Annotated in this window: 203 protein-coding genes, 1 other RNA gene and 5 pseudogenes (1 of these 209 only partly in view); 105 read left to right on the top strand and 104 right to left on the bottom strand. The window is 74.3% G+C overall.

What is annotated here, in order from left to right:
* From ftsL to mraZ, 3 genes and pseudogenes are all read right to left on the bottom strand, one after another.
* Positions 1-18, bottom strand: partial view of a cell division protein FtsL gene (gene ftsL, locus ACZ6O2_RS05945; protein ID WP_350712098.1) — the 5' portion only. 588 nt of this gene lie to the left of the window's left edge; 18 of the gene's 606 nt are visible here — the first part of the coding sequence; it begins with the start codon at positions 16-18; its stop codon lies beyond the left edge, outside the window.
* Positions 8-1,121: pseudogene (gene rsmH / locus ACZ6O2_RS05940) on the bottom strand (16S rRNA (cytosine(1402)-N(4))-methyltransferase RsmH). The gene ftsL and the pseudogene rsmH overlap by 11 nt, the downstream one beginning before the upstream one ends.
* 203 nt (positions 1,122-1,324) lie before the next feature.
* Positions 1,325-1,756 carry a division/cell wall cluster transcriptional repressor MraZ gene (gene mraZ, locus ACZ6O2_RS05935; protein WP_350712099.1) on the bottom strand — a complete coding sequence of 144 codons (432 nt, stop codon included), beginning with the start codon at positions 1,754-1,756 and terminating at the stop codon, positions 1,325-1,327.
* A 356-nt stretch (positions 1,757-2,112) separates the two neighbouring features.
* On the opposite strand from mraZ, the gene ACZ6O2_RS05930 reads away from it, so the two are divergent.
* From ACZ6O2_RS05930 to ACZ6O2_RS05915, 4 genes are read left to right on the top strand one after another with little or no spacing between them, the layout of a single operon-like run.
* Positions 2,113-3,360, top strand: coding sequence for a MurT ligase domain-containing protein (locus ACZ6O2_RS05930; RefSeq protein ID WP_350712137.1), 1,248 nt, complete (start codon positions 2,113-2,115; stop codon positions 3,358-3,360).
* Positions 3,350-4,072, top strand: a complete 723-nt coding sequence (locus ACZ6O2_RS05925) for a type 1 glutamine amidotransferase (RefSeq protein ID WP_350712100.1) — start codon at positions 3,350-3,352, stop codon at positions 4,070-4,072. Before ACZ6O2_RS05930 ends, ACZ6O2_RS05925 begins: the two co-directional genes overlap by 11 nt.
* On the top strand, positions 4,069-4,752 hold the full coding sequence (locus tag ACZ6O2_RS05920) for a TVP38/TMEM64 family protein (protein WP_466022146.1): 684 nt from the start codon (positions 4,069-4,071) through the stop codon (positions 4,750-4,752). The genes ACZ6O2_RS05925 and ACZ6O2_RS05920 overlap by 4 nt, the downstream gene beginning before the upstream one ends.
* 8 nt (positions 4,753-4,760) lie before the next feature.
* Positions 4,761-5,573 carry a phosphotransferase gene (locus ACZ6O2_RS05915; protein WP_466022145.1) on the top strand — a complete coding sequence of 271 codons (813 nt, stop codon included), beginning with the start codon at positions 4,761-4,763 and terminating at the stop codon, positions 5,571-5,573.
* 132 nt (positions 5,574-5,705) lie between these two features.
* Here the strand turns inward: ACZ6O2_RS05915 and leuS are convergent, their stop codons facing one another.
* Positions 5,706-8,543 (bottom strand): leucine--tRNA ligase, encoded by a 2,838-nt coding sequence (gene leuS, locus ACZ6O2_RS05910; RefSeq protein ID WP_350712103.1) that lies wholly within the window; start codon positions 8,541-8,543, stop codon positions 5,706-5,708.
* A 572-nt stretch (positions 8,544-9,115) separates the two neighbouring features.
* On the opposite strand from leuS, the gene ACZ6O2_RS05905 reads away from it, so the two are divergent.
* The 3 genes from ACZ6O2_RS05905 to ACZ6O2_RS05895 are packed head-to-tail and all read left to right on the top strand — an operon-like array spanning position 9,116 to position 13,956.
* Entirely contained in the window at positions 9,116-10,171 is a 1,056-nt protein-coding gene (locus ACZ6O2_RS05905) for an AAA family ATPase (RefSeq protein ID WP_350712104.1), read from the top strand.
* 1 nt (position 10,172) lies between these two features.
* On the top strand, positions 10,173-11,471 hold the full coding sequence (locus tag ACZ6O2_RS05900; RefSeq protein ID WP_350712105.1) for a DUF58 domain-containing protein: 1,299 nt from the start codon (positions 10,173-10,175) through the stop codon (positions 11,469-11,471).
* Positions 11,472-11,487: 16 nt separating this feature from the next.
* The gene (locus ACZ6O2_RS05895; RefSeq protein WP_466022144.1) at positions 11,488-13,956 is read left to right on the top strand and encodes a transglutaminase TgpA family protein; all 2,469 of its coding nucleotides are present in this window, start codon (positions 11,488-11,490) and stop codon (positions 13,954-13,956) included.
* A gap of 401 nt (positions 13,957-14,357) precedes the next feature.
* Here ACZ6O2_RS05895 and ACZ6O2_RS05890 read toward each other — a convergent pair whose 3' ends face one another.
* From ACZ6O2_RS05890 to ACZ6O2_RS05880, 3 genes are all read right to left on the bottom strand, one after another.
* Positions 14,358-14,753, bottom strand: coding sequence for a DUF3040 domain-containing protein (locus ACZ6O2_RS05890; protein ID WP_350685819.1), 396 nt, complete (start codon positions 14,751-14,753; stop codon positions 14,358-14,360).
* Positions 14,754-14,868: 115 nt separating this feature from the next.
* Positions 14,869-16,128 (bottom strand): DNA polymerase IV, encoded by a 1,260-nt coding sequence (locus tag ACZ6O2_RS05885; protein ID WP_466022143.1) that lies wholly within the window; start codon positions 16,126-16,128, stop codon positions 14,869-14,871.
* A gap of 86 nt (positions 16,129-16,214) precedes the next feature.
* Entirely contained in the window at positions 16,215-16,754 is a 540-nt protein-coding gene (locus tag ACZ6O2_RS05880; protein WP_466022142.1) for a hypothetical protein, read from the bottom strand.
* A gap of 12 nt (positions 16,755-16,766) precedes the next feature.
* On the opposite strand from ACZ6O2_RS05880, the gene ACZ6O2_RS05875 reads away from it, so the two are divergent.
* Positions 16,767-17,069, top strand: coding sequence for a TetR family transcriptional regulator C-terminal domain-containing protein (locus tag ACZ6O2_RS05875; RefSeq protein ID WP_466022141.1), 303 nt, complete (start codon positions 16,767-16,769; stop codon positions 17,067-17,069).
* A 96-nt stretch (positions 17,070-17,165) separates the two neighbouring features.
* Here ACZ6O2_RS05875 and ACZ6O2_RS05870 read toward each other — a convergent pair whose 3' ends face one another.
* The 7 genes from ACZ6O2_RS05870 to ACZ6O2_RS05840 all read right to left on the bottom strand — a co-directional run bounded on the left by ACZ6O2_RS05870 (position 17,166) and on the right by ACZ6O2_RS05840 (position 25,885).
* Positions 17,166-18,317 (bottom strand): alkaline phosphatase family protein, encoded by a 1,152-nt coding sequence (locus ACZ6O2_RS05870; protein WP_350712110.1) that lies wholly within the window; start codon positions 18,315-18,317, stop codon positions 17,166-17,168.
* Complete coding sequence (locus ACZ6O2_RS05865) at positions 18,314-19,078, bottom strand: methyltransferase domain-containing protein (RefSeq protein ID WP_363705803.1); 765 nt, start codon at positions 19,076-19,078, stop codon at positions 18,314-18,316. Before ACZ6O2_RS05865 ends, ACZ6O2_RS05870 begins: the two co-directional genes overlap by 4 nt.
* A 37-nt stretch (positions 19,079-19,115) precedes the next feature.
* Positions 19,116-19,292, bottom strand: coding sequence for a hypothetical protein (locus tag ACZ6O2_RS05860; RefSeq protein ID WP_350712112.1), 177 nt, complete (start codon positions 19,290-19,292; stop codon positions 19,116-19,118).
* 97 nt (positions 19,293-19,389) lie between these two features.
* Entirely contained in the window at positions 19,390-22,779 is a 3,390-nt protein-coding gene (locus ACZ6O2_RS05855; RefSeq protein WP_466022140.1) for an error-prone DNA polymerase, read from the bottom strand.
* 69 nt (positions 22,780-22,848) lie between these two features.
* Positions 22,849-24,528: a DNA polymerase Y family protein gene (locus ACZ6O2_RS05850; RefSeq protein WP_466022139.1), complete on the bottom strand. Its 1,680-nt coding sequence runs from the start codon at positions 24,526-24,528 to the stop codon at positions 22,849-22,851.
* The gene (locus ACZ6O2_RS05845; protein ID WP_466022138.1) at positions 24,525-25,343 is read right to left on the bottom strand and encodes a hypothetical protein; all 819 of its coding nucleotides are present in this window, start codon (positions 25,341-25,343) and stop codon (positions 24,525-24,527) included. The genes ACZ6O2_RS05850 and ACZ6O2_RS05845 overlap by 4 nt, the downstream gene beginning before the upstream one ends.
* Positions 25,344-25,435: 92 nt before the next feature.
* Positions 25,436-25,885 (bottom strand): SAV_6107 family HEPN domain-containing protein, encoded by a 450-nt coding sequence (locus ACZ6O2_RS05840; protein ID WP_350712116.1) that lies wholly within the window; start codon positions 25,883-25,885, stop codon positions 25,436-25,438.
* A 607-nt stretch (positions 25,886-26,492) separates the two neighbouring features.
* Between ACZ6O2_RS05840 and ACZ6O2_RS05835 the strand changes: the two genes are divergently transcribed.
* From ACZ6O2_RS05835 to ACZ6O2_RS05805, 7 genes are all read left to right on the top strand, one after another.
* Positions 26,493-27,461: an EamA family transporter gene (locus ACZ6O2_RS05835; RefSeq protein ID WP_466022137.1), complete on the top strand. Its 969-nt coding sequence runs from the start codon at positions 26,493-26,495 to the stop codon at positions 27,459-27,461.
* Between the two features lie 105 nt (positions 27,462-27,566).
* Entirely contained in the window at positions 27,567-28,055 is a 489-nt protein-coding gene (locus ACZ6O2_RS05830; protein WP_466022136.1) for a YbaK/EbsC family protein, read from the top strand.
* A 100-nt stretch (positions 28,056-28,155) separates the two neighbouring features.
* On the top strand, positions 28,156-28,920 hold the full coding sequence (locus ACZ6O2_RS05825) for a monooxygenase (protein ID WP_350712138.1): 765 nt from the start codon (positions 28,156-28,158) through the stop codon (positions 28,918-28,920).
* Entirely contained in the window at positions 28,917-29,501 is a 585-nt protein-coding gene (locus tag ACZ6O2_RS05820; protein ID WP_350712119.1) for a GNAT family N-acetyltransferase, read from the top strand. The genes ACZ6O2_RS05825 and ACZ6O2_RS05820 overlap by 4 nt, the downstream gene beginning before the upstream one ends.
* On the top strand, positions 29,498-30,376 hold the full coding sequence (locus ACZ6O2_RS05815) for a carotenoid biosynthesis protein (RefSeq protein WP_350712120.1): 879 nt from the start codon (positions 29,498-29,500) through the stop codon (positions 30,374-30,376). Before ACZ6O2_RS05820 ends, ACZ6O2_RS05815 begins: the two co-directional genes overlap by 4 nt.
* Positions 30,373-31,497, top strand: a complete 1,125-nt coding sequence (locus ACZ6O2_RS05810) for a glycosyltransferase family 2 protein (RefSeq protein ID WP_466022135.1) — start codon at positions 30,373-30,375, stop codon at positions 31,495-31,497. The genes ACZ6O2_RS05815 and ACZ6O2_RS05810 overlap by 4 nt, the downstream gene beginning before the upstream one ends.
* An 11-nt stretch (positions 31,498-31,508) precedes the next feature.
* A complete protein-coding gene (locus ACZ6O2_RS05805; protein WP_466022134.1) occupies positions 31,509-32,996 on the top strand; it encodes a phytoene desaturase family protein in 1,488 nt (495 codons plus the stop codon).
* A gap of 95 nt (positions 32,997-33,091) precedes the next feature.
* Here ACZ6O2_RS05805 and ACZ6O2_RS05800 read toward each other — a convergent pair whose 3' ends face one another.
* Both ACZ6O2_RS05800 and metF read right to left on the bottom strand, forming a co-directional pair.
* Complete coding sequence (locus ACZ6O2_RS05800; protein ID WP_466022133.1) at positions 33,092-33,781, bottom strand: CDP-alcohol phosphatidyltransferase family protein; 690 nt, start codon at positions 33,779-33,781, stop codon at positions 33,092-33,094.
* A 44-nt stretch (positions 33,782-33,825) separates the two neighbouring features.
* Entirely contained in the window at positions 33,826-34,743 is a 918-nt protein-coding gene (gene metF, locus ACZ6O2_RS05795) for a methylenetetrahydrofolate reductase [NAD(P)H] (protein WP_350712124.1), read from the bottom strand.
* Between the two features lie 421 nt (positions 34,744-35,164).
* Between metF and ACZ6O2_RS05790 the strand changes: the two genes are divergently transcribed.
* Positions 35,165-36,667 (top strand): helix-turn-helix domain-containing protein, encoded by a 1,503-nt coding sequence (locus ACZ6O2_RS05790; protein ID WP_466022132.1) that lies wholly within the window; start codon positions 35,165-35,167, stop codon positions 36,665-36,667.
* Positions 36,668-36,676: 9 nt separating this feature from the next.
* Entirely contained in the window at positions 36,677-37,759 is a 1,083-nt protein-coding gene (locus ACZ6O2_RS05785) for a polyprenyl synthetase family protein (protein ID WP_466022131.1), read from the top strand.
* Between the two features lie 145 nt (positions 37,760-37,904).
* Here the strand turns inward: ACZ6O2_RS05785 and ACZ6O2_RS05780 are convergent, their stop codons facing one another.
* Positions 37,905-38,297: an Rv2175c family DNA-binding protein gene (locus tag ACZ6O2_RS05780; RefSeq protein ID WP_393262817.1), complete on the bottom strand. Its 393-nt coding sequence runs from the start codon at positions 38,295-38,297 to the stop codon at positions 37,905-37,907.
* Between the two features lie 164 nt (positions 38,298-38,461).
* Between ACZ6O2_RS05780 and pknB the strand changes: the two genes are divergently transcribed.
* Together pknB and ACZ6O2_RS05770 are read left to right on the top strand one after the other, a co-directional pair.
* Positions 38,462-40,456 (top strand): Stk1 family PASTA domain-containing Ser/Thr kinase, encoded by a 1,995-nt coding sequence (gene pknB / locus ACZ6O2_RS05775; protein WP_466022130.1) that lies wholly within the window; start codon positions 38,462-38,464, stop codon positions 40,454-40,456.
* 26 nt (positions 40,457-40,482) lie between these two features.
* Positions 40,483-41,379 carry a deoxyribonuclease IV gene (locus ACZ6O2_RS05770; protein WP_466022221.1) on the top strand — a complete coding sequence of 299 codons (897 nt, stop codon included), beginning with the start codon at positions 40,483-40,485 and terminating at the stop codon, positions 41,377-41,379.
* A gap of 162 nt (positions 41,380-41,541) precedes the next feature.
* Here the strand turns inward: ACZ6O2_RS05770 and ACZ6O2_RS05765 are convergent, their stop codons facing one another.
* The 4 genes from ACZ6O2_RS05765 to ACZ6O2_RS05750 all read right to left on the bottom strand — a co-directional run bounded on the left by ACZ6O2_RS05765 (position 41,542) and on the right by ACZ6O2_RS05750 (position 46,389).
* Positions 41,542-42,573, bottom strand: a complete 1,032-nt coding sequence (locus ACZ6O2_RS05765; protein ID WP_466022129.1) for a threonine aldolase family protein — start codon at positions 42,571-42,573, stop codon at positions 41,542-41,544.
* On the bottom strand, positions 42,566-43,972 hold the full coding sequence (locus ACZ6O2_RS05760; protein ID WP_350712129.1) for a class II 3-deoxy-7-phosphoheptulonate synthase: 1,407 nt from the start codon (positions 43,970-43,972) through the stop codon (positions 42,566-42,568). The genes ACZ6O2_RS05765 and ACZ6O2_RS05760 overlap by 8 nt, the downstream gene beginning before the upstream one ends.
* Before the next feature lie 87 nt (positions 43,973-44,059).
* Entirely contained in the window at positions 44,060-44,542 is a 483-nt protein-coding gene (locus tag ACZ6O2_RS05755; RefSeq protein ID WP_466022128.1) for a hypothetical protein, read from the bottom strand.
* Positions 44,543-44,775: 233 nt separating this feature from the next.
* Positions 44,776-46,389, bottom strand: coding sequence for a glycosyl hydrolase family 18 protein (locus tag ACZ6O2_RS05750; protein ID WP_350712131.1), 1,614 nt, complete (start codon positions 46,387-46,389; stop codon positions 44,776-44,778).
* 165 nt (positions 46,390-46,554) lie between these two features.
* Here ACZ6O2_RS05750 and ACZ6O2_RS05745 point away from each other — a divergent pair, with 165 nt between their 5' ends.
* Together ACZ6O2_RS05745 and ACZ6O2_RS05740 are read left to right on the top strand one after the other, a co-directional pair.
* Positions 46,555-47,049 carry a glutathione peroxidase gene (locus ACZ6O2_RS05745; protein ID WP_350712132.1) on the top strand — a complete coding sequence of 165 codons (495 nt, stop codon included), beginning with the start codon at positions 46,555-46,557 and terminating at the stop codon, positions 47,047-47,049.
* A gap of 203 nt (positions 47,050-47,252) precedes the next feature.
* Positions 47,253-47,927 (top strand): NADPH-dependent F420 reductase, encoded by a 675-nt coding sequence (locus ACZ6O2_RS05740; protein ID WP_350712133.1) that lies wholly within the window; start codon positions 47,253-47,255, stop codon positions 47,925-47,927.
* Between the two features lie 55 nt (positions 47,928-47,982).
* Here ACZ6O2_RS05740 and ACZ6O2_RS05735 read toward each other — a convergent pair whose 3' ends face one another.
* Positions 47,983-48,111: a hypothetical protein gene (locus ACZ6O2_RS05735; RefSeq protein WP_466022127.1), complete on the bottom strand. Its 129-nt coding sequence runs from the start codon at positions 48,109-48,111 to the stop codon at positions 47,983-47,985.
* A 58-nt stretch (positions 48,112-48,169) separates the two neighbouring features.
* Positions 48,170-48,520, bottom strand: coding sequence for a DUF2203 domain-containing protein (locus tag ACZ6O2_RS05730; RefSeq protein WP_350708046.1), 351 nt, complete (start codon positions 48,518-48,520; stop codon positions 48,170-48,172).
* Positions 48,521-48,667: 147 nt separating this feature from the next.
* Between ACZ6O2_RS05730 and ACZ6O2_RS05725 the strand changes: the two genes are divergently transcribed.
* The gene (locus ACZ6O2_RS05725; protein ID WP_350708009.1) at positions 48,668-49,960 is read left to right on the top strand and encodes an exo-beta-N-acetylmuramidase NamZ family protein; all 1,293 of its coding nucleotides are present in this window, start codon (positions 48,668-48,670) and stop codon (positions 49,958-49,960) included.
* A 244-nt stretch (positions 49,961-50,204) separates the two neighbouring features.
* Positions 50,205-50,801, top strand: coding sequence for a flavoprotein (locus ACZ6O2_RS05720; RefSeq protein ID WP_350708007.1), 597 nt, complete (start codon positions 50,205-50,207; stop codon positions 50,799-50,801).
* Positions 50,802-50,867: 66 nt separating this feature from the next.
* Here ACZ6O2_RS05720 and ACZ6O2_RS05715 read toward each other — a convergent pair whose 3' ends face one another.
* Positions 50,868-51,671 carry a helix-turn-helix transcriptional regulator gene (locus ACZ6O2_RS05715; protein WP_466022126.1) on the bottom strand — a complete coding sequence of 268 codons (804 nt, stop codon included), beginning with the start codon at positions 51,669-51,671 and terminating at the stop codon, positions 50,868-50,870.
* 59 nt (positions 51,672-51,730) lie between these two features.
* A pseudogene (locus ACZ6O2_RS05710) lies at positions 51,731-51,799 on the bottom strand (hypothetical protein); the annotation flags it as partial.
* Between the two features lie 88 nt (positions 51,800-51,887).
* Between ACZ6O2_RS05710 and ACZ6O2_RS05705 the strand changes: the two are divergent.
* Positions 51,888-52,472: a DinB family protein gene (locus tag ACZ6O2_RS05705; RefSeq protein WP_466022125.1), complete on the top strand. Its 585-nt coding sequence runs from the start codon at positions 51,888-51,890 to the stop codon at positions 52,470-52,472.
* A gap of 1 nt (position 52,473) precedes the next feature.
* Complete coding sequence (locus tag ACZ6O2_RS05700) at positions 52,474-52,911, top strand: VOC family protein (RefSeq protein WP_466022124.1); 438 nt, start codon at positions 52,474-52,476, stop codon at positions 52,909-52,911.
* Between the two features lie 128 nt (positions 52,912-53,039).
* Here ACZ6O2_RS05700 and proC read toward each other — a convergent pair whose 3' ends face one another.
* The 4 genes from proC to ACZ6O2_RS05680 form a co-directional block, all read right to left on the bottom strand.
* Positions 53,040-53,858, bottom strand: a complete 819-nt coding sequence (proC, locus tag ACZ6O2_RS05695; protein WP_466022123.1) for a pyrroline-5-carboxylate reductase — start codon at positions 53,856-53,858, stop codon at positions 53,040-53,042.
* 73 nt (positions 53,859-53,931) lie between these two features.
* Positions 53,932-54,960, bottom strand: a complete 1,029-nt coding sequence (locus ACZ6O2_RS05690) for a 6-phosphofructokinase (RefSeq protein WP_350708044.1) — start codon at positions 54,958-54,960, stop codon at positions 53,932-53,934.
* A gap of 177 nt (positions 54,961-55,137) precedes the next feature.
* Positions 55,138-55,641, bottom strand: coding sequence for a pyridoxamine 5'-phosphate oxidase family protein (locus ACZ6O2_RS05685; protein WP_466022122.1), 504 nt, complete (start codon positions 55,639-55,641; stop codon positions 55,138-55,140).
* Between the two features lie 64 nt (positions 55,642-55,705).
* Positions 55,706-56,200: a polyadenylate-specific 3'-exoribonuclease AS gene (locus ACZ6O2_RS05680; RefSeq protein ID WP_350708042.1), complete on the bottom strand. Its 495-nt coding sequence runs from the start codon at positions 56,198-56,200 to the stop codon at positions 55,706-55,708.
* A gap of 384 nt (positions 56,201-56,584) precedes the next feature.
* Between ACZ6O2_RS05680 and ACZ6O2_RS05675 the strand changes: the two genes are divergently transcribed.
* Positions 56,585-57,277 carry a Crp/Fnr family transcriptional regulator gene (locus tag ACZ6O2_RS05675; RefSeq protein ID WP_350707996.1) on the top strand — a complete coding sequence of 231 codons (693 nt, stop codon included), beginning with the start codon at positions 56,585-56,587 and terminating at the stop codon, positions 57,275-57,277.
* 93 nt (positions 57,278-57,370) lie between these two features.
* Here ACZ6O2_RS05675 and ACZ6O2_RS05670 read toward each other — a convergent pair whose 3' ends face one another.
* Positions 57,371-57,586 (bottom strand): hypothetical protein, encoded by a 216-nt coding sequence (locus tag ACZ6O2_RS05670; RefSeq protein WP_091104720.1) that lies wholly within the window; start codon positions 57,584-57,586, stop codon positions 57,371-57,373.
* Between the two features lie 165 nt (positions 57,587-57,751).
* On the opposite strand from ACZ6O2_RS05670, the gene ACZ6O2_RS05665 reads away from it, so the two are divergent.
* The gene (locus ACZ6O2_RS05665) at positions 57,752-61,303 is read left to right on the top strand and encodes an ATP-binding protein (RefSeq protein WP_466022121.1); all 3,552 of its coding nucleotides are present in this window, start codon (positions 57,752-57,754) and stop codon (positions 61,301-61,303) included.
* 25 nt (positions 61,304-61,328) lie between these two features.
* Here the strand turns inward: ACZ6O2_RS05665 and ACZ6O2_RS05660 are convergent, their stop codons facing one another.
* Positions 61,329-62,036, bottom strand: coding sequence for a lysophospholipid acyltransferase family protein (locus ACZ6O2_RS05660; RefSeq protein ID WP_350707992.1), 708 nt, complete (start codon positions 62,034-62,036; stop codon positions 61,329-61,331).
* Positions 62,037-62,293: 257 nt separating this feature from the next.
* On the opposite strand from ACZ6O2_RS05660, the gene ACZ6O2_RS05655 reads away from it, so the two are divergent.
* Together ACZ6O2_RS05655 and ACZ6O2_RS05650 are read left to right on the top strand one after the other, a co-directional pair.
* Positions 62,294-63,139 carry a DUF308 domain-containing protein gene (locus tag ACZ6O2_RS05655; protein ID WP_466022120.1) on the top strand — a complete coding sequence of 282 codons (846 nt, stop codon included), beginning with the start codon at positions 62,294-62,296 and terminating at the stop codon, positions 63,137-63,139.
* Positions 63,140-63,318: 179 nt separating this feature from the next.
* Positions 63,319-64,737: an alpha,alpha-trehalose-phosphate synthase (UDP-forming) gene (locus tag ACZ6O2_RS05650; RefSeq protein ID WP_350707989.1), complete on the top strand. Its 1,419-nt coding sequence runs from the start codon at positions 63,319-63,321 to the stop codon at positions 64,735-64,737.
* 22 nt (positions 64,738-64,759) lie between these two features.
* Here the strand turns inward: ACZ6O2_RS05650 and ACZ6O2_RS05645 are convergent, their stop codons facing one another.
* The 6 genes from ACZ6O2_RS05645 to ACZ6O2_RS05620 all read right to left on the bottom strand — a co-directional run bounded on the left by ACZ6O2_RS05645 (position 64,760) and on the right by ACZ6O2_RS05620 (position 69,966).
* Positions 64,760-65,596 carry an alpha/beta hydrolase gene (locus ACZ6O2_RS05645; RefSeq protein ID WP_466022119.1) on the bottom strand — a complete coding sequence of 279 codons (837 nt, stop codon included), beginning with the start codon at positions 65,594-65,596 and terminating at the stop codon, positions 64,760-64,762.
* Positions 65,593-67,002 (bottom strand): flavin-containing monooxygenase, encoded by a 1,410-nt coding sequence (locus tag ACZ6O2_RS05640; protein ID WP_466022118.1) that lies wholly within the window; start codon positions 67,000-67,002, stop codon positions 65,593-65,595. The genes ACZ6O2_RS05645 and ACZ6O2_RS05640 overlap by 4 nt, the downstream gene beginning before the upstream one ends.
* A 92-nt stretch (positions 67,003-67,094) precedes the next feature.
* A complete protein-coding gene (locus ACZ6O2_RS05635) occupies positions 67,095-67,802 on the bottom strand; it encodes an endonuclease/exonuclease/phosphatase family protein (protein WP_466022117.1) in 708 nt (235 codons plus the stop codon).
* An 8-nt stretch (positions 67,803-67,810) separates the two neighbouring features.
* Complete coding sequence (locus ACZ6O2_RS05630) at positions 67,811-68,758, bottom strand: ROK family glucokinase (protein ID WP_350707981.1); 948 nt, start codon at positions 68,756-68,758, stop codon at positions 67,811-67,813.
* Positions 68,759-68,834: 76 nt separating this feature from the next.
* Positions 68,835-69,479, bottom strand: a complete 645-nt coding sequence (locus tag ACZ6O2_RS05625; protein WP_350707979.1) for a hypothetical protein — start codon at positions 69,477-69,479, stop codon at positions 68,835-68,837.
* A gap of 31 nt (positions 69,480-69,510) precedes the next feature.
* The gene (locus ACZ6O2_RS05620) at positions 69,511-69,966 is read right to left on the bottom strand and encodes an SRPBCC family protein (RefSeq protein WP_350707977.1); all 456 of its coding nucleotides are present in this window, start codon (positions 69,964-69,966) and stop codon (positions 69,511-69,513) included.
* 190 nt (positions 69,967-70,156) lie between these two features.
* On the opposite strand from ACZ6O2_RS05620, the gene ACZ6O2_RS05615 reads away from it, so the two are divergent.
* The 5 genes from ACZ6O2_RS05615 to ACZ6O2_RS05595 all read left to right on the top strand — a co-directional run bounded on the left by ACZ6O2_RS05615 (position 70,157) and on the right by ACZ6O2_RS05595 (position 77,129).
* Complete coding sequence (locus ACZ6O2_RS05615) at positions 70,157-71,968, top strand: AMP-dependent synthetase/ligase (RefSeq protein ID WP_466022116.1); 1,812 nt, start codon at positions 70,157-70,159, stop codon at positions 71,966-71,968.
* 14 nt (positions 71,969-71,982) lie between these two features.
* Entirely contained in the window at positions 71,983-73,677 is a 1,695-nt protein-coding gene (locus ACZ6O2_RS05610; RefSeq protein ID WP_466022115.1) for a sensor histidine kinase, read from the top strand.
* A gap of 7 nt (positions 73,678-73,684) precedes the next feature.
* Complete coding sequence (locus ACZ6O2_RS05605) at positions 73,685-74,353, top strand: response regulator transcription factor (protein WP_007072219.1); 669 nt, start codon at positions 73,685-73,687, stop codon at positions 74,351-74,353.
* Between the two features lie 192 nt (positions 74,354-74,545).
* Positions 74,546-75,355: an SAM-dependent methyltransferase gene (locus ACZ6O2_RS05600; protein WP_466022114.1), complete on the top strand. Its 810-nt coding sequence runs from the start codon at positions 74,546-74,548 to the stop codon at positions 75,353-75,355.
* Entirely contained in the window at positions 75,348-77,129 is a 1,782-nt protein-coding gene (locus ACZ6O2_RS05595; RefSeq protein WP_466022113.1) for a putative bifunctional diguanylate cyclase/phosphodiesterase, read from the top strand. The genes ACZ6O2_RS05600 and ACZ6O2_RS05595 overlap by 8 nt, the downstream gene beginning before the upstream one ends.
* Positions 77,130-77,213: 84 nt before the next feature.
* Here ACZ6O2_RS05595 and ACZ6O2_RS05590 read toward each other — a convergent pair whose 3' ends face one another.
* From ACZ6O2_RS05590 to ACZ6O2_RS05575, 4 genes are all read right to left on the bottom strand, one after another.
* Entirely contained in the window at positions 77,214-78,338 is a 1,125-nt protein-coding gene (locus ACZ6O2_RS05590) for a glycosyltransferase family 4 protein (protein WP_466022112.1), read from the bottom strand.
* The gene (locus ACZ6O2_RS05585) at positions 78,335-79,594 is read right to left on the bottom strand and encodes a M48 family metallopeptidase (protein ID WP_466022111.1); all 1,260 of its coding nucleotides are present in this window, start codon (positions 79,592-79,594) and stop codon (positions 78,335-78,337) included. The genes ACZ6O2_RS05590 and ACZ6O2_RS05585 overlap by 4 nt, the downstream gene beginning before the upstream one ends.
* Positions 79,595-79,829: 235 nt before the next feature.
* On the bottom strand, positions 79,830-80,045 hold the full coding sequence (locus ACZ6O2_RS05580) for a hypothetical protein (protein ID WP_466022110.1): 216 nt from the start codon (positions 80,043-80,045) through the stop codon (positions 79,830-79,832).
* 277 nt (positions 80,046-80,322) lie between these two features.
* Positions 80,323-81,909, bottom strand: coding sequence for an NYN domain-containing protein (locus ACZ6O2_RS05575; protein ID WP_466022109.1), 1,587 nt, complete (start codon positions 81,907-81,909; stop codon positions 80,323-80,325).
* Positions 81,910-82,036: 127 nt separating this feature from the next.
* Here ACZ6O2_RS05575 and ACZ6O2_RS05570 point away from each other — a divergent pair, with 127 nt between their 5' ends.
* The 5 genes from ACZ6O2_RS05570 (at position 82,037) to ACZ6O2_RS05550 (ending at position 87,556) form a co-directional block, all read left to right on the top strand.
* Positions 82,037-83,791 carry a DEDD exonuclease domain-containing protein gene (locus ACZ6O2_RS05570; RefSeq protein ID WP_466022108.1) on the top strand — a complete coding sequence of 585 codons (1,755 nt, stop codon included), beginning with the start codon at positions 82,037-82,039 and terminating at the stop codon, positions 83,789-83,791.
* 129 nt (positions 83,792-83,920) lie between these two features.
* Positions 83,921-85,708: a RelA/SpoT family protein gene (locus ACZ6O2_RS05565; RefSeq protein ID WP_350708038.1), complete on the top strand. Its 1,788-nt coding sequence runs from the start codon at positions 83,921-83,923 to the stop codon at positions 85,706-85,708.
* A gap of 55 nt (positions 85,709-85,763) precedes the next feature.
* A complete protein-coding gene (locus ACZ6O2_RS05560) occupies positions 85,764-86,306 on the top strand; it encodes an NUDIX domain-containing protein (protein ID WP_350686134.1) in 543 nt (180 codons plus the stop codon).
* Positions 86,307-86,383: 77 nt separating this feature from the next.
* Complete coding sequence (locus ACZ6O2_RS05555; protein WP_466022220.1) at positions 86,384-87,232, top strand: nucleotidyltransferase family protein; 849 nt, start codon at positions 86,384-86,386, stop codon at positions 87,230-87,232.
* Positions 87,233-87,268: 36 nt separating this feature from the next.
* Positions 87,269-87,556 (top strand): Lrp/AsnC family transcriptional regulator, encoded by a 288-nt coding sequence (locus ACZ6O2_RS05550; RefSeq protein WP_350707952.1) that lies wholly within the window; start codon positions 87,269-87,271, stop codon positions 87,554-87,556.
* An 81-nt stretch (positions 87,557-87,637) separates the two neighbouring features.
* On the opposite strand, the gene ACZ6O2_RS05545 is transcribed toward ACZ6O2_RS05550, so the two are convergent.
* The 5 genes from ACZ6O2_RS05545 to ctaE all read right to left on the bottom strand — a co-directional run bounded on the left by ACZ6O2_RS05545 (position 87,638) and on the right by ctaE (position 92,756).
* Positions 87,638-88,294 carry a DUF4142 domain-containing protein gene (locus ACZ6O2_RS05545; RefSeq protein WP_466022107.1) on the bottom strand — a complete coding sequence of 219 codons (657 nt, stop codon included), beginning with the start codon at positions 88,292-88,294 and terminating at the stop codon, positions 87,638-87,640.
* Between the two features lie 178 nt (positions 88,295-88,472).
* Positions 88,473-90,098, bottom strand: coding sequence for a cytochrome bc1 complex cytochrome b subunit (qcrB, locus tag ACZ6O2_RS05540; protein ID WP_350707948.1), 1,626 nt, complete (start codon positions 90,096-90,098; stop codon positions 88,473-88,475).
* Positions 90,095-91,183 carry a cytochrome bc1 complex Rieske iron-sulfur subunit gene (qcrA, locus tag ACZ6O2_RS05535; protein ID WP_350707946.1) on the bottom strand — a complete coding sequence of 363 codons (1,089 nt, stop codon included), beginning with the start codon at positions 91,181-91,183 and terminating at the stop codon, positions 90,095-90,097. The genes qcrB and qcrA overlap by 4 nt, the downstream gene beginning before the upstream one ends.
* 67 nt (positions 91,184-91,250) lie before the next feature.
* Positions 91,251-92,084: a cytochrome bc1 complex diheme cytochrome c subunit gene (gene qcrC, locus ACZ6O2_RS05530; RefSeq protein ID WP_350707945.1), complete on the bottom strand. Its 834-nt coding sequence runs from the start codon at positions 92,082-92,084 to the stop codon at positions 91,251-91,253.
* A 72-nt stretch (positions 92,085-92,156) separates the two neighbouring features.
* Positions 92,157-92,756, bottom strand: coding sequence for an aa3-type cytochrome oxidase subunit III (gene ctaE, locus ACZ6O2_RS05525; RefSeq protein WP_350707943.1), 600 nt, complete (start codon positions 92,754-92,756; stop codon positions 92,157-92,159).
* Between the two features lie 108 nt (positions 92,757-92,864).
* Between ctaE and ACZ6O2_RS05520 the strand changes: the two genes are divergently transcribed.
* The 4 genes from ACZ6O2_RS05520 (at position 92,865) to ACZ6O2_RS05505 (ending at position 95,991) form a co-directional block, all read left to right on the top strand.
* The gene (locus tag ACZ6O2_RS05520; protein WP_466022106.1) at positions 92,865-93,809 is read left to right on the top strand and encodes a cytochrome c oxidase assembly protein; all 945 of its coding nucleotides are present in this window, start codon (positions 92,865-92,867) and stop codon (positions 93,807-93,809) included.
* 261 nt (positions 93,810-94,070) lie between these two features.
* Positions 94,071-94,466, top strand: a complete 396-nt coding sequence (locus ACZ6O2_RS05515) for a response regulator (RefSeq protein ID WP_350682093.1) — start codon at positions 94,071-94,073, stop codon at positions 94,464-94,466.
* A gap of 85 nt (positions 94,467-94,551) precedes the next feature.
* Positions 94,552-95,598 (top strand): anthranilate phosphoribosyltransferase, encoded by a 1,047-nt coding sequence (gene trpD / locus ACZ6O2_RS05510; RefSeq protein WP_466022105.1) that lies wholly within the window; start codon positions 94,552-94,554, stop codon positions 95,596-95,598.
* A 186-nt stretch (positions 95,599-95,784) separates the two neighbouring features.
* Positions 95,785-95,991, top strand: a complete 207-nt coding sequence (locus tag ACZ6O2_RS05505; protein WP_350707937.1) for a hypothetical protein — start codon at positions 95,785-95,787, stop codon at positions 95,989-95,991.
* A gap of 267 nt (positions 95,992-96,258) precedes the next feature.
* Here ACZ6O2_RS05505 and ACZ6O2_RS05500 read toward each other — a convergent pair whose 3' ends face one another.
* Positions 96,259-96,687 (bottom strand): cytochrome c oxidase subunit 4, encoded by a 429-nt coding sequence (locus tag ACZ6O2_RS05500; RefSeq protein ID WP_350707936.1) that lies wholly within the window; start codon positions 96,685-96,687, stop codon positions 96,259-96,261.
* Positions 96,688-96,697: 10 nt separating this feature from the next.
* Complete coding sequence (gene ctaC / locus ACZ6O2_RS05495) at positions 96,698-97,669, bottom strand: aa3-type cytochrome oxidase subunit II (RefSeq protein WP_350707934.1); 972 nt, start codon at positions 97,667-97,669, stop codon at positions 96,698-96,700.
* A gap of 198 nt (positions 97,670-97,867) precedes the next feature.
* Here ctaC and ACZ6O2_RS05490 point away from each other — a divergent pair, with 198 nt between their 5' ends.
* Together ACZ6O2_RS05490 and ACZ6O2_RS05485 are read left to right on the top strand one after the other, a co-directional pair.
* A complete protein-coding gene (locus ACZ6O2_RS05490) occupies positions 97,868-99,019 on the top strand; it encodes a cysteine desulfurase family protein (protein ID WP_466022104.1) in 1,152 nt (383 codons plus the stop codon).
* The gene (locus ACZ6O2_RS05485; RefSeq protein WP_466022103.1) at positions 99,016-99,249 is read left to right on the top strand and encodes a sulfurtransferase TusA family protein; all 234 of its coding nucleotides are present in this window, start codon (positions 99,016-99,018) and stop codon (positions 99,247-99,249) included. The genes ACZ6O2_RS05490 and ACZ6O2_RS05485 overlap by 4 nt, the downstream gene beginning before the upstream one ends.
* A gap of 62 nt (positions 99,250-99,311) precedes the next feature.
* On the opposite strand, the gene ACZ6O2_RS05480 is transcribed toward ACZ6O2_RS05485, so the two are convergent.
* From ACZ6O2_RS05480 to ACZ6O2_RS05470, 3 genes are all read right to left on the bottom strand, one after another.
* A complete protein-coding gene (locus tag ACZ6O2_RS05480; protein WP_350707929.1) occupies positions 99,312-100,289 on the bottom strand; it encodes a carbohydrate kinase family protein in 978 nt (325 codons plus the stop codon).
* A gap of 174 nt (positions 100,290-100,463) precedes the next feature.
* Positions 100,464-100,832: an iron-sulfur cluster insertion protein ErpA gene (gene erpA / locus ACZ6O2_RS05475; protein WP_091104634.1), complete on the bottom strand. Its 369-nt coding sequence runs from the start codon at positions 100,830-100,832 to the stop codon at positions 100,464-100,466.
* Between the two features lie 236 nt (positions 100,833-101,068).
* Positions 101,069-102,208, bottom strand: coding sequence for a glycerate kinase family protein (locus tag ACZ6O2_RS05470; protein WP_350708034.1), 1,140 nt, complete (start codon positions 102,206-102,208; stop codon positions 101,069-101,071).
* A 68-nt stretch (positions 102,209-102,276) separates the two neighbouring features.
* Between ACZ6O2_RS05470 and nadA the strand changes: the two genes are divergently transcribed.
* From nadA to ACZ6O2_RS05455, 3 genes are all read left to right on the top strand, one after another.
* A complete protein-coding gene (gene nadA / locus ACZ6O2_RS05465) occupies positions 102,277-103,476 on the top strand; it encodes a quinolinate synthase NadA (protein ID WP_466022219.1) in 1,200 nt (399 codons plus the stop codon).
* 209 nt (positions 103,477-103,685) lie between these two features.
* Positions 103,686-105,041 carry a UDP-N-acetylglucosamine 1-carboxyvinyltransferase gene (gene murA, locus ACZ6O2_RS05460; protein ID WP_350707925.1) on the top strand — a complete coding sequence of 452 codons (1,356 nt, stop codon included), beginning with the start codon at positions 103,686-103,688 and terminating at the stop codon, positions 105,039-105,041.
* A gap of 73 nt (positions 105,042-105,114) precedes the next feature.
* On the top strand, positions 105,115-105,723 hold the full coding sequence (locus ACZ6O2_RS05455) for a DUF3043 domain-containing protein (protein ID WP_350707923.1): 609 nt from the start codon (positions 105,115-105,117) through the stop codon (positions 105,721-105,723).
* Positions 105,724-105,792: 69 nt separating this feature from the next.
* Here the strand turns inward: ACZ6O2_RS05455 and ACZ6O2_RS05450 are convergent, their stop codons facing one another.
* Together ACZ6O2_RS05450 and ACZ6O2_RS05445 are read right to left on the bottom strand one after the other, a co-directional pair.
* Entirely contained in the window at positions 105,793-106,101 is a 309-nt protein-coding gene (locus ACZ6O2_RS05450; RefSeq protein WP_350707921.1) for an AzlD domain-containing protein, read from the bottom strand.
* Positions 106,095-106,982: an AzlC family ABC transporter permease gene (locus ACZ6O2_RS05445; protein WP_466022102.1), complete on the bottom strand. Its 888-nt coding sequence runs from the start codon at positions 106,980-106,982 to the stop codon at positions 106,095-106,097. The genes ACZ6O2_RS05450 and ACZ6O2_RS05445 overlap by 7 nt, the downstream gene beginning before the upstream one ends.
* A gap of 66 nt (positions 106,983-107,048) precedes the next feature.
* Between ACZ6O2_RS05445 and ACZ6O2_RS05440 the strand changes: the two genes are divergently transcribed.
* A complete protein-coding gene (locus ACZ6O2_RS05440; RefSeq protein ID WP_466022101.1) occupies positions 107,049-107,609 on the top strand; it encodes a helix-turn-helix domain-containing protein in 561 nt (186 codons plus the stop codon).
* Positions 107,610-107,707: 98 nt separating this feature from the next.
* On the opposite strand, the gene ACZ6O2_RS05435 is transcribed toward ACZ6O2_RS05440, so the two are convergent.
* The 3 genes from ACZ6O2_RS05435 to ACZ6O2_RS05425 are packed head-to-tail and all read right to left on the bottom strand — an operon-like array spanning position 107,708 to position 110,353.
* Positions 107,708-108,670 carry an ABC transporter ATP-binding protein gene (locus ACZ6O2_RS05435; protein ID WP_466022100.1) on the bottom strand — a complete coding sequence of 321 codons (963 nt, stop codon included), beginning with the start codon at positions 108,668-108,670 and terminating at the stop codon, positions 107,708-107,710.
* Positions 108,667-109,509, bottom strand: coding sequence for an ABC transporter permease (locus ACZ6O2_RS05430; protein ID WP_350707914.1), 843 nt, complete (start codon positions 109,507-109,509; stop codon positions 108,667-108,669). The genes ACZ6O2_RS05435 and ACZ6O2_RS05430 overlap by 4 nt, the downstream gene beginning before the upstream one ends.
* Entirely contained in the window at positions 109,502-110,353 is an 852-nt protein-coding gene (locus ACZ6O2_RS05425; protein ID WP_350707912.1) for an ABC transporter permease, read from the bottom strand. Before ACZ6O2_RS05425 ends, ACZ6O2_RS05430 begins: the two co-directional genes overlap by 8 nt.
* A 5,294-nt stretch (positions 110,354-115,647) precedes the next feature.
* Here ACZ6O2_RS05425 and ACZ6O2_RS05420 point away from each other — a divergent pair.
* Both ACZ6O2_RS05420 and ACZ6O2_RS05415 read left to right on the top strand, forming a co-directional pair.
* Positions 115,648-116,943, top strand: a pseudogene (locus ACZ6O2_RS05420) (WG repeat-containing protein); the annotation flags it as partial.
* 45 nt (positions 116,944-116,988) lie between these two features.
* Positions 116,989-117,987, top strand: a complete 999-nt coding sequence (locus ACZ6O2_RS05415) for an aldo/keto reductase family protein (RefSeq protein ID WP_350707908.1) — start codon at positions 116,989-116,991, stop codon at positions 117,985-117,987.
* A 168-nt stretch (positions 117,988-118,155) separates the two neighbouring features.
* On the opposite strand, the gene ACZ6O2_RS05410 is transcribed toward ACZ6O2_RS05415, so the two are convergent.
* A complete protein-coding gene (locus ACZ6O2_RS05410) occupies positions 118,156-118,953 on the bottom strand; it encodes a site-2 protease family protein (protein WP_466022099.1) in 798 nt (265 codons plus the stop codon).
* Entirely contained in the window at positions 118,953-119,153 is a 201-nt protein-coding gene (locus ACZ6O2_RS05405; RefSeq protein ID WP_350707905.1) for a hypothetical protein, read from the bottom strand. Before ACZ6O2_RS05405 ends, ACZ6O2_RS05410 begins: the two co-directional genes overlap by 1 nt.
* Before the next feature lie 142 nt (positions 119,154-119,295).
* Between ACZ6O2_RS05405 and ACZ6O2_RS05400 the strand changes: the two genes are divergently transcribed.
* The 4 genes from ACZ6O2_RS05400 to ACZ6O2_RS05385 all read left to right on the top strand — a co-directional run bounded on the left by ACZ6O2_RS05400 (position 119,296) and on the right by ACZ6O2_RS05385 (position 125,695).
* The gene (locus ACZ6O2_RS05400) at positions 119,296-121,455 is read left to right on the top strand and encodes a serine/threonine-protein kinase (protein WP_466022098.1); all 2,160 of its coding nucleotides are present in this window, start codon (positions 119,296-119,298) and stop codon (positions 121,453-121,455) included.
* A 183-nt stretch (positions 121,456-121,638) separates the two neighbouring features.
* Entirely contained in the window at positions 121,639-123,570 is a 1,932-nt protein-coding gene (locus tag ACZ6O2_RS05395) for a bifunctional adenosylcobinamide kinase/adenosylcobinamide-phosphate guanylyltransferase (RefSeq protein ID WP_466022097.1), read from the top strand.
* Complete coding sequence (gene cobS, locus ACZ6O2_RS05390) at positions 123,560-124,333, top strand: adenosylcobinamide-GDP ribazoletransferase (protein ID WP_466022096.1); 774 nt, start codon at positions 123,560-123,562, stop codon at positions 124,331-124,333. Before ACZ6O2_RS05395 ends, cobS begins: the two co-directional genes overlap by 11 nt.
* 66 nt (positions 124,334-124,399) lie before the next feature.
* Complete coding sequence (locus ACZ6O2_RS05385; protein WP_350707900.1) at positions 124,400-125,695, top strand: DUF2314 domain-containing protein; 1,296 nt, start codon at positions 124,400-124,402, stop codon at positions 125,693-125,695.
* 85 nt (positions 125,696-125,780) lie between these two features.
* Here the strand turns inward: ACZ6O2_RS05385 and gcvT are convergent, their stop codons facing one another.
* Complete coding sequence (gene gcvT, locus ACZ6O2_RS05380; RefSeq protein ID WP_466022095.1) at positions 125,781-126,923, bottom strand: glycine cleavage system aminomethyltransferase GcvT; 1,143 nt, start codon at positions 126,921-126,923, stop codon at positions 125,781-125,783.
* A gap of 161 nt (positions 126,924-127,084) precedes the next feature.
* On the opposite strand from gcvT, the gene ACZ6O2_RS05375 reads away from it, so the two are divergent.
* Positions 127,085-128,656 carry a leucyl aminopeptidase gene (locus ACZ6O2_RS05375; RefSeq protein ID WP_466022094.1) on the top strand — a complete coding sequence of 524 codons (1,572 nt, stop codon included), beginning with the start codon at positions 127,085-127,087 and terminating at the stop codon, positions 128,654-128,656.
* Between the two features lie 72 nt (positions 128,657-128,728).
* On the opposite strand, the gene ACZ6O2_RS05370 is transcribed toward ACZ6O2_RS05375, so the two are convergent.
* Positions 128,729-129,058, bottom strand: coding sequence for a hypothetical protein (locus ACZ6O2_RS05370; RefSeq protein WP_466022093.1), 330 nt, complete (start codon positions 129,056-129,058; stop codon positions 128,729-128,731).
* Positions 129,059-129,198: 140 nt separating this feature from the next.
* On the opposite strand from ACZ6O2_RS05370, the gene lpdA reads away from it, so the two are divergent.
* From lpdA to ACZ6O2_RS05335, 7 genes are all read left to right on the top strand, one after another.
* Positions 129,199-130,629 (top strand): dihydrolipoyl dehydrogenase, encoded by a 1,431-nt coding sequence (lpdA, locus tag ACZ6O2_RS05365; protein ID WP_350707894.1) that lies wholly within the window; start codon positions 129,199-129,201, stop codon positions 130,627-130,629.
* Between the two features lie 66 nt (positions 130,630-130,695).
* Positions 130,696-132,489, top strand: a complete 1,794-nt coding sequence (gene sucB, locus ACZ6O2_RS05360; RefSeq protein ID WP_466022092.1) for a 2-oxoglutarate dehydrogenase, E2 component, dihydrolipoamide succinyltransferase — start codon at positions 130,696-130,698, stop codon at positions 132,487-132,489.
* 245 nt (positions 132,490-132,734) lie between these two features.
* On the top strand, positions 132,735-134,066 hold the full coding sequence (locus ACZ6O2_RS05355) for a low temperature requirement protein A (RefSeq protein ID WP_350708032.1): 1,332 nt from the start codon (positions 132,735-132,737) through the stop codon (positions 134,064-134,066).
* Positions 134,067-134,125: 59 nt separating this feature from the next.
* Positions 134,126-134,395 (top strand): type II toxin-antitoxin system Phd/YefM family antitoxin, encoded by a 270-nt coding sequence (locus ACZ6O2_RS05350; RefSeq protein ID WP_357451152.1) that lies wholly within the window; start codon positions 134,126-134,128, stop codon positions 134,393-134,395.
* Positions 134,385-134,801: a PIN domain-containing protein gene (locus ACZ6O2_RS05345; protein ID WP_466022091.1), complete on the top strand. Its 417-nt coding sequence runs from the start codon at positions 134,385-134,387 to the stop codon at positions 134,799-134,801. Before ACZ6O2_RS05350 ends, ACZ6O2_RS05345 begins: the two co-directional genes overlap by 11 nt.
* 109 nt (positions 134,802-134,910) lie before the next feature.
* Positions 134,911-135,393, top strand: coding sequence for a hemerythrin domain-containing protein (locus ACZ6O2_RS05340; protein ID WP_466022090.1), 483 nt, complete (start codon positions 134,911-134,913; stop codon positions 135,391-135,393).
* 67 nt (positions 135,394-135,460) lie between these two features.
* On the top strand, positions 135,461-136,384 hold the full coding sequence (locus tag ACZ6O2_RS05335) for a TIGR03621 family F420-dependent LLM class oxidoreductase (protein WP_466022089.1): 924 nt from the start codon (positions 135,461-135,463) through the stop codon (positions 136,382-136,384).
* A gap of 31 nt (positions 136,385-136,415) precedes the next feature.
* On the opposite strand, the gene ACZ6O2_RS05330 is transcribed toward ACZ6O2_RS05335, so the two are convergent.
* Both ACZ6O2_RS05330 and ACZ6O2_RS05325 read right to left on the bottom strand, forming a co-directional pair.
* Positions 136,416-136,643, bottom strand: coding sequence for a GntR family transcriptional regulator (locus tag ACZ6O2_RS05330; RefSeq protein ID WP_357702487.1), 228 nt, complete (start codon positions 136,641-136,643; stop codon positions 136,416-136,418).
* A gap of 55 nt (positions 136,644-136,698) precedes the next feature.
* Positions 136,699-136,926, bottom strand: a complete 228-nt coding sequence (locus ACZ6O2_RS05325) for a winged helix-turn-helix domain-containing protein (protein ID WP_466022088.1) — start codon at positions 136,924-136,926, stop codon at positions 136,699-136,701.
* Between the two features lie 318 nt (positions 136,927-137,244).
* On the opposite strand from ACZ6O2_RS05325, the gene ACZ6O2_RS05320 reads away from it, so the two are divergent.
* The 4 genes from ACZ6O2_RS05320 to ACZ6O2_RS05305 all read left to right on the top strand — a co-directional run bounded on the left by ACZ6O2_RS05320 (position 137,245) and on the right by ACZ6O2_RS05305 (position 139,774).
* Entirely contained in the window at positions 137,245-137,538 is a 294-nt protein-coding gene (locus tag ACZ6O2_RS05320; protein ID WP_466022087.1) for a hypothetical protein, read from the top strand.
* A gap of 267 nt (positions 137,539-137,805) precedes the next feature.
* Entirely contained in the window at positions 137,806-138,063 is a 258-nt protein-coding gene (locus tag ACZ6O2_RS05315; protein WP_466022086.1) for a hypothetical protein, read from the top strand.
* 353 nt (positions 138,064-138,416) lie between these two features.
* Positions 138,417-139,316: a TIGR01777 family oxidoreductase gene (locus ACZ6O2_RS05310; protein ID WP_466022085.1), complete on the top strand. Its 900-nt coding sequence runs from the start codon at positions 138,417-138,419 to the stop codon at positions 139,314-139,316.
* Between the two features lie 47 nt (positions 139,317-139,363).
* Positions 139,364-139,774, top strand: a complete 411-nt coding sequence (locus ACZ6O2_RS05305) for a VOC family protein (RefSeq protein WP_466022084.1) — start codon at positions 139,364-139,366, stop codon at positions 139,772-139,774.
* A 210-nt stretch (positions 139,775-139,984) separates the two neighbouring features.
* On the opposite strand, the gene ACZ6O2_RS05300 is transcribed toward ACZ6O2_RS05305, so the two are convergent.
* Positions 139,985-141,202 (bottom strand): extracellular catalytic domain type 1 short-chain-length polyhydroxyalkanoate depolymerase, encoded by a 1,218-nt coding sequence (locus ACZ6O2_RS05300; RefSeq protein ID WP_466022218.1) that lies wholly within the window; start codon positions 141,200-141,202, stop codon positions 139,985-139,987.
* 162 nt (positions 141,203-141,364) lie between these two features.
* Between ACZ6O2_RS05300 and ACZ6O2_RS05295 the strand changes: the two genes are divergently transcribed.
* The 3 genes from ACZ6O2_RS05295 (at position 141,365) to ACZ6O2_RS05285 (ending at position 144,296) form a co-directional block, all read left to right on the top strand.
* The gene (locus tag ACZ6O2_RS05295; RefSeq protein ID WP_466022083.1) at positions 141,365-143,185 is read left to right on the top strand and encodes a DUF6311 domain-containing protein; all 1,821 of its coding nucleotides are present in this window, start codon (positions 141,365-141,367) and stop codon (positions 143,183-143,185) included.
* Positions 143,186-143,252: 67 nt separating this feature from the next.
* Positions 143,253-143,894, top strand: coding sequence for a lipoyl(octanoyl) transferase LipB (gene lipB / locus ACZ6O2_RS05290; protein WP_350707875.1), 642 nt, complete (start codon positions 143,253-143,255; stop codon positions 143,892-143,894).
* Between the two features lie 9 nt (positions 143,895-143,903).
* Positions 143,904-144,296: a VOC family protein gene (locus tag ACZ6O2_RS05285; protein ID WP_357451114.1), complete on the top strand. Its 393-nt coding sequence runs from the start codon at positions 143,904-143,906 to the stop codon at positions 144,294-144,296.
* A 93-nt stretch (positions 144,297-144,389) separates the two neighbouring features.
* On the opposite strand, the gene ACZ6O2_RS05280 is transcribed toward ACZ6O2_RS05285, so the two are convergent.
* The gene (locus tag ACZ6O2_RS05280) at positions 144,390-145,430 is read right to left on the bottom strand and encodes an FUSC family protein (protein ID WP_466022082.1); all 1,041 of its coding nucleotides are present in this window, start codon (positions 145,428-145,430) and stop codon (positions 144,390-144,392) included.
* A 185-nt stretch (positions 145,431-145,615) separates the two neighbouring features.
* Here ACZ6O2_RS05280 and ACZ6O2_RS05275 point away from each other — a divergent pair, with 185 nt between their 5' ends.
* The 3 genes from ACZ6O2_RS05275 to ACZ6O2_RS05265 are packed head-to-tail and all read left to right on the top strand — an operon-like array spanning position 145,616 to position 147,634.
* Positions 145,616-146,326, top strand: coding sequence for an SRPBCC family protein (locus ACZ6O2_RS05275; RefSeq protein WP_466022081.1), 711 nt, complete (start codon positions 145,616-145,618; stop codon positions 146,324-146,326).
* Positions 146,323-146,997 (top strand): DUF4166 domain-containing protein, encoded by a 675-nt coding sequence (locus ACZ6O2_RS05270; RefSeq protein ID WP_466022080.1) that lies wholly within the window; start codon positions 146,323-146,325, stop codon positions 146,995-146,997. The genes ACZ6O2_RS05275 and ACZ6O2_RS05270 overlap by 4 nt, the downstream gene beginning before the upstream one ends.
* A 13-nt stretch (positions 146,998-147,010) precedes the next feature.
* Positions 147,011-147,634, top strand: a complete 624-nt coding sequence (locus ACZ6O2_RS05265) for a TetR/AcrR family transcriptional regulator (RefSeq protein WP_466022079.1) — start codon at positions 147,011-147,013, stop codon at positions 147,632-147,634.
* 120 nt (positions 147,635-147,754) lie between these two features.
* Here the strand turns inward: ACZ6O2_RS05265 and aspS are convergent, their stop codons facing one another.
* The gene (gene aspS, locus ACZ6O2_RS05260; RefSeq protein WP_466022078.1) at positions 147,755-149,041 is read right to left on the bottom strand and encodes an aspartate--tRNA(Asn) ligase; all 1,287 of its coding nucleotides are present in this window, start codon (positions 149,039-149,041) and stop codon (positions 147,755-147,757) included.
* A 355-nt stretch (positions 149,042-149,396) separates the two neighbouring features.
* Here aspS and lipA point away from each other — a divergent pair, with 355 nt between their 5' ends.
* On the top strand, positions 149,397-150,446 hold the full coding sequence (lipA, locus tag ACZ6O2_RS05255; protein WP_393262996.1) for a lipoyl synthase: 1,050 nt from the start codon (positions 149,397-149,399) through the stop codon (positions 150,444-150,446).
* Positions 150,447-150,522: 76 nt separating this feature from the next.
* On the opposite strand, the gene ACZ6O2_RS05250 is transcribed toward lipA, so the two are convergent.
* Entirely contained in the window at positions 150,523-153,675 is a 3,153-nt protein-coding gene (locus ACZ6O2_RS05250) for a helix-turn-helix transcriptional regulator (protein WP_466022077.1), read from the bottom strand.
* A complete protein-coding gene (locus tag ACZ6O2_RS05245; RefSeq protein WP_350707860.1) occupies positions 153,672-153,842 on the bottom strand; it encodes a hypothetical protein in 171 nt (56 codons plus the stop codon). Before ACZ6O2_RS05245 ends, ACZ6O2_RS05250 begins: the two co-directional genes overlap by 4 nt.
* Before the next feature lie 195 nt (positions 153,843-154,037).
* On the opposite strand from ACZ6O2_RS05245, the gene ACZ6O2_RS05240 reads away from it, so the two are divergent.
* Positions 154,038-154,727, top strand: a complete 690-nt coding sequence (locus tag ACZ6O2_RS05240; RefSeq protein ID WP_350679779.1) for a DUF4191 domain-containing protein — start codon at positions 154,038-154,040, stop codon at positions 154,725-154,727.
* Between the two features lie 183 nt (positions 154,728-154,910).
* Here ACZ6O2_RS05240 and ACZ6O2_RS05235 read toward each other — a convergent pair whose 3' ends face one another.
* The gene (locus ACZ6O2_RS05235) at positions 154,911-155,312 is read right to left on the bottom strand and encodes an RDD family protein (RefSeq protein WP_466022076.1); all 402 of its coding nucleotides are present in this window, start codon (positions 155,310-155,312) and stop codon (positions 154,911-154,913) included.
* A gap of 263 nt (positions 155,313-155,575) precedes the next feature.
* On the opposite strand from ACZ6O2_RS05235, the gene glnA (ACZ6O2_RS05230) reads away from it, so the two are divergent.
* Both glnA (ACZ6O2_RS05230) and ACZ6O2_RS05225 read left to right on the top strand, forming a co-directional pair.
* Entirely contained in the window at positions 155,576-157,000 is a 1,425-nt protein-coding gene (glnA, locus tag ACZ6O2_RS05230; RefSeq protein ID WP_350707859.1) for a type I glutamate--ammonia ligase, read from the top strand.
* Positions 157,001-157,449: 449 nt separating this feature from the next.
* A complete protein-coding gene (locus tag ACZ6O2_RS05225) occupies positions 157,450-157,764 on the top strand; it encodes a hypothetical protein (protein WP_466022075.1) in 315 nt (104 codons plus the stop codon).
* Between the two features lie 31 nt (positions 157,765-157,795).
* Here the strand turns inward: ACZ6O2_RS05225 and mptB (ACZ6O2_RS05220) are convergent, their stop codons facing one another.
* Together mptB (ACZ6O2_RS05220) and mptB (ACZ6O2_RS05215) are read right to left on the bottom strand one after the other, a co-directional pair.
* Complete coding sequence (mptB, locus tag ACZ6O2_RS05220) at positions 157,796-159,331, bottom strand: polyprenol phosphomannose-dependent alpha 1,6 mannosyltransferase MptB (protein WP_466022074.1); 1,536 nt, start codon at positions 159,329-159,331, stop codon at positions 157,796-157,798.
* A 13-nt stretch (positions 159,332-159,344) separates the two neighbouring features.
* A complete protein-coding gene (gene mptB / locus ACZ6O2_RS05215; protein ID WP_466022073.1) occupies positions 159,345-160,745 on the bottom strand; it encodes a polyprenol phosphomannose-dependent alpha 1,6 mannosyltransferase MptB in 1,401 nt (466 codons plus the stop codon).
* A 44-nt stretch (positions 160,746-160,789) separates the two neighbouring features.
* Here mptB (ACZ6O2_RS05215) and ACZ6O2_RS05210 point away from each other — a divergent pair, with 44 nt between their 5' ends.
* Positions 160,790-162,427 (top strand): hypothetical protein, encoded by a 1,638-nt coding sequence (locus tag ACZ6O2_RS05210; protein ID WP_466022072.1) that lies wholly within the window; start codon positions 160,790-160,792, stop codon positions 162,425-162,427.
* 112 nt (positions 162,428-162,539) lie between these two features.
* A complete protein-coding gene (locus ACZ6O2_RS05205; protein ID WP_466022071.1) occupies positions 162,540-163,271 on the top strand; it encodes a class I SAM-dependent methyltransferase in 732 nt (243 codons plus the stop codon).
* Between the two features lie 39 nt (positions 163,272-163,310).
* Here ACZ6O2_RS05205 and ACZ6O2_RS05200 read toward each other — a convergent pair whose 3' ends face one another.
* Positions 163,311-166,337, bottom strand: coding sequence for a bifunctional [glutamine synthetase] adenylyltransferase/[glutamine synthetase]-adenylyl-L-tyrosine phosphorylase (locus ACZ6O2_RS05200; protein ID WP_466022070.1), 3,027 nt, complete (start codon positions 166,335-166,337; stop codon positions 163,311-163,313).
* On the bottom strand, positions 166,337-167,104 hold the full coding sequence (locus tag ACZ6O2_RS05195; protein ID WP_350707847.1) for a type 1 glutamine amidotransferase: 768 nt from the start codon (positions 167,102-167,104) through the stop codon (positions 166,337-166,339). The genes ACZ6O2_RS05200 and ACZ6O2_RS05195 overlap by 1 nt, the downstream gene beginning before the upstream one ends.
* Before the next feature lie 226 nt (positions 167,105-167,330).
* Here ACZ6O2_RS05195 and ACZ6O2_RS05190 point away from each other — a divergent pair, with 226 nt between their 5' ends.
* Positions 167,331-168,206 (top strand): S66 peptidase family protein, encoded by an 876-nt coding sequence (locus ACZ6O2_RS05190; RefSeq protein WP_466022217.1) that lies wholly within the window; start codon positions 167,331-167,333, stop codon positions 168,204-168,206.
* 15 nt (positions 168,207-168,221) lie between these two features.
* On the opposite strand, the gene ACZ6O2_RS05185 is transcribed toward ACZ6O2_RS05190, so the two are convergent.
* Positions 168,222-169,103, bottom strand: a complete 882-nt coding sequence (locus ACZ6O2_RS05185) for a Vgb family protein (RefSeq protein WP_466022069.1) — start codon at positions 169,101-169,103, stop codon at positions 168,222-168,224.
* 204 nt (positions 169,104-169,307) lie between these two features.
* On the opposite strand from ACZ6O2_RS05185, the gene ACZ6O2_RS05180 reads away from it, so the two are divergent.
* Entirely contained in the window at positions 169,308-169,802 is a 495-nt protein-coding gene (locus tag ACZ6O2_RS05180; protein ID WP_466022068.1) for a hypothetical protein, read from the top strand.
* 127 nt (positions 169,803-169,929) lie between these two features.
* Here the strand turns inward: ACZ6O2_RS05180 and ACZ6O2_RS05175 are convergent, their stop codons facing one another.
* The 5 genes from ACZ6O2_RS05175 to glnA (ACZ6O2_RS05155) all read right to left on the bottom strand — a co-directional run bounded on the left by ACZ6O2_RS05175 (position 169,930) and on the right by glnA (ACZ6O2_RS05155) (position 175,349).
* Positions 169,930-170,304 (bottom strand): VOC family protein, encoded by a 375-nt coding sequence (locus ACZ6O2_RS05175; RefSeq protein ID WP_466022067.1) that lies wholly within the window; start codon positions 170,302-170,304, stop codon positions 169,930-169,932.
* The gene (locus ACZ6O2_RS05170; RefSeq protein WP_466022066.1) at positions 170,301-172,265 is read right to left on the bottom strand and encodes a zinc ribbon domain-containing protein; all 1,965 of its coding nucleotides are present in this window, start codon (positions 172,263-172,265) and stop codon (positions 170,301-170,303) included. Before ACZ6O2_RS05170 ends, ACZ6O2_RS05175 begins: the two co-directional genes overlap by 4 nt.
* 392 nt (positions 172,266-172,657) lie before the next feature.
* Positions 172,658-173,353: a helix-turn-helix transcriptional regulator gene (locus tag ACZ6O2_RS05165; RefSeq protein WP_350707840.1), complete on the bottom strand. Its 696-nt coding sequence runs from the start codon at positions 173,351-173,353 to the stop codon at positions 172,658-172,660.
* Between the two features lie 129 nt (positions 173,354-173,482).
* Positions 173,483-173,908, bottom strand: coding sequence for a DUF350 domain-containing protein (locus tag ACZ6O2_RS05160; RefSeq protein ID WP_350707838.1), 426 nt, complete (start codon positions 173,906-173,908; stop codon positions 173,483-173,485).
* A 91-nt stretch (positions 173,909-173,999) separates the two neighbouring features.
* Positions 174,000-175,349, bottom strand: a complete 1,350-nt coding sequence (gene glnA / locus ACZ6O2_RS05155) for a type I glutamate--ammonia ligase (protein WP_350707837.1) — start codon at positions 175,347-175,349, stop codon at positions 174,000-174,002.
* A 288-nt stretch (positions 175,350-175,637) separates the two neighbouring features.
* On the opposite strand from glnA (ACZ6O2_RS05155), the gene ACZ6O2_RS05150 reads away from it, so the two are divergent.
* Together ACZ6O2_RS05150 and panB are read left to right on the top strand one after the other, a co-directional pair.
* On the top strand, positions 175,638-177,398 hold the full coding sequence (locus ACZ6O2_RS05150) for an NAD+ synthase (protein WP_350707836.1): 1,761 nt from the start codon (positions 175,638-175,640) through the stop codon (positions 177,396-177,398).
* A gap of 140 nt (positions 177,399-177,538) precedes the next feature.
* A complete protein-coding gene (panB, locus tag ACZ6O2_RS05145; RefSeq protein WP_466022065.1) occupies positions 177,539-178,384 on the top strand; it encodes a 3-methyl-2-oxobutanoate hydroxymethyltransferase in 846 nt (281 codons plus the stop codon).
* Positions 178,385-178,567: 183 nt separating this feature from the next.
* Here panB and npdG read toward each other — a convergent pair whose 3' ends face one another.
* The 4 genes from npdG to ACZ6O2_RS05125 all read right to left on the bottom strand — a co-directional run bounded on the left by npdG (position 178,568) and on the right by ACZ6O2_RS05125 (position 182,018).
* The gene (gene npdG, locus ACZ6O2_RS05140; protein WP_350707832.1) at positions 178,568-179,266 is read right to left on the bottom strand and encodes an NADPH-dependent F420 reductase; all 699 of its coding nucleotides are present in this window, start codon (positions 179,264-179,266) and stop codon (positions 178,568-178,570) included.
* A 103-nt stretch (positions 179,267-179,369) separates the two neighbouring features.
* On the bottom strand, positions 179,370-180,803 hold the full coding sequence (locus ACZ6O2_RS05135) for an RNB domain-containing ribonuclease (RefSeq protein ID WP_466022064.1): 1,434 nt from the start codon (positions 180,801-180,803) through the stop codon (positions 179,370-179,372).
* A gap of 68 nt (positions 180,804-180,871) precedes the next feature.
* Positions 180,872-181,738, bottom strand: a complete 867-nt coding sequence (locus tag ACZ6O2_RS05130; protein ID WP_466022063.1) for a histone — start codon at positions 181,736-181,738, stop codon at positions 180,872-180,874.
* Between the two features lie 76 nt (positions 181,739-181,814).
* The gene (locus tag ACZ6O2_RS05125; RefSeq protein ID WP_350707829.1) at positions 181,815-182,018 is read right to left on the bottom strand and encodes a hypothetical protein; all 204 of its coding nucleotides are present in this window, start codon (positions 182,016-182,018) and stop codon (positions 181,815-181,817) included.
* Between the two features lie 214 nt (positions 182,019-182,232).
* On the opposite strand from ACZ6O2_RS05125, the gene ACZ6O2_RS05120 reads away from it, so the two are divergent.
* From ACZ6O2_RS05120 to ACZ6O2_RS05105, 4 genes are all read left to right on the top strand, one after another.
* Positions 182,233-182,652 (top strand): hypothetical protein, encoded by a 420-nt coding sequence (locus tag ACZ6O2_RS05120; RefSeq protein WP_466022062.1) that lies wholly within the window; start codon positions 182,233-182,235, stop codon positions 182,650-182,652.
* Between the two features lie 112 nt (positions 182,653-182,764).
* Positions 182,765-184,039, top strand: coding sequence for a M48 family metallopeptidase (locus tag ACZ6O2_RS05115; protein ID WP_466022061.1), 1,275 nt, complete (start codon positions 182,765-182,767; stop codon positions 184,037-184,039).
* 43 nt (positions 184,040-184,082) lie between these two features.
* Positions 184,083-184,580 carry an NUDIX hydrolase gene (locus ACZ6O2_RS05110; protein ID WP_466022060.1) on the top strand — a complete coding sequence of 166 codons (498 nt, stop codon included), beginning with the start codon at positions 184,083-184,085 and terminating at the stop codon, positions 184,578-184,580.
* A complete protein-coding gene (locus ACZ6O2_RS05105) occupies positions 184,573-185,427 on the top strand; it encodes a nucleotidyltransferase family protein (protein ID WP_466022059.1) in 855 nt (284 codons plus the stop codon). The genes ACZ6O2_RS05110 and ACZ6O2_RS05105 overlap by 8 nt, the downstream gene beginning before the upstream one ends.
* Here the strand turns inward: ACZ6O2_RS05105 and ACZ6O2_RS05100 are convergent.
* The 5 genes and pseudogenes from ACZ6O2_RS05100 to ACZ6O2_RS05080 form a co-directional block, all read right to left on the bottom strand.
* Complete coding sequence (locus ACZ6O2_RS05100) at positions 185,417-186,283, bottom strand: AraC family transcriptional regulator (RefSeq protein ID WP_466022058.1); 867 nt, start codon at positions 186,281-186,283, stop codon at positions 185,417-185,419. The two genes, ACZ6O2_RS05105 and ACZ6O2_RS05100, sit on opposite strands and share 11 nt — an antisense overlap.
* A 264-nt stretch (positions 186,284-186,547) precedes the next feature.
* Positions 186,548-187,564 (bottom strand): DUF7507 domain-containing protein, encoded by a 1,017-nt coding sequence (locus tag ACZ6O2_RS05095; protein WP_466022057.1) that lies wholly within the window; start codon positions 187,562-187,564, stop codon positions 186,548-186,550.
* Positions 187,565-188,220: 656 nt separating this feature from the next.
* On the bottom strand, positions 188,221-189,123 hold the full coding sequence (locus ACZ6O2_RS05090) for an HNH endonuclease (protein WP_466022056.1): 903 nt from the start codon (positions 189,121-189,123) through the stop codon (positions 188,221-188,223).
* A gap of 121 nt (positions 189,124-189,244) precedes the next feature.
* Positions 189,245-189,492 (bottom strand): annotated as a pseudogene (locus tag ACZ6O2_RS05085) (tyrosine-type recombinase/integrase); the annotation flags it as partial.
* A pseudogene (locus ACZ6O2_RS05080) lies at positions 189,489-189,843 on the bottom strand (transcriptional regulator); the annotation flags it as partial. The pseudogenes ACZ6O2_RS05080 and ACZ6O2_RS05085, both read right to left, overlap by 4 nt.
* A 136-nt stretch (positions 189,844-189,979) precedes the next feature.
* On the opposite strand from ACZ6O2_RS05080, the gene ACZ6O2_RS05075 reads away from it, so the two are divergent.
* Both ACZ6O2_RS05075 and ACZ6O2_RS05070 read left to right on the top strand, forming a co-directional pair.
* Complete coding sequence (locus ACZ6O2_RS05075; RefSeq protein ID WP_366641908.1) at positions 189,980-190,822, top strand: winged helix-turn-helix domain-containing protein; 843 nt, start codon at positions 189,980-189,982, stop codon at positions 190,820-190,822.
* On the top strand, positions 190,819-191,508 hold the full coding sequence (locus ACZ6O2_RS05070) for an HAD family hydrolase (protein ID WP_466022055.1): 690 nt from the start codon (positions 190,819-190,821) through the stop codon (positions 191,506-191,508). The genes ACZ6O2_RS05075 and ACZ6O2_RS05070 overlap by 4 nt, the downstream gene beginning before the upstream one ends.
* A gap of 101 nt (positions 191,509-191,609) precedes the next feature.
* Here the strand turns inward: ACZ6O2_RS05070 and ACZ6O2_RS05065 are convergent, their stop codons facing one another.
* A complete protein-coding gene (locus tag ACZ6O2_RS05065; RefSeq protein ID WP_357562767.1) occupies positions 191,610-191,804 on the bottom strand; it encodes a helix-turn-helix transcriptional regulator in 195 nt (64 codons plus the stop codon).
* A 459-nt stretch (positions 191,805-192,263) separates the two neighbouring features.
* Between ACZ6O2_RS05065 and ACZ6O2_RS05060 the strand changes: the two genes are divergently transcribed.
* The 3 genes from ACZ6O2_RS05060 (at position 192,264) to ACZ6O2_RS05050 (ending at position 195,195) form a co-directional block, all read left to right on the top strand.
* Positions 192,264-192,512, top strand: a complete 249-nt coding sequence (locus ACZ6O2_RS05060) for a hypothetical protein (RefSeq protein WP_466022054.1) — start codon at positions 192,264-192,266, stop codon at positions 192,510-192,512.
* An 89-nt stretch (positions 192,513-192,601) separates the two neighbouring features.
* Positions 192,602-193,048: a hypothetical protein gene (locus ACZ6O2_RS05055; protein ID WP_466022053.1), complete on the top strand. Its 447-nt coding sequence runs from the start codon at positions 192,602-192,604 to the stop codon at positions 193,046-193,048.
* Positions 193,049-193,212: 164 nt separating this feature from the next.
* Entirely contained in the window at positions 193,213-195,195 is a 1,983-nt protein-coding gene (locus tag ACZ6O2_RS05050; RefSeq protein WP_466022052.1) for an NACHT domain-containing protein, read from the top strand.
* Positions 195,196-195,746: 551 nt separating this feature from the next.
* Here the strand turns inward: ACZ6O2_RS05050 and rnpB are convergent.
* Positions 195,747-196,159: RNase P RNA component class A (gene rnpB, locus ACZ6O2_RS05045), an RNA gene on the bottom strand.
* A gap of 127 nt (positions 196,160-196,286) precedes the next feature.
* Here rnpB and ACZ6O2_RS05040 point away from each other — a divergent pair.
* Positions 196,287-197,048 (top strand): sulfite exporter TauE/SafE family protein, encoded by a 762-nt coding sequence (locus tag ACZ6O2_RS05040; RefSeq protein ID WP_350707816.1) that lies wholly within the window; start codon positions 196,287-196,289, stop codon positions 197,046-197,048.
* Between the two features lie 67 nt (positions 197,049-197,115).
* On the opposite strand, the gene ACZ6O2_RS05035 is transcribed toward ACZ6O2_RS05040, so the two are convergent.
* Positions 197,116-198,348, bottom strand: coding sequence for an MFS transporter (locus ACZ6O2_RS05035; protein WP_466022051.1), 1,233 nt, complete (start codon positions 198,346-198,348; stop codon positions 197,116-197,118).
* A gap of 53 nt (positions 198,349-198,401) precedes the next feature.
* Between ACZ6O2_RS05035 and ACZ6O2_RS05030 the strand changes: the two genes are divergently transcribed.
* Entirely contained in the window at positions 198,402-198,872 is a 471-nt protein-coding gene (locus ACZ6O2_RS05030; RefSeq protein ID WP_357451013.1) for a MarR family winged helix-turn-helix transcriptional regulator, read from the top strand.
* A 105-nt stretch (positions 198,873-198,977) separates the two neighbouring features.
* On the opposite strand, the gene mctP is transcribed toward ACZ6O2_RS05030, so the two are convergent.
* Both mctP and ACZ6O2_RS05020 read right to left on the bottom strand, forming a co-directional pair.
* On the bottom strand, positions 198,978-200,633 hold the full coding sequence (mctP, locus tag ACZ6O2_RS05025) for a monocarboxylate uptake permease MctP (protein ID WP_466022050.1): 1,656 nt from the start codon (positions 200,631-200,633) through the stop codon (positions 198,978-198,980).
* Positions 200,633-200,890, bottom strand: coding sequence for a DUF3311 domain-containing protein (locus ACZ6O2_RS05020; RefSeq protein ID WP_350707810.1), 258 nt, complete (start codon positions 200,888-200,890; stop codon positions 200,633-200,635). The genes mctP and ACZ6O2_RS05020 overlap by 1 nt, the downstream gene beginning before the upstream one ends.
* Positions 200,891-201,054: 164 nt before the next feature.
* Here ACZ6O2_RS05020 and ACZ6O2_RS05015 point away from each other — a divergent pair, with 164 nt between their 5' ends.
* Entirely contained in the window at positions 201,055-201,912 is an 858-nt protein-coding gene (locus tag ACZ6O2_RS05015) for an alpha/beta fold hydrolase (protein ID WP_466022049.1), read from the top strand.
* Between the two features lies 1 nt (position 201,913).
* On the opposite strand, the gene ACZ6O2_RS05010 is transcribed toward ACZ6O2_RS05015, so the two are convergent.
* From ACZ6O2_RS05010 to ACZ6O2_RS04990, 5 genes are all read right to left on the bottom strand, one after another.
* Positions 201,914-203,137 carry a bifunctional RNase H/acid phosphatase gene (locus ACZ6O2_RS05010; RefSeq protein WP_466022048.1) on the bottom strand — a complete coding sequence of 408 codons (1,224 nt, stop codon included), beginning with the start codon at positions 203,135-203,137 and terminating at the stop codon, positions 201,914-201,916.
* 3 nt (positions 203,138-203,140) lie between these two features.
* A complete protein-coding gene (locus ACZ6O2_RS05005) occupies positions 203,141-203,878 on the bottom strand; it encodes a zinc ribbon domain-containing protein (RefSeq protein ID WP_466022047.1) in 738 nt (245 codons plus the stop codon).
* Positions 203,875-204,705 carry a Nif3-like dinuclear metal center hexameric protein gene (locus tag ACZ6O2_RS05000; protein WP_350708021.1) on the bottom strand — a complete coding sequence of 277 codons (831 nt, stop codon included), beginning with the start codon at positions 204,703-204,705 and terminating at the stop codon, positions 203,875-203,877. Before ACZ6O2_RS05000 ends, ACZ6O2_RS05005 begins: the two co-directional genes overlap by 4 nt.
* A gap of 173 nt (positions 204,706-204,878) precedes the next feature.
* A complete protein-coding gene (locus ACZ6O2_RS04995; RefSeq protein WP_466022046.1) occupies positions 204,879-205,451 on the bottom strand; it encodes a flavoprotein in 573 nt (190 codons plus the stop codon).
* 16 nt (positions 205,452-205,467) lie between these two features.
* The gene (locus tag ACZ6O2_RS04990) at positions 205,468-206,694 is read right to left on the bottom strand and encodes a helix-turn-helix domain-containing protein (RefSeq protein WP_466022045.1); all 1,227 of its coding nucleotides are present in this window, start codon (positions 206,692-206,694) and stop codon (positions 205,468-205,470) included.
* 246 nt (positions 206,695-206,940) lie between these two features.
* Here ACZ6O2_RS04990 and ACZ6O2_RS04985 point away from each other — a divergent pair, with 246 nt between their 5' ends.
* Both ACZ6O2_RS04985 and ACZ6O2_RS04980 read left to right on the top strand, forming a co-directional pair.
* Positions 206,941-207,612 (top strand): bifunctional DNA primase/polymerase, encoded by a 672-nt coding sequence (locus ACZ6O2_RS04985; protein ID WP_466022044.1) that lies wholly within the window; start codon positions 206,941-206,943, stop codon positions 207,610-207,612.
* 786 nt (positions 207,613-208,398) lie between these two features.
* Entirely contained in the window at positions 208,399-208,656 is a 258-nt protein-coding gene (locus ACZ6O2_RS04980; RefSeq protein ID WP_111132775.1) for a DUF3040 domain-containing protein, read from the top strand.
* A 116-nt stretch (positions 208,657-208,772) separates the two neighbouring features.
* Here the strand turns inward: ACZ6O2_RS04980 and ACZ6O2_RS04975 are convergent, their stop codons facing one another.
* Both ACZ6O2_RS04975 and ACZ6O2_RS04970 read right to left on the bottom strand, forming a co-directional pair.
* Entirely contained in the window at positions 208,773-209,840 is a 1,068-nt protein-coding gene (locus tag ACZ6O2_RS04975; protein ID WP_466022043.1) for an SWIM zinc finger family protein, read from the bottom strand.
* The gene (locus ACZ6O2_RS04970; RefSeq protein WP_466022042.1) at positions 209,837-213,091 is read right to left on the bottom strand and encodes an SNF2-related protein; all 3,255 of its coding nucleotides are present in this window, start codon (positions 213,089-213,091) and stop codon (positions 209,837-209,839) included. The genes ACZ6O2_RS04975 and ACZ6O2_RS04970 overlap by 4 nt, the downstream gene beginning before the upstream one ends.
* Positions 213,092-213,320: 229 nt before the next feature.
* Here ACZ6O2_RS04970 and ACZ6O2_RS04965 point away from each other — a divergent pair, with 229 nt between their 5' ends.
* Together ACZ6O2_RS04965 and ACZ6O2_RS04960 are read left to right on the top strand one after the other, a co-directional pair.
* The gene (locus tag ACZ6O2_RS04965) at positions 213,321-215,504 is read left to right on the top strand and encodes a N,N-dimethylformamidase beta subunit family domain-containing protein (protein WP_466022041.1); all 2,184 of its coding nucleotides are present in this window, start codon (positions 213,321-213,323) and stop codon (positions 215,502-215,504) included.
* Between the two features lie 59 nt (positions 215,505-215,563).
* Entirely contained in the window at positions 215,564-216,436 is an 873-nt protein-coding gene (locus ACZ6O2_RS04960) for a carbohydrate kinase family protein (protein WP_466022040.1), read from the top strand.
* A 37-nt stretch (positions 216,437-216,473) separates the two neighbouring features.
* On the opposite strand, the gene ACZ6O2_RS04955 is transcribed toward ACZ6O2_RS04960, so the two are convergent.
* Positions 216,474-216,995: a DinB family protein gene (locus tag ACZ6O2_RS04955; protein WP_350707788.1), complete on the bottom strand. Its 522-nt coding sequence runs from the start codon at positions 216,993-216,995 to the stop codon at positions 216,474-216,476.
* 118 nt (positions 216,996-217,113) lie between these two features.
* Here ACZ6O2_RS04955 and ACZ6O2_RS04950 point away from each other — a divergent pair, with 118 nt between their 5' ends.
* Positions 217,114-217,320 carry a hypothetical protein gene (locus ACZ6O2_RS04950; protein WP_350707787.1) on the top strand — a complete coding sequence of 69 codons (207 nt, stop codon included), beginning with the start codon at positions 217,114-217,116 and terminating at the stop codon, positions 217,318-217,320.
* Positions 217,321-217,374: 54 nt separating this feature from the next.
* On the opposite strand, the gene ACZ6O2_RS04945 is transcribed toward ACZ6O2_RS04950, so the two are convergent.
* Together ACZ6O2_RS04945 and ACZ6O2_RS04940 are read right to left on the bottom strand one after the other, a co-directional pair.
* Positions 217,375-218,520 carry a polysaccharide pyruvyl transferase family protein gene (locus tag ACZ6O2_RS04945; protein ID WP_350707785.1) on the bottom strand — a complete coding sequence of 382 codons (1,146 nt, stop codon included), beginning with the start codon at positions 218,518-218,520 and terminating at the stop codon, positions 217,375-217,377.
* Positions 218,521-218,657: 137 nt separating this feature from the next.
* Entirely contained in the window at positions 218,658-219,239 is a 582-nt protein-coding gene (locus tag ACZ6O2_RS04940; protein WP_350707783.1) for a TetR/AcrR family transcriptional regulator, read from the bottom strand.
* Positions 219,240-219,314: 75 nt separating this feature from the next.
* Here ACZ6O2_RS04940 and ACZ6O2_RS04935 point away from each other — a divergent pair, with 75 nt between their 5' ends.
* Entirely contained in the window at positions 219,315-219,896 is a 582-nt protein-coding gene (locus tag ACZ6O2_RS04935) for a dihydrofolate reductase family protein (protein WP_350707781.1), read from the top strand.
* Between the two features lie 109 nt (positions 219,897-220,005).
* Positions 220,006-220,746: an SDR family NAD(P)-dependent oxidoreductase gene (locus ACZ6O2_RS04930; RefSeq protein ID WP_466022039.1), complete on the top strand. Its 741-nt coding sequence runs from the start codon at positions 220,006-220,008 to the stop codon at positions 220,744-220,746.
* A gap of 83 nt (positions 220,747-220,829) precedes the next feature.
* On the opposite strand, the gene ACZ6O2_RS04925 is transcribed toward ACZ6O2_RS04930, so the two are convergent.
* The gene (locus ACZ6O2_RS04925) at positions 220,830-221,627 is read right to left on the bottom strand and encodes an alpha/beta fold hydrolase (protein WP_466022038.1); all 798 of its coding nucleotides are present in this window, start codon (positions 221,625-221,627) and stop codon (positions 220,830-220,832) included.
* 120 nt (positions 221,628-221,747) lie between these two features.
* On the opposite strand from ACZ6O2_RS04925, the gene ACZ6O2_RS04920 reads away from it, so the two are divergent.
* Positions 221,748-222,335: a GNAT family N-acetyltransferase gene (locus tag ACZ6O2_RS04920; protein ID WP_466022037.1), complete on the top strand. Its 588-nt coding sequence runs from the start codon at positions 221,748-221,750 to the stop codon at positions 222,333-222,335.
* 186 nt (positions 222,336-222,521) lie between these two features.
* Here the strand turns inward: ACZ6O2_RS04920 and ACZ6O2_RS04915 are convergent, their stop codons facing one another.
* Complete coding sequence (locus ACZ6O2_RS04915) at positions 222,522-224,438, bottom strand: sigma-70 family RNA polymerase sigma factor (protein ID WP_466022036.1); 1,917 nt, start codon at positions 224,436-224,438, stop codon at positions 222,522-222,524.
* A gap of 134 nt (positions 224,439-224,572) precedes the next feature.
* Between ACZ6O2_RS04915 and ACZ6O2_RS04910 the strand changes: the two genes are divergently transcribed.
* Positions 224,573-225,448 (top strand): hypothetical protein, encoded by an 876-nt coding sequence (locus tag ACZ6O2_RS04910; RefSeq protein ID WP_466022035.1) that lies wholly within the window; start codon positions 224,573-224,575, stop codon positions 225,446-225,448.
* A 267-nt stretch (positions 225,449-225,715) separates the two neighbouring features.
* A complete protein-coding gene (locus ACZ6O2_RS04905) occupies positions 225,716-226,027 on the top strand; it encodes a hypothetical protein (RefSeq protein ID WP_350707770.1) in 312 nt (103 codons plus the stop codon).
* Positions 226,028-226,307: the final 280 nt, after the last annotated feature.

Here is a 226,307-nt window from a genome sequence, read left to right as displayed (position 1 = left end):
GCGCTTGTCATTCGTCATGTCCCTCCCCCTCTTCGTCCGTCCCTGTCCCGTCCCCCGGGATCCCCCGGATCCGTCTCGGACCCGGTGGACCCCGCCCCCGGTTGGTGCATCGCCTTGACCCGCCGGCGGTACCGTTCGCGGTCGGTACGCCCCTGCTGCGTCGCGTCCGGGTCGAGCCGCTCCGCGGCCCGCAGGCGCACCGAGGCGGCCCGCGGGTTCGCGGCGACCTCCCGCTCCCCGGGCAGTTCGGCGCCCCGGCTCAGCAGCCGGAACGTCGGACCGGACCCGGGCAGTTCGACCGGGAGGTCGACCGGGCCCTTGCTGCGGACCCGGTCGGCGAGCGCCGCCTTGGTCAGCCGGTCCTCCAGCGAGTGGTAGGACAGGACCACCATGCGGCCGCCCACGTTGAGCTTGTCGAGCGCGGCCGGCAGCGCCGTCTCCAGCGCTGCCAGCTCCTTGTTTACCTCGATCCGTAAAGCCTGAAACGTTCTCTTTGCCGGGTGTCCCCCGGTTCGTCTGGCTGGTGCCGGAATGGACTCCCGCACCAGCTCCGCCAGCCGCGCCGACGAGGTGATCCGGGCCCGCTCGCGCTCCCGGATGATCGCCGAGGCGATCCGGCCGGCGAACTTCTCCTCGCCGTAGACCCGCAGCACGCGGGCCAGGTCCGGGTGGGAGTAGGTGTTGACCACCTCCTCGGCGGTCACCCCCCGGGTCTGGTCCATCCGCATGTCCAGCGGGGCGTCCTGCGCGTACGCGAACCCGCGGTCGGGCGCGTCGAGTTGCAGCGACGAGACCCCCAGGTCGAACAGGATCCCGTCGATCCCCGGGTAGCCGAGCCGGTCGAGCACCTCGGGCAGCTCGTCGTAGACGGCGTGCTCCAGGTGGACGCGGTCGGCGAAGCGGGCCAGCCGGACGCGCGCGTGGGCGAGCGCCTCCGTGTCCCGGTCCAGCCCGACGAGCACCGTCTCCGGATGCGCCTCCAGCACCGCCTCGGCGTGCCCGGCCAGGCCCAGCGTCGCGTCGACATGGACCGTCCGCCCGCCCCGGCCCAGCGCGGGGGCCAGCAACTCGAGACACCGCTCGAGCAGCACCGGCACGTGCGTGCCGCGTAGCTCCCCCATGTCGACCCCCACTGGTTGAAACCTCGTCCTTCATGCGCCTGTCGTCGGACGACGCCGTGCCGTCGTACCGCCAGATCCCCATCCGCTCCCGCCCGCCGGAGGCCGCGGCCCTCCCATCGGATCGTGCGCCTGGCACCGGGGAAGGGGTGCCAGGAACTCGAAAGCGGGTGGAGATCTCGCAGTACGTCGGGCGTCGTCACGCCCTACAGACCGCCGGGCAGCACCCCCTCCTCGATGTCGGCGAAGTCGTCTTCGCTCTCCGCGAGGTAGTTCTCCCAGGCGGCCTTGTCCCAGATCTCCACCCGGGTGCTCGCGCCGATCACGACCAGGTCCCGGTCGAGGGCGGCGTACGACCTCAGGTGGGCCGGGATCGTCACCCGGCCCTGCTTGTCGGGCACCTCGTCGTGCGCGCTGGCGAAGAAGACCCGGCTGTAGGCCCGGGCCGCCTTGTTCGTCATCGGCTGCGCGCGCAACTGCTCCGCGATCCGCTGGAACTCGGGCATCGGGAAGACGTAGAGGCAGCGATCCTGCCCTTTGGTGATCACGACACCCCCCGCCAGCTCGTCCCGGAACTTCGCCGGAAGGATCAACCGGCCTTTGTCGTCCAGGCGCGGGGTGTGGGTGCCGAGAAACATCGGCCCAACCCCCTCGCCCTTGAGCGGCGTTCGCGGCGCCGCTGACCCCCCGGGCCGGTGGGCCCTCCCGGCCTCACCATCGCGCCCCACTCTACTCCACTTCCCTCCACCCGCAACCAGAAACGCCCGCGTGGCGCGCCCTTCCGCCGCGCGAAACCGCACGTCAGATGGGGTGGAGCGGAGTGGAGGGCCGGACGGCCCGCCGGAGCCGGTCCGCTTTCCGACATAGATCGACTCCGTCCGGCTGAGCGTGATCCGGCCACCCCGCCGGACCGCCCCGGCCGAACGGTTCGCCCTCGGCGGCGATCTGGTGGGCCCGCCGGTCCGGTAACCTCGCTCGGGTGACGGACGCGAAGATGCCCCTGCGGGCGAAGGTGGCCAGCTCGGTGTCGCGGACCGCCGCGGCGCTGTCGCGGGCCGCGGGCCGCGGCGACGGCTCGGTGATCGGCGGCTGGATCGGCCTGAAGATCGATCCCGACCTGCTGGCCCACCTGTCGGCCGGGCGCGCCATCGCCCTGGTCTCCGGCACCAACGGCAAGACGACCACCACCCGGCTCACCGCCGCGGCGGTCGGGGTGCTCGGCCGGGTCGCCACCAACTCCTTCGGCGCCAACATGCCGACCGGGCACACCTCCGCGCTGGCCAAGGCCGGCAGCACCCCCTACGCCGTGCTGGAGGTCGACGAGCACTACCTGGCCCAGGTGCTGGAGGCCACCGAGCCGCACGTGGTGGCGCTGCTCAACCTCTCCCGCGACCAGCTCGACCGGGCCAAGGAGGTCGCCATGATGGCGCAGCTCTGGCGCGCCGCACTGGTCCGGCACACCGACGTCCGCATCGTCGCCAACGCCGACGACCCGATGGTGGTGTGGGCCGCGACGCCGCCGCCCAACCACGACCACCGCATCGCCCCGCCGCAGGTCACCTGGTTCAGCGCCGGGCAGCGCTGGCACGACGACTCGTGGGTCTGCCCCGAGTGCGGCTCGACCATCCAGCGCTCGGGCGAGCAGTGGTGGTGCAGCGGCTGCCCGCTGCGCCGGCCCCAGCCGCAGTGGACGGTGGAGGACGACGGCGTGCTCGACCCGACCGGCGCCTGGCACAAGGTCAAGCTCCAGCTCCCCGGCAAGGTCAACCTCGGCAACGCCGCCACCGCGCTGGCCGTCGCCGCCGAGTTCGGCGTCCGGCCGGTGGACGCGGTGCTCCAGCTCGGCACCGTCACCTCCGTCGCCGGCCGCTACGCCCAGGTCGACCGGGACGGGCGCAACATCCGGCTGCTGTTGGCGAAGAACCCGGCCAGCTGGCTGGAGGCGTTCGACATGGCCGACGAGGCGCCGACCCTGCTCTCCATCAACGCCCGCGACCCCGACGGGCTCGACACCTCCTGGCTGTTCGACGTCGACTTCGCCCCGCTGCGCGGCCGGCAGGTGCTGATCACCGGCGACCGCGCGTACGACCTGGCGGTCCGGCTGGAGGTCAACGACGTGCCGTTCCAGCACGTGCGGACGTTCCACGACGCCGTCCGGGCGGTGCCTCCGGGCCGCCTGGAGGTCATCGCGAACTACACCGCGTTCCAGGACATCCGAGCGGAGTTGGACCGTGTCAACTGAGAGCCTGCGTATCGTCTGGATCTACCCCGACCTGCTCTCCACCTACGGCGACCGGGGCAACGCCCTGATCCTCGCCCGCCGGGCGCGGCAGCGCGGGTTCCCGGTCGAGGTGCTGGAGGTCCGCTCCGACCAGCGCCTCCCCGCCACCGCCGACATCTACCTCATCGGCGGCGGCGAGGACGGCCCGCAGGCGCTCGGCGCGCAACGGCTGCTCGCCGACGGCGGCCTGCACCGGGCCGTCGCCCAGGGCTCGGTCGTGTTCGGGGTCTGCGCCGGCTACCAGCTCCTCGGCACGTCCTTCTTCGCCAAGGGCACCCGATGCGCCGGGCTGGAGCTGCTCGACCTCTCCTCCGACCGCGGGCCGACCCGGGCCGTCGGGGAGCTGGCCGGCGACGTCGACCCGCGGCTGGGCGTGCCGGCGCTGACCGGGTTCGAGAACCACGGCGGTCGCACCCACCTCGGCCCCGGGGTCTCCCCGCTGGCCCGGGTGACCGCCGGGGTCGGCAACGACGGCGCCACCGAGGGGGCCTGGCGGGGCAAGCTGCTCGGCACGTATTCGCACGGCCCGGCCCTGGCCCGCAACCCCGCCCTGGCGGACCTGCTGCTGCGCTGGGCCACCGGCGCGCACCAGCTCCCGCCGCTCGACGACACCTGGACGGACCGGCTCCGCGCCGAGCGCCGCGCCGCGGTGGCCGCCGCCGCCCGGGCATGAACCCGGCCGTCCGGCGGCTGCTGCGGCAGCGGTCGGCCGCCCGGTTCGCGCTGCTGCTGCTCCTGCTCGCCACGTTCGGGGCGGCGCTGCTCGTCGTCCCCCTGCCGCAGGTCGGGGAGCTGCCCCGGCTGGCCGACCGGCTGGGCGACCTCGCCCCCGTGGCGGCGGTCGTCGGCGGGGCGCTGCTGCTGGTGGCGCTCGTCCCCCGGACCTTCATCACGCTCGCCTCGGGGGCGATCTTCGGCGCGCTGGAGGGCGCCGCGTACGCGCTGGGCGCGGCGCTGCTGGCGGCGGCGCTGGGCTTCGCGGTCGGCCGCCTGCTCGGTCGGGAGTTCGTCGCCGAACGGGTGCGGGGCCGGCTGGCCCGGCTGGACGGCTGGTTCGCCCGGCAGAGCGTCCTCGGCGTGGTCACCGTACGGCTGCTGCCGATCGCGGGCTTCGGCCTGGTCAGCTACGGCTACGGCACCACCGGCGCCCGGGTGCTGCCGTTCCTGGCGGGCAGCCTGATCGCCTCCGTCCCCACCGCCTTCGGGTACGCGGCGGTGGGCGCCGCGGCCGCCTCCCCGGGCGACGTCAACTGGTTCGCCGCCGCGCCCGCCGCGCTCGGCCTGGTCGCCAGCGCGGTGCTGATCCGCCGCTGGTGGCGCGCCGAGCGGCAGCGCCGGCTCGCTCCGGGCTGAGGCCCGCCGTGCCGGGCCGACCCTCCCCGTCCCCCGACCCGGGCCACCCCGACCGGCGCGGGGACCAGGGCGAGGAGCGGCTCTCCGGGGGCTTCATCGCCGAGGTCGTCCGCGTCGGCGACACCGTCCGGCGTACGCCGCCGCAGAACGCCGACTTCGTCGCCGCGCTGCTGCGGCACCTGGAGCGGGTGGGCGCGGACGTCGCGCCCCGCCACCTCGGCACGGACGAGCGGGGCCGGCAGGTGCTCAGCCACGTCGACGGCCGGGTGCCGTGGCGGGACCGGGAGGATCCGGCGTACTTCGCCGACCCGGCGTTGACCGGGCTGGCGGCGCTGCTCCGGCGGCTGCACGACGCGTGCGCCGGCAGCGCGCTCGCCGGGGACGCCGAGACGGTCTGCCACCGCGACCTGTCCCCGAAGAACACGGTGTACCGCGACTCCTCCACCGGCCCGCTGCCGGTGACGCTGCTCGACTGGGACCTGGCCGGTCCCGGCCGACGGATCGAGGACGTGGCCTTCGCCGCCTGGCACTGGGCGGAGCTGGGGCCGGGCGGCGACCCGGCGGAGCTGGGCCGGCGGGCCCGGCTGCTCTGCGACGCCTACGAGGCGGCCGGCCCGCGACCGCTCGCGCTGCCCCGCGCCGACCTCGTGGACGTGATGCTCGACCAGCTCGACGGGACCTGGCGCGGCATCGCGGCCGGCGCGGACCGGGGCGAGGGGGCCATGCGGCGGCTCCGTGCGGCGGGCGTCGCCGACGCGGTACGCGGCTGGCACGACTGGCTGGCCGACCACCGCGAAACGGTGACGGCCGCACTGCGCTGACCGCCGCACGGTCCGGCACGGACGACCATGGAGTTGTGGTGGCCGGTTCGTCCCGGCCTCGGGACTTCGTCCCCACCACAACTCCATGATCGACGCGCCCCGACCCGGGCGGACCCGGGAGCCGGGCGCCGGTCAGACGACGACGGAGACCGTGCGGCCCTTGACCACGATGACCTTGCGGGGCTCCCTGCCGGCCAGGGACGACGCGACCGCCTCCAGGGCCGCCGCGCGGACGGTCTCCTCGGACGCGTCGGCGGGGACCTCGACCCGGCCCCGCACCTTGCCGTTGATCTGCACCGGGTAGGTCACCGTCTCGGCCACCAGCAGCGCCGGGTCGGCGGTCGGGAAGTCCGCGTACGTCAGGGAGGTGTCGTGCCCCAGCCGACGCCACAGTTCCTCGGCGATGTGCGGGGCGAACGGCGCCACCATCAGCACCAGCGGTTCGGCCACCTCGCGCGGGGTCTCCGCCAGTCGGGTCAGCCCGTTGGTCAGCTCGATCAGCTTGGCGATGGCGGTGTTGAACCGGATCGCCTCCATGTCGCCGCGGACCCCGTCGACCACCTTGTGCAGCAGCCGCCGGGTCGCGGAGTCGGCGGGCGCGTCGGTGACCCGCAGCGCACCGGTCTGCTCGTCGACGACCGCCCGCCAGACCCGCTGCAGGAAGCGGTACGAGCCGACCACCGCCCGGGTCTCCCACGGGCGGGACACCTCCAGCGGGCCCATCGACATCTCGTAGACCCGGAAGGTGTCCGCGCCGTACGCGGCACACATCTCGTCCGGGGTGACCACGTTCTTCAGGGACTTGCCCATCTTGCCGTACTCGCGCTTGACGGCCGTGTCGCCCAGGTAGAAGCCGCCGTCGCGCTCGGTCACGTCCTCGGCCGGCACGTAGGCGCCCCGGGCGTCGGTGTACGCGTACGCCTGGATGTAGCCCTGGTTGAACAGCTTGCGGAACGGCTCGAACGACGAGACGTGGCCCAGGTCGTACAGCACCTTGTGCCAGAACCGGGCGTACAGCAGGTGCAGCACGGCGTGCTCGGCGCCGCCGACGTACAGGTCGGTGCCCCCGCAGTCGCCCTCGCCGCGCGGCCCCATCCAGTACCGCTCGTTCTCCGCGTCGACGAACCGCTCCGAGTTGGTCGGGTCCAGGTAGCGCAGCTCGTACCAGCAGGAGCCGGCCCACTGCGGCATCACGTTGGTCTCGCGGGTGTAGCGCTTCGGACCGTCGCCCAGGTCCAGCTCCACCTCGACCCAGTCGCGCCGGCGCGACAGCGGGGTCTCCGGGTTGCTGTCGGCGTCCTCCGGGTCGAACGTCCGCGGCGAGAAGTCGTCCACCTCGGGCAGCTCGACCGGCAGCATCTCCTCCGGCAGCGCGATGGCGGCGCCGGTCTCGTCGTACACGATCGGGAACGGCTCGCCCCAGTAGCGCTGCCGGGAGAACAGCCAGTCGCGCAGCCGGTAGGTCACCGCGCCGGCGCCGTGCCCGTTGGCCTCCAGCCACTCGATGATCCGGGCCTTGGCGTCGGCGACCCCCAGGCCGTCCAGGTCCAGGCCGCGGTCGGGCGCGGCGCTGTTGACCGCCGGGCCGTCACCGGTGTACGCCTTGCCGTCGAAGCCCTCCGACGGCTGCACGGTACGCACGATCGGCAGCTCGAAGACCTCGGCGAACGCCCAGTCCCGCTCGTCCTGGGCGGGCACCGCCATGATCGCGCCGGTGCCGTAGCCGGCCAGCACGTAGTCCGCGATGAAGATCGGGATCTGCGCGCCGTTCGCCGGGTTGGTGGCGTACGCCCCGACGAAGACGCCGGTCTTCTCCTTCGTGTCGGCCTGCCGCTCGACGTCGGTCTTGGCCGCCGCCGCCTTCCGGTACGCCTCCACGGCCGCCCGCGGGTTGGCGTGCCCGCCGGTCCAGGCGTCCTTCGTCCCCTCCGGCCAGGCGGCCGGCACCAGGGCGTCGACCAGCCCGTGCTCGGGCGCCAGCACCATGTAGGTCGCGCCGAAGATCGTGTCCGGCCGGGTGGTGAACACCCGGATCGGCTCCAGCGTGGTGGGGAAGTCGATGTGCGCGCCGGTGGAGCGGCCGATCCAGTTGCGCTGCATCAGCTTGATCGGCTCGGGCCAGTCCAGTTTGTCCAGGTCGTCCAGCAGCCGGTCGCCGTACGCGGTGATCCGCATCATCCACTGCTTCAGGTTGCGCTTGAAGACCGGGAAGTTGCCCCGCTCGGAGCGGCCGTCGGCGGTGACCTCTTCGTTGGCCAGCACGGTGCCCAGCCCGGGGCACCAGTTGACCGGCGCCTGCGACACGTACGCCAGCCGGTGGTCGTCGACGACGGCGCGGCGCTCGGCGACGGACAGCTCCGCCCACGGGCGGCCGTCGGGCGTGGGCCGGTTGCCGCCCTCGAACTCGGCGATCAGCTCGGCGATCGGGCGCGCCCGCTTCGCCTCCGTGTCGTACCAGGAGTTGAAGACCTGCAGGAAGATCCACTGGGTCCAGCGGTAGAAGTCGGTGTCGATGGTGGCCACCGAGCGGCGCTCGTCGTGGGCCAGGCCCAGCCGGCGCAGCTGCGCCTTGTAGCGCTCGATGTTGGCCACGGTGGTGGTCCGGGGGTGGGTACCGGTCTGCACCGCGTACTGCTCGGCGGGCAGGCCGAACGCGTCGAAGCCCATCGCGTGCAGCACGTTGCGCCCCGCCATCCGCTGGTAGCGGGCGAAGCAGTCGGTGCCGATGTAGCCCAGCGGGTGCCCGACGTGCAGGCCGGCGCCCGACGGGTACGGGAACATGTCCAGCACGTACAGCTTCTCCGCCCCGGACCGGGGGTGGCCGGGGTCGGCCAGCGGGCCGGTCGGGTTCGGGGCGTGGAAGGTGCCCTCCCGCGCCCAGACGTCCTGCCAGCGGTGCTCGATCTCCTCGGCCAGTGCCGCGGTGTACCGGAACGGGGGAATGTCGCCCGTCGCTGCTGCCTCACTCATGGCGTCTCCTCGCTTCGCTCGTCGCCGCCGGCCACGCCACGGCCGGGCTGGATGCTGACCTCGCTCGGCGCGGTCATGTCGGTATGGATCGGGTCTGCTCCCCCGGAGCGCCGTGCCGTCGGGGCCGGCGCCGGGGCCGACCGCCGGGGCGCCCGGCGGAGGGCACAAAAAAGCCCCTCGCGCAGGAGGGGCCGCCGTGCTGTCGCGCGTCAGCGCATCAGCACGGCCCGGTAAGGAGCAGGAAGACTCCGGCCATGACCGGGAGTGTACCCGCCGTCCGGTCCCGCACGCCGCCCGCTACCACCGGTCGGGACGCGAGCCCCGTCCGGGACGCCCCGGGCGCGCCCTTCGTGATCATGGGCGGCACCCAGAGCGACGGGCGGATCCCCCGACCCGGCGAATATTCAGGGCGTAACCGACGGTCCACCTGCGGGGGTCGGCGACAGCGACAAACATGGTTAGCCTGAGAGACCAGTGAGATTCCTGCGGCAGACGAGGCTCGGCGTCGCGAACCCAACGGCGGGTCCAGCTGCTCTATACAGAGCTGCCGTCCGGCGACGAGGAGGAGGCCCGTGACACAACAGACCTGGGACGAGGTGGGCGGCCTGTTGCCGCACGACGAGTTCCGCGCCGCCAGCGAAGCCATCGTCTCGAACATCGAGCAGGTCATCGAGGGCAAGACCGCCACCGTGCGGCTCGCCCTGGCGGTGCTGCTCGCCGAGGGGCACCTGCTCATCGAGGACGTGCCGGGTGTCGGCAAGACGAAGCTCGCCAAGGCCATGGCCCGCTCGATCGACTGCTCGGTGCGCCGCATCCAGTTCACCCCGGACCTGCTGCCCAGCGACGTCACCGGCGTCAGCGTCTACAACCAGGAGACGCACGACTTCGAGTTCCGTCCCGGCGCGGTCTTCGCCAACCTGGTCGTCGGCGACGAGATCAACCGCGCCTCGCCGAAGACCCAGTCCGCGCTGCTGGAGTGCATGGAGGAGCGGCAGGTCACGGTCGACGGCGTCACCTACCAGCTCCAGACGCCGTTCATGGTCGTGGCCACCCAGAACCCGATCGAGATGGAGGGCACCTACCCCCTCCCCGAGGCGCAGCGCGACCGGTTCACCGCCCGCATCGCCATGGGCTACCCCGACCCCAACGCCGAGCTGGCCATGCTCGACGGGCACGGCGCCACGGACCCGCTGGACGAGCTGCGGCCGGTCTCCGACGCCAACACGGTGCGGCAGCTCATCGCGCACGTCCGGCAGGTGCACGTCGCCGACGCCGTCAAGCAGTACGCGATCGACCTGGTCACCGCGACCCGGGAGGCCCCCGACCTGCGCCTCGGCGCCTCCCCGCGGGCCACCCTCCAACTGCTGCGCACCGCCCGCGCGGTCGCCGCCCTGGAGGGGCGGGACTACGTCCTCCCCGACGACCTGCAGGCGCTGGCCGTGCCGGTGCTCGCGCACCGGATCATCCCGACCGCCGACGCCCAGCTGGCCCGGCGCACCACCGACGCGATCGTCTCCGAGCTGGTGCACCGGCTGCCGCTGCCGCACGACCGCAAGCGCTCCCCGTACGACACCCGACCCACGGGCGAGGGCAACGGCCGAGCCCCCTACGAGCCGCGGAGGCGGTGACGTGCGAGACGGGCTGCGAGGGCTGACGACCCGCGGCCGATCGTTCCTGGCGGCCGCGGTCGCGGCCGCGATCTCGGCCGGCATCCTCGGCGAGAAGGACCTGCTCCGGGTGGCCGTGCTGCTGGCCGTCCTGCCGCTGCTCGCCGCCGCCTACGTCGGGCGCAGCCGCTACAAGCTGGCCTGCAACCGGTCGCTGGACCCGCACCGCGCGCCAGTCGGGGCGAGTTCCCGGGTGGTGCTGCGGTTGCAGAACCTGTCCCGGCTGCCCACCGGCACCCTGCTGCTGGAGGACCGGCTGCCGTACGCGCTGGGCAGCCGGCCGCGGGTGGTGCTGGAGCGGCTCGGCGCCCACCAGGCCAGCTCGGTGGCGTACACGGTGCGCGCCGACGTGCGCGGTCGCTACGAGGTGGGCCCGCTGGTGGTCCGGATGACCGACCCGTTCGGGCTGTGCGAGCTCAGCCGCGCCTTCCCGAGCACCGACCACCTGACCGTCATCCCGCAGGTCACCCCGCTGCCCTCGGTACGCCTGCCCGGCGAGTACGCCGGCAGCGGCGACAGCCGGGCCCGCTCGGTCGCCGTGCACGGCGAGGACGACGCCGCCACCCGGGAGTACCGGGTGGGAGACGACCTGCGCCGGGTGCACTGGAAGTCGACCGCCCGCACCGGCGAGCTGATGGTGCGCCGGGAGGAGCAGCCGTGGGAGAGCCGGGCGACCGTCGTGCTGGACACCCGCGCGTACGGCCACCGGGGCGACGGGCCGACGGCGTCCTTCGAGTGGGCGGTCTCCGCCGCCGCGAGCATCGCGGTGCACCTGCGGCAGGCCGGCTACAAGCTGCGCCTGGTCACCGGCTCGGGGGCCGACGTCGACGCCTCCGAGGCCGCCGGCGACGGGCTGCTCCTCGACCAGCTCGCCGAGGTCGGGCTCGACAAGAACGTCGAGCTCACCACGCTCGTGCAGCGGGTCCGGCAGCGGGCGGACGGCGGCCTGATCATCGGCCTGTTCGGCTCGCTGGGCACGGCCGAGGCCGAGCTGCTGGCCGGGCTGCGGGGCAACGGCGCGACCTGCGTCGGTTTCCTGCTCGACAGCTCCACCTGGCTCAACCTGCCCGCCAAGGCGCGGGCCGAGGCCGACCACGCGCACAGCGCCGCCGCGCTCGCCCTGCTGCGGAGCGGCTGGCGGGTGATCGGGGTCGACCACGGCGCCCGGTTGCCGGCGTTGTGGCCGCAGGCGGCCCGCGGTTCGCAGGGCTTCGCCCTGCGGGCGGCGATGGCCGAGACGGTGGCCGGCGGCGTGCGATGAACGGAAGGGTCCCCTCATGATCGCCCACCGGAACCTGGGCTTCGTGGCCGCCGCGGCGACGCTGCTCGCCGCGGCGCCGCTGTCGGCCATCTTCGAACGCTGGACGTGGCTGATCCAGGCCACCATCGCGGTGGCCGTGGTCGCGGCCGCGGCCGCGCTCGCCCGGCTGGCACGGGTGCCGCTCTGGGGGCAGGTGCTCGGCATGCTGGCCGGCCTGACGCTGGCCCTGACCTGGCTCTTCCCCGGCGGCACCGAGTTGCTCGCCTTCCTGCCCACGCCGGCGACCTTCGCGCACTTCGGCGACCTGTTCAGCGGGTCGCTGGAGGACATGCGCTCCTACGGCGTCGAGGTGCCCGACACCGATCCGCTGCTGTTCATCACCGTGCTGGGGATCGGCGGCGTGGCGGTGGTGGTCGACGTGCTCGCCGTCGGGCTGCGCCGGCCGGCGCTGGCCGGCCTGCCCATGCTGGCCATCTACTCCGTGCCCGTCGCGGTCTACGTCGACAGCATCCCGCCGGTGCCGTTCGTCGTCGGCGCCGCCGGCTACCTCTGGCTGCTGGTGACCGACAACGTCGACCGGGTCCGCCGGTTCGGCCGGCGGTTCACCGGCGACGGCCGCGACGTCGACGTCTGGGAGTCCTCGCCGCTGGCCGCCGCCGGCCGGCGACTCGCGGTGGTCGGCGTGGCGCTGGCCGTGGCGCTGCCGCTGGCCGTGCCGGGGATGACCGGCGGGCTGCTCGACACCCTGACCTCCGGCTCCGGCGCCGGCAACGGCAGCGGGCGCCCCGGGCAGGGCGGGGCCCCGGGCCGGATCGACCTCTTCGCGGCGCTGAGCGGGCAGCTCAACCAGTCCGAGGTGGCCGACCTGGTCAAGGTCACCACCAACGAGCCCAGCCCGTTCTACCTGCGCTTCGGCGTCGCCGACGAGCTCAAGTCGAGCGGCTTCGACGTGGGCAACCCCCGGGGCCGCTCCGTCGAGAACCTGCCGACACCGTCCGGCGAGGGCGTCGAGCAGCGGACGTACCAGGCCACGGTCGAGGTCACGAAGAACCTCACCATGCCGCTGCTGCCGGTCTACACCGAGCCGGTGCGCACCGAGGACCTGAACGGCAACTGGTTGTACGACCCGAACCTGCAGGTGATCTTCTCCAACCGCGACAACTCCCGCGGCAAGCGCTACGCGTTCGACTACGTGCGCTCGACGTACACCCCCGAGGCACTGCAGCGGGCGCGACCGCTGCCGGCGGACCACCCGGTGCGGCGCGCACACCCGGCGCCACCGACGATTCCCGAGGTGGAGGAACTGGTCCGCACCCTGGTGGCGAACAAGAACACCGAGTACGACAAGGTCCGCGGGATCTACGACTACTTCTCCGCCGACAACGGCTTCACGTACTCGCTGAGCACCAAGGGCGGCATCAGCGGCCAGGAGATCGTCGACTTCCTCAACAACAAGGTCGGCTTCTGCCAGCAGTACGCCGCCGCGATGGCGTGGCTGGTCCGGGCCGCCGGGATCCCGGCCCGGGTGGCGTTCGGGTTCACCAACGGCAGCAACTCCAGCGGCGGCACGTACACGCTGACCAACCGGAACCTGCACGCCTGGACGGAGGTCTACTTCAACGGCATCGGCTGGGTGCCGTTCGACGCGACCCCCGCGTACGGCGTGCAGGGCTCGACCCGGTCGGCCTGGGCCCCCGACATCGACGCCCCCGAGGACGACGCGCCGGCCCCCGGCCCGTCGACCCCCGTCGGCGAGACCGACCCGTCGGCGGGCCCGGCAGGCCCCGAGGGCCCCGAGGAGGACCCCGACTCCGGCCTGGCCATCGGCGGGGCGGCCCCGGCCGAGCAGGCCCCCGTCTGGCCGTGGTACGCGGCCGGCGCGGTGCTCCTTCTGCTGGCCCTGCTCGCCCTGCCGGCGCTGCGCCGGCTGGCCCTGCGGAGACGGCGCAGCGGCCCGGCGGCGCCGGCCCCGACCGCCGTACGGGCGGGGGAGGCCGGCGACGCGCCCACCGACGGGCAGCGCATGGTGGTCCTGGCGGACGCCGAGCGGGCCCGGGCGGACGCGCACGCCGCCTGGGACGAGCTGCTCGACACGCTGGTGGACTACCGGGTGCGGGTGGACCGGACGGAGACGCCGCGGGCCACGGCCGACCGGCTGTCCCGGGATGCGCTGGCCGCCGACGCCGAGGCCACCACGGCGGTACGGCTGCTCGGCCGCGCCGAGGAGCGCGCCCGTTACGCGCGTGACCCGCTCACCGGCGAGCACCTCCCGCCGGCCCTGCGCACCATCCGCGGCGCGCTCGCCGCGCGGGCCGACCGGCGTACCCGCCTGGTGGCGGCGGTGCTGCCGCCCTCGGTGCTGCTGCGCTGGCGACTGGCCACGGCCGACGCGTCGTCCCGGCTGCTGGCGGCGGGCACGCGCGCCCGCTCCCGACTGCTGCGCTGGAGCCCGCGCCGCCTGCTGGCCGACCGCATGGCCCGCTGACCCGCACGCCCACGCGGACGGGCCGGGAGCGGCGAGGTCGCCGTTCCCGGCCCGTCCCCGTCGCGGCGCGGGCCGCCGCCACCGAAACGGGCGGAGGCGGGTCGGGGAAGCGCGGGCGCCAAGGCCACGGTGGCTTGACGGCGCGTCAAGCGTCAGAGGCCGACCGGTCTCGCTGTGGCGGCTGACCGCGGCGAACGGCGAGCCGGCAGAGCGTCAGAGGCCGCCGAGGCGGGCCGTGGGCACCCGACACGTCGGAGGCCGCCGGGGCGAGCGCAGGCGCGGAACGTCGGAGGGTGCCCGGGCGGGCCCAGGGGCGCGCGGAAACGCCTCAGGTCGCCGGGCGTGCCGGCGACGCGGTTCGTCGTCGCGGTGGTGTGACCCGCCTCAGCGGCGGGCCGGGCTCAGCGGTGCCCCTCCGGGCGCTGCCGCCACCGGTCCTCCATCCGGTCGAGGATCGAGGGCCGCCGACCCGTACGACCGCGGGGGCGGCGACGACTCGTCGTGCCTCCCACGACGTGCAGGTCAGGTGACTGCGCCCGACGATGCGACTGCACCGCGAACGCGGCCGAGGCCAGCATGACGACAAAACCCGCCACTGCCAGCGGCGGAGTCTTGATCACCGCGCCATAGACCAACAGGGCCAGCCCAGCGATGATCACGCCGGCAGCGACGAGCAGGCGACGCCGCGCGTGGAAACGCGGATCGCTGGCGCGCACGGCCGAGGCGAATTTGGGGTCCTCGGCAAGCGACCGCTCGATCTGCTCGAACAGCCGCTGCTCGTGCTCCGAGAGCGGCACGGCACTCCTCCCCGGTCACGTGGGTCGGCCCGGTCGGACCGACAGACCGTGGCAGCCAACCGGCTGCTTACCCGCAAGTCTACGAGGGCCCTCGCGCGTCGGAAAGCGGGACGACCTACGGCCGGGGTGGATTTTCATTTCGTCGCCCGTCCCGGACCCCGAGCAGACTGGCCGGACCTATGACGGACCGCCCGAAACGGGCAGCCGCGGCGTCGGCGGCAGCTTCCGCCTCCCGCCAGCCCCGTTCGGGCGCGCCGAGGGCGAGCTGCCGCGGGGTCTCCTGCGCCGGGGCGAGGCCCTCGACCCGGACGCCGACCAGGCGGATGCGCTCGCCCGGGTCGAGGGCGGCGTAGAGCGCCCAGACCGTGTCGAAGATCTCCCGGGCGACGTCGGTCGGCACACCCGACGTGCGCGACCGGTTGACGGTGCGGAAGTCGGCCAGCCGCACCTTCAGCGAGACCGTCCGCCCGACCTGCCCGGCCCGGCGCAGCCGGGCGCCCACCTTCTCGGCGAGGGCGAGCAGCGCCCGGCGGATCTCCAGGGGATCGGCCACGTCGGCGTCGAAGGTCACCTCCGCGCCGATCGACTTCTCGACCTGCTCGGGGCTGACCCGGCGCGCGTCCCGCCCCCAGGCCAGCTCGTGCAGGTGGGTCGCGGACGCCTCGCCGAGCGCCTTGCGCAGCATGCCGACCGGCGCCTCGGCGAGGTCGCCGATGGTGGTCAGGCCGAGCCGACGCAGCGTCTCGGCGGACCGCTCCCCCACCCCCCACAGCGCCGACACCGGCAGCGGATGCAGGAAGTCGAGCACCCGCGCGGCCGGGACGACGAGCAGCCCGTCGGGCTTGGCGCGGGTCGAGCCGAGCTTGGCCACGAACTTGCTCGGCGCGACCCCGACCGAACAGGTCAGCCCCTGCTCCCCGGCGACGCGCTCGCGGATCCGCCGCGCGATGGCGGCCGGGGAGCCGAAGAGCCGCCGGGCCCCGGCCACGTCGAGGAACGCCTCGTCGAGCGAGAGCGGCTCCACCAGCGGGGTGACGTCCCGGAAGATCTGCATGACCGCCCGGGAGGCCGCCGAGTACTGCGCGAAGTCCGGCGGGAGGTAGACCGCGTGCGGGCAGAGCGCCCGGGCCCGCGCGGTGGGCATGGCGCTGCGGACGCCGTAGCGCCGGGCCTCGTAGCTGGCGGAGCTGACCACCCCGCGCGGGCCGACCCCGCCGACCACGACGGCCCGGCCGCGCAGTTCCGGCCGGCGGCGGACCTCGACCGAGGCGAAGAACGCGTCCATGTCGACGTGCAGGATCGGGCAGCCGGAGTCGTCGGCGCCCGGCCCGAACCGGGGATCGCCGCCCCGGGGCAACGACTGGCTGCGACCCATCCCCGCAGGTTAGCGGGCACCTCCGACATGCCCCCGGACGGCCGGCGGCGCGGTGCGTCGCCGGGCCGTCCGGGCGGCCCGTGCCGTCAGCCCCGGTCGGCGGACGGGGTCCCCGCGGGTACGCGCCGCAGGGCGACGGCGCTGACGAGCGCCCCGACGAGCAGGATCGCCGCGCCGACGACCGCGGTGACCGTGAACCCGTCGGTGAAGGCGGCGAAGGCCCGGTCGCGCAGCACCCCGGCCACGTCGGCCGGGACCTGGCCGGCCACGGCGAGGGCGCCGCCGACCGTGTCGGTCGCGGTGTGGACCAGGTCGTCGCCGAGCCCGGCCGGCACCTCGGTGTCCATCCGGGCCCGGTAGATGCCGGCGGAGATGCTGCCCAGCACGGCGATGCCGAGCGCGCCACCGAACTCCGTGCTCGGTTCGAGTTCGGCGCTGATCCAGGGTGCGGCCATGAACAGGACGGAGATGTCCATGGAGGCGAGGAGGGCGGGGATCACGAGCAAGGACGCCCTGCTGAACGCCGCCATCCTGGAGACGTTCGACGCCTTGGGGGAAGCGATCGCCTCGGCCGTCGTGGCCGAACCGGCGGCGCACCGCTGGAGCGCCTCCGCCGGTTCCTCCACGGGGTGTTCGAGATGGCGCGCGAGCAGCGGGAGGTCCTGGTGGCGAGCGTGCAGGCGTACGCCCAGGCGGAGTTCGCACCCGAGGTGCGTGACCAGCTCGCGGCCGGCTACGCCGCCAGCCGGCGGGAGCTCGCCGCGCTGACACTCGACGTGGCGCCGGCGGAGGTCTCGCCGGAGCAGGCGCGCCGCTACGGTTCGCTCGCCCTGGCGCTCATCAACGGCGCCATGCTCCAGTGGCTGCTCGATCCCGCGTCGGCGCCCACCGCCGACGACCTCGTGCGGGCGATCGAGGGGCTCACCGGGCGCGGGCGGTAACGGCAGCAGGCCCGCCCGCGCCTGACCGCGCCGGCCCGGCGGGCGATCCGCTCCGGGAGACGCCGCCCACCGGCGGGGCGGGGTGGCCGCCGGCCGTCAGCCGCGTACGACCAGCAGCGGGATGGTCATCTCGGCCGCGGTGTCCGCCCCGTGGTACCCGACCAGCCGCGACACCATCGGCGGCTCGGACCGGGAGGCCGTCACCGCGTACGTGGCGTTGCAGACGACCACCACGTCGCCGATGCGGAGCAGGTGCTCCTCCGCCACCGGGCCGAACCAGCCGGAGGCCACCACCTCCTCGCGGGTGCGGACCCGGGCCGCGGGGCCGAGCACCTCCGACCAGGCGGCCACGACGTCGTCCCGGGCCCCGGGCGTGACGTGCAGGTAGCGGACCCGGGGCTCGCCGGCGACCACCGCCACCCCGGCGCGCAGCCGGGGATCGGTGTCCAGGTCGACGCGGTGCCCGGCCGGCACGTCGAGCTGGCCGTGGTCGGCGGTGACCAGCAGCGCGGCGTCGGGCGGCAACCCGTCGACGAGCCGGGTGAGCAGCCGGTCGACCTCCGCCGCGGCGATCCGCCAGGGCGCCGAGTCGACGCCGGTGAGGTGGCCGTGCCGGTCCAGGTCCGGGTGGTAGCCGGAGACCAGGGTGGGCCCCGGCCCGGTGGCCAGGGCGGTGAGCATCCGCGCGGCGAGCGCGTCGACGCCGGCCGCGCCGCGGTAGTCGCCGCCCCGGTTGGCGGCCACCGTCAGCCCGCTGCCGCCGAACTCCGGCCGGCTCACCACCGTCACCGCGACGCCGGCCGCCCGGGCCCGTTCGAGCTGGGTGCGGACGGGCTGCCAGCGCCGCGGCTCCGGGTCGGCCGCCCACTCGATGTGGTTGAGCACCCGGTCGGTGCCCGGCACCCGCAGGGTGAAGCCGAGCACGCCGTGCGCGCCGGGCGCGACGCCGGTGCCCAGCGTCACCAGGCTGGTCGGCGTGGTGGACGGGAAGCCGGAGGTCAACGGCCGGCCCACGGTCGCGGCGAGCCCGGCCAGGGCCGGCGCGTACGGCGCGGCGGTCGGGATCTGGTGCCAGCCGAGGCCGTCCACCAGCAGCACCGCCACCCGGCGCACCCCGGCCAGCGCGGCGCCCAGCCCGAGCGGGTCGGTGGCGCCGGGCACGCCGAGCACGGCGAGCGCGCTGGGCAGCACGTCGGCGAGGCTGCCGCCGCCGTAGCGCGGCCCGACGATCTCCAGCGGGTCGGTCACGGGCGCCGGGCGAACAGGTGCAACTGTGCGGCGAGGTCCCGCCAGGGGGCCCGCGCGGCGAGCGCCCGTTCCAGCTCCACCAGGGCGGCCGGCTGACCGTCCGCGACGGCGGCCGGGAGGAGGTCGGCGAGCACGCGTACGCCGTGGATCTCCTCGACCACGAGCCCGGCGGCGCCGAGCAGCGCGGCGGCGGTCTCGGCGTCGTAGCGCCGGCGCAGCGTGTCCCGGGCGCCCGCGGTGCCGGCCGGGTCGGCGGCCAGCGCGGCGGCGACGTCCAGGTGCCCGTTCATCGCCCGGCCGAGCACCGCGGCGGCCCGGCCGGCGACCAGCACGCTCGCGGCGCCGCCCGGGCGCAGCGCGGCGGCCAGCGCGGCCACCACCGGCGCCGGGTCGTCGACCACCTCCAGCACGGCGTGGCAGAGCACCAGGTCGGCGCTGCCCGGCTCGACCAGCCCGGCGAGCGCGTCGCCGTCGCCCTGCACGGCGCGGACCCGCTCGGCGACGCCGGCCTCGGCGGCCCGGCGGGTCAGCGCGGCGAGCGCGTCGGGACTGGCGTCGACCACGGTCACCCGGTGCCCGGCCTGGGCGAGCGGGACGGCGAAGCCGCCGGTGCCACCGCCGACGTCGAGCACGGTCAGCGCGGCGTCGCCACGGCGCTCCAGCTCGGCGCGCAGCACCGACCAGATCACGGCGGTACGGGGGGTCAGCGGCGGCCCGGCGAGCCGGCCTGGGGTCTGCTCCACCCGGTCGAGCCTAGTCACCCGGTCCAGCCCCGACGGGAACCGCCCGGGGAGGCGGTCAGGACTCGCCGGTGGCGCCGTCCTCCTCGGCCCGCGACCGCAGGGCGTTGGCCACCGGACCCTCGGTGATCTCGTACTCGCGCGGTTCGGTGTGGTGCGCCGGGGTCCAGCCGGCGTTGAGCCGGGTCCGCCGGGAGTTGGCCACTCCGCCGCTGTATCCGTGATTCCCCGTCATCGGTTCATTCCCCCTCGTGCCACGCGGGCCGCTCTGCCCGCGCGAGCAGGAGTCTCCCGCCATCGGCGGCGAAAAACCGTAATGTGGATCACTGCCGTCAACGGAAATCGCGCGATGCCGGGCTGACCGGCGGCTCGATGGCGTCCAGCCGGTCGGCGGTGAGGTTGGTGACTCCCTCGTGCCGCTGCAACCGGCCGCGCACCACCAGCGCCGCGCTGGTGCGGGCGATTCGACGGTAACGCTGCCAGAGCCCCGGGGAGCAAGTGACATTGAGCATCCCCGTCTCGTCCTCCAGGTTGAGGAAGGTGACCCCGCCGGCGGTCGCGGGGCGCTGCCGGTGGGTGACGATCCCGCCGACCCGGATCCGCCGACCCGGCTCCACCCGGCCGAGCCGGGCGATCGGCACCGCGCCGAGGGCGTCGAGCTGCGGGCGGATGAAGCGGGCCGGGTGGCTCTCCGGCGACAGCCCGGTCGCCCACACGTCGGCGACCAGCCGGTCCACCGCCTCCATGCCGGGCAGGGTGGGCGCGGCCGCGCCGGTCACCGTGCCGGGCAGGCGGCCCGGCCGGTCCTGGGCCGCCGCGCCGGCCGCCCAGAGGGCCTGCCGCCGGGACAGCCCGAAACAGGCGAAGGCGTCCGCGGTGGCCAGCGCCTCCAGCTGCGCGGCGGTGAGACCCACACGCCGGGCCAGGTCCGCCATGTCGCGGTACGGCCCGTGCGCCGTCCGCTCCGTCTCGATCCGCTCGGCCACCTCGTCGCCGAGGGTACGCACGGCGGAGAGCCCGAGCCGGACGGCCGGGCCGCCCAGCCCCCAGGCGTGCGGCGGCTCCCCCGGCGCGCTGCCCCAGCGGGTCTGCGGGGTGGACTCCAGCACCGCCCTGGCGCCGCTGGCGTTGACGTCCGGCCGGCGGACCTCGACGCCGTGCCGGCGGGCGTCGTCGACCAGGCTCTGCGGGGAGTAGAAGCCCATCGGCTGGGCGTTGAGCAGCGCGGCCAGGAACGGGCCCGGGTGGTAGCGCTTGAGCCAGGAGCTGGCGTAGACCAGGTAGGCGAAGCTCATCGCGTGGCTCTCCGGGAAGCCGTAGCTGGCGAACGCGGTGAGCTTGCGGTAGACGTCGTCGGCCAGCTCGCCGGTGATGCCCCGCTCGGCCATCCCGGCGTAGAGCCGGTCGGCGATCTGCGCCATCCGCTCCACCGAGCGCTTGGACCCCATCGCCCGGCGCAGCTGGTCGGCCCCGGCCGCGTCGAAGCCGGCCAGGTCGATCGCGAGCTGCATGAGCTGCTCCTGGAACAGCGGCACGCCGAGGGTCTTCTCCAGCGCGTTGCGCATCAGCGGGTGCGGGAAGGTCACCGGCTCCTCGCCGTTCTTGCGCCGGATGTACGGGTGCACCGAGCCGCCCTGGATCGGGCCGGGCCGGATCAGCGCCACCTCGACCACCAGATCGTAGAACTCGCGGGGCTTCAGCCGGGGCAGGGTGGCCATCTGGGCGCGGCTCTCCACCTGGAACACCCCGACCGAGTCGGCCCGGCAGAGCATGTCGTAGACCTCGGGGTCGTCCAGCGTCATGTCGCCCAGGTCGAGGGTCATCCCGATCATGTCGTAGCCGTAGTGCAGCGCGGAGAGCATGCCCAGGCCGAGCAGGTCGAACTTCACCAGGCCGACGGCGGCGCAGTCGTCCTTGTCCCACTGGAGCACGCTGCGGCCCGGCATCCGCCCCCACTCCACCGGGCAGACCTCGATCACCGGCCGGTCGCAGATCACCATGCCGCCGGAGTGGATGCCCAGGTGCCGGGGAAAGGTCTGCAGCTCGTTCGCGTACGCGACCACCTGCTCGGGGATGTCCTCGACGTCCACCGCCGCGACCGCGCCCCACCGGTCGATCTGCTTGCTCCAGGCGTCCTGCTGGCCGGGCGAGAAGCCGAACGCCTTGGCCACGTCCCGCACCGCCGAGCGGGGCCGGTAGGAGATGACGTTGGCGACCTGGGCGGTGTGCTCCCGGCCGTACCGGGCGTAGACGTGCTGGATGACCTCCTCCCGGCGGTCGGACTCGATGTCCACGTCGATGTCGGGCGGGCCGTCGCGCTCCGGGGCGAGGAAGCGCTCGAAGAGCAGCCGGTGCCGGACCGCGTCCACGTTGGTGATCCGCAGCGCGTAGCAGACCGCCGAGTTGGCCGCCGAGCCCCGGCCCTGGCAGTAGATGTCCTGCTCGCGGCAGAACGCGACGATGTCGTAGACCACCAGGAAGTAGCCGGGGAAGCCCAGTTCCTCGATCATGTTCAGCTCGTGGTCGAGCTGCGCGTACGCCCTCGGGTGCGCCTCCCGGGGGCCGTAGCGCTCCCGCGCCCCCCGCTCGGTCAGGTGGCGCAGCCAGCTCATCTCGGTGTGCCCCGGCGGCACCGGGTACGCCGGCAGCCGCGGCGCGACGAGCTGGAGGTCGAAGGCGAGCTCGGCCCCGAACTCGGCGGCCTGGGCCACCGACCCCGGGTACGCGGCGAACCGGGCCGCCATCTCCGCACCGCTGCGCAGGTGGGCGGTGCCGGCCGCGGGCAGCCACCCGTCGATCTCGTCCAGGCTGCGCCGGGCCCGTACGGCGGCGACGGTGGTGGCCAGCCGGCGCCGGCCCGGGGTGGCGTAGTGCACGTTGTTGGTGGCCACCGTGGGCAGGCCGGCCGCCGCCGCCAGCTCGGCGAGCGCGTCGTTGCGGTCGGCGTCGACCGGGTGCCCGTGGTCGGTCAGCTCCACCGCCACCGTCTCCGCGCCGAAGAGGGAGGTCAGCCGGTCCAGCTCGCGGGCCGCCGCGTCCACCCCCTCGGTGAGCAGCGCCGCCGGCACGTGCCCCTTGCGGCAGCCGGTGAGCACCAGCACGTGGTCGCGCAGCTCCGCGGCGACCTCCTCCAGCTCGCCGTAGACCGGGCGGCCCTTCTCGCCGCCGCGCAGCTGGGCGCGGGCGATGGTCGAGGCGAGCCGGGCGTACCCCTCGTGGCCGTGGGCCAGGAGCAGCAGGTGCCGCCCGAGCGGGTCGGGCTCGCCGTTCTGCGGGCCGGGCAGGTCCAGGGAGAGCTCGGCGCCGAAGATCGTCGGCAGGTGCAGCGCGCGGGCCGCCTCGGCGAAGCGCACCACCCCGTAGAAGCCGTCGTGGTCGGTGACGGCGAGCGCGGTGAGCCCCAGCCGGGCGGCCTCCTCGGCCAGCTCCTCGGGGTGGCTGGCGCCGTCGAGGAAGCTGAAGTTGGTGTGGGCGTGCAGCTCGGCGTACGGCACCACGCCGTCGGGGCGGGTCAGCTCCGGCGGCTGGTAGTGCTCCCGCTTGCGGCTCCAGACGGGAGAGTCGCCGCCGTCGGCGTCCACGGCCAGCGGGTCGACCACGTGCAGGTGCCGCTCGTCACGCGACCGGCCGCCCTGCCCGCCGGCCCGCCCGGTGCGGGGTTTCCGGCCGGAGAGCACGCGTTCCAGCTCCGACCAGGGCAGCTTCGGGTTGTGGAAGCTCATCGGGGCCCCGCCGGGTTGACGTCGTGCCGCTGCCGCTCGGCGGCGACGCCCGCAGTCGGCCGGGCGCCCTCAGTCATAGATCGCCTCCACCAGCCAGTGCCCGGCCTCCACCGCGAGCAGCAGGGCCGTGCCGTCGGCCAGGCAGACCTGGAACCGGGCCCGGCGGCGGGCCTCGGCCGGCGCCCACCAGCGCTCGTCGACCGGCCACGGGCCGGCCCAGCCGACGATCTCGGCCGGCCGCGCGGTGCCCACGGTCAGCCGGGCCGGCGCGGCGTTGACCTGGAGCCGCGCGCTGACCACGACCGGCTCGCCGGCGGCGTCGTGCACGGCCGCGGCGAGCGGGTCGGGCAGCACCACCGCAGGCGCGGGCGGCGGCAGCCGCCCCGGCCACGGCGGCTCGCCCGACCGCGCCGACGACCGGCCCGACAGCGGCGACCGGTCCGGCAGCGGCGACGGCCGGTCCGGCAGGGACGACTGACCCGGCCGGTCCGACGGCCCGTCCGGCAGGGGCGGTGGGCCGGGGCGGGCCGGCAGGCGTTCGTCCCCCCACGGCACCAGGCGCACCTGGTCGGCGGGCGAACGGCCGCCGCCGAGCACCGCGGTGACCACGGCCTCGGGGCCGAGGATGCCCTGCACCCTGCTCAACGCCCGGTGCGCCCGCTCCCGCTCCTCGCCGGCCTCCCCCCACAGGCCGGGTTGCAGGCCGGCCTGGGCGATCACCCCGTCGGGGACCAACCGCAGCCGGATGATGCCCGCCGTCGGCCGGGCCGGGCGGGCGCCGCCCCGGCCGGCACCACCGGACAGCCAGCCGTCGAGCTGCCAGCGCACCCGGTCCGCGATGGCGGCCGAGCTGAGCAGCCCGTCGTGCCGCCAGACCCGGTGCAACTCCTGGCCGTGCGCGGTGACTGCCTCGATGCCGAGGCGGGTACAGGCCAGCCCGTGCGCGGCGAGCCGGTCGTGCAGCCGCTCGGCCAGCGCCCGGGCGGCGAAGGCCGCCGTGTCGACCCGGTCGAGCGGCTCGTCGTGGTCGGCGGTGACCGCGAGGTCGGCCGGGGGCTGCCGGACGGCGAGTGGACGGTGGTCCCGCCCGGCGGCCAGCCGGTGGGCGAGCGCGCCGTCGAAGCCGAACCGGGCCAGCACGTCGCCGGCGGGCAGCGCGGCGAAGTCACCCAGGGTGCGTACGCCGAGCCGGCGCAGCAGGTCGGTCAGGGCCGGCCGGCCGAGCGCCTCGACCGGCAGGTCGGCGAGGAACCGCGGTGTCGCGCCGGGCGGGACGACCTGCCCGGCGCGGGCGGCCAGCCCGGCGGCGAAGACCCCGTCGGCGATGCCGACCTGGCTCTCCACCGCGCACGCCTGGGCGACGTGCTCGACGATCCGCTCGGCGGCCGCCTCCTCTCCCCCCAGGTAGCGGCTCGGCCCCCGGGCCGCCACCGCACACGCGCCGGGACGCACCACCTCGACGCCCGCGACCAACTCCTCGACCGCGGCGACCACCGGCTCGAACGCCCGGGCGTCCCGCCCCGGGTCGTACTCGACGACGGTGAGCTGCGGGCAGCGCCCCTGCGCCTCCCGTTTGCGCAGCCCCCGGCGCACCCCCTCGGCGCGCGCCCGCTCCGAGCAGGCGACCACCCGGTTGGCGTGCAGCACGGCGACCGGGCCGGTGGCGGGCACCCCGTCGACGATCTCGGCGGCGAGCACCGGCCAGTCCGGGCACCAGAGCAGCAGGGTCCGCACCGGCGCGCCGGTCATGCCGGACCGACCAGGGTGAGCGGGCCGTGCCGGGAGGTGTCGGCGGACGCGGCGACCGGCGGGGCGGACACGGTGGCCGCGGCGACCGGGCGGAGCCGGCCGGCGGCCGACCGGCCGGTGACGGACCCGGCGGCAGGGCCGGGGGCGGAGCGGGGAATGACCCGGGTGAGCCCGTCCCCGGGCAGCCACATCTTGATCTCCTTGGGGCGGGCGGCGGCCCCGCGCCCACGCGCCGAGACGGTGACCTCGCGGCGGCGCAGCCGGCCCCGGCCCGTCCCGAGCCCCTCCCAGGCTCCCCGGACCACCTGGAGGGTCACGTCCGCGCCGTCCCACCGCCCGTACGGGACGAGGACGCTGCCCCGTTGCCGGGCCCGGGCGGCCAGCCGGTTGGCGACCGAGGCGGAGACCGTCGCCGGCACGGCGGTGACCACGACGTCCACCCCGTCGATCAGCGCGGCGATGACGGTGGCCCACTCCGGGCCCGGGTGGGGCACCAGGGCGAGCCGGTCCAGGGCGATGCCGAGTTCGGCGGCCGCGCCCGCCCCGAACGTCGGCACCCCCACCACGGCGCACCACGAACCGGCCCGGGACGCCTCGGCGAGCAGCGCCAGGACCAGCGAGGTGCCGCCGCTGCGCCGGGGTTGACCGGTGGCGACCGCGATCGTGCTGCCGCGCCGCAGCCCCCGGTTGGGCAGCAGCCCGGTCAGCTCCGGGGCCACCGGCAGCACCCGGTGACCGCCCGCCGGATCCGGCGCGCTCGCCGGACGCACCAGAGCGGCCAGTGCGGCGGAACCGACCACCATCCGGCCCGCCATCGGACCTACCCCCCGTCGTGCTGTCGATCGGAATGTGCGCGTGGCGCTTGGGCCGCCCGGCTCCCCCCGCCGGGCGGCCCAGGCGCCACGGATCAGGCGGCGAGGCCGTCGAGCGCCGGTTGGTGGGCCACGCCGAGCGCGGCCTCCACCACCGCGACGAACTGTTCGGCGGCGCGCAGCAGGTCGTCGGCCTCCCGGGCGGTCACGACCCGCGGGATGCCGGCCTCGGCGGCGGCGCGCTTGCCGGCGCCGAGGGCGAAGAACCTGGCCCACTCGTCGAGCTCGGGGGCGACACCGGAGAGCAGGACCCAGACGCTGGTGATCCGGTTGCGCCGGGCCGGGGCGGGACGCGCCCGGGCGGCGAGCAGGGCCGCCGCCGCGCGCAGCGCGGCCAGGTGGGCGGCCGCGTAGCGGAGGCCGTCGGGGCGGGTCTGGGCGGCCTCGGCCAGCCCGTGACGGGCCACCGCGAGAAGCTGGGCGGGGGTGCGGTGCGGCAGCACGTGCGCCGGCACCGTCGGTGCCTGAGCCGGGTTGGTCGGCATGGGACTGTCTCCTCCACGTGGCCGAGCCGCCCCTGAGGGCGGAGCTGGTCCGCCGGCGGGACGCCGGGCGAGTGGTGCGGAGGAAGACGCACCGGATGGGGAGGCCGGCCGGGTGTGGACGCTTCCCCACACCACACCCGGCCGGCACAACCAGCGGGTTCGTCGCCCGCCGCCCGGGGGTCGTGGGCGGCGGGCGACGCTCCTGCCTGACGGGCCGGGCTCGCGACTGCCCGGGACCCCGGTGCGGCCCGCGGAGCCGCACCGCCCGGGACCGGCGCCGCGAAACACCGCCCCGGGCTGTTTGGAACGGGCGTTCGAGGCAATCGAACACTCGTTCTAACTACTGCTGACAGTACACCCTCCCTCCGACGAAAATGCAACGTGTGGCGCGCGGGAGTCGGCCGGCGTCCCCCACGCGCCGCACCCTTGTCGGGCGGCAGCTCCCGGCGCCCGCCGGCGCGGCCACGGCGGCGTACCGCCCCAGGCCGGGCGGGGCAACGGAGGATCCGGGGCACGCCGGCCCGCGCGGCGCACCGGCGGGCGGTGCGACCGATGTAACGACTGGTGACCCTTACGGCCCTGACGAGGGCGGCGGTAGCCTCCGCTCGTGACAACCCCCCGCCCCGCCCTCGGGGTCGCCATGGTGCTCGGCTCGGGAGCACTGTTCGCCGTCAACGGCACGGTCTCCAAGCTGGTGCTCCGCGCCGGTCTGGACGCACCGCAGCTCACCCTGCTGCGCGCCGTCGGCGCCGTCACCGGGCTGCTGGCCCTGAGCCTGCTGCTGCGCCCGGGGGCGCGCCGGCTCCGGGTCACCCCCCGCCAACTGCCGCTGCTGATCGGGTACGGGCTGACCGGCTTCTTCGCCGTGCCGATGCTCTACTTCGTCGCCATCTCCCGGCTGCCGGTCGGGATCGGGCTGCTGTTCGAGTACACCGCCCCGCTGCTGGTCGCCCTCTGGGCCCGGTTCGGCCAACGCCACCGCGTACGCCCGCGGCTCTGGGCCGGCCTGGCGCTGAGCCTGCTCGGCCTCGGTTGTGTGGCCGAGGTGTGGGGCGAGCTGAAGCTGGACGGCCTCGGCGTGCTCGCCGGTCTCGGCGCCGCGGTCTTCCTCGCCGGCTACTACGTGCTCGGCTCGCACGGCGTGGCGCGACGGGACACGCTGTCGCTGTGCACCTGGGCCTTCGGCGCCTCCGCCGTGGCGGGCCTGCTCACCCGCGCCGTCACCGTGGGCGCCGGCGGCTGGGAGCCGCTGACCGCCGACACCGACCGGGGCGTGCCGGTGGCGCTGCTCTGCGGGTACGTGGTGGTGCTCGGCTCGATCGTGCCGTACCTGCTGGTCGCCGGGGCGATGCGGCACCTCCCGGCGACCAGTGTCGGGATCGTCGGCATGGTCGAGCCGGTGATCGCCTCGGCGGTCGCCTGGGTCGTCCTCGGCGCCGGCGAGGCGCTCAACACCGCCCAGCTCGCCGGCGGGCTCCTGGTACTGGTCGGCGTCGCGCTGGCCGAGACGGCCCGGGTCGCCACGCCCCGGGCCGCCGCACCGCCCGCGCTGGACGCCGTCGCCGTCCCCCGCTGAGCCGACCGGAGCGCCGGCCCGCGACCCCGTGCCGGCCGCGCCCCCGCGAAGGGAGTCGGCGTGGCCGGGTGAGCCGGCGGCGGGCGTACCGGGAAGAATGGCGGCATGCAGCCACACCCGAACGTACGGGCGGTTCAGGACGTGCTCGACGCCGCAGGCGCGCGGGACGGGTCCGGCGCGCCGAGCGCCGTCCGCCTGCTGCCCGACGCGGTCCACACCGCCGTGGCCGCCGCCGAGTCGCTCGGCGTCGGGGTCGGCCAGATCGCCAACTCGCTCGTCTTCGAGGCGGACGGCGCGCCGCTGCTGGTGCTCACCTCCGGCGCGCACCGGGTGGACACCGCCGGCCTGGCCGCGTCCATCGGGATCACCCGGCTGCGCCGGGCCACCCCGGACTTCGTCCGCGCGCACACCGGGCAGGTGATCGGCGGGGTCGCCCCGGTCGGCCACCCGCGCCCACTGCGCACCCTGGTCGACACCGCCCTCGAGCGGTACGACGAGGTCTGGGCGGCCGGCGGCGTCCCGCAGGCGGTCTTCCCCACCACGTACCGGGAACTGCTGCGGGTCACCGGCGGCACGCCGGCCGAGGTGGCGTGAGCGAGCGGAGCGAGCGAACCATCGGGCTCAGCAGCGTGGCGCCTCGCGCCGCCGTCGAGCGGAGCGAGGCGGTGGCGTGAGCGAGCGGAGCGAGCGAACCATCGGGCTCAGCAGCGGCACCGACGGCGTGGACGGCGTCCCGGAGCTGGTCACCCTGCACGTGTGGCGCACCTCCCGCGCCGCGCTGCCCCGGGCGCTGACCCGGATGGCGGTCGACCCCCGCCGGCTGCGCGCGCTACCCGGCGTGCGGTTCGGCAAGCTGCTCGGCACCGGGAGCGGCACCGGCTTCGGGCCCGGCGACGCCGACCTGACCCGGTGGGCGGCGCTGACCGTGTGGGACTCCCCCGCCGCGTCCGCCCGTTTCGACGACTCGCCGGTGGGGCGCGCCTGGGCGCGTCTCTCCCGCGCGGCCGTCCGGGTCGACCTGCGCCCGCTGAGCAGCCGGGGCGAGTGGTCGGGCCGCCGGCCGTTCGGCGAGCCGCCCGGCGGCCGAGTCACCGGCCCGGTGCTGGCCCTGACCCGGGCCCGGCTGCGCCCCCGGCGGGCGGTCACCTTCTGGCGGGCGATCCCCCCGGTCGCCGCCGCGTTGCACGCCGCGCCCGGCCTGCTGGCCCGGTTCGGCGTCGGCGAGGCCCCGCTGGGCTGGCAGGGCACGGTGAGCGTGTGGCGTGACCCGGCGGACCTCGTGGCGTTCGCGTACCGTCACCCGGAGCACCGCGCCGCGATCATGCGGACTCCCACCGAGGGGTGGTACGCGGAGGAACTCTTCGCACGGTTCGAGGTGCGCGACGTGGTCGGTGACCGGGCGGTGCTGGGGTGGGTCGCGGACGGCGGCCCGGGAGCGGTGGAGGGTGCACGGTCATGAGGTTGGTGCGGTGGACACCGGACGATCTCGTCCGACGGCTGGACGACGTGGTGGCCGTCTACGGCGAGGCCATGGGGTACCGCACCGACCTGCTGGAGGCGCGGCGCGGCTACATCGCCACCCACGTACGCCGGCCCGGCTTCCGCGCCGTCGCCAGTCTGACCAGCGAGGGTCACCTGGCCGGCTTCGGCTACGGCTATCTCGGCGCCCCCGGGCAGTGGTGGCACGACCAGGTGTGGCGGGCGCTGCACACCCCGGCCCGGCAGCGCTGGCTGACCGACTGCTTCGAGGTGGTGGAGCTGCACGTCCGGCCGCCCGCGCAGGGGCACGGCCTGGGCGCGGGGCAGCTGCGGGCCCTGCTCACCCTGGCGGAGGGGACGACCACCCTGCTCTCCACGCCGGAGGCCGACGAGCAGCGGTCCCGGGCCTGGCGGCTGTACCGCCGGTTCGGCTTCGTCGACGTCCTGCGCCACTTCCGCTTCCCCGGCGACGAGCGCCCGTTCGGCGTGCTCGGCCGGGACCTGCCGCTGGAGCCGCCGGCGCCCGCCCCGCCCGGCCGGGCCGGTCGGGCCGCGCCGTGACCCGGCGGCTGCCCTGGACGCTGCTGGCCGTGCTGGTGCTGGCGCAGATCTGCTACCCGCTGACCACCGGGGAGACCCGGGCCCGGCTGACCGTCGCCACCGTCGTGCTCGGCTACCTGCTCTCGGTCGGCCACGCACTGCTCAGCCGGGGCCCGCGTACGGCGGCGGCGCTGGTCGCGGTGGCCACCGTCGGCGGATTCGCCATCGAGGCGCTCGGCGTGGCCACCGGCTTCCCGTTCGGCAGCTACGACTACTCCGGCGAGCTGGGGCCGAAGCTGGCCGGAGTGCCGCTGATCATCCCGCTGGCCTGGACGTGGATGGCCTGGCCGGCCTGGCTGGCCGCCACCCGGCTGACCGGCGGCGACGCCGGCGGCCTGCCAGGGCGCCGGGGTGACGCCGGGGGCCGACCGGGACGCCGGGGCGGCCGGTTCCCCGTCCGGCGGATCGCGCTGGCCGCCGTCGGGCTGGCCGCCTGGGACCTCTTCCTCGACCCGCAGATGGTGGCCGAGGGCTACTGGGTCTGGCGGGACGCCACCCCCGCGCTGCCCGGCCTGCCCGGCATCCCGGTGAGCAACTACCTGGGCTGGCTGCTCTTCGCCGTGCTGATGATGGGCGCGCTGCGCCCGCTGGCCGGGCCCGCCGTGGCCGGCACCGACGGGCGGGACCACCCGATGTTCGCGCTCTGGCTGTGGACGTACTTCTCCAGCGTGCTGGCCCACGCGGTCTTCCTCGACCTGCCCGCCTCGGCGCTGTGGGGCGCGGCCGGCATGTCGGTGGCCGCCGTGCCGCTGGCGTTGACGCTGGTCCGCTCCCGCCGCGACGACCGGATTCAGCCCCGTCAGCCGCAGCGCCCCGGCGTCGACGCGACGGCATGACCGCCGTCCTCGCGCTGCTGCTCGGCGTCGCCGCGTTGACCGCGCACACCCTGGTCAACGCCGGCCGCTGGCTGCGCCGCCCGACCGACCGGCCGGCGCCGGTCACCGAGCCCGTGGCGGTGCTGCTGCCGCTGCGCGACGAGGCCGGGCGGGTCGCCCCCTGCCTGCGCGCGCTGCTCGCCCAGCGGGGCGTGCCGGCGCTGCGCGTCGTGGTGCTCGACGACGGGTCGACCGACGGCACGGCGGAGGTGGTCCGCGCGGTGGCCGGCGACGATCCCCGGGTCACCCTGCTCGACGGGGTCGCCCCGCCGCCGGGCTGGCTGGGCAAGCCGCACGCCTGCTGGCAGCTGGCCGCCCGCGCCGATCCCACGGCGACCGTCCTGGTCTTCGTCGACGCCGACGTGGTGCTCGCCCCGGACGCGGTCGCGGCGGCGGTCACCGAGCTGCGCGCCGCGCGGGTGACGCTGCTGTCTCCGTACCCCCGGATCCTGGTGGCGACGGCGGCCGACCGGCTGGTCCAGCCGCTGCTGCAGTGGCTGTGGCTGACCTTCCTGCCGCTGCGGGCGATGGAGCGCTCGCCGCGGCCGTCGCTGGCCGCCGCGGGCGGGCAGTTCCTGGTGGTGGACCGGGCGGGCTACGACGCGGCCGGAGGGCACGCCGCCGTCGCGGACAGGATCCTGGAGGACATCGAGCTGGCCCGCGCGGTCAAGCGGGCCGGCGGCCGGATCGCCCTCGCCGACGGCTCCCGGCTGGCCGCCTGCCGCATGTACGAGGACTGGCCGCAGCTGCGCGACGGCTACTCGAAGTCGCTCTGGGCGACCTTCGGCCACCCGGGCGCGGCGGCCCTGGTGGTCGCGGCGCTGCTCCTGCTCTACACCGCTCCCCCGCTGCTGGCGGTGGTGCTCGCCCCGATTTCCCCACGGGCGTCGGCGGTCGCGCTGGTCGCCTACCTGCTGGGCGTGGCCGGACGGGTGGTCAGCGCCCGGGCGACCGGCGGGCGGTGGTGGCCCGACGCGCTGGCACACCCCGTGTCGGTCGTGGTCCTCGGCTGGCTGACCCTGCGGTCGTACCATCTGCGGAAGCGGCGACGCCTGTCCTGGCGCGGCCGCCCCGTCACCTAGGGAGGCGCGGCATGGCGCGGATCGTGGTCGTCGGCGCCGGGGTGGGAGGGCTCGCCACCGCCGCCCGGCTGGCCGCCACCGGGCACCAGGTCACCGTGTTGGAACGCGCGGACACCGTCGGCGGCAAGCTCGGCCGGTACGTCCACGACACCCCGGCCGGCCCGTTCCACTTCGACACCGGGCCGAGCCTGCTCACCCTGCCCGACGTCTTCCACGACCTGTTCGAGGCGACCGGCGCGAAGCTCGACGAGTACCTGGACCTGGTGCCGGTGGACCCGATCGTGCGGCACGTCTTCCCCGGCGGCGGCCCGGCCCTCGACTCGTGCGCCGACCCGGCCGAGTTCGCCGCCCGGATCGGCGCGGCCTTCGGCGACCGGGCCGCGGCGGACTGGCAGCGGCTGTGGCGCCGGGCCGCGCGGGTCTGGCAGGCGTCCCACCAGGACGTCCTGCGCCGCCCGATCGGCTCCCCGCTGGACCTGGCCGCGCTGGCCTGGCGGCTGGGCGACCTGGCCGCCATCGGGCCCGGCCGGACGCTGCGCGGGCTGGGCCGGCGGCACCTGTCCGACCCCCGGCTGCGGATGCTGCTCGACCGGTATGCCACCTACACCGGCGCCGACCCGCGCCGCGCGCCGGCCGCGCTGGTCGCCGTGCCGTACGCCGAACTGGCCTTCGGCGGCTGGTACCTGCGCGGCGGGCTGGGCACGCTCGCCGACGCGCTGCTGACCCGCTGCCTGGACCTCGGCGTGGTCGTGCAGACCGGCGCCACGGTCACCCGGATCGACGCCGCGGGCGGCCGGGTGCACGGCGTACGCCTGCGCGGCGTCACCGCGCCGGTCCCCGCCGACGTGGTGGTGGCCAACGTCGACGCGCTGACCCTCTACCGGGACCTGCTGCCCAGCCCGCGTCGGCTGGCCGGGCTGACCGACCGCAGCCTGGCCGGCTTCGTGCTGCTGCTCGGCGTCGCCGGGGGCTCGGGGCTGGCCCACCACACCGTGTTCTTCCCCCGCGACTACGACGCCGAGTTCGACGCGGTCTTCGGCCAGCCGGGGCGCGGCGTGCGCGCCCGACCGGCGGCGGACCCCACCGTCTTCGTCACCGTGGCCGACGACCCGATGGTCCGTCCGGCCGGCCACGAGGCGTGGTTCGTGCTGGTCAACGCGCCCCGGCACGGCACCGCCGCCGGCGCGGTCGACTGGCGTCGGCCCGGCCTCGCCGAGGCGTACGCCGACCGGGTCCTCGACGTGCTGGCCGAGCGCGGCGTCGACGTGCGGGACCGGCTGGTGTTCCGGGAGGTCCGCACCCCGGCCGACCTGGCCGACGCGACGGGTGCCCCGGGTGGGTCGATCTACGGCACCGCCGGCGGCCTGCTCCGCCCGGCCAACCGGGGCCCGGCGCACGGGCTGTGGCTGGTCGGCGGCTCCAGCCACCCCGGGGGCGGCCTGCCGATGGTGACGCTCTCCGCCCAGATCGTCGCCGACGAGATCGGCCCCGCCTGGTAGGGCCGGTGCGCGGAAGGGCACCTTCCCGACATCCGGGCGGCGGTCAGCACTGCGCGCGGGCGGCGCGCGGGCGGCACTGCGCGGGCAGCGCGCGGTCAGCCGGCGTCGATCAGGGCGCGGCGGACGGCGGAGAGGAGTTGGCCCAGCCCGAAGCCGGCCAGCAGCACCCAGACGGCGGTCGCCATGGTGATGGTGCCGGCCGCCAGGTCCGGCTCGATCAGCCCGGTCAGCCCGGCCAGCAGCAGCCCGACCAGGGCGACCGAGACCCGGGTGGGGCGCTCCCCCACGGTCACCGCGCCGATCTCCCGCATGCCGGCGGAGACGGCGCGGGCGCGCACGTACTCGTGCAGCCAGGAGAGCGCGCCGGCGGTCGCGACGAGCGCCCCGGGCGCCCCGATCAGCCAGAACGCGGCCAGCCAGGCGACCTCGCCGAGCCGATCGGCCAGCGAGTCGTAGACGTAGCCGAGCCGGGTGGTGCGGTTCGTGGCCACCGCCACCGCGCCGTCGACGCTGTCCGCCACCGCGGCGAGCAGCACGAACAGCGCCCCGAGGAAGGGGCCGTCCTGCGGCCGTGCGGCGAACAGGGGCACGCAGGCGCAGAGCAGCACGCCGACCACGGTGACCGGCGTCGGGCCGACCCGGAGCCGGCCCAGCACGAACCCGACGTGGTAGGCGAACCGCAGCCAGGCGCGGACGACCGGGGCCGCCGCCCGCGGGTCGAAGCCCCCGTGCAGCCGGGCCCAGGCCGTGGCGTAGTCGTCCCAGTTCAGCTGTGTGCCCACCACGGATCAACCGTCGCAGCGGCGCTCAGGTGTCGCGGCATGTGCGGTCACACCCGCGCGCCGACCTGGAGGTTGCGCCAGACCTCGCGGGTCGCGGTGGAGCGGTTGAGGGTGATGAAGTGGATCCCCGGCACGCCCTCGTCGAGCAGCCGCCGGCACATCTCGCTGGCCTGCTCGATGCCGAGCCGGCGCACCGCCTCCGGGTCGTCGGCGATCGCCGAGAACCGCTCGGCCAGGGCCGGCGGGAAGGGCGCCCCGGAGAGCTGCACGGAACGCTCGATCGTGCCGATCTGGGTCACCGGCATCACGCCGGCCAGGATCGGGGTGTCGCAGCCGGCCGCGGCGACCCGGTCGCGCAGCCGCAGGTAGTCGTCGGCGTCGAAGAACATCTGGGTGATCGCGAACTCGGCGCCGGCCCGGCACTTGCGGACGAAGTGCTCCGTGTCGCTGGCCACGTCGGGCGAGCGCGGGTGCTTGTACGGGAACGCCGCCACCCCCACGCTGAAGTCGCCGGCGTCGCGTACCAGGCGGACCAGCTCCTCGGCGTAGAGCACGCCCTCGGGATGGCGGACCCACTCGCCGCCCGGGTTGCCCGGCGGGTCGCCCCGCACGGCGAGCACGTTGCGCACCCCGACCCCGGCGAGCCGGCCGATGACGTGGCGCAGCTCGGCGATGGAGTGGTCGACCGCGGTCAGGTGGGCCATCGGCAGCAGGGTGGTCTCGGTGGCGATCCGCTCGGTGACCGCGACCGTGGTGTCGCGGGTCGACCCGCCCGCGCCGTAGGTGATCGAGACGAACGAGGGACGCAGCGACTCCAGCTCGCGGATCGCCTGCCACAGCAGCCGCTCGCCCTGCTCGGTCTTGGGCGGGAAGAACTCGAACGAGAAGGTCGGCTGGTGGTCACGGATCAGCTCCCCGATCGCCGGCTGCGGATTGGGGAGGACCGAGGGAAGACCGAGCGCCACCCCACGACTCTAGCGGGCGGGGCACGCCGCGCCGGAGACCTTCCCACAGCGGGGGACGCCGGCCGCGCGCGGGCCGACGCGCCCCACCGCACCGGGACCGAGCGGCCGGCGCCGGCCGACGCCCGCCCCGCGACCCGGGGGCCGAACGGTCCGCGCGGGGCGGTGCCCGAGCCGCAGGGCGTCGACTGCTCCCCGGACCGGCCTGCCGGGAGACAGGTCGCCGGCGCGGGACGGCCCCGGGTCCACCCGGCCGGGGCCGGAAAGCGTCGTACCCCCGGAGTAGTCATGGTGCAGCGCGGGGCGGGCCGGCCGGAGGTCGACCTGCCGGGGGCACGCGCGGGGGTCAGCCTTCCACCGGTGACGCACGGGTCCCGTCCGGGCCTGCGCCGCCGCCCGCGCCGACGCCCCGCCCGGAGGACCGATGACGCCGCCCCCACCCGCTCCGCAGTTGCTCGGGCCGCTGCTCGCCCAACTCCGGTTGGCCCGGGGCTGGAGCCAGTTACGGCTCGCGGTCGAGCTCTGCGCCGCCTCCGCGGTGCCGACGCTCAGCCGGCACGAGGTCTCCCGGTGGGAACGGCAGCTGCGCGTCCCCGGCGAGTTCTGGCTCGGCTGGCTCGCCGTCGTCCTCGCGGTGCCGCTCGACCTGCTGGCCGACGCCGCGGCCCGCACCCGGCGCCTCGGTCCGCCGCCGTCCTTCGGCGGGTCCCGGTCCCGGGCGGCGCTGCTCGCCCTGGCCCAGCGCTGGCTGGTCGACCCGCGCGCCGCGCTGCTGCCCGGCGCGCCCGCCCGACCGACCGACGACCCGGGCGACGCCGAGGCCTGCCCGGCCGGGTCCGGGCAACCGGCCGACGACCGGGACCGCCCAGTCGGGTCCGACGCACCGCCTCGGGGCCCGGCCCGGCCGGCGGCTGCGGTGGTGGCCGACCGCCCCGGGCCCCACCCGGCCCGGCCGCGTGCCCGGCCGGTGCGGCTGGCGGAGCTGCGCCGGCTCGACGACCTCGCCGGCGGGGCCGACCTGGCCGGGCTCGGGGCGTACCGGCTGGGGCGGGCGGTGCGGGCGTTGGCGGGGTGCGGGCCGGCCGCGCGCCGCCGGCTGCTGCCCGAACTGGCCGAGTCGGCCCAGCTCGCCGGCTGGCTCGCCGCCGATGCCGGGGACGCGGCCGGCGCGCTGGACGCCTACCGGCTGGCGTTACGCGCCGCCGCGACCGCCGGTGACCCGGCGTTCGCCGGGCACGTGCTCGGCTCGGCCAGCCACCTGCTCGCCGGCGTGGGCGACCCGGAGGGCGCGCTGGTGCTGGCCCGCACGGCGTACGCCGGGGCGCGGCCGTGGGCCACCCCCGGCCTGCGCGCCCTGCTGCTGCACCGGGTGGCGCTGGCCGCGGCGGCCGGGGGTCGGGCCGGGGCGGCGCGGCAGGCGCTCGAGGCGGCCCGCCGCGTGACCGATGCGCCGGAGCCGGGTCGGGAGCCGCCGTGGCTCTACTGGCTCGACGGCCTGGAGCTGGCGGCGATGACCGGGCGCACGCTGGTCGCGCTGGGCCGGCCGCGACCGGCCGAGGCGCCGCTGCACGCCGTCCGGCAGCCCGGTCGCCCGCGCACCTCGGCGATCTACGGCGGCTGGTTGGCCCGCGGCTATCTCCAGCTCGGCGAGGTGGAGCGGGCCTGCGCCGTGGCCGGCGAGGCGCTGCTCGACGCGGTCCGCGCCGGGTCGCCCCGGGCGCTGGGCCACCTGGCCGAGGTGCGGCGGCGGCTGGCCGGGCACGGCGACGAGCCGGCCGTCCGGCGCTACCGGGCGCTGGTCGCGACTGCCGGCCCGTACCTGCCCCGCCCTGGGTCGCCGCCCGGACCGGGCGGCCGGCGGGGTCCGGCGACGCGCACGGCGCGTCGGCCCCCCGGCGGTGCGACGGGGTCGAGCCCGACCGGCTAGCGTCGTGGGGTGACCCACGCTGCTCCCGTTTCCCCGGTCGACCGTGCCGGGCTGCGTCAACGCATCGACAAGGCCCTGGCCGAGTTCCTGGCCGACCAGCGCACCTGGATGACCGGCGTCGACGACGCCCTGATGCCGGTCGCCGAGGCGATCGAGGCGTTCGTGCTGGGCGGCGGCAAGCGGCTGCGGCCGGCGTTCGCCTACTGGGGCTACCGGGGCGCCGGCGGGGTGGACTCCGACCAGGTCGTCACCGCTCTCGCTGCGCTGGAGTTCGTGCAGGCCAGCGCGCTGATCCACGACGACCTGATGGACCGCTCCGACACTCGGCGCGGGGAGCCGGCGGTGCACCGCCGGTTCGCGGCCCGGCACCAGGCGGCCGGCTGGGGCGGCGACGCGAACGGCTTCGGCGACGCCGCGGCCATCCTGCTGGGCGATCTCTGCCTGGTCTGGTCGGACGGGCTGCTGCACTCCTCCGGGCTGGACCCGCGCACGGTCGCCCGCGCCCGGCCCGTCTTCGACGAGATGCGCACGGAGGTCACCGTCGGCCAGTACCTCGACGTGCTGACCCAGGCCACGGGCGACACCTCGCTGGAGCGGGCCGGCAAGGTCGCCCGCTACAAGTCGGCGAAGTACACGGTCGAGCGGCCGGTACTGCTCGGCGCCGCGCTGGCCGACGCGCCGGCCGAGGTCCTGGCGGCGTACTCCGGGTACGGGCTGCCGTTGGGCGAGGCGTTCCAGCTCCGCGACGACGTGCTGGGGGTGTTCGGCGACCCGGCCCAGACCGGCAAACCCGCCGGCGACGACCTGCGCGAGGGCAAGCGGACCTATCTGGTGGCGGCGGCCCTGGAGGCGACGGACGAGGCGGGGCGCGAACTGCTGCTCGGCGGTCTCGGCGATCCCGGGCTGGACGAGACCGGGGTCGCCCGGCTGCGGGAGATGATCAGCGACAGCGGCGCGCTGGCGCGTACCGAGCAGCGGATCGCCGCGCTGACCGACGCCGCGCTGACCGCGCTGGCCACGGTCGACCTGGAGACCGAGGCCCGGCAGGCCCTGGTCGACCTGGCCATCGCCGCCACCCGCCGCACAGACTGACCGCGCCCCACCCACCCCACCGCCCGCCCCCGGCCCACCCCGCGCCGCGATCTTGCACGTTCGGCCCGCATTTTGTCCCGTGTAGCCGGAAATGCCGGGGCGCAAAGTGCAAGATCGCGGGGATGGAGGGACGGGAGGGGGAGGGTTAGAAGCCGAGGGCTTGGGCGCGGCGCTTGATCTCGCGGGCCTGGTCGCCGGCGAGCGCCTTCGCGGGGGTGGCGCCGGGGAGGGTCTCGTCCGGCTCGTAGAGCCAGCGCAGCGCGGCCTCGTCGTCGTAGCCGGCGTCGGCCAGCAGGTTGAGCACGCCGGGCAGGTGCTTGAGCACGGTCTTGTTGGCCACCAGGTCGGTCGGGATCCGGCGGACGCCGTCGCGGCGCACCGCGATCAGCTCGCGGTCCCGGATCATCTGGTGGACCTTGCTGATCGACACGTCGAGGCGCTCGGCCACGTCCGGCAGGGTCAGCCAGTCGGCGGCGTCGGCGGGGCCGGCGGTCTCGGGGGCGGGCACGGCCCGGTCGGCGGGTACGGAGTCGGTCACCCGACCACCCTGCCATGCCCCGGCCGGGCGGGACCAACGGCACCCCGTCAAGGCGGCTGAGCAGGTCGGACAGGCGGCGCGAGCGCGACGGGAAGGCTTCCGTCGTAGCCCGGCTGTACCATCCTGTTCAACCTTCACCCTCCGGGCACATAGACTCCCTGCCGATGGACACACAGGTCGCCGACACGTTGCTGGGCTCGCTGATCGACGGGCGCTACCGCATCCGCGGTCGCGTGGCTCGTGGCGGCATGGCGACCGTGTACACCGCCACCGACGAGCGCCTCGAGCGCACCGTGGCGGTCAAGATCATTCATCCGTCCCAGGCGCCCGAGACCCAGGCCCGGGCGGCGGGCTTCGTGGAGCGGTTCACCGACGAGGCGAAGACGATCGCCCGGCTGACCCACCCGAACGTGGTCGCGGTCTACGACCAGGGCACCCACGCCGGCCTGCCCTACCTGGTGATGGAGTACGTCCGCGGCCGCACCCTGCGCGAGGTGCTCGCCGAGCGGCGGAGGCTCGACCCCGACGAGGCGCTGGCCATCGCCGAGCAGATGCTCGCCGCGATCGCCGCCGCGCACCGGGCCGGGCTGGTGCACCGCGACGTGAAGCCGGAGAACGTGCTGGTCGCCGAGGCACCCACCGGCGGCACGGGCAACCTCGTCGACAGCGTGGTCAAGGTCGCCGACTTCGGGCTGGCCCGGGCCGTCGAGGCGAGCGCCGACGACGAGAACGGCAACCAGCTGATGGCCACGGTCGCGTACGTCGCCCCGGAGCTGGTCACCGAGGGGCACGCCGACCCCCGCACCGACGTCTACTCCGCCGGCATCGTGCTGTTCGAGATGCTCACCGGCCGGGTGCCCTACGACGGGGACCGGCCGATCGACGTCGCCTGGCAGCACGTCGACCGGGACGTCCCGGCGCCGTCGACGCTGGTGCCCGGCCTGCCCAAGGTGCTGGACGACCTGGTCGCCCGGGCCACCCGGCGTGATCCGGGCGCCCGGCCGACCGACGCGGGCGCGCTGCTGTCCGAGGTGCAGGTGGCCCGGGACGACCTGGGCAACGCGACCACGCGTACCGCCGTGTTGCGCCGGGTGACCGACGAGCCGGCGGTGGCCCAGCCGACGATGGTGGTCGCGGCGGTCCAGCCGGCCGAGCGGCCGGCCTGGGCCCGGCTGCCCGACGGCGGCGCTCCGCGGGCGGGCCGCCGCCGGGCCGCCGCGGCCGAGGAGGGCGAGAGCGTGGGGTCGCGGCTGTCCGCGCTGCGCGCCCGGGTGATGGGCGACCCGCGCGGCCGGATGGCGGTCATCGCCGCTCTCGTGGTGCTGGGCCTCGTGGCCGCCGGGGGCGGCTGGTGGTTCGGGGTCGGCCGCTACACGGTGGCGCCGCAGCTGGTGACCCTGAGCAAGGCCGACGCGGAGGCGCAGGCCGCCCGCGCCGGCTTCACCCTCGCCTACGCCGAGCCGCGCTACGACGAGAAGGTCCCGAAGGACGCCGTCCTGGCGCAGGATCCGGTCTCCGCCACCCGCATCGTCAAGGGCGGCACGATCACGCTGACCCTCTCGCTGGGGCCGGAGCGTTTCCCGGTGCCCGACGTGGTCGGCAAGGAGTTCGAGCTGGCCGAGGCGGACCTGCTCGACGCGAAGCTGGTGGTGGCGAAGGGCACCGCCCGCTACGACGACAACCTGCCCGCGGGCGTCGTGGTGGACACCAACCCGAAGGTGGGCACCGAGGTCAAGCCGGGCGACAAGGTCACCGTGATCCTGAGCAAGGGCAAGGCCCCGATCTCGGTGCCGAACCTGGTCGGCAAGAGCCTGACCGAGGCCCGGACGATCCTCGCCCAACTGGGCCTGGTGCTGGTCGAGCCGCCCACCTACAAGGACTCCGACAAGCCCAGGGACGAGGTCCTCGGGCAGAGCCCGGCGGACGGCACCGGGGTGGAGCGCGGCGCCAAGGTCAAGCTGGAGATCAGCAAGGGCCCGCCGCTGGTCCCCGTGCCCCGGGTCATCGACCTGCCGTGCCAGCAGGCCAAGCAGGTGCTGGAGAGCCAGCAGTTCCCGGTGGTGATCCAGTTCAACCCGAACGGCATCACCCGCTTCCAGAACCCGCCGGAGAACACGCAGGTGCCGCCGGGCACCCAGGTCACCATCGGATGCCTGTGATGACGACGAACCCGGAACACCACGAGATGACGGCGCAGGACGGGACGACGGCGCAGGACGGGGCGGCGCAGCACCGGCCGGTCGGCTCACACACGCCCACCTCCGGCGGCCTGGCGAAGGCGGCCCTGCCGTACGCCGACGCGGCCGGCTCGCAGGTCGTGCAGGTCTACGTCTCCAACTCGCGGGGCTGGGCGTTGCCGGCCGGCGACCCCGCCCAGGACGCGCTGTTCCGCGACGGCTGCGGCGAGCGGGGCCTGCCGGTCTTCATCCACGCGTCGCTGCTGGTCAACCTCGGCTCCCCCACGGCCAACACGGTCGAGCGCTCGGCGGAGACGCTGGCCCACGCGCTGCGCCGGGGCCGGGCGATCGGCGCCGAGGGCGTGGTCTTCCACGCCGGCAGCGCGGTCGACGAGAGTCACGCCGACGCGGCGATGCGGCAGGTCCGCGAGACGCTGCTGCCGCTGCTCGACGAGGCGGAGGCGGCGGGCGGCCCGCGGCTGCTGGTCGAGCCGAGCGCGGGCGGCGGCCGGTCGCTGGCCTCCCGGGTGGAACAGCTCGGGCCCTACCTCGACGCGGTGGACGGGCATCCCTGGCTCGGGGTCTGCTTCGACACCTGCCACGCCTGGGCCGCGGGGCACGACCTGGCCGCCGAGGGCGGCATGACCGCGACGCTGGACACGTTGGTGGCGACGGTCGGGGCCGGGCGGCTGCGACTGGTGCACGCAAACGACTCGAAGGACCTGTGCGGCTCGACCCGGGACCGGCACGAGAACATCGGCAAGGGCACCATCGGCGAGCCGGCGTTCGCCGAGCTGATGGCGCACCCGGCCACCGCCGGCGTCCCGGTCGTGGTGGAGACCCCGACGGAGAAGCACGTCGGCCACGCCGCCGACATCGCCACCCTCAAACGCCTGCACCCCTGAGACGTCGCCCAGCTCCGCCCCCGGTCCGACGGGCCGGAGCTGGGCGGAGTTCGGCCTGCGGCGGCCCGGGCCCACGCGCCGCGGTGGTCCCCCAGCCGCCCGGATCCCGGATGCGCCGCGTGGCCTCCGTAACGGCTCGGCCCCGCGTGCCCGCGCCGGGCGTCAGCCCCGGAGGATGCGGGTGACGACCTCGACGGCCCGGTCGATGCCGGCGTCGTCGACGTCCATGTGGGTGACCAGGCGGGCGACGCGGGGGCCGAGGACCGACACCAGGACGCCCTCGGCGCGGGCGGCGGCGGCCAGGGCGTGCGCGTCCAGCGGCGCCTTCGTCAGATCCAGCGGCACCAGGTTGGTGCGGACCGTGCCGGCCAGCACCCCGAACGGGGCGATCGCCTCGGCGAGCCGGGCCGCCTTCGCGTGGTCGGCGGCGAGCCGGTCGACGTGGTGGGCCAGCGCGTACCGGCCGGCGGCGGCGAGGATGCCGGCCTGCCGCATCCCACCGCCCATCCGCTTACGGATGAACCGGGCCCGCTCGATCTGCTCGGCGCTGCCGACGACCAGGGAGCCGACCGGCGCGCCGAGCCCCTTGGAGAGGCAGACCGACAGGGTGTCGAAGAGGGCACCGTACTCGGCCAGCGGCACGCCGTCGGCGACGTGCGCGTGCCAGATCCGGGCGCCGTCGCAGTGCAGCGCCACCTGCGCGTCGTCGGCGACCCGGCGCAGCTCGCGCAGGGTCGCCAGCGGGATCACCCCGCCGCCGCCCCGGTTGTGGGTCTGCTCCACCGCGATCGCGCGGGTGGGCACCGCCCAGTAGCCGTCCGGGCGGATCATGGCGGCGACCGCGTCCGGGTCGATGTCCGCGCCGACCGCCGGCCACGTCCGCGAGGAGATGCCGCCGTACGCGGCGGCGGCCCCGATCTCGTACGTCACCACGTGGGCGTCGGCGTCGCAGAGCAGTTCGTTACCGGGCGGCACCAGCAGTTGCAGGGCGATCTGGTTGGCCATCGACCCGGTCGGGGCGAACAGCGCCGCCTCGTACCCGAAGAGCGCGGCGACCTCGGCCTCCAGCGCGTTGACCGTCGGGTCCTCGCCGTAGACGTCGTCGCCGACCTCGGCGGTGGCCATCGCCTCCCGCATCCCCGGCGTGGGCCGGGTCACGGTGTCCGAACGGAGGTCGACGGGTAGATCAGCCACGCAGCATCTCCGCCACCAGGAAGGCCAGCTCCAGCGACTGCTGGGTGTTCAGTCGCGGGTCGCAGGCGGTCTCGTACCGGTCGGGCAGGTCGAGGTCCTCGATGCCCTGGGCGCCGCCGAGGCACTCGGTGACGTCCTCACCGGTCAGCTCGACGTGCAGGCCGCCGGGGTGGGTCTCCAGGCCCCGGTGCACCTCGAAGTAGCCGAGCACCTCGTCGACGATGCGGTCGAAGTGCCGCGTCTTGTAGCCGTTGGACGACTCGTGCGTGTTGCCGTGCATCGGGTCGCACTGCCAGACCACCTTGGCGCCGGCGGCGGTCACCTTGGCGACGATCGGCGGCAGGGCGTCGCGGACCTTGTGGTTGCCCATCCGGCTGATCAGGGTGAGCCGGCCGGGGATGTTGTCCGGGTTGAGCTTCTCGCAGAGCTCGATCGCCTCGTCCGGGGTGGTGGTGGGGCCGAGCTTGACCCCGATCGGGTTGGCGATGCGGGAGATGAAGTCGATGTGCGCGCCGTCGATCTGCCGGGTGCGCTCGCCGATCCACAGGAAGTGCCCCGACAGGCCGTACGCCCGGCGGTCGGAGACCCGCGTGAGCGCCCGGTCGTACTCCAGGGCGAGGGCCTCGTGGGAGCAGTAGAGGGTGACGGTGCGCAGGGCCTCGTCGTCGGTCATCCCGCAGGCGCGGATGAACGCCAGAGCCCGGTCGATCTCCCGGGCGATCGCCTCGTAGCGCTCGCCGGCCGGCGAGTTCTTCACGAAGCCCTTGTTCCAGTCGTGCACCGCGTGCAGGTCGGCCAGCCCGCCGGCCAGGTACGCGCGGAGCATGTTCATCGCGGCGGCCGAGTTCGCGTACGCCCGGATCATGCGCTGCGGGTCGGCGGCCCGCGCCTCCGGCGTGGCCTCCAGCGAGTTGATCATGTCGCCGCGGTAGGCCGGCAGCCCGCGCGCGTCGGTCGGCAGCGACCGGGGCTTGGTGTACTGCCCGGCGACCCGGGCGACCTTGACCACGGGCAGCGAGGCGCCGTAGGTGAGCACGATCGCCATCTGGAGCAGGGTGCGGGCGTTGGCCAGCAGGTGGCTCTCGGTGTTGTCGGCGAAGGTCTCCGCGCAGTCACCGCCCTGGAGCAGGAACGCCTTGCCCTCGCAGACCAGCGCGAGCCGCTGGCGGAGCTGGTCGACCTCGTAGGGCGCCACCACCGAGGGCACGGTGTCGAGCACCTTGCAGACCTCGGCCACCCCGGCCGGGTCCGGCCACGGCGGGGTCTGCGCGCGGGGCAGCTCCCGCCAGCGGTCCAGGCCGAGGGCCGCGTCCTCGGCGGAGTCGATGGTCGGGCGGCTGGTCTGCAGCCCCGGGCTGCCCACCGCGGGATGGCTCAGCTGATGCCACTCATGGCGCATGACAGAAAGCCTACGGCGAGCGACCGGGCGACCGACCGGCGGAGGGCAGGGTTCCGGCAGGTGAGAGATGACTCACCGGAGCGCAGGTCAGGGCGTCGCGGCCGGAGCCGGGGAGTGGCCGCCCGGCGCCTCGGCGGCGATGCACCAGTCGGCGCCGTCGCGGGTGACCGTGAACAGCAGCGGCCGGGCGACCGTGCGGGAGCCGGCCTTGACCGAGACCGTGGTGCTGACCTCCTGGCCCTGGGGGCCCGGGCGGATGTCGGTGATCTCGGCCTGGGGGACGGTGAAGTGGTCGGCGAAGTCGCCGTTCGGGCCGGTCGCGGCGGCGTCGAAGCCCTCCTGAAGGATGGCGCAGAGCTGGCTGCGGCCGGCCGCGACGTCCTTGGCGGCCATCGCGTCGAGGTACGCCTGCACCCGCTCCCGCGACTTGGCGGCGGCCTCCTCGGCCGGGGCCCGCCCGGGCTTGGTCGCCGGGTCCTCCTCCTGGCCGAAGCCGCAGCCGAGCAGGGCGAAGGGCAGGGTTCCCAGCAGCACGGCGCCCGCCGCCAGCCTCCCGTGCGTCGCGCGCATCGCCACCTCCGTCGCCGTGGACATCGAGCCCGTTGAGCGGCGAGTCTGTCACATCGACCGACGTGCCTGGCGGTCCGCCGCGCCCGAACCGGTCCGGCTGCCGCTTCCCGCCCTCGGCGGCGTCGGTCGCCGACGCCCGGGGGCGCGGGGCGGGTGTCAGGAGGCACGGCCGGGCGGGGAGGGACCGGTGCGTGGTCCCTCCCCGCCGGGTGGGTGGTGCGTCGGCCTGCGGCCTAGCCGAGACCGCCCTTGATGGCGCCGATCAGCTCGCCGTTGCCGGTGTCGCCGGAGAGCTCCCAGAAGAACGCGCCACCGAGGCCCTGGTTCTTCGCGTACGTCATCTTGCCGTTGATGGTCGACGGGGTGTCGTAGCTCCACCAGTTGCTGCCGCACTTGGCGTACGCGGTGCCGCCGACGGTGCCCGTCGCCGGGCAGCTGTTCCTGAGCACCTTGTAGTCCTCGATGCCCTGCTCGTAGGTGCCCGGGGCGGGCCCGGTGGCGCTGCCGCCCGGAGCCGCCTGGGTCACCCCGGTCCAGCCCCGGCCGTAGAAGCCGATGCCGAGCAGCAGCTTGTTGGACGGGATGCCCTTGCTCTTGAGCTTCTGGACGGCCGCGTCGGACCAGAAGCCCTGCTGCGGGATGCCGGGGTAGGAGTAGAGCGGGGAGTGCGGGGCCGTGGGACCCTGGGCCGCCCACGCGCCGAAGAAGTCGTACGTCATCGGCATGATCCAGTTCAGGTGCGGTGCGGCGCCGGCGTAGTCGGTGGCGTCGATCTTGCCGCCGTTGCTGCCGTCCGCCGTGATCGCGGCGGTGACCAGCGCCGCCGAGCCGAACCTGGTACGCACTGCGCTGACCACGTTCTTGAAGGCGTTCGGGCCACTGCTGTCACAGGTGAGACCACAGGCGTTCGGGTACTCCCAGTCGATGTCGATGCCGTCGAAGACGTCCGCCCAGCGCGGGTCCTCGACCAGGTTGTAGCAGGACTCCGCGAAGGCGGCCGGGTTCTGCGCGGCCTGGGTGAAGCCGCCGGACCAGGTCCAGCCGCCGAAGGACCAGATCACCTTGAGGTTCGGGTACATCTTCTTGAGCTTGCGCAGCTGGTTGAAGCTGCCGCGCAGCGGCTGGTCCCAGGTGTCGGCGACGCCGTCGACGCTGTCCGCCGCGGTGTACGCCTTCTCGTAGTCGGCGTAGCTGTCGCCGATCGTGCAGCGGCCGCCGGTGGTGTTGCCGAAGGCGTACAGGATGTGGGTCAGCTTGGCGGCCGAGCCGCTGGTGTGGATGTTCTTGACGTGGTAGTTGCGGGCGTAGACGCCCCACTGCGCGAAGTAGCCGACGACCTTCTTGCCGCCCGGGTCCGGCGGCGGAGTGGTGGGTGGCGGGGTGGTCGGCGGCGGAGTGGTGGGCGGCGTCGTGGTCGGCGGCACGGTGGTGGGCGGCGGGGTGCTGCCGCCACCGCACGCCACGCCGTTGATCGTGCAGTTCAGCGGCGCCTTGTACGCGCCGGTGCCGTTGTAGCCCCAGCTGAAGGTGGCACCCGGCGCGAGCGGGCCGGCCCAGCTCTTCTTGACCGCGACGTAGTGGTCACCGGTGCGCGTGACGTCGGCGTCCCAGGAGCTGCTGATGCTGGTGCCCGACGGCAGGTCGAACTCGATGCGCCAGGTGCTGACCGAGGCGCTCGACCCGTTGGTGATGGTCACCCGCGTCTCGTGACCGGTCCCCCAGTCCTGCGCCTTGGCGAACGCGGCGGTCACGCTGCCGTCGCCGAACGCGCTGGCCATCGGGACCGTGGCGGCCGTCACCGCCATGACGGCGCCGACCCAGAGGGCCCGGCGGAGCGATCTCTTCATGTGGCGTCTCCCTAAACAGTTAGGAAACTTTCCAAAATGATGCTGCGACGCTACTCACGTCGTCATCACTTCGTCAAGATGTACATGTATCGATTTCCACTGGGAGCGTGGTCGGCTCCGCCCGACCCCCGCGGCGCGCCCGGCGGCAACGCGTAACCTCGGCCCATGACCGTCTTCGACACCCACATCGACGCCCTGACCGGCGGCCCGGCGAACCTCGCGCAGCACCGCGGACGCGCGCTGCTGGTGGTCAACGTCGCCTCCCGCTGCGGCCTCACCCCGCAGTACGCCGGCCTCCAGGCGCTGCACGACGAGTACGCCGACCGCGGCCTGGTGGTGCTCGGCGTGCCCTGCAACCAGTTCGCCGGCCAGGAGCCGGGCACGGCCGAGGAGATCAGCGACTTCTGCCAGGTCAACTACGGGGTGACCTTCCCGCTGACCGAGAAGGTCGACGTCAACGGCCCCGACCGCCACCCCCTCTACGCCGCGCTGGTGGGCACCGCCGACGCCGAGGGGCACACGGGCGACGTGCGGTGGAACTTCGAGAAGTTCCTGGTCGCGCCGGACGGCACGGTCGCGGCCCGGTTCGCGCCGACCGTCCAGCCCGACGCGGCCGAGCTGCGCGCCGCGATCGAGAAGGTGCTGCCCCCGGCGGCCTGACCACCACCCGGCGCCGGCTCGGCTCCCCCGTGGACGGAACGGTGCCGCTACGCGTCCGCCGGACCACGGTCGGCGGTACGTTGGCGTACGGGCCACCCATCGCCGCCGCCGGCCGCGCCCCCTGCCGCCAGTGCGGCGACGGCGGAAATTGTCGACCGAACCGATAGGGAATACGGCCGCAACGAACGGAGTTGGGGACCGACATGACAACTGTGGGACTGATCGGCAGTGGACACATCGGCGGGACGCTGGCGCGGCTGGCGGTGGCCGCCGGCTACGACGTGGTGCTGAGCAACTCGCGCGGCCCGGAGACCCTCAAGGACCTCGTCGACGAGCTGGGCGCGCGCGCCCGGGCGGCCACCCCGGCGGAGGCGGCGGAGGCCGGCGACCTGGTGGTCGTCACCATCCCGCTCAAGGCGTACCGGGACGTGCCGGTCGAGCCGCTGGCCGGCAAGGTCGTGCTGGACACCAACAACTACTACCCGGAGCGGGACGGCGCCTTCCCCGAGCTCGACGCCGGCTCGGTCACCAGCAGCGAGCTGCTGCAGCGGCACCTGCCGCGGTCGCGGGTGGTCAAGGTCTTCAACAACATCTTCTTCAGGCACCTGCACGCGCTGGCCCGGCCCGCCGGCGCCGCCGACCGCAGCGCGTTGCCGGTCGGCGGCGACGACGCGGGCGCGAAGGCCGACGCCACGGCCTTCCTCGACCGGATCGGCTACGACGCCGTCGACGCCGGGACGCTCGCCGAGAGTTGGCGCTACCAGCCGGACACGCCGGCGTACGGGACCATCTACTCGGCCGACCCGGCGAACTGGGAGCGCGAGGCACCGGCCGACGCCGCCACGGTGCGCGCCGCCCTGGCCGCCGCCACCCGCTGAGCACGCTGCGGCAGTAGACGGACGCCGACCGGCACCGACCAGCGGGCGGTGCCGGTCAGCGGGGCCGGGTGGGGGCGCCGAGCACGCGGAGCAGGCTGGTGCGGAGCGCCGCCGTCGCGTCCGCCTCGGACATCCGGCCGGCGTCGGCCTCCTCGCTCGCGGCGTGGCCCAGCTTGACGACCACCGCGACGAACCAGTCGGCCGGGAGCCGGGGTGGTGAACCTGGCCGTTGCGCCGCCGGGTCAGACCGGGCGGCGGCCGGCGAAGCCGCACTCGACGCGGTGGTACCAGCGCACGTCGGTGTCTCCCTCCAGCCAGCACCAGAGCACCGGCCGGCCGTCCCGCTCGCCGGGGAAGTCGAGCAGCACCGGCGCGATGCCCTTGACCTGGATGTCGTGGGAGTGCAGCTCCTCGACGAGGGCGTGCAGCCGGGCCTCCAGCCCCTTGGCCTCGGCCCGTCCGCCGAGCGGGCTGGCGCCCCGGTCGGCCAGGTCGGCGCGCAGTTCGGCCAGGTCGGCCCGCAGCCGGATCAGCTCGTCGACGCGCGGGCGCAGCGTGGCGATGAGGTGACGGGCCTGGGCGAGGGTGAACACCGGGCCAGTATGGAGCACCACGTCCGGGCGGCCGGCCGGGACGCCGCGGGACCGCGCGGTCCCCACCGCCTCCCTCCATGTAGCTAACCTTCCTTGACGGGGCATCAATGCGTAGCTAAGTTTCGACGCAACCGACGGGAGGTCGACATGGAGCGCAGGAAGTTCCTGGCCGGTGCGGGTGCGGTGACCGCGGGCGCGGTCGCGGCGGCGGCCCCGGGCACGCCCGGCAACGCGGTGCCCGGCATCCGCCGCGTGGAGACCGGCCTCGACGTCCTCGTCGGGTCCGACTTCGCGGACCTCGCCGGCCAGCGGGTCGGCGTGATCTCCAACCCCACCGGGGTGGACGCGTCCTACCGCCACCTGGTCGACCTGATGCACGCCTCGGACGCGGTGCGGCTGGCCGCGGCGTTCGGCCCCGAGCACGGCTTCCGCGGCTCGGCACAGGCCGGCGGCAGCGAGGGCACCGGCGTCGACGCCCGCACCGGGATCACCGTCTACGACGCGTACGGGGCCTCCCAGGCCAAGTGGGAGACCATGTTCACCGAGGCCGGCGTCGACACCGTCGTCTTCGACATCCAGGACGTGGGCGTCCGCTTCTACACGTACATCTGGACGATGTACACCTCGATGGTGGCCGCCGCCCGCGTCGGCAAGCGGTACGTCGTGCTGGACCGGCCGAACCCGGTCGGCGGCCGGGCCTACGGGCCGATGATGACGCCCGCCTACACCTCCGGCGTGGGTCTGAAGGAGATCGTCCAGCAGCACGGGATGACCGTGGGCGAGCTGGCCGGGTTCTTCAACGCGGAGTTCCTGCCCGCCGCGGCGGGGCGGCCCGTCGACCTCCACGTGGTCCGGTGCCGGCACTGGAAGCGCGACAAACTGGCCGCCGACATCGACCTGCCCTGGGTGATGCCCAGCCCGAACATGCCGACCCCGGACACCGCGCTGGTCTATCCCGGCACCGGTCTGTTCGAGGGCGTCGCCTCGCTCACCGAGGGCCGGGGCACCTGCAAGCCGTTCGAGCTGATCGGCGGCCTGGCCGGCGACTTCGACTACCACTGGTCCGACCGGCTCAACGCGCGCGACCTGCCCGGCGTCGAGTTCCGCGAGGCGTACTTCACGCCGACGGCGGCCGGGCAGAAGCCGGCGCTGCTCAACAAGCTCTGCGCCGGGGTGGAGGTGAAGGTCGTCGACCGGGCGACGTACGACCCGATCCGGACGGCGGTCGCGATGCTGGTGGAGGCACGCAAGTACCCGGCGTTCGCGTGGCGGAGCGACTCGTGGGACGCCGTGCGACCGTACTGGGTGGACAAGCTGACCGGATCGCCGCGGCTGCGCACGATGATCGACGCGGGCGCCGACGTGGCCGACGTGGTCGGCGCCTGGGCCGACGAGCTGGCCCAGTTCGACCGGCGGCGGGCGCCCCACCTGCTCTACTAGGGACGTCCGGCTGACCCGACGCTCAGCTGTTCGGCGGCCCGCCGCCGCCGGTCCGGCCGGTTCACCGGAAACGGGCTCACGTCGGTGACCGGCTCGATACTCTCGGCTCTCGGGATCCCCCACGGACATCCGGAGCCACTCGATCGGCGAGATCGCCGGTGACGCAGGCGATCGACGTCCCGCCGCACGACCGGCGGCATCTCGCCACGACTGGCGCGGGACACGTCACGCCGATAGGAGCGTCATGCCCGGGAAGTCACGATCGCCTGTCCTGCACCTCGTGGTCTGCGGCGCCGAGCCCGCCGCCGGACTCGCCCCGTTCGTCGCGGCCTGCCAGGAGCTGAGCTGGGAGGTCCACGTCATCGCCGCCCCGGACGCGACAGCCGCGATCGACCGGGCCGCACTCGCCGACCTCACCCGCCACCCGGTCCACGAGGAGGAGCAGCCGGAGACGCTGTACCCGCTGCCGCCGGCCGACGCCTACGCGGTCGCGCCGGCCAGCTTCGACCTGGTCAACAAGTGGGCGTACGGCCTCAACGACAACTTGGCCCTGCGGCTGCTCAACGAGGCGACCGCCGTCGGCCTGCCGGTCCTCGTCGTGCCCGCCCCGGAACCGACGCTCGCCCGGCACCCCGCCTTCCTGGAGAGCCTGGCGCGGCTGCGGCACTGGGGCGTGACGGTCACCGAGCCCGCCGAGGCGGCCGACGAGGTCGGCGACCCCTTCCCGTGGCACGCCGCCGAGCAGGTGGTCTCCGCCTGGACGCGGTTCGCCCGGGTCCCCGCGCAGGCCGGCGCGGGCCGGGCGCACCGCGCCGACGACCTGGCGCTGCGCTCCGGCTGATCCACCACGGACCGTGGGGTGGGTGCCGACGCCCTCCGCCCACAGGAAAGGCCGTCAACCCCGGCGTCAGCCGGTCCCGGCCATCGCGGTGAGGCGGCGGGCGAGCACGGCGACGGCCTCCCGCAGCTCCGGCGGCTCCAGCACCTCCGCCTCGAAGCCCAGCCGGGCCACGTGCACGGCGAGCCAGTCCAGGTTCTCCCCGCCGACGACGAGCACGCACCACCCGTCGCGATCGTCCTCGACGCGCCCCACCTGGGGCGGCACCAGCTCCCGCACCCGGTCGGGCCGGGCGTGCACCCGCACCCGGGCGAGATACCGGTACGGCGCCTCGGTCACGGAGCGCTGGACGTAGGCGACCGGGTCCGGATGCTCCCTCGCCCGGAAGCGCCAGGTCGTCGCCACCACCTCGCGCATCCGGTCCAGCCGGAAGGTGCGCCAGTCGTCGCGGTCGACGTCCCGGGCCATCAGGTACCAGCGGCGGCCGGTGGTGACCATCCGCACCGGCTCGACCGTGCGCTCGCGCTCCCCGCCGTCGCGGCCGGCGTAGCGGAACCGCACCCGCACCGCGTCGCGGCAGGCCCGCGCGAGCGTCAGCAGCAGCTCCGCGTCGATCTCGACCCCGGGGCCGACCAGGGTCTCGGTGGCACCGTGCACCGCCCGCACCTCGGCGCGCAGCCGGGGTGGCATCACCTGGTCGAGCTTCGCGAGCGCCCGCAGTGCCGCCTCGCCCGCCCCGGCGACCGTGCCACCCGACGCCAGTCGGAGGGACACCGCCGTCGCGATCGCCTCCTCGTCGTCGAGGAGCAGCGGCGGCAGCCGGGTGCCCGCCCCGAGCTGGTAGCCGCCGCCGACGCCCGCCGTCGCGTGCACGGGTAGCCGACCGCGCGCAGCCGCTCCACGTCGCGGCGCACCGAGCGGTCGGTGACCCCCAGTTCGGCGGCGAGCTCGGCGGCCGTCCAGGACGGCCGGCGCTGCAGCAACGCCAGCAACCGCAGCACCCGCTCGGTCGTCGCCTCGACGGTCACGCGTTCATCGTTCCACAGATCGCGGAACGATCCTGTCCGCTATCTACGGGAGGCTGGCACCATGACCGACCAGACCTGGAATTTCCTGCTCCGAGATCAGCTCTCCTGGCACTGGACCCGCCAGCTACGCGGTCGTCTCGACGGACTCACCGATGACGAGTACTTCTGGGAGCCGGCGCCCGGCTGCTGGAGCGTGCGCCCACGCGGGACCGGCGCCGCCCCGGTGCAGGCCGGGTCCGGCGCGATGACCATCGACTTCGCGGTGCCGCAGCCCGATCCGCCACCGGTCACGACGATCGCCTGGCGACTCGGGCACGTGATCGTCGGCGTGCTCGCGGCGCGCAACGCCGCGCACTTCGGTCACGCGCCCACCGACTACCAGTCGTTCGAGTACGCCGCGACCGCGAAGGCGGCGCTCGCCCAGCTCGACGCGGAGTACGCCACCTGGCTGGCCGGGGTCGAGTCCCTCGGCGAAACCGGCCTCGCCCGCCCGTGCGGGGAGGCCGAGGGGCCGTACGCCGAGCGTCCCCTGGCAGCGCTGGTGCTGCACATCAACCGCGAGCTGATCCACCATCTGGCCGAGGTGTGCCTGCTCCGCGACCTCTACCCGCACAATGACCAGCAGACCCGACGGGAGGCGAGCTGAGATGGCCCGCGACGTTCAGATCACCTTCGACTGCGCCGACCCAGCCAAGTTGGCGGCGTTCTGGGCCGAGGCCCTCGGCTACCGGTTGCAGGACCCACCCGCGGGCTTCGCATCATGGGAGCAGGCCCTCGACGCGATGGGCGTGCCGCCCGAGCGCCGCAACGACGCCTCGGCGCTGGTCGACCCCGAGGGATCCCGGCCGCGGCTGTTCTTCCAACGGGTGCCGGAGGGCAAGCAGGCCAAGAACCGCGTACACCTCGATGTGCGGGCCGCCCCCGGGCTCCAGGGCGACGCGCGGATGGCGGCCCTGGAGGCGGAGGCCGAGCGGCTCGTCTCCCACGGCGCCACCCGGCTCCAGCGCCACGAGCCCGCTCCCCCGCTCGGCGCCGGTCACATCGTGATGGCAGACCCCGAGGGCAACGAGTTCTGCCTCGACTGACCGGCCGCGCGGCGGGCCGGCGCGACATCGCGCGCTCCGGACCGCGTCGATCCGTCCGTGCCGGTCGTAGCGACCACCGGGCGGCAGGCGTGTCGGAGTCCCGACCCGCGAGGTCGGACTCCGACGGGTCAGTCGGCCTGGGCGGCCAGTTCCCGGGCCCGGTCCCGGGCGGCCTCCAGCGCGGCGAGCAGCGCCGCGCGTACGCCGTGCTTCTCCAGCTCGCGTACGGCGGAGATGGTGGTGCCGGCCGGCGAGGTGACCGCCTCGCGCAGCTTCACCGGGTGCTCGCCGGAGTCGCGCAGCATCACCGCGGAGCCGATCGCGGTCTGCACGATCAGCTCGTGCGCGACCTGCCGGGGCAGGCCGAGCAGGATGCCCGCGTCGATCATCGCCTCGACCAGGAGGTAGAAGTACGCCGGCCCGGAGCCGGACAGCGCGGTCACCGCGTCCTGCTGCGACTCGGGCACCCGGATGGTCGAGCCGAGCGGCTTGAACATCTCCTCGGCCAGCGCGAGGTGCGTCCCGGTGGCGTGCGCGCCGGCGGAGATCGCGGTCATCGCCTGGTCGACCAGGGCGGGGGTGTTGGTCATCACCCGCACCACGGGGGTGCCGTCGGGCAGCCGCCGGTTGAAGAAGCTGGTGGGCAGGCCGGCGCAGAGCGAGATCACGAGCTTGTCGGCGGGCACCTTCGGCCCGATCTCCTCCAGCAGCGCCGCCGCGTCCTGCGGCTTGACCGAGACGGCGAGCACCTCGGCCTCGTCCACCGCGGCCAGGTTGTCGACCACCCGTACGCCGTAGCGGGCGGTCAGTTCCTCGGCGCGGGCGGGCCGGCGGGCGGTGGCCAGCAGCCGGTCCACCGGCCATCCGGAGCGCAGCAGCCCGGAGAGCATCAGCTCACCGATCTTGCCTGCCCCGATCACCGCGACCGTGTGCACCCCGGACGACATCGCGGGCGTACCCCCTCCTGTCGTGGTCGACGGCGCGGCGGACCTGCGGCCCGCCGCGCCGTCGACACCTCGATCAGCTGCCGAAGAAGACCTCGGCCTCGGCGTACCGCTCCAGCGGCACGGTCTTCAGCTCGCGGGTGGCCTCGGCGAGCGGAACGCGGACGATGTCCGTGCTCTGCATGGCGACCATCTTGCCCCAGTCGCCCTCGTGCGCGGCGTCGATGGCGTGCAGGCCGAGCCGGGTGGCGAGCACCCGGTCGAAGGCGGTCGGGGTGCCGCCGCGCTGGATGTGCCCGAGCACGACTGTGCGGGCCTCCTTGCCGGTCTTGGCCTCCAGCTGCTCGGCGAGCCACTGGCCGATGCCGCCGAGGCGGACGTGACCGAACGCGTCGAGCTCCTGGTTGTGCAGCACCATCTGGCCCTCCAGCGGGTGCGCGCCCTCGGCGACCACCACGATCGGGGCGTACTGGTGCTGGAAGCGCTTCTCGACGTAGCCGGCGACCTGGTCGACGTCGAACTGCCGCTCGGGCAGCAGGATCACGTTGGCGCCGCCGGCCAGGCCGGCGTGCAGGGCGATCCAGCCGGCGTGCCGGCCCATCACCTCGACCACGAGGGTGCGGTGGTGGCTCTCGGCGGTGGTGTGCAGCCGGTCGATGGCCTCCATCGCGATGTTGACCGCGGTGTCGAAGCCGAAGGTGTAGTCGGTGGCGCCGAGGTCGTTGTCGATCGTCTTCGGCACACCGATCACGTGGACGCCGAGCTCGTGCAGCTTGGTGGCCACGCCGAGGGTGTCCTCACCGCCGATCGCGATGAGCGCGTCGACGCCCTGCGCGGCGAGGTTGTCCTTGATCCGCTCGACGCCGTTCTCGATCTTGAACGGGTTCGTCCGGGACGAACCGAGGATGGTGCCGCCGCGCGGCAGGATGCCGCGGACCTCCGCGATGCCCAGCGGGCGGGACAGGCCCTCCAGGGGGCCCTTCCAGCCGTCCCGGAAACCCACGAACTCGTGGCCGTAGCTGGCGACGCCCTTGCGGACCACCGCCCGGATGACCGCGTTGAGACCTGGGCAGTCGCCGCCGCCGGTGAGCACGCCGATACGCATGATCTGCTCATCCTCCTGGAGCATCAGGTGAAGCCCGATTTGCCCCAGGATATGTGTCGGATCAGACCATCGGCGCCGTTGCCGGCCCGGGGCGGGCCGTCAGTGCGCACTGTAGTCGGCGCGGGTGTACGTCGGCACCGCGCCCCGGGCCGTCCCACCCGCCGGTCGGCCTACCGGTCAGTAGCTGACCTCGCGGTTCTCCCCCGCCTTCGGCGGCTTCCCGGTCACCGCCGCCCTGGCGTAGCCGAACAGGTTGACCACCGTGCCGGACGGCGAGTCCCAGTACTCCGCGGAGCCGGCGTGCACCTTGATCAGCGTGAGCCCGGGGGTGTCCAGCCCGTCCGGGAACCAGGCCCTGAGCAGGGGGTTCCACAACTGCTCCGCCCTGGCCCGGTCGTAGCCCTCCCGCGCGGTGCCGGAGATCGAGACCCAGGCGCCGCGCTTCGAGTCGGAGAACGCGACGTTGACCTCCGGGTTGACCCGGATCTGCCGCACCTTGGCGGAGTCGGCGTACGCGAAGAACCACAGGTCCCCGTCGAACGCCGCCTCCTGCAGGCCCATCGGCCGGCTCACCATGCGGCCGTCCACGGCGATCGTCGTCAGCATGCAGATCCGGGCCTCCCGGACCAACTCCGTGACCCGGCGTCGGACGTCGGCGGCGCTGCTCGGTCGGTTGCTCATGGGACCACTCCCTCGCATCGGCTCGACGTCGCACCGGTGCCCGGGACAGAACCGACCAAACCTACTAACCGGTCATCGCGCGCCAGCGCGCCAGGTTGTGCCGGGCGTCGACCAGCGCGTCGTGCCGGGCCGACGCGGCGTCCGGCAGCGTCGGCCGGCCCCGGTCGTCCCAGAGCTGGCGCAGCTCCTTGGTGAACCGGGGGATCTCCCGGGGCAGCGCCGGCATCGCCCCCCACAGCTGCGCGAGGACCACGTGGTCGTACGCGGCGTACCAGGCCCAGAGCTCCAACTGCTCGCCCGGCCGGTCCCTGACCGGCTCGACGAGGAAGTCGTACAGCTCGTCGCGGATGCGCTCCCGCGACCGCCAGGCGCGGTCCGCCGGCGACGGCAGCTTGTCGAGCACGTTGCGGCGCACCCAGGGCACGGCCCGCGAGTCGTCGAACTCGGTCGACACGGCGTAGAACTCGCGGCCGTACTCGTCGACGACGCCGATCGACACCAGGTCGACGATGCGGCCGTCCTCGATGAACTCGCAGTCGTAGAAGTAGCGGTAGACCATCACCGCCATCCTCGCCCACGCCGGCCCCGTGCCGGCGACCGGGGTTGCCGCGCCCGGCCGGCCGGCGGCACCGGGCCCGCCGGCCGGCGGGCGCGAGGGTGGTCCCGCCCCCCGCGTCCGCCGACCGTGGTCACCGGTGCGACCGGATCCGCCCCCGCCCCCCGGCGGTCCGCCCGGGAACCGGATCCGGCTCCCACGATGCCGGTCGTCGCAGCTCGGGAGTGTCACGGAAGTGATTTGAGGGGTGTACAGCAAGCGACAGGACAGTCATGATCTGATGTGTACCGCTACCGGACGCCGAACCGGTGTCAGTTCACCTCGTCGAGGGCCTTCAGGTTCACCCGGTGAGCGAGTTGTGGTCCTGGACCGGGGAGGGGTTGGGCCGTGGAGATGCGCCTGCCGGAGCCGGGTGACGCGCTCACGGGTGTGGAGATGTTCGCCGGGCTCGAGCCGGAGGTCCGGCAACGGGTCATCGCGGCGGCGGTCCCCCGGACGTACCGCAAGGGTCAGTTGCTGTTCGTGGAGAACGACCCCGGCGAGTCGCTGATCGTGCTGCGCCGGGGCGCGGTGGCGGTCTTCCGCACCGCGCCGACCGGCGAACGCGCGGTGCTGTCGGTCATCCGCCCGCCCGACGTGCTGGGCGAGGTCTCCCTGCTCGACGCGTCCACCCGCTCGGCCTCGGCCGAGGCGATCGAGGACTGCGCGGCGCTCGCGCTGTCCCGGGGCGCGTTCATGGAGCTGGTGCACTCCAACCCGCGCATCCTCGACGCGGTGATGCGCTCGCTGGGCGGGCTGATCCGCCGGCTCACCGAGCAGAACGCCGACCACGTCTTCCTGGACCTGCCCGGCCGGGTGGCCAAGACGCTGGTGCGGCTGGCCGGCGAGAGCCAGGCCCCGATGATCACGATCGAGCTCAACCAGAGCCAGCTCGCCGAGATGGCCGGCGGCTCCCGGCAGAGCGTCAACCAGGCGATCGGGTCGTTCGCCAACCGCGGCTGGCTGCGCACCGAGGGCCGCCGGATCGTGGTCACCGACGTCGCGGCGCTGCGCCGCCGCGCCGGCATGAACGACCGCTGAGGCGTACGCGCCCCGCTCGCCGCACCGCCCCGTCAACCGCGCGGAAAAGGGGCCGGAGCGGCTGCTCCGGCCCCTTCTCACGGGTGCGAGGCGTCAGGGCGTGGCGCTGCCCGGCCCGACCCAGTTGGTCGTGCTGCCCGGCCCGACCCACTCCGTGCCGTCCTTGCTGCCGCCGCCGGACTGCTCGCTGACGATGCCCTGCGCCTGGAGCGTCGCCAGCGTGGCGGCGTCCACGTCGACGGAGTCCCCGGCGAGGTGGCTCACCCCGTTGCTGTCGGTCCAGTCGCTCTGCAGCATCACGTACACCATCGGGCGTCCCCCTGTGGTCGTTGTTCGACAAATCAGCCGCCTGACTGTAGCCGCACGACCGGCCGGTGGACTGTCCACAAGCCAACAGCCCGGTACCCGACAGCTGGGGCCTGTGGTGATACTGGCACCGGATCGGCGCCGACCCCGGCGCCGGCGGGACCGCCAGTGGAGGGTGTCATCGCCACGCAGTGTGACCGCTGTGGACGCACGGCCGCCGCCGGCGACCGCTTCTGCGGCGGCTGCGGCAACGAGCTCGGCGCGGTGTGTCCGCACTGCCTCCGCCCGCTCGCCCGGGACGTGGCGTTCTGCACCTCCTGCGGCGCGCCCCGGCCCGGCACCGACCGGCGGGCGGCGGCCACGCAGGAGGACCGCCGCCGGGTCAGCGTGCTCTTCGTCGACCTGATCGACTTCACCCCGTACGTCGAGCGGGCCGACCCGGAGCTGGTCCGCGGCATGCAGACGGGGTTCTTCTCGGCCGCCCGCCGGGTCGTCGGCCAGTACGGCGGCGTCGTGGAGAAGTACATCGGCGACGCGGTGATGGCCCTGTTCGGGGCGCCGGTGGCGACCGAGACCGACGCGCTGCGCTGCGTCCGGGCCGGTCTGGAGCTGCAACGGGTGCTGACCCGCTTCACCCCCACCGGTGCGGACGCGCTGCGTTTCCGGGTGGGCGTGGCCACCGGCGAGGCGCTGGTGGACGTGGCCGCCGCCCGCGACGGCGGTCAGGCGATCGTCGCCGGTGACGTGGTCAACACGGCCTCCCGGATGCAGTCCGTCGCGCCGCCCGGCGGGGTGCTGGTCTGCGGCACCACCTACGCGCTCACCCGGGACACCATCCGCTACTCCGAGCAGCCGCCGGTCATGCTGCGTGGGCGGTCGACGACGACCGAGGTGTGGCTGGCCCTCTCCCCCGTGCGCCGGCAGCCGACCGACCGGCAGCCGGACACCACGCCGCTCATCGACCGCGAACACGAGCTGGGGATGCTGGTCAACGCCCTGCACCGGTCGCTGCGCGACCGGCGCCCCCAGGTGGTGACCGTCTTCGGCCGGGCCGGGCTCGGCAAGAGCCGGCTGGTGCGCGAGCTGTACCGGCACGTGGACCGGCTGGTTGACGAGCCGCTGACCTGGCGTACCGGGCGGTGCCCGCCGTTCGGCGAGAACGTGACGTTCGCGGCGCTGGCCGACATCGTCAAGGCCGAGGCCGGCATCCTGGACACCGACCCCGCGTCCACCGCCGCCCAGCGGCTCGCCTCGGCCGTCGGCGAGCTGGTCGGCCCGGGTGAGCGGGAACGCCTCGTGGACGCGCTGCGACCGCTGGTCGGCCTGCCGGGGACCCCGCTGCCGGCCGAGGAGACCGAGTCGGCGTGGCGGCGCTTCCTGCTGGCGCTGGCCGCGCGCCGGCCTACCGTGCTGGTCTTCGAGGACCTGCACTGGGCCGACGACGCCATGCTGCGCTTCGTGGAGCTGCTCGGCGCCGCCGCCCGGGACGTGCCGCTGCTGCTGCTCTGCACCGCCCGGCCGGAGCTGGTCGACCGGGACCCGAGCTGGGCGGGCACGATCACCGGCTCGGTGACCATCACCCTGCCGCCGCTGCGGGACACCGGCATCGCCTCGCTGTACGCCCACATGTTCGGCCAGGCGGCGTTCTCCGCCGACATGCTGACGCCGCTGGTCGAGGTGGCCGGCGGCAACCCGCTCTACGCCCACGAGTACGTGCGGATGCTCATCGAGCAGGGCGCGCTGCGCCAGTCCGGGCGGAGCTGGTCGCTGGAGAAGCACCTCGACCTGCCCATGCCGGAGAGCGTGCACGCCGTCATCGCCAACCGGATCGACCTGCTCGACGCCAACGAACGCACGGTGCTGCTGGCCGCCGCCGTGGTGGGCGTGCAGTTCTGGCCGGGCGCGGTGGCCGCCGCCTTGGGGCAGCCCGTCGAGTCGGTGGAGCGCGCGCTGCGCCGGCTGGAGCAGCGCGACTTCGTGCACGAGCAGGCCGCCTCGACCATGGCGGGGCAGCCGGAGTACCGGTTCCGGCACGTGCTGGTGCGCGACGTGTGCTACCAGCGGCTGCCCCGCACCGAGCGGGTGGCGCGGCACGAGCGCACGGCGGAGTGGCTGGACACGCTGTCACAGAGCCGGGACACCGACCTGGCGGAGGTGCTCGCCCACCACCGCTGGGCGGCGCACGAGATCGCCCGGACGCTGGGCATGGACACCGCCCGGTACGCCGGCACCGCCCGCGCGGCGCTGCACCGGGCGGCCCGGCGGGCGTACGCGCTGCACAGCCTCGACGTGGCGGCGAGCCACGCGGGCCGGGCGCTCGGGCTGGCCGACGAGTCCGACCCGGTCGGCCGCCTCCAGTTGGAGCTGCTCAGCACGGAGATCTCCTTCTACCGGGACGGCAACGCCTTCCTCTCCGGTGGTGGCCCCGAGCAGGTGCAGGCGCTCGCCGAGCGGCTGCTGTCGCACGGCGACGAGGCCTGCGCGGCGCGCGCCTGGACGCTGCTCGGCCAGGCCGCGTGGCTGCGCGCCGACCGGCCCGCCGCGCTGGCCTGCCTGGACCGGGCCGTCCAGCTCTTCGCCCCGCTGCCCGACAGCCCGCAGAAGGCGGACGCCTACGCCGAGCTGGGCCGGCTGCACATGCTCAACTACGAGCGGGACCCGGCGGTGGCCGCGGCCGACCGGGCGGCGGAGATCGGCGAGCGGCTGGGGCTGACCGAGACCCGCACCAACGCCCGGATCACCTCCGCCACCGCCCGCTACCAGGCGGGCGACCGGTCGGGCCTGGACGAGCTGCACTCCATCGTCGAGGTCAGCCGTGCCAGCCAGCTGATCGCCCTGCCCCGCGCCATCCAGAACCTCGCGTACGCCGTCCGGGAGGAGGGCGACTGGCTGCGGTCGGACGCCCTGCTCTCGTCGTCGCCGACGCGCAAGGCCAGCGGGCAGACGCTGACCACGATTTCCTCCGCGGAGGCCATGCAGGCATGGTTCGAGGGCGACTTCGGCCGGCTGCTCACCGCGGCCGAGGCGTTCGTGGACACCCCCACGGGAAGCTGGGACATGCAGGTCCGGGGCCTGCGCTCCTGCCTGCTGGTCCTGCGGGGCGAGCCGGTGCCGCCGGCCCGGTCCCAGGCCGACCCCGCCGCCGACGACGTCGCTGCCGCGCTCGACGCCGCCCGGCGCAGCGGCTTCCACCGGCTGCACTGGACCATGCTGGCGATGGGCGCGCTCTGCCGGGCGTTGCAGGGGCACCGGGACGAGGCGGCGGCGCTGATCGACGAGCTGGCCACCTCCTGGTCGGCGGTGCCCGCCCTGGCCAGCGGCGAGTGGATCGCGGCGGCCGCCTACGCGGCCAGCCTCGCCGGGCGGGACGCCGCGGCCCGGGTGCGCGCGATGCTGGACCGGGTGGGCCACCGTACGCCCTGGTCGGAGGCGGCGCTGCGGACCGTGACCGGGGCGCTGGCCGCCGCGGACGGCGACCACGGGAGGGCCGCCGAGCTGCACCTGGCGGGCGCCGGGATCTACGCCGGCATCCCGGACGTGACCGACCGGATGCTGGCGCTCACCTTCGCGGCCGCGGAGCTGGAGCGGGCCGGCGAGCCGACGGCCGGCCGCCCGGAGCTGGCCGAGCTGCGCGCGTTCGCGCTGCGCAACGGCGCGCCGGGGTTGCTGGACCTGGCCCGCCCGCCGGCGGCCCCCGCCAACCCCGCCCTGGCCTGCTGACCCGCCGCCGCGCGGCGCGTGCGCGTCAGGCGGCGACCGGTTCGCGGGGGCTGGGTTCGGCCGGCTGGGTCTTCAGCTTCTGGGCGTACATGTCGACGTACTCGCGGCCGGAGAGCTCCATCAACTCGTACATGATCTCGTCGGTGACCGCGCGCTCAACGAACCGGTCACCGGTCATGCCGGCGTAACGCGAGAAGTCCAGCGGCGCGCCGAACCGGATCCGCACCCGGGCGATCTTGGGGATCAGCTTGCCGGGCGGCTGGATCTCGTCGGCGTTGAGCATCGCCATCGGGATCACCGGGGCGCCGCTCTCCAGGGCCAACCGGGCCACCCCGGTCTTGCCGCGGTAGAGCCGCCCGTCCGGCGAGCGGGTGCCCTCGGGGTAGATGCCGGCGATGCCGCCGGCGCGCAGCACCTGCAACTGGGTGTCCAGCGCCGCCCTGGCCGCCCGGCCGCCGGAGCGGTCGACGGGGATGGTGCCGGAGCCGACGAAGAACATCTTCGTCAGCCAGCCCTTGATGCCCTTGCCGGTGAAGTATTCGGCTTTGGCGATGAATGTGACTTTTCGCTTGACGATCAACGGCGTGAAGATCGAGTCGGAGAACGACAGGTGGTTGCTGGCGAGGATCACCGGACCCGTGTCGGGCACGTGGTGCAGCCCCTCGACCTGTGGACGGAAGATCAGCCTCAGCCACGGGCCGAGGATGACGTACTTCATCAGCCAGTACAGCACCGGTGTCCTTCTTCTGGAGGGGTCGCGACACCCGCGCCGCCGGGGCGGACCGGGTCGCCGGGCGGGCCCGACGACCCGCGCGGGCGCTCCCGGCGGGCAGGCGACGTCAGGGATGAGCCTACGAACCGGGAGCGGCGCGCCACAACGCACTCCCGGAACCGGGTCCCGACGTGTCACGATTCAAGGCACGGCGCCCGGGGCGGTGCCGAGGGGGCTCAGGCGACCGCGCCGCGGGCGCGTGATGAGGAGGATGTCCGGTGTCAGCGGGTGGGGCCCGCCGGGGACGGCGGGACAACGGGCTCGACGCGAGCGAGTACGCCGTCGCCGGCGACGTGGATCCGCGCGTCGGCGAGCACCTGCTCGACGTCCTCGCCGCCGGCGGGATCGCGGCCTACCTGCAGCCCTCGGCCGACCTGAACCCGGTCACCCGCACCACCACCGTCCCCGCCCGCCCCGTCGACCGGCTCTACGTCGACCGGTCCCACCTGACCACCGCCCGGGACTACCTGACCCAGCTCGCCGACGAGACGGCCACCGAGCGGCCCCGCGACGCGGAGCCGGACATCGACGCCGAGTGGGCCCGGATCGTCGCCGGCTTCCACACCACCCCCGCGCCGGGCGACAACCCGTGGCCCGCCGCGGAGGACGTGGACGACCCGCCGGGGCCCGCCACGGGCCCGGTGGCCCTCGCCGCGCCGGACGAGCCCGCGGGGCCGACCGCCACCGACGTGCGCCGGCTGCCGTACGCCGCGGACGTCTCGGGGATCTCCGTCGGCCCGGGCCGCCAGGACGAGCCCTCGCTGCTGGACGGGCTGGACACCTTCGGCGCGGACCTGCCCGACGGCGACGCGGACGACGAGCGCTACACCCCGCCGCCGCCCCCGCCCCTGCCGCGCTTCTCCAAGTACACGGTGGTCGGCGTCCTGGCGATCGTGGTCGGCTTCGTGCTGTTCCTGTTCCCGTCGATCTTCCCGGTGGCCGACCCCTCGGTCGTCAACCTGTTCGGCTTCACCGGCATCCTCGCCGGCTTCGTCGCGTTGATCTGGCGGCTGCGCCCCGGCGGCGACGAGGACCACGACCCGGACGACGGCGCGGTCGTCTGACCGCCCCGGCCGGCGGGAGCCGCGCCCGCATCCCGGGACGACCGCCGCCCCACGCCGCGGTCGTGACAGTGGTGTAACTTACTGTCAGTAGGAATACCGCTGTCCGTCACTTCCCTCGCCGACTGCCCGGTTGTTCCTCCCTTGCGGCGGTCACTCCTCTGCGGATCGGAATGCCCGACATGCGACAGAGTTCCCTCGTGGTGGTCGCCAACCGCCTGCCCATCGACGACGGCGCGGCCCCGGACGGCGCGTGCGAGTGGCGCCGCAGCCCCGGCGGCCTGGTCAGCGCCCTGCACCCCCTGCTGCGGCACACCCCGGCGACCTGGGTGGGCTGGGCCGGCGGCACGGGGCCGGCGCCCGCCGTGCCCGACGTGGACGGCGTGCGGATGCACACCGTGCCGCTCAGCGGCGACGAGCTACGCGACCACTACGAGGGCTTCGCCAACGCCACCCTGTGGCCGCTCTACCACGACTCGGTGGAGCAACCGGAGCACCACCGGCGCTGGTGGGAGGCGTACCAGCGGGTCAACCAGCGGTTCGCCGAGTCGACCGCCCAGGTGGCCGAGCCCGGCGCGATGGTCTGGGTCCAGGACTACCACCTCCAACTGGTGCCCGGCCTGCTCCGGGCGCTCCGGCCGGACCTGCGGATCGGCTTCTTCCTGCACGTGCCGTTCCCGCCGCCCGAGCTGTTCATGCAGCTCCCCCGCCGCGCCGAGCTGCTGCGCGGCATGCTCGGCGCCGACCTGGTCGGCTTCCAGCGGGCCCAGGCCGCGCACAACTTCGCCCAACTGGTGGCCAAGGTGCTCCAGTTCCCCGCCACCGACCGTCGGATCGCCGTCGACGACCGGGTGGTCCGGATCGGCGCGTTCCCCGTCTCCATCGACACCGTCGAGATGGCCGCGCTCGCCGCCCGGCCCGACGTGGCCGACCGGGCCCGCCGGCTGCGCCACGATCTCGGCAGCCCCGAGCAGGTGATCCTCAGCGTCGACCGGATGGACTACACCAAGGGCATCGAGCAGCGGCTCAAGGCGTACAGCGAGCTGCTCGCCGCCGGGCACGTCAAGGTGCGCGACACCGTGCTGGTGCAGGTGGCGGTGCCGAGCCGGGAACGGGTCGGGCAGTACCAGATCCTCCGCGAGCGGGTGGAGCGCGAGGTCGGGCGGATCAACGGCGAGTTCGGCCGGGTCGGCGAGCCGGCGATCCACTACCTGACCCAGCCGTTCGACCGGGCCGAGCTGGCCGCCCTCTACCGGGTCGCCGACGTGATGGCGGTGACCCCGCTGCGGGACGGGATGAACCTCGTCGCCAAGGAGTACGTGGCCGCCCGGGTCGACGACGCGGGCGCCCTGCTGCTCAGCGAATTCGCCGGCGCCGCCGCCGAGCTGCCGCAGGCGTACCTGGTCAACCCGCACGACCTGGAGGGGCTCAAGCAGGGGCTGCTCTCGGCGCTGCGGGCGAGCCCCGACGACGTCGGCGCGCGGATGCGGGCCATGCGGGCGCACCTGCACCGGCACGACATCCGGGCCTGGGCCCGCTCCTACCTCTCGGCGCTGGACGAGAGCGGCTCGCTGCTCACCCGGCTGGGCGCCGCCGACTGACGCCGGAAGACGGGGCCCGGGGTCAGGGCCGGCTGTCCGGGGCCGGGTCCTTCGCCAGCCAGTCCAGGATCGCGTCGACCGGCTCCCGCCACCGGGCGTCGAGCATCATGTCGTGCCCCATGCCGGGGAAGAGCAGCGGCGCCGAGCCGTACCGCCGGGCCGCCCGGGTCAGCGCCGCCGCCGGGACCACCCGGTCGTCCGGGCTGCCGAGCACCAGCACCGGCGGGTCGCCCACCGCGGGCTCCGCGGCCCGCCCGGTCAGCAGCTGCCACTGGGCCCGTCGGCTCGCCCGCCCCAGCCGGGCCGCGTACCGCCGGGCCTCGGCCTCGGGCAGCTCCCGGCTGAACAGCTGGCGGCGGTGCAGGCGCAGCGGCCCGCCGAACACCGCCGGCAGCGTGCCGAGCGGATTGCGGCGCAGCGCGGCGCCGAACGTCGCCCAGCCGCCGAGCACCGGCGCGACCAGCACGCCGGCCCGGGCCGGGTAGCGGGCCAGCGCGTGCGCGACCACCAGGGCCCCGACGCCGTGCCCCACCAGCACCGCCTGGCGCGGCAGGCCCGCCGCCGCCTGCGCCACGTCGTGGGCGTACGCCCGCAGCGTCGCCTCCGGCGCCGGGCCGCTGCCGCCGTGCCCACGCAGGCTCAGCGCGTACGCCGGGAAGCCCCGGGACGCGGCGTGGCCCAGCCAGTGCTCGGCGAACGCCCACGCGCCGTGCCCGAAGCCCGGCACGAACAGCAGCGGTGGTCGCCCCTCCTCCAGCTCGGGGGCCACGCCGAGCACCTCACGCCGGACCGGGCGGACCGGGCGCGCCCACTCCCGCCCCCGCATGATCCGCACCTGGCGACTCGCTGCTGCACTCATCGGGCACCCTCCAGGTCGCGCAGGGCGCGCTGGACGGCGCGCAGGTAGTCGGCGTGGCCGACCTCGAACCAGTGCCGGCTGCTGTCCTTGACGGGCCCCGCGTAGCGCTCCCCCGCCTTCGCCGTCACCCGGGCGGCGAAGGCCGCCGCCCGGTCGGGACGGGTCAGTCGCAGCCGCAGCAGCCGGGCGAAGAGCACCGTCTGCCAGTGCGACAGCGGGAAGACACCCGAGTCCGGCTGCACCAGCCCGGCGACGGCGAGCGTGGGATGGCCGGGGGCGAAGGCGTTGAGCCAGAGCGTGGGCCGGCCCGTCCCCGCGTCGTCGCCGAGCACCTTGGGGTCGAGGAACTCGAAGCGCGGCAGGTAGCCGGTGGCGAAGACGACCAGGTCCGGGTCGATCTCCCGGCCGTCGGACAGCTCCACGGCGTACGGGTGGAAGCGGGCGACGTCCGGCACCGGGGAGATCCCGCCGTGGCCCACGTAGTAGACGAGCTGGCTGTTGGCGATCGGGTGCGTCTCGTACACCCGGTGGTCGGGCTTCGGCAGGCCGAACCGGGTCAGGTCGCCCACGGTCAGCCGCAGCGTCCAGTGGTAGAGCCACTGCCGCACCCGCAGCGGCACCCGCAGCGCCAGCAGCGCGTCGTTGACCTGGTCCGCCGGGCGGCCGAGGACGTACTTCGGGGCGTACCAGTAGCCACGGCGGGTGGAGTGCCAGCAGCGCGACGCCTGCTGGGCGGCCTCGACGGCGATGTCGCAGCCGGTGTTGCCGGCGCCGACCACGAGCACCCGCTTGCCGCGCAGCTGCGCCGGGTCCTTGTAGGACGAGGCGTGCACGACCTCGCCCCGGAACTCCGCCAACCCCTCGTAGCGGGGCAGCTTCGGCGACCAGTTGTGCCCGTTGGCGACCACCACCGCCGCGTAGCGGGAGGTGCGCTCCGGGCCGTAGCCGCCCGTGCTGCGGGTGGTCACGTCCCAACGGTCCCCCTCGGCCGGCTCCACCCGGACGACCTCGGTGCCGAACCAGACGTGCGCCCGCAGGTCGAAGTGGTCGGCGTACCGCTCCAGATACGACAGGAGCTGGCTGTGGTGCGGGTAGTCGGGCCAGTCGTCGGGCATCGGGAAGTCGGGGAACTGGGTGAACGGCCGGGACGAGATCAGGTGCGTGCTCGCGTACACCGGGCTGCGGTCGTGCCGCCAGTTCCAGGCCCCGCCGACGCCGGTCTCCCGCTCGTAGCAGTCGACGCCGAACCCGTGCTCCTTCAGGTTCTTGACGGCGACGAGCCCGCTGGCCCCCGCGCCGATGACGCAGACGGTGTCGCCCCGGTCGGAGACCGGCCGACCGTCGCGGGTCAGGGCGAGCGTGCTCGCCTCCGGATCGGGCCGGCCGTGATCGGTGGAGGTGGACACCGGGATCTCCTTTTGTGCGGCACGAGGGCCGGGGTCGCGCAGCATCCTCTCCACAACGGAGCGGGATGTCCAGCCCCGGGCGCGGACGACGGTCAGCCCGCCCCGGGCAGCAGCAGGTCGACGAGGACCGGGAAGTGGTCGCTGGCCCGGCGGGTCTGCGGGGTGTCGACCACGTCGTAGTCGACCACCGTGACGCGCGGGTCGACGAAGAGGGCGTCGATCCGCCGCCGGGGGCTCGCGCACGAGTAGGTGAGCCGGTCGGCCCGGTCCATCGCCACGGCGGCGTCGGTCAGCCCGCCCGCCACGGCGGCCCACGCCGGCCCGTCCGGCCCCTCGTTCAGGTCGGCCGCGGCGATCACCGGCGTGGTGGCGGCGTCGAGGTCGCGTTTGAACAGCGCGGCCTGCCCGGGCCGCTCGGCCGGGTCGGTGGACAGGTGCGAGCCGGCCACGGTGAACCGGGCGCCACCGGCGACCACGCACTCGGCGTACGCGGCGCCGCGCAGGTGCCGGCCCGGAGTGAGCGGGAAGCGTCGGCACCGGGTGTCCAGCACCCGCACCCGCAGGCTGGTCAGCAGCAGGTTGCCCAGCGCGGGCAGCCCGCCGGCGGCCACCACCAGGCCGAACGACTCGGCCAACGCGGCCGACTTCTGCCGCCACCGGAACCGGCGCGGCCCCTCCTGCACGACCACCACGTCCGGCCGGGCGGCGCGGACCACCGCCGCCAACGCGGCCGTGTCGTCCCGCTGACCGTGGATGTTGTACGACACGACACGCAGCGGCACGCCCGGGCTCTGCGTCACGGCCCGCCTCAGATCCGGCGGGCCAGGTCGGCGGCGCCGATGACACCGGCGGTGTTGCCCAGCTCGGCCGGGCGGATCTCGGCCACCGGAAGCCGGCTGCGCTGGGCGAGCGCCTCGGTGAACGACCGGCGGGTCGGGCCGAGCAGCAGGTCACCGGCGTCGATCACGCCGCCGCCGACGACGAGGACCTGCGGGTCGAGGATCTGCGCCATGTCGGCGAGGCTGGTGCCGAGCCAGCGCCCGACCTGCGCGAACGCCTCCGTGGCGACCGGGTCGCCGCCCTGCGCCGCGGCGGTCACCATGCGCCCGGTGATCGCCTCGGCGTCGCCGCCGGACAGCTCCAGCAGGGCCACGGCGCGGTGCGGCTCCTGCCGGGCGGCCGCGCGGGCGAACCGCACCAGGGCGCTGCCGCTCGCGTACTGCTCGATGCAGCCGAGCCGGCCGCAGCCGCACTGGTGGCCGTCCGGCACGGTGAGCATGTGGCCCAGCTCGGCGGCGATGCCGTTGGCGCCGCGCAGCAGTTCCCCGCCGAGCACGATGCCGCCGCCGACGCCGGTGCCGATGGTGAACATGACCATCGAGTCGTCGGCGTCCCGGGCCGCGCCGTGGCGGAACTCCGCCCAGGCCGCGACGTTGGCGTCGTTCTCCACGATCACCGGCAGGCCGGTCGCGGCGCTGACGTAGTCCCGCAGCGGCTCGTCGCGCCAGGCGAGGTTCGGGGCGAACAGCACGGTGGAACGGCCGGCGTCGATCCAGCCTGCCGCGCCGATGCCGACCGCCTCGATCGACCGCCCGACGGCCAACTCGGTGACCAGTTCGATGATGACGTCCCGGGTCTTGGCGACGTCGTCGGCGGGGGTGTCCCGTCGGGCCTGCACGAGGACCGTGCCGGCGGCGTCCACGACACCACCGGCCACCTTCGTGCCACCGACGTCGACTCCGATGGTCAGCGTCACCGCTGCCACTCCCCTCTGCTGTGCTGCCCGCGCCCGCGCCGCCGGACGACCGGCGCGTGGTCGGGATGTGCGATGGTCAGGCCGCGTCGCCTGGTGGGTGCTCGCCTGCGTCGCCGGGCGCCCGCGTCGCGGGCACCACGGGACGGTCGGCGGACGTCCGCACGGTCGCCGCGACGGCCGGCCCGGCGGCGTCGACGGGCGGTGCGGCGGCCGGGACGGCCACGTCCTCCGCCCGGGTGGCGGCGGACCAGACGTCCCGCTCCGCTGCCGGCTGAGAATCATGCCCGCTACGGGTGGCCTCGCGCCAGACGTGGTCGTCCGCCCCGTCCGGTTCGGCGGTCGACGCCGCTGCGGCGGCCGGCTCGGCGGGGGGCTCCGGCGGGGCGAACGCGCGCAGCAGGCTGGCCACGCCGGCGGCCAGGTCGCCGGCGCCGGTGGCGAGGCGCTCGGCGAATTCCGGACTCGGATCGCGCAACGCGGCGATGCCCCGACAGACCGGGCAGACGCAGCATTCCGGCCCGCCGGTGGCGAAGCCGCCCCCGGATCCCCCGGTCGGTTCGCCCGGGGCGGCGCTGTGACCGAGGACACCCGACACGATCCCACCGAGCGGACCCCACGGGCCCGTCCCGGAGCCGGACGTCGCGAGGCGCGCGCCGGCCAGCAGCGTGGCGACCAGCCGTTCCGCCTCTTCCCGGGCCGAACCCGGATCCGTTGCACCCATGGTCGGCTCCTCTACCCTGCCGCCGGACGCGTCACTGCGCCGCACCGGGTGCTTCTACCCGGCGCTTGAGCTGCTTCAACGCGGTATCCATGATCATTTTCTCGGCCTTGCGGCGGAACATCCCGAGCATCCCGACCGAGAGTTCGACCTCAAGGGTGTAGGTCACCGTCGTCGTGCCGTCCGGGTTGCCCACCAGGTCGTACGAGCCGCGCTGGGACTTCTGCATCTTCGAGGGCGCCACCAGGTGCCACTCGATCCGGGAGAGGTCCTCGGCGTACTCGTAGGCCAGCACGTACTCGTCGGCCATCACGCCGGCGTCGATGACGAACCGGACCTGGCTGGCGTAGCCGTCCTCGTACTCCTCGATCACCTCCGCCCGCCGCACCGCTTCGGTCCACTCGGGGTAGCTCGGGAAGTCGCAGACGACCGCCGCCACCCGTTCCGGTGGCGCGCCGACGACGATCGACTGGGTGGAGGAGTCCGCCATGGGGGGAGGCTACCCGGCGCCGGCCGCGCGTACGCCGCGCCGCCCCCGCACGCACCGGGGGCGTGTCCCGCGCCGGCGCGGGGAGCACCGGGGCCACCTGCCTATTCTGCCCGCCCGCCGAGGCGGGTAGGTTTCGACAGAGCCGACCCGTGGTGGCGGCCGGCACGGCCAGTGAGCACGAGGAGTGCAGGTGCGCGAGTTCTCCGTCCCGCCGATCGTCACCGTCGGCGACGCGGCCAACCTCACCGATCCGGTCTGGGAAAACGCCGAGGTCGCCCCGGACGCGGTCCAGTTCGTCCGCCCGAGCGGGGCGGCGGACGGCGGGACGGCCTGGGCCGACGTCACCTGCCGGCAGTTCCGCGACGAGGTCGTCGCGGCGGCCCGGGGCCTGGTCGCCGCCGGCGTCCAGCCGGGCGACCGGGTCGGCCTGATGAGCCGCACCCGCTACGAGTGGACCCTGCTGGACTACGCGATCTGGGCGGCCGGCGCGGTCACCGTGCCGATCTACGAGACCTCCAGCGCCGAGCAGGCCGCGTGGATCCTCGCCGACTCCGGTGCGGTGGCCTGCGTGGTGGAGAGCAGCGCCCACGCCACCCTGGTCGCGGGCGTGCGGGACCGGCTGCCCGAGCTGCGGCACCTCTGGCAGATCGACCTGGGCGCGGTGGACGACCTGGTCCGCTCCGGCGCGTCGGTCGACCCGACCGAGATCGACCGGCGGCGCGCCGCCGTACGCGCCGACGACCTCGCCACCGTCATCTACACCAGCGGCACCACCGGCCGCCCCAAGGGCTGCGTCCTCACCCACCGGAACATGTACGCCGACATCGCCAACGCGGTGCCGGTGCTGCCGAACCTCTTCCGGCCCGACGCGTCGACCCTGCTCTTCCTCCCGCTGGCGCACGCCTTCGCCCGGCTGATCCAGATCGGCGTGGTCCAGGCGCGGGCCACCATGCGGCACTGCTCGGATACCAAGAACCTGGTCGCCGAGCTGCAGGACTTCCGCCCCACCTTCGTGCTCTCGGTGCCCCGGGTGTTCGAGAAGGTCTACAACGGGGCCAAGCAGAAGGCCGAGGCGGACGGCAAGGGCAGGATCTTCGCCCGTGCCGAGCAGGTCGCCATCGCGTACAGCGAGGCCCTGGAGACCGCCGGTGGCCCCGGCCTGGCGCTGCGCGTGCAGCACGCGCTCTTCGACAGGCTGGTCTACCGCAAGCTGCGGGCGGCGCTCGGCGGCCGGTGCCGCGACGCCATCTCCGGCGGCGCTCCGCTCGGCGCCCGGCTGGGCCACTTCTTCCGCGGCATCGGCGTCAGCGTCTGCGAGGGGTACGGCCTGACCGAGACCTCCCCCGCCGCCGCCGCGAACCTGCCCGACGCCACCCGGATCGGCTCGGTCGGCCGGCCGCTGCCGGGCGTGACGATCCGGATCGACGACGACGGGGAGATCCTGATCTCCGGCGACCTGGTCTTCCGCGGCTACTGGCGCAACGAGGAGGCGACCGCCGAGGTGCTCAGCCCGGACGGCTGGTTCCGCACCGGCGACCTGGGTCACCTCGACGCCGACGGCTTCCTGAGCATCACCGGCCGGAAGAAGGAGATCATCGTGACGGCCGCCGGCAAGAACGTCGCCCCGGCCGTGCTGGAGGACCAGGTGCGGGCGCACCCGCTGGTCAGCCAGTGCCTGGTGGTCGGCGACCGGCAGCCGTTCATCGCCGCGCTGGTCACCCTCGACGAGGAGGCGCTGCCGCGGTGGCTGTCCTCCGTGGGGCTGCCGGCGGACACCCCGGTCGGGAAGCTGCGCGAGCACGAGGGGCTGCGGGCGGAGATCCAGGGCGCGATCGACACCGCCAACCAGGCGGTCTCCAAGGCCGAGGCGATCAAGGTGTTCCGGATCCTGCCCCGCGACTTCACCGAGGCGACCGGCGAGCTGACGCCGTCGCTGAAGGTCAAGCGCCAGGTCGTGCACAAGTCGTACGCGGCGGAGATCGCCGACATCTACCGACGCTGACTACCATCCGTCACGTGCCCGCCTCGACGCCCACCCGGCCCCAGCCGCATCCGCTCGCCGCCGCGGCGCGCGTGGTCATGCTGGCGCTCGTCGCCGTCCTGACCCTGTTCGCCACGCGCGACGTCACCCAGCTCTGGTGGGTGGCGCTGCTCGCCGCCGCCGGGCTGCCCGCGCTGCTGGCGCCCGAGCACCGGCTGGTCGGCCCGCTCAGCCGGGTGGCCGAGGTGGTGGTGCTGGGGCTGGCCGCGAGCCAGGTCGCCGCCGTCGCGACCATCGGGGGGGACGTCGGCGGGCTGGGCGCCTCCGCGGTGCTGCCCTACCTGGCGGTCCCGGTGACCGTCACCGCGCTGCGCCGCCGGTTCGCCGAGGGCGCCGCCCTGCTGGCGGTCACCGCGGCCACCCTGCTGGTGGCCGGCGCGCTCACCGGGGTCGACGGCGGCCGGCAGATCGGCCAGCTCGGCTACCTCGCGGTCTGCGCCCAGTGGCTGATCCTGGCCGGGCTCGGCCTCTACGCGGCCGGCACCCTGCACCGGCTGATGCAGGTCCGCAACGACGGCAAACCCCAGCCGTACGCCGAGGCCACCCGGCTGCTCACCCAGCTGCGCACGGTGGCGCGGCAGCTGCCCGGGGCCACCCTCGACCCGGGCGGCATCTCCGAGCACCTGCTCGAGGAGCTGCGCGCGGTGGCGCGGGCGGACCGGGCGGCGGTGCTGTCGGCCAGCGGCGGCGGCCGGCTCGTGGTGCTCGCCCAGGTGGGCGTGGACCGGGTGGACTGGGAGACGACGCTGGACGCGGACTCGGCGATCGCCGACGCGTGGGCCAGCCAGCAGCCGCACACCGCCGCCCGCTCGCAGGCCCGGTCGCACCGGGGCGGCGAGGTCTCCGCGCTGATCGTGCCGCTGGTGGCCGGGGTGCGCACGGTCGGCCTGGTGGTGCTGGAGGCGGACGCGGCGCAGGCGTACCCGGCCGGGGTGGTGTCCCGGGTGACCGGGCTGACCCGCCCGGCCGCGCTCCGGCTGGAGGCGGCGCTGCTCTTCGACGAGGTCCGCTCGCTGGCCACCAACGAGGAGCGGCAGCGGCTGGCCCGGGAGATCCACGACGGGGTGGCACAGGAGCTGGTGATGGTCGGCTACGGCATCGACAACGCCCTGGCCACCGTGCACGACGACGCCGAGGAGACCGCCGAGAGCCTGCGCGCGCTGCGCCACGAGGTGACCCGGGTGATCACCGAGCTGCGGCTGAGCCTGTTCGAGCTGCGCAGCGAGGTCGACCGGCACGGCGGGCTGGCCGCCGCGATCGCCGAGTACGCCCGCACGGTCGGCGCCTCCGGCGGACTGCGGGTCCACCTGTCCCTGGACGAGTCCACCGCCCGGCTGCCGGCCGCCACCGAGGCCGAACTGCTGCGCATCGCCCAGGAGGCGGTCACCAACGCGCGCAAGCACGCCGGAGCCGCGAATCTGTGGGTCACCTGCGAGGTCGACCCCCCGTACGCCCAGATCGAAGTGTCGGATGACGGTCAGGGAATCGCTGACCAGCGCTCGGACGGGCACTACGGTCTTGCGATCATGGCCGAGAGGGCGGAACGTATCCGGGGCCGGTTGGAGATCAGGCCGCGGCAACCGAGCGGCACGACCGTCGCGGTGGTGCTCGGCTCGTCGCCCCGGCGCGATAACGTGCGCGGTAGCGTAGCGGCAGCAGAAGGGGAGTAACCCGAGGATGACCACAAGTCCGACACCGGCGACCCGTACCAAGGTCCTCCTTGTCGACGATCACGACCTGATCCGCAAGGGCCTGCGGCACGCGTTCGAGCGTGACCGGCAGTTCGAGGTCGTCGGCGAGGCCGCCACGGCGGCGGAGGGCGTACGCCAGGCCGGTGCGCTGCAGCCGGATGTGGTGATCATGGACCTGCGGCTGCCCGACGGCAGCGGCCTGGAGGCCACCCGAGCGCTGCGCAAATCGAGCGCCTCGATGGGCATCGTCGTGCTCACCATGTACGCCGGCGACGACCAGCTCTTCGGCGCCCTGGAGGCCGGGGCGAGCGCCTTCGTACCCAAGACCGCGCCGGCCGACGAGGTCGTCGCCGCCGCCCGGCACGCCGCCTCCTCCCCCAGCGCCTTCACCGCCGCCGACCTGGCCGAGGCGATGAAGCGCCGGCTGGCCCCGTCCGGGCCGCAGCTGTCCCCCCGCGAGGGCCAGGTGCTGCGGCTGCTCGCCGACGGGATGAGCGTGGCGGGCATCGCCAAGCAGCTCTTCGTCAGCGAGTCCACCGCCAAGACCCACATCTCGAAGCTCTACGAGAAGCTGGGCGCGGCCAACCGGGCACAGGCGCTGATGACCGCGCTGCGGCTGGGCCTGCTCGAGGCTCCGGACGCCCCGAAGTTCTGAACGGTTCCCTCCGGGGAGCCCAGCGACGCACCACCGACAGGCCCGCGCCCGCCGACGCCGGCGCGGGCCTGCCGGCGCATCGATCGACGTCGTCACCTTGCGGGGCGGCGCGCTATGGTCTCCCCGCCGGGCAACCGGCAGAATACCGGCGCGGGCAACGGCGTCCGCACCGCCGACACGAGGGGTGAGCGCATGCAGCGGCCGGACTGGGCACCCGACGAGATCGACATCGAGCGCCCCAGCGTGGCCCGCATGTACGACTACTACCTCGGCGGCTCGCACAACTTCGCGGTGGACCGGGCGGCGGCCCAGGCGATGGTGGCCGCCGTGCCGGAGGCGCCGCTGATGGCGCAGGCCAACCGGGCCTTTCTGCGCCGGGCGGTGCAGTTCCTCCTCGACGCCGGCGTCCGACAGTTCCTGGACATCGGCTCGGGCATCCCCACCGTCGGCAACGTGCACGAGATCGCCCAGCGCGAGGCCCCCGACGCCCGGGTCGTCTACGTCGACGTGGACCCGGTGGCGGTGGCGCACAGCCGGGAGATCCTCGACGGCAACGACCGCGCCGCGGTGGTGCAGGAGGACCTGCGCCATGCCGAGCGCATCGTCGCCCACCCCGAGGTCCGCCGGCTGCTCGACTTCGACCGGCCGATCGCCGTGATGATCGTGGCGGTGCTGCACTTCGTGTCCGACGACGACCGGCCGGCCGAGCTGCTGCGGACACTGCGCCAGGCGCTGGCGCCGGGCAGCTACCTGGTGCTCTCGCAGGCCAGCGCCGACGGCCGCGGCGACGAGGAGCGGGCCGACGCCGAGCGCGTCTACCGGCGCACCGACAATCCCCTGTGGATCCGCAGCCGGGGCGAGCTGACCGCGTTGTTCGACGGCTTCGCGCTGGTCGAGCCCGGCGTGGTCTGGGTGCCGCAGTGGCGCCCGGAGTCCGCCGACAGCGCCGAGTACGCCGAGCGGGCGGCCTTCATCGGCGGCGTCGGGCGGCTCGATGGGTGAGCCGCCGGGGGCCGCGGCCCTCGCCGTGCCGCCCGGGACGACCGTGGGGCATCCGTCGCGCCCGGGGGCGTTCGCCCGGGCGTGGGCCAAGGCCGTCTCCGGCACCAGTTACCTGCCGATGACCCAGGCAGAGCTGGAGGCGCTGCTGCAACGCCTCACCGACCAGCTCGCGGCGGCGCTGCTGTCCGACCCGTTCGACCTGCGGGTCGGGCACCGCGTCGGCACGGAACTGGTGGCCGCGCACATCGCGTCGCCCGAGGCGCTGGGGCGTACGGTCGAGGTCGTCCAGCTCCGACTGGCCCGCGACCTCGGGCTGGTCGGCGAGGAGGTCGGGGACCGGCTGGCCCGGCTGCTGGCCGCGGTGTCCATCGGGTACTCCCGGGCACTGCGGGACCGGACGCTGGACGAGCAGGAGTCGATCCGGCGGGCCGCGATGACCGCCCGGGCGCAGGCGGAGCGGGCGCTGCGCGCCAGCGAGGCCCGCTTCCGCCACCAGGCGACCCACGATCCGCTGACCGACCTGCCCAACCGCGCGCTGTTCACGGAGCGGCTGAGCGCCGCGATCGACTCCCCCGGCCCGGGCGGGGAACGCATCGGGGTCTGCTTCCTGGACCTGGACCGGTTCAAGGTGGTCAACGACTCGCACGGGCACCAGGTCGGCGACGGGCTGCTGGCCACCGTTGCCGACCGGCTCCGCCGGGCCATCGACGGGCATCTGGTGGCCCGGCTCGGCGGCGACGAGTTCGTCGTCCTGGTCGAGCACACCACCGGCACCGACGACGTCGTCGCCGTGGCGGAGGCGGCGCTGGCGGCGGTGCGCGCGCCGGTGCTGGTGGACGGGCACGAGCTGTGCGTCTCGGCGAGCATCGGCATCGTGGAGCGGCAGGTCGCCGGCACCTCCCCCGGTGACCTCATGCGGGCGGCCGACAGCACCCTGCACTGGGCGAAGGCCGCCGGCGGCGCCCGCTGGGCGCTCTACGACGCCGACCGCGACCGCCGGGAGCTGGCCCGGTACGCGCTCTCCGCGGCCATCCCGGCCGCCCTGGAGCGGGGCGAGTTCTACCTCGACTACCAGCCGCTGACCTCGCTGCGCGACGGTCGGGTGGTCGGCGTGGAGGCGCTGGTGCGTTGGCGCCACCCGGAGCTGGGCGTCCTGCGACCGGACAGCTTCATCGGCCTGGCCGAGGAGACGGGGCTCATCGTCCCGCTCGGCGGGTGGGTGCTGGCCGAGGCGTGCCGGCAGGCGGGTAGCTGGTCCGCCGGAGTCGCGACGGCCCCGTTCGTCAGCGTCAACCTGGCGGTACGGCAGGTCCGCCGACCCGGCCTGGTCCAGGAGGTCCGCGGGCTGCTGCGGCGCACCGGCCTGCCGCCGGAGCGGCTCCAGCTGGAGATCACCGAGAGCACCATGATGAGCACCGCCGAGGAGCCCGTCCGGGCGCTGCGGGTGCTGGCCGACCTCGGCGTCCGGATCGCCATCGACGACTTCGGCACCGGCTACTGCAACCTGGCGTACCTGCGGGACCTGCCGGTGACCGAGCTGAAGGTGGCCGGTCAGTTCGTGGCCGGGCTGCGCGCGCCGGAGAGCCGGGCCGACGAGCGGATCCTCGCCTCGCTCGTGTCCCTGGCGCACGCGCTGGACCTGACCGTCACCGCCGAGGGCGTGGAGACCGCCGGGCAGGCGGAGCGGCTGCGGGCGATCGGCTGCGACGCCGCCCAGGGCTGGCACTTCGGCCGCCCGGACTCGGCCGAGCGCCTCCTGGAACGCCTCCGCTGACCGCCGGCCACCCCTGCCCCTACCGACCACTGTCGACCTGCCCCACGGGACGGGGCACCCAGCCAGGCGGGCACCAGCCGGGCGTCAGCCGGCCAGCAGGGCCGCCATCCGCCGCGCCTGGGTCTCCCAGCGCCACTCCCGCTCCACCCATGCGCGACCGGCCGCGCCGAACTGGCGGGCCAGATCCCGGTCGGCGAGCAGCGCGGCCACCCGGTCGGCGAGCTGGGCGACGTCCCGCCCACGCACCACGAACCCGGTCTCGCCCTCGCGGACGGCGTCCGGCGCGCCGCCGGAGTCGCCGGCCACCACCGGCAGGCCGGTCGCGGAGGCCTCCAGGTAGACGATCCCGAGCCCCTCGACGTCCAGCCCCCGGTTGCGGGTGCGGCACGGCATCGCGTAGACGTCGCCGGCGGCGTAGTGGGCGGGCAGTTCGGCGGACGGCACCGAACCGGTGAAGACCACGTCCCGCTCGACCCCCGCCTGGCGTGCCAGCTTCTCCAGCGTGGCCCGGTAGGGCCCGCCGCCGACCACCAGCAGCGCGGCGTCGGGCACCCGCCGGCGGATCTCGGGCATCGCCCGGATCAGCATGTCCTGGCCCTTGCGCGGCACCAGCCGGGAGACGCAGACCACCACCGGGCGGTCGGCCAGGCCGAGCCGACGCCGCACCGGTTCGCCGTCGACGGACGGGTGGTAGGTGTCCACGTCCACCCCGGGCGCGAGCCGGTGCAGCTCGGTCACCCCGTGCAGCGCCCGCTCCAGCCGCACCCTGGTGTACTCGCCCAGGTAGGTGGTCACGTCCACGCCGCGACCGATCCGGCGCAGCGCGGCCCGGGCGCCCGGCAGCGCGGCCCAGCCGACCTCGTGGCCGTGGGTCTGCGCCACCGCCCGGCGGATGCCCGCCCGGCGCCGCAGGCCGGCGGCGAGCAGCCCGAGGGGGGCCGCCGCGCCGAACCACACGGTGTCGCAGTCGTACGCCCGGGCCAGTCGGGCGGCCCGGCGGGCCACCAGCGGGGTGGGCAGCAGCACGCCGGTGCGCTCCCGGACCACCTCGAAGGGCTGGTCGGCGTCGAACTTCTCCGCGCCGCGCCAGGTCGAGGCGTAGACGACCACCGAGCCGGCGGGCTGGCGCACCGCGAGGTTGTGCACGAAGGACTGGATGCCGCCCGGGCGGGGCGGGAAGTCGTTGGTGATCAGCAGCGTACGGCTCATCGGCCGGCCTCCCTGGCGTGGGCGCGGGCGGCGGCCATCCGCTCGACCGTGGACGGGTGCGTGGCGGAGTAGAGGTATTCCCAGCGCGGCGGATCGGGGTCGGCCAGGTTGATCCCGGCGAGCCGGCGCTGCATCGCCTCGAAGGCGGCCGGGTCGCCGGTCAGGGCCAGCGCGTGCGCGTCGGCGCGTGCCTCCACCCGCCGCGACATCAGCGCCTGCACCGGGGTGGAGACCAGCCCGGCGACCGTCACCAGGGCGATCAGCAGGGGGAATGCGCGCGGTTGGGCGACCGAGTCGACGCCGGCCAGCCGCAGCAGCGGGCCGGAGGACCCGATCAGGTAGAGCGCGACCACCGCGGCGGCGGCGCCCAGCGCCCCGGTCAGCGTGCCGACCGCCACGTCGCGGTCCTTGGCGTGCCCCAGCTCGTGCGCCACGACGGCGGTCACCTCGGCCGGCGTCGCCTCGCGCAGCAGCGTGTCGTAGACGACCACCCGCCGGGTCGGCCCGAGGCCCGAGACGTACGCGTTCACCGCCCGGGTGCGCCGCGACGCGTCGGCGACCAGCACGTCGCGCACGGGGACGCCGTCGCGGGCCGCCATCGTCATCAGCTCGGTGCGCAGCGGGCCCTGCTCCATCGGGGTGAACCTGTTGAACACCGGCTCCACCAGCACCGGCAGCACGAAGGAGAGCAGCACCACCAGGGTCGCCGCGCCGGCCGCGCCGAACGCCCACCACCAGCGCGGCGACAGCCGGATGACGGTGTAGAAGCCGAGCAGCGCCACCGCGCCGATGACGGCGCTGACCGCGTACGACTTGAGCAGGTCGACGGTCCAGCCGCTCCAGCCGTTGGTGGCGAGCCCGTAGCGGGTGAGCACGCTCTGGCGCCAGGCGGCGAACGGAAGGGTGACCAGGTCGGCGACGAGCACCACGGCGAGCCCGCCGAGCACGGCCTGGGCGATCCAGTGGCCGCCGAAGGGGCGGCCGGCCAGCTCGACCAGCCGGCTGCCCAGCGGGGTGAGGCCGAGCGCCAGGGCGACCAGCAGGCCGACGCCCAGCGCGGCCCAGCCGGCGGGGCGCAGCGCCGAGCGGAACTCCCGGCCGCGGGCCACCTGGTCGGTGGGGAGGTCGCCCAGCGCGGCGAGCTGGTCGGCGCGGGGTGCCGGCGGTCGGTGCCACGGGATCAGCAGCGCCGCCGCGACCACCAGGGCCACGGTGAGCCCGACGAGGCTCAGCACCGCCCAGCCGCGCGGAGTCACCTGGTCACCCCGCCGCGCCGTACCCGCGTCATCCCACCGCTCCTCCCGCCGTGAGCGCTCATCCTATTGCCCGCGCGTCTCCTCCCTCCGGCCGCGCCGTCATGGCGCCACATGACGCCATCGCGCTGGTCGGCTGTCTCCGGGCGCGGTTCAACGACCGCGAACTGTCCCGCTGGTCCCTCCTGCCCGCGCCCGACCCGGTCGAGGCGCGGACGGTGATCGATCGACCCGCGGGTCAGGCCACCCTGGGGCGGCCGCGCCGGGGGCGGCCGGCGGGACGCCGGGGCTCGGGCAGCACCTCCACGTCGAACCCGGCGCGCGCGAACACCTCGATCGCCCGGACCTCGGCGCCGCCCAGCCCGTCGGCCGGCGACGTGTCGAACAGGGCGGTCACCAGGCAGTCGGCGCAGCCGTCGCCCCGCACACCGCACCCGTCGCAGTCGATGAGCATCTCGCCTCCTGATGCGCAGCGGCGGCGGGCGGGACGCCGACGTCACCACCCGACCACCGTCGGTCATCCCGACGCTACGGGAGGGGTGCGACAGAAACGGACAACCGGTCGCGGACGCCCCCGAACCCGATCAAGCGGTCCGCCGCCAACCGCCGGGTCGCGGCTTTCGCCGAGCACGCGGCGAATCAGTAGGCACGCCGGACCGGGGACGCGCTGCCGGATGGTGCAGGGGCTCGCCCGGTCGGCGGGTTCACCACCACGGCGGTGGCGGCGGCGATCAGGAGCGGGCCAGGCGGCGCAGCAGCGAGTCGGCGCCGAGCGGGTACGCGCCATGCCGGCGTACGCCGTCGGCGACCTCCCGGTCGGAGGAGACCACCACCACCGGCCGGCCCGGCGGCTCGGCGCGGACCAGGCGCCGGATCAGCTCGTCGGCGGTCTCGCCCTTGCGGGAGAAGAGCACCCGGACCCCGCGCGGCGACGGGGGCAGCCCGTGCATCCGTTCCGCGCCGTCGAAGACCACGGTGACCTCGTCGCCGGTCTGCGCGGCGATCCCGCCCAGGCCGGTGATCAGCCGCTTGCGCTGCTGCTCCAGCGACATCTCGCCGAAGCCGCGCTTGGTGACGTTGTAGCCGTCGACGACGAGGTGCGCCCGGGGCAGGGCCAGCAACTGGTCGAGGCGGGCGGGGTCGTCGGTGTCCCGGGCGCGGGTGGCGGCGCCGGCCGCCGGAGCGGCGGTCTGGTCGGCGAAGGCGTCGGCGACGAAGTCGGCGGGCAGCTTGTCGACCGGGTCCAGCGCCAGCTCGCGGCGCAGCCCGACGGCCGCCTGCCCGATGGTCTCCAGCAGCAGCCACAGCCGGGCGTCGTCCACCGACCGGGCCTCCTTGGCGCTGGCCCGGGCGACCCCGGCCGCCGCCTCCGCCTCGGCCAGCCGGGCCCGGACCCGGCGCAGCTCGGCGTCGGCGTCCGCCGCCGCCCGGGCGGCCCGGCCCCGCTCGGTGGCCAGCAACTCGTTGGCCTTGCGCTCGCGGGCCTGCGTCTCGCGCAGCGACCGGCCCAGCTGCCGGCTCTCCTCGCGCAGCTGCCCGAGCTCCTCGCGCACCCGGGCCAGCTCGTCGCGGAGCTTCTCCGCCTCCACCCGGGCCACCGCCCGGTCGTGCTCGGCGCGGGTGGCCCGCTGCTCGGCCTCGCGGACCAGCTCGGCGACGACCGCGCTGTCGGCCTCCGCGCGGACCGCCGCGCCGCTGGCCTCGATCAGCTCCCGCCACCCCCGGGGCCGGGCCAGGTAGGCCAGCGCGGCCACCTCGACCGGGTCGGCGGCGGCGGGCGCGGTGCCTTCGAGCACCGCCGCACCCAGGTCGCCGGTGTCGGCGAGCACCCGGGCGGTGATCCGCTGCCGGAACAGCGGGTCACCGGTGAGCTGGGCGGCGATCGCCGGGGCGCCGAGCCGGGCCCGGCGGTTGGGGGCGAACTTGGCGACCCGGCGCAGCGGCACCGGCACCTCGTCGGCGGGCAGCCCGGGCAGCACGGCGGCGGTGAGCGCCACGATCCGCTGGCGGACCGGCTCGGGCAGCACGGGTTCCGGCTCGGGCGCGGACCCGTCGTCCGCCGACCCCTCGGGTGCGGATCCCTCACGCGCGGAACCGTCGTCCGCCGGCTGCTCGGGCGTGGACCCGTCGTCCGCCGGGCCGTCGGCGACGACCTCCTCGGCCGCCTCGCGACCGGGCTCGACACCGGCCGCCTCAGGCCCCGGCTCGACCGCCGCGGGCAGAGCGCCCTCGTCGGGGCCGGCCCCACCGGCGTCGCGCACGGTGTCGACCGGCTCCTCCTGCGGGAGGCGGTCGTCGTGCGGCTCGGTGAGGGGCATGTGGCAAGTCTCCCACCGCGACCGGGCCCACCGCCCGGTGAGTGAGCCGATCTCTCATCCTAGACCGGTGGCGACGGCTGGTGCCGGTGGGACGGGAGTGTCGGACCGGGACGCTAGCGTGCCGCCGATGGCACAGACGGAGTACGTCCAGGAGCCGCTGGCCGGCTTCGACCCGGGCGCGGGCGGGATCGATCCCGCGCTGCCGCTGTACGCGACGACGTTCGTGGTGGTCGACCTGGAGACCACCGGCGGCGCGCCGGACGGCGGCGGGATCACCGAGATCGGCGCGGTGAAGGTGCGCGGCGGCGAGGAGCTGGGCGTGCTGGCCACCCTGGTCAACCCGGGCGTGCCCATCCCACCGTTCATCACGGTGCTCACCGGCATCACGCAGGCGATGCTGGTCCCGGCCCCGCCGATCGAGCAGGTGCTGCCGAGCTTCCTCGAGTTCGTCTCCGACGCCGTGCTGGTCGCCCACAACGCCCCCTACGACGTCGGCTTCCTGAAGGCCGCGTGCGCGAAGCACGGCTACCGCTGGCCCAATCCCCGGGTGCTCGACACCGCCGCGCTGGCCCGCCGGGTGCTGACCCGCGACGAGGTGCCCAACCGCAAGCTCGGCACGCTCGCGGCCTACTTCCGCACCGCCACCCAGCCGACCCACCGGGCGCTCGACGACGCCAAGGCCACCGTCGACGTGCTGCACGGGTTGATCGCCCGGCTCGGCGGGCACCGGGTCGACACGATCGGCGACGCCATCGAGTTCGCCCGGGCGGTCACCCCGACCCAGCGGCGCAAACGGCACCTGGCGGAGGGGCTGCCCAAGGCACCTGGGGTCTACATCTTCCGGGCCGCCGACGACCGGCCGCTCTACGTCGGCACCTCCGGCGACATCGCCACCCGGGTGCGCAGCTACTTCACCGCCGCCGAGAAGCGGGCCCGGATCTCCGAGATGCTCGCCGCGGCCGAGCGGGTGGAGGCGGTCGAGTGCGCCCACTCGCTGGAGGCGGAGGTCCGCGAGCTGCGGCTGATCGGGGCGCACGCGCCGCCGTACAACCGGCGGTCGAAGTTTCCGGAGCGGGCGGTCTGGCTGAAGCTGACCGACGGTCCCTACCCCCGGCTCTCGGTGGTCCGGGACATCGCCCCCGGCGACGCCGGCTACCTCGGCCCGTTCAGCTCCCGCCGGGCGGCGGAGCTGGCCGCCGCCGGCTTCCACGACGCCGTCCCGCTGCGGCAGTGCACCCACCGGCTCTCGCTGCGCACGGTCACGCCGGCCTGCGCGCTGGCCGAGCTGGGCCGCTGCCCGGCGCCCTGCGAGCACCGGATCACCCCGGAGGAGTACGACGTCCGCGCCGTCGCGCCGTTCCGCACCGCCACCGCCAGCGACCCGCAGCCGGTGGTCGACGCGCTGCTGGCCCGGATCGAGGTGCTCTCGCGCGACCAGCGCTACGAGGAGGCGGCGGTGGTGCGTTCGCGGCTGGCCGCCGTGCTGCGGGCGACGGTGCGGATGCAGCGGCTGGCCGCGCTGACCGGGATCGCCGAGCTGGCCGCGGCCCGCCCGGCGGCCCGGGGCGGCTGGGAGCTGGCCCTCGTGCGGTACGGCCGGCTGGCCGGGGCGGGGGTGTCCCCGCCCGGCGTCCACCCTCGACCGACGATCGCCGCGATCCGGGCGACCGCCGAGACGGTGCCGCCCGGCCACGGCCCGGTCCCGCACGCCTCCGCGGAGGAGACCGAACGCATCCTGTCCTGGTTGGAACGGCCCGAGACCCGGCTGGTCGAGATGTCCTCCGGATGGGCTTCCCCGGTGGCGGGCGCGGCGCGTTTCCGCGACCTGTTGAGCAAGGCCGAGAGCGCCGCGTCCCACCAACTCTCGACCGAACGCTCATGACCAAGTGTCCGATCGGACGACGTCGACTCGCTTAGGCTGTTAGAGAAGTGCAGTCCTGCCCGTTTCGTGGGCCTGCTCCCGGTTGCCGGTTCCCGGCGGCCGTGGGGCCGGGGTGAGGAGGTGTCCCACGTGGACGTCGACGCCGGACGCGGCGCCGCCCTGGGGGGCGCCCTTCCGACCCAACCGGGCGAGCTGCCGTTGGCCCGCCGGCTCCGGTCGCTGCTGAGCTGGCCCACCGCCGACACCGACCCGGTGAACCACCTCGTCCGGACTCATCGGACGATCCACCCGGGCACCGAGCCCTCCGTGCTGCGTCGGGCCTACACCATCGCGGAGAACATGCACCGCGGGCAGTTCCGCAAGAGCGGCGAGCCCTACATCACCCATCCGCTGGCGGTGGCCCAGATCTGCGCCGAGATCGGCATGGACGCCACCACCCTGGTCGCCGCGCTGCTGCACGACACCGTGGAGGACACGCGCTACACGCTCCAGGCTCTCGCGGAGGACTTCGGGCGGGAGGTGGCGCACCTGGTCGACGGGGTGACCAAGTTCGACAAGGCGTTCTACGGCAAGGCCGCCGAGGCCGAGACGATCCGCAAGATGATCATCGCGGCCGGCAAGGACGTCCGGGTCCTGATCATCAAGCTGGCCGACCGGCTGCACAACATGCGCACCCTGGGCGTCCGGTCCGCCGCGTCCCGGGAGCGGATCGCCCGCAAGACGCAGGAGGTGCTGGTCCCGCTCTGCGACCGGCTGGGCATCCAGTTGCTCAAGCGGGAGCTCGACGACGTGGTGCTGCTGCACCTGGAGCCGGAGGAGCACGCCCGCATCGCCCGGCACGTGCACGACCGGCCGGGCTGGGACGCGTACCTCGACGAGGTGGTCGCCCGGGCGAAGTCGGTGCTGCGCCGAAACCGGGTCGACGCCGAGGTGACCCCCCGCCCCCGGCACCTCTACTCGATCTGGAAGGACACCGTGGCCGGCAGCCACGCCGCCCCCTACGACCTGCCCCGCATCGCGATCGTGGTGGACGGCCCGGCCACCGACTGCTACGCGGCGCTGGGCGCGGTCCACGGCCTTTGGCGGCCGGTCCCCGGCCGGTTCAAGGACTTCATCGCCTCCCCGAAGAACAATCTCTACCGCTCCCTGCACACCAGCGTCTGCGGGCCGAGGGACCGCACCGTGGAGGTGCTGATCCGCACCGAGGAGATGCACCGCTCGGCCGAGTACGGCGTCGCCGCCGACTTCCGCTTCCCCCGGCCGGGCGGCACGGCCGCCTGCGCGGAGCAGCTCGACTGGCTGCGCCGGGTGCTCGACTGGGAGCAGGACGCGGCCGACCCGGCACAGTTCCTCGAGTCGCTGCGCTGCGACCTCGCCGAGACCCAGATCCAGGTCTTCGCCGACGGGCGGCAGATCGTGCTGCCGGCCGGGGCGACCCCGGTCGACCTCGCGTACGAGCTGGGCACCGACCGTGGCGACCACTGCCTGGCGGCGCGGATCAACGGCCGGCTGGCTCCGCTCTCCTCCGCGCTGGAGGAGGGCGACGTGGTGGAGATCTTCACCGAGACCGACGCGGCGAACGGCTTCGACGCCGACGTCGCCCCCCGCGGCCCGCGCCGGGAGTGGCTCGGCTTCGTCAAGTCGCCGCACGCGCAGATGCAGATCAGCCGGTGGTTCGCCGAGCACACCGAGCCGGGCATCTCCATCACCGACAAGGTCCGCCTCGGCCGGGCCACCATCGGGCTGGCGCTGCGCAAGCACGACCGCGGGCTGGCCAGCGACCTGCCGCTGCTGCGGCTGTCGGAGGAGCTGGGCTACCCCGACCTGGAGACGCTGCTGGTCGCGGTCTTCGACCGGGTCATCGAGCCGGACACGGTCGTACGCCAACTCATCGACCTGGTGGACCACCGGCAGTGACCGCCCGTCGGGCCCGGGTCGTCCGAACGTTCCTCGGGGCCACTAGCCTGGAGTCATGATCCCCCGCTCGCGCGCCACCGGCCGGGCCGTCGCCTACCAGGTCTTCTACCGGCTGCCGCTGCCGGTGCGCCGCCGCCTGGTCCGGCTGGCCGTGCCGAAGTACATCGTCGGCGCGGTCACCCTCGTCCGCGACGCCGAGGCCGAGGGGGCGGGGCGGCTGCTGCTGCTGCGCCAGCCGCCCGGCCGGGGCTGGGGGCTGCCCGCCGGCCTGTTGCAGAAGGGCGAGGCGCCAGTCGTCGGAGCCGCCCGGGAGTTGTACGAGGAGTCCGGCATCCGGCTCTCCCCCCGCCAGCTGAGCCCCGCCGTCCCCAACGCGATCGTGCACGCCAAGGGCTGGGTGGACGTGGTGTTCACCGCCGAGGTGCCGGCGTCGACCACCGAGCTGAAGGTCGACGGCGCCGAGGTCTTCGAGGCCGCCTGGCACCCGCTGGACGACCTGCCCAAGCTGACCTGGCCGACCGCCCGGCTGCTCGCGTACTACGACATCGGGCCGCTGGCCGGACAGTTCCCGCCCCCGGTGCCCGACACGCGGCCGTGAACGCCGACCGGGCCGACCGAGCGGCCGCCACGGCCGACCGGGCCTACGCCGCCGCCGTCCCGGTCGACGTCTGCGCGGTGGTGCTCGCCGCCGGCGAGGGCACCCGGCTGCGGCCGCTGACCGAGCGGCTGCCGAAGGCGCTCTGCCCGGTGGGCAACGTGCCGCTGCTGGACCGGGCGCTGGGCCGGCTGGCCGGGCTCGGCCTGTTCGGGCCGGCCCGGGTCGCGGTCAACGCCTGCTACCTCGGCGCACAGGTCGTCGCGCACGTCGGGGACCGCGCCCACCTGTCGGTCGAGCCGGGCGCGCCGCTGGGCACCGCCGGCGGGGTGGCGAACCTGCGGGACTGGATCGCCGGGCGCGGGGTGCTGGTCGGCAACGCCGACGCCTACCTCGCCGACCCCGCGCGACCCCCGGGGCCGGACATCGCCGCGCTGCTGCGCGACTGGGACGGCGACTCCGTACGCCTGCTCGGCCAGCCCGCCGCCGACCCGCGGGCGCCGGGCACCTTCGACGGCCACGTGTTCACCGGCTTCTCGCTGCTGCCGTGGCGGCTGGTGCGGGAGCTGCCGATCGGGTTCGGCGACCTCGTCCGGGCGGTCTGGCGCCCGGCGGAGGCGGCCGGCGCGCTGACCGTCGTGCCCTATTCCGGCACGTTCTACGACACCGGCACCCCGGCCGACTACCTGGCGGCCAACCTGCACGCGGCCGGCGGCGGCAGCCTGGTGGCGCCCACGGCCACGGTGACCGGGCGCTGCCGGGCGGCGGTGGTCGGCGCCGACGCGGTCGTCCAGGGCGACGTGGAGCGTGCCGTCATCTGGCCGGGCGCCACCGTCGGCCCCGGCGAGCGCCTGCGCGACGCGATCCGCGCGGGCGCCGCCCTCACCGTCCCCGCCACACCCCCCGTCCCGGGGCCCGGGAACATCTAGCATGGGCGACGACGCCGACGAACGGAGAAATGTCCCGTGATCACCGCGATCGTGCTGATCGACTGCGCCACCGACTCCATCCCCGAGGTGGCCGAGGCCCTGGCCGCCCTCCCCGGCGTCAGCGAGGTCTACTCGGTGGCCGGCCACGTCGACCTGATCGCCGTGGTCCGGGTGCGGGAGTTCGACCAGATCGCCAAGGTGATCGCCGGCAGCATCTCCAAGGTGCCGGGGGTGCTGAACACCGAGTCGCACATCGCGTTCCGGGCGTACTCCCAGCACGACCTGGAGGAGGCGTTCGCGATCGGGCTCGCGAACGCCGACTGACCACGGACGCCGGCCGGGCCGGGGCGGGCGTGCGACGGCCGGTCCACCCACTGGTGGACCGGCCGTCGTGGTACGGCGACGTCAGCTCTGCGTGGGAGCCGGCGTCTCGGTGGTGGTGCCGCCCGGAGCCGGCGACTCGGTGGTGCCGCCCGGAGCCGGGGTCCCGGTGGTGCCACCCGGGCTCGGCGTGGCGGTGCCGCTGGCCTGCGGAACCGGGATGCCCAGCTGCTCGGCGAGCTGGACCAGCGCGTCGTAGTGCGCCTGCAGGGTCGGCAGGGCGGTCTGGGCCAGCTGGACCACCGTCTGGTCGGAGCCCTGCGAGATCTCCGTCTGGGTGGCCTGGATGGCCTGGACGTGGCCGGCCAGCTCGCTGGTCACCCAGATCCGGTCGAACTCCTCGCCGCTGGCGTTGTTGAGCTGGTCGAGTACGGACTGCTGGTCCGCGGTGGGCTCGGCCGGCAACTGCACCCCGAGCTGGGACGCGGTCTGCTGCACCGTCTGGTCGAGCTGCGTGTGGTCCGTCTTGAACCGGGCACCCAGGTCCTTGACCCCCTGGTTCTGACCCTTCTGCTGGGCCAGGTCACCCGCGGTGATCTCGAACATGTTCACCTGGTGCATGGCCTGCAGGTACTGGGTGTCCTGCTGCGACGGCTGCACCGCGGCCTGCGCCGCCGCTGCCGGCGCGATTCCCACCAGCACCAGCGCGGCCAGCAGGCCGAGGCGTTTGATACCCAACATGCTTCCTCCCCCTCGAGACGTTGGACCGCACGGATACCCGGCTGACCGGGGTTATTCCTGCGATCCCCGCCCCCGGGGGCGACGGACGACACGCCACGCGCGGACCCGTGGGAGGGGCGGAAACGGACGTGGCGCCCACCGGAGGACTCCGGTGGACGCCACGTCGGGTGTCGCGAGATCAGCGACGGCTCTCGCCGCTGCCGACCTGCTCCCGGTCGGGCCGCGGCTCGACCGGCGGGTGGCCCGGCGAGACCGGCGCCTCGGCCGGCTTCTCGATCGGGTAGAAGAAGCCCCGGATGGCCGGGCCGAGGGCCCCGAGCCGGTTCATCTTCTTCGGCACGACCCAGCCGGCGTACTCGAGCCCGCCGTGGCCGTCGTGGTCCCCCGCGCTGAGCGGCTGGTGCACCTCTTCGAACCGGCCGTCGGGCAGCCGCCGGATGATGCCGGTCTCGACGCCGTGGGCGAGCACCTCACGGTCGTGCTGCTGCAGACCGAGGCAGATCCGGTAGGTGAAGTAGTACGCCAGCGGCGGGAGCACCAGCAGGCCGATCCGGCCGGCCCAGGTCATCGCGTTCAGGCTGATCATGAACTTGTCGGCGATGACGTCGTTGGCGCCGGAGAGGGTCAGCACGATGAAGAACGCGATGGCCATGGCGCCCGCCGCGGTGCGCGCCGGCACGTCCCGGGGCCGCTGGAGCAGGTTGTGGCTGCGGGTGTCCTTGAGGCGCCGGGCCTCCAGGAACGGGTAGAGCGTGGAGAGCCCGACCAGGATGCCCGGCAGCACCACCGTCGGCCAGAACAGCGGCGGGATCACGTACCCGTCGCCGATCGGGATGTTGATCTCCCAGGCCGGCATCAGGCGGGTCGAGCCGTCGAGGAACATGACGTACCAGTCGGGCTGGCTGGCGGCCGAGACCACCCACGCCTCGTACGGGCCGAACAGCCAGATCGGGTTGATCTGGAACAGACCGCCCATCAGCGCGATCACGCCGAAGACGACCATGAAGAAGCCGCCCTGCTTGATCGCGTAGCGGGGGAACATCCGCTCGCCGACCACGTTGCCGTTGGTCCGGCCGGGACCGGGCCACTGGGTGTGCTTCTGCTTGAAGACCAGGCCCAGGTGGACGCTGATCAGCGCGACCAGCAGACCCGGGATGAGCAGCACGTGGGCGATGTAGAACCGGCTGATGATGATGGTGCCGGGGAACTCCCCGCCGAAGATCGACGAGGTGACCCAGGAGCCGATCACCGGGATGGAGAGCATGATCGCCGAGGCGATCCGCAGGCCGGTGCCGGAGAGGCCGTCGTCCGGCAGCGAGTAGCCGGTGAAGCCGGCCAGGAAGCCGACCCAGAACAGCAGCGAGCCGATGATCCAGTTCGTCTCACGCGGCTTGCGGAACGCGCCGGTGAAGAAGACCCGGAGCATGTGCACCACGATCGCGGCCATGAACAGCAGCGCCGACCAGTGGTGCATCTGCCGCATGATCAGGCCGCCGCGGACGTCGAACGAGATGTCCAGGCTGGAGGCGTACGCGGCTGACATCGGCGTGCCCCGCAGCGGGGCGTAGCTGCCGTTGTAGACCACCTCGGTCATCGCCGGCTCGAAGAAGAAGGTCAGGAAGACACCGGTCAGCAGCAGGACGATGAACGAGAAGAGCGCGATCTCGCCGAGCAGGAAGGACCAGTGGTCCGGGAAGACCTTGTTCAGCAGCCGGCGGAGCGGGGTGGCCACCTGGAAGCGGTCGTCCACTCCCCGGGCGGCGTTGCCCGGCACAGCTGCCATGTCAAACTTGCGCCGCTTCACGGCCGCTCCCAGAAGTCGGGCCCGACGGTCTCGGTGTAGTCGGACTTGGCCACGAAGTAGCCCTCGGAGTCCACCTCGATCGGCAACTGCGGCAGTCGCCGGCTGGCCGGACCGAAGATGGGCCGGGCGTTGTCGGTGATCAGGAACTGCGACTGGTGGCACGGGCAGAGCAGACGGTTGGTCTGCTGCTCGTACAGGCTCGCCGGGCAGCCGGCGTGCGTGCAGATCTTCGAGTAGGCGGCGTAGTTGCCCCACATGTAGTCGCCGTGCCCGACCCGCTCGTTGGCCCGGCGCGACTCCTGCGCGTCGCTGTCCCGCAGGTGGATCAGCAGGGTCGGCGAGTCGGCGTGCAGGTTGCTCACGCCGTGGTCGATGCCGGGGAAGACCGTGATCTGGCCGCCGGTGCTGATGTCCGCCGGGCGGACCGGACGGCCGTCCTCGCGGACCAGCCGGACCTTGCCGCCGCCCTCGGTCGGGGCGAACCCGGTGGTGAACATCTGGTTGTTCTTGTGCGGCTGGGAGATCAGGCCACCGACCAGGGGCGCGGCGACCACCGCGCCGACCGGCGCGAGACCGGCCAGCAGCGAGATGCCGAGCAGCGGCCGGCGCTTCACGCCCAGCTCGTCGGCCATGTAGAGCATGGTCTGGCCGGTGATGATCCGGTCGTCCTCGCTGACGGCGCCCTCGTGCCGGTCCTGGATCGAGACCTCCTTGGGCAGCAGCTTCTTGCCCCAGGTCAGGATGCCGAAGCCGACGCCGAGCAGGGCCACGCCGAGGGTGACGCCGAGCAGCGGGGTGTACCACGTGTCGCCGCCGCGGCCGGGAGCGTACTCCCAGGGCCACCAGATGTAGACCACCAGGAAGGCGGTCGCCGCCAGCCCGGTCAGCAGGAAGAACGACGCGACCGTGCGGGTCAGCCGGCGCTCGGCCTTGCTGCCCGGGGCGACCTGCGGCTCGTAGTGGACGATCTCGATGTCGTCCCGGCGCGCGCCCTCGCGGACGATGTCGAACTGGCTGAGCCCGGGGGTCGTCACGTCGAGCGGTTCCCGGCCCTGCTGGGCCTGGTGCTCGGTGTGCGTGGTCATGCCGTCACCTCGCTACGGGCGGTGCCGGACCCCGGCACCACAGCACTGAATCGAATGATCCGCCCGGTCACGACTTCCCCGCGATCCACAGGCTCGCGAAGACGAGCGCGACGATGCCGACCAGGAAGATCGCCAAGCCCTCGGTGGACGGCCCGTACCGACCGAGGTTGAAGCCACCCGGGTCCTGGTCGTGCTTCAGGGTCTGCTGGATGTAGGCGATGATGTCCGCCTTCTGCTCCGGGGAGATCTGGTTGTCGCCGAAGACCGGCATGTTCTGCGGGCCGCTCAGCATCGCGGCGTAGATCTGCCGGTCGCTGGCCGGGTGCAGGCTCGGGGCGTACTTGCCGGAGGACAGGGCGCCGCCGCTACCGCCGAAGGCGTGGCACTGCGCGCAGTTGATCCGGAACAGCTCGCCGCCGGCGGCGACGTTGCCGTCGGCGTGGAGGTTCTCGCCGTCGGGCAGGACCGGACCGCCACCGAGCTCCTGGATGTACTGCGCGAGCTGGCGGGTCTCCTCGTCGGTGAACAGCTCCGGCTTGCGCTCCGCCTGGGCCTCCTGGCGGGCCATCGGCATCCGGCCGGAGCTGACCTGGAACTCGACCGAGGCCGCGCCGACGCCGATCAGGCTCGGCCCACGGCCCTCGACGCCCTGGGCGTTGCGACCGTGACAGGTCACGCAGCTCACGTCGAACAGCGCCTTGCCTTCCGCGGCGGCGCCGGTGAGCGGGGCGTCCTGCGCCTGCACGCCGGGGGCGAAGACGGTGTAGGCGCCGCCGGCCAGCATCAGCGCGGCGAGCAGCCGGACCGCGGCACCCAGCCGGCGGCGGCCCCTGCTGCGCGCCGCGGGCCGCTCGCGCAGCCGCGCGAGCAGACCGCGTCGGCGGTCGTTGTCAGAAGTCATGACCTGTGTCCTTAACCGGTTGGACCTTGTCTCAGGGGACGGAGCAGCGGCGCGGTTCGTGACGCGCCAAGATCACTGAAGCCAGTAGATCATGGCGTAGAGCCCGATCCACACGACGTCGACGAAGTGCCAGTAGTAGGACACGACGATCGCCGACGTGGCCTGCGCCGGGGTGAACCGGCCCATGGTCGTGCGGATCATGAAGATGATGAAGGCGATCAGACCGCCGGTCACGTGCAGACCGTGGAACCCGGTGGTCAGGTAGAACATCGACCCGTACCCGTCCGAGTTGATCTTGATGCCCTCGTGCACCAGCTCGCGGTACTCGTTGACCTGACCGAGCACGAAGATCAGGCCCATCACGAAGGTGATCGTGAACCAGCGCCGCAGGGCGTGGACGTCACCCTTCTCGGCAGCGAAGACACCGAGCTGGCAGGTCACCGACGACAACACCAGGATCACCGTGAAGGTGGTCGCGTACGGGATGTTGAGCACCTCGGTGTGCTTCGCCCACAGCTCGGGCGCCGCCGCGCGGATGGAGAAGTACATCGCGAACAGCGCCGCGAAGAACATGAGTTCACTGGAGAGCCACACGATCGTCCCGACGCTGACCATGTTGGGTCGGGTCAGGGAGTGGATCCGGCTCTTGTCAATGGCTGGGGCCGCAGTCACGCGGTCATTATTGCCCTTGACCGGGGCCGGCGATCAGCGGGGTGGCAAACCCGTGGCATCGGCAGCCCGATCGGGGTCGTCCGGTTCGCCTGACCTAGGCTGAAAAGCGTGCTGCACGTCGATCCGATCTCCACCGCAACCTCGGCCGCCGCGCCGACGGTGCTCGCGGCCACCCCGCCGCCGTTCACCGTCACCTCCGTGTTCACCGAGACCCGGCTGGACAGTTGGCTGGCCGTCGGCCTGGTGCTGGCCGCCGGCATCTACCTCTACGGGGTGCACCGGCTCCGGCTCCGGGGCGACCGGTGGCCGGTGGCCCGGACGGTGTTCTTCCTCGGCCCCGGCCTCGGCGGGATCGCGGCGGTCACCGTCAGCGGCCTGCACGCGTACGACACGGCGCTGCTGTCGGTGCACATGGTCCAGCACATGGTGCTCTCCATGATCTCGCCGATCTTCCTCGCGCTGGGCGCGCCGGTGACGCTGGCCCTGCGCACCCTGCCGCTGCGACCACGCAAGCGGCTGCTGGCGATCGTGCACAGCCGGGTCGCGCGGATCTACAGCTACCCGCTGGTGGCGTTCACCATCTTCGTGGTCAACCCGTTCGCGCTCTACTTCACCGACCTGTACCGCTACACGCTCGAGCACGCGTGGGCGCACGAGGTCGTGCACGCGCACTTCATCATGACCGGCTGCGTGTTCTTCTGGCCGCTGCTCGGCCTCGACCCGCTGCCGGGGCGCTGGCCGTACCCGGGCCGGGCGCTGCTGATGCTGCTCTCCGTGCCGTTCCACACGGTGCTCGGGCTCACCATCATGCAGAGCAGCACGCTCTTCGGCGGCGACTGGTACCCGTCGCTCGGGCTGACCTGGTCCGACCCCTGGGAGGACCAGGTGGTCGCCGGCGGCATCCTCTGGGCCGGCGGCGAGTTCGTCAGCGTCACGATGCTGGCCGTGCTGGTCGTGCAGTGGATGCGCCACGCCGAGCGGGAGACCCGCCGGATCGACCGCGAGCTGGATCGCCAGGAGGCCCGCCAGCGCGCCGCGGAGTCCGCCGCCTGACCTGCGCGGACGGTACGCCCCGGCGCCCCCGACGGGCGGACGTCACGCACCTCACACCGACGGGTAGGATCAGCGGGCAGTAACGAGGTGGGAGCCTGTCCAGGCAATGAGTGAGCGCAGCGAGCGAATCACCAAGCGCAGTGCGACGGTGCCTCATGACGGCACCGCTCACAGTCCGATCCCCGGCCGAGGCCGTGGCGGCGCTGTGGGATCCACCGGCGCGGCCTGGACTCGGACCGTTCGGCGAAGCGGAGTGTCGGCATGAGTGATCGTCTTTGCACCGTCCTGCTCTACAGCGACGACCCGCAGGTCCGTGACCGGATGCGGCTCGCCGTCGGCACGCGTCCCGCGCCCGGTCTGCGGATCGAGTTCGTCGACGCGTCCACCTACGCGGAGTGCGTCCGGCTCGTCGACGACTACGAGATCGACCTGCTGCTGCTCGACGGCGAGGCGACCCCGGGCGGCGGCATCGGCATCGCCCGGCAGATCAAGGACGACCGCGACGACGCTCCCCCGACCTGCGTGGTGATCGCCCGCGCCGCCGACCGATGGCTCGCGGCCTACGCCGAGGTCGACGCCACCCTGGTGCACCCGCTCGACCCGGTGACCACCGGCACCACGGTGGCCGAGCTGCTGCGGACGCACGCCCCCGCCTGACGTCCCCCGCTCCGGCCCCATCTCGGCGCCGGACCACCCGGCGCCGGTTCCATCCCACCCGCTTCGCACGCTCGGGAGGCCCGCCATGGGCGATCGGACCTGGCCGCACCTGCTCGCCGCGCTGCTGCGCGGGGAGGAGCTCTCCACCGCCGACACCGCCTGGGCGATGGGCGAGATCATGTCCGGCGCGGCCGCCCCGGCGCAGATCGCGGGCTTCGCCGTCGCGCTGCGCGCCAAGGGCGAGACCTCAGCCGAGCTGGCCGGCCTGGTGCAGGCGATGCTCGGCCGGGCGGTCGCGGTCGAGCTGCCCGAGGCGCTGCGGGACACCGCCCTCGACGTGGTCGGCACCGGCGGTGATCTCGCGCACACGGTCAACATCTCCACCATGGCCTCCCTCGTGGTGGCCGGCGCCGGGGTCCGGGTGGTCAAGCACGGCAACCGGGCGGCGTCCTCCTCCTGCGGCACGGCGGACGTGCTGGAATTCCTCGGCGTGCCGCTGGACCTGGGGCCGGAGGGGGTGGCCCGGTGCGTCGCGGAGGCCGGCATCGGCTTCTGCTTCGCGGCCCGGTACCACCCCGGCATGCGCCACGCCGGCCCGGTACGCCGGGAGATGGGCGTGCCCACCTTCTTCAACTTCCTCGGCCCGCTGACCAACCCGGCCCGGCCGCGGGCCGCCGCGGTCGGCTGCTTCGACCTCCGGATGGCCCCGGTGATGGCGGGCGTCTTCGCCGCCCGGGGCGACTCGGCTCTGGTGATGCGCGGCGAGGACGGGCTGGACGAGTTCACCACCGCCGCGCCGACCCGCGTCTGGGCCATCCAGGCAGGCACCGTCAGGGAGGCGCTGCTGGACGCGACCGACCTCGGGGTGCCCAGGGCCACCCTGGCCGACCTGCGGGGCGGAGACGCCGCGTACAACGCCGGCGTGGTGCGCCGGCTGCTGGCCGGCGAGACCGGCCCGGTGCGCGACGCCGTCCTGGTCAACGCGGCGGCGGCGCTGGCCACCCAGGGTCCGCTCGACGGCGACCTCACCGAGGCGTTGCGTGTCGGGATGGACCGGGCCGCCGAGTCCGTCGACTCCGGGGCCGCCGCCCGCGTCCTGGACCGCTGGATCGAGGCCGCCCGCGCCGACTGACCGCCGGCGGCCACCCCGGCGGCGCCGGGTGGCGTGCGGAAGTTGTCGGACCCGCGTGGGAAACTACAACTGAGTAGTTTTCCACTTCCATCATGCGCTGTTCACCACAGCACATCCGTCGTGCGCCGTGCGGCGCGGCAGTTCCGCCGTGCGCCCCCGACGGGATCGGAGCGAGAGGAGACGCCCGTGTCGGAGCGCGAGCTCTACTGCGCCACCTGCGAGGGCGTTCAGCCGTTCGAGGCACCGCCGTGCGTCGACGGCCACGGCGCCGACTGCCCCGAGCTGGCCTGCACGGGCTGCGGCGAGGCGCTGCTCGTCGCCACGTTCACCTTCCGGGCCCCGCGCTTGGCGCCGCGGCACCGCCAGCCGTCGCCCCACCGCCGCGCCGCCTGACCCGGCCCGCACCGCCTGAACTGTCGCCGCCCGACCCGGCCCGCGCCACTTGGGCTATCGCCGCCCGCGCCACATGGGCCACCGCCGCGCCGCCTGACCCGGCCCGCGCCGGCCCCACCGCCCCGACCGAGAGCGCGGCGCACACACGACCGGCCCCGGGCCCCCGGCCCTCGGAACCCCGCGCATCGGCGATCACGACACGAAGGCCCGCCTCCCCGAGGGGAGGCGGGCCTTCGTCACGTGCAGGAGGCCGTCGTCGGCCGCCGGTCAGTGCTCGGCGGTGCGCCGGGTGCCGCTGTAGTACTCGAACAGCAGGCCGCAGGCCGCGAAGATGACCGCCACGGCACCGACGCCCATCAGCCAGAACTGCCAGAACACCAGGCCGAAGCCGGAGATCGCGGCGGCCAGCGCCAGGCCGAACGGCCAGTAGCTGCCCGGGCTGAAGAAGCCGATCTCGCCCGCGCCGTCGGCGATCTCACCGTCCGGCCGGTCCTCCGGCCGCAGGTCGATCCGGCGCGAGACGAACCAGAAGAAGCCGCCGCACATCGCGCAGAGCAGGAAGCTCAGCAGCAGTGCGACCGTGCCGACCCACTCGACGTGGCCACCGGAGTCAGCGGCGGTCCAGCCCCCGTAGAGGGCGGTGGCGAAGAGCAGGAACCCGGCGATGACCAGGAAGATGCGCCACTCGGTCTTCATGCCAGCCCCCTCAGCTTCCCGTACCGGCCGGCGCGGTGTCCGGGTTGAAGTTGGCCTCGGTGCGACGGGTCTCGAACGGCCGCGTGGTCTGCGCGTACGGCTCCTCGCCGATGGCCGTCAGGGCCTCCTGCGTGGACTTGCCGTCCCGCTTGGCCGCCAGGAACTGGTCGTACTTCTCCGGCGAGACGACCCGCAGCTCGAAGTTCATGAACGCGTGGTAGCTGCCGCACAGCTCGGCGCAGCGGCCGACGAAGGCGCCCTCGGTGTCGAGCTTGGAGACCTCGAACACGTTGCGGATCTTGCCCGGCATGACGTCCCGCTTGAACAGCAGCTCCGGCACCCAGAAGGAGTGGATGACGTCGCGGCTGGTCTCCTCGAACCGGATGGACCGGTCGGTCGGGAGCACCAGGATCGGGATGACCTCGCTGGTGCCGAGCACCGAGGCGACGGTGTTGGCGTCCTTGCCCTGGCCGTCGCGGTAGTTGAACTGCCAGTTCCACTTGAACGCGACCACCTCGACCGTGACGTCGGGGTTCTTGGTCGTCCGCACCACGTCGGTCTGCACGACCGCCGTGTAGTAGAAGAGCACGGAGACGATCAGGATCGGCGCGATGGTGTAGAGGAACTCCATCGGCATGTTGTAACGGGTCTGCACCGGCAGCTCGTTGCCCCGCTTGCGGTAGCGCACGATGCACCAGAAGATCAGGCCCCACACGAACACGCCGACCGCGAGCGCCGCGATGCACGAGGCGATCCACAGGTCGTACATCCGGTGGGACTCGGGCGAGATGCCGCCCTGCGGCCAGCCGAAGCCGCCGAACGCGGCACCGACGTCGCAGCCCGTGAGCAGGACCAGCAGCGCCGCCCCGCCGAGACCGAGCCCGGCGATCCGACCAGCACCACGCCCCCGGCGCCCACCGGCTCCTGGGGAAGCGCTGTGCCGTACGGCCGACGGCCGTACCTCCGAACTCCTTGCGACCACCTGGTCCTGCCTCCCTAGCGCGCCGCGGTGTCTGTTCTGTTCTGTTGGCCTCCGCCGGGGCGGAGCGACAGCACCGGCGGCAAAGGCGTCACCGACGGTCGCAGATTACTCGACCATGGCGGGCTCGACCGTCTTGGGGTCACTCTCCGCCCCCATCGGGGGGATCTTGGGCGTGCCGGCGCGATAGCGTTGGCTTCCGTGAGCGCTTCCCCGGTCTACCTGGACGCGGCCACCGCCGCGCCGCTGCACCCGGTCGCCCGACAGGCGCTGCTGGCCGCCCTCGACGACGGCTGGGCCGACCCCGGCAGGCTCTACACCCAGGCCCGCCGCGCCCGCCAACTGCTCGACGCCGCCCGCGAGGCCACCGCGCAGACGCTCGGCGTGCGCGCCGACGAGGTCTCCTTCACCCCCAGCGGTACGACGGCCGCGCACGCCGCCGTGCTCGGCGGCCTGGCCGGCCGGCGGCGGGTCGGCCCGGCCCTGGTGCACTCCGCGATCGAGCACTCGGCGGTGCTGCACGCCGCCGAGCAGCACGTCGCGGCCGGCGGCACGGCGACGTCGGTGCCGGTGGACCGGTGGGGCCGGCTGGACCTGGACGGCTGGGCGGCGGCGGTGCGGGCGCCGGGGGTGGCGCTGGGCGCGCTGATCGCCGCCAGCCACGAGGTCGGCACGCGCCAACCGGTCGCCGAGGCCGCGCGGGAGTGCGCCGAGGCCGGGGTGCCGCTGTTCGTGGACGCCGCCCAGGTGGTCGGCCGGGAGCCCGTGCCGGCGGGCTGGTCGGTGCTGACCGCCAGCGCGCACAAGTGGGGCGGCCCGCCCGGGGTGGGGCTGCTGGTGGTACGCAAGGGCACCCGGTGGGAGTCGCCCTGGCCGGCCGACGAGCGGGAGTCCGGGCGTACGCCGGGAACGCTCAACCTGCCGGCGGTGGTCGCGGCGGCGGCGAGCCTGCGCGCGGCGGCGGCCGACGCGACGGCCGAGGCGGCCCGGCTGGCGCCGCTGGTGGACCGGATCCGGGCCCGGGTGGCGGCGGAGGTGCCCGACGTGGAGGTGGTGGGTGATCCCGACGACCGCCTCCCGCACCTGGTGACGTTCTCCTGCCTGTACGTCGACGGCGAGGCCCTGCTGCACGCGCTGGACCGGCGCGGGTTCGCCGTCTCCTCCGGCTCCTCCTGCACCTCCTCCACGCTGCGCCCGTCGCACGTGCTGGAGGCGATGGGGGTGCTCTCGCACGGCAACGTGCGGGTCTCGCTGCACCGGGAGACGACGGAGACGGACGTGGAGCGGTTCCTCGCCGAGTTGCCCGACGTCGTGGCGCGGCTGCGCGCCGAGGCGGGGGTGGTGGGGCTGTGACGGCGCCGGCGGAGATCCTCGACTGCCGTGGTCAGCGCTGCCCGCTGCCCGTGATCGCGGTGGCCCGGCGGCTGCCCGAGCTGCCCGTCGGCACGGTGGTGCGGCTGCTGGCCGACGACCCGGCGGCGGCGGTGGACGTCCCGGCCTGGTGCCGGATGCGCGGCCACGAGTTCCTCGGCACGGTCACCGGCCCCGACGGCCCCGCCTTCGACGTCCGCCGCCTCCACTGAGCGGTGTCAGGAAGGGCACCCGGTCAACGCGGAAGGGCCCTTCCCGACACCGGGGGCGGGGGTTACGGCAACAGGTGCGGCCGGACGTCCTCGGCGGCCACGTCGCCGTACGACTCGGCCATCCGCTTGACGAACAGGTCGCGGCGGACCTCGTACTCCTGCGTGCCCACGGTCTCCAGCACCAGCGTGGCGAGCAGGGAGCCCACCTGGGCGGCCCGCTCCAGCCCGAGGCCCCAGGACAGCGCGGTGAAGAAGCCGGCCCGGAAGCCGTCGCCGACCCCGGTGGGGTCGACCGCCCGGATCTCCCGCGCGATCGGCACGTGGATCGGGTCGATGTCGCGCCCGGCGATCTCCACGCCGTGCTTGCCCAGCGTGGTGACCCGGACCTTGACCCGGTCGAGCAGCTGCGCGTCGCTCAGCCCGGCCTTGCTCTGCAGCAGCGACTTCTCGTAGTCGTTGGTCATCAGGTAGTCGGCGCCCTCGATCAGCGCGACGACGTCCTCGCCGTCCATCCGGGCGAGCTGCTGGGACGGGTCGGCGGCGAAGGGGTATCCCCGCTCCCGGCACTCGGCGGAGTGCCGCAGCATCGCCGCCGGGTCGTTCGCGCCGACCAGGACCAGGTCGAGCCCGTCGAGGCGGCGGGCCACCGGCTCCAGCTCGATGTTGCGGGCCTCGCTCATCGCGCCGGCGTAGAACGAGGCGATCTGGCACATGTCGGTGTCCGTGGTGCAGACGAACCGGGCGGTGTGCGCCACCTCGCTGACGTGCACCGAGTCGCAGTCGACCCCGTGCCGCTCCAGCCAGGAGCGGTAGTCGGCGAAGTCCGCGCCGACCGCGCCGACCAGCACCGGGCGCAGGCCGAGCTGTCCCATGCCGAAGGCGATGTTCGCCGCCACGCCGCCGCGACGCAGCACCAGGTCGTCCACCAGGAAGGAGAGCGACACCTTGTGCAGCTGGTCGGCGATGAACTGGTCGGCGAAGCGGCCGGGGAAGCTCATCAGGTGGTCGGTGGCGATCGAGCCGGTCACGGCGATCTTCATGTCAACCCTCGGGGTCGGGAGCAGGGCGCCGGTCAGCCTACCGGTCCGGCCCCCTCAGGATGACCCGTCGGTCCGGCCCCGGTCATCTTCTCGGCTTGCGCTACCGCGCCCGAACGCGGCAGCGGGGCCGCCCCGAGGGGACGGCCCCGCTGGTCGCGAGCGGAGGTGGGCGGCTCAGCTGAACGAGTCGCCACAGGCGCAGGAGTTGCCCGCGTTGGGGTTGTCGATGGTGAAGCCCTGGGCGTCGATGCGGTCGGCGAAGTCGATGGTGGCGCCGGCCAGGTAGGGGGCGCTCATCCGGTCGACGACGACCTCGACGCCGTCGAAGTCGGTGACGACGTCACCGTCGAGCGAGCGCTCGTCGAAGAAGAGCTGGTACCGCAGGCCGGAGCAGCCACCCGGCTGCACGGCGACCCGGAGCCGCAGGTCGTCGCGGCCCTCCTGCTCGATCAGGGCCTTGACCTTCTGCGCCGCGACGTCGGTGAGGACGACGGACGTGGGGGCCTTGGCCTCGGTCGACTCGGTCTGCGCTGGCGTGGTCACGTGAAATCTCCCTGCGCGGTTGGGTCCGGACGCACTGGCCAACATCTCACGTCGCCCAGCCATTCCCGGTGTGGTCCAGATCCGATGGTACGCCGCTGCGACCGGCCTCACCCGCCGCCGTGACACGGGCCGCCGCAGCCGGCGCGCCGACGGACCCGATCGGGCGGCGGGCGAGCGACTCCCGGCCGCGCGACGCGCACGGCGGGCCCGCCCGTCAGGTCACGCCCGCGGGCCGGTCAGCGGCTCCACTGCCGGGCCAGCCGGGCGCCGAGCGCCCGCAGCCCCTCGGCCGGGCGCTCCAGCGCGGCGGCCAGCCCGCCGCGCTCCTCGCCCCCGAAGTGCTCCACCAGGCTGTACGCGTCGGTCACCCCGGCCGCGCCCGCCTCCCGCCGGCCGGTGCTCACCTGGCCGGCCAGCACCACGCAGGGCAGGCCCCGGTCCCGGGCGGCGCCGGCCACCCCGGCCACCACCTTGCCGCGCAGCGACTGGTGGTCGAACGAGCCCTCCCCGGTGACCACCAGGTCGACGGCGTCCAGGGCGGCGTCCAGCCCGATCGCCCGGGTGACCAGGCCGATGCCCGACTCGCAGTGCCCGCCCAGCGCCAGGACGGCCGCGCCGAGGCCCCCGGCCGCGCCGCCGCCGGGCAGGGCGCCCAGCCGGTCGGGGCAGCCGGGCAGGTCCCGCTCCAGCACGGCGGCGAAGCGCTCCAGCGCGGCGTCGAGCAGCAGCACGTCCGCCCGGTCGGCGCCCTTCTGCGGGCCGAACACGTTACTCGCCCCGTGCAGGCCGAGCAGCGGATTGTCCACGTCGGTGGCGGCCACCAGCCGGGCGTCGCGCAGCCGGGGCGCCCCGTCGAGCGCGACCGCGGCGGCCAGCGCCGCGCCGCCGTACGGCAGCGCCCGGCCCCCGTCGTCCAGCGGGGTCACGCCGAGCGCGGTGAGCATCCCCGCGCCGCCGTCGTTGGTGCCGGAGCCGCCCAGGCCGATCACCACCGTGCGGGCGCCGGCCTCCACGGCGGCGGCGACCAGCACCCCCAGGCCGTACGAGGTGGTGGTCTTCGGGTCGCGCTCGCCCGCGTCGAGCAGGTGCAGGCCGCACGCCTGGGCGCTCTCCAGCCAGGCGGTCGTCCCGCCGTCGGTGAGCAGGATCTCACCGGCCACCGGGCGGCCCAGCGGGTCGACGGTCGGCACCGGGATCCGGCGCCCGCCGAGCGCGTCGCCGAGCACGTCGAGGAAGCCCGGCCCGCCGTCGGACAGCGGCCGGACGTGCAGGTCGTCGCCGGGAGCCACCTCGCGCCAGCCGGCGGCCACGGCGTCGGCGACCTCCGGGGCCGACAGGGTGCCGGCGAACTTGTCCGGGCAGAGCAGCACGCGCATGCCGAGCAGTGTGGCAGCCCACACCGGTGGAGGCTGCGCTCAGGCCACCCTGTGGGACCATGGGGTACGTGACTTCGACCTGGGTGGAACCCTCCAACACGGCAACGGCACTGCTGCTGCTCGGCCGGGGCAGCGACCCCGCCACCGAGCGTGGCGTCGAGTGTCCGGGTGACCTTCCGGCGCCCAGCGACCCGGACCTGGTGGCCCGGGCGGCGGCGGCGAAGGCGAAGCTGGGCAGCAAGGTCTTCGTGCTGGGGCACCACTACCAGCGCGACGAGGTGATCCAGTTCGCCGACGTCACCGGCGACTCGTTCAAGCTGGCCCGCGAGGCGGCGGCCCGCCCCGACGCGGAGTACATCGTCTTCTGCGGCGTGCACTTCATGGCCGAGAGCGCCGACATCCTCACCTCGGACGCGCAGAAGGTCGTCCTGCCGGACCTGGCCGCCGGCTGCTCGATGGCGGACATGGCGGTGCTGTCGCAGGTCGAGAAGGCCTGGGACGTGCTGACCGACCTGGGCATCGCGGAGCAGACCGTCCCGGTCACCTACATGAACTCCTCGGCGGACATCAAGGGCTTCGTCGGCCGCAACGGCGGCGTGGTCTGCACCTCGTCGAACGCGAAGCGGGCGCTGGACTGGGCGTACCAGCAGGGGTCGAAGGTGCTCTTCCTGCCCGACCAGCACCTGGGCCGCAACACGGCGGTGCGGGAGATGGGCTTCGCGCTGGACGACTGCGTGCTCTACGACCCGCACAAGCCGAACGGCGGGCTCACCCCGGAGCAGCTGCGCGACGCGAAGATGATCCTGTGGCGGGGGCACTGCTCGGTGCACGGCCGGTTCACCCTCGACAGCGTGAACGACGTGCGGGAGCGGGTGCCGGGGGTGAACGTGCTGGTCCACCCGGAGTGCCGGCACGAGGTGGTCAGCGCCGCGGACTTCGTCGGCTCGACGGAATACATCATCAAGGCCATCGAGGCGGCCCCGGCCGGCTCGGCGTGGGCGGTCGGCACCGAGCTGAACCTGGTCCGCCGGCTCGCGCTGGCCCACCCCGACAAGCAGATCATGTTCCTGGACAAGGCGGTCTGCTACTGCTCGACGATGAACCGGATCGACCTGCCCCACCTGGTCTGGGCGCTGGAGGAGCTGGTGGCCGGCCGGGTGGTGAACCAGATCACGGTCGACCCGGACACCGCGCACCACGCCCGGGTGGCGCTGGACCAGATGCTCGCCCTGCCCGGGGCCGACACCCCGCCGCCCGCGGCGAGCTGATCACTCTCGGTAGCACCACTGGTACGGAAATGGGCCCGATCACCGATTAGTGCCCTCAGGGGCGATCTGACCGGGTCCATTTACGTCACGGAGGGCTATGCTGCCGGGGCGACGACGCACGCGGCCGTTTCGACATGACCGCATTCCGGGTAGCGAAGACCTCGCGAGCCCACCATCAACACGGCAGCACCGACGCGCTGGAGGTTGCGTTGACCGACGACGTCCTGGTCGTACACGGAGGCACTCCGCTGGAAGGGCGGATCCGCGTGCGCGGCGCGAAGAACCTGGTCTCGAAGGCGATGGTCGCCGCACTGCTGGGCGACAGCCCGAGCCGACTGTTCGACGTGCCGAAGATCCGTGACGTCGAGGTCGTCCGGGGCCTGCTCGGCCTGCACGGCGTGAAGGTCAGCGACGGCGAGGAGGACGGCGAGCTCGTCTTCGACCCCGCGAACGTGGAGAGCGCGAGCACGGACCAGATCAACGTGCACGCGGGCTCCAGCCGGATCCCGATCCTGTTCTGCGGGCCGCTGCTGCACCGCCTCGGCCACGCCTTCATCCCGGACCTGGGCGGCTGCCACATCGGGCCGCGCCCGATCGACTTCCACCTCCAGGCGCTGCGCGAGTTCGGGGCGACGGTCGAGAAGACCCCGGAGGGCCTGCACCTGTCGGCGCCGAACGGGCTGCACGGCACCAAGTTCTCGCTGCCGTACCCGAGCGTCGGGGCGACCGAGCAGGTGCTGCTGACGGCGGTGATGGCCGAGGGCGTCACCGAGCTGCGCAACGCGGCGGTGGAGCCGGAGATCATCGACCTGATCTGCGTCCTGCAGAAGATGGGCGCGATCATCAAGGTGCACACCGACCGGGTGATCGAGATCCAGGGTGTGCCGAAGCTGCACGGCTACACGCACCGGCCGATCCCGGACCGGATCGAGGCGGCGAGCTGGGCCGCGGCGGCGCTGGCGACCCGCGGTCACGTCGAGGTCCTCGGCGCGCAGCAGGCCGACATGATGACGTTCCTGAACATCTTCCGCTCGGTCGGCGGCGAGTACGAGGTCACCGACGCCCGGCCGCCGAAGCTGGGCGACCCTGGCCAGGAGGGCGGCATCCGGTTCTGGCACCCGGGCGGCGAGCTGAAGTCGGTGGCCCTGGAGACCGACGTGCACCCGGGCTTCATGACCGACTGGCAGCAGCCCCTGGTGGTGGCGCTCACCCAGGCCCGGGGCCTGTCCATCGTCCACGAGACGGTCTACGAGCAGCGACTGGGCTACACCGAGGCGCTCAACTCGATGGGCGCGAACATCCAGGTCTACCGGGACTGCCTGGGCGGCACCCCGTGCCGCTTCGGCCGGCGCAACTTCAAGCACTCCGCGGTGATCGCGGGGCCGAGCAAGCTGCACGCCGCCGACCTGGTCATCCCTGACCTGCGGGCCGGTTTCAGCCACCTGATCGCCGCGCTGGCGGCCGAGGGCACCTCCCGGGTCTACGGCGTCGACCTGATCAACCGGGGCTACGAGGACTTCGAGGCGAAGCTCGCCGACCTCGGCGCGCACGTCGAGCGTCCGTAACGTCGACCACTCCCGACCGCGCCCGGTGCACCGCGATGTGCACCGGGCGCCGTCGTTTGGCTACCCTTTCCGCGTGCCGTCGCTGTTTCGCCGCAAGTCCACCGACCTCGTCGACGAGGCCGTCACCCCGGTGACGCCCGACGAGGAGTCCTCGACCGCCCAGCCCCGGGGCTACACCCCGAGCAAGAAGGAGCTGGGCAAGGTCACGCCGAAGCGGCCCAGCGCCGGCCGCCGACCGGCCGCGGCCACCAAGCCGCTGACCAAGGAGGAGGCGCGGGAGCGCCGGCGCCAACTGCGCGCGGAGTCGGCGGCGGAGTTCCGCCGCGAGGGTGGGCCCCGTGACCGCGGCCCCGAGCGGCTGCTGGCCCGCAACGTGGTCGACTCCCGGCGTACGGTCGGCACCTGGTTCTTCGGCGGCGCGCTGATCGTGCTGATCGGCTCGAACGCGGCGATGCCCCCGATCGTCCGCCTGGTCTCCAACATCCTCTGGGGCGCGCTCGCGCTAGGTGTGGTGGTCGACTCGTTCCTGATCTCCCGCAAGATCCGCAAGCTGGTCCGGGAGCGCTTCCCGAACACCGGGCAGCGGATGGGCTCGCTCTACCTCTACGCCATCATGCGGTCGATCACCTTCCGCCGGATGCGCGCGCCCGAGCCCCGGGTCAACATCGGCGACCCGGTCTGACCCGCCGCACCGACGGCCCCTCCCGCACCGCGGCGAGGGGCCGTTCGTCGTCAGCGGACCGGGTAGGGCCTACGGCACGCCGAGCAGGCGGAGCAGCGCGGTGGTGCCGGCGGCGGCAAGCACCACCAGCACGAACGGCGCCCGCCGCCAGGCCAGCAGCACGCCGACCAGCACGCCCAGCGGCCGGGCCCAGCCGGCGAACCGGCCGGCCTCGGTCAGCGCGGCGGTGGCGCCCAGCGCGGCCAGCAGGGCGGCGGCGCCGACCGGCAGCAGCCGCCGGGACCACTCCGGCAGGTCGAGCCGGTCGCGCAGCAGCACCCCGGCGACCCGGAAGCCGTACGTCCCGGCGGCCAGCGCCACGATCACGGCGATCAGCACGGCCCCTCCCCCGCCCGGCCGACCCGCACGGACCCGCCCCGCGGTGTCCGCTCCCCCGCCCGCACCGGCTCCCCCACCCCGCCCGGCGGCTCGACGGCGGCCCCCGGGACCGTTCCGCCGCCCGCGACCGGCGCGTTCGGCGTCCGGCTGCCGCCCACGACCGGCGCGTTCGGCGTGGCGCTGCCGCTCGCGTTCGCGGCCCGCCGACCACGGCGTACGGCGGCGACGGCCAGCACGGCCGGGCCGGCGAGCGCCAGCAGCACCGGCAGCCCGGCCGGCAGCAGCGGGGTGGCCAGCACCGCCAGCACCGCGCCGGCCAGCGCCACCCGCCGGGTGTCGCGGTCGCGCAGCGCCGGCAGCAGCAGCGCGATCAGTCCGGCCGGGAACGCCGCGTCCAGGCCGAACGCGGCGGGGTCGCCGACCACGCCGCCGGCGAGCACCCCGAGCACGGTCCCCACGTTCCAGGCCAGGAAGAGCAGGGTGCCGGCGAGCCAGAACGCCCGCCGGCGCGCGTTCCCGGCGGGGCGGGCCAGCGCGAAGGCGGTCGCCTCGTCGGTCATCAGGTGGCTGCCGAGCAGCCGGCGCCACAGCGGGCGGCCGATGCTGTCGGCCAGCGCCAGCCCGAACGGCAGGTGCCGCGCGTTGAGCAGCAGGCCGGCGAGGACCGCCGCGAGCGGACTCCCGGTGGCCACCAGCCCGACCGCCATGAACTGCGCGCCGCCGGCGTAGACCAGCACGGACATGACGACGGCCGCCCAGCCCGGCAGGCCGGCGGCCACCGCCACCGCGCCGAACGAGGCGCCGACCGCGACCATCGCCGCCCCGATGGCGGCGACGTCGCGGACTGCCGCGCCCTCGACCGTTCGCTGTACCGTACGCATGGTCCATCATGATGAACGCGCCGCATCTGTTCGTCAAACCGAACAGACGGAACATTGGAGCGAACAATGTCCGCCGACCCGACTCCCCCGCTGGCCACCATCGCCGTCGCGCTCCGCCGCGAGCGCGACCGCGTCGGCATCTCGCTCACCGAGCTCGCCCGCCGGGCCGGCATCGCCAAGTCCACCCTCTCCCAGCTGGAATCCGGGGTCGGGAACCCCAGCGTGGAGACCCTCTGGGCGCTTGGGGTGGCGCTCGGCGTGCCGTTCAGCCGGCTGGTCGAGCCGCCGGCGGCCGCCGTCCGGGTCGTGCGGGCCGGCGACGGCCCCCGGATCCGCTCCGAGCACGCCGACCTCACCGCGACGCTGCTCGCCGCCGGCACGGCCCACATCCGCCGCGACGTCTACCTGCTCGAGCTGGAGCCCGGGACGGTGCGCACCGCCGAGTCGCACACCCCACGCAGCGTCGAGCACATCGTGGTGGGCGCCGGGCGGCTGCGCGTCGGGCCGGAGGGCGACCTGGTGGAGCTCGGTCCGGGCGACTACGTGACCTTCCCCGGTGACGTGCCGCACCGCTACGAGGCGCTGGCCCCCGGCACCTTCGCCGTCCTGGTGATGGAACACCCCTGACCGCCCGGCCCGCCTCGCCTCCCGCGGCAGGAGCGGCCGCGGGCTCCCCGGCATCGGGCTCCGCTCACCCGGAGGCAGTCTCCACCGCGCGGAGGGGCTCAGCCACCCCGGTAGAGCCGGGCCACCACGTCCTCGATGTCCGGCTCGACGATCGAGACGTCCCGCAGCGAGCCCCGGGCGGCCAGGGCGGCCACCACCTCGGCCACACCCGCCGACTCCAGCGCGAAGGTCAACCGGTGCCCGTCGGCCTCCACCCGGTGCAGCGGCGCGCCGGGCAGCGCCGGCGGCTCGGGCAGCGGAGCCTCCAGGTCGGCGACGAGCAGCCGACGGGAGCCGTACCGCTCGTGCAACGCGGCGATCGACCCGTCGTGCACCACCCGGCCGTGGTCGACCACCACCAGGCGACGGCAGAGCCGCTCGATGTCGGCCAGGTCGTGGGTGGTGAGCACCAGCGTGGTGTCCCCGGCCCGGCCCAGCTCGCCGAGAAAGCCACGGACCGCCTGCTTGCTCACCACGTCCAGGCCGATCGTCGGCTCGTCGAGGAAGAGCACCTCGGGGCCGTGCAGCAGGGCGGCCGTCAGCTCGCCGCGCATCCGCTGCCCCAGGGACAACTGCCGGACCGGGGTGTCCAGGAAGGCGTCCAGGTCGAGCAGGCTCCGGCAGCGGCGCAGCCGGGCGGCGTGCGCGGCGGCCGGCACCCGGTAGACGTGCCGCAGCAAGGCGAACGACTCCCGCAGCGGCAGGTCCCACCAGAGCTGCGAGCGCTGGCCGAAGACGACGCCGATGCGCAGCGCGAGCCGGGTGCGCTGGGCGACCGGGCGCAGGCCGCAGACGCGTACCTCGCCGGCGGAGGGCGTCAGCACCCCGGTGAGCATCTTGAGCGTGGTGGACTTGCCCGCGCCGTTGGGCCCGATGTAGCCGAGCATCTCGCCCCGGGGCACCCGCAGGTCGACCCCGTCCACGGCGGTGACCCGACGCTTCTCCCGGCGCAGCCGGCCGGCCCGCACCCGGACCGTGAACTCCTTGCGCAGCCCGTCGGCCACGATGACGTCGTCGCTCACGACCCCGTACTCCGGTAGTGGCGGACGCCGGTGCGCCAGGCCGCCGCGGCCCCGGCGGCGGCGACCAGCGCGACGGCCGGCGCGGCCCAGCCGACCCAGGCCGGCAGGCCGAGCGGGTCGGCGCGGCCGAGCAGCGCCAGCGCCGGGTGGTAGCTGACGAAGGCGAAGCCCAGGCCGTACGCGAACACGGCGCGGAACCACCCACCGAACACGGTGACCGGGTACGAGGTGAAGTCCCGGCCGCCGTAGGTGACCGAATTGGCCAGCTCGCCCGAGTCGACCCACCAGAAGGAGACGGTGGCGGTGGCGACGAAGACCGCCCCGAAGAAGACCACGCCGGCCAGCGGGGCGAGGACCACCAGCAGCGCCCGCGCCGGGGTCCACTCGACGCCGGCCGAGCCGACCGCGACGACCAGCACGGCGAGCCCGAAGACCGCCCGGGACACCTTGCGCAGCGGCAGGTCCATGAGCAGCAGCTGCGGCAGCGCGCCGAGCGGGCGGACCAGCACGGCGTCGAACAGCCCCGTGCGCACGTAGCGGGGCAGTCGCTCGATGTTGCCCACCAGCAGGTCGGCGGTGGCGAACGCGCAGGTCGAGAGGCCGACGATCACCAGCGTCTCGCGGAGCGTGAAGCCGCCCAGTTCCCGCGTGACGCCGAAGATCACCAGCACGGTCAGCACGTCGAAGACGGTGGACCCGACGTTGCCGAGCACGTCGACCACGAACGAGGTCCGGTACGCCGTCTGCGACCGCGCCTGCGCCCCCAGCAGCGCCCGGTACGCGGCCAGCGCCCCGCCGCCGCGGCGCCGGACGGTCGGCGCCAGGGCCCCGTCAGCCACCCTGCACCACCAGGCGGCGTTCGGCGCGGCGCTGCACGAGCCGGCAGGCGGCCAGGACCAGCACCGCCCAGGCGAGCTGGAGGCCGACCAGCCCGACCTGGGTGCCGGTCGGGTCCCGCTCGACGAGCACGTCGAGCGGGGTCTGGAGCAGGCTCGGGAAGGGCGTGCCCAGCCAGAGGACGTGCTGGAGCCCCTCCGGCAGGAATCGCAGCGGGAAGTAGAGCCCGGCGAGCACCCCCGAGGCGAGGGTCCAGAGGATCATCGGCCCCCGGACGTCCTGCAACCAGTACGCGGTCGCGTTGACCAGGAACCGGCAGCCGAAGCAGAGCACCACGGCGGCGACGGCGGAGAGCGCGAAGAGTGGCAGGGTGGACCAGCGCCGGGGCACGTACACCTCGAAGAAGAGCGGCCCGACCAGCACCGGCGGGAGCAGCCGGACCAGGGCGGCGTGGCCGGCGCGGCCCAGGTCGGTGGCGAGGTGGCTGGTCACCGGGTGCACCGGCCGGAGCAGGTCGCTGGCGACGTCGCCGGTGCGGATCCGGTCCGCCAGGTCCGTCCACCCCCAGAGCAGGACGACGGCGAGCAGGCCCTGACCGACCCAGACGAAACTGGCGAGCTGGGTCCGGTCGTACCCGGCCACCGTGCCGGCGGCACCGGCCGCGGCGAGGAGGACGTAGCAGCGCAGGAAGCCGAAGACCGTGTTGGTGACGACGCCCGCCACGGTCGCCTGCCGATACGTGGCGTAACGTCGGAAGCCTGATCCGGTTATAGCCCTAAATGTCCGGAACCATAGGATAACGTTTGGGGCGGTGGGCAGTGCCACAGTGGCGGTGAGCGAGCCCACGCCGCTACCCTCCTTCCGCAGCCACGCCATGCCGGGACGGGCGACTCTACCGGCACGTGGGGCGCCCAGCGCGACAATTTGCAACGAGGTGACATCGCCGTGAGCGAGCGGACGCGAGCCGGCCACCGGGGCGCCGCCGTGAGCGAGCGGACGCGAGCCGGCCACCCCGGCGCGCCCGTTCACCGACGGCGCGTTACGGCCGTTCCGCTCACCCGCTGTGGCGACAGGTCGCCACGATGAGCCGCTACGCCGACCGGTGGCACGACACCGGCGAACCGTCCTGGATGGTCGAACCGACCAACGAGTGGCACCCCCAGTTCCCGGGCCAGCGCTACCCCGGCGACATCGGCATCCAGCACGCCCCGCCCGCGCCCCGGGGCCGGGCGGCCGCCGTCGGCCGCGCCGAGGTGCCCCCGCTCGCGCCGACCCGACCCGACGGGACCTACCTCGGCCGGTCCTGGGACGACGACCCCGACGGCTGGACCGGCCGGCAGGAAAGCTGGAGCGGCCCCCTTGGCGGCCCCGGCGGGCGGCGGCGCGACGACGAGCCGTACCGCCGGCCACACGCGGAGCCGACCTGGCCGGACGACCGGCAGCCGCCGCACCGGCAGGAGCCGCCGCACCGCAACGCCCGGGGCGGCTTCGACGGGCCCGGCCGCTCCGGCGCGGGCCGGCCGGTCGACTCCCCCCGGCCGCGCGACCACGCCGGCCACGACCGCTACGACGCCCGCCCGCCACGGCACGAGCCGGCCGGACGGGACCGCCCCGTCTCGCCCGCCGGCCACTCGGAGCCGGGCTGGCTGCCCGAGCCGGGCGAGGACCCGCGCCGGTCGCCGGCGTACCAGCGGCCGGAACCGGGCTACGACCGGGGGCCGGAGCCAGGTCACGACCGCCGGCCGGGCCCGGGCCACGACCGCCGGCCGGAACCCGGTCACGACGACCGGAGCGAACGCGGTCACGACGACCGGACACAGCGCGGCCACGACAACCGCTCCGAGCGCGACCACGACGACCGGACGCGACGCGACCACGACGGCCGTTCCGAGCACGGCCACGATCCGCGAGTCGGACCAGGGCAGGACCGCCGGCCGGAGACCGACGACGACCGCTGGACGGGCGACGGGGCCCGCCGGCCCCGGTACCAGTGGGATGCCCCCACCGAACACCGCCCCTCGAACGCGCCGCGGGACCGTTCCCCAGACGCGCGGTTGGGCGGTTCCTCGGACGAGCGGCGGGAGCACGCCGGCGACGGGCCGTGGGAGCACGCCGCGTCGGGGCAGTGGGAACGGCGCTCCGACGGGCGGGAGGAACGCGCCCCGGGCGGACGGGGCCGCGAGCCGGGCGTACCCGCCGACGGGTGGCAGCGCCCCGACCGGGTCGCGAGCGGGCAGCCGTACCGTGACGGGGAACGGCGCCAGCCGGAGCCGGACGGGCGGTGGCAGGCACGCGAGGCGGCGGCACGCGCCGAGGCGTACCCGGACCGGCGTCCGCGCGAGGCCGCCCGGCCGGAGGCGTACCGGCCTGACGCGTACCGGGAGCAGCGGGGGCACCCGCAGCAGGACGGGTTGCCCTGGCCGTCGTCCGGCCCGGCGCAGCCCGGTGTCGACCGGGACACACGCCACACCGCACCCCGCCCCGAACACCGGCGGCCGGCCGAGCCGGCCGAGCGTCCCCACCACCACGGGGGCCCGTACGAGGCCGCCGCCCCACCGGCCCGGCCCCGGTACGACGAACCGCGCCCGTACCCGCCGTCGCGGGTTCCCGCTGGCGGCGACCGCCCGGTGTCCGGCGCGCCGGTCTCGGTACCGCCGGTCTCCGGTCCGCCGGTCTCCGGCCCGCCGGTCTCCGGCCCGCCGGTCTCCGGCCCGCCGATTTCCGGCCCGCCGATCTCGGTGCCGCCTGCCGCCGGCCCGCCCGCCTCGGTACCGCCCGGCTCCGGCCCTCGGGGCTTCCTGACCCCGCGTGACGAGCTTGCGGACCCTGGCCGGCCGGTCTCCCCCGCGCCGTCCCGCGACATGCCGCCCACGGACCGAACCGGCCCGGTCGCGCCGTCCCGCGACCTGCCCGTGTCGCCCGCTGGTCCCGTCCCGCGCCCGGTCCCCGCTGCGGGTCCCCCCACCGGCCCGCCGTCACCGGCCGGTCCGGCCACCGCCCGCCCGGTGTCGCCGGCAGCCCGGGTGTCGCCGGCAAGCCCGGTGTCGCCAGCAGGCCCGGCAAGGGGTGACGCGGTACCGCCAGCAGGCCCGACCGCCGGCCGCCCCGTGCCACCCGCAGCTCCGGTCACCAGCCGGCCGGTGTCACCCGCGGGCCCGACCACCAGCCGACCGATCTCCCCGGCAGGCCCGCCCGCCAGCCGGCCGGTGTCGCCGGGGGGTCCGCTCGGCGAGCCACCGGCTGCTGGCTCTCGGCCCCCGCTGCCCGTCGAGGAGCAGTTCCAGTCGACCGGCCATGTGCCGCGACCTGCTCCCGAGGACGACGTCACGCCGGTCCCGGCGCCGCCCGCCGCCCGACTGCGGCTGGAGTTCCTGCCGGCACCGGGGGCCACGTCCAGCACCGGGTCCTCCGGCCCGGCCCCGGCGCGCCCCGAGCCGGTCCCGCCGCCTCACCCGTACTCGCCCACACCGCAGCAGGGCCTCGGTACCGAACTTCGCGGCGCCGAGCCCGTGATCGGCCCACCGGCCACCACGCCACCGGCCGACCGTCCGGCGAACGCCCACCCGGCCGGTCCGCGCCCCGCTTCCGAGGACAGGGGTGCGGCGACCACGCCAGCGGTTCCGTCGGAGACGCCAGCGGCCGCGATGCCGCTCGCAGCGGGCACGCCCAGGGTGTACGTTCCGCCGCCACCGAGCGATCCGCCGGCACCGGCGGCCCCGCCCCGACCACAGCCGGCCGCGCCGAGCGGCGCGGACGCCTGGTTCCGGCCCTCCAAGCCCATGACGCCTTCCGCAGAGACGGACGACGCCCGTCCCGCGGATGCGGACAACCCCCGCCCCACTGCCCCGGCCGACGCTTCCCCCAACGCCATGTCGACACCCCCGGTCGACGCGGCGGCCCCGAAGCCCGTCCAGGACGACCTCCCATCGCCCGAGCCCATCCACGACCACCTCGACGGGGCGGCTGGGACCGATCCGGTGACACCCGCACCGGCCTCGCCGGGGACCTCGTCGACGGCCGCCCCGTCGGTCACCTCGCCCGGGTCCTCGCCGCCGGCTACGCCGCCTGTCTCCGGTCCGCCTGCCGGAGCGGTATCCGTGCCGCCCACGGCGCCCGCCCCGACGACCCCTGCGGCGGGCGACCCGGCTCCCCCGAGTCACTCGGCCGCCACACGGTCGGAGCCGGCCGATCCCCACCTCGCCTCCGCACCGGCACGCCCTGTCTCCGGACCACCTGTCCCCCGCCCTGTCTCCATGCCTCCTGCCCCGCACGTGTCGGCATCACCCGCCGGGCCGGAGTCGGCGCCGCCCGCCCGGACGGAGGTCGTGTCCCCGGCCCCGCCAGAGTCGACACCGCCAACCCAGACGGGCTCGGCACCCCCGGCCCCGTCGGAGTCGACACCGCCAACCCAGACGGAATCAGCACCCCCGGCCCCGCCGGGGTCGACACCGCCTGCCGCGTCGGATCCGGTGCCACGGGAGCACGCCGCTCCTGCCCCGGTCACGCTTGACGGCCTTCAGACCGGCCAGTCCAGGCCCGAGAACCTGGCACAGACCGTGTCGGCGCCTGCCCCGGGCGCTTCTGCCCCGCCGTCCGCAACGGGCGTTGCCCCCCTGCGCACCCCCGCCGCGACCACGGCTGGGCCCACCGGTGGAACACCATGGCTGTCACCGAAGGGTTTTGACATCCATAGCGTTCCACTCGACGCGACCGATCCGCGCTCAGCGTCCGCGACGCCGCCGGATACGGCAGTGCGGGCAACCGCACCGCTGAGCGGCGCAACCGGAACGGTTCCTCCCGCGCGACCGGTCGACGCGTCCCCGAGCGACTTCGTCCCTGGAACGGCGGCTGTGAGCAGCGCGCCCGACGCCGTTCCATCGGCTGCGGTGCCGGCCTCGGCCACGCCGATTCCCGGGCCATCCGCCCGGCCCGTGTCCGCGCCCCCGGCGGGGCCCACTGCCTCGCCCACGGCGCGGCCCGTGTCCACGCCGCCCGCTGCGACCCCAGCACAGGCTGCTTCCGTGCCGCCCCTCGCGACCCCGACACAGGCCGCACCCGTGCCGCCCCTCGCGCCCCCGACACAGGCCGCACCCGTGCCGCCCCTCGCGGATACGGCGGCCGGGGGTGTCTTGCCGGCTCCGGCGGCCTTCCCCGCCCTGCCGGTGGACGGGCCCTTGCCCGCGCCACCCGGAGGGCACACCCCGGTGCCCGAAGACCACCAGGAGGACGGTTCCGCGTCCGTTGCCGCGCCGGCCGGCGCACCAGTCACCGCGCCGTTGGCACAGGCCCTGCCCACTCCGCCCGTCGCGCCCGTATCGGCCCCGCCGACCCGACCCGCCGCCGCAACCACCGGCAGCACGCCGATGCCGGCTCAGCCGGTCACCACGCCACCCTCCGAAACACCGGCAGCGTCACCAGGCGTCCCCGAGGTCGCGCTGCCGGGACAGGGGGTACCCGCGCCGCCAGCACCGCCTGCCGACGCGCCGCCGGCATCGCCCCTTCCCATGTCACCGGCGCAACCGGCATCCGCGCTGCCCGTCTCCGAGTCAGCCGCGCCGCCTGTCTCCGCGCCGCCGGCGCAACCGATGCCAGCGCCCACACCGCCGGCGCAACCGGTGCCAGCGTCACCCGCGCCGACCGTTGCCGAACCGCTGGCTCCTTCCGCCACCGAGCCGGTACCGCCCGATCCGGTAGCGCCAGCACAAGCCGGACCGCTGACGCCGGCCGTCACCGAGCCCGAATCACCCGTCTCGGTGCCGCCAGCTGCACAAGCCGAACCGCTGGCACCGGCTGTCGCCGTCCCGGCACCGCCCGCCCCGACACCGCCCATCTCGGCAGCTCCCGCCCCGACACCGCCCATCTCGGCAGCGCCCGCCCCGACACCGCCCATCTCGGCAGCGCCCGCCCCGACACCGCCCGTCTCGGCAGCGCCCGGGCAGCCGGTGTCGGCGCCGCCCGTCTCGGCGCCGTCGGCACAGCCGGCTTCCGCAGCGTCCGCGCCGGCCGTAGCGACGCCGGTCGGGCAGGGTCCGCCGACTGCCGGTGAACGGCACGAACGCGCCCAGGAACAGCGCAGCCCAGAACAACGCAGCCCCGAGCAGCGCGGCCCGGAATCGCGGGACGTCGACCGGACGAGTGCCGCGCAGGGCGACCCGGAGCAGGTGCTGGCGGCCTACCGCTGGCGGCTCGACCCGGAGACCCTGCGCGAGGTGGTGGAGGCGCCGGAGGAGTTCCGGACGATCCGCCGACGGCTCACCGAGAAGCTGGGCGCCGCCGTGGACAACCGGTCGCGCGCCCGGCTGCTGAGTTTGCGGGCGGTGGTCTCGCGGCTGCTCGGCGAACTGGACGACGCGCTCGCCGACGGTCGGCTCGCGCTCACGTACGCGGAGGCGACCGGGGAGTTGCGGCGTACGGCGGTCGCGCAGGCACGGCTGGCGCACGTGCTGCGCTGGCGGGGCGAGTTCGTGGAGGCCGACCGGCTCTTCGCCGAGGCCAATTCGACGGAACTGCCCGACCGGCTGCGCGCGGCGCTGCACGAGCACGCGGGGCGGTCGTGCTACGACCAGGGCCGGTTGATGGAGGCGTGCCACCACTTCGAGCGGGCTCTCGACCTGCGCGGCGACGGGGACCCCGAACTCCAGGCGCGGATCCGGCTCAGTCTGGACTCGGTGGCCCAGCGGGTGGCGGAGACGGGCTTCGGGCCGTACCCCCGGAGTCGGGACGAGGTGCTGGAGCGTGACCGGCCCCCGGTGCCGGCGCGCGACGGCGACCTGTGGGGTTTCGCCGACCCGGACGGCGACATGGCCATCGCGGCCGAGTACGCCGAGGCGCAGGCGTTCCGCGAGGGGCTGGCCTGGGTGCGGCGGCCGGAGACGGAGCGGTGGTCGCTGGTCGACCTCGCCGGCGCCACCGTGCTCGGGCCGTCCTACCCGGTGGTCCGCCCGTTCAGCGACGGGCTGGCCTGGGTGTCGGACGGCGCCTCCGGATGGGTGGCGATCGACGCCGTCGGCGAGGTGGTCGTGCCGCACGGCTTCGCGGACGTACGCCCGTTCCACCACGGCGTGGCGGTGGTCCGCCGGGAGGGCTGGGGGGCGGTCGACCGCAACGGCCGCATCGTGGTGCCCACCCGGTACCACGGGTTCGCCACGGTGCTGGCCGACGGCCGGTACGTCGACGGTTTCACCGACGAGGGGCTGGCCGTGGTGGACGTGGCCGGCCGGCGGGGCGTGGTGGACCGCACCGGGAAGGTGCTGGTCCCGCCCGCCCATCCGGCGCTGGTCATCCACCCCGTCGCGTTCCTGGTCGACGACGGCACCGGGCACTGGGGCGCGCTCGACCGGCGGGGCGAGCCGCTGATCGAGCCGGTGCACCGCGACCGCGACGAGGTCGTCGCCGAGATCGAGCGGCTGCTCGTCGACACCCACCCGGTGCTCTGAGCCGCGTCTCCGCCGGTCATGATCGGCGGGAGTAGGGTCGTGAGCATGGAATTCCGTCACCTGGGCCGTTCCGGCCTGATGGTCAGCGAGATCTCGTACGGCAACTGGATCACCCACGGCTCGCAGGTCGAGGAGGACGCGGCGTTCGCCTGCGTCCGGGCCGCCCTGGACGCCGGCATCACCACCTTCGATACGGCCGACGTGTACGCGGGCACCCGCGCCGAGGACGTGCTGGGCCGCGCGCTGGAGAACGAGCGGCGCGAGGGGCTGGAGATCTTCACCAAGGTGTTCTGGCCCACGGGGCCGGGCCGCAACGACCGGGGCCTGTCCCGCAAGCACATCATGGAGTCGATCGACGGCTCGCTGCGCCGGCTCCGCACCGACTACGTGGACCTCTACCAGGCCCACCGGTACGACTACAGCACCCCACTGGAGGAGACGATGGAGGCGTTCGCCGACGTCGTGCACTCCGGCAAGGCGCTCTACATCGGCGTCTCGGAGTGGAAGGCGTCGCAGATCCGCGAGGCCCACCAGCTCGCCCGGGAGCTGCGCATCCCGCTGGTCTCCAACCAGCCGCAGTACTCGATGCTCTGGCGGGTCATCGAGTCCGAGGTCGTCCCCACCAGCGAGGAGCTGGGCGTCGGGCAGATCGTGTGGTCGCCGATCGCGCAGGGCGTGCTCTCCGGCAAGTACCTGCCGGGTCAGCCGCCGCCGGCCGGCTCCCGCGCCACCGACGAGAAGTCGGGCGCGGGCTTCATCGCCAAGTTCATGACCGACGACGTGCTGACGCGGGTGCAGCGGCTCAAGCCGCTGGCCGAGCAGGCGGGCCTGAGCATGGCGCAGCTCGCCATCGCCTGGGTGCTGCAGAACCCGAACGTCTCCTCGGCGATCGTCGGCGCGTCCCGCCCCGAGCAGGTACACGACAACGTCAAGGCCGCCGGCGTGCAGCTCGACGCCGGCCTGCTCAAGGCGATCGACGAGATCATCGACCCGATCGTCGAGCGCGACCCGGCCCGGACCGAGTCCCCCGCCGAGCGTCCGTGACACCCCCGGCCCGGCCGGCCCCCACGGAGGGGACCGGCCGGGCCGGGCAGGGCAGCGCCGGGCCGACGAACGGGCTCGGCCGGGCGACGGCGGGCCGACGAACAGGCCGGGGCGACGGCGGGCCGACGAACGGGCCGGGGCGACGGCGGGCCGGGTGCGACGCGCCGGTCAGCTCTGCCAGAAGCGGATCAGGTCCAGGCCGAGCGCGTAGAGCCACGGCGGCAGGCCGAGGACGTCGCCCACGGCGAAGACCGCCCCGAAGAACCAGCCGCTGATCCGCGGGTTCCACAGCAGCGCGAACAGCAGGATGAAGCCGAACGGGGCGAACAGGTCGTACATCTTGCGCCACTGCGCGTTCAGCCACGGCTGGATCATGTTGCCGCCGTCGAGGCCGGGCACCGGGAGCAGGTTGAGCACGCTCGCGGTGAGCTGGAGGAACGCCAGCAGCGCCACGCCCGCCCAGAACTCGACCGGGCCGCCGCCGGCCGCGCCGAGGCGTACGGCGGCCACCAGCACCAGCGTGAACAGCACGTTGGTGGCCGGGCCCGCGAGGCTGACCAGCGTGTGCCGCAGCCGCCCCGGGATGGCGTGCCGGTCCACCCAGACCGCCCCGCCGGGCAGGCCGATGCCGCCGAGCAGCACCACCAGCACCGGCAGCCCGATCGACAGCAGCGGGTGGCTGTACTTCAGCGGGTTCAGCGTCAGGTAGCCCCGGTGGGCCACGCTGCGGTCGCCGGCCCGGAACGCGACGATCGCGTGGGCGTACTCGTGCAGGCAGAGCGACACCAACCAGCCGGACACGACGAAGAGGAACACGTCGAGCCGCACGTTGCCGAACCCGTGCCAGGTCAGCACGCCGCTCGTGGCGAAGAGCGCGACCAGGGCGAGGAAGACCGGGCTGGGCCGGAACGCCGCCCGGGGCACGCCGAGCACCAGCGGCTCGCCCCCCGGGCGGTCGCCGACCATCACTCCGCCGGGGGCAGCAGGCTCATCCGGTATTCCACCCGGTCGTCCTCGACGAGCGCGACCGAGGTGACGCCGGACGCCGCGAGCTCGCGCCAGGTCTGGCCGATCCAGGATTCGGCGTCCGCCTGACTGCCGAACGACTCCGCCGGCCCCTCGACCGACTCGCCGTTCGTGCCCTCGTACCGCCAGCTCCACGCCATGCCGCGTCTCCCCTCGCCGCTGATGTCCCGTGGGACGAACCCCCGCCAGCGTAGTCGGCCGCGCCCGTACGGGCGCGACGCTCCGCGGCCGGGGCTCCGACGGGCTGATCACCCGGCGGAGACGTGCCGGTACCGTGGCCCGGTGCTGACTCAAGGAGTGGTGCTGAGCGAGCGGTACCGGCTGGGCGAACGGGTGGCGACCGGCGGCATGGGCGCGGTCTGGCGGTGCACCGACGTCATGCTGGAGCGCGAGGTCGCGGTGAAGGTGCTGCTCCCGGCGCTGACCGCCGATCCCGAGTTCACCGCCCGGTTCCGGGCCGAGGCCCGAATGCTGGCGGCGCTGCGTCACCCGGGCGTGGTCGCCGTGCACGACGTCGGCCGGTCCACCCTCGCCGACGGCAGCCAGGCCGACTACCTGGTGATGGAGTACGTCGACAGCCAGCCGCTGAGCTCCTGGCTGCGGCGGGCGGGGCGGCTCGACCCGGCGTCCACGATGTCCGTGGTGGCGCAGGCCGCCGACGCGCTGCACACGGCCCATCTCGCCGGCATCGTGCACCGGGACGTGAAGCCCGGCAACCTGCTGGTGAAGTCCGACGGCCGGGTGGTGCTGGTGGACTTCGGCATCGCCCGCTCGGGCACCACGGCGGGCATCACCGCCGCCAACGTGATGCTCGGCACCGCCTCGTACATGTCCCCCGAGCAGGCCGCGAACCAGCCGGTCTCCCCGGCGACGGACATCTACGCGCTCGGCGCGGTGGCGTACGTCTGCCTGGCGGGGCAGCCGCCGTTCGACGGCGACAACCCGCTCCAGGTGGCGTTGCGCCACGTCCAGGAGGAGCCGCCGCCGCTGCCGCCCGGCACCCCGCCGCCGGTGGTCGCGCTGGTGGAGCGGGCGATGGCCAAGCGCCCCGGCGACCGGTACCCGGACGCGGCGGCGCTCGCCGACGCGGCGGCCGAGGCGCGGGACGCGACGCTGGCCGTCGTCCCGGCCACCGCCCGCCCGCCGTGGGCCGTCGCCGGGCCGGCTCCCGCCGCGCTCGCGTCCCTGCCCGGCGGGGGCACCGACCCGGGCGGCAGCTCTCTCCCCGGCGCGGGAACCGGCCCGGGCGGCACGGCCCTTCCCGGCGCGGGGACCGGCCCGGGCGGCAACTCCTGGCGTCACGCCGGGCCGGGCGCCCCCGCCGCGCCCGCGCCGCCCACCGCCGGGGCCGACGCGGGCCGCATACCCCCCATCGACCCGTTCGGCGCGCTGCCGCCCGCTCCAGCCGGGCACCGGCCGGTCGCGCCGGCTGCGGAGACCGGCTCCGGCGCGCCGCTACCGCCCGCCTTCGCCGGGCCCCCGCCGGCGCCGCCCGTGCCGGTGCCTGGCACCCCCGGCGGTACGCCGCCTCCCGGCCACCCGCCGTTCCCGCCCGCCGGCCCGCTGCCGTTCGGGGCCGGACCGTTCGGCCAGGCCAGTGCCCCGCCGGCCGGAGCCGGACCGCTCGGGCACGTGAGCGCCCCGCCGGCCGGGGCGGCCCCGTTCGGGCGCCCGGGTCATCCGGCGGCCGGAGGCGACACGTGGGGCGGGCTGCCGCCGACCCGGGAGGACCCGGTCGAAGCGCGGCCGTCGCGGCGGCGCAGGGCCGCGCTGGTCGGCGCGGCGGCCACCGTGTTCGTGGTGCTGGCCGGGGTGGTGGGGGCGACGGCCCTCTTCTCCGGCGGGGACCCGGCCGGTGGGGACACGCCAACGACGCTGACCGGCAAGTCCGTGGCGGCGGGGACTTCGGAGCCGGAGGGCGGCGACGGCACGGGGCAGTTCCAGGTCGAGCCGTCGTCGGGCGTCACCCGGTCGGCGGCCCCGTCGTCCGGGGCGCCCTCGTCGACGCCCGACCACTCCTCGGCCCCCACCACCGGCGGCGAGCCGACCGTCACCCCGTCGGGGCGGCCCAGCTCCGCCCCGACGACCAGCCAGTCGGCGAAGCCGAACCCGTACACGCCGGTCGAGGCGTGCGGCAGCGGGTACAAGGTGATCGACTCGGCCTCGCTGACCGCCTCGGGCGCCCGCAAGGGCCGGGTCTACCTGCTCTACCACGCGGGCACCGGCACCAACTGTGTGGTGACGATGAAGGAGTCGGCGGTGGGCACGGCCACGTCCGCCTCGGCGTGGCTGGAGGTGCAGGGGCGGGAACGCAGCACCGACAGCGGGTCGTTCTCCTACTACGCCGGGCCGGTGCGGGCGAAGGCCGCCGGGGTCTGCGTGAAGTGGGGCGGGTCGACCGGCGGGGCCAGCTACGGCAGCGGCTTCGAGCACTGCGGCTGAGCGGGCCCGCGGCGCCTCACCCGCCGTGGGCGGGCCCGCGGCGGCTGACCGCACCCGCCCGCCCGGCGCCGGCCGGGCCCGCCGGCCGCCGGCCGGGGCGCCGCCGGCCGCTCGCCCGCCGGGGCCGCCGGCTCCTCGCACCTCCGGGGGCCACGCCCCGGGGGCTGGCTCTAAAGTACGGGCATGTCGGTTGACGGGTGGAACACGGTCCTGGTGCTCGGCGGCATCCGGTCCGGGAAGTCGGAGTTCGCCGAGTCCCTGGTCGCCGAGGCGCCGACGGTCCGCTACGTGGCCACCGCCGCCGACGCGCCCGCCGACGACGCGGAGTGGGCGGCCCGGCTGGCGGCGCACCGCGCCCGCCGACCGGAGACCTGGACCACCGAGGAGACCGCGGACGACCCGCGCCGCCTGGCGGACGTGATCGCCGCCGCCGGCCCGAACGAGACGCTGCTCGTCGACGACCTCGGCGGCTGGGTGACGGTGCTGCTCGACCCGGCCCACCAACCGGCCGACGACACCGCCACCGTCGCCGAACTGGCGGCGGCGGTACGCGGCTGCGCGGCCCGGCTGGTGCTGGTCAGCCCCGAGGTCGGGCTCTCGCTGGTGCCGACCACCCCGCTCGGCCGGGCGTTCACCGACGCGCTCGGCGCGGCCAACCGGGCGGTCGCCGACGCCTGCGACGCGGTCGTGCTGGTGGTCGCCGGGCAGGCGGCCTGGCTGAAGCCCGGCGCCCCGCAGCCGGGCGTCGTGCCGGCCCAGGCCGGCCCGGCCCCGCTCACCGCGACGGGTGCGCCGGCCGCCGCCACGACCATCACCGGCGCGACGACCGAGCCGACCGCCACTGGCGCGGCGGGCGGGCCGGTGGGCGCCGCGGAGCCCGCTGCGGGGGTGCCCGCCCCCGCGTCGGCCGAGCCCGACGGCACCGCCTGGGCCGCACCGACCATGGCGCTGCCGGTGGTCGCCACCGGCCTGGTCATCCAGCCCGGGATGGAACTGCCCATGCCCGACGAGCACGCCGGCCCGCAGGCGATCGAGCGGCTCGCCACGCTGGACGTGCCCGGGGCGGGGCTGGGCGCCCTGGAGCGGGTGGTCGGGTTCGCCGCCGCCACCCAGGGCACCGCCACGCCGGCCCCGTGGGGCTCCGTACGGGTGCTGCTGCTGCACGGCGACCACCTCGGCGGCGCCGCCGCCGGCAGCGTGGACGGCGAGTCGGCGCGCCGGGCCCGGCAGGCCCGCGCCGGCAGGGGGGTGCTGGCCCGGCTGGCCGCCGAGAGCGGCGCCGACGTCCAGGTCGTGGAGACCCCCGCATCGGCACCGATGGAGGACGAGCCGGCGCTGACCGGCGAGCAGGTCGAGGCGGCCCTGCGGGAGGGCTGGCGGCTCGCCGAGGAGGCCGCCGACGCGGGCGTACACCTGCTGGTGCTGGGGGCGTGCGGCGCCGGCACCGAGGCCGCCGCGGCGGCGGTGCTGGCCGCGACGGCCGGCGCCGAGACGCCCGCGGTGCTCGGCCGCGTGGTCACCGGCTCGGGCGAGATCGACGACGCGGCCTGGATGCGGCGGTGCGCCGCCGTGCGGGACGCGCTGCACCGGACCCGGCGCTCGCCGCGCGGCGCCAAGGACGTGCTGGCCGAGCTGGGCGGCGGGGACGTCGCCGTGGCCACCGGCGTCCTGCTCGGCGCGACCGCCCGCCGGCTGCCGGTCATGCTCGACGGGCCGGTCGGCGTGGCCGCCGCCATGGTCAGCCGCGACCTGGCCGGGCAGGCCCGGCACTGGTGCCTGCTGGCCGACCACCGCGGGGATCCCGCCGTCCGGCTCGCCGCCGACGTGCTGGGCCTGACCCCGCTGCTCGACGTGCACCTCGATCTCGGCGAGGGCGCCAACGCGCTGGCCGCGCTGCCGCTGCTGCGATCGGTGCTGGCGCTGGCCGCCGCGCTGCCGGCCCGCCCGTCGCCCGGCGGCGGGGAGGACGGCGACGACGACGGGGACGGCGAGCGGGAGCCCGGTGTCGACACCGACGAGCCCGACTTCCGCGAGCCGGAGCCGGCCGGCCCCGGGCCGACCAGCACGGAGCCGGAGACGGAGCCGGTGGACCCGTCCGGCCGGCGTGCCGGCTGAGTCGCGGCTCGCCGACGGGGCGCGGCTGGCGCTGACCACCTTCACCACCCTGCCGGTGCGCGCCGGGCGCATCGACCGGCCGGTGGCGGGGACGGCGATGGCCCTCGCCCCGGTGGTCGGCGCGCTGCTCGGCGCCGTCCTGGCCGCGATCCTGCTGCTCCCGGGCGCGCTCGTGCCCCCGCTGGTCGCGGCGGCCGTGACCGTCGGCGCCGGCGCGCTGCTGACCCGCGGGCTGCACCTGGACGGGCTGGCCGACACCGTGGACGCCCTGGGGTCGTACCGGCGGGGGGCGGCCGCGCTGGAGATCATGAAGAAGCCGGACGTGGGCCCGTTCGGGGTGGTCGCGCTGGTGGTCGTGCTCCTGGTGCAGACGGCGGCCCTCGCGGAGCTGGCCGGCCGGTCGTGGCCGGCGGCGCTCGCGGCGGTGGTGGCGGCGACCGCCGCGGGCCGGCTCGGGGTGGCGGTGGCCTGCCGGCGCGGGGTGCCGGCGGCCCGCCCTGAGGGGCTCGGCGCGCTGGTCGCCGGTACCGTCGGGCCCGTCGCGCTGGTGAGCGGGACGGTCGCCGTCGCGCTGCCGGCCCTCGCGGCCGTGCCGGGCCGCCCGTGGCAGGGGCCGCTCGCCGTCGCCGCCGCCCTCGCCGTCGCGGTGGGGCTGCTGCGGCACGTGGTACGCCGGCTCGGCGGCGTCACGGGCGACGTGCTCGGCGCGACCGTGGAGGTGGTCACCACGCTGGTCTACCTGGGACTGGTGCTGTCCGGCTGAACGGGGCACGCTGCGGCGGGTAGCGTTCTCCCACGACAGCACCGGCGCGGCCATCCGGGGGACGACATGCTCATCACGGACGACTTCCTGCCCGTACCGGTCCCGGAGTCGCTGAGCGCGACCTATCTGGTGCCCATGACGGGGCTGCCGAAGGTGAGCACGAAGACGGCCGTGCAGCGGCTCAGCGGCCGGCTGGCCGAGCCGGTGCACGGGCTGGCCCGGCAGATGCTGGACAGCCCGCTGATGACCGTGGACACCCGCCCGATCGGCGAGTTCCCCGCGCTGCCGCCGGACCTGCTCACCGCGTTCGGCGCCACGGAGGCGCAGCTGGCCCGGCTGGCCGCCGCGAGCCACCTGGTGGTGGTGCAGGCCGAGTACCGCCCCGGCTGGCCGCCGGCCCACGAGTGGGCGGCGCGGGCGGTGGCAGCGGCCGTCGCCGAAACCGTTGACGGCGACGTGGTGGACGTCTTCGGCCTGCAGTTCCTCGACCCGGCGACGGCGCTGCGCTCGCTGCCCGACGAGCAGGGGCGCATCCGGCTGGTCGACTGGGTGCTGGTGCCCTACTCCTCGGACGCCGAGGGCCTCTGGTTCACCACGAAGGGGCTGCGTCGCTTCGGGCTGCTGGAGCTGCAGACCCAGGGCGTGCCGGACCACCTGACCCGGGCGTGGGGCGCGGTGATGACCGGCGCGGCGCGGCGGCTGCTGCGGGACTGGACCGACGGGCTCTCCGGCGAGGAGGTGCCCGCGTTCGTGCAACTGCCGGTGCTGGCCACGGTGACGGGGCACGACATCGCGGTGGCGTACGGCAATCCGGAGCAGCACGGGGCGACGGCGCCGGTGCTGCTGCGGCTGGAGCTGGATCCGGCCACCGACCCGGACGCCGACTCGTTCCTCAGCCTGCGTCCGCCGCCCGGGCACCCGGGGCCGGACGGCCGCTACTACGCCGCCGCCTGCGCGACCCTCTTCGCCGGCATCCAGCCAGACGTGCGCTACGCCCGCCCGGGCGACGCGATGAGCAGGGCGATCGCCACCGCGCGCGCCGGGCTGGGCGCCGTCCGGGCCCGGTTCCTCGCCGGCCAGCTCCCGCCGGAGACGCAGCTCGTGGTGAAGTACGGGCTGCCGGGCGACGACGGCCCGGAGTACGTCTGGGCCGGGGTGACGTCGTGGGACGCGGCGGAACGGATCGTCGGCGCGAGCGCCAGCGACGCCAACACCGACCCCACCGTGCGCATCGGCTCCCCCGTCGTGGTGGAGGCGGCGGACGTGGTCGACTGGGCGGTGCTCGACGGCACCGGCGTCATCGAGGGCGGCTGGACCCAGGCCGTCCTGGACGCCGGCGAGCGCCCCCCGCCCCCGGTCTGACCACGCCAGGCCTCCCGTTGATCATGAAGTTGCCGCCGGGACACACCGGCCCGGCGGCAGCAACTTCATGATCAACAGGTCGCGGTCACTTCACCGAGGGGGTGACGAACGGGGGGCGGGTGACGCGCATCTGGGCGCGGCGACCGCGGATGTCGACCTCCACCAGGTCGCCGTCGGCGAGGTTCGCGGCGGTGTCCAGCAGCGCCAGGGCGATGCCCTGCTTCTTCGTCGGGGAGAACGTGCCGCTGGTGATCGTGCCGACCTGCCCGTCGCCGACGAACACCGCCATGCCGGGGCGCGGGATCGCCCGGTCGACGGCCGCCAGGCCGCGCAGCGTACGCCTCGGGCCGGCGGCCTTCTCGGCGAGCAGCGCGTCGCGGCCCCAGAAGGCCGCCTTGTCCCAGCCGACCGCCCAGCCGGAGCGGGCCTGCACCGGGGTGATCTCCGGCGACAGGTCCTGCCCGTGCAGCGGGTACCCCATCTCGGTGCGCAGGGTGTCCCGGGCGGCCAGCCCGCAGGCGCGCAGCTCGAAGGGCTCCCCGGCGGCGAAGAGCGCGTCCCAGACCGCGACGGCGTGCTCCGCCGGCGCCACCAGCTCGAAGCCCAGCTCGCCGGTGTAGCCGGTGCGGCACACGGTCAGCTCGACCGGCCCGGACGCCACGTCCAGGGTCGCGGTGGAGAAGCTCATGTAGCCGTGGTCGGTCGGCAGGCCCAGCGCGCCGAGCAGCTCCGCCGAGCGCGGCCCCTGCACGGCGAGGACGGCGTACGCCTCGTGCTCGTCGGTGACCGTGACCGACGCGGGCGCGGCGGCGCGGAGCCGGCGCACCACCTCGGCGGTGTTCGCCGCGTTCGGGATGAGGAAGACGTGGTCGTCGGCGTGCAGGTAGGCGATGATGTCGTCCACCACGCCGCCGGTGGCGTCGTCGCAGCACAGCGTGTACTGCGCCTGGCCCGGCCCGATGCGGCGGAGGTCGTTGCTCAGGCAGGCGTTGACGAACTCCGCCGCGCCCGGCCCGGTCACCCGCGCCTTGCCGAGGTGGGAGACGTCGAAGACGCCGACCCCGTCCCGCACCGCGGTGTGCTCCTTGAGCACGCCGCCTCCGGCGTACTCCAGCGGCATCTCCCAGCCGCCGAACGGGGCGAACTTGGCGCCCGCAGCGGTGTGCCGCTCGTGCAGGGGGGAACGGCGCAGCCGGGTCGCGGCGGCGTCGGAGGTCACGTCGGTCATGGGTGGGAACTTACCGGGGTCTGAACGGCTGGTTAGCATCGGCGGGACCCGCCGGAGCCGTCGGCGGGACAGCCCCGACCTCCGACGGGTACGTTCCGCCGGAGACCTTCATCGCCGGTACGCCACGACGCGACCGGCCCGGCCCGCCCGGAGTAGCTTCAGTGACATCGCCCAGCACCACCCTGAGCCTGGTCGACACCGACCCCGCCGAGCTTGCCGTCGACGCGATCGTGATCGGCGTGCACAGCCAGACCGGAGAGCAGGACGCCACCAGCGGCCCCGCCGGGACCCTGCTGCTGGCCAGCGGCGCGGAGAGCATCGCCGCCGCCTTCGACGGCAAGCTGACCGAGACGCTGGCCCTGTTGGGCGCGACCGGCGGCCCCGGCGAGGTGATCAAGCTGGCCACGCTGGGCACCGTGACGGCCCCGGTGGTCGCGGCGGTCGGGCTCGGCCCGGAGCCGACCGGCGCCGCCCCGGCCCCGGAGACCCTGCGCCGGGCGGCCGGCGCGGCCGTCCGGGCGCTCGCCGGCGCGCCGCGGGTGGCGCTGGCCCTGCCGCTGCCGGACGACGCCGACGCGCCGGCCGCGCTGCGGGCCGTGGCGGAGGGGGCGCTGCTCGGCGGGTACCGGTTCGCCGGCTACAAGACCCGGCCGCAGCCGGCCCGGCGGGAGCCGGTGGCCGAGGTGCTGGTGGCCGTCCCGGACGCCGGTGACGCCGGCGCCCAGGCCGAGATCGCCCGCGCCCAGGCGGTCGGCGGCGCGGTCCGGCGCAGCCGGGACTGGGTCAACACCGCCCCCAACGAGCTGCGCCCGCCGTCCTTCGCCGACTCGGTGGCGGACGCCGCCCGCGAGGCCGGCCTCGAGGTCGAGGTCCTCGACGAGGCCGCGCTGGCCGCCGGCGGCTACGGCGGCATCATCGCCGTCGGGCAGGGCTCGGAGGCCCCGCCGCGCCTGGTGAAGCTGAGCTACACGCCGGCCGGCGGCGGCAACGGCAAGCGGGTCGCGCTGGTCGGCAAGGGCATCACCTTCGACACCGGCGGCATCTCGATCAAGCCGGCGCAGGGCATGTGGGAGATGAAGTCCGACATGGCGGGCGCCGCCGCGGTCGGCGCCACCATGCTGGCGATCGCCGCGCTCAAGCCGTCGGTGGCGGTGACCGCGTACCTGCCGATGGCGGAGAACATGCCGTCCGGGCGGTCGTACCGGCCGGGTGACGTGATCAGCATGTACAACGGCAAGAAGGTCGAGGTGCTCAACACCGACGCCGAGGGCCGGATGATCCTGGCCGACGCCATGTCGCGGGCCTGCGAGGACGGCTGCGACTACCTCTTCGAGACCTCCACCCTGACCGGCGGGCAGGTCATCGCGCTGGGCAAGAAGATCGCCGGTGTGATGGGCAGCCCGGAGCTGTGCGAGCGGGTCAGGGTCGCCGGCGACGCCGTCGGCGAGCCGGCCTGGCCGATGCCGCTGCCGGACGACGTGCGCAAGGGCATGGACTCCGACGTGGCCGACATCTCGCAGGTCAACGCCGGCATGGACCGGGCCGGTCACATGCTCCAGGGCGGGGTGTTCCTGCGCGAGTTCGTCACCGAGGACGTGGCCTGGGCGCACATCGACATCGCCGGGCCGGGCTACCACTCGGGCGAGCCGACCGGCTACTGGACCAAGGGCGGCACCGGCGTCCCGGTCCGCACGCTCGTCCAGCTCGTCGAGGACGTCGCCGCCAACGGCTGAGGTGTATGTAAGGAGGGGCCCCTCGTGACGAGGGGCCCCTCCTTCGTTCCACGTGGCGGCGCGGCCGCCGGGTCAGAACAGCTCGGGGCGGCGCTTGCGGCGCTCGTTGTAGTCCCGCATCCGCTGCGGGTAGCCCATCAGCCGGACGTCGTAGACGGGGATGCCCATCCGGTACGCGAAGCGGCGGGCGCCCTCCGGGCCGTCGACGCGGCGGCGGGTCCACTCGCCGTCGTCGGCGATCAGCATGACGGTGGTCTCGGTCACGGTCGTGCGGGGCTCGATGTACGCCTCGACCCCGCGCCGACTCCGGACGAAGTTCTCCAGATGGTCCAGATCGGCGCGGTCGGGGGCGCGGTCCAGGCTCACGGCGCGCGCCTTCTTGCGTCGTCGGAACAGTCCCACCGGCCGTCTCCCCCAGGCTCCGTCATCGAAGGCAGTGCCCAGCGTACGTGTCTCGGACGTGTCGTTGGGCACCTCACTACGCGGCCTGTGTCCGGTGGTGACAAGATGACCGAGGTGGGGTGTGTCCGTGGCCCCCCGCCGTGACCCCCCGAAGCAGTGACGCGACCTGGGAGTTGGACGTGAGCGAGCCGAATGACGCAACCTTCGACATCGTCATCCTCGGAGGTGGCAGCGGCGGCTACGCGACCGCCCTGCGCGCCGTCCAGCTGGGCCTGACGGTCGCGCTGGTCGAGAAGGGCAAGCTCGGCGGGACCTGCCTGCACAACGGCTGCATCCCGACCAAGGCGCTGCTGCACGCCGCCGAGATCGCCGACCAGACCCGCGAGTCGGAGCAGTTCGGCGTGAAGGCCGAGCTGGTCGGGATCGACATGGCCGCGGTCAACTCGTACAAGGACGGCGTGGTCTCCCGCCTGTACAAGGGCCTGCAGGGCATGCTCAAGGGCAACAAGGCGATCACCATCGTCGAGGGCCACGGCAAGCTGGTCGGCAGCAACGTCGTCGAGGTCGACGGCAAGCGCTACACCGGCCGCAACGTCGTGCTGGCCTCCGGCTCGTACGCGAAGAGCCTGCCGGGCCTGGAGGTCGACGGCGAGCGGGTCATCACGAGCGACCACGCGCTGGTCCTGGACCGGGTGCCGTCCTCCGCGATCGTGCTCGGCGGCGGCGTGATCGGCGTCGAGTTCGCCAGCGTCTGGAAGTCCTTCGGGGTGGACGTCACGATCATCGAGGCGCTCCCCCGGCTGGTCGCCGCCGAGGACGAGGAGTCGTCGAAGGCGCTGGAGCGGGCCTTCCGCAAGCGGAAGATCAACTTCAAGGTCGGCAAGCCGTTCGAGAAGGTCGAGAAGACCGACAGCGGCGTCAAGGTGACCATCGCCGGTGGCGAGACCGTCGAGGCGGAGCTGCTGCTGGTCGCCGTCGGCCGTGGCCCGAACACGGCCGGCCTCGGCTACGAGGAGCAGGGCGTCAAGATGGACCGCGGCTACGTGCTGACCGACGAGCGGCTGCGCACCAGCGTGCCGAACGTCTACGCGGTCGGCGACATCGTGCCCGGCCTCCAGCTCGCCCACCGTGGCTTCCAGCAGGGCATCTTCGTCGCCGAGGAGATCGCCGGCCAGAACCCGGCCGTGATCGACGAGGCCGGCATCCCGCGGGTCACCTACTCCGACCCGGAGCTGGCGTCGGTCGGCCTGACCGAGGCGAAGGCCAAGGAGCAGTACGGCGCCGACAAGGTGAAGAGCTACAACTACAACCTGGGCGGCAACGGCAAGAGCCAGATCCTCAAGACGGCCGGCTTCGTCAAGCTCGTCCGGGTGGAGGACGGCCCCGTCGTCGGCGTGCACATGGTCGGCGCCCGGGTCGGCGAGATGGTCGGCGAGGCGCAGCTCATCTACAACTGGGAGGCGTACCCGGCCGAGGTGGCGCAGCTCGTGCACGCCCACCCGACGCAGAACGAGGCCCTGGGCGAGGCGCACCTGGCGCTCGCCGGCAAGCCGCTGCACGCACACGCCTGACCACGACAACCGCGGCGTCCGGCGACGGGCGATGATCCCACCAGGGGAATGAAGGAGTCTTAGAAGATGCCGGTATCGGTCACCATGCCCCGGCTCGGCGAGAGCGTCACCGAGGGCACCGTCACGCGCTGGCTCAAGCAGGAGGGCGACACCGTCGAGGTCGACGAGCCCCTGCTCGAGGTGTCGACCGACAAGGTCGACACCGAGATCCCGTCCCCGGCGGCGGGCGTGCTGAGCCGGATCGTGGTCGGCGAGGACGAGACCGCCGAGGTCGGCAGCGAGCTGGCCGTGATCGCCGGTGAGGGCGAGGCCGCCGGCGGCGAGGCCGCCCCGCAGCAGGAGGAGCCGGCCGAGGAGGCCGCCGAGGCCGCCGCGGAGCCGCAGGCCGAGGCGGAGCAGCCGGCCGTCGAGGAGCCGCGGGCGCAGGCCGCCCCGGCGCCGTCGGGCGAGGGCACCCCGGTCAAGATGCCGGCTCTCGGCGAGAGCGTCACCGAGGGTACGGTCACCCGCTGGCTCAAGCAGGTCGGCGAGACCGTCGAGGTGGACGAGCCGCTGCTGGAGGTCTCCACCGACAAGGTCGACACCGAGATCCCGTCGCCGGTCGCCGGCACCGTCCTGGAGATCAAGGTCGCCGAGGACGAGACCGCCGCGGTCGGCGCGGACCTGGCCGTGATCGGTGCCGCCGGCGCGGCCCCGGCGGAGGCCAAGCCCGAGCCGAAGCCGGAGCCCAAGGCAGAGGCCAAGCCGGAGCCGAAGCCGGAGCCCAAGGTCGAGGAGCCGACCCCGGGCCTGTCGTACAACGAGCCGGCGGCGGAGGCCGAGGTCTCGGCGCGGCCGGCGCAGGCCGAGCAGAAGGCGGTGCCGGCGGCCCCGGCCCCGCAGCGCCCGTCGGCGCCCGTCCAGGGCGGCGAGGAGGCGGCCGGCTACGTGACCCCGCTGGTGCGCAAGCTCGCCAGCGAGCACGGCGTCGACCTGGCCTCGGTCAACGGCACCGGCGTCGGCGGTCGGATCCGTAAGCAGGACGTGCTGGACGCGGCGGAGAAGGCCAAGGCGGCCAAGGCCGCGCCGGCCCCGGCGCCGCAGCCCGCCGCCGCGGCGGCCCCGGCCAAGCCGGCCGCCAGGCCGCAGCCGAGCGCGAAGCGCGGCACCACCGAGAAGCTGCCCCGGATCCGCGCCACCATCGCCAAGCGGATGCAGCAGTCGCTGCACGAGATGGCGCAGCTCACCACCGTGGTCGAGGTGGACGTCACCAGGATCGCCAAGCTGCGGGCCCGCGCCAAGGACGCGTTCCAGCAGCGGCACGGCGTGAAGCTGTCGTTCCTGCCGTTCTTCGCCTTGGCGGCCGTGGAGGCGTTGCAGACCTACCCGATCGTCAACGCCAGCATGGACCTGGAGGCGGGCACGATCACCTACCCCGACGCCGAGCACCTCGGCATCGCGGTGGACACGGAGCGCGGCCTGATGGTCCCGGTCATCCACGGCGCCGGCGACCTGAACCTGGGCGGCATCGCCAAGCGGATCGCCGACCTGGCCGAGCGCACCCGCACCAACAAGATCAGCCCGGACGAGATCGCGGGCGCGACCTTCACGCTGACCAACACCGGCAGCCGGGGCGCGCTGTTCGACACCCCGATCGTGCCGTCGCCGCAGTCGGCGATGCTCGGCACGGGTGCCGTGGTCAAGCGCCCGGTCGTGGTCAACGACCCGGAGCTGGGCGAGGTGGTCGCCGTCCGGTCGATGGTCTACCTGGCCCTGTCGTACGACCACCGGCTGATCGACGGCGCGGACGCCGCCCGCTTCCTGGTCGCGGTCAAGGAGCGGCTGGAGGCCGGCAGCTTCGAGGCCGAGCTGGGGCTGTAGTCCCGCACGACGCACAGAGGGCGCCCCGGTCACGGACCGGGGCGCCCTCGTCGTTGTCGACCCGCTCCACCGTCGGCCTGATCCTGGCCGCGCTGTCCCTCGCACCTGCACGCCGCCGCCCCGCCAGCCCACCCGCTCCCGACGCGCCGCCCGCCCTGCCGATCCGGGAGCCGCCCTGCCGGTCCCAGGGCCGGCCCTGGCCCGATTCCGGCGCGGCGCGGCCGGGGCGCTGCAAGAGTGGGTTGGTGGGCGGCTTCCGGTGGCGCGAGCGGTTGGGACCCGCCGTCTCGATCGCCCCCGGCGCCCGGGTCGACCGCTTCGAGGTCTTCTTCGACCTGGTCTTCGTCTTCTCGTTCTTCATCATCACCCGGACGACCGCCGCCAACATCTCCGGCCGTCAGCTGCTGCACGCCCTGCTGGTGCTCGCCGTGCTCTGGTGGTGCTGGGTGGTGCACTGCGTGGTGGCCACCCGGGTCCGGCTGGGCGAGGGCTTCGTGCCGGTGCTGATGGTCGTCGGCATGGCCGCGCTGTTCTGCTTCGCGCTGTCCCTGCCGCAGGCGTTCGGCGACACGGAGGACGTGGCCGCCGGGCCGATGGTGGTCGCGTTGAGCTACGTGGTGATCCGCGGCGTGCACCTGTTGCTGTACTGGCACATCGCGCGGGAGAGGCCCGGCGAGCGCCGGCTGCTGCTGAAGTACTCCCCCGAGCTGACGATCAGCACCCTGCTGCTCACGGCAGCCGCGCTGATCCCGCCGCAGATCGACGACCCGGGCCGGGCCGTACTGGTGCGGGACGGGCTCTGGATCAGCGTCGTCCTGCTCCAGTACGGCATGGGCCTGGTGGCCGGCGCCTGGGGCTGGACGGTGACCTCCGCCGAGCACTGGACCGAGCGGTACGACCTCATCCTGATCATCGCGCTGGGCGAGTCGGTCATCTCGGTCGGCGTCGGCAGCAACCTGCTCGGCCAGCCCCCGACCTGGCCCGCGGTGGCGGCGGCGGTGCTCGGCATATTCTTCACCGCCGCGCTGTGGTGGGCGCACTACGACGTGGTCGGCCCGGCCGCCCGGATCGCCCTGCACACGGCCGAGGGCCGGAGCCGGGTGGCGATGGCCCGGGACGCGTACGCCTATCTCCACCTTCCGATGATCGCCGGGATCATCCTGTTCGCCCTCGGCGCGGAGGAGGTCGTGCGCGACATCGCCGACCCCCATGTGCCGTACGCCGAGCCGACGCACGGGCCGGGCGTCCCGCTGCTGTTCGGCGGGGTGATCTGCTATCTCGCCTCGAACATGCTGTTCCAGGCGCGCACCCTGCACACCGTCTACTGGACCAGGGTCGGCGCGGTGCTGCTGCTCGCCGCCGCCATCCCGGTGGGCCTGATGCTGCCGGGGCTGGCCACCCTCGCCCTGCTCACCACCATCTGCGTCGGGCTGGTGGGGGTGGAGGTGGTGGTCAAGGCGAAGGACCGCCGCGCGCTGCGCGAGAGGGTCTTCGAGGAGAAGACCAGCCACGAGGCGTACGAGGCCGCCTGGCGCGCCCGCTGGCGCGAGCCCACCCGCGAGGAGCCGTCAACCTGACACCGCAAGGAATCCTGCCGGTCGTAGCACTTCGTAGCACACCGACCTAGAATTGCTCCGTGGCAGAGCACGCTCATCGGGAGATCACGCAACGAGAGCTGCGCAACGAATCGGGCGCGATCATGCGTAACGTCGAGCGTGGCGAATCCTTCGTCATCACACGAAACGGCACGCCGATCGGAAAGCTCATCCCGCTGCGCCGTCGCACCTTCGTGCCGCGGGCCGAGGTGCTCGCGGCCTTCGCCACGGCCCCTGTGCTCGACGCCGAGGCCTTCCGCGCAGACATCGACTCGTCGGTGGAGCAGGACCCGTTCAGCCGTGAGTGGTGAGCCGCCGGTTCGTGGCCTGGTCGACACGAACATCGTGATCCACCTCAGCGCCCTGGGTCCCGAGGAACTGCCGGACGAGATGGTCATCAGTGCAGTGACACTCGCGGAACTGTCCGCAGGCCCGCACCACACCGACGACCGCGCCGAGCGGGCCCGACGGACCAGCGTTCTGCAACACGCCGAGGCCATGTTCGAGCCGTTACCCTTCGACGCCGAGGCGGCGCGGGCCTTCGGCATGATCACCAGTGCGGTGCTGGCGACCGGGCGCACCACCCGCCGTCGGCTGGCGGACCTGATGATCGCTTCCATCGCGTACGCGAACGGCCTGTCGCTCTACACCACCAACCCGAGCGACTTCGTGGGGCTGGAGGAGCTGGTCAGGATCATGCCCGTCCGGCGTCCCTGAACGGTTTCGTCGCACCCGCCCTCACTGTCGTAGGCTGGCCGCAGCGTCGCGGTGCACCCGGCAAGGAGACCGCCGAGGGCATGGAGGCGCGGGACAGCATGGGACACGCGTGCATCCATCCACGCCGGACGAGCGCCTGCGGGCCTTCGGCAACCAACTGATCGAGATCCACCTCTGGCTCCGCGAGGAGCTCACCCGCATCCGCGACGGGCTGGGCGAGCCCGGCGTACGCCCCCGGGACCTGCGGACCCACTGCCTGGCCTTCTGCGCGGCGCTGACCCGGCACCACACCGGCGAGGACACCGGGGCGTTCCGGGTGCTGGCCGACCGCGTCCCCGAGCTGGCCCCGGTGCTGCGCGAGCTGGAGGCCGACCACCACGTGGTGGCCGGGATCCTGCGCCGGGTCGAGGAGCTGGCCGAGGCCGCCGCGCCGCCGGCCGAGGTGCGGGCCGAGCTGGACACGCTCGCCGCGCTGCTCGAATCGCACTTCGTCTACGAGGAGAAGAAGCTGGTCGACGCGCTCAACGCGCTGACCGACGGCACCACCGAAGGGCTCCTCGGGGTACCCGTCCCGCCGCCCGACCCCGAGTAGGTCTGCCGGTAGCAGAATTGTCGGCGTCGGGTTGGCCTGCCGGCCCCGGGGCCGGCAGGGTGGGCGTATGGCGATCTTCTCCCTCCAGGCGACCCCGTCCGACGGCCCGGGCTGGCTGGACCTGGCCCGGCGGGCCGAGGCGGCCGGTTTCGAGACCCTGTCCACCGCCGACCACCCCGGTAAGACGACGTCGCCGTTCGTCGCCCTGGCCGCCGCGGCGGCGGTGACGTCGACGATCAAGCTGGGCTCGTACGTCTCCAACGCCGGGATCCGGGAGCCCATGCTGCTCGCCTCGGACGTGGCCACCCTCGACCTGCTCTCCGGCGGTCGGGCCCGGCTCGGCCTCGGCGCCGGCCACACCCCGGCGGAGTGGCACGCGGTCGGGCGGGAGCGCCCCGACGTCGCCGGTCGGGTGCGCCGCTGCCTGGCCGTCGCCGAGGCCGTCCGCGCGCTGCTCGACGGCGAGGAGGTCACCGTCGACTCCCCCGACCTGGTCGTGCGGGCCGCGCGGCTGGAGACACCACGACCAGTGCAGCGGCATGTCCCGCTCACCCTCGGCACGGCGAACTCCACGATGCTGCGCTGGGCCGGCGCGCACGCCGACATCGTCGGGCTGGCCGGCCTGGGGCGCACCCTGCCCGACGGCTACATGCACGAGGTGCGCTGGCGCGAGGCGGACATCGAGGCACAGCTCGCCTGCGTCGCGGCCGGGGCGGCCGGGCGGGCCGAGCCGCCGGCACTGGAGGCGCTCGTGCAGCTGGTCGCCGTCACCGACGACGCCGAGGCCGCCACCGCCCAGTTCGCCGAGCAGACCGGCCTGACCGCCGCCGAGCTGCTGGCCACGCCGTTCGTGCTGGTCGGCACCGAGGACGAGATCGTCGCGGCGGTCGCCGAACACCGGCACCGCTGGGGCGTCACCCGGTTCGTCGTCCGCGCCGACGCCCTCGACCCGCTCACGCCGGTGCTGGCCCGCCTGGCCGCCGCCGGCTGAGCCACCGACTTTCGGTACGGGTGAGGCGAGGTCAGGTCGTCGGGTGCTCGGCGACGAACACGCCGACGCCGTGCACTCCCTCCACGAGCCCCTGCATCTGGAGCACGAGGATCGCCTGACGCACGACCGTCTGCGACACACCGTGCTCTTCCTTGAGCTGCGCGGTGGACGGCAGCTTGTCTCCCGGCGCCCACTCGCCTGACTCGATCCGGGCACGGATGTGGTCGGCGAGCTGCGCCCATTTCGGCTTGGCGGGCATTCACACTCCCGGCTTTCGCCGCCCTGCTCGCTACGGCCGGACCGCTCGCAAAGGCTTAGGTCTCGGCCCGCTCGGTAACGAAGACGCCGAGGCCGTGGACGCCCTCGACGAGGCCCTCAGTCTTGAGCACGATCATGGCATGGTTGACCACACCGGCTGACACGTCGTGCTCACGGCACAGCTGAGCCGTCGACGGCAACTTGTCGCCGGGTGCGAGTTCTCCGGACGCGATCTGCTGTCGGATGAGATCCGCCAGCTGCGCCCACTTCGGTTTGGCGGGCATGTTGACTCCCTGGTCTGCACCGCCATTTGATCACGCCTCGCTTCTATCGACAAGTAAGAGGTAGTCGGTAGTTGACCTATGAACAGTACTAAGTATAAGTTCGTGACGGCTGGCTCCCTGGTCTGCAAACCCGGAGTTGGTCGTCCCGTGAAACGCACCCGGCCGGCCCAATCCCCCGAGGTCGGCCGGGTGCCACGCCCTGCCCGCCGCACGCTGGCGGGCCCGCCCGCGGGCCCGGGGCGGGTGCCGGGCTCCAGCCGCCCGCGCAACGGCTGCCCCCGCCCGCCTCGGCGCCGCGACCACCCAGAAGGAGACGACGTGCCCGTAACCGGCCAGCCCGTGGACGCTGTGGAGAGGGTGCTCGGCGAGCTGCCGGTGCCCTGGTTCGTAACCGCCGAAGACCTCGAACTCGCCATCCGGGCGGAGCCGGCGCACGCCCCCGAGTCGTGGCCGGCGGTACCGCTGTGCCGCAGCGACCGGACCCCGTACCCCTGTCGGCTGCATCGCTGGGGGCGGCGCGTGCTGCGCACCCGAGGGCTCACCGACCAGGCCGTCGACGGGTTGGTGGCGCACGGCGGCCGGCTCATCCGCGTACCCGATGGGAGGCGCTGACGTGGCGACGAGCCGGCAGCGGAACGCGGAGCCGGTGCCACTCGCGCCTCGGCACCGGCGGACGTGGCGGGGCTGGCGGCGCTGGTGCTCGTGCGGCCTACGCTGGCGCGCGTGCCCCGACCGGCACCAGCCCGTGCCGACCGAGCCACCCGCCCCGCCGCCGCGCAACACCCGGTGGCGGGACGAGGCGACCCGGGCGAGGCCGCAGATGGGACGGGTGGGCCGCTTGACGCCCGCGCAAACCTGGCGGGCCAACGGCGGGCGCTGGTGACCGGCCGTCCGCACACGCCGCTGCACCCCTTGTGGCTGTGCCGGGCCTGCGCCGCGCCGTGGCCGTGCGGGTCCGCGCGGGTGACGCTGCTACGGGAGTACGCGCACGACCGGGTAGCGCTGCTCGTGTATCTGGGCGGGCTGCTGCACGACGCGGCCGGCCAACTCCACGCCCTCAACCCGCACGCCGGGCCGGACCCGGCGCAGCTCTTCGACCGTTTCCTCGGCTGGGCAGTCGTCCGTCGCCCAGGCTGACGTGCGCGCTGCCGCTCTCATGACTCCTTGTCGGATCTGCTGCGGTTTCTGCCCTGATGAGGGCGCACGATCCGCCGCGACACCCCGCTCAACCAGGTTCCGTCGCAGTTCGATCAGCACGTCGTCTGCCCAGAGGGGCCGGTACGCCGCGGCTTCGGCCAGATGCAGCAACGTGCCGCAGAGGTAGGCCGGGTAAAGCACACGGGTGTCAAGGAAGGCCGGGAACGCCACGCCGTCCGATCCTGGTAGTCCAGGACATCCCGGAGCAGCCTTGACCTGCAGCCCTCTGCAGAGATGTCCTTCCTCGTAGCCTTCATCCGAATCAATCCCGCCGCGTACCTCAAGATATGAGCATGCGGATCCTCATGGCCGGCGCGTCCGGCTTCCTCGGCACCCGGCTGGTCGACCGGCTCACGGCGGACGGGCACCAGGTCACCCGACTGGTCCGCCGGCCGCCGCGCACCCCCGACGAGCGGCAGTGGGACCCGGCCGCCGCACAGCTCGACCCGGCGACGGTGGCGGAGGCGGACGCGGTGGTCAACCTGGCCGGCGCGGGCGTCGGCGACCGGCGGTGGAACGACGCGTACCGGCAGGTGATCCGGTCGAGCCGGGTCGACACGACCACCGCCCTGGCGAGCGCCATCGCCGGGCTGCCCGACGGCGACCGGCCGCGGGTGCTGCTCAACTCCTCGGCGGTCGGCTGGTACGGCAACACCGGCGACCGGACGGTCGAGGAGGACGCCCCGGCCGGCGAGGGCTTCCTGGCCGACGTCTGCCGGGTCTGGGAGGCCGCGACGCGCCCGGCCGAGGACGCGGGCGTACGCGTGGTGCGGCTGCGCACCGGGCTGCCGCTGCACCGCGACGGCGGGCTGCTGAAGCCGCAGTTGCTGCCGTTCCGGCTGGGGATCGCCGGCCGGCTCGGCAGCGGCCGGCAGTGGCTGCCGTGGATCTCGCTGGTCGACTGGCTGGACGCCGCGCTGTTCCTGCTGGCCCGCGACGACGTCGCCGGGCCGGTCAACGTGGTCGGACCGGCCCCGGTGACCAACGCCGACTTCACCCGCGAGCTGGCCCGGCAGCTGCGCCGGCCGGCGATCATCCCGATCCCGGCGCTGGCGTTGAAGGTGGCGCTCGGCGGCTTCGCCCACGAGGCGCTGACCAGCACCCGGGTCCTCCCCGGCGTGCTCACCGAGGCCGGCTTCGCGTTCCGCCACCCCGATCTGGCCGGCGCGCTGCGCGCCGCGCTGCGCGACTAGGGCTGTCTCAAACTCCGGCTTATTTGATCTTGTGGCAGGATCGCCGGATGCTGCGACTCACCGATTTCATCATCGACTGCCCGGACCCGATGGAGCTGGCAGCTTTCTATTCAGAGGTGACGGGTCGCCCGGTCAAGGGGGGCAGCCACGGCAACTGGGCCGGTATCCGGTTCGGCGAGATCGAGCTGGCCTTCATCCGGGTGGAGGACTACCGCGCCCCGCAGTGGCCCGACGGCGAGCACCCCAAGCAGTTCCATCTCGACTTCGAAGTTGACGACATCGAGGCCGAACAGAGCCGCGTCCTGGCCCTCGGCGCGACCCTGCAGCAGGACTCCGTCGGCCCCGACGGCTACGGCTGGCGCGTCTACACCGACCCCGTCGGCCACCCGTTCTGCCTCTGCCGCAACAAGGGTGTCACCTGGACCGACCAGGGCCTCATCTGGCCCGAGAGCGAGTAGAGCGTGTATCCGAAGTGGGTCAAGGCCGTTCGTTGATCGCGGCGATGTGTACGACGGCCCCGTAGCGCACGGCAAGCTTGTCGAAGCGCGTGGCGACGCCGCGGTTGCGTTTGAGCCGGTTGATGCCGCACTCCACAGCGTGACGGTGCCCCAGGCCACGGCGCGGGCCGGACGCCCGGCGGGCGTCCGGCCACGGTCGGCGCGGCGGGGTCAGCAGCCGACGACCCAGTGGTTGGGGCCGGTCTGCTTGAGGGCGCTGGTGTAGAAGGTGTTGTAGAGGCCCATCCGCTGGTTCGAGCCGTTGGCGTAGGCGTAGCCGCCGGACTGGTAGGCGCGGCCGGCGCCGACGTGCGCGTAGTTGCTGGCGGTCACGCAGGTCGGCGCGGTGGTCGGGCTCGCCGTCGGGGAGGCCGTGGGGCTCGCCGTCGCCGTCGGGCTGGGGCTCGGCTCGGTCCCGCCGTTCAGGCCGAAAAAGACCGCGTCGTGGTACGCGGAGCAGATGGTGTCCAGGATGTACGGGGCGGTGGTGCCGCACTGGTCGGCGGCCGAGCCGGGGTCGACCGGGGTGCCGTGGCCCATGCCGGAGATCCGGTAGACCCGCACGTCGTTGTTGCCGTACACCTCGAGGCTGGTGTTGGCGGGCAGCGACGCGGTGCTGGTCGGGGTCTGCGAGACGCCCCGGACGTTGGTCCACTGGTCGCGCAGCTCGGTGGCGTTGGCCGGCACGACCGTGAAGTCCGAGGTGCCGTGCCAGATGGCGACCCGGGGGCGGGGGCCGGTGTGCCCGGGGTGGGCGGCCCGGACCAGGTTGCCCCACTCCTGCGGGGTCTTGTTCACCCCCTGGAACTGGCAGGCGTTGGTGGTGGCGGGCGGCGAGCAGCGGTACGGCAGGCCGGCGATGACGGAGCCGGCGGAGAAGACGTCCGGGTAGGTGGCGAGCATGACCGCGCTCATCCCCCCGCCGGCGGAGAGCCCGCTGACGAAGACCCGGCCCGGGTCGGTGCCGTAGTTGTTCCTGGCGTAGTCGACCATCTGCTTGATCGACAGCGCCTCGCCGGAGCCCCGCGTGATGTCCTGCTCCACGAACCAGTTGAAGCAGCTCAGCTGCTGGTTGGCGCTGGACTGCTGCGGCACGATCAGGGCGAACCTCCACTGGTCGGCGTACTTGCGCCAGCCGGAGTTGGCGAAGTAGCCGGAGGCGTCCTGGGTGCAGCCGTGCAGCAGCACGACCGCCGGCGCTCCGGCCGGGAGGTTGTCCGGCCGGTACGCGTACATGGCGAGGTTGCCGGGGTTGGAGCCGAAGCCGGTGACCTGGGTGAGGGTGGCGGCCTGGGCGGGGGCGGCGACGGTCACGACCGCGGTGGCGGCGAGGACCAGCCCGGCGACCGCACCGGTCAGCCGGGTGAGCAGGGACGAGGAGCGGCGCACGGGGGCCTCCTGGGGACGGGTTGTGAACTGGGTCACCCGCGAATTGCCGCGAGGTTACGTCGATGTGTCGATGCTGTGACATGGGCCACGGTCACACATTCGCTGTCGGGAGGATGTGCGTCCTGACCGGCGTGTCCAGGTCCGGTTGGTAACGTCCGCTGCGTGCCGACCTCCCCGTCCCTGGCGCCTTCGCCGGCCTCGCCGCCCCGTGTCGTCCGCGACCGCCGGGCCGACCTGATCGTGGCGCTGGTCGCGCTGGCGCTCGCCGTCTGGGTGACCAGCGGGCTGTGGCGGGACCCGAACGTCCGCGCCATCACGGTCAACTCCAGCGACCAGGCGCTCTTCGAGTGGTTGCTGGCCTTCGGCGGCCACGCGGTGACCCACGGCGACGACCCGCTCTTCACCCACCTGGTCAACGTCCCGGACGGGGTGAACCTCGCGGTCAACACCTCGATCACCGTGTACGCGGTGGTCTTCGCCCCCCTGACGTACCTGATCGGGCCGCCGGCCACGTTCCTGGTGATCCTCACCCTCAATCTGGCCGCCACCGCGCTCGCCTGGTACTGGCTGTTCTCCCGGCACCTAGCCCGCAGCCCGCTCGCCGCCGCGGTCGGCGGGTTGTTCATCGGCTTCTCCCCCGGCATGGTGTCGCACGCCAACGCCCACCTGAACTGGACCGCCGGCTGGTTGGTGCCGCTGCTGGTCTGGCGGACGTTCGCCCTGCGCCGCTCCCGGCGCCCGCTGCGCGACGGCGCGATCCTCGGCGCGCTCGTCGCCGTCGCCTTCTCCATCGCCGCCGAGGGGCTCTTCTTCACCGCGCTGGCGCTCGGCGTCTTCGTCGCCGTCTGGGCGCTGCACCCGGCCCACCGCGCCGAGGCCCGGGCGGTGCTGCCGACCTTCCTGCGCGGGCTCGGGGTGACCGCCGTGGTCGCCGGGGTGCTGCTGGCGTACCCGCTCTGGCTGCACTTCGCCGGCCCGCAGCGCTTCCACGGCACCGGCTTCGACGCGGTCATCCACTCCGAGGACGTCGTCGCGTTCGGGGCGTACCCGCGCCGCTCGCTGGCCGGCGAGGTGGGGCTGGGCACCCGGCTGGCGCCGAACCCGACCGAGGAGAACTCGTTCTTCGGGATCCCGCTGCTGCTGCTCGCCGTCGCCTGCTTCGTGGCGCTGTGGCGCCGGGCCGACGCGGGCCGGCGGGCGACGCTCTGGGCGCTGGGCGTGACCGCCGTGGTCTTCACGGTGCTCTCCTTCGGCCCCGAGGCCAAGGTCGACGGGCACCGCGCCGACCTGCCGATGCCGTTCGACCTGCTCGGGCACCTGCCGGTGATGAACGCCGCCCTGCCCGCCCGGCTGGCGCTGGTGGTGGCGCCGGTGATCGGGGTGCTGCTCGCGTACACCGTCGACCAGCTGCGGGCCGATCCGCCCCGACGCCGCCCGGCGCGGCTGGCCTGGTGGGCGGGGTTCGCGGTGGCGCTGGTGCCGCTGGTGCCGACCCCGCTGCTGACCATCGAACGCGAGCCGATCCCGCGCTTCATCACCGCCGGCACCTGGCGCGAGTACGTCTCCCCGGGCGGGGTGCTGACCCCCGTGCCGCTGACCCTCGACGTCTATCCCGACGGGCAGCGCTGGCAGGCGTACGCGCTGGCGCACCGGCAGGGCGAGTTCGCCATCCCCTCCGGCTTCTTCCTCGGCCCGGGCGGCCCGGACGGCCGGGGGCGGATCGGCCCGCCGCCGCGCCCGTTCAGCGCCATGCTCGACGAGGCCGGTCGGAGCGGGCTGGTGCCGATCATCACCGAGGGCAGCATCCAGGAGGCCCGCGCCGACCTGCGGCACTGGCGGATCGAGACGGTGGTGCTGGCCGACGAGGTGCACGGGGCGAAATGGCCGGTCGACGAGGACGCGATCCGCCGCACCGTGACCGCGTTGCTCGGCCCGCCCGAGCGGGTGGACGACGTCTGGCTGTGGCGGGTCCCGCAGGGATGAGCGCCGTGGTGACGTGGTGAGCCGCGTCACCGAAGGTGACTGGCCGGTACGGGTCTAGGCTTGGCGCGTGAGCACGACGACTTCCGGCCTCACGGCCGTCCGCGCCGGTCTCCTCGACTACCAGGCCGCCTGGGACGAGCAGCGCCGGCTGCACGAATCGGTGGTGGCCGGCGAGCGGGGCGACACGGTGCTGCTGCTGGAGCACCCGAGCGTCTACACCGCCGGCAAGCGCACCGAGCCGTGGGACCGGCCCATGGACGGCACGCCGGTGGTCGACGTCGACCGGGGCGGCAAGATCACCTGGCACGGCCCGGGGCAGCTCGTGGGCTACCCGATCGTGCGGCTGCCGGACCCGGTGGACGTGGTCGCCTACGTACGCCGCACCGAGCAGCTGCTGATCGACGTCTGCGCCGAGTTCGGGCTGGCCGCCGGCCGGGTCGACGGGCGCAGCGGGGTCTGGGTGCCGGAGGACGACCGGGGCCCGGCCCGCAAGGTGGCCGCCATCGGCATCCGGGTCGCCCGCGGGGTCACCCTGCACGGCTTCTCGATCAACTGCGACTGCGACCTGGGCCACTTCGACCGGATCGTGCCCTGCGGCATCCGCGACGCCGGCGTCACCTCGCTCACCGCCGAGCTGGGCCGCCCGGTCACCGTGGCCGACGTGCTGCCGGTGGTCGAGCGCCACCTGCCGGCCCTCGTCGCGGCCTGACCTCCGCCCGTGCGGATCGATCTCGTCACCGTCGTCGTCGCCGAGTACGACCCGGCCATCGACTTCTTCACCGAGGTGCTCGGCTTCGACCTGGTCGAGGACTCGCCGTCGCTGACCAACGACGGCCGCCCGAAGCGCTGGGTCGTCGTCCGACCGCCCGGCGCGCAGACCGGGCTGCTGCTGGCCCGCGCCGACGGCGAGCGGCAGGCGCAGGCCGTCGGCGACCAGGTCGCCGGCCGGGTCGGCTTCTTCCTCCAGGTCGACGACTTCGACGCCACCTACCGCCGGATGGTCGAGGCGCGCGTCGAGTTCGTGCGGCCGCCGCGCACCGAGCCGTACGGCCGGGTGGCGGTCTTCCGCGACATCGCCGGCAACCTCTGGGACCTCCTCGGCCCGGCCTGACCGGTAGCGGGACGCACCCCCGCTCACGCTGCCCCGGCCCGGCCTGACCGCCGACGGGCACCGGGCACCGGGCACCCGCTCACGCCCCGGCGGTCAGACCTGATCGGCCGGTTCGGGCGGGTGCTCCGGCGCACCGCCGCGGCGCCGGAGCCAGGGCTGGCACAGGACGACGGCCCCGCCGATGGCGGCGCCGATCACCGTCTCGACGCCCCGGTCGAAGAGCAGCGACCCCACCGGGCGGGCCGCCGCGAGCTGGCCCATCAGCAGGGCCATCGGCGTGATGAACAGCAGCGCCAGCCCGTAGTTGCGCCCCACCAGCAGCTCGGTGACGATCTGGAGCACCGCCACCACCAGGACGGTGGCGACCGGCGAGAACCCCGGCGCGAGCAGGGCCGCGCTGGTCAGCAGCCCGAGCAGGGTGCCGACGATCCGGTGCCCGGCGCGCACCAACTGGGCGGTGACGCCTTGGGCGCTGAGCGGCGCCACCGCCGCCACCATCGCCCAGTACGGGTGCCCGATCCCGATGGCCGTCGCCGCGCCGCCGGCCAGCACCACGGCGACGGCGTAGCGGACCGGCTCCCAGGTCCACACGTGGCGCAGCCGCGCGGGACGGCTCCGCTGCCGCCGCAGGACACTGCCGACGGCGCCGACGAGCAGCGCGAACAGGCTGCTGAGCCCGGCCACGGCCGCCGCAGTCGGCACGTCGGAGACCGCGTGCGGCACCGACGCCGCGGCGCCGAACCCGAAGACGAGGAAGAGCGGTCCCGGCGGGTGCCAGTCCTGCGCGGCGGCGAGCACGGCTCCCGCCGCCGCGACGGCCGCCGCGGCCGGCACCGCGACCCACGCGCGCGACTCCAGGGAGCCGACCAGCACCCCGAGGACCACCGACACCGTGAGCGCCGCCCCGGCGCTCGCCTGCATCGCCGCCCGGGACAGGTGCACGTGGTTGCGCCCGTAGAGCGAGGTGAACGCGCCGAACGCGGCGTACAGGGACCAGTCCGGGTGGCCGGCCGCCAGCACCGCGAGCAGCGGCACGAGGACGCTGACGCCGGCCCGCAACGCGACCCGGTGGGCGCCGTGTGCCTCGCGGAGGTGCAGCAGATCGCGCAGCGTCGGCCGGAACCGCTCGCCCATCACCCTCCTCCCACACCCCGCTGCCCGGCCACGGCTCAGGCCGTCCGGGTCTCGTCCGAGGCCCCGCTCCTTCATACCCCGGGACCCGGCCGCGGTTCGGTGGACGCGACTCCACGCACTTGAGCGGTCGCTCAAGCGTGAGGTACCGTCCCCCTTGAGCGACTGCTCAAAGTGGGGAGGATCCAGTGCGGGCTGTCTATGTCGAGGCGCTGATCGCCGCACCGGTCGAACGGGTGTGGTCTGCGACGCAGGACCCCACGGCGCATCGCCGGTGGGATGTCCGCTTCAGCCGGATCGACCCGGTGCCGGGCACCACGCCCGCCCGGTTCCGCTACTCCACCACCGTGTTGCCCGGGGTGCGGATCGGCGGCCACGGCGTGCACGCCGGTGAGCGGACGCGACCGGACGGCACGTGCACCTCGGCCCTGCACTTCGGCTCCGACGACCCGCGTTCGCTGATCGCGTCGGGCTCCGGCTACTGGCGATACGTGCCAGGCCCGGGCGGGGTGCGCTTCCTGACCGGCTACACGTACGCCACCCGCTGGGGTCCGCTGGGCCGGCTTGCCGATCTCGTGTTCCGCCCGCTGCTCGGCTGGGCGACCGCGTGGTCGTTCGACCGGCTGCGGCTGTGGCTGGAGCACGGCGTGCCCCCGGAGCGCGCACAGCGCAACGCCGGGCGGGAGCTGGCCCTGCGGGTGCTCGCGGTGACCGGCGTCGGCGCGCTGGTCACGTCGGTCACCGACGGGTCCGCGACCGCGGCCGGTGCGGTGCTCGCCGCGTCGGTGGTCGTGCTGGCGCTGCCTCCCCGTCCCCATACCCCGGCCGCCCGCCGCTGTCGACGCCGGCCGCCGGACCGTCTCGCCGCCCGTCCACCGTCCGTCCTGGAGAAGCTGTGACCTCCGTCTTCCAGCGCGCCCTGGGCGCCAACTTCGGCCGACTGCACCCGCAGTTGCAGCGCCGCTTCGGCGTCGACGGCGACACCGACGTGGGCTGCGTGGGCACCGGCATCATGGACCGCCTCTGGCGGGGGCCCGCCTTCACCGCGCCGTTCCTGCGGCTGGGCGCCCTGCGGCACATCCTGTTCCCGGAGACCGGCGTCGGCATTCCGTTCACCATCGAGAACTACGCCTACGCCGACTCGTACCGCCGACCCACGCTGACGTTCGTGCGGACCTTCCAGGTGTCGACGCACCGTCGCCGCCGCTTCGACGCCACCATGGTCTACAGCCCGCAGCGCCAGGTCCTGGTCGACTACCTCGGCACGCACCAGCACCTCGCGGTCGACCTGCACCTGGGCGTCGACGCGACCGGCGCGCTGACCATCCGCAGCGGTGCCCAGCGCTTCCGCGGCGGGGTGCCCTGCCCGGCGGTCCTGACAGGGCAGGCGCACCTACGGGAGTGGTACGACGACCACCACGGGCGATTCGGCATCGAGGTGCGGGTGAGCAATCCTCTCGTCGGGCCGCTGTTCGGATACTCGGGCAGCTTCACCGTCCAGTACGTCCGTTCCGGCCGGGCACCGGTGCCGGCAGCCGTGCGGCCGCTGCGGGAGAATCCCCGCCACTGACGAAAGGACAGCCATGGCCGCCACCCGCCAAAAGCTGATCGACGGCGCGCTCGCGGCGATCCGCACCCACGGCATCGCCGGCGTTTCGGCCCGCACCGTCGCGGCGGCGGCCGGGGTGAACCAGGCCCTGGTCTTCTACCACTTCGGCAGCGTCGACGCCCTGCTCGCCGAGGCCTGCCGCAGCGCGACAGCGGCCCGCGTCGCGGCATACCGGGAACGCTTCGCGGAGGTACGGTCGCTGCGCGAACTGCTCGACCTGGGTCGTGCCCTGCACGAGCAGGAGCGTGCCGAGGGCAACGTGGCGGTCCTGGCCCAGTTGCTCGCCGGCGCCCAGACCGACCAGCGGCTCGCCGAGTCGACGGCCGCCGCGCTCCGAATGTGGACGGCCGAGATCGAGACGGTGCTGCGCCGGGTGCTGCGCGACTCACCGGTCGCCACGGTCGCCGACCCGGCGGGGCTGGCGAGCGCGGTCTCGGCCGCGTTCGTCGGCCTGGAACTCTTCGAGGGGGTCGACCCCACCGGCGCACGGGACGCCTTCGACGCGCTGGAACGCCTCGCGGTGCTGATGGAGGTCGTCGAGGATCTGGGCCCGGTGGCCCGCCGGGCGCTGCGCGGCCGGCTGCGCGCCCGCGGCTGACATCCGGCCCGGGCTCAGGACGCCGCGGCCGGCCTCCGACACGGCCGAGGACGGCAACCGGGCCGGGTCGCTGTGGAGCGGGTCGTGATCGACACCGGCTCCACAGCGACCGAGAACGGCCTACGGGGTGAGCCGGTGCAGGTCGCGGGGGAAGGCGGTCACCTCCCGGACGTTGGCCGCACCGGTCAGCCGGGCCACGAAGCGTTCCAGCCCGATGGCGAAACCGCCGTGCGGCGGCATCCCGTGCCGGAACGCGTCGACGTAGCCGGCGTACGGCTCGACGGGCTCGCCGCGGGCCGCGAGCGCCGCCAGGTAGTCGGCGTGCCGGTGCAGCCGCTGCCCGCCCGTCACCAGCTCCAGTCCCCGGAACAGCAGGTCGAACCCGTTGGAGTACGCGGGCCGCGCCGGGTCGGGATGGGTGTAGAAGGGCCGCTTCGCCATCGGGTAGCCGGTGACGAAGAGGAACTCGGAGCCGTGCTCCCGCCGCGCCCACTCCCCCAGCGCCCGCTCGTGCGCCGGGGCGAGGTCCGGCTCGTCGGCCGGCGCGCCGGCGATCTCCAGGGCCTCGGTGAAGTGCACGGCGGGGATCTCCGCCGGCACCTCGGGGGCCTCGACGCCGAGCGTGGCGAGCGCGGAGCCGGCCCGCGCGCGTACCGCGTCGAGCATGCCGGCCACGGTGTGCCGCAGCACGGCCATCACGTCCCGGTGGTCGGTGACGAAGCCGAGTTCGGCGTCGAGCGAGGTGTACTGCGCCAGGTGCCGCACCGTGTCGTGCGGCTCCGCCCGGAACACCGGCCCGACCTCGTAGACCCGCTCGAAGACACCGACCATGAGCTGCTTGTAGAACTGCGGCGACTGGGCCAGGTACGCGGGCCGGCCGAACCAGTCCAGCGCGAACACGTTCGCCCCGCTCTCGGTGGACGAGCCGACCACCTTCGGCGTGTGGATCTCGACGAAGTCGCGGGCGTCGAGCGCGGCGCGGAAGCCGGCCACCGCCGCCGCCGAGACGCGCAGCGCCGCCGAACGGGTCGGGTGACGCAGCGCCACGGGCGCGTGGTCGAGCTGGGTGGGCAGGCTCGCGGTCAGCGCCGGCCGGTAGAGGTCGAACGGCGGCGGCACGGCGGGCGGGCCGAGCGGTCGTACGGTCGGCTCGGCGACCTCGACCCCGGCGGGAGCGGTCGGGTTCGCGACCACCGTGCCGGTGACCTCGACGACGGTCTCCTCGGTCAGTTTCTCCAGGCCCGCGCGGAGGGCCGGGTCGGCGACCACCACCTGGGCGAGGCCGGCCGCGTCCCGGACGATCAGGAACGCCACCGACTTGAGCAGCCGGCGGCGGTGAACCCAGCCGGCGATCCGGACGGTTGCGCCGACATGGGCGGAGAGCTGGTGGGAAAGGATGCGTTGCACGGCGGTTACCTCCTCGATCAATCGCAACGCGATCCCCGGGAGGTGTGGGCGAGCGGGAACCTCGCGGTGCCACCACACCTTCACCCCCGCTGGCGGGGGCCTCGTTCGTCGCCTTTTCACCGGGGCCAGCCGGGCGGGCTCTACTTGGCGCGCACGCGCCGTTCTTCCCGCAGCTCGGGAGGGTCTTCGCGGTCCGGCGCCAGACCGCCTCACAGCAACCGGCGGCTCTCTCGGCTGGCGGATCGGGCCGCTACTCGGCTCCGTCACAGCTCTGCCGGGAACCGTAGCACCCCGCCGACGCCTGCTGTGACGCGATTTTCCCGCCTCCGGTGTCCGGCGTCACAAGGCTATCGGCGTGACGCCGGTCGCCCGCGGTACATCGACGGCGGCCGTCGGGCGTAGGCTCGGTTTCGTGACGATCGAGCACTCCGCGCCGACGACCGGCCAGGTAGCGCGCACCGCGACGCCCGCCCCCGAGGGGCGGCGTCTGCTCCGCATCGAGGCGCGCAATGCCGAGACGCCGATCGAGCGCAAACCGCCGTGGATCAAGGTCAAGGCCAAGATGGGGCCGGAGTACACCCAGCTGCGCGGGCTCGTCTCGCGCGAGGGGCTGCACACCGTCTGCCAGGAGGCCGGCTGCCCCAACATCTACGAGTGCTGGGAGGACCGGGAGGCCACCTTCCTCATCGGTGGCGACCAGTGCACCCGGCGCTGTGACTTCTGCCAGATCGACACCGGCAAGCCGGCCGAGTTCGACGCCGACGAGCCGCGCCGGGTGGCCGAGTCGGTGGTCTCGATGGGCCTGCGCTACGCGACCATCACCGGCGTGGCCCGGGACGACCTGCCCGACGGCGGCGCCTGGCTCTACGCCGAGACCGTCCGGCAGATCCACGCCCTCCAGCCCGGCTGTGGCGTGGAGCTGCTGATCCCCGACTTCAACGCGGTCCCCGAGCAGCTCGCCGAGGTCTTCGGCGCCCGGCCGGAGGTGCTCGCGCACAACGTGGAGACCGTGCCGCGGATCTTCAAGCGGATCCGGCCGGCGTTCCGCTACGAGCGCTCGCTGGACGTGATCCGGCAGGCCCGCGCCGACGGGCTGGTCACCAAGTCCAACCTGATCCTGGGCATGGGCGAGGAACGCGCCGAGGTCTCCCAGGCGCTGCGTGACCTGCACGACGCCGGCTGCGAGCTGATCACCATCACGCAGTACCTGCGCCCCTCCCCGCGGCACCACCCGGTCACCCGCTGGGTCAAGCCGGAGGAGTTCGTCGAGCTGCGCGAGGAGGCCGAGGAGATCGGCTTCGCGGGCGTGATGAGCGGGCCGCTGGTGCGCTCGTCGTACCGGGCCGGCCGGCTCTACCGGCAGGCGCTGGAGGCCCGCGAGGGCACCCAGGTCACCGCGGGCTGACCCACCCCGGCCGGCGCGCCGGCACCGCCGCACGTCGCGACGAGCCTCCGCCCCTCGGGCGGCCCTCGATCGAGGGTCAGCGGGGGGCGGTGGGCTCGCCGAGCAGGCCGAGGCGGTGGGCCAGCGCGGCGGCCTCCACGCGGTTGCTCACGTCGAGCTTGGCGATGATCCGGGAGACGTGCACGCTGGCCGTCTTCGGCGAGATGAAGAGCTGCTCGGCGATCCGGCTGTTGCTGTGCCCCTGCGCGACCAGGCGCAGCACCTCCCGCTCGCGCAGGGTGAGCAGGTCCGCGCCGGGGCGGCCCCGGGTGGCCCCGCGCAGGCCGACCCGGCGGGCCAGCGTGGCGGCCTGCTCCGCGAGCGGCGCCGCGCCGAGCCGGTCGGCGATCGCGGCGGCCTCGCCGACCGCCGCCGCCACCTCGTCCCGCTCCCCCGCCGCGGCCGCCGCCTCGGCGAGCGCCAGCAGCGCGCGTCCGAGCGGGTACGGCTGCCCGTCCGCCCGCCACGCCGCGACCGCCGCCCGCCACGCCGCAAGCGCCTCGTCGCCGGCCGCCAGGAGGGCGCCCACCTGGGCGGCGTGCGCCCGCTCGGCCGGGCAGCGGGCCGGCAGGCCGGCGGCGAGCGCGGACACCGCGGCGGCCAGCTCGGGGTCGCCGGCCCGGGCGGCCGTGCGGGCGACGGCGCTGAGCACCGGCCAGCCCTCGCGGGGCAGCTGCGGCAGGCGCTCGTCGGCCAGCGCCGCGTGGGCCGCGCGTACGGCCTCGGCGCGGTCGTCGGCCGCCAGCGCCGCCTCGATCCGCAGCTCCCGCAGCGGCAGCCGGTGGTTCGGCCACAGGTAGGGCCGGCCCAGGAAGCCGAGGGCGCGGCCCACCAGCTCGTCCGCGGCGGGGTGGCCCCGGGCCAGCCGCAGACCGGCGCGGAGCTGGAGCCAGTGCAGCCCCGAGACGCCCGGCAGGTCGATCCGGGCGGCGTCCGCGCAGGCGGCGTCGGCCTCGTCCCAGCGGCCCAGGGCGATCAGCGCCTCGGCCTGGTTCGACAGCAGGTAGGCGCCGGTGGAGCGGCTGATGCCGACCCGCCGCGCCTCGGTCACCCCGGCGGCGGCCGCGTCGGCCGACTCGGCGTACCGGCCCAGCTCGAAGAGCACGTCGGAAAGGTGGACCAGGGCGCTCACCAGCGCCGGCGCGTTCCCTGCCGCGCGGGCCCGTTCCTCCACCCGGCGCAGCTCGGCCAGGCCGAGGTCGACCGAGGCCGCGGTGCGGCAGAGCAGCACGATCCGGGCCGGCAGCAGCCCCAGGTCCTCGCCGAGCGCCTCGGCCGCCGCCGTCGCCTCGGCCGCGAGCGCGTCGGCCTGCTCCGGGTCGATCCTGATCAGGTGCGCCGCGATGTCGGCGAGGAGCCGGACCCGCTCCGGCCCGTCCGGCACCCCCGAGGCCAGCCGGTACGCCTCCCGCAGCTCCGTCGTGCCGTCGCTCTTGCCGAGCATGGCCAGCATCCGGCCGCGCCGGTCCAGCAGCCGCGCGGCGCGCAGCGGCTCGGCGTCGGTGTCCACCTCGGCCAGGGCGGCCCGGGTGAGGGTGAGCGCGCGCTGGTAGTCGCCGGCGGTGGTGGCCGCCGCGATGGTCTCCTCCAGCACCGCGAGGTGGTCCATGTCGAGCCGGTCGGCCGCGTCGGGCACCAGCTCCCACAGCTCCAGCACCCGCTCCAGCAGCCGGCTCTGCTCCGCGTACGCGTACCGGTCGGCGGCGGCGCGGGCGGCGGTGCGGGCGGTCACCAGGGCGCGGGGGTGGTCGTGGGCGGCGTACCAGTGGTGGGCTATCTCGGCCGGGGCGCGACCGGCGACGACCAGGTGCGGCTGCGCCTCGATGGCCGCCGCGAAGCGGGCGTGCAGCCGGGCGTGCTCACCGGGCAGCAGCTCGTCGTGCACCGCCTCGCGGACCAGGGCGTGCCGGAACTCGTAGTCGCCCTCCGGGTCGGCCACGACGAGCTGGGCGGCGACGGTGGCGCGCAGCGCGTCCTCCAGCTCGGGCTCGGGCAGCCCGGCCACCTCGGCGATGAGCTGGTGGGCAAAGCGGGTGCCGCCGGCCGCCGCGATGCGCAGCACCCGCTGGGCCGGGTCGGGCAGCCGGTCCACCCGGGCCAGCAGCAGGTCGCGCAGCGTCTCGGGCAGCGCGGCGCAGCCGACCGGGCCGCCGGCCGCGGCCAGCTCCTCAATGAAGAACGGGTTGCCCTGGGTGCGGTCGTGGATGTGGTCGACCGCCCGGGCGAGCGGCTCGGCGCCGAGCAGGTCGGCCAGGATCGCGCCGGTGCCGTCCCGGTCGAGGCGGCCCAGCTCGATCCGTTCGACGCCGCGGGCCCGGTCCAGCTCGGCGAGGAAGGGCCGCAGCGGGTGCCCGCGGTGCAGCTCGTCGGTGCGGTAGGTGCAGACCAGCAGCAGCCGGGCGGTGCGGGCGGCCCGCACCAGGAAGGCGATGAGGTCGCGGGTGGACCGGTCGGCCCAGTGCAGGTCCTCGATCACCAGCACCAGGGGCTGCCCGGCGGCGAGCCGCTCGAACAGCTCGGCGACCAGGTCGAACAGGTAGCCGCGCGGGGCGTCCGAGACCGGCGCCGGGGCGGGCGCGGCAACACCGACCGGCCCCCGGGCCAGCTCCGGCAGGAGGCGGGCGAACTCCGCCTCGTACCCGTCGAAGACGCCGGGGCCGTCGCGGCGCAGCACCGCGCGCAGCGCCGCCGCGAACGGCGCGAAGGGCAGGCCGGCCTCGCCGAGTTCGAGGCACTGGCCGACCAGCAGGCGGGCCCCGGCGTCGGTGGCCGACCGGCCGAACTCCTCCGCCAGCCGGGTCTTGCCCACCCCCGCCTCGCCGCCGACCAGCACGGTGGTCGGCTCGCCGGCGCGGGCCCGGGCGAGGGCGTCGCGCAGGGCCGCGAGTTCCGGCTGTCGGCCCACGAGGACGGTGCTGGCGGCGCGTGCGGTCACGGCACCGAGCATGCCACGCCCCTCGCCGCCCTCGATTCCGCTGACCGGCCGGCCGGCGACCGACGGCCCGGCCGTCGCCGGGGCGGGCTGCCCGCCGGACGGTTGAGCGGGCCCGCCGGACGGCGCGGGTCCTGGCGGGGCGCCGGCCCCCGCCGGCACGGTGGCGGTCCCCGGCGGCACGGTGGCGACTCTCGACGGGTCGGCGGCGGCCCCCGGCGGCACGGTGGCGGCCGCCGGGGGCGCGGGGGCGCTCACCGGCGGACGTCGCCGGCGCGGCCCGGATGCTGCCGCCGGCCGAGCCAGCCGCGCGTGGAGCGGCGTGGCAGGGCGCGGGCGAGCCGGTCGGCCGCGGCCTCGGCGCGCAGCTCGGCGGCGTACGTACGGTGGATGGAGAGGATGAAGTCCGCGTCGGTGCCGAACATCTCGGGCTCCCTGAGGTCGTCGTCGCTGTCGACTCTGACTCTCCGCGCGAAGGTGCCCCCGGGGCATGGGTGCGCCGCCTGATCTTCGCCCGCTCCCCCGCCTTACTCCCGACCGCTGGGGGCGGTACGGCGACGTAAGGTACTCAGCCCGGCCGCGGGTGATCGCGGCGTGCGGCGACCACTAGACTCAGCGGCATGGCAAAGCCCCAGGAGAAGGTCTCGTTCGGCCAGCGGCTGAAGCAGATCGGGATGGTGTTCAAGTTCACCGCCAAGCAGGACAGGTGGTTCGCGCCGCTGGCCGCCGGCGCGGTGCTGATCCCGCTCGCGCTCACCGTGGTCGCGGTCCTGCTCTGGGGCTGGATCTGGCTGCCGCTGGGCATCCTGCTCGCCCTGCTCTGCCTGCTGATCGTGCTCAACCTGCGGTCCAACCGGGCGATGATGAACGCGGCCGAGGGGCAGCCGGGCGCGGCGGCCCAGATCATGGAGAGCATGCGCGGCGACTGGCGGGTCACCCCGGCCGTCAGCTCCACCACGCAGATGGACATGGTCCACCTGGTCATCGGCCGGCCCGGCGTGATCCTGCTGGCGGAGGGCAACCCGCAGCGGGTGCGCGGTCTGCTCGGCCAGGAGAAGCGGCGGCTTGCCAAGGTCATCGGCAACGCACCGCTGCACGACTACGTGATCGGGCAGGAGGAGGGCCAACTGCCGGTCCGCAAGTTGCGGATGACCCTGATGCGGCTGCCGCGCACGCTCAGTGGCAAGGACGTCAACTCCCTCGACAAGCGGCTCAAGGCGCTCACCGCCCGCCCGCAGATGCCCAAGGGCGCGATCCCGAAGAACATGCGACCCCCGCGCGGCGCGTTCCGCCAGTCGCGCGGTCGCTGACCCACCGGGACGTACGCAACGAGAGCCGGGCCCTGTCGGGCCCGGCTCTCGCGTCTCTCCCCCTCCCTCCCCGTTTCCCGCTCCTCGGTGATCTTGCGGTTTCGGCCCTACCGCTACCGCCGATGCCCCGTACGTCCGGGCAGGAAGTGCAAGATCGCGGGAGGGAGGCGGGACGAGCGGGGGTCAGGGGCGGGGGGCGTCGGTGACGACCGAGCCCGCGAGGCGGTCGTGCAGGCCGCGGCGGTGGTTGTCCATCAGCAGGGCCGGCACGACGAGGGCGAGCAGCACGCCGCGCAGCAGCGCCCGGACGAGGCCGATGCGCCCGCCGTCGGCCCACGCGACGCAGCGGATCTTCGTGATGAACATGCCCGGCGTCTGGGCGAACAGCCCGAGGAAGAAGCCGTACTCCAGGATCAGCACCAGCACGGGCGCCCACCCGTCGCGGACCGGATCGGCGAAGCCCCGGGCGGCGAGGAGGCAGAGCACCCAGTCGATCACCAGCGCGCCGAACCGGCGGCCCAGGCTGGGCGGGGTGAAGGCGGGATCGGACGCGGGCGGCACGGGGCGGTCAGGCGGGTTGCTCACAACGGTCAAGGGTATCCAGGGCGTACGGGCGGCTCGGGGACGGTCGCCGGCACCCCGGGCGCAAAAAGGGACCAAAGCGAGCAAGTGTCAATACACTGGCACAGCCGGCGGTGTTCCGTCGCCCGCTCACCCCCGCCGGAGCAGCGCGGATGACGCTCCGCGAGGGACGTAACACGGCAGAAACACTCAAGACATGGCCGGGCAACCACCCGGCCATAGCGTCGCCAAGAGCCTAGCCACCCGTGGACGTGCCAGGAGGACGTGTGTTCGCCAATCCCGAGGAACTCCTGCGATACCTCAAGAACGAGGACGTGAAGTTCGTCGACGTACGTTTCTGTGACCTGCCCGGCGTGATGCAGCACTTCAACCTGCCGGTCGAGTCCGTCGACGACGAATTCTTCACCGAGGGCCTGGCCTTCGACGGTTCGTCGATCCGCGGTTTCCAGGCGATCCACGAGTCGGACATGCTCCTGCTCCCGGACGTCGCCACCGCCTTCATCGACCCCTTCCGGGCGCAGAAGACCCTCGCGCTCAACTTCTTCATCCACGACCCGTTCACCCGCGAGGCCTACAGCCGGGACCCGCGCAACGTGGCGAAGAAGGCCGAGGCGTACCTGGCGGCCAGCGGCATCGCCGACACCGCCTACTTCGGCGCGGAGGCGGAGTTCTACATCTTCGACTCCATCCGCCACGAGACCTCGGCGCACCAGTCGTTCTACTACATCGACTCGATCGAGGGCGCCTGGAACTCCGGCCGCGAGGAGCCGGGCGGCAACCGCGGCTACAAGACCCCGTACAAGGGCGGCTACTTCCCGGTGCCGCCGGTGGACCACTACGCCGACCTGCGCGACAGCATCGTGCGCCGGCTGGTCGACACCGGGTTCACCGTGGAGCGCTCGCACCACGAGGTGGGCACCGCCGGCCAGTCCGAGATCAACTACCGGTTCTCGACCCTGCTGCACGCGGCCGACCAGCTCCAGCTCTTCAAGTACATCGTGAAGAACGAGGCGTGGGCCAACGGCAAGACCGCCACCTTCATGCCGAAGCCGCTCTTCGGCGACAACGGCTCCGGCATGCACACCCACCAGAGCCTGTGGCTGAACGGCGAGCCGCTGTTCTACGACGAGACCGGCTACGCCGGCCTGTCGGACATGGCCCGCTGGTACATCGGCGGCCTGCTGCACCACGCCCCGTCGCTGCTGGCCTTCACCAACCCGACGGTCAACTCGTTCCGCCGGCTGGTGCCGGGCTTCGAGGCGCCGGTCAACCTGGTCTACTCGCAGCGCAACCGCTCCGCCTGCACCCGCATCCCGGTGACCGGCAGCAACCGGAAGGCCAAGCGCGTCGAGTTCCGCGTGCCGGACCCGTCGGCCAACGTCTACCTGGCCTTCTCGGCGATGATGATGGCCGGCCTCGACGGCATCAAGAGCAAGATCGAGCCGCCGGCGCCGATCGACAAGGACCTGTACGACCTGCCGCCGGAGGAGTGGGGCGACGTCAAGCAGGTGCCGGGCTCGCTGCCCGAGGTGCTCGACGCGCTGGAGGCCGACCACGACTACCTGCTCGACGGCGGCGTCTTCACGCCCGACCTGATCTCCACCTGGGTCGAGTGGAAGCGGACCAACGAGGTCGACCCGGTGCGCCTGCGCCCGACCCCGCACGAGTTCGCCATGTACTTCGACTGCTGACCTGAGATCAGGAAGAAGGCCCTGGGTTCGCCCAGGGCCTTCTTTCTTGCCACCAGCGACTCCACGGTTCCACCCCGACCGGGCCGACTCCGCCACTCGGGGGTCAGTGGAACACCATGGGTGTTACCGGAGCTTCTTGACACCCATGGTGTTCCACTCGACGCGACCGATCCGCTGGGCAGCACGGCCGTCCAGGGCGGCGTGGGCGGCCAGGGCGGCGCGGGCGACCGCAGCGCGGGAGCCACCCTGGCCGCCGAGACCGAGCGCCTGCGGCGCAACGTGGAGGCCGCCACCGCCCGCTGCGCGCCTGCGCGGCGAAGACCCGGCCGGCGGCTCCCCTGCTCGCCGTCGGCGCCGCCGGCCTCACGGGTGTCAACCTGGTACCCCGCTACGACTTCTACGTCAGCTACTACGGCTGGACGGCGGAACAGATCCTGCCCGGCGCCGCCGTGGTGCTGCTCGTGGTGGTGCTGCTGCTCGGCGCGGGGCTCACCCTGCGGGCCGACCACCGGGGCGGCTGGGCGCTGCTGGTGCTGCTCACCCCGATCGGTCTGCTGTCGGTGCATGTGCTGGCCGGGGCGGCGGACGGTCTGCTGAACGCTGCGCCCCGGCCGGGGTGGACCGCGCTGGCCGCGACGGCCCTCGTGGTCGGGCTCGCCGGCCCCGCGCTGCTGCCGCTGGCGATCGCCCTGCGCCGTCGGGTGCGCGGGCCCGGCCCGGTCGGCCACCGTACCCGCTGCCCAACCTGCGGGGCGCACCGCTGAGCGCACCGTCCCGGTCGACCAGCACGACCCGTCAGCCGTGGCGCGCGCCACGGGCCCGGCGCAGCCGGAGCAGGCCCCACACCGCCAGCCCGACGACCAGCGCGGTCATCGCCAGCGCGCCCGGGGCCTTGCTGAACCGGGCCAGGCTGGCACCGTCGGGCAGGGTGAGGAAGGCCGCCGCCGCGCAGGGCAGCACGAACCAGGTGGTCCGGGCCGCGGCGACCGCGAGCAGGGCCAGCGGCCAGGTGGCGTACCAGGGGTGGAAGACCGGGGCGAGGAGGACCGTGGCGGCCAGCGCCAGCCCCGCGCCGAGCAGGGTCACCCGGGGGCGGGCAGCGTCCAGGCGGGCCACCCGCTGCCGGACGTCGTTCAGCCCGCGCAACTCCGACCAGGCCCGCCACCACAGCGCCGCCACGAGCACGGCGAGCAGCAGCAGCGCCACCGTGCGGGTCACCGGCACCGCGGCCGGGTCCCGGCCGACGAGCCCGCCCGCGTAGTCGACGACGAAGCCCACCGCCGTCGGCGGCGACGTCCACTGCTCGGAGTCGCCGCTGCGGGTCAGCCCGCGTATCCAGCCCAGCCCGAGGCCGGACAGCAGCGAGGCGACCGCCACCGCGCCGAGCGCCCCGCCGGCCAGCCAGCCGGCGTCGCGCAGCAGCGCCCGTACGGTGTAACGGCCCAGCACCGCGGCCAGCGCCGCGAAGGGGAGCACCACCACGGCGGTGGCCTTCACCGTCACCGCCAGCCCGAGCAGCGCCCCGGCCACCAGCAGCGGCTTCGGCTTGCCGGGCCGGCGGACCAGCACCAGCAGGCCCAGCAGCAGCAGACCGAGCATCGCCGCGTCGTTGTGCGCGCCGGCCACCAGGTGCACCCCGACCAGCGGGCAGGCCAGCACCAGCCAGGCCGCCCGGCGGGTGGGCACGCCGGCCGCCCGGGCCAGCCCCGGCAGGCAGAGGGCGGCCAGCAGCAGCCCGGCGACGGAGACCAGCCGGAGCGCCACGACCGTACCCACCAGGCCGCCGCCGAGGGTCACGGCGAGCGCGGCGAGCAGCACGAAGAACGGCCCGTACGGCGCGGGCGTGTCCCGCCAGAGCGGCGCGACCGACTCCACCCAGGGGCAGCCGGCCTCCGCCACCCCGGTCGCGTACGGGTCGAAGCCGTGCGCGTACGCCCAGCCCTGGCAGGCGTAGGAGTAGACGTCCCGGCTGCCCAGCGGCGGGGTGACCAGCAGCGGCAGCACCCACAGCCCGGCGGTCAGGTACGCCCACCGCGTCGACGGCGCGCCCCGGCGCAGCGCCCACCAGGCGCCGACCAGCAGGGCCGTGCCGACCAGCCAGGCGCCCAGCACCAGCGGCCCGGAGTCCGACCGCCAGCGGTCCGCCGGGGTGGCGTCCAGCGGGATCGACGGCAGCGCCCCGCCCCGCCAGCCGGCGACGGCCAGCAGCACCGCCCCGGCCAGGCCGGCGTACCGGGCCAGGCGGGCGGCGCCGGGCGTCGGCGGGGTGTCGGGCGAGGTGGGCCGCGAGGTGTCGGGCGGGGTCGGCGGCGGGGAGCCGGGAGTGGTCACCGGCGTCCTCTCCTCAGTCCACGGCGGCCGGCCGGCGGGCCGCCCGAGCCGACCGTACCAAGCGGACGGCCACCACGATCACCAACAACGTCATCAGCGGGGCGCCGACCGTCTTGCTGTACCGGGCCAGCCCGGTGCCGTCCGCGAGGACCAGGAACGCCGAGACCACCGCGACGACCGCGAACCAGCCGGTGCGCCGCGACGTGGCCGCGAGCACGGCCAGCGGCCACGTCCAGTACCAGGGGTGGAACAGCGGGGCGAGCGCGACGGTGGCGGCCAGCGCCAGGCCGGCGTGCCACAGCGGCTCCCGGGTGCGGGCCCGCCACCACAGCCAGACCAGCACCAGCGCGAGCACGGCCATCCCGATCCCCCGGGTGGCCGGCAGCGGGTCGCCGTGCCAGCCGAACGGCGCGGCGAGGTAGGCGACGGTCTGCCCCACCGCCGTCGGCGGCGAGGTCCAGGCGATCACCAGGCCGCCCTGCTCCAGCCCGGTGACCCAGCCGAAGCCCAGGCCGGTGGCGAGGGTCGCGCCGACGACCGCCGCGAGCGCCCCGCCGACCACCCACCCGCCGTCGCGGAGCAGCGCCCTGATCGAGTACGCCCCGACGATCGCGGCGAGCGCCGCGAACGGCACCACCACCAGCGCGGTGATCTTGACGGCGGCGGCGAGGCCGAGCAGCGCTCCCCCGGCCAGCAGCGGACCGGGGCGACCCGGCCGGGCCGCCACCACCGCCAGCCCGGCCACGAGCAGCCCCACCATCAGGGCGTCGTTGTGCGCCCCCGAGACGAGGTGCACCCCGATCAGCGGCGAGCCCAGCGCCAGCCAGACCGCCCGGCCGGCCGGCACGCCGCAGCGCCGGGCCAGCACCGGCAGGCAGGCCGCGGTCAGCCCCACCCCGGCCACCGCGAGCAGCCGGAACAGCACGATGCTGCCGTACAGCGCCCCGGTCGCCTCCACCACCGCCCCGGCGAGCAGCACGAACAGCGGCCCGTACGGGGCCGACGTGTCCCGCCAGATGTAGGAGATGGTGTCCAGCCACGGGCAGGGCAACGCCGAGACGCCCTGCTCGTACGGGTTGATGCCGGCGGAGTAGCTGGCGCCCTGGCAGGCGTACGCGTAGACGTCCCGGCTGCCCAGCGGCGGCGCGACCAGCAGCGGCAGCAGCCAGAGCCCGACGGTGACCAGGGCCCAGCGGGTCGACGGCACCCGGCCGCGCAGCGTCCACCAGGCGTACGCCATCAGCCCGGTGCCGACCGCCCAGGCGGCGATGATCAGCGGGCCGTGCGGACCCTGCCAGATGCTGACCGGGGTGGGGCGCAGATCGCCGTCGGGCAGCGCTCCGCCGAGGAACGCGGCCACGGCGAGCAGCGTCGAGCCGGCCAGGCCGATCCAGCGCGCGAGGTGGTGAGGCACGCCGGACATGCTGCCAGTACGGTGGTCGCGGTACGGAGGTGGGCATGCGGCGCAGTCGGGTGGTGGCGGTGGCCGCCGCGTCCGCCGTGCTCCTCGGCGTGACGTGTCTCGCCCTCCCGCCGACCGGTTCCGACCTCGCCGCGCAGGTCGCCCGGGCCGACTTCTTCGCCGCCCACGGCCTCGCCCCGGTCGACCTGCGCTGGTACGGCGGGGTCCAGCAGTTCGGCTACAGCCTGGTCTCCCAGCCGGTGATGGCGCTGCTCGGGGTGCGGGTCACCGGCGCGCTGGCGCTGGTGGCGGCGGCGACCGCGTTCGCGGCGCTGCTGGTGCGCACCGGGGTGCCCCGGCCGCTGCTCGGCAGCCTGGTCGGGGTCGTCACCATCGCCGGCAACCTGGTCTCGGGCCGGGTGACGTACGGCCTCGGGGTGGCCTTCGGCCTCGGCGCGCTGCTCGCCCTCACCCTTCCCCGCGGCCCGGCCGCACCGGCCGGCTCCGCCCCGGACCGGCGGGCGCGGCGACGGCGGCTCGCGCGGCTCGGGCTGGCGGTCGCCGGGGCGCTGCTGGCCTCGGCGACGAGCCCGGTCGCGGGCCTCTTCGTCGGCCTGGCCGGCGCGGCGCTGCTGCTCACCCGCCGGTACGCCGACGGCCTGGCGCTCGGCGTCGCCGCCGCGCTGCCGCTCGGGGCGACCGCGCTGCTCTTCGGCGACGGCGGCTGGATGAACATCAGCCGCACCGACACGCTGCGCGCCGTGCTGACCAGTTTGCTGGTCGCCGCGCTGGTGGCGTACCGGCCGGTGCGCGTGGGTGCGCTGCTCTCGGCGGCCGGGGTGCTGGCGGCGGCGCTGGCGCACACCCCGGTCGGGCTGAACGCCACGCGGCTGGCCGTCATGTTCGCCCTTCCGCTGCTGGCCGCCGCCGCCCGCCCCCCGGCCCGGCTGACGCGGTGGTGGGCCCGACGCGGCCGGGGCGGGGCGCAGCGGCGGGGCACGGTCCGGGGCCGGGTCGCGCTGGCCGCGCTGCTGGCGGCGGTGTGCTGGTGGCAGCCGCCGGCGCCCCCCGCCGACCTGCGCAGCGTCGACGACCCGACCGGGCGGGCCGCGTACTTCGCGCCGCTGCGGGAGTTCCTCGACGGGCAACGGCTCACCGGCCGGGTCGAGGTGCCGCCGACCCGCAACTACTGGGAGGCGGCGAGGCTGGGCGAGGTGCCGCTGGCCCGGGGCTGGCTGCGGCAGGCCGACATCGACCGGAACCCCCTCTTCTTCACCACCGTCCCGGGCGCGGCCGGCACCGGGGTGGAGCTGACCGCCGCGAGCTACCGGGACTGGCTGGCCGAGAACGCGGTGCAGTTCGTCGCGGTGCCGGACGCCCCGCTGTCGTGGGTGGGGCGGGCCGAGGCCGAGCTGGTCACGGGCGGCCTGCCGTATCTCACGCCCGTCTGGTCCGGCCCGCACTGGCGGGTCTGGGCGGTCGCCGAGCCGACCCCGATCGTCGGCGCGCCGGCCGGCCTCGTCGCGTGGGACGGCGCCTCGGTGACCTTCCGGGCGCCGGCCGCCGGCACGGTGCCGGTCCGGGTGCGGCACAGCCGCTGGCTGACCGCCTCCGGCGGCGCCACCGTCGCCGCCGACGGCGACTGGACCGCGGTGACCGTGCCGCGCGCCGGCACGTACCGCCTCGGCAGCTGACCGGGCGCCTCCCGCCTTTTTGCCATCTCGGCAACGTTCCTTGCTCCCTCCGCCGGCGCCGCGCACGATCGACGCGACAGGTCACCGAGGGCAGCGCACAGGAGGACGAGAGGTGCACCACGACGCGACGGCCGGAGACACCCGGCAGGGCCACCATCATCATCACCACCACCACGACGCTCCGGCGGCGCCGGTGGTCGCCCCGCGGCCGCACCCGGACGTGGACGACGAGACCGCGCGGTTCTGGGAGGAGCTCTACCAGCGGCGCGACCGGGTCTGGAGCGGCCGGGCGAACCCGGTCCTGGTCGAGGTCGCCGGGGCGCTGCCGGCCGGCACCGTGCTGGACCTCGGCTGCGGTGAGGGCGGCGACGCCATCTGGCTGGCCGGGCAGGGCTGGCGGGTGACCGCGGTCGACGTCGCCGAGACCGCTCTCGCCCGGGCGGCCGAGGAGGCGTCCGCCGCCGGGGTCGCCTCCCGCATCGAGTTCCGCCGGCACGACCTCACCCGAACCTTCCCGCCGGGCGAATACGACCTGGTCTCCGCCCAGTTCCTCCAGTCGCCGCTGGAGTTTCCCCGGGCACGGCTGCTCCAGTCGGCGGCCCGGGCCGTGGCCCCCGGCGGCCGGCTGCTCGTCGTCGAGCACGGCGAGATGCCGCCGTGGGGGCGCGCCCACCACCCGGACGTGCGCTGCCCCACCCCGCAGGAGACCTTCGCGTCGCTCGACCTCGACCCTGACCGGTGGCACACCGAACGGCGCGACACGTCGCGCCGCCAGGCCACCGGCCCGGACGGCGAGACCGGAATCCTGGTCGACAACGTGGTGCTGGTGCGCCGCACCCGGTAGCCCCGGCGGCGGCCGGAACACCCCGGCCGCGCGGCCGGCTCAGGCGTCGAGCACCCGTTCCATCGCCGCGCGGGAACGGCGGCCGGTGCGCAGGTACTCGTCGAGGAACTCGCCGGGATCGTCGCGGCCCAGCAGCCGGACCACCCCGGCCAACTCGACGCCGTGCCGGGGCAGTTGGTCACCGGCCCGGCCGCGCACCAGCATCAGCGCGTTGCGGACCTGCGCGGCCAGGGTCCAGCCGGCCGCCATCTCGGTGGCGTCCGTCGGGTCGACCAGGCCCGCGTCCCGGGCCGCCGCGAGGGCGTCGAGCGTACGCGTGCCGCGCAGCTCCGGGGCCGTCCCGGCGTGCCGGAGCTGGAGCAGCTGCACCGCCCACTCGACGTCGGCGAGGCCGCCCCGCCCGAGCTTGGTGTGGGTGGCCGGGTCGGCGCCCCGGGGCAGCCGCTCGTGCTCCACCCGCGCCTTGATCCGCCGGATCTCCACCACCTGCTCGCGGGTCAGCCCGTCGGCCGGGTAGCGGACCGGGTCGACCATCGCCTCGAACTCGGCGCCGAGGTCGGCGTCGCCGCAGACGAACCGGGCGCGCAGCAGCGCCTGCGCCTCCCACACCTTCGACCAGCGGGCGTAGTACTGCGCGTACGCGGCGAGGCTGCGCACCAGCGGGCCCTGCCGGCCCTCCGGGCGCAGGTCGGCGTCCACGCCCAGCGGCGGGTCGGGCGCGGGCATGCCGAGCAGCCGGCGCAGTTCCTCGGCGATCGCGTGGGCGGCGCTCGCCGCGCCGGCCGCGTTCTCGCCGGCGCCGGCCGGGGTGTCGTAGACGAAGAGCACGTCGGCGTCGGAGAGGTAGTTCGACTCGTACCCGCCCAGGCGGCCCATGCCGATCACGGCGAAGCGCAGCCCCGGCAGGGGCGGCTGGGCCGCCCGGGCGGCGCGCAGCGCCGCGGCCAGCGTGGCGTCGGTGACATCCGCCAGGGCAGCGCCGACGGCGGTGACGTCGGCGAGGCCGAGCGCGGCCCGCCCGCCGGCGGGCCGGGGCGGCGACGGGGCCAGCGAACCGGCCCGGCTCAGCAGGTCGGCGCAGGCGACGCGGACCAGCTCCCGGCGGCGCAGCGCGCGGATCGCCCGGGTGGCCTCGACGGGGTCGGCGTGCCGGGCCGCCGCGGCGGCGAAGCCCTCGCAGAGCACCCCCCTCGGCCGTGGGGTCAGCTCGCTCTCCTCGGCCAGCATCCGCAGCGCCTCCGGCTCGCGGGCCAGCAGGTCGGCGGCGTAGCGGGAGGAGGAGAGCACCCGGGCCAGCCGGCGGGCCACCGGCCCGGAGTCGCGCAGCAGGCGCAGATACCAGGGCGTGCTGCCGAGCTTGTCGGAGACCTGCCGGTAGTTGAGCAGGCCGCGGTCCGGCTCGGGGGCGTCGGCGAACTCGCTGAGCAGCACCGGCAGCAGGGTGCGTTGGATGGCCGCCGTGCGGCTCACCCCGCCGGTGAGCGCCTGGAGGTGCCGCAGCGCCCCGGCGGGGTCGGCGAAGCCGAGGATCTCCAGCCGGTGCCGGGCCGCCTCCGGGGTCAGCCGCAGCCCGTCGGCCGGCACCCGGGCCACCGACTCCAGCAGCGGCCGGTAGAGCAGTTTGGCGTGCAGCCGGCGTACCTCGGTGGCGTGGGTGACCCACTCGGCGCGGAACTCCTCGACGGCGCTGCGGCCCGGCGTGGCCGCATAGTCCAGCGCGGCGGCCAGCCAGCGCAGCGCGGCCGGCTCCGTCGGCACGGTGTGGGTGCGGCGCAGCCCCTGGAGCTGGAGGCGGTGCTCGACGCCGCGCAGGAAGCGGTAGCCGCGCAGCAGCGCCTCCCCGTCGGCCCGGCCGACGTAGCCGCCGGCGACGAGCGCGCGCAGCGCCGGGACGGTGCCGGGCACCCGCAGCGACTCGTCGCCCCGGCCGTGCACCAGTTGCAGCAACTGGACGGCGAACTCGATGTCGCGCAGCCCGCCCGGGCCGCGCTTGATCTCGCGCTCCAGCTCCTTCGGCGGGATGTTGTCGATGATCTTCCGCCGCATGGCGCGGACGTCCTCGACCGCCTCGGGGCGCTCGGCGGCCCGCCACACCAGCGGGGCGAGCTGGTCGATCCACTCCCGGCCCAGCGTCAGGTCGCCGGCCGCCGGCCGGGCCTTGAGCAGCGCCTGGAACTCCCACGTCCGCGCCCAGCGCCGGTAGTAGGCGAGATGGCTGGCCAGGGTCCGCACCAGCGGGCCACGGTTGCCCTCGGGCCGCAGGGCGGCGTCGACCGGCCAGGCCACCAACCCGCAGACGTGGATCAGCCGGGTGGCGACCGTGGTGGCCGCGGCGAGGTCGTCGTCCTCGGCGGCCACGAAGATCACGTCGACGTCGGAGACGTAGTTCAGCTCGTCGCCGCCGCACTTGCCCATCGCCACGACGGCGAGCCGGGGCCGGGAGGTGCCCTCCGGCAGCTCGCCGACGGCGATCTCGTACGCCGCCGCGAGGGTCGCGTCGGCCAGCGCGGAGAGCGCGGCCATGGTCTGTTCCAGGCCCCGGCCGCCGGTCAGGTCGGCCGCCGCGATCCGCAGCAGCGCCAGCCGGTACGCCCTGCGCAGCACCGCGACCGGCTGCCCGTCGCCGGACAGGTCGAGCCGGCCCTCCGCGGTCGGCGCGAGCCCGTCCGGGGCGGTCCGCAGGGCCGGCCACTGGTCGGGGTTGGCGACCAGGTGGTCGCCCAGCGCCGAGGAGGCGCCGAGGACGGCGAGCAGCCGGCGGCGCAGCCCCGGGTCGTCCGCGAGCGCCTCCAGCAGCGCCGAACCGGCGGCTGCCGGACCGGCGGCCCGGCGCTCGGCCTCGACGATGCGGTGCAGCTGGCGCAGCGCCAGGTCCGGATCGGCGGCCCGGGAGAGCGCGGCGAGCAGCTCCGCCGCACGGTCGTCGGTCGGCTCCTGCACGTCCGGCCGCCACAGGCCCAGCCCGTCGGGGCCGAGCAGGTCGGCGGCGCGGGTGGCGCCGTCGCCGCCGACGATGCCGAACCCGTAGCGGGCGAGCCGTCCCGCGGCGCTGGTCGGCCGGCTCATCACTGCCCGAGCAGCGGCAGGCTGCGGCGGGACGAATCGTCGCCCAGCTCGCCGAGGGCCAGCGCGGCGAACCGGGCGGCGAACGGCTGCCAGACCTCCTCGACGTCGACCATCACCGCGTGGCAGGCCGCCACCACCAGGTCCGGGTCGTAGCCCAGCTCGGCCAGCAGCGTCGAGTCGGTGGCCCAGTCGGCGATCATCGCGGTGTCGCACTCGATGTGGAACTGCAGGCCCCAGGCCCGGTCACCGAGGCGGAACGCCTGGTGCGGGTAGCGGGTGGAGGCGGCCAGCAGGGTGGCGCCCCGGGGCAGCTCGGTGATCTCGTCGGCGTGCCACTGGAGCACGTCGGGGATCAGCGGGACGTAGCGGAACAGCGGGTCGGCGTCGGCGGCGTCCCGCTTGCCGACCACGCCGGGCCCGACCTCCGGCCCGGACGCGCTGCGCTCGACCTCGCCGGCGTGGGCGGTGGCCAGCAGCTGCGCGCCCAGGCAGATGCCGAGGGTGGGCACCCGGTGCCGGACGGCCTTGCGGAGCAGCCCCTCGACGGCGGGGAACCAGGGCGCACCGGGTGAGCCGTCGGGCAGCGGGTACGCCTGCTGCTCGCCGCCCAGCACCACCAGCGCGGAGTATCCCTCCAGGTCGGCGGGGAGCTGGTCGCCGGCGTGCGCGCGCACCACCCACAGGTCGAGGCCCGCCTCGGTCAGCCACTCGCCGAGCCGGCGGACGTCGTCGGTCGGGTCGTTCTCGATCACCAACGCGGTAGCCACGACGTCGAGGCTAGCCGGTGACTCCGGCGGGCCCCGAACGCCTCCGCCGGCGCGGCGGCGGCCTCGACGGCCGACCGGACCAGGCGTCCCACGCCCGGCGGTGTCCGCCGACCGGTACGTGCACCGCGCCCCGCCGCGACTAGGCTCTGCCGCTGTGCCCGACCATGCCAGCACGACCCCCGCCGCCGCCGTACGACCGCCGGTGCTGCGCCCCGGCGACACGGTGATGCTGGTGTCGCCGTCAGGGCCGACCCGGCCCGAGCGGGTGGCCCGGGGCATCGAGCTGCTCACCGGCTGGGGGCTGCGGCCGGTGCTGGCGCCGAACGCGTACGCCCGGCAGGGCTACCTGGCCGGCGCGGACGAACTGCGCGCCGCCGACCTGAACGCGGCGTTCGCCGACCCCGAGGTGCGCGGGGTGATCTGCACGCGGGGCGGGTACGGCGCGCAGCGGATCGTCGACGCGATCGACATGGCCGCCGTACGCCGGGACCCGAAGGTGGTCGCCGGGTTCTCGGACATCACCGCGCTGCAGTTGGCGCTGTGGCGGGGCGCCCGGCTGGCCGGGGTGCACGGCCCCGGGACGGCCTGGCTGGACGAGCGCACCCCGCTGCGTTCGGCCGAGTCGCTGCACGCCGCCCTGATGACCACCGAGCCGGTGACGGTGACGGCCGTCGCCGAGGAGGAGACGTTCCCGGTGCGGGTGCCGGGGAGGGCCACGGGCCCGCTGCTGGGCGGCAACCTCTGCCTGATCGTGGCGTCGCTGGGCACCCCGGACATGCCGGACCTGACCGGGGCGGTCCTGTTGGTCGAGGACGTGCAGGAGCCGCCGTACAAGGTGGACCGGATGCTCACCCAGCTCCGCCGGGCCGGCGCGCTGGACGGGCTGGCCGGGGTGGCGGTCGGTCAGTTCACCGGCTGCGCGGACGGCTGGTCGACCAGCGTCGCCGACGTGCTCTCCGAGCGCCTCGGCGACCTCGGCGTCCCGGTCCTCGGCGGCCTGCCCGTCGGCCACGGCGTCGGCCAACTCACCGTCCCGGTCGGCACCGACGCCACCCTCGACACGACGACGGCCACCCTCACGATCGCCCCCGCCGTCCGCTGAACCGGCTCGGGCGGGTCAGGGCGTCAGGTGGGCCAGGGCGCCGGTTTCCAGGGCGGCCCAGACCGTGCCGTCGGGGGCGACCGTGATGCCGTGCGGCTCGGCGGCCGGGGTCGGGAGGTCGTGGGTGACGATCGTGCCGTCCGGGGCGACGTGGCCGATCCGGTTGCCGCCCCACTCGGTGAACCAGCAGCCGCCGGCCGGATCGGCGACGATCGCGTGCGGCCGGGCGGCCCGGTCCGGCAGCGGGTACTCGTCGATCCGCCCGTCCGGGGTGATCCGGCCGAGCTGGCCGGCGCCGATCTCGACGAACCAGAGCGCGCCGTCCGCTCCGGCCGTGATGCCCACCGGGGCGGCGCCCTCGGTCGGCAGTTGGTGCAGCGCCACCGCGCCGTCCGTGCCCATCCGGCCGACCGCGTTCGCCCGGTTGAGCGTGAACCAGACGGCCTCGTCCGGGCCGGCGGCGACCATCGAGGCGAAGCCGCCGCTCACCGGCAGCGGAAACTGGGTCACCTCCCCGTCGGTGGTGACGCGGCCGATCGCGTCGGCGGTCATCGCCGCGTACCAGAGGGCGCCGTCGGGACCGGCGGCGATGCCGCAGGGGCCGCTCCCGGGCGGGAGCGCGACGGCGCTCTGCTCCCCGTCGGTGGTGATCCGGCCGATCCGGTCGTCGCCGGAGCGGGTGAACCAGAGGGCGCCGTCGGGGCCCGGCGTGACGATCAGCGGCCGGCTGTCGGCCGCCACCGGCCAGGTGTGCAGGTCGCCGTCCGCGCCCACCCGGGCGACCGCGCCGGCGTGGACCAGCGTCAGCCAGAGCGCGCCGTCGGGGCCGACGGTGATGCCGTACGGGCCGGCGTCCGCCCCGGTGAGCGGCACTTCCCGGATCTTCGCCAACGCCACGAGGGTCACCTTCCGTCGTTGCTCCGCCCCGGTGGGCCTGCCGACCGCCAACCCTGACCGCCGACGCGCGCCGCGGCAACCCGTTTGTCCGGCTCGGCGGGCGGATTGCCAGCTCGCTGACAGGTTCACCACGGCTTTCCTCCAGCCGGGTTGGTCACCGTCGGTCAGGTCATCGCACCACCCACCGACCCGATGGAGGACAGCATGTCCGGCACCACGAGGAAGAAGCACCTGCTGGCCGGCCTGGCCGCGGCCGGGGTACTCGGCGTGGGGATCGCGGCGCCGACGGTCGCGTTCGCCGCGGACGGCGGCACCTCGACGCCGAGCGCCAGCGCCAGCGAGAGCGGCAGCGGCAGCGGCAGCGGCAGCGGCAGCGGCAACGGCAACGACGAGCGGCAGCAGCAGCGGGCCGAGCGGCAGGCGGAGTTCGCCGAGGCCCTGGCCGAGGAACTGGGCGTCCCCACCGACAAGGTGACGGCCGCGCTGGAGAAGGTGCGCGAGGCGCGGAAGCCGGCCGACCGGCCCGAGCGGGGTGACTCCGCCGACCGGCAGGCCGCGCTGAAGGAGCGCCTGGCGCAGGCGGTCGAGGACGGCAAGCTCACCCAGGAGCAGGCGGACGCCATCACCGCGGCCGCCGAGGCCGGCGTCTTCCCCGGCCCGGGCGGTCGCGGCGGGCACGGCGGCCCGGCCGGCAAGTGACCGTACGCCGTCCGCCCCGGCGACCTCGCCGGGGCGGACGGCGGCGGCGCCGGCCTCCGGCCGCCCGGCTCGGGCCGCCGGCCGCCCGGCTCGCCGACGCCGCACGACCCACGCCGACGCCGGCGGCTCAGGCGCCGGGTGGCGGGGCGAAGACGCCGACGTGGTTGCCGGCCGGGTCCGCCAGGTGGGCGAAGGTGAGCCCGTTGTCGGTGGACTTCAGCGACACCAGCACCTTGCCGCCGGCCGCCTCGGCCCGCCGGCAGGCGTCGGCCACGTCGGCCACCTGCACGTAGAAGATGGCGTAGTCGGGGCCCGCCCCGCCGGTGCCCCGGATCGCTCCGCTGATCCCCGCACCGACGCCACCCTCGGTCGTCCGGTACGGCGCTTCAGCCGTGCCCTCCTCGGTGAAGCTCCAGCCGAACAGGTCGCCGTAGAACCGCTGGGCCTCGTCCGGCCGCTCGGCGCCGATCTCGAACCAGGTGACGGCGTTGCTGATGGTCATGTGTGGCCTCCCGTTCCCCGCGCCGGCCGGTCGACCGGCGCCGTCAGGAGAAAGCGTCTCTGGTCAGCTTGGCGATCCTGTGTCGGATTGGTTTCCGGGATCGTTTCCCACTGTGGTGGGGAGGCGTGGGCGTGGAGGTGGAATCCTGCGCCCAGTGCTGCTCCTCGTGGCCGGTGGCCGGTGGTGGGTGTGCTGGTCGTGTTCACGCCCTGGTGTCGGTGGGCTGCGCGGGGCAGCTTCAGCCGGTCCGTTGGTGCGTGTCCCTCCGGACGCTTGCCCGTTCGGCTGTGGGGCCGGGTGGGGGAGGGTGCCCTGCGTCGCCTGGGCGCGGGGCGTGGTGGCGTGTGCCGGGTGGGGCCGGTCTTCGACCGGTCCCGGCGGCTTTTGGTGGGTGGGGTGACGACGGCTGTGGTTTCGAGTTTGTCCACGACCGCGCGGATCACCATCTGCCCGCTGGTCTTGTCGGTGATGGTCGTGGCCTGGTGGCTGAGGCCGCGGGCGGCGATGCGGCGCCAGGCGCCGTTGTCGCGGTCGCCCTGCCAGCCGCAGCCGCCGGTGTTGGGGCAGATAGCCCACTTCCATCCCGCCACGGTGGGCTTGTCGGGGGATTTGCGGTGTTGCAGCGGGGTCAGGCATTGCGGGCAGTGTTTGGAGGTGTTCCGGGCGGGGACGGTGACCACGGCGATACCGGTCTCGGCGGCAAGGTGGCGCATGCGGTCGCTGATCTTTCCGCGTACCTGTTGGGACAGGCGCGTGTTATGGGTGCGGCCCATGCCCTTGGCTTCCATCGACCGCAGATCTTCCACATAGATGACGCTCGCCTTGGCGGCGATCGCCTGGTCCACGGCCCAGCGGGCGGCGGCCCACGCGAGGGCGTCGTTGAGGTGTGAGCGGCGGTCGGACACGTGCCGGATCTCGGCGCGCAGCGCCTCGTGTTTCGCTTCCAGGTGCTCGTCGGGGCGGCCGCCGATCAGCCGCAGGTACTGGTCGTCTTTGGCGTGCAGCCGTTCTGACAGGCGTCGGAGGCGATGCTGTTTGGCGAGGACTCCGGCGGCCCGGAACTGGCCACCAACCCCCAACGCCGTGATCCGCCCATCCTCGCGACGTCGCAGGGCCCCCGCGCTGAGGAGCGTGTTGAGGCCCCAGTCCACGCCGAGCGCCACCGTGTGACCGGTGGGCTGGGCCTTCGGCACGGCATGGGTGTATGCCACATCGGCGCGTACCTGCCGGCCGGTTATACGGAGGGTGGGCAGGTGCAGCACCGCCGAGACGGGAACCGTGGGCGGCAGGATGATCGGGCAGGCGACCCACGTCCAGTCCCGATACGCGCGCGGATCCGGGCGGGTGGGCAACTGCAACCGCAGCAACACCCTGCCCGGGTCGGCCTCGCAACGCTCGATGGTGGCCTGCTGCCGATCACACGCGGCCAGCAGCAACATCCGCGGTACCTTCGGGACGCCTTCCAGTTCGAACACATCCACCGGCAGCCGGCCATGCGCGGCAAGGAACGTGGCGGCCTGCCGGGTTCGGCCCTTGACGATGCTGGACGGCAGATGTTCCCCGCCAGGGATCGATGCCCGAACCTGATCCCACTCGGCGGGAGTGCGCTGACGTGGATCGGCCGGCCACGTCGCCACCACCCCCGCGGTCAGACCGGCACGCCACCCCACCGAACGCAGAACACGCCCCGCCTGCTCCTGCACCATCCGCACGACCCGGTCATTGACCCTCACACCCTCCGGGACGGTGACCGTCCAACCCACACGCCGCAACGCCATCCACGCATGCGACGGCAACCTCCGGCCACCCGCATCCACCCCACCGGCCAGCACCCCCACATCCGCGGCATTCCAGTGCTCGCTGACCAGAGCGCCCACCATCCCCGCCACCAGATCAGCACACCAGCCGACCCGCTGCGCAAGCACACCCTGGGACAGCACCTCACCGGTCTTCTCGTCCACACCCCCACGCACAAAGGCGCGGGCACACGCCGTGCGGGACGTCTCGCCGTCGGCCAGCGGCAGCTTCCCACTCACCGGCCTACCGCCTCGACACCGATCGCAGAAAACCAGCGCCTACGGCCGAACCACGCCACCGGAACCCTCCCCGACCCAGCCCAAAGACGAAACGTCACCGGGTGAACACCCAGACGCCTCGCGGACTCCGCGAATCGAAGAAATCCCACACCATCAATCTATGATCACCCAAGATCCCTAATCAAGATGGTGAGCCTCGCCCCCGCCCGCGACACCGTCCTGTCGGTGTTTCTCCGGCGGTTCGGCCGGATCCCACAGCAGGCGGAAGTGTCCGAGAGGGACAGGATGCCGCGCGCGTGAGGGCAACCCGGTCCTTGTCAGACGAGGCTGAGCCGGCGGATCCGGTCGTGCGGGATGTCGAGGTCGTCGACGGCCAGCTCACGCTCCGGCACCCGCTCGCCGAGCATGGTCACCGAGGTGATCCGGTCGGTGCGGAAGGCCCGGATGCCGCCGCGCAGCCGGCACCAGGCCAGCAGGTACCAGTGCCGGGGGTTGCCGAGGAAGCCGAGCGGCTCCACGTCGCGCAGCGAGCCGGCGCCCGCCCGGTCGGCGTAGCGGATGCGCAGCACGCGCCGTGCGCGTACGGCGTCGGCGACCCCGGCCGGGACGGGCGTGACCGGCCCCTCGCCGATCAGGTGCACCCGCGCGGCCAGCCGGTGGGCCTCGGCGGCGTCGGCGGCCGGCATCACGGCGACCAGCTTGCGCAGCGCGGTGCCGGCCGCGGCGCCGAACGGCGTGCCGCGCATGCGGTGCAGCGCCACCGCCAGGGCGACGGCCTCTGCGGGGGTGAGGTTGACCGGCGGCAGGGTGCGCGCCCGGTCGAGCGCGTAGCCCCCGGTGCGGCCCGGCTCGGCCCAGATCGGCACGCCCGACTCCTGGAGGGCGCCGATGTCGCGCTCGATGGTGCGGGTGCTCACCTCGAAGCGCTCGGCGAGCCAGCGGGCGCTGCGCGGCCGGGGCGACACGGCGCGCAGCTCCTCCACCAGGGCGTAGAGACGGTCCGTCCGGTTCACCCCCGCAACCTACGACGGGGGTGCGACGCGACCGCTCCGCCCGCGGGCCCGGTTGTCGCAGTGCCCGCAGACGGTGGTCACGGAGCGGAGCGGGGTCACTCCGCTCCGACAGGGCGCGGGCAGACCGGCTCAGGCGATGCAGGCGCAGACGATCAGGGCGGCGCCGAAGTGGGTGGCGGCGCTGACCCGGGCCGCCGGGTGCGGCTCGTCGGAGCAGATGATCTCGCCGAGCTTGCCCGGGGTGAGCAGGTCCAGCACGAAGAACGCCAGCGCCATGATGGCCAGCCCGATCAGGCCGAAGAGGACCGTCGAGGCCAGCCCCTTGGCGAAGTCGCTGTAGCTGGTCAGGATCGCGGTGAACACGATCCCGGCGATGCCGAGCTGGTTGGCGGCGAGCAGCAGCGCGGCGTTGCCGTTGCGCCGCACCCAGATCAGCTCCCGCAGCCTGCCGGGAGTGAGCACGTCGACCAGCCCGAACCCGGCCGCCATCAGGGCCACCCCGACGACCCCGAACACGACGCTCTGCCAGGCTCCGCTGAGCAGATCCTCCAGCACCGACTGCCTCCCCGACCTCTGCGCCCGGCGGGGGTGCCGGCGCGGTGATCGAGACGATAGCGGCAGTACGCCAGCGGCGGCAGCCCCCGCCCTACAGCGACAGGTAGCGCTGCCGCTCGTAGGGGGTGACCTCGCGGCGGTACTGCTCCCACTCGGCCCGCTTGTTGCGCAGGAAGAAGTCGAAGACGTGCTCGCCGAGCACCTCGGCGACCAACTCGGAGCCGGCCATCACGTCGATCGCCTCGGCCAGGTTCTCCGGCAGCGGCTCGTAGCCCATCGCCCGCCGCTCGGCGCTGGTCAGCGACCAGACGTCGTCCTCGGCGCCCGGCGGCAGCTCGTAGCCCTCCTCGATGCCCTTCATGCCGGCGCCGAGCAGCACCGCGAAGGCCAGGTAGGGGTTGGCCGCCGAGTCCGGCGAGCGGACCTCCACCCGGGCCGAGTTCGGCTTGCCGTAGGCGGGGACCCGGACCAGCGCCGACCGGTTGAGGTGACCCCAGCAGACGTACGCGGGGCTCTCGGTGACCCGGTCCGGCAGCGCCTGCGGGAAGAGCCGCTTGTAGGAGTTGACCCACTGGTTCGTGACGGCCGTGTACTCCCGGGCGTGCACCAGCAGCCCGGCGATGAACGCGCGGGCCACCTTGGACAGCTTCATCGGGTCGCCGGCGTCGTGGAACGCGTTGCGCTCCCCCTCGAACAGCGACAGGTGGGTGTGCATGCCGCTGCCGGGCTGGTCGGTGAAGGGCTTCGGCATGAAGGTGGCCTGCACTCCGGTGGAGAGGGCGACCTCCTTCACGACGTGCCGGAAGGTCATGATGTTGTCGGCGGTGGTCAGCGCGTCCGCGTAGCGCAGGTCGATCTCCTGCTGGCCGGGGGCGACCTCGTGGTGGCTGAACTCCACCGAGATGCCGATCCGCTCCAGCGCCAGCACCGCCTGCCGACGGAAGTCGCGGGCCACCGCGTGGGTGGTGTGCTCGAAGTAGCCGCCGGTGTCCACCGGGATCGGCACCGAGCCGTCCATGGGGCCGTTCTCCAGCAGGAAGAACTCGATCTCGGGGTGGGTGTAGAAGGTGAAGCCCTTCTCGGCCGCCTTGGACAGCGCCCGGCGCAGCACGTGCCGGGGGTCGGCCCAGGAGGGGCCGCCGTCGGGCAGCAGGATGTCGCAGAACATCCGGGCGCTCTCGCCGCTGACCCCGCCCTCGAACGGGAAGACCTGGAACGTCGTCGGGTCCGGCATGGCCACCATGTCCGACTCGAACACCCGGGCGAAACCCTCGATCGCCGAGCCGTCGAACCCGATGCCCTCCTCGAAGGCCGCCTCCAGCTCGGCGGGGGCCACCGACACGCTCTTGAGCGTGCCCAGCACGTCCGTGAACCACAGCCGGACGAACCGGATGTCCCGCTCTTCCAGCGTACGGAGGACGAACTCCTGCTGACGGTCCACTTCCACCCCTCGCGACACTGTTGTCCGCCTTCGACCGGGGGCGCCCCGGCCTGACCGACCAGTCTCCACCCGCCTCGTTACGCCGACGTTACGCGACCGGCCGGCGCACGTCCCGCCCTGTCGCGGCTCCCGCCCGACCGGCCCGCCCCGCCCGACGGGACGGGCCGCCGCCGTCGTCGCTGTCGCCGCCGGGCTTGCCGCCGCCGTCCGGCAGCGCCCTGCGGCGGTGGCCGCCGTCTCGCCCCCGCCCAGCGTGTCGAGCCCGGACGGCTGGGGCAAGATGAGGGCATGCCCACCCTGCGTCTCGCCCTGTGCCAGGTCAACCCGACCGTCGGCGACCTCGCCGGCAACGCCGGCCTGGTCCGTGACTGGACCCGCCGCGCCGCCGACGCCGGCGCCCAGCTCGTCGCGTTCCCGGAGATGGCGCTGACCGGCTATCCGGTCGAGGACCTGGTCTTCCGGCGGTCCTTCGTCGCCGCGTCGAAGGCCGCGCTGGAGCGGCTCGCCGCCGACCTCGCGGCGGACGGGCTGGGCGAGCTGCCGGTGCTGGTCGGCTACCTGGACGCCGACGGCCCGCCGCAGGTCAGTGGCGACGCCGAGCCGGGTCACGGCGCCCGCAACGCGGCCGCCCTGCTGCACCGGGGCGGCGTCGTGGCCACCTACTTCAAGCACCACCTGCCCAACTACGGGGTCTTCGACGAGGACCGCTACTTCGTCCCCGGCGACGCGCTGACCGTCGTGCGGATCGGCGGGGTGGACGTGGCGCTGACCATCTGCGAGGACCTGTGGCAGGCCGGCGGCCCGTTCGCCGTCGCGCGCCAGGCCGGCGTCGGCCTGGTCCTGAACATCAACGGCTCGCCGTACGAGCTGAACAAGGACGACATCCGGCTGCCGCTGGTGCGCCGCCGGGCCGCCGAGGCCGGGGCGACCATCGCGTACGTCAACATGGTCGGCGGCCAGGACGAGCTGGTCTTCGAGGGCGACTCGATGATCGTGACGGCCGACGGCACGCTGCTCACCCGGGCCCCGCAGTTCGTCGAGCACCTGCTGGTGCACGACGTCGAGCTGCCGCCGGCCGGGGAGCCGACCGACCCCGACCAGGCGCTGGCCGACGACATGCGGGTGGTGCGCGCCGCGGTCGACGCCGTCCCGCCGCCGGCCGGCGGTCCCGTCGCCACCGGCGGCACCATCGCCCCCGTGGCCGACGAGGCCGAGGTGTGGCAGGCGCTCGTGCTCGGCCTGCGCGACTACGTCAACAAGAACCGGTTCCCGTCGGTGGTGCTCGGCCTCTCCGGCGGCATCGACTCGGCGGTGGTGGCCGCGCTGGCCGTCGACGCGCTCGGGCCCGACCGGGTGGTCGGCGTGTCGCTGCCCAGCCAGCACTCCTCGGAGCACAGCCGGGAGGACGCGGCGGAGCTGGCGAAGCGCACCGGGCTGGACTACCGGGTCGAGCCGATCCAGCCGATGGTGGACACCTTCCTGGCGAACATGTCGCTCTCCGGCGTGTCCGTGGAGAACCTCCAGGCGCGGGTCCGCGGGGTGATCCTCATGGCGCTGTCGAACCAGGAGGGCCACCTGGTGCTGACCACCGGCAACAAGAGCGAGCTGGCGGTCGGCTACTCCACCCTCTACGGCGACTCGGTCGGCGGCTTCAACCCCGTCAAGGACGTCTGGAAGACGCTGATCTGGCGGCTCGCGAAGTGGCGCAACGCCGACGCCGCCCGCCGGGGCGAGACCCCGCCGATCCCGGAGAGCTCGATCGGCAAGCCGCCGAGCGCCGAGCTGAGCCCGGGCCAGTTGGACAGCGACACGCTGCCGGACTACGACGTGCTCGACCCGATCCTGATCGGCTACGTCGACGGCGACCTCGGCCGCGACGGGCTGGTCGCGTCCGGCCACGACCCGGCCGTCGTCGACCGGGTGCTGCGGATGGTGGATACCGCCGAGTACAAGCGGCGGCAGTCCGCGCCGGGCACGAAGATCTCGATGAAGGCGTTCGGGCGGGACCGGCGGCTGCCGATCACGAACCGGTGGCGCGAGGACGGCTGAGCCGTGCCGCTCCCGGGCCGGTTCGGCGTCGGCCCGGGAGTGACATCCTCCACTGAGCTCTGCCGCCGGCCGGTCGGGTGGTGCGACGATCGCGGCGGAACCCGGGGACCGCGCACGCGGCCTCGAGGAAGGAGAGAGTCATGGTGGAGTCCACCCCGTCCGAGGTGACCGCCCTCTACGGCGGCCCGGCCACCCGGCGGGTCCGCACCCGCGACCTGATCGCCGCCAAGGAGCGCGGCGAGCGGTGGCCGATGCTCACCTCGTACGACCAGTACACCGCCTCGATCTTCGACCAGGCCGGCATCCCGGTGCTGCTGGTCGGCGACTCGGCGGCGAACAACGTCTTCGGCTACGAGACGACGGTGCCGGTGACCGTCGAGGAACTGCTGCCGCTGGTCCGCGCGGTGGTCCGGGCGACCCGGCACGCGCTGGTCGTCGGCGACCTGCCGTTCGGCTCGTACGAGGAGGGCCCGACGCAGGCGCTGCGCACGGCGGTGCGGTTCATGAAGGAGGGCGGCTGCCACGCCGTGAAGCTGGAGGGCGGCCGGCGCTGCGCGGCGCAGATCGCGGCGATCACCGGTGCCGGCATCCCGGTGATGGCGCACATCGGTTTCACCCCGCAGAGCGAGCACGCCATCGGCGGCTACCGGGTCCAGGGGCGCGGCGACGCGGCCGACGACGTGATCGCCGACGCCCGCGCCGTGGCCGAGGCGGGCGCGTTCGCCGTGGTGCTGGAGATGGTGCCCGGCGAGGTGGCCAAGCGGATCACGGCGGAGCTGCCGATCCCGACCGTCGGCATCGGCGCCGGCCCGGACACCGACGCCCAGGTGCTGGTCTGGCAGGACATGGCCGGCCTGCGCGCCGGCAAGGCACCCCGTTTCGTGAAGCGCTACGCCGACCTGGCCGGGACCCTCGCCGACGCGACCCGGCGCTTCGCCGACGAGGTCCGCGGCGGCGACTTCCCCGCCGCCGAGCACACCTTCTGACGCCGGTCAGCCGGTCCGGCGGCCGTACGCGCCGCCGGACCGTGCCCGGCGGAGATCACTGCTGGACGTCGTGGGGGCGCCACGCAGAGCCCGGCCGTCATCGAGGGCACAGTGGAGGGTCGCTGCCCGGGCGGACCGACACCGCTTCGCGGTCCCGGCGGGGCTGGCCCGCCCCGCCCGGCGTCAGAGGTCGGTGACCCGGATGCCGGCGTGCGCCTTGTATCGCTTGTTGATGGCGATCAGGTTGGCCGTGAACGCCTCGATCTGGTGGGCGTTGCGCAGCCGACCGGCGTAGATGCCGCGCATGCCGGGGATCCGGGCGGCGAGCGCGGCGACCACGCCGACCAGCTCCCGGTCCTCGGTGCAGATCAGCACGTCGAGGTCGATCCGGTCGATCTCCGGGTCGGCCAGCAGCGGCGCGCTGACGTGGTTGAAGGCGGCGCAGACCCGGGAGTCGGGCAGCAGCCCGGCGGCCTGCTGGACGGCGCTGCCCTCCGGCACCGCGAGCGCGTACGGGCCCTGCTTGTCGAAGCCGAGCGGGTTGACGCAGTCGATGACGATCTTGCCGGCGAGGGGCCCGGCGAGCGCGGCGACGGTGGCCGCGTGCCCGTCCCACGGCACCGCGATGACGACCACGTCGCTGAGCCGGGCCACCTCCTCGTTGCCGGCACCGGCGACCTCGGCCCCGGCCGGAACGCCGGGCAGCGCCGCGATCTCGTGGGCGGACTGCGCGGCCCGCTCGGCGGACCGGGAGCCGATCAGCACCTTCTGGCCGGCCCGGGCGAACCGGTAGGCGAGGCCCCGCCCCTGGTCGCCGGTGCCGCCGATGATGCCGACGGTCAGCCCGGACACGTCGGGCAGGGTGCTCGCGTCGTAAGCCATGTCGCCATCCTCGCAAACCCGCCCCACCGGCAGCAGCGGCCGGCGCTGTGACAAACCCCGCTGCGCCCGACGTCGCCGGCCCTGTCGGGGCGGGCAGGTCGGGTCAGGCCCGCTCGAAGGCGACCGAGCGGGCGACCGGGTCGGCGGTGACCAGCCGGACCCGGATCCGCTCCCCCAGCGGCAGCTCGCCCAGGCAGCGGGCCCGCACCGGCGGGTCGTCCAGCGCCACCGTGCCGCCGGGCCGGCGACCCGGGCGGGCCCGGCCGTCCGGGGCCGCGTCGACGTCCAGCACCGCCGCGTCGAAGGTCTCCCCCACCCGGTGCTGGAGCAGCACCGCCTCGGCCAGCTCGATCGCGCCCCGGGTGGCCGCCGAGGCCGTCCGGTCGGTGGCGGCCATCACCTCGGGCAGCCGGGGCAGCGCCGCGCGGGCCCAGTCGGGCACCGGCCGGCCCTCGTGCAGGGCCAGGCAGACCTCCGTGGCGTACCGGTCGGCCAGGCGCCGCAACGGCGCGGTGACATGGGCGTACGCTGCCGCGACCCCGCCGTGCTCCCGCTGCTCCGGCGGCGCGCCGTCGAAGGCGGTGTACGCGGCGCCGCGCATCAGCTCGGCCGCCTGGTCGACGAAGGCCGCCGCCCGGGACTGCGACGGGTCCAGCCCGGCGATCACCTCGCCGGGGCCGGCCCCGTCGGGCCAGTGCACGCCCAGCGGGGCGGCGGCGGCCCGCAGCCGCGCCACCGCCTCGGGCTTCGGCGCCGGCATCGTGCGCAGCAGGCCGATCCGCCCGGCCAGCATGATGTCGGCGGCGGCCATCCCGGTCAACAGGGAGATCTGGGCGTTGTGCTCCTCCATCGGCACCGGCCCGCGCAGCACCAGCCGCCAGCCGTCGCCGTCGGCCTCCACGTCCTGCTCGGGCAGGGGCAGGTTGATCGCGCCCCGGCGCAGGCCGCGGGCGGTGAGCAGGGCCCCGATCTCGGGCAGCAGGGCGATCGGGTCGGGCAGCCGGCCGGCGTCGGCGGCCGCTTGGACGCCGACGTAGTCCAGCTGGGCCCGGCTGCGGACCAGCGCCCGCTCCAGCGCGACCCCGACGGTGCCGCCGTCGGAGTCGAGGTCGACGGTCCACACCACGGCGGCGCGGTCGACGGCCGGCAGGAGGCTCGCCGCGCCCTCGCTGAGGGTCTCGGGGTGCAGCGGCACGGTCCCGTCGGGCAGGTAGACGGTCTGCCCGCGCCGCCAGGTCTCCTCCTCCAGCGCGCCGCCGGGGCGCACGTGCGCGGCCACGTCGGCGATCGCGTACGTCACCCGGTAGCCGCCGCCGGCGCGGCGGGCGAGGTGCATCGCCTGGTCGAGGTCGCGCGAGCCGGCGGGGTCGACGGTGACGAACGGGATGTCGGTGCGGTCGACGGCCGGCCGGGGCGGCGCCGCCGCCGCGTCGTCGGCCTCGCGCTGCGCCGCGGCCGGGAAACCCTCGGGCAGTCCCAGCTCGCGGCGCAGCGCGCCGAAGTCGATGCGGGGCGCGAGTACGCGTCGGATCACCACGGGGTCAATCCTGACAGTGTGGCGGATGATCCGCTTCCCGGCACGCGCCGCGAGCCGCGACGCCGGGATCAGCCGGTCGTCTTGCGCGCGCCCGCCCTCCCGGCGCGGGGCGCGGTGGCGCGGGCAGCGGTGACGCGGGCGGCGGTGGCCCGGGCCGGCGCCTTGCGCGCGGTGACCGTGACCGTCTTGGCCGGCGCCTTGGCGGCGGTGGTCCGCTTCGCCGGGACCTTCTTCACGGCCGCCTTGCGGGCGGTGGCCGACGACGTCGCGGTCGCCTTCTTCGCCGGGGCCTTCTTCGCCGCCGCCTTGCGGGCACCGCCGGTGGGCCGGGTCGCGGCCGTCGTGCGGGCCGCCGTCGTCTTCGTGGCGGGGGCCTTCCTGGCCGGGGCCTTCGCCGCCGTGGCGGTCTTCCTCGCCGCCGTCGTGGTGGTCTTCTTCGCCACCGAGGTGACCTTGCGGGCGGCGGCGCCCGTCCTGGCGGGAGCCTTCTTCGCCGGCGCGGTGGTCTTCTTCGCCGCGGTGGCGGCCTTCGTCGCCGCCTTCTTCGCCGGGGCCTTCTTCGCCGCGGCCGTCGTCCGCTTCGCCGCCGCCGTCGTCGTCCGCTTCGCCGCGGTGGGCGCCTTCTTCGCCGCGGCAGCGGTGGTCTTCTTCGCGGCGGCCGTGGTCTTCTTCGCCGTGGTGGCGGCCTTCGTCGCCGCCTTCTTCGCGGGGGCCTTCCTCGCCGCGGTGGCCGTCGTCTTCTTCGCGGCGGCCGTGGTCTTCTTCGCGGGGGCCCGCCCGGCGCCGCCGGCGGCCTTGCTGGCCGGCGCCTTCTTCGCCGCGGTGGTCGGCCGCGCGGTCCGGGTCGCGCCCGCGGAGCGCTCCGCCGCGGCGGTCTTCCTGGCGGGCGTACGTCTGGCGGCCGGGCGGGTGGTGGCCTGCTGTGCTTCGGCCATCTCGGTTCCCTCCTTGGGGACGTGCTCTCGCCCTCGCGGAGCACGGGGTACCTCGACGCGGGCCGTCCCGCGCCGCCTATCTGTCCTCCCCGGCCCAGCGGGCGTCCTCGGCGTCCCACGCTTCGTTGCGCTCCCGCACCAACTGCAGGGCGTTCTCCGCGTCGGCGGCTGAGGCGTACGGCCCGAGAACGTGCTTGGCGGGGCACACGTCGGCATCGGTCTCGACCCGGTGGTGGCGGGTGCACCAGTAGTAGTGCGCACCGCTTCCGCTGTCGCTCATGGGATCACTGTGCACCGCGAACCACCCGCCCGCCACCGGAACACCACAAGTCGCCGGCCTTCTCCACAGTAGACGTGGCTCCGGCCGCGGGGGCGGGAACTGCGAAAACAGGGCGTTCGGGCCCTTCGGGGCCACCCAACGGGGCCCCGACGGGGCAGCCGCGGGCGCGCCGCTGTCGCACAATCCCCCCGTGCGACGCGGGGGAGGAACATCGGTGTGGCTGCGGCGCGGGCTGGCCGTCACAGTGCTGGCGGCCGTGCTGGCGACGATCGGTGTGGTCGCCGGGCTGCCGCTGCTGCGGGACCGGTCGCAGCAGCGGCTGGAGCAGCGGACGGAGCGGGAGGTGACCGCGACCGCGCAGCTCGTCCGCGCACGGCTGCTCGCCGACCCCGGGGCAGGGGAGTCGACGCTGCGGCAGGCGGCCGGCTCGGTGGCCGGGGTCGAGGTACTGACGGTGCGCAGCGACGGGCCGGCGTCCGCCCCGGCGGTCCGGCTGGTGTTCCGGGTCCGGGTGACCAAGACGGCGGCGTCCGTCTTCGGCTGGCAGCAGGCCGACGCGTCGGCCTGCTTCGCGCAGGTCGTGCACGCCGAGGCCGGCCCGGCCGCCCTCGAACGGCTGTCCTGCCCGGACTGACCCGCCCGCACGCCGCAGGTGCGGTCAACGCCGCCGCCCGACGGCACCCGGGGCGGGCATCGGCTGAACAGCCGGTTCCGGTGGACGGTGACCGTCGGCAGGATCGGGCGTCGTGATCGACACGACGTCCGGCACGCGGACGTGCCCCGGATGCGGCGCCGCCACGGTGTCGCTGGCCGAGGCCGTCCCCTGGTGCGCCAGCTGCGAGTGGAACCTCGACGCGTACGACGGCCGGCGGCGTGACCGCGAGTTCGGCTGGGCGTGGGTGGACCGGTGGACCTACCGGCTCGCGTTCCGGATGACCCGCAGCCAGTACGCCCGCCTGGTCGGACGCCCGCTCGGCGCGAACGGGCGGGGTGGCGCCGCGCTGCTGACCGCGGCGGCGTCGCTGGTGCTGATCGGCGCGGTGGTCGCGCTCGCGGTCACCGGGGTCCTGCTGGTCGTGGCGTTCCCCTTCCCGAGCCTGTCCGTACTGCTCGGTGTGGCGCTGCTCGGCCTGGCCGTCGCGCTGCGGCCCCGGTTCGGCCGGCTCGACCCGGACCTGGAGGTGCTCAACCGGGAGCGGGCGCCGGAGCTGCACGCCCTCGTCGACGAGGTGGCGGCGGCGGTGGGCGCGCCCGTCCCGGACGTCGTCGGGGTGGACGGCGACCTGAACGCGTACGCGGGTCTGGTCGGGGTGCGCAGGCGGCGGGTGCTCTGCCTGGGGCTGCCGTTCTTCGGCGTGCTCGGCCCGCAGGAGCGGGTGGCGCTGCTCGGCCACGAGCTGGGTCACTTCGTCAACGGCGACCCCCGCCGGATGTTGCTCAGCCAGCCCGCCTTCACCATGCTCGGCTCGGCGGCGGACCTGGTCCGACCGGTGGACACCGTGTCCTCCGGCGGTCTGGTGGAGATGGCCGGCGAGGCGCTGGGCAAGGCGTTCGGCTGGGTGCTGTCCCGGCTGCTGTTCGGCGCGCACCTGGTCCTGGTCGGCATCGCGCTGCGGGACAGCCAGCGCGCCGAGTACCTGGCCGACGAGATGTCTGCCCGGGCCGCCGGGACGGCGGGCGCGGTCGGCCTGCTGGACGTGATGCTCGCGATGGAGTCGACGGCGCTCGCCGTACGCCGGGAGTCGCGGGCCGGGCACGGCGCGGACCGGTGGCGGACGGCGGCGGCCGAGGCCCGCGCGGCGGCCGAGGAGCGGCTGCCGCTGCTGCGCCAGCTCTCCGTCCGCGACGAGGTGTCGCTCTTCTCCTCGCACCCGCCCGCCGGGCTGCGGCGGCGGATGCTGGAGAGCCGGCCCGCGCACGAGGCGACGGTGGTGCTCACCGAGGACCGGATGGCGCGCATCGACGCCGAGCTGGCGAAGGAGTACGCCCGGGTCGCCCGGGAGATCAGCTGGGCGGGGTGACGCGGGGCGGGCCGCCGGCCGGAATGCGGGTTAGGGTCGCCGGGTGGGCGCATCGGACTACATCCTGCGGATCCGGGAGCACGTCGGCCACAGCCTGCTCTGGTTGCCGAGCGTCAGCGCGGTGGTCCGCAACGACGCCGGCGAGCTGCTGCTCGGCAAGCGCGCCGACGACGGGCGCTGGTCGGTGGTCAGCGGCGTCGTCGAGCCCGGCGAGCAGCCGGCCACGGCCGTGGTCCGCGAGGTGCGGGAGGAGACCGGCCTGCACGTGGAGCCGGTGCGGCTGAGCAGCGTCCTCACCCACCCGCACACCTATCCCAACGGCGACCGCTGCGAGTACCTGAACCTCGGCTTCGAGTGCCGGCTGCTGACCGGCACCGCCCGGGTCAACGACGACGAGTCGGTGTCCGTGGAGTGGTTCCCGCCGCACCGGCTGCCCGAACTGGACCGGCACGCCCGGCTGGTCCTCGCGTACGCCCTCGGTGCCGAGCAGGCCGCCTGGTTCCTGCCCGCCGGCACGGTGTGGACCGAGTCCGATGACTGACCTCGACCCGGCCGTGCGCCGCTACCTCGCCGACCTGGTCGCCGCCGCCCGCGACGTCCTCGGCGACGACCTCGTCGGGGCGTACGCGGCCGGCTCGGTGGGGCTGGGCGCGTACCAGCCGGGGCGCAGCGACGTCGACGTGGCGCTGGTCTGCGCGGACGCCCTCGACCTGGCGCGCAGGCACGAACTGGTGGCGCGGCTGCGGCACGAGGCCCTGCCGTGCCCCGCGCGCGGGCTGGAACTGGTCGTCTACCGCCGGGCGGTCGCCGCCTCCGGCACGCCGGAGCCCGGTTTCGAGGTCGAGCTGAACACCGGAGCGCGGATGGCGTTCCGGGCCACCTGGGCCGCCGCCGACCGGCCGGCCGGGGACGGCCTGTTCTGGTACGGCCTGGACCGCAGCATCCTGCACCAGTGCGGGCACGCCCTGCTCGGGCCGCCGGCCGCCGAGACCTTCGCCGACCTCTCCCCCGCCGACCTGCGCCGCCTGCTGACGGACGCGCTGCGCTGGTGGCTGGCCCTGCCGACCCCGCCGGGCGACGGTCCCGCCCCCGGGGCCGAGGACGCGGTGCTCGGCGCCTGCCGGTCCCTGGTGAAGGTCCGCCACGGCGTCTGGCTGTCGAAGGCCGACGCCGGCCGCCGGCTGATCGCCGACGGCTGGCCGGCGGACCCGACCGCCGGAGCCTGGCCGAACGACCCCGCCGTCGGCCCGGCCGCCGCTCCGGCCCGCGACGGCGGGCCCGCCGACCTGGTCGCGCGGTCGATCGCCGCGCGGGCGGGCGGGCCGCCGCCGAGCGGGCCGGAGGCACGGGCCTTCCAGCGCCGCGTCCTGGCCGAGATCAGCGGCTGACCGGCTCCACCGGGATCCACAGCTCCGCCTCCGCCTCGGCGCCGTCCGCCGAGATCCGGGTACGGGAGATCTCCGGCCCCGGCCGGCTGCGGTACGGGTTGGACGGGAACCACTGGGTGAACACGTCCCGCCACAGGTACTGCACCGCCTGCGGGAACGCCCCGGAGGTCTCGAAGACCGCCCAGATGCCCGCCGGCACCGTGACCGCGTCCAGGTCCTCCGGCGCGTCGGCGCCCGTCACCACGCCGTGCCAGTAGTCCAGCTCGGTGCCCTCCGCGCGGCCGTCGGCCACGTTGTCGCTGACGTTGACGATGCCCTGCGGCTCCTGGTCGGACAGTGCCTCGATCCGGCGTACCGTCTCCGGGTCGATGCCCCTGACGAAGGCGACGATCGCCGGGTTCATCCCCTCGTGCACGAGCGGTACCCGCGCCTTGCGGCCCACCAGCCGGAACTCCTCCTTGCGTACGATCCGGTATCGCATGCTGCTGCTCCCTTCGACGACGAGTCGGAAGGACATCCGGGGCTGGGAGCGCAACGCCGCCCCCGTACGCCGGGCCTCGCCGGGCCCCACGCCGTGCACGGCCTGGAACGCCCGGGCGAACGCCTCGGTGGAGCTGTAGCCGTAGCGGACGGCGATGTCGAGCAGCGTCCGCTCCCCCGCCAGCACCTCCGCGCCCGCGACCGTGAGCCGCCGGCGGCGGATGTACTCGGACAGGCCGACGCCCGCCAGCGCGGAGAAGATCCGCCGGAAGTGGTACTCCGACGTCACCGCGATCCGCGCCAGCTCGGCCACCTCGATCGGCTGGTCGAGGTGCCGCTCGATGTGCTCCATGGCCTGGTTGAGCCGTTCCAGCACCCGGTTCTCCTTCCCTTTTCCCAGCAGCAACGCTAGGCGCGCGGGAGGGTGCCCGACCCGACATGCTGTGCCCGGTGCGGTCGGGTGAGCGCCGTCAGGGCCAGGACGGTGTGGGGGCGAGGAGGGTGGGTCGCCGTCGGCGGCTCGTCGCGAGGGCCGGCAGGCGCGGTGCGGGCCCGATGATCGTCGTCCCGGCCCCGGCCGTGGTGCAGACAGGAAACTCCGGGCACCGGATGCCGATGCCCGGAGTTCCTACCGTACCGGTCAGACCTGGGCGCCCGCCCTGCGGCGGATCCGGCTGGCCCCGATCAGGAGACCGCCGGCGGCCAGCAGGCCGCCCGCCAGGGAGAGAGCCGGAGCGGTGTTGTCGCCGGTGACCGGCAACTCCTTGTCGTCGTCCTTACCGTCGTCCTTGCCGTCGTGCCGGTGGTCGTACTTGCCCCCGCGGATGCAGACGGTGACGGTGACCGGGTCGGAGACCACCTTCCTGCCGTAGTAGGTGCCGGTCGCCCGGGCCGTGTTGACCACCTTGCCGGCCTTCACGTCGTCCTTGTCGACCACGTACGGCTTGTCGGCGTGGCAGTCGGTCTTCGTGCCGGGCGCCAGCGTATTGCTGTTGCACACCACCTTGCCGGCGGTCGGGTCCTCGACGCCGACGTTGGTGATGGTGGCCGTGCCGGTGTTTTCCACCCGGTAGGTGTAGAAAATCTTGTCGCCCTTGGCGGCATAGCCGTCGTTCTCACACTTCTTGCTGCAGTCCGACTCGACCCGGGCCTTCTTGTCAATCGACAGGCTGACCTGCTGCGGCCTGGTGTGGACGGTGAACGTCGCCTCGTTGGACTCCACCTCCTGCCTGTCGAACCATCCACTCGCCCGGGCGGTGTTGACGATCTTGCCGTCCTTCACGTCGGCCTTCGTGACGGTGTACGTGCCGGTGCAGGTGGTGCTCTCCTTGGGCTTGAGCGATGTGTCTTCGCAGGTGATGTCGGCGACCGTGTCGTCGTCGACGCTGATGTACGTGATCGGGCGCTTCGTACCCTTGCTCTTGTTCGTCACCGTATAGGTGTAGATGATCTCGTCACCGGCCTTGACGTCCTTTGCCGGGTCCGCGGTCTTGGTCAGGTGCAGCTTCGGGTCCGACGACGGCACGTGCCCCTGGTCGGCCGGGGCCGCGGCGGCCGGCGAGCCACTCGCGAGCAGCAGGGCACCCGACAGCAGCGCGAACGCGGTCAGCGGCGCGTAGATGCCGCCCCGTCTGCGCGGCGTGGAGGTCTTCCTCATGTAATCCCCCGTGGTATGGATGGTTGACACCGGGGGCAACGAGGAGCAAAAGGGCACGTCACGCCAGACTGCCCGGAATCCCTCACAAGGTGGAATTGCATCATTTTCGTCTCGCGGGCAACCAGGCGGTGACGCTTCTGGTCGCCGGAGGAGGCGTCGTCGCGCGCCGAAGGTCGATGCGGTTCCGCACGACAGTGCGCGTGCGTTGGTCAGGCAGCGAGCACGGCCAGGCCGCCGCGCTGCTCACCGTGCAGCCCGCCGGCGGCGGGGTGCGAGGCCAACATGTCGGGCCTGCCGGGCGACAGCCCGGCTACCCGGGTGACCCCCTGACGAACCGGGCGCCCCAGGGGCGTCAAGGCGCCTCCGGGGCGTCGAACGCGGACCAATGATGACCACCAACACCCATAGGCAGCCTGACATACGCGCAGGTCGCAGCCTTGATCGAGGCTGCGACCTGGTGGGCGACGGACGAGTCGACCTGTACGCCGGATTATGGCTGCGCCACCCCCACTGACCAGGGGCGGAGCCCTGGCGAAGGCCGCTGCAGGCCGTCGCCAGGCCGTCCGCCGCGCCGTCAAGGGTCGTGAGGTGCAACCACTTGTAGCCTCGGGGAAGCGATCGACAGCGCGTTCGCTCTACTCACCGCCAAGAAGCACCTAGAGTTCATAAAGCCGCCGATACTGACTGCTTGGACGTTGCGGCTTATCTGACTTTCGAAGATTACACATCTCACAGAGCAACTGCAGGTTAGTGATATCGTTCAACCCACCACGAGCGAGCGGGACAACGTGATCGAATTGCTCTTTTGGCAAGGCATCCAGGAGCCCAGAAAGATCAGTTCCGCAATGGGCACAGTGGCCACGATCTCGGAAAAATACGGCGCGCTTAGCCCACTTCGGTGGCGGCTCACGCTTGAGCCGGCCAGCCCCTTCAAATAAAGCGGCAATCTCCGGAAATTCATCCAGTTGATCGCGATCCATATCCCGCACGTACATCGCTATGCACTCGTTGATTCCAGCCAGCGCAACACGGTTGAAGAACATCGTATGGAAGACCTCGTCCGCGATCTGCGCCTGCAGGTCATCGTAGTTTTGACTGAGGCGCACCTCGTTCATGAAGTAGTCATAGCACGCATTCTCGACCTCATCCGACTCCACCCATTTGCTTACATTGTCCCCAACCTTGACCATCTCCCCGCCATACGAAGGGATCTCGAATGGCCGATCACTACTAATCCCGTAAGCCCTTAACGCAAGATCGACTGGCAAGTAGCGGCGACGCTCCAGCTTTCCGCCATCAAGCAAGACATCCTCGACTACATAGGGTCCGCCCGTGTCCTCGACGAAAATTTCATCGGAGATCCACCTCGCAAACTTGTGAAGTACGGTTTCCTTCTGCCATTTGGGCAACAAGTCAAAAACCGCGTCATCAACGGTAATTCCCTCCAGTTCGCGTAGATAAGCTATCGGATCCGCTGCTATGGCAGAGATCCTAGAGGCAATTTGGTAGGTTCGAAAATAGCCATGCGTAAGCCATTGCTTGCGACTGCGCCTTCGCATCGATCTCATTAGCGACTTTCCGTCTCTTTGGCACTGTTTACCGCCGGATTCTGCCTGGGATTGGCGGAATCGGCACTGTCGGTTGAGCGACACGTCGTGCCGCCAAGCTCAAAGAGCCAGCTCAGGATCGCTGACCAAGAGGATCGAACAGGGCATCTATCGCGTTCCGGGTGCGTTCCTCGCTGGCCGGCATCAGGTGCGTGTATACCCGGAGCGTGAAGCCGGGGTCAGCGTGCCCGAGGTACGACGCGAGGGCCTTGATGCTCTCCCCCGCGTCGAGCAGCGACGAGGCGCAGAAGTGGCGCAGAAGTGGCGCAGCGCGTGCATCCCCGTCGCCCTGGTCGGCGTGATGCCTGCCGCCACGACAGCCCGGTCGCGCGCAGCGAGTACGCCATCCGACCGTTGTTCGACACGTACGGCGTGTCCGTCATGCCCTCGAACTCGACCGCCTCGAACGGAGCGCCCGTCGGCGGAACCGGCTGGTAGTCCGCCGAGATCTTCACCGTCGTCTCCCGCGACCGCTTCCCGAGTTCCGGGTCCAGGTCCATCACCCGGACCTGCCACACCCGCTGGCCGGTCAGCTTGTCCTTCGCGGGCGAGCGTCGCCCCGTCTTCTCGTCGTAGTCCTCCACCTCGCCCAGCGACTCAGGCACCAACGCACCCCGCCGGGAACACGTCCTCACAACGCACGGCGAACCTCGTACCGCCACGCAGAGCCATAGCTCAACCTCCCGCCTTCACCTGACTAACCTGACTAGCCAGGCGGTGTGGATCACAGGTAGGCCGGCTTGGCTAGTCATGTCAACGACAGTGTCGAAACTTTCCTAGCCTGGCTAGTCAGCGGTACCGTCCCTTCATGGCTCTTGACCCAGACGACCCGCGCACGCCGTCGCAACAGATCGCGGCCACACTTCGCGCAGAGATCAAGACAGGGAAGTTCGCGCCGGGCGAGAAGTTGCCGTCGCAACACGACCTCGTCGAGCGGTTCAGCGTCGCCCGCGAGACGATCAAGGCAGCGCTACGGAAGCTGCAAGATGAGCGGCTGATCGTCACCCGTCAGGGCAGCGGCACTTTCGTCCGCGCCAACACGGAACGCCCGGTCGGACTCCGGCCGCACATCGAACGAGCCTTCGAGGCCACGAACGTCACCATCGACTTCGCCGGTTTCTCCGGAGAGACGATGTACAACGCGATCCAGGAGACCTTGGACAAGGTCCGCATCGGGCGCCTCACCCCCGAGTCGATCCGGGTACGCGTCCTGATCTCCGACATGACCTCACCGATGGCGATCCCCTGCCGCGCCGAGGACCAGGCCGACGACCCCGGCATCCGCGCCCGAGCCCGCCGCATCACGGACCGCTCAATCCACGCCCTCACCGACGCCGTCCAGGAACTTGCCGACCTCGGATTGGTCAAGACCGCCACCACCGAGGTACGCGTCCACAGGGCCGCCCCGCTGTTCAAGCTCTTCATCATCAACGAGCAGGAAGCCTTCTTCGGCTTCTACCCGGTCGTCGAGCACACCGTCTCCGTCGAGGGCAAGCCGATGGCGATCTACGACGCGATGGGCAAGGACGCGATCCTCTTCCCGTTCACGCCCAGCGACGAGGACGCCAGCAATGACGCCCTCTACGTCGAGCAGGCCCGCGCCTGGTTCGACAGCATGTGGGGCACCATCGCCCGCGAGTACGCGTCGTGACCGCCGCCGACCTGGCCAAGGTGATCGACCGCGCACGCGTGATCCTGCTCGACTTCGACGGCCCCGTGTGCAGCATCTTCGCCCAACACTCCGCGTCGACCGTCGCCCATGCGCTGCGCCGGCTGCTCGTCGACCAGGCCGCCACCCTGCCGCCCGAGATCCTGGCCGAACGCGACCCGCTCGCCGTGCTCCGCTTCACCGCCACCCTCGGGCGCCCCGCCGTCGTCCGCCTGGTCGACGAGGCCATGACCCGCGAGGAAGTCACCGCGGCCCGCACCGCCGAGCCGACTCCATTCGGCCGGGAAGTCATCGTCGCCGCCCACCAGACAGGCCGCCGGATCGCCGTGGTGTCCAACAACTCGGCCGCCTCCATCCACGCCTACCTGAGCGCCCGACGCCTCACCTCGTACGTGCACCCGGTAATCGGTCGCCCCGAGGCCGCTCCCGAGCGGATGAAGCCGGACCCCTTCCCAGTGCTGGCAGCCATGCGGGACCTGGGCGCAAAGCCAGCGGAATGCGTCCTGGTCGGTGACTCGGTCAGCGACATCGAGGCCGCCCACGCCGCCGGAGTCGCCGCCATCGGATACGCCAACAAGCGCGGCAAGCGCGAGCGGTTCGCCGCCGCCGATGTCGTGATCGACAGCATGGCCGAACTGGTGACCGCCTTCGCCGTCGACGAGCTGTAGCACCACACTTCGCGCACGAGCGCCCCGGGAGATCATCACCGGGGCGTTTCTCGTGTCGTCAGTTCACCCCCGGCCCGGGGCCCGGTGGAGCCACCCTGGAGCTAGTCCAAGTCTCCGCGCTTGGCAGCGATCCACGCCTCAACGTCTTCGGCAAGCCAAACGTTGCCCATCTGGAGCGTGGCTACCGGCTCAGGGAAGTCGCGCCGGTTGGTGATCTGGTAGACGCGCTGGCGCGAGACGCCACCGAGCATGATCCGGATCTCCCCCGAACCCACCAGCCGCAGCTTCTTGCCCATGGCGCTGACGCTAGGCACCTGCCGACTAGGCGTACGTCAAGTTGACGGATCCCTAGTTAGCGATTGAGCTTGTCGCTTACCCTTTACACATGACTAGGTTCAAGTGGTTCCAACGCCCCGACCAACCTGTCGACTACGTAGCCGGCGAGCCAGCCCCATCGAGGTACGGCCGGGAGCCGCAGAGATGGACTGGTCGCGCCGCCGTCCCCGCACCAGAGCTACCCCTGATGACTAAGGCAGGACTCTGGCGCTCCAGGAACGCCGCGACGCGCCTCAACCAGAGGTAGGCCATGTCGATCCCGCAGCGGCGACCAGAGCCCCCGTTCCTCGTCTTGATGGCCGGCAACGTCGTCGACTTCCATAACCGCGCCACCTGCCGGCAGTGCTCCGACGACGGATGCCCACGCCTGACAGAGGCCCGCGAGGTTCTACGTGCCTGGCGAGACAGGAAGCGCCGACGTGAAGGCTGGTGACGTGCTGCATCTGACCCGTGCGGCAAGCCCTCAGTTCACACGCCCAATCTTCTTCCGCCTCATCAAGGTCCGCACGGAGCTTCATACCTACGAGGGCTGGACGTGGTTGGACGGCTACCAGCTAAGCAACAAGGGCGACGCCGTAGCGCGCAGAGAATTGTACGTGCTCAAAGCGGGCGTGAAGTTGCTGCACTCGCCTCCCAGACATCGGCCGAAAGCACCCGGAAGAGTCTGAGCCCGGCGCACCGCCTTACTTCAAACGGCCGACCCTTGCGGTAGGCACGGGGTCGCGGTGCGTGGTGATGCTATGGCATGGTGCAAGCCGTGGAGTTCCTCAACATCACCGAAGGCAGCCGCAGCCTCGCCAAGCTTCTCCACGCCAGCCTCAGCCGCCTCCGCGACGGCGTCGCTGGCGACGAACTTCAGGAGATGGCACGCGACGTTCTCGCCGGCCGCACCGACCTACGCGAAGTTGCCGCCTCCGACGCCTACGGCACTCCACTCCTTGATCGATTTCACCGCTTCACCGAATGGGCAGCGCATCTGGACCCAGACGAGAAGCAGCGCTTGGCCGCCCCGGCGACCGCCCGAGCACGCGATTTCGACGATTCCGACCAGGCAGGGCGATTCGCCATTTTCAGCTCAAGGAGAGGTCTTGACGTCACACGAGACGGGCCCCGAATTCGAAGTTCGCGCTCTGAACGTAGCGCGCGCGATTCACGACCCCCTGTTCCTTCAGGGGGCCGTTATGGTAGATGGGGTAGAGCATGATGCGATTTTCTCTTCAGATGATTCTGTAAATTGCTACGAGTTCACAACACTACGCACTAAAGCCAAAGCCGAGCACGACGCCGAAAAGCTTCGCAAGATCATCCAGCGACTATCAAAGCTACCGAACAATTCCTATAAGAGCATTGTGGGCTGGTTCGTAACTCGTGAGGAACCAACAGGAGATCAGAGAGAGGCCGTCAAGAAAGAGGCGAATAAAGCGGCACCCCAGTCCGTCAAAATTCATTGCATCAGTTTACGCACACTGCAACGACGGCTGTGCGATGTATCCGGCTATCTCCGGTCGCGCGACAACTACCCCCTTTGGTAGCGTCGGATTCTCGCCAGCGGACGGAACCGGAGATGTAGATCAGAGTTTTGCCGCCGGAGGCACTGCGTTCAACGTACAAAGCCTCGCCGATCAGTTGACTCAGGGGCGAAGAATCCTTCTGCATGGCCAGTTCGGAGTCGGCAAGAGCCATGCGCTAAAAAAGCTATACCTCTTGCTTCGAGCACAATACGCCAAGAATCCCGAAGAAAGTCGCTTTCCACTTCACATAAACCTCAGGGATTGCATTGGCCTCCGCACTCCAGCCGAAATACTGCGACGACACGCGGAAGAAATTGGGTTCGAGGGAGAGCGAAGCTTAATCTCAGCTTGGCGCGCTGGAGCTTGCATTCTCCTTTTGGATGGCTTCGATGAAGTTACTCCAACTCGCTGGCTTGGCAACGTTTCAGACCTTCGAACGGTTCGCTGGCAAGCACTTGACCCGGTGCGAAAGCTTATACAAGACGCGCGGAAAGAAACGGGAATCGCTGTATGCGGCCGCGCTCATTACTTCACATCGCTCACCGAGTGCCGCGAGACCCTTGGCCTAACGGAAAACGATCTCGAATTCGAGTTAACGGATTTTGACGCCAAGCAGGTGCAGCAATTTTTGAAGTCCACTTCATCGGACCTGCCAGAGTGGCTACCTACACGGCCACTGCTGCTCGCGTACTTGTTGAACTCAGGTGCGCTTTCCGACCTCTCTGGCCAGAGTGATATGTCAACGGCTGCGGCGTGGGACGAGCTTTTGAACCAAATCTGCGCACGGGAGGCAAGGGTACTGTCTGGCGTTCGACCGGACATCGTGCGGGCGATTCTCGCACGCGTAGCAACCCTTGCACGAAGTCGCGGCGAGGCTCTTGGCCCGGTAAGCATGGGACACATGGAGCAAGCATTCTACGAGGTCAACGGACGACGCCCAGACGACGAAGGCATACAGCTACTACTGCGATTGCCTGGCCTAACCTCCTCAGGTGAGAATTCTGAGCGGCTCGAAGAACGCGTCTTTGCCGATCAGTCCCTATCCGATGCGGCATTTGGCAACGATCTCGCCCAATACATTTCCAGCCCTTACCAAGGGCATCCGCTTACGCAGCCAGCATCCTGGGTGCACGCGTCGAATGAACTTACTCTTTCGGTAGCTGCCCATGTCTTAACCCAAAGTGGCGCAGGCGCAGGCGCGGTGAAGGCAGCATTGAAACACCGTGATACACAGGGGCTGCACGACGCAATTCTTGCCGACCTAATTGGTATAATTGATGAGATTGACGCTGAGATAAAGCCGCCCGGGTATTTCGTTGAGGGAGTTTACTTCGACTATCTGTCAGTCGGAGATTCCCTAACTTTACCCTTACTCCACATCAAAGACTCCGTCATTGAAACACTGGACTTGACCGGCGTCTCATCTTCGACAGAATCACCTCATTTCGATAAGTGCCTGATTGGATTCGTCGATGGGGTATCAGACATCCCGTCATTCCTTGAGAGCAACTTTCAGAACTGCGAGGTGCAGGAATTCTCGCAAGCTTCCCACACCACTGCGGGCATCGCCCAGTTGCCACTTCCTCGGAGAACTACCGTGGCTCTGACGATTTTGAAAAAGGTCTATGCTCAGCGCGGATCCGGACGAAAAGAAGGCGCATTGTCTCGTGGATTAAGTCAGGCCGACCGCCAGATCGTGGCTGATGTGCTCGTGCAGCTCGTCTCAGAGAGATGGCTATCTACTGTCGGACGCGGCTCGACGACCATCTACTTGCCCGTCAAGGACAAGCGACAAGCTGCTATGCAAGCACTGGAAACTCCCGCTTCATTTCAGATCTAGACGGAGACCAACTGCCGAATTACTCTTTCTTTGATCAAGGCACCGCGCTCCGCGCGGTGCGGGGCGGCAAGCCCGGCCGGCGGCAATCCGCCCCGGCCGCCTACGGCGCCGGGGCGGTGAGCCACCGACAGCCGCCGGGACACCGCCCCACCACAGGCAGGAAGCAGCCTCAGAAGGGCCTGACGGAAGCCAGCGGCTCGGCCTGGTCGCGTGGTCGGGGCTTCCGGCTGCCGCGCCAGTCCAACCCCGGGACTGGCTTGCCACCGTGTCACTGAATCGCGGAAGGCAGCTCCGCCGCCAGAAGGTGCCCGGCCCCACCTACTGCCGCCGGCAACGTGCAGGACCCCGCCCTTGCCGCCTAGAAGCCCTCATGACGGGGCAGCACACGCCAGGACGAGGGCTTCCGCTGATCCCCCGGTCAGGCCGTCTCCAGGCCGTCCCAGGCCGTGGCCAGGCCGTCAAACGCCACCCAACGATGACCAAGGTCAACCAACGGCACCAAACAAAAGACCAGCTCAGAGCCTTGATCAGGGCTCTGAGCTGGTGGGCGACGGACGAGTCGACCTGTACGCCGGATTCTGTGACCGGCACGGGCCCGAAGGCACGCGCCGGCGGCGGCCATCCATCTCGGCCTACCGTCGCCGGCAGGCTCCAGCGGCCTACCCGCAGACATCGGGCGGGCAGCCCTCAAGCGTCTGCGCGGGTCGTCATCCTGCGATGACGGCCCTTTCTTGGCCTTGCTCCGGGTGGGGTTTACCGAGCCACCCCGGTCACCCGGGGTGCTGGTGGGCTCTTACCCCACCGTTTCACCCTTACCGTCCCCGATGGGGTCGGCGGTCTGTTTTCTGTGGCACTGTCCCGCGGGTCACCCCGGGTTGCCGTTAGCAACCACCCTGCCCTGTGGAGTCCGGACGTTCCTCGGCGGCGGGCCGGAGCCCGCCGACGCGACCGCCCGGTCGACTCGTCCGTCGCGCACTCATCCTAACGACGCGCACCCCGCGTCTATTGCCGCCCCTTCCGGGAATAGGCGTCCACCACCCCGGGACACAGCGACGGCGGCCGGGCAGGCGGCGTACTAGCCTCTGGGGACCATGGACCTCTCCGACGTCGCGCTGCTGCTCACCGCCGGTCTCGCCGCGGGCACGGTCAACGCGGTGGCCGGCGGGGGCTCGCTCATCACGTTCCCGGCGATGATCGCCGTGGGCCTGCCGCCGGTGCCGGCGAACGTGAGCAACTCGGTGGCCGTCTTCCCCGGGTACGTGGCGAGCGTGGCGGGCAGCCGGCAGGACCTGCCGCGCGGGCGGGCGCTGGCCACGCTCCTGCCCACCACGATCGTCGGCACGGTCGCCGGCGCGCTGCTGCTGCTGGCGACCCCGGCCAGGGCGTTCGAACTGGTCGTACCCTTCCTGGTGCTCGGGGCGACGGCGGTGCTCGCCTTCCAGGACCCGCTGCGCCGGCTGGTCGGGCATCCGCGCGACCTGTCGCCGCGCCGCCGTACGGTCAGCGTGCAGGCCATGGTCGCGGTCGGCGCGGTGTACGGCGGCTACTTCGGCGCGGCGCTCGGGGTGATGCTGGTCGCCGGCCTGGCCCTGGTGCTGGACGCGACGCTGGCCCGGGTCAGCGCGATCAAGAACCTGCTCTCCGCCGCGGTCGGGTTGACCACGCTCGTGGTGTTCGCGCTGTTCGGCCCGGTGAACTGGGCGGCGGTCGCGTTGGTCGCCCCGGCGACGCTGGTCGGTGGGTACGCCGGCGCCCGGATCGTCCGCCGGCTGCCGCCGGTGGTGCTCAAGACCCTGATCGTGGTCTTCGGCTCGGTGATCGGCCTCTACCTGCTCTCGCGCGCCCTGCGCTGACCCGGCGCGCCCCGGGAGCGACGAGCCCCCCGGGGTCACCCGGGCCAGCGCGGGCAGGGGCGCCGGTTCAGTACGCCTCGCCGACCGGCTCCTCCGGCGCGCGCTCGGCGTCGGCGGCGGCCCGGTTCCAGCGGGACCAGAGCACCCGCTCGCCGTGGCCGGCGGCCATCGCGTGCGCACAGCCGAGATACACCAGCGCGCCGGCCGCGAGCACCGCGAAGCCGACCCAGAACGGCAGGGCGAGGGAGTGCTCGGCGAGCTTGCCGGAGAGGATCGGCGCGGGCGCGGCGGCACCCCAGCGGACCAGGTTGAACGCGCCGGTGGCGAGCCGCCGGTCGCCGCCGCCCAGGCCGAGCGCCAGGTCGGTGAGGTTGGCGTTGGCCAGCCCCATGAACAGGCCGGCGACGACGAGCACCACCAGCGACTGCGTGGTGCTGGCCGAGGTGGCGAACAGGACCATGCAGACCAGCAGGCCGGCGATCGCGACGCCGACGGTCTGCACGGCGCCGATCCGGTGCGCGAGCCGGTGGCCGAGCAGCAGGATGCCGACGGCCAGGCCGATGCCCCAGCCGGTGAAGGCGAGCCCGAGCGGGATGACGTCCAGGTGCAGGAACAGCGGTGTGTAGCCGAGGACGACGAAGAAGACGAAGTTGTATGCGGCGGTGACGACGCAGAGCGCGACGAACGCCGGCCGGCGGTAGGTGGCGAAGATCTGGCCCACCCGTACGGGCGGCTGCCGGTCTGCCGGCTCGCGCAGTCGGCGGGCGGCGACGGCGAGCGCGAGGACCATGAAGACGCCGCAGACGAAGAACGGCAGCCGCCAGCTGACCCCGCCGAGCAGGCCGCCGAGCAGCGGGCCGACGGCGAAGCCGAGGCCGAGTGCGGTCTCGAAGAGCCCGACCACCCACTCCCGGTCGACGGCGAGGCTGACCAGCACCACCATGGCCGTGGCGAAGAACATCGCGTTGCCCAGCCCCCAGAAGCCGCGCAGCACGGAGAGCTGCACGATGTCGCCGCTGAACGAGGCGAGGATCGCGGCGACGCCGACGATCGAGACCCCGGCGACGAGGACGGGCTTGAAGCCGAACCGGCCGCTGGCCAGCGTGGCGGGGATCATGCCGAGGGCCATCACCGCGATGTACGCGGTGAAGAGCAGCTCCACCTGCCAGTGGGTGACGCCGATGGCCTCGCCGATGGCGGGCAGGATCGGGTCGACGACGGCGATGCCGGAGATGGCGAGGAATGCCACCAGCACGGTGGCGTAGATGGCACTGCGGTTCGGTTCGGAACGCCGATCCACTCCGCCTCCCATATAGCTGTATCATACAGATAGTTTTCCTGTACTATACAGCCATGACGGACGACCGGACGACGGAGAGCGAGGACGACGTCCTCGGCCGGATCGAGACCGAGGTGGCGCTGCTGATGCGGCTCGGCGAGGCCACCCGGCGGGGCACCGGCAACGCCGAGCACCGGCTGCTCGACCGCGCGGCGTACGTCATCCTGCGCCACCTGGACCGCGCCGGCCCGCAGAACGTCTCCGCGCTCGCCGCCCGGCTCGAACTCGACGGCTCCACCGTCACCCGGCAGGTCTCGGCGATGCAGCGCGACGGGCTGATCGTGCGCGAGCCCGACCCCACCGACGGGCGCGGCACGGTGGTCTCCCCCACCCCGACCGGCCTGCAACGCGTGGCCGCCGTCCGGGCCGCCCGAGCCCGGCTCTACGGCACCATCCTCGCCGACTGGCACCCCGACGACCGGCGGACCCTGGCCGAGATGCTGCACCGGCTCAACCAGTCCCTGGAGTCCCGCCCCCGCCGCTGAGCGGCGCCCGCCTCGGCACCCGGGCACCCGCCGCGCGCCGGCACCCGGACGCGCGTCGCCCCCGGGCCGGTCACGACCCGGGGGCGAACGGACTGCGCGAGCCGCTCAGGCGACCGGTTCCGGGGCGGCGTCGGCGCCCCGGCCCCCACCTGGCACGACCCGCGGGTCGCCCTCGTCGGCGAAGTAGTCGTCCGGCGTGGTGCCGTCGCCGCCGTCGCGCACCCTCGCCGCCCGCAGCACCACCGTCAGCAGCGCCGCCACCGCCAGGTTGACCAGCACGGCCACGATCCCGACGTAGATCGTCTTCGGGGTGTCGAAGCCGAAGTCGGCCAGCGGGAACGCCGAGCCGCCGAAGTGCTTGCGCCCGGTGGCCGCGTTGGGGATCTGGTAGAGCATCCACATGCCCAGCCCCATGCCGGCGACCCAGCCGGCGATGAGCGCGCCCCGGTGGAACCAGCGGGTGTAGAGGCCCAGCGCCACCGCCGGCAGCGTCTGGAGGATGATCACGCCGCCGATGAGCTGGAGGTCGATGGAGAACTGCGGGTCGAGGAAGACGATGCAGGCCACCGCCCCGACCTTCACGACCAGCGAGGTGATCTTCGATACGTTCGCCTCCTGGGCCGGGGAGGCGTCCCGCTTCAGGTACTCCTTGTAGATGTTGCGGGTGAACAGGTTCGCCGCCGCGATCGACATGATCGCCGCCGGCACCAGCGCGCCGATCCCGATGGCCGCGTACGCGACGCCCGCGAACCAGTCGGGGAACTGCTGGTCGAACAGGACCGGCACCACGGTGTTGCTGTCCACGCTCCCTTCCTTCGCCCCGGGCAGCGGCTTCACCCCGGCGGCGATGGCCATGAAGCCGAGCAGCGCGATCAGCCCGAGCAGCAGGCTGTACGCGGGCAGCGCCGACATGTTCCGCTTGATGACGTCCCGGTTCCGGCTGGCCAGCACGCCGGTGATGCTGTGCGGGTAGAGGAACAGCGCCAGCGCCGAGCCGAACGCCAGCGTGACGTACTGGAGCTGGTTGTTGGCGCCCAGCAGCACCCCGTCGTTCGGGTTCGGCGACGCGTCGAACTTCGCGTCGGCGGCGTCGAAGATCTCGCCCCAGCCGCCGAGCTTGTACGGCAGCCAGATGACCGCCACCAGGATCACGATGTAGATCAGCGTGTCCTTGACGAACGCGATCAGCGCGGGGGCACGCAGCCCGGACTGATAGGTGTACGCGGCCAGGATCGCGAACGCGACGATGATCGGCAGGTGCCGGGCCAGGGCGCTCTCGCCGGTGACCCCCATCGTCTTGAGCACCGCCTCGATGCCGACCAGTTGCAGCGCGATGTAGGGCATCGTGGCCACGATGCCGGTGATCGCCACCAGCAGCGCCAGCACCGGGGAGTCGAACCGGCTGCGGACGAAGTCCGCCGGGGTGACGAAGCCGTGCCGGTGCGAGACGGACCAGAGCCGGCACAGCACCAGGAACACCATCGGATAGATCACGATGGTGTACGGAACGGCGAAGAACCCGGCCGCGCCGGCCCCGAACATCAGCGCCGGCACCGCCACGAAGGTGTACGCCGTGTAGAGGTCACCGCCGACCAGGAACCAGGTGATCCAGCCGCCGAAGTTGCGCCCGCCCAGCCCCCACTCGTCGAGGTGGGCCATGTCCTTCGGGGCGCGCCACCGGGCGGCCACGAACCCCATCCCGCTGACCAGCAGGAACAGCAGCGAGAAGACGATGATCTCGGTGAGGTGGTCCTGCCACATCAGCGCCCACCCCGCTTCTTCGTCATCTGGTACACCAGCGTCGTGGTGGCCACGCCGAGCAGGATGTAGGCGAGCTGGAGCCAGTAGAAGCGCGGGAAGCCGAGGAACCGGGGCGAGTCGCCGTTGAAGAACACCGGGATCAGCGGGACCACGATCGGGATGAAGAGCAACCAGTTCCAGGGGCTCTTGTCCTTCGCCCGGGTCGACGCGGTCACCCGCGCCTCCGGATCCGGGGCGGCCGGTTCGGGTGCGGCCATCTGACACACCTCCGGGTGGTCGTGGATCGTCATGTGACGGCCGGAGGTTACGGCCGTGTGACCGCCATCACGTTCAGCCCGAGGACGCTGCTGCGCCGAACGGTTGATCCGCTGCGCCAAATGGTGGGCCACCGATTGCCAACTGGACCTGGCACCATGCCCTGATGCCGACCTTCTCGTCGTACGACGGCACCACCCTCACCTACCACCGACTCGGCCAGGGCCGGCCGCTGGTCTGCCTGCCAGGTGGCCCGGCCCAGGCGTCGCGCTACCTCGGCGACCTCGGCGGCCTGTCCGCCAGCCGGACGCTGCTGCTGCTCGACAGCCGGGGCAGCGGCGACTCGGCGGTACCGGCGGACCCGGCCAGCTACCGCTGCGACCGGATCGTCGACGACGTCGAGGCGCTCCGCGCCCACCTGGGGCTGGACCGGATGGACCTCCTCGCCCACTCGGCCGGCGCGAGCGTCGCGCTGCTGTACGCCACCCGGTACCCGCACCGCCTTCGCCGGCTGGTGCTGGTCACGCCGAGCCTGCGCCTGCTGCTCACCGCACCGCTCGGAATGGCGCAGGCGCACGCCCGCCGCGCCGACGAACCGTGGTACGCCGAGGCGACGTCGGCGATGGAGTCCTGGGGCAAGGCGATGACGCGCGGCGCCGACGACACGGAGATCAGCCCGCTGCGGCTCGCCGCCGCCCCGTTCTTGTACGGCGAGTGGACCGACCGGGCCCGCGCCCACGCCGCCGAGCAGGAGAAGGACCGGGCACCCGCCCCGGCCGCCGGCTTCTACGCCGGGATCGACGTCGACCGCGCCGCCCTGCGCGCGGCCCTGGCCGACGTGGCGGTGCCGACCCTGGTCGTGGCCGGCGCGCTCGACGCCGCGCCGGCGCCGGAGGCCGTCGACGAGCTGACCGGGATCCTGCCGAAGGCCGATCTGGTGATGCTGCCGCGCTCCAGCCACGTCCCGTTCGTCGACGAGCCCGAGGCGTTCGCGACGGCCGTGGAACGGTTCCTCGCCGGCTGACTCAGTCGGCGGGAAGGTGGGCGGTGTCGTTGACCGTGCGCACGGCGACGCCGCCGTCGGGCCACATGTCCAGCACCGAGATGCCGGCGGCGTCCAGGAAGAGCCGGTGCAGGAACCCGTCGCCGGCCGCGAGCGCGTCACGCAGCACCAGCTTGATCGGCGAGACGTGCGAGACCACCACGACGGTCTCCCCGGGGTACGCGTGGCACAGCCCGTCGACCGCGCGACGGCAGCGCTCGGCGACGTCGGTGAACGACTCCCCGTCGGGCGGGGCCACCCGCGTGGAGGCGAGCCAGGCGTCCATCTCCCCCGGCCACTCCTCGCGGACCTCTGCGAAGGTACGCCCCTCCCAGGCCCCGAAGTCGCACTCGACGAGGTCGTCCTCCCGACGGACCGGCACCCCGCCGAGCGCCCCGGCGATCGCCTCCGCGGTCTGCGTACACCGGGACAGGGGCGAGCTGACCACGGCCGCGACGGACAGGGCCAGCTCGGCCACCCGGGCGGCCGTGGCCCGGGCCTGGGCCCGACCCCGCTCGGACAGCGGCACGTCGCCGCGGCCGGAGTAGCGGCGCTGTTCGGTGTACGGGGTCTCGCCGTGCCGCACCAGGATCAGCCGGGTGGCGGTGAAGCTCGGCCGCGGCTCCCAGGAGGCGGGCGCGGTCGCCGGGTCGGTGCCGGTGGTCGCCGCCGAGGCGGCGCGGGCGGCCACCTCGCGGGCCCTCGCCCGGGCGGCCGAATCGGGGCCGGCGACCTCGCGCGGGGGCTCCACGACGCGCGGCGCCTCGACCCGGGCCGGGGCCGGGACGCGGCCCGCGGCGGCGGCGTCCATGGCGGCGTTGGCGAGGCCGTCGGCGTGCCGGTTGCGCTCCCGGGGGATCCAGCTGAACCGGACCGCCGCGAAGCGGTCCACCAGGCCGGCGGCCTGCGCGGCGAGCGGGCGCAGCCCCGGGTGCTTGATCTGCCAGCGGCCGCACATCTGCTCGACCACCAGCTTCGAGTCCATCCTGGCCTCGACCTCGCTGGCGCCCAGCTCGGCGGCCGCCTCCAGCCCGGCGATCAGCCCCCGGTACTCGGCGACGTTGTTGGTGGCGACGCCGATCGACTCGCTCCGCTCGGCCAGCACCTCACCGGTGCCCGGGTCGCGGACCACCGCGCCGTAGCCGGCCGGGCCGGGGTTGCCCCGGGACCCGCCGTCGGCCTCGACGACGACCACGCGCGGCGCCACCGGCTACAGGCCGGACTCGTTGGTGCGGACCATGATGCGCCGGCACTCCTCGCAGCGGACGACCTCGTCCGGCGCCGCCTTGCGGATCCGGGCCAGGTCGGCACCCGAGAGGTCCAGCCGGCAGCCGCCGCACCGGCCGGCGGTGAGCAGCGCCGCGCCGAGCCCCGAGTCCTCGCGGATCTTGTCGTACAGCTGGACCAGGTCGGCCGGGAGGTCGGCCGCGAGCGGCTGGCGGGCGCCGCGCTTGAACTCCTCCTCCTTGGCGATCTCGGCCAGCCGCTCGTCGCGGCGCCGCTCGGCGGCGTCCCGCTTCTCCCGGGCCTCGGCGAGCCGCTTCTCGACGCCGTCCAGCACGCCCTGGGCGGTCTCCCGCTGCTCCATCAGCTCCAGCTCGGCGTCCTCCAGGTCGCCCTGGCGGCGGTTGAGCGAGGCCAGCTCGTGCTGGAGGGCCTCCAGCTCCCGGGCCGGGCCGGTGCCGGCGGCCAGCCGGTCCTCGTTCTTGGACTTGCGGGCGCGCACCTGGTCGACGTCCTTCTCCAGCCGGGCGATGTCCCGGTCCAGGTCGTCGACCGCCACCTGGGCGCGGACCCGCTCGTCCTCCAGCGCGGACAACTCCCGGGCCAGCGCCTCCAGCTCGGCCCGCTCCGGCAGCGTGCGGCGGCGGTGGGCGAGCTGGGCGAGGGTGGTGTCGATCGCCTGGAGGTCGAGCAGGCGGCGCTGGACCTGCGGGTCAGCCTTCACGGTCGGGGCTCCTTGTCGTCCACCGCGGGTGGGGCGGCGTGTACGGTCCACGGGTCGGTGTCCAGGTCGGACACCAGCGTCTCGACGCCCGTCGCCTCCCGCAGGATGGCGGCCAGGTCGTCCAGCCACGGTCGTTCGGTCGCCCAGTGGGCGGCGTCGAGCAGGGCCGGGCCGTCGGCGGCGAGGTGCTCGCCCGCCGGGTGGTGCCGCAGGTCGGCGGTGAGGAACGCGTCCACCCCGGCGGCGGTCGCGTCGGCGAGGAAAGCGTCCCCCGCGCCGCCGCTGACCGCGAGGGTTCGAACCATACGCCCGGGATCCCCGGCGGCGCGAACTCCCCAGGCCGTGGCGGGCAGCACCGTGGCGGCGTGCCGGGTCAGCTCCGCCAGGGTCATCGGCTCCGGCAGCTCGCCGATCCGGCCGATCCCCCGGCCGGCGCCGTGGGCCGGCGAGCCGGGCGCGGGCCGGTGCAGCGGGCGCAGCCCGGTCAGCCCGAACCGGGCGGCGAGCGCGTCGGAGACCCCCGGGTCGGCCACGTCGGCGTTGGTGTGCGCGACGTACAGCGCCACGTCGGCCTTGATCAGCCGGTGGACGATCCGACCCTTGTAGGTCGTCGGAGCCACCGAGGAGACGCCGCGCAGCAGCAGCGGGTGGTGGGCGACGATCATGTCGACGCCGGCGTCGAGCGCCTCGGCGACCGTCTCGGGCACCACGTCGACCACGCAGAGGACCCGGCGCACCGGGGCGCACGGCTCGCCGAGCACCAGCCCGACCCGGTCCCACTCCTCGGCCCACGCCGGCGGGTAGCGCCGCTCCAGCTCGGCGACCACGTCGGAGACGGTCGGCGGGTCCGCGTTGGTGCTCACGGCGGGCCAGCTTACCGGCGCGGGCCGTGGCCGGGGGCGTCGCCCACCGACGCGACGGCGTGTCCCCGCCGCTACCGGGCGCGCCAGGTGGTCCCTTGCTGACGTACAGCGTCAGCAAGGGACCACCTCCTTGCGCGTCAGGCGACGGGGCAGAGCCGGTCCCGGACGGCGGCCACACACATCGCCCAGGGGAAGGCGTCCAGGTGGCGCTCGCCGGTGCCGGGCGGGTGCAGCGGGACGACGTGGTCGCCGAAGAGCACGGTCACCCCCCACTCGGCGAGCCGGGCGATGCCGGCCCGGAAGGCCGGGTGGGCCGCCATCGCCGCGTTGGTGTACGGCACGGCCACCAGCGGCACCCCCAGTCCCTGCGCCTCGACCAGCAGCCCGAGGGCCAGCGTGTCGGTGATCCCGGCCGCCCACTTGTTGACCGTGTTGACCGTCGCCGGGCAGACGATCATCGCGTCCGCCGGCGGCAGCACGTCGAGGTCACCCGGGTTCTTGTAGTGGGTGCGGACCGGGTGCCCCGTCTGCCGGGCCAGCGCGGCCCGGTCGACGAACTTCGCGCCGTCCGGCGTGGTGACCACGCAGACGTCCCAGCCGTCCTGCTGGGCCAGCTCGACGAGCCGGCCGACGTGGCGGGCCAGCGGCGAGCCGCAGGCGATGACGTAGAGCACCTCGCGGCGCTCGCTGCTCGGGTGCGGGCCGGTCATCAGGCCGGCTCCGCGCTCATACCCCGACTCCCATGTGCTCAGCCAACTCCGCGATCGGAGAAGGCGGCGCACCACGTGTGCGACGCAGGACGTCCGACATCACCTCGTGGGCGATCGGCCGGCAGCGGATGTCCGACGGGGCGAGACGGTCCCCGCGCAGCAGCATCTCGCCGGCGTTGGCCACGTCGCCGACCTGGGCGAAGCCCCGGGCGATGTCGAGCAGATGGTGGGCGCGGCGCTCGGGCAGCAGCGCGTTGAACGCCGGCTCCTGGATCCGGTGGTGGACCTCCACCGCGCGGCCCCCGTCGCCCATCTCGACCGCGGCTGCCGCCCGATGCAGTTCCACGTTCGTCGGCCCGAACGAGGTCCAGTAGTGGTTGTGGTCACCGCCCAGCAGGGTGGCTGCCTCCTGCGCGCCGTTGATCAGATCGCCGACCGTGGCGGAGTCGCCGATCCGGGCGGCGGCCATCGCGCCCTGGAGCAGCAGCATCCCGTAGACCGAGAGGCGGTCCGGGGACACCTCGTTGCCGCCGCCGGGGGCGAGCCGGTTGGCGATGGTGACGTTGAGTTCGAGGGCGGGCCGGGGCCGGCCCATCGCCACCAGCGCGTTGCAGACCCGCGTGGTGGCGATGCCGGCCAGCAGCGGGTCGTCGGCGCGCTGGGCGACCGCCATCGACCGGTCGGCGGCCAGCCAGGCCAGGTCGCACTCGCCCAGCTTGCGCAGCACCGACGAGGCGATCTGGTAGGCCTGACCGAGCAGGTGGGCCGCCTCGCGGGCCTGGTCGCCGCCGTAGCCGGCGTCGGCGGCCTGGGCGTCGCGCAGCAGCTTCGGCAGCGCCCGGATGAGCATCCCGTAGCGGCCGTACTGGTAGGTCAGCCAGGCGTGGTTGACGGCCTTGCGCATGTCGTCCAGCGGGGGCGGGTACGGCGCGGCGTCGAAGTACGCGCTCATCGAGTCGTACCGCTCCAGGGCCGCCCGGATCTCCTGCACCTCGACCTGGTCGATGCAGTTCAACGTGTCCGTACGCCGCTCCGGGTCCTTGCCGAACAGCAGTTGCACGTCGACCTGGAGGATGTCGGCAATCTCGTAGAGGACGGAGAACTTGTCCAGCCGGCGCACCCCGCGTTCGACCTTGTCCACCCAGCTCTTCGACTTGCCCAGCCGGTCCGCGAAGACCTGCTGGGACAGCTTGCGCCGCCCCCGCCAGTAGGCCACCCGCCGCCCTATGGGTAACTCGTCCATCTGCCCATCCCTCCGCTGTCCGACCCCGGCCGACGGCCGGCTGACCCATCGCGGTTGCGGGCGCGCGGTACGCCTCAGGTTTCCGCTGGTCGCACAGCGTGTACGTCAGCCGTACAGCCAGTTCTCGTAGATTTCGTGCAAGTTGCATGAGCCGTTCGTCGGCTCAACGATCGCGGGTTACGGCAGTGACGGTGCTCGACATGCGACCTGGGCGCCGACCCAAGGTCCGGCGAAGGGAGATGGCACATGTGGGGGAATGTCGGGCCGCGCGTCGTGCAACTGTCGCCCTTGGAGCGCGTACGGCTGCGTCGGGTGGCCGTGCGCTACGCGGCGCACGGCTGGGACGTCACCCCCGGCGCCTGCCTCGCCCGCAGCCGCTTCGTCTGCGGGCGCGCCGGTTGTCCCACGGTCGGCTGCCACCCGGCGCTGGAGAACTGGGAGCACGTGGCGAGCGCCGACCCGGCCCGGGTGGCAACCTGGTGGCGCACCCGGCCGCACGGCGTGCTGCTGCCCACCGGACGGGCGTTCGACGTGCTGGAGGTCCCCACGCACCTCGGTCGGCGCGTCCTGGACGCGGTGCAGACCCACCCGGCCGGCGTCGGCGTACGCGGGCCGGTGCTGGTGACCCCGACCGGCCGCTGGATGTTCCTGGTCCGCCCCGGTGATCCGCTCCGCCCCGAGTTGGACCACTGCTTCCACGTGGTCCGGCACGGCACCGGCTCGTGGATCCCGGCCCCGCCGACCCGGCTGCCCGAGGGCACCGTCCGCTGGGCGGTCGCACCCGAGCAGGCCCGCTGGCAGTTGCCGGACTCCTACCTGGTGCAGAACGCCCTGATCGACGCCCTGCGGGCCACCGGCGTCACGCTCACCTCCGACCTCCTCCCCGGGCACCTGCCGCTCCCCCGCCGGGGCATGTGACCGCCTCCCCTCGACGGCCGCACGGAGCACCGGTTCCCGCCGAGCGCCTCGGACGCGACGGGCGCGACGCCGAAGCCCCGGTTCCCGCCGAGCGGGTCGGACGCGACGCCGGAGGGCCGGTGCTCGTTGAGCACGGCGACGGCGCGTCCGCGCCGGGAGCGGGGGTTACATGTCCACCGACGACACCGCGCGTCAGCCGGGCGGGGCCGAGCCGCCGCCCCGCCACCACCGTCCGCGCCGCCGCTGGGCGGCCACCCGCCCCGCCGGCTCCCGCCCGGGCCGCCCGCGCCCCGTCGGCTCCCGCCCGGCCACCACCCACCGCCCCTTCCGCTAGCCCACCCCACCCCCGCCCTGAGCCGCCCCAGCCCGGCCCGGCGATCTTGCGCTTTGTGCCCGGGCATACCGGCCATTCAGCGCGAAACGAGGGCCGAAACTGCAAGATCGCGCGAGCGAGCGGGGCGGGGGCGGGGCAGGGGTTTTGGGGAAGGCGATGGAGCACGGCGCGGCGGGCAGGGGTTTCCACCCGCCCCGGCACGGACCTCCCGAGCAGGGCGTACGCGGCACGCCACGGGTCGGACGTAACGATTTCCGGTCAGCCGACGTTTGCCGCCGCGTTCAGTGGCACAGGCGAATTTGAGGTGCGGACAAGCGTGCCCTGAAGCGCCCGTTCCCCGGGCCCGGCACGCCGCCGCCCGCGCGGGCGGCAAAGTAGCACCAGGACGGGAGCGTGAGCCGCCGCCGCAGCGGGTATGCCGCCGAACCGCTGAACGCGTGAGGGGAAGGCACATGCTCAGCAAAGAGGATCAGCGCAGGTTCGAGCAGATCACCCGTCACCTCCGGGAGAGTGACCCGGCGTTCTTCGCCCGGCTCGACCACCGGGCCCGGGCCCGCCGGAGCCGGTGGCTGATGCTTCTGACCATCGTGCTGTGGGCCTCGCTCCCGGCGATGACCGTGCTGGCCGGCCGGCTGGCGGGGGCCATCTGCGCGGTGGTGCTGGTGGCCAACGCCGCACTCATGTGGCGGTTCCGCCGCCGCTGGCTTTGACCGGGCGACGACGGTCCCGACGGGCCGGCGATCCGCCGGCCGGCGCGGCCGTGCCGCGCCGCCGACACCGCGCAGGGTGACAACGGCCGGCGATCCGGCGGAGGGGAAGGACCTCCTCACCGGCCGAGCAGCCGGTACGCCCGCCGCAGCCGTTCGACCAGGCCGGGCCCGCCGATGGCGGGGGCCGGCGCGCCGAGCTGCCGCAGCAGCAGGTCGGGCCCGGTCGCCAGACTGGGCGGACGGTCGGGCAGCGGGACGGGCGGCAGCCAGAACCGGTCGACCGACTCGGCCAGCGGCGCCGGCGGCAGGCCGGCGAGCGCCCGCGCGGCCCCGGCCGGCGGAGGGTCCACGGTGTCCCGTCGGCCGCCGGGGCCGCGCTGGTCCACGATGGACGGCCCGCCGCCGGCATCGTGGCGCTGCCCGGCGGACGACCCACCGGCATCGCGGGACTCCGGTGTGGACGGCCCAGGGCCGGCATCCCGGCGCTCCAGAGTGGGCGGACCGGTGGCGGCGTCACCGCCCGGCGGCACGGTGGACGGGCCGGCCGGCAGGTCGGCGGCGGTCCCGGCCCGCAGGGCGCGCAGCCGGTCGAGCAGCTCGGCCCGACCCCGGCCCCGCCAGTGCAGCAGCTGGAACGGGTCGGCGTCGAACGCCTCGGCCAGCAGGTAGAAGGTGGCCGCGAGGTGCTTGCACGGCACGGCGAAGTCGGGGCAGCTGCACCGCTGGCGCAGCTCCGCCACGCCGGCCGGGAAGAGCGGGGCGCCGGCCGCCGCGAACAGCTCCTCCAGCTCCGGGGGCAGGTCGCCGGCGAGCAGCCGGGCGCTGAAGAACGCCTGGGCGGCCAGGTCCGCCTCGACGCGGGACCACAGCTCCGGCGGGAACGGGGTCAGCGCGATGCTCACCTCGTACGGCTGCGCGCGGGAGCCCTGCACCACGGCGCTGACGGTGCCCGGCGCGACGTCCAGGCGGACGACCTGGCCGGCCCGCGCGTACGACCGGCCGCGGGTCAGCCGGGTGCCGAGGGCGAACGACTCCAGCACCTCCAGGAAGCGCCGCGACCACCAGGACCGGCCGATGGCGCCCCGGGTACTGCGGGCCCGCAGCCCGCCGTCGACCCGGCGCGGCCGGCCGTAGTCGGCGAACCTGCCGGTCGCCCCGCCGTCGCGCTCGCGCTGCCCGCTCACTCCACCACCGCCCCGGCCTCCAGGGTGAACAGCTCGCGCAGCTGCGCGGTGGACAGCTCGGTGACCCACTGCTCCCCGGTGCCGACGACGGAGGCGGCCAGGCTCCGCTTGTCGGCGATCAGCGCCGCCACCTTCTCCTCCACCGTGCCGGCGCAGACGAACTTGCGGACCTGCACCCGGCGCCGCTGGCCGATCCGGAAGGCCCGGTCGGTGGCCTGGTCCTCGACGGCCGGGTTCCACCACCGGTCGACGTGCACCACGTGGTTGGCCTCGGTGAGGGTGAGCCCGGTGCCGCCGGCCTTGAGCGACAGCACGAAGATCGCCGGCCCGTCCGGGGACTGGAACCGGGTGACCATCGCGTCCCGGTCGGCCTTGCCGACGCCGCCGTGCAGGAAGAGCACCTCCCGGCCGAACCGGGCCGACAGGTGGCCGCGCAGCATGCCGCCGAACTCGGCGTACTGGGTGAACAGCAGGGCGCGCTCCCCCGCCGCCAGGACCTCGTCCAGGATCTCCTCCAGCCGGGCCAGCTTGCCGGAGCGGCCGCCCAGCGCCGACCCGTCACGCAGCAGTTGGGCCGGGTGGTTGCAGACCTGCTTGAGCCGGGTCATGGTGGCCAGCACCAGCCCGCGCCGCTCGATGCCGTCGCTGGACTCGATGCGGGCCAGCATGTCGTCGACCACCGCCCGGTAGAGCGACGCCTGCTCGGCGGTGAGGTTGCAGAGCACCTCCATCTCCAGCTTCTCGGGCAGGTCGGAGATGATCGAGGAGTCGGTCTTGAGCCGGCGCAGCACGAACGGGCCCGTGATCCGGCGCAACCGCTCGGCCGCCTCGGCGTCGCCGTGCCGCTCGATCGGCTCCGCGTACGCCTTCTTGAAGGTCGCCGCCGGGCCCAGCAGGCCCGGGTTGGCGAACTGCATGATCGACCAGAGGTCGGCCAGCCGGTTCTCCACCGGCGTGCCGGTCACCGCGATCCGGTGCCGGGCGGGCAGCGCCCGGACCGCCTCGGCCTGCCGGGTGGCCGCGTTCTTGATCGCCTGGGCCTCGTCGACCACCACCCGGTGCCAGTCGATGCCGGCCAGGTCGACCGCGTCCCGGGCCGCCACGGAGTAGGTGGTGACGACCAGGTCCGCCTCGTGCACGGCCGTCGCGAACGCCGTTCCCCGCGCCCGTTCCGCGCCGTGGTGCACGTGTACGCGCAGCCCCGGCGTGAACCGGGACGCCTCCCGCTGCCAGTTGCCCACCAGCGACATCGGGCAGACCAGCAGCGTCGGGCCGGCCTCCGGCGGGTCCTGCGCGAGCAGGGCGAGCAGTTGCACCGTCTTGCCGAGCCCCATGTCGTCGGCGAGCACCCCGCCGAGCCCGAGCGACTGCAGAAACGCCAACCAGGCCAGCCCCCGCCGCTGGTACGGCCGCAGCGTGCCGTGGAACCCGGGCGGCGGATCGAGCGGGGTGAGGCGCCGCTCCACCGCCCCGGCCAGCAGGTCGCCGAGCGCGCCGTCCGCGCTCACCTCCAGCACGGGCAGGGCGTCGGGCTGACCGCCGTCGGCCAGGCCCAGGCGGAGCAGGTCGGCGACGGTCAGCTCGCCGGAGGACCGGAGCAGCCGCAGGCCGGCCGCGAGGCGCTTCGGGTCCAGCTCCACCCACCGCCCGCGCAGCCGTACCAGCGGGGTCTTCAGCGCGGCCAGCGACGCCAACTCCTCGGCCGTCAGTGGCTGGTCGCCGAGGGCCACCTCCCAGCGGTAGTCGACCAGGGCGTCCAGCCCGACTCCGCCGCCTGCGGCGACGGTGCCGGGAGCGGTCCGGCTGCGGGCCTGCAACCGGGCGCCCAGCCGCGACGACGGGCGCCGCCACCAGGACGGCAGCAGCACGGCGAAGCCGGCGGCGTGCAGCACCGGTGCGCCCTCGCGGAGGAACCGGTGCGCGCCCTCGACGTCCAGCTCCAGCGCCTCCGGCGTCGCGGTGCGCAGGGCGGTGTCCAGCTCGGGCCAGAGCCGGCTGGCCCGGCCCAGCTCGGCGAGCAGGGTCTCCTGCGGGTCGTCCCGCCGGCCGGCCAGCCCGGCGACGGTCTCCGGCGCCCGCCAGACCTGCCCGGCGTCCACGTGCAGGCTCGGCTCGTCGGCCGCCTGGAGCCCGAACTCGACCCGCCACGTCCCGCTCGTCGCGACCGGTGCCGCCGGGTCGGCCGGCACCACGACGACCGGCTCGGCGATCTCGTCGGCGGGCGGCTCGACCAGGCGGAAGCTCGCCCGCACCGCACCGCCGGCCGCGTCGCGCTGCCAGGCGGCCAGCTCGGCACGGAGGGTCTCCAGCGCGGCCGGCTCGGCGGCGAAGTCCCGGACCGGTCCGGAGAGGGCGGCCAGCCAGGCCGGCACGGCGCCGTTCGGGCGTACGCCCCGGGCCAGCGCGGTCTCCGCGAGCGCCACCCGGACCGCGGCGTCCGTGAGCGCGTCGAGCGCGTCGGCGACCAGCTCACCCGGCCCGTCGTCGATGCCCGGCCCGTCGTCGCCGGTGGCGCCCGGGCGGGCCGGCGCGTCGGCGGTGGCGCGCGCGGCCGGCGGCAGGGCCAGCGCCAGCGCCCGCGCCCAGGCCGCGTCCGTGCCGGTCAGCAGGGGTCGCCACACCGCCCGGGCGGCGACCCGCACTTGTTGCTCGTCCACGGTGGACCAGTCGCCGCCCTGCGACGCGCGACGGCGCGTGCCGTCGTGGCCGGCTTTCCCCGACCTGCCCGCGCCCTCGGGCCGCCCGGTCGGCGCGGGGGCGCCGTCGGTGGAGCCCGCCGACGCCGGGGCGGCGAGGCCGGGCAGGACCCGACCCCGGGCCGCCAGCTCGACCGCGAAGTCGGCCAGCTCGGCGAGGTGACGCAGGGTCGCGCCGGGCACGACGGCCAGCCCGTCGAGCCCGCGCAGCAGGGCCAGGGCGGCGTCCGGGGCGTACCGGAGGACGGGAACGCGCCACCCGGCGAGGGTGACCGGCCCACGGACCGGCTCCGCGACGGCGGTGCGGACCAGCTCCGGCGAGTCCAGCGGCGAGCCGGCCCGGGTGGGGAGGGTGAGCAGCGCCGTGCCGAGGTCGGCCGGATCGGCCGCCTCGGCCAGCGCGGCGGCCAGCGTCGGGTGGCCGGCCGCGAACGGGTGCGGCCGCTCCCGGGGCGCCCGGCCGGGGCGGCGTGGCGCGCGGGCCGGCAGCGTGCTGTCCTCGGCCCAGACGGCGAGCCCGACGCCCCACCGCCACACCCCGTGGACGACCAGCACGCGTCCCCCTCCTCGTGACGACTCGGCGAGGATATCGGTCCGGCCGCGACCCCGGCGCGCACACCGTGCCCGGTGTGACCGGAGGCGCCGGACGGGCCCGGATCGTCCGATCGGTCGGTCTCTGCCGTTTTCCGAACGACTTTCGGCGCCACCCCCTCACCCCTCCCCCCGCGGCCCTCGGCCGACGGCTAGATTGCGCTGGCTCGACAACGGGGAAGGTTCTTCGCAAATGTCACTGCGCGTCCACCGTCGGATCACCCGACGTCGTGTGTTGGCCTCGGGTGGCGCGCTGGCCGCGGCCACCGCCGCGCCCTCGGTGCTCGCGGCGCCCGCCGCCCCCGCCCGGGCCGACGGTCCCGGCTACGACCCCGAGCAGCGCTTCATCCAGCTCGTGGGCGGCGGTAACGGGGTCATCTTCGCCATCCAGGCCGACGGATCGCTGCTCTGGTACCGGCACTGGGGCTGGCAGACCGGCGTGACCGGGTGGGCCACCGGCTCCGGCCGCAAGATCGGTTCGGGCTGGCACCAGTTCCGCACGGTCCTCGGCAGCGCCGACGGCTCGCTCTACGGCGTGCGGGCGGACGGCACGATCCACTACTACCGCTACGTCTGCACCAACTACACCACCGGGGCCGGCTACTGGAGCGGCAGCAGGCAGATCGGCAGCGGCTTCCAGAAGTTCCCCCGCCTGTTCGGCTTCGGCGGCACGGTCTACGGGGTCGACGCCGAGGGCGACCTGTACGGCTACCAGTACACCCCGTCGACGGGGAAGTGGACCGGCGGCAGCCGGATCACCCGGGGCTTCAAGAGCTTCCAGGGCGTGGCGGACGGCTCCGGGGTGATCTACGCGTACCGGCACGGCGCCATCTACTGGTACCAGCACCTGGGCGGCGGCAGGTGGGCGGCCGGCTCCGGCATCCGGATCGGCAACGGCTTCAACGAGCTGACCATCAACGGGCTGATCTGCGTCGGGCAGGGCACCCTCTACGGCGTGCAGCCGAGCGACCCCACCCGGCGCGCCACCGGCAGCCTGGTCACCTACCGGATCACCAACTGGTCCAAGGCGGGCACCGACCGGCGGGCGACCTGGGCCAACGGCGGCTCCGGCCGCACCGTCGGCAGCGGCTTCACCCTGCAGAGCCAGGCCGCCCTCCAGGGGTACGCGCGGACGCCGACCGTGACCGCCGGCTCGACCGCGCGGATCGCGGTCTCCACCACCTTCCCGACGCTCACCGCGTCGGTCGTACGGGTGGCGCCGAGCGAGGGCGCGCCGGAGGTGGTGAAGGACCCGACCGGCGTGACGGGCAGACTCCAGGTGCTGCCGACCGGCTACCTCCAGTCGGGCTGCGACTGGTCGGACACGCTGACGCTGTCGATCCCCGAGAGCTGGCCGTCCGGCCTGTACGCGGCCCGGCTCGAGGGCCCGCACAAGCTGCGCCGGCACGTGCCGTTCGTGGTGAAGCCGGCGACGCCCCGGCACGACATCGCGATGCTGCTGCCGACGAACACCTACCACGCGTACAACACGTGGGGCGGGCACTACCAGTACTGCGGGGACATGGCGGGGACACGCACGTTCTCGCTGCGCCGGCCGTCGACGGAGCTGAACGTCGAGGCGACCGGCAACCTGGAGCACACCCTCTGGTCGGACGTGCTGCTGATGCGCTGGATGACCCGGCAGGGGCTGGAGTTCGACTGCTACGACGACACCGACCTGCAGGTCTCCGGCGGCTGGCTGGCCCGGTACCGGGTGCTGGTGCTCGGCAGCCACCCCGAGTACTGGTCGGAGGAGATGCGCCAGCACCTCGCCGACTACCTCGCCGGCGGCGGCCGGGTGATCTACGCCGGCGGCAACGGTCTCTACGAGCGGGTGCGGTTCAGCGCGGACCGCAGCGCCGTCACGTTCCGCACCCCGGAGGGGCGGCGAGACACCTACAACTCGCTGGGCCTGCCCGCCTCGCAACTCGTCGGGGTCAACTACACCAGCGCCAGCTGGTTCACCTTCGCCCCGTACGCGGTCCTGCGCGACCACAAGCTGCTGGCCGGCACCGGCCTGACCGTGGGCAGCCGCTTCGGCCTCGCCGGCTACAACGGCGCGGCCAGCGGCTGGGAGACCGACGCCATGCTCGGCCTGGACGGCGAGGCCGATTCGACCGAGGTCATCGCCCGGGGGCAGAACACCGGCGGAGGCGCGGCCATGGTGCTGGTCGAGAAGCCCAACGGTGGCTTCGTCTTCAGCGCGTCCTCGATCACCTTCGCCGGGGCGCTGGCGACCGACGCGGCGATGTCCCGGCTCTTCCGCAACGTCTTCGACCTCGCGCTGGTCGAGGGCCCGGCGGTCCGCCGGACGACGGCGCCGCGGCAGCGCACCGCCCCCGCGCCCGACCAGCTCGAACCCCAGCCGCTGGAGTGACCCCCGGAGCGGGTCGGCCGGCAGCGCCCTGTCGATCCGCTCCGACTAGGGTCGGCCGAATGTTCGACCTCCTCGTGATCGGCGGCCTCGGCGTGGACGTGCGGGTGCGGGTGCCCGCGATCCCGCTGCCCGCCGCGGACTCCGTCACCGTCGACCCCATCGAGCTGCGGATCGGCAACACCGGTTCCGGGCTGGCGCTCGCCGCGCACGCGCTCGGGCTCCGGGTGGCGGTGGTCGACGTCCTCGGCGCGGACCCGGCCGGGGACGTGGTCCGGGCGGCGCTGGCCCGCACCGGTGTGCACGCCGTGCTCGGCGACGCCCCGGCCGGCACGCGGCGGTCGGTGAACATGGTGGACCCGGCGGGGCGGCGGATGTCGCTCTACGACCCGCGTCCGTGGCGGGGGCCGGCCCCGTTCGCAGCGGCCGAGCTGGCGGCGCTGGCCCGCGACTCGGCGCACGTGCATCTGTCGATCATGGACTGGGTCCCTCCCCTGCTGCCCGCCCTGCGCGCCGGGCTCGCCGACGGGGCCGCCCTCTCCACCGACCTGCACGACTGGGACGGCGAGAACCCCTACCACCGCCCCTTCGCCGAGGCGGCCGACGTGGTCTTCGTCAGCGGGGTCCGGCTGGGCGCGGGCTCCGACGCGCTGGCCGCCGCGCTGGCGCCCCGCACGGTGCTGGTGACCCACGGGGCGGACGGCGCCGACCTGCACACCGGCGACGGCGGGCCGACCCGGGTGCCCGCCGCCGAGGCGCCCGCCCCGGTCGTCGACACCAACGGCGCCGGGGACGCGTTCGCGGCGGGCGTGATCGCCGCCCGGCTGCGCGGCGTGCCGCCGGCCGCCGCGGCGGCGTACGGGGCCCGGGTCGCGGCGGCGGCCTGCACCCACGACGGCATGGAGTACCCGGCCGGCCTGCTGCCACGCCCCTGACGTCAGGGGCGGGAGGCACCGCCTCCCCGGGTGGCCGTCAGACGGCGCCGGTGGCGCCGTCGGTCAGCTCGCGGAGGATGTCGGCGTGCCCGGCGTGCCGGGCGGTCTCCTCGACCATGTGCACCAGGATCCAGCGCAGCGAGACCTCGCCGAGCTGCGGGTGCGGGACGACGTGGTCGAGGTCGAACCGCCCGGCGACCTCCCGGGACCGGGCGCACGCCCGCTCGTACGCCCCGGCGAGCCGCTCGACGGTGTCCTCCGCCGTCAGCGCGAAGCTCGCCGACGCGTCCTCCTCGGAGGTGAGGTAGACGTCGTCCGGGCCGGGGGCGAGCAGGCACGGGAACCAGTTCCGCTCCACCAGGGTCAGGTGCTTGACGAGACCGGCGACGGTGGTGGCCGAGGGCACCAGCCGGCGGGCCGCGTCGGCGTCGGAGAGCCCGCGCAGCTTGCGCAGCAGCACTCCCCGGTGGAAGTCGAGGAACGCTTCGAGCACGGCCCGCTCGTCGCCCGTACGGGCCAGCACCGGGCCGAGCGTGGGGTCGATCGGAATCTCCGCCATCCGCGGACCCTAGTCGTCCGGCGGGCCGGCGCGCTGCCCCTCGCCGTGCCGTCCGGCGGGCCCGCGCGCTGCCGCGCTATCCGCTGCGGGGTCGGGCCGGGCGGGGCAGGATGGGCGCATGGCATCAACGGCAGAAATCCCGCTGGTGGGTGGCACGGCCGACGGCGAGACGGTCACCGTCGAACTGGACACGAACGGCCGCCCGCCGCTGACCCACCACCACCTCGGCCCGGAAGGGCTGGCCGAGGCGGAGATCTACGAGCTGGAGTCCGTGGATGCCGGGGCCGACGGGTGGCGCTACTGCTGGCGCGGGCCGGCGGTCTGAGCCGGCCCGGGGCCCGGGTTCGGCGGCGGGCCGGGGCCGGTGGGCGTCGCCACCTCAGGACACCCCGCTCAGGGTGCGGGCGCGGAGGCTCTCCAGCACCGCCCGGGTGACCTGCGAGGTCCCCCGGGCCTCGTCGCACACGCCGGCCACCCGCCGGGCGGTGGCCTCGGCCCGCTTCTCCCGCTCGTCCCAGAGCCGGTCGACCTCGGCCAGCAGCGGGCCCTCCACCTCCCGCTCCACGCCCCGCAGCGCCGGCACACCGAGCCGCTGGGCCAGGTCGAAAACCTTGCCGGCGTACGGCAGCGGCAGGAACGGCGTGCCGACCATCGCGGCGAAGATCAGGAAGTGCAGTCGCATGCCGACGGCCAGGTCGAAGTGACGCATCAGCCCGAGCACCTGCTCGGGCTGATAGCTGCCGTGCAGGATCCGGCCCCGCTCGGCGGCGGTCATGTGCGACAACACGCCGTGGGAGTGCCGGATGTCGTCGCGCTCCATCGGGACGAAGAGCACGTACGCGTCGATCCGGTGCACGAGGAAGTCGCCGATCTGGGCCAGCAGGCGGTGGTAGCCGTCGACGTCGAGCCGCTCGGCGGCCCGGCCCGGCTCCCGTACGCTCATCCCGACCAGCCGCTTCCCCGCCGGCACGCCCTCCTCGCGGAGCAGCTCCGCCGGGAAGTCCTCGGGTTCGAGCAGGAACGCCGGGTCCGCGGTGACCGTGATCGGGTTGAGCAGCCCCGCCTCCTCCAGCACCATCCGGGACTCCTGGTCCCGCACGGTCACCTGGGCGGCGCTGGCCAGCGTCTCCCGCACCATCCCGGTGTCGATGCTCTCGCTGAGCGGCCCGACCCCCACCGCGTACGTCAGCAACGGCAGCCCGCGCTCCTGGGCGACCCGGACCACCCGCAGGTAGCGGCGGGCCTCCCGGTCGTAGAGGATGCCGCCGCCGCCGAGGATCAGCACGTCGAGCTGGCCCAGGACCAGCGCGGAGTCGGTGCGGCTGATCCCCTCCCACGGCACCGCCTCGACGTCGGGGTGGGCGACCCGGGTGTGCTCGGGGTTACGGGAGAAGACGATGATCCGCCCGTCCGGCTCCTGCTCCCGCAGGTCGGCCAGGAGCCCGGTCAGGATCGCCTCGTCGCCGAGGTTGCGGCCCCCGTACGAGCCGAGCACGCCGATCGTCAGTCCGCCGCCACGCGTCATCGGTCGCTCCTCCCCAGGTGCGTCCGGGGACGGATTCCCGCTGCGCCGGGGAACACTCCTGGGCGACCGACCCGGGCGGGGCGACGCGCCCCGTCGCGTCCGGTCCCCGGTGTCCGGGCGTGGTCACGTTCCGTGGGTCACCGGTCGGTCGCGCCGCCCACCAGCCGGGACACGAACGCCACGACCACCTCGTCGGGGTCGAAACCGGCGTCGATGGACGTGCTGAGCAGATCGAGCAGCAGCCCGTCCATGGCGTAGTGCAGCAGGGCGACCTCGAACGCGCCGCCCGGCAACCCGGACGCGACGTGGAACGCGACGTCGTCGCGGTAGCCCCGGCGCAGCGTGTCGCCGAGGACCCGGGCCAGGTCGGGGCGGCGGACCGCCTCCAGCCGCAGCTCGATCAGGGCCCGGGTGAGGTCGGGCTGCCGGGTGGTCCGCTCGACGATGTACCGCAGGTAGTCGACGAACAGCTCCAGCGACGGCTCGCGGGCGCCCAGCTCGGCCAGGACCTCCTCGTCCGGGGCGAACCGCTCCATGATCCGCTCGCCGAGCGCGCCGAGCAGGGCGTCGCGCGAGCGGAAGTAGTTGGAGGCGGTGCCCGTCGGCACGCCCGCCTCGGCGTCGACGGCCCGGTGGGTGAGCCCCCGCGCCCCGGTCGCCGCCAGCACCCGCAGCCCCGCGTCCGCCAGGGCCGTCCGCCGCTCCACGTTCCGCGCCATGAGAAGAACCCTAGCAGGATCCACGACGGCTGTAGTACAGTCATCCACGACACCAGTAGTGATTGGGGAACCGGTTTGCGCAAGCTCGTGTACTACATCGCCAGCACCCTCGACGGCTTCATCGCCGCCCCCGACGGGTCGCCCGACTTCTTCCGTCTGGACGCCGACCTAGCCGCGCACCTGGCGGCGAACTGGTCGCAGACGCTCCCCACGTTCACCCACCCGCAGTTCGGCATCGACGAGCCAAAGGGCCGCTTCGACGCCCTGGTGATGGGCCGTGCCACCTACGACCCGGCCCTCAAGATCGGCGTCACCAGCCCGTACGCCCACCTGAAGCAGTACGTCTTCTCCCGCACCCTGCCCCCGGCCGCCGAGCCGGAGGTGGAGATCGTCTCCACCGACCCGGTCGAGTTCGTCCGCGAGCTGAAGCGCCGGCCCGGCCGCGACATCTGGCTCTGCGGCGGCGGCCAGCTCGCCGGCCAGCTCCTGCCCGAGGTCGACGAGCTGATCATCAAGCTCAACCCGTACGTGATCGGCAGCGGCATCCCGCTCGCCGACCGCGGATTCGACCCGCGCCGGTTCGACCTGGTGGGCACCCGCCCGTTCGACAGTGGCGTCGTCATCCTCCACTACGCCCGCCCCACCGAAGCCGGGTAACCGGGCCGCCGGAGGGGGCGGACGCGGGAACCGGACCCCGCGTCGGCCCCGGAACGAGGCGTCCGATCGCCGCCAGACCGGGATCGGCCGCCCACCGACGATCATTGGCATGACGACACTGAACGGAAAGGTCGCCCTGGTCACCGGCGGCGCCCGGGGCATCGGCGCCGCCGTCGCCCTGCGCCTGGCGCAGGACGGGGCCGACGTGGCGATCACGTACGAGCACTCCACCGACCGGGCGGCGGTGGTGGTCAAGCAGGTCGAGGCGCTCGGCCGGCGGGCGCTGGCGGTCCGGGCCGACAGCGCCGACCCGGCCGCCGTCCGCGACGCGGTCGACCGGACGGCCGCGGTGCTGGGCCGGCTGGACATCCTGGTCAACAACGCCGGGGTCTTCCTGGTCGGCCCGGTCACGGAACTGGGCGACGACGAGGTGGAGCGGACGCTCGCGGTCAACGTCCGGGCCCCCTTCCTCGCCGCGCAGGCCGCCGCGCGCCACCTCACCGAGGGCGGCCGGATCATCAACATCGGCAGCAACGTCGGGGAGCGGGCCGTCTTCCCCGGCCTGTCGCTCTACTCGATGAGCAAGACCGCGCTGGTCGGCCTGACCCGGGGCCTCGCCCGGGAACTCGGCCCGCGCGGGATCACGGCCAACCTGGTGAATCCGGGGCCGACGGACACCGACGCCAACCCGGCGGACGGGCCGAACGCCGCCGCGATCGCGGGCTTCACCGCCCTCGGCCGCTACGCCGCGCCGGCCGACATCGCCGCGACCGTCGCACACCTGGCCGGCCCGGAGGCCGGCTACGTCACCGGGGCGGTGGTCAACGTGGACGGCGGCTTCACCAGCTGACCCGGCGCCGGGCGCGGCGGTGCTTCCGGGCCCACCGCGCCCGGCCCCGGTCCGCGTCCAGCCCGGCCCGGCGGGTCCCGGCGTCAGCCGGGCGTCGCCACGGGATGGGTCAGGAACGGCAGGACCGCGGCCGGCAGCGCCGGCGAGGCCGCGATGTCGTAGTGGGTGAGCCCGGGCAGCACGGCCAGCCGGGAGGCCGGCCGGTCGGCGCCGTCCCCGCCGGCGTCGCGGTGGCCACCGCCGAGCAGCCCGAAGAACTCCACCATGTGCGCGGTGCTGACCGAGTCGGCGTCGGCGAAGACGAGCAGGGTGGGCGCGACGAGGGCGGCCACCTCGGCCGACCAGTCGTAGTCGCGCCGCAGCAGCTCGCCCGTCTTCGCCCAGAGCGTGGGCCAGTCCTCCGGCCGGGGCGCGATCCGCGTGTAGAGCTGGTGCGGCGGCGTGCCGCGCATCCGCTCGCCCGCCTCCTCGTCGGGCTCGGGCATGCCCGCCAGCACCTCCGGATACCAGCCCTGCCGCCGGCACGGCGCGGAGACGACGACCAGCCGGCGCACCAGCGCCGGATGCTGGATCGCGGTACGCAGCGCCACCCCGCCGCCGAGCGAATAACCCAGCAGGTCGGCCTCGGCCAGGCCGAGCCGGGTGACAAGCGCCGCGACGTCGTCGGCTATCGACTCGAAACGCAGCGGACGGTCGACGTCGGCGGTGCGCCCGTGCCCCTGGAGGTCGACCGCGATCACCCGGCGACGCGCGGCCAGGGCCGGCAGGATCGCCGAGAACATCTCCACCGCCCCGAAGCCGCCGTGCAACAGCAGCAACGGCCGGCCCTCGCCGTGTTCCTCCCACCACAGACGCAGCCCGTTGACCTCCGCGTAGCTCATCCCCTCATCCAACCCCGTCGGTACGCCATCCGCCGGCCGTCCGGCGGCGGGCAGGCCGAGGAGCTGTGCGCCCGGGCACTGCGGACGGCGTACGGGGCGAGGCGGTGACACGATGACGCGATGTCCGTTCCCACGCAGGTCGCCCTACGTCCGCAGTACCCGGTCCGCACCGAGCGGCTGCTGCTGCGGCCGCTGACCGGCGGTGACGTCGACGCGCTGCTCGCCTACCGCAGCCGACCGGACGTGTGCCGCTACGTGCCCTTCGAGCCGATGACCCGCCAGGTGGTCGTCGACCGGATCTCGTCGGTGTGGGCGCGCCGGGAACTCACCGACGAGGGGCAAGCGCTGACGCTCGGCGTCGAGGTCGCCGACACCGGCGAGCTGGTGGGCGACGTGGTGCTGTTCTGGCACAGCCGCGTGCACGCGAGCGGCGAACTCGGCTACGCGGTGAATCCCGCCTTCGGCGGCCACGGCTACGCCACCGAGGCGGCGCGGGCCCTGCTCCGCCTCGGCTTCGAGGACCTCGGCCTGCACCGCGTCGTCACGCGGGTCGACGAGCGCAACGACCCGTCGGCGCGGCTGGCGCGCCGGCTGGGGATGCGGCAGGAGGCCCGCCTGGTCGAGAACGAGTTCTTCAAGGGCGGGTGGAGCACCGAACTCGTCTTCGCGATGCTCGCCGACGAGTGGGCCGCGCGTCGCGGAATCTGAACCGGCCGGGCCGAGGGCGCACGGCGACACGTACCGGAGGCCGCCGGCTGACACCGGCGTGCCGTCCTCCCGGCTACAGCCGCTTGCGCATCTGGAGAGCCATCACCTCGAAGCCCATCTGTTCGTACACCGTCCAAGCAGTTGTTAACCCCGCTTCCGGACTGCCCCGCGCAGGCGCCGTCCCGGCTATCCCGGTCGCACACACGGATCGATGACCGTGTAGGTCGCGCTCCGCGCCGTGCGGCCGTCCGCTGTGGTCGCCCTTACCGACCAGGTCAGCGTCGGCGCCCGCAGCCGCCCGACGGTCACCCGCGCGGCCGATCCGTCCGTCGTCATGGCCCGGACCGACGTCCTGCCCCCGGTGGGTGTCCAGCGAATCTCGGCACCGCTGAGCGCGGCGCTGCCGGTGGCCTGCACCGCGAGGCTGTACGTGTCCGCGCCACACCGCACCCGCGCGGTGGCGGAAACGGTGAACGGCGCGGCGACCTGCGGTGTGCCGGTCGGCCGGGGCACGGTCGGTGGTCTGGAGGTTGCCGGTGCGGAGCCGTCCGGCACGACGTCGGGCGCGGCGGGCGCATCCGTCCGGGCGGCCCCGTCGCCACCCGCTGGCCCGGCAGCGGTCCCGGATGTCGCACCGGTGGCGCCGGCCGGCCCCGGCGTGCCGGCTTGCGAGACCGTGCCGGACGGCAGCGGCGCGACGGCGGGCTCCGCCGGGCCACCGGCCGTTGATACGAGCGCCTCGGACACCGGTCGGCCGGAGCCGTCCCGGCCGGCGGTCGGGCGACCGGTTGTCAGTGCCCAGGTGCCGAGGACGGCGAGAAGGATCAGTAGAGCCGCGGTCGCGGCCATTCGCCGACGGCGCCGGTCGCGGCCCGGTTGGGTCGCCCGCACCGCGTGGTCCGCACCGGCGGCGGGCCGAACGGTACGAGACCGGCCGGACCGTGGCGCCGCCGCACGGTGCGCCGCACCGCCCGGCACCACCGCACCGCGCGGCACCGCCTCGCCGCCCGGGGCCACGCCCCCACCGCCCGGGGTCACCGCCCCACCGCCCGGGGTCACGGCCGCACCGCCCGGGGTCACGGCCGCACCGTCCGGCGGCGCCGCCTCGCCGGCCGGGGCCACGGTCTCGCCGCCCGGGGTCACCGCCCCGTCAGCCGGGGTCACCGCCTCGCCGGCCGCCGGCGCGGGCCCGTCGACCGGTCCGTCCGCCGGCCCGGCACCCTCCGCCACGGAGGGCTGGTCCGCCGCACGCGCCGGATCGGTCGCCGGGTCGGCCGTGACCGAACTCGCCGGAGTGTCCGCCGTCCCGGCCAGGACATCGGTCGCGCAGACCTCGGCCAGTCTCGGCCACACCGTGTCGGCAACGACCAGAAAGGCCGGCGCCGTGTACGCCGACAGCAGCGCGGACGGGCTGAGCTGTTCCCGTCGGAGCAGTCCGCACACCGCGCAGCTCTCGATGTGCCGCGAGACCCGCTTGCGCAGGGTCGGCGTGAGCCGACCCTGCCAGCCGTCGATCAGGCCGGCGAGGGTGGGGCAGTCCCGGGCCCCGGTACGGGCCACCAGCAGCGCCCCCAGCGCCCGTTCGAGCTGCGAACGAGCGCGCGACAGGCGGGCGTGCGCGTGGTTCGCGGGCACCCCGAGGGCCGCGCCGATGTCGGCGGACGACAGGTCGTGGCGGATGGCCAGGTGGACCACCTCGCGGTCGCCCGGGTTCAGCGCGGCGGCGGCACTGTGCACCAGGTCGCGTACCTGCTCGGCGTTGACGCCCGTGGCCGGGTCGACGGCGTCGGCCACCGGCTCGTCGGCCTCCTCTAGCGGCAGGGAGCGGGCCCGCTCCCGGAGCTGCCGGAGGCATTCGTTGCGCACGATCGCGTACAGCCAGGGGCGCAGCCGGTCGGGCTCCCGGAGCTGGCCGATGCGCTGGCTTGCGGTGAGGAAGGCGTCGTGGACGGCGTCCGCGGCGGCCTCCGGCTCGCGCAGCATGGTCCGGGCGTACGTGTACAGCCGGTCGGCGTACCGCCGGTACATGCCCTCCAGCCCGGCCCGCTCGCCGCGGCGCACCGCCTCGACCAGTGCGGTGTCGTCCTGTGCCGCCGTGTTCATCCGAATCCCTCGCTGCTCCTCGACGCGTCCAGTAAAGCCGCCAAATTTTTTCTTCGGGAGTTTCTGTTGGCATCCCGACCCCACCGCGCTCCTACCGGTGTCATCGCTACGAACAACCAGGAAGGAAAGACACCATGCGAGAGGGATCGAACCGCACCCGGTGGTCGCGTCGGACGGCGGCCGTGGGTGGGGCAGCGCTGAGCGCGCTCGTGCTCGGCCAGGTGGTCCTCACCGGGCCGGTGGCGGCGGTGCCCGGCCTGAGCATCAAGACGACGACCGGCTCCAGCACCACCTTCGCCAAGACGCAGAACGCGACCTGTCCGGCCGGCAGCAAGGTCATCGGCGGTGGCGGCGCGATCACCGGCTCGGGCCTCGGGCAGATCGGCATGGACATCATGCGGCCGCTGGTCGACGGCGACACGTACTCGGTGACCGGCCGGGAGGACGAGAACGGGTTCGGCGGCGACTGGGCGATCACGGCGAGCGCGGTGTGCGCCCCCGCGCCCGCGGGCCTGGTGACCGTGACCGGCAGTTCGGCGCCCAGCAGCTTCGGCACCTCGAACTGGTTCGAGAAGTCCTGCCCGGCCGGCAAGCACGCCATCGGGGTCGGTGGCGCGGTCGTCGGGGCGTCGAACAGCGAGGTCGTCCTGGAGGATCTGCGCATCAACCAGAACAGCGTCGTGGTCGCGGGCGCCGAGGACGGCACCGGCTTCGCCGGCACGTGGTGGCTGGACGCCACCGCGATCTGCGCCGACCCGCTGCCCGGTGAGCAGCGTGTCATCAACGACAGCCTCTACAGCTCCGCCGCCACCCGCTCTGTCGTGGCCACCTGCCCGTCCGGCACCCGCGTGCACGGTGTGGGCGGCGAGATCCTCGGCGGCGACGGCCAGGTGCGCCTGACCCAGATGCAGGCCACGACCTCGACCACCGTGACCGTCGGCGCCGCGGAGGACGAGGACGGCTTCAGCAGCAACTGGAAGGTGCGGGCGTACGCCGTCTGCGCGAGCTGACCGCCGGCCTGCCCAGCGGTACGACGAGCTGAGACGCAGCGGGCCGCCGGTGATCCGGCGGTCCGCTGCGCGTGCTGGTCCGTGTGGGCCCCTGTGGCCCCCTCGCCGCTCGTCCCTGAACTCCGCGCGCCCGGGCCGCCGTGGATTCATGTCGCCGCGTCGGACAAACGGCCGTTGTCACGTGGATCCGATGAAAAGTTCTTAAACTCGGACGACAACCGCAACCGCTTGGCCTGCGAACAGTCCTCACGGTAAGGATGAGCGCTCATGGACTCAGATTCGGACGAGGTAGATCTCAGCCCCGCGGAGCAGGAGGCGCAGAACAGGCTGCTGCAAGCTCTCGAAAGAGTCCAGACCATCTCGATGGCGCTCAACCATGTCGAGCATCTCCTGAATCCCGAAAACCCTTACACCCCAGCCATGAACACGCCGTCGGTCAAGGCTTTGCTGGGTCAGGTGAGGCCGGGTGAAACCGCCGAGCAGCGGCGCGACGCCATGCTCGAACTTCAGGCAAGGCTGACGGTAGCCAAGAAGGAGTACGAGAAGGCACTGGAAGAGGCGAAGAAGGTTTCGTCATGATGGGCGCCGAATGCGGCCCGGGAACGATGCTCGACCCAGCCCCACCGCCGCCACCAGGGTCCAAGACGCCTCGGGACGCGAAGAGGAGGCGCGATAGAGCCGACCGCCTTACCCACCGCCTGACAGGGGGGACACCATGACCGATGCCTTCACAACTGTGTGGCGCCCGGGCGACGGCACGCAGTGGGTGCACTGGGGCATGTCGGAAGACGACTTCAAAGCCAAGGACTCCACCTACTTCCCACAAGGACTCCGCATCACCACCCTCCTGATCAAGGAC

The organism is Micromonospora sp. NPDC048040 (genome assembly GCF_055587185.1).
This window is presented reverse-complemented; position numbering and strand designations above follow the sequence as displayed.

What these genes read in the sequence shown, in the direction of transcription:
- ACZ6O2_RS05175 (WP_466022067.1), bottom strand. Translation starts at nt 170,304, where the DNA reads ATGACCATCAGCAACGCCGTCACCTGGTTCGAGATCGGCGCCGAGCGG.
- panB (WP_466022065.1), top strand. Translation starts at nt 177,539, where the DNA reads ATGGTGGAGTCCACCCCGTCCGAGGTGACCGCCCTCTACGGCGGCCCG.
- ACZ6O2_RS05860 (WP_350712112.1), bottom strand. Translation starts at nt 19,292, where the DNA reads ATGACGGGGAATCACGGATACAGCGGCGGAGTGGCCAACTCCCGGCGG.
- ACZ6O2_RS05830 (WP_466022136.1), top strand. Translation starts at nt 27,567, where the DNA reads ATGCAGCCACACCCGAACGTACGGGCGGTTCAGGACGTGCTCGACGCC.
- ACZ6O2_RS05810 (WP_466022135.1), top strand. Translation starts at nt 30,373, where the DNA reads ATGACCGCCGTCCTCGCGCTGCTGCTCGGCGTCGCCGCGTTGACCGCG.
- ACZ6O2_RS04945 (WP_350707785.1), bottom strand. Translation starts at nt 218,520, where the DNA reads ATGACGCGTGGCGGCGGACTGACGATCGGCGTGCTCGGCTCGTACGGG.
- proC (WP_466022123.1), bottom strand. Translation starts at nt 53,858, where the DNA reads ATGTCGTCCGGGGTGCACACGGTCGCGGTGATCGGGGCAGGCAAGATC.
- mctP (WP_466022050.1), bottom strand. Translation starts at nt 200,633, where the DNA reads ATGTGGCAGGACCACCTCACCGAGATCATCGTCTTCTCGCTGCTGTTC.
- ACZ6O2_RS04910 (WP_466022035.1), top strand. Translation starts at nt 224,573, where the DNA reads ATGCGAGAGGGATCGAACCGCACCCGGTGGTCGCGTCGGACGGCGGCC.
- ACZ6O2_RS05790 (WP_466022132.1), top strand. Translation starts at nt 35,165, where the DNA reads ATGACGCCGCCCCCACCCGCTCCGCAGTTGCTCGGGCCGCTGCTCGCC.
- ACZ6O2_RS05150 (WP_350707836.1), top strand. Translation starts at nt 175,638, where the DNA reads ATGCCCACCCTGCGTCTCGCCCTGTGCCAGGTCAACCCGACCGTCGGC.
- ACZ6O2_RS05030 (WP_357451013.1), top strand. Translation starts at nt 198,402, where the DNA reads ATGACGGACGACCGGACGACGGAGAGCGAGGACGACGTCCTCGGCCGG.
- ACZ6O2_RS04930 (WP_466022039.1), top strand. Translation starts at nt 220,006, where the DNA reads ATGACGACACTGAACGGAAAGGTCGCCCTGGTCACCGGCGGCGCCCGG.
- ACZ6O2_RS05395 (WP_466022097.1), top strand. Translation starts at nt 121,639, where the DNA reads ATGTCGGTTGACGGGTGGAACACGGTCCTGGTGCTCGGCGGCATCCGG.
- ACZ6O2_RS05750 (WP_350712131.1), bottom strand. Translation starts at nt 46,389, where the DNA reads ATGAAGAGATCGCTCCGCCGGGCCCTCTGGGTCGGCGCCGTCATGGCG.
- ACZ6O2_RS05840 (WP_350712116.1), bottom strand. Translation starts at nt 25,885, where the DNA reads ATGCCGACCAACCCGGCTCAGGCACCGACGGTGCCGGCGCACGTGCTG.
- ACZ6O2_RS05470 (WP_350708034.1), bottom strand. Translation starts at nt 102,208, where the DNA reads ATGCGCGTGCTGCTCTGCCCGGACAAGTTCGCCGGCACCCTGTCGGCC.
- ACZ6O2_RS05560 (WP_350686134.1), top strand. Translation starts at nt 85,764, where the DNA reads ATGATCCCCCGCTCGCGCGCCACCGGCCGGGCCGTCGCCTACCAGGTC.
- ACZ6O2_RS05855 (WP_466022140.1), bottom strand. Translation starts at nt 22,779, where the DNA reads ATGAGCTTCCACAACCCGAAGCTGCCCTGGTCGGAGCTGGAACGCGTG.
- ACZ6O2_RS05650 (WP_350707989.1), top strand. Translation starts at nt 63,319, where the DNA reads ATGCGACAGAGTTCCCTCGTGGTGGTCGCCAACCGCCTGCCCATCGAC.
- ACZ6O2_RS05685 (WP_466022122.1), bottom strand. Translation starts at nt 55,641, where the DNA reads ATGAGCAACCGACCGAGCAGCGCCGCCGACGTCCGACGCCGGGTCACG.
- ACZ6O2_RS05725 (WP_350708009.1), top strand. Translation starts at nt 48,668, where the DNA reads ATGGAGCGCAGGAAGTTCCTGGCCGGTGCGGGTGCGGTGACCGCGGGC.
- ACZ6O2_RS05745 (WP_350712132.1), top strand. Translation starts at nt 46,555, where the DNA reads ATGACCGTCTTCGACACCCACATCGACGCCCTGACCGGCGGCCCGGCG.
- sucB (WP_466022092.1), top strand. Translation starts at nt 130,696, where the DNA reads ATGCCGGTATCGGTCACCATGCCCCGGCTCGGCGAGAGCGTCACCGAG.
- ACZ6O2_RS04980 (WP_111132775.1), top strand. Translation starts at nt 208,399, where the DNA reads ATGCTCAGCAAAGAGGATCAGCGCAGGTTCGAGCAGATCACCCGTCAC.
- mraZ (WP_350712099.1), bottom strand. Translation starts at nt 1,756, where the DNA reads ATGTTTCTCGGCACCCACACCCCGCGCCTGGACGACAAAGGCCGGTTG.
- ACZ6O2_RS04920 (WP_466022037.1), top strand. Translation starts at nt 221,748, where the DNA reads ATGTCCGTTCCCACGCAGGTCGCCCTACGTCCGCAGTACCCGGTCCGC.
- ACZ6O2_RS04995 (WP_466022046.1), bottom strand. Translation starts at nt 205,451, where the DNA reads ATGACCGGCCCGCACCCGAGCAGCGAGCGCCGCGAGGTGCTCTACGTC.
- ACZ6O2_RS05015 (WP_466022049.1), top strand. Translation starts at nt 201,055, where the DNA reads ATGCCGACCTTCTCGTCGTACGACGGCACCACCCTCACCTACCACCGA.
- ACZ6O2_RS04955 (WP_350707788.1), bottom strand. Translation starts at nt 216,995, where the DNA reads ATGGCGGAGATTCCGATCGACCCCACGCTCGGCCCGGTGCTGGCCCGT.
- ACZ6O2_RS05620 (WP_350707977.1), bottom strand. Translation starts at nt 69,966, where the DNA reads ATGGCGGACTCCTCCACCCAGTCGATCGTCGTCGGCGCGCCACCGGAA.
- ACZ6O2_RS05705 (WP_466022125.1), top strand. Translation starts at nt 51,888, where the DNA reads ATGACCGACCAGACCTGGAATTTCCTGCTCCGAGATCAGCTCTCCTGG.
- ACZ6O2_RS05570 (WP_466022108.1), top strand. Translation starts at nt 82,037, where the DNA reads ATGGCACAGACGGAGTACGTCCAGGAGCCGCTGGCCGGCTTCGACCCG.
- ACZ6O2_RS04960 (WP_466022040.1), top strand. Translation starts at nt 215,564, where the DNA reads ATGTTCGACCTCCTCGTGATCGGCGGCCTCGGCGTGGACGTGCGGGTG.
- ACZ6O2_RS05065 (WP_357562767.1), bottom strand. Translation starts at nt 191,804, where the DNA reads ATGGGCAAGAAGCTGCGGCTGGTGGGTTCGGGGGAGATCCGGATCATG.
- ACZ6O2_RS05580 (WP_466022110.1), bottom strand. Translation starts at nt 80,045, where the DNA reads ATGCTCATCGACTGCGACGGGTGCGGTGTGCGGGGCGACGGCTGCGCC.
- ACZ6O2_RS05090 (WP_466022056.1), bottom strand. Translation starts at nt 189,123, where the DNA reads ATGCGAAGGCGCAGTCGCAAGCAATGGCTTACGCATGGCTATTTTCGA.
- ACZ6O2_RS05405 (WP_350707905.1), bottom strand. Translation starts at nt 119,153, where the DNA reads ATGGCGTGGAGCTGGCGGTACGAGGGCACGAACGGCGAGTCGGTCGAG.
- ACZ6O2_RS05895 (WP_466022144.1), top strand. Translation starts at nt 11,488, where the DNA reads ATGATCGCCCACCGGAACCTGGGCTTCGTGGCCGCCGCGGCGACGCTG.
- ACZ6O2_RS04950 (WP_350707787.1), top strand. Translation starts at nt 217,114, where the DNA reads ATGGCATCAACGGCAGAAATCCCGCTGGTGGGTGGCACGGCCGACGGC.
- ACZ6O2_RS05885 (WP_466022143.1), bottom strand. Translation starts at nt 16,128, where the DNA reads ATGGGTCGCAGCCAGTCGTTGCCCCGGGGCGGCGATCCCCGGTTCGGG.
- ACZ6O2_RS05125 (WP_350707829.1), bottom strand. Translation starts at nt 182,018, where the DNA reads ATGAGCGACAGCGGAAGCGGTGCGCACTACTACTGGTGCACCCGCCAC.
- ACZ6O2_RS05845 (WP_466022138.1), bottom strand. Translation starts at nt 25,343, where the DNA reads ATGGCGGGCCGGATGGTGGTCGGTTCCGCCGCACTGGCCGCTCTGGTG.
- ACZ6O2_RS05105 (WP_466022059.1), top strand. Translation starts at nt 184,573, where the DNA reads ATGACTGACCTCGACCCGGCCGTGCGCCGCTACCTCGCCGACCTGGTC.
- ACZ6O2_RS05480 (WP_350707929.1), bottom strand. Translation starts at nt 100,289, where the DNA reads ATGAAGATCGCCGTGACCGGCTCGATCGCCACCGACCACCTGATGAGC.
- ACZ6O2_RS05415 (WP_350707908.1), top strand. Translation starts at nt 116,989, where the DNA reads ATGGAATTCCGTCACCTGGGCCGTTCCGGCCTGATGGTCAGCGAGATC.
- ACZ6O2_RS05920 (WP_466022146.1), top strand. Translation starts at nt 4,069, where the DNA reads ATGAACCCGGCCGTCCGGCGGCTGCTGCGGCAGCGGTCGGCCGCCCGG.
- ACZ6O2_RS05820 (WP_350712119.1), top strand. Translation starts at nt 28,917, where the DNA reads ATGAGGTTGGTGCGGTGGACACCGGACGATCTCGTCCGACGGCTGGAC.
- ACZ6O2_RS05310 (WP_466022085.1), top strand. Translation starts at nt 138,417, where the DNA reads ATGCGGATCCTCATGGCCGGCGCGTCCGGCTTCCTCGGCACCCGGCTG.
- ACZ6O2_RS05020 (WP_350707810.1), bottom strand. Translation starts at nt 200,890, where the DNA reads ATGGCCGCACCCGAACCGGCCGCCCCGGATCCGGAGGCGCGGGTGACC.
- ACZ6O2_RS05690 (WP_350708044.1), bottom strand. Translation starts at nt 54,960, where the DNA reads ATGCGTATCGGCGTGCTCACCGGCGGCGGCGACTGCCCAGGTCTCAAC.
- ACZ6O2_RS05325 (WP_466022088.1), bottom strand. Translation starts at nt 136,926, where the DNA reads ATGCCCGCCAAACCGAAGTGGGCGCAGCTGGCGGATCTCATCCGACAG.
- ACZ6O2_RS04985 (WP_466022044.1), top strand. Translation starts at nt 206,941, where the DNA reads ATGTGGGGGAATGTCGGGCCGCGCGTCGTGCAACTGTCGCCCTTGGAG.
- pknB (WP_466022130.1), top strand. Translation starts at nt 38,462, where the DNA reads ATGGACACACAGGTCGCCGACACGTTGCTGGGCTCGCTGATCGACGGG.
- ACZ6O2_RS05575 (WP_466022109.1), bottom strand. Translation starts at nt 81,909, where the DNA reads ATGCCCCTCACCGAGCCGCACGACGACCGCCTCCCGCAGGAGGAGCCG.
- ACZ6O2_RS04940 (WP_350707783.1), bottom strand. Translation starts at nt 219,239, where the DNA reads ATGGCGCGGAACGTGGAGCGGCGGACGGCCCTGGCGGACGCGGGGCTG.
- ACZ6O2_RS05930 (WP_350712137.1), top strand. Translation starts at nt 2,113, where the DNA reads ATGCCCCTGCGGGCGAAGGTGGCCAGCTCGGTGTCGCGGACCGCCGCG.
- ACZ6O2_RS05245 (WP_350707860.1), bottom strand. Translation starts at nt 153,842, where the DNA reads ATGTTCGGCACCGACGCGGACTTCATCCTCTCCATCCACCGTACGTAC.
- ACZ6O2_RS04990 (WP_466022045.1), bottom strand. Translation starts at nt 206,694, where the DNA reads ATGGACGAGTTACCCATAGGGCGGCGGGTGGCCTACTGGCGGGGGCGG.
- ACZ6O2_RS05700 (WP_466022124.1), top strand. Translation starts at nt 52,474, where the DNA reads ATGGCCCGCGACGTTCAGATCACCTTCGACTGCGCCGACCCAGCCAAG.
- ACZ6O2_RS05445 (WP_466022102.1), bottom strand. Translation starts at nt 106,982, where the DNA reads ATGCGTACGGTACAGCGAACGGTCGAGGGCGCGGCAGTCCGCGACGTC.
- ACZ6O2_RS05720 (WP_350708007.1), top strand. Translation starts at nt 50,205, where the DNA reads ATGCCCGGGAAGTCACGATCGCCTGTCCTGCACCTCGTGGTCTGCGGC.
- qcrC (WP_350707945.1), bottom strand. Translation starts at nt 92,084, where the DNA reads ATGACTTCTGACAACGACCGCCGACGCGGTCTGCTCGCGCGGCTGCGC.
- ACZ6O2_RS05770 (WP_466022221.1), top strand. Translation starts at nt 40,483, where the DNA reads ATGACGGCGCAGGACGGGACGACGGCGCAGGACGGGGCGGCGCAGCAC.
- ACZ6O2_RS05130 (WP_466022063.1), bottom strand. Translation starts at nt 181,738, where the DNA reads ATGGCCGAAGCACAGCAGGCCACCACCCGCCCGGCCGCCAGACGTACG.
- ACZ6O2_RS05240 (WP_350679779.1), top strand. Translation starts at nt 154,038, where the DNA reads ATGGCAAAGCCCCAGGAGAAGGTCTCGTTCGGCCAGCGGCTGAAGCAG.
- ACZ6O2_RS05335 (WP_466022089.1), top strand. Translation starts at nt 135,461, where the DNA reads ATGGCGATCTTCTCCCTCCAGGCGACCCCGTCCGACGGCCCGGGCTGG.
- ACZ6O2_RS05625 (WP_350707979.1), bottom strand. Translation starts at nt 69,479, where the DNA reads ATGGGTGCAACGGATCCGGGTTCGGCCCGGGAAGAGGCGGAACGGCTG.
- ACZ6O2_RS04965 (WP_466022041.1), top strand. Translation starts at nt 213,321, where the DNA reads ATGTCACTGCGCGTCCACCGTCGGATCACCCGACGTCGTGTGTTGGCC.
- gcvT (WP_466022095.1), bottom strand. Translation starts at nt 126,923, where the DNA reads ATGACCGACGTGACCTCCGACGCCGCCGCGACCCGGCTGCGCCGTTCC.
- ACZ6O2_RS05595 (WP_466022113.1), top strand. Translation starts at nt 75,348, where the DNA reads ATGGGTGAGCCGCCGGGGGCCGCGGCCCTCGCCGTGCCGCCCGGGACG.
- ACZ6O2_RS05645 (WP_466022119.1), bottom strand. Translation starts at nt 65,596, where the DNA reads ATGAGTGCAGCAGCGAGTCGCCAGGTGCGGATCATGCGGGGGCGGGAG.
- ACZ6O2_RS05605 (WP_007072219.1), top strand. Translation starts at nt 73,685, where the DNA reads ATGACCACAAGTCCGACACCGGCGACCCGTACCAAGGTCCTCCTTGTC.
- ACZ6O2_RS05875 (WP_466022141.1), top strand. Translation starts at nt 16,767, where the DNA reads ATGGCGCGCGAGCAGCGGGAGGTCCTGGTGGCGAGCGTGCAGGCGTAC.
- ACZ6O2_RS05410 (WP_466022099.1), bottom strand. Translation starts at nt 118,953, where the DNA reads ATGGTCGGCGACCGCCCGGGGGGCGAGCCGCTGGTGCTCGGCGTGCCC.
- ACZ6O2_RS05760 (WP_350712129.1), bottom strand. Translation starts at nt 43,972, where the DNA reads ATGCGCCATGAGTGGCATCAGCTGAGCCATCCCGCGGTGGGCAGCCCG.
- ACZ6O2_RS05805 (WP_466022134.1), top strand. Translation starts at nt 31,509, where the DNA reads ATGGCGCGGATCGTGGTCGTCGGCGCCGGGGTGGGAGGGCTCGCCACC.
- ACZ6O2_RS05600 (WP_466022114.1), top strand. Translation starts at nt 74,546, where the DNA reads ATGCAGCGGCCGGACTGGGCACCCGACGAGATCGACATCGAGCGCCCC.
- ACZ6O2_RS05385 (WP_350707900.1), top strand. Translation starts at nt 124,400, where the DNA reads ATGCTCATCACGGACGACTTCCTGCCCGTACCGGTCCCGGAGTCGCTG.
- ACZ6O2_RS05500 (WP_350707936.1), bottom strand. Translation starts at nt 96,687, where the DNA reads ATGAAGACCGAGTGGCGCATCTTCCTGGTCATCGCCGGGTTCCTGCTC.
- trpD (WP_466022105.1), top strand. Translation starts at nt 94,552, where the DNA reads ATGGGCGATCGGACCTGGCCGCACCTGCTCGCCGCGCTGCTGCGCGGG.
- ACZ6O2_RS05075 (WP_366641908.1), top strand. Translation starts at nt 189,980, where the DNA reads ATGGCTCTTGACCCAGACGACCCGCGCACGCCGTCGCAACAGATCGCG.
- ACZ6O2_RS05040 (WP_350707816.1), top strand. Translation starts at nt 196,287, where the DNA reads ATGGACCTCTCCGACGTCGCGCTGCTGCTCACCGCCGGTCTCGCCGCG.
- ACZ6O2_RS05515 (WP_350682093.1), top strand. Translation starts at nt 94,071, where the DNA reads ATGAGTGATCGTCTTTGCACCGTCCTGCTCTACAGCGACGACCCGCAG.
- ACZ6O2_RS05280 (WP_466022082.1), bottom strand. Translation starts at nt 145,430, where the DNA reads ATGGGCGAGCGGTTCCGGCCGACGCTGCGCGATCTGCTGCACCTCCGC.
- ACZ6O2_RS04915 (WP_466022036.1), bottom strand. Translation starts at nt 224,438, where the DNA reads ATGAACACGGCGGCACAGGACGACACCGCACTGGTCGAGGCGGTGCGC.
- ACZ6O2_RS05200 (WP_466022070.1), bottom strand. Translation starts at nt 166,337, where the DNA reads ATGAGCCGGCCGACCAGCGCCGCGGGACGGCTCGCCCGCTACGGGTTC.
- ACZ6O2_RS05095 (WP_466022057.1), bottom strand. Translation starts at nt 187,564, where the DNA reads ATGAGGAAGACCTCCACGCCGCGCAGACGGGGCGGCATCTACGCGCCG.
- ACZ6O2_RS05265 (WP_466022079.1), top strand. Translation starts at nt 147,011, where the DNA reads ATGGCCGCCACCCGCCAAAAGCTGATCGACGGCGCGCTCGCGGCGATC.
- ACZ6O2_RS05590 (WP_466022112.1), bottom strand. Translation starts at nt 78,338, where the DNA reads ATGAGCCGTACGCTGCTGATCACCAACGACTTCCCGCCCCGCCCGGGC.
- ACZ6O2_RS04925 (WP_466022038.1), bottom strand. Translation starts at nt 221,627, where the DNA reads ATGAGCTACGCGGAGGTCAACGGGCTGCGTCTGTGGTGGGAGGAACAC.
- ACZ6O2_RS05755 (WP_466022128.1), bottom strand. Translation starts at nt 44,542, where the DNA reads ATGCGCGCGACGCACGGGAGGCTGGCGGCGGGCGCCGTGCTGCTGGGA.
- ACZ6O2_RS05850 (WP_466022139.1), bottom strand. Translation starts at nt 24,528, where the DNA reads ATGACCGGCGCGCCGGTGCGGACCCTGCTGCTCTGGTGCCCGGACTGG.
- ACZ6O2_RS05440 (WP_466022101.1), top strand. Translation starts at nt 107,049, where the DNA reads ATGTCCGCCGACCCGACTCCCCCGCTGGCCACCATCGCCGTCGCGCTC.
- ACZ6O2_RS05545 (WP_466022107.1), bottom strand. Translation starts at nt 88,294, where the DNA reads ATGTTGGGTATCAAACGCCTCGGCCTGCTGGCCGCGCTGGTGCTGGTG.
- npdG (WP_350707832.1), bottom strand. Translation starts at nt 179,266, where the DNA reads ATGGCTTACGACGCGAGCACCCTGCCCGACGTGTCCGGGCTGACCGTC.
- ACZ6O2_RS05330 (WP_357702487.1), bottom strand. Translation starts at nt 136,643, where the DNA reads ATGCCCGCCAAGCCGAAATGGGCGCAGCTCGCCGACCACATCCGTGCC.
- ACZ6O2_RS05305 (WP_466022084.1), top strand. Translation starts at nt 139,364, where the DNA reads ATGCTGCGACTCACCGATTTCATCATCGACTGCCCGGACCCGATGGAG.
- ACZ6O2_RS05180 (WP_466022068.1), top strand. Translation starts at nt 169,308, where the DNA reads ATGTCCGGCACCACGAGGAAGAAGCACCTGCTGGCCGGCCTGGCCGCG.
- ACZ6O2_RS05680 (WP_350708042.1), bottom strand. Translation starts at nt 56,200, where the DNA reads ATGGTCTACCGCTACTTCTACGACTGCGAGTTCATCGAGGACGGCCGC.
- ACZ6O2_RS05210 (WP_466022072.1), top strand. Translation starts at nt 160,790, where the DNA reads ATGCGGCGCAGTCGGGTGGTGGCGGTGGCCGCCGCGTCCGCCGTGCTC.
- leuS (WP_350712103.1), bottom strand. Translation starts at nt 8,543, where the DNA reads ATGAGTGAGGCAGCAGCGACGGGCGACATTCCCCCGTTCCGGTACACC.
- ACZ6O2_RS05190 (WP_466022217.1), top strand. Translation starts at nt 167,331, where the DNA reads ATGCTGGTGTCGCCGTCAGGGCCGACCCGGCCCGAGCGGGTGGCCCGG.
- ACZ6O2_RS05740 (WP_350712133.1), top strand. Translation starts at nt 47,253, where the DNA reads ATGACAACTGTGGGACTGATCGGCAGTGGACACATCGGCGGGACGCTG.
- qcrA (WP_350707946.1), bottom strand. Translation starts at nt 91,183, where the DNA reads ATGACCACGCACACCGAGCACCAGGCCCAGCAGGGCCGGGAACCGCTC.
- ACZ6O2_RS05670 (WP_091104720.1), bottom strand. Translation starts at nt 57,586, where the DNA reads ATGGTGTACGTGATGCTGCAGAGCGACTGGACCGACAGCAACGGGGTG.
- ACZ6O2_RS04905 (WP_350707770.1), top strand. Translation starts at nt 225,716, where the DNA reads ATGGACTCAGATTCGGACGAGGTAGATCTCAGCCCCGCGGAGCAGGAG.